Genomic DNA, 230,686 nt, shown 5'->3' on the forward strand with positions numbered 1-230,686 from the left:
GTGTCGGCGCCTGGCGGGTAGATTTCGTTGAGGAACGCGATCGCGCGGCTCGGGTGAGCCCGGCCGACGAGCTTCATGGTCACTGCGCCATCGGAAATATCGATCAGCTCGTGGGCCTTGTAGACGATCTGAGTCGGCTTTTCCTGCAGGATTTCTTCGGAAAAGAACTCGACCATGGACATGGGAATCCCGCCCAGTACCTTCCTCAGCGAACTGATCGAGGGGCTGACGCTGTTCTTCTCGATCATCGAAATGGTGCTGTTGGTAACACCCGCGCGTTTGGCGAGCTCACGCTGGGAAAGACCTTTGAGCTTACGGATCGATTGCAGTCGTTCACCGACGTCCAATGCTGGAGCCTCCAGGGATTCAGGTTGCAAGAATATTGAGCGTTATCATGGCGACAGCGTTCAGTATTTACAACACTTGAGCCTGAATCCAGCCTGGCGAAGCGACTTTCGGTTCGGAGGACTGTTCGTCAAGCCCCGGAATAGAGCAGCGGCACCCGGCGCAGGTTGCAGAAGATCTGATAAGGAATCGTGTCGGCGGCCGTCGCGACGTCACTGGCGAGGATATTTTTGCCCCACAACTCGACGGGCGAACCGAGGCCGGCTTGCGGTACGTCGGTCAGGTCGACGCAGAGCATGTCCATCGATACCCGCCCCAGCAACTGACTGCGCTGCCCGGCCACCAGCACCGGCGTGCCGCTCGGTGCCTGACGCGGATAACCGTCGGCGTACCCCATCGCCACCACGCCCACACGCATCGGTTTGGGGGTAATGAATTTCGCGCCGTAACCAATCGGCTCGCCGGCCGGCAGTTCACGCACGCAAATCACCTTCGATTCCAGGGTCATCACCGGTTGCAGGCGAGACGCCACGGCATTGGCCTCTTCGAACGGCGTCGCGCCGTAGAGCATGATGCCCGGGCGCACCCAATCGCTCGGAATCTGCGGCCAACCAAGCACCGCCGGCGAGTTACGCAGGCTGATTTCGGCCGCCAAACCCTTACGCGCCGCTTCGAATACCGCGACCTGATCGACGCTGGCGTGGCAGTGCAGCTCATCGGCGCGGGCGAAGTGACTCATCAACACGATCTTCGCCACTTGGCCGCTGGCCAGCAGCCGTTGATAGGCGGCCTGGTAATCCGCTGGATGCAGACCAACCCGATGCATGCCGGAGTCGAGCTTGAGCCACACCGTGATCGGTTTGCTCAGCGTGGCTTTTTCGATGGCTTCGAGTTGCCACAACGAATGCACCACACACCAGAAGTCATGCTCAACGATCAGCGCCAACTCATCGGCTTCGAAAAAACCTTCCAGCAGCAACACCGGCGCACGAATACCGGCGGCGCGCAGCTCCAGGGCCTCTTCGATACACGCCACGGCAAATCCGTCCGCCTCGGCTTCCAGTGCCTGGGCGCAACGCACCGCGCCATGGCCGTAGGCATCGGCCTTGATCACCGCGAGGGCACGGGCACCCGTGACTTCACGGGCAATCCGGTAGTTGTGACGCAGGGCTTGAAGGTCAATCAGGGCACGGGCAGGACGCATGGCGGCAGACTTCTAGGCGGTCATTGGGAAAAAAACCGGCGCTGGCTGACAGCGTGAACCACCAACAGCGCCGGGAGAGGGATCTTTGTGACTTGATTTATGGCAGAGCGTTTACGGCAGCGCGGCAACGACCGACAGCTCGACCAGGATTTGCGGTTCACACAGCTTCGATTCGACCGTGGCACGGGCCGGCGCGACGCCTTTTGGCAGCCACTGGTCCCACACCGAATTCATGCCTGCGAAGTGCGCGTCGATGTCTTTCAGGTAAATGGTCACCGAGAGCAGACGGTTCTTGTCCGTCCCGGCCAGATCCAGCAGACGCTCGATATTGGCGAGGGCTTCACGGGTCTGCTGTTCAATCCCGGCGCTCATGTCGTCGCCGACCTGTCCTGCCAGATACACGGTACCGTTATGGACAACGATCTGGCTCATGCGCTCATTGGTGAGCTGGCGCTGGATTGACATGTTTTGCAGGCTCCTTAAGTTTGTTGCCATAACGGGAAATATCGAGGCCTTCGGCGCTGATCTGCGGCGTTCTCTTGGCCATCAGGTCAGCCAGCAAACGACCGGAACCACAAGCCATGGTCCAGCCGAGCGTGCCGTGGCCCGTATTCAAGAACAGATTTTTAAACGGTGTGGCGCCGACAATCGGCGTCCCGTCCGGAGTAGTCGGACGCAGGCCGGTCCAGAAACTCGCTTCGGGCAGATTGCCGCCCTGAGGATAAAGGTCGTTGACGATCATCTCCAGGGTTTCGCGCCGGCGCGGGTTCAACGACAGGTCAAAACCGGCGATTTCAGCCATGCCGCCGACGCGGATGCGGTTGTCGAAGCGGGTGATCGCGACCTTGTAGGTCTCATCGAGAATGGTCGACGTCGGGGCCATCGCCGGGTTGGTGATCGGCACGGTCAGCGAGTACCCCTTGAGTGGGTACACCGGGGCCTTGATACCCAGCGGCTTGAGCAACTGCGGCGAGTAACTGCCGAGGGCCAGCACGTAACGGTCGGCGGTTTCCAGCTTGCCGTCGATCCACACACCGTTGATGCGATCACCGGCGAAGTCGAGACGCTGGATGTCCTGGCCGAAGCGGAACTCCACACCCAGTTTCACGGCCATTTCGGCCAGGCGGGTGGTGAAAATCTGGCAGTCGCCGGTCTGGTCGTTCGGCAGGCGCAAGGCACCGGCGAGGATGTCGGTGACGCTGGCCAGGGCCGGTTCGACCCGGGCAATGCCGGCGCGGTCGAGCAGCTCGAACGGCACGCCGGACTCTTTCAGCACGGCGATGTCTTTGGCGGCGCCATCAAGCTGCGCCTGGGTGCGGAACAGCTGAGTAGTACCGAGGCTACGGCCTTCGTAGGCAATGCCGGTTTCGGCGCGCAATTCGTCGAGGCAATCGCGGCTGTACTCGGACAGACGCACCATGCGCTCCTTGTTCACCGCGTAACGGCTGGCGGTGCAGTTGCGCAGCATCTGCGCCATCCACAGGTATTGGTCGATGTCGGCGGTGGCCTTGATCGCCAATGGCGCATGGCGCTGCAGCAGCCACTTGATGGCTTTGAGCGGCACGCCCGGTGCGGCCCACGGCGAGGCATAACCCGGCGAAACCTGCCCGGCGTTGGCGAAACTGGTTTCCATGGCCGGCGCTGGCTGACGGTCCACGACCGTCACTTCAAAGCCGGCTCGTGCCAGATAATAGGCACTGGCGGTACCGATGACGCCGCTACCCAAGACCAGAACGCGCATTTTCATATCCCTCATCGCGGCTTACCGCTGACGTTTATTGTGCAGACCGAAGATGTGGGCAGTTTAAAAAAGATCAGCCAGTGCTTTTCACTATATAAGCGCCTATATTTGGCGACAATTCTCGGCAAAAACCCTTTTCACGGAGGCGCATCCCCTATGCGGACCAACACTCAGACCAAACGTGAGCTGGACAAGATCGACCGCAACATCCTGCGGATCCTGCAAGCGGACGGGCGTATCTCCTTCACCGAACTGGGGGAAAAGGTCGGACTCTCCACCACCCCCTGCACCGAGCGGGTACGACGTCTGGAGCGCGAAGGGATCATCATGGGCTACAACGCCCGGCTGAATCCGCAGCACCTGAAGGGTAGTCTGTTGGTGTTCGTCGAGATCAGTCTCGACTACAAATCCGGCGATACCTTCGAAGAGTTCCGACGTGCGGTGCTGAAACTGCCCCACGTCCTTGAATGCCATCTGGTGTCAGGGGACTTCGACTATCTGGTGAAAGCGCGGATTTCCGAGATGGCCTCGTACCGCAAACTGCTGGGCGACATCCTGCTCAAGTTGCCACATGTGCGCGAATCCAAGAGCTATATCGTGATGGAAGAAGTGAAAGAGAGCTTGAGCCTGCCGATTCCGGATTGAGGCTTTGTGGTGCATGTCCGGGCCCCATCGCGGGCAAGCCCGCTCCCACAGGTGTTGCGCCGATCTTGTGGGAGCGGGCTTGCCCGCGATGGCGGTCGACTCGGTGAGTCTGACTTACGCAACAGTCAGACCAACACCTGTCGGGTAGAAGCCATGTACTCATGAATCTGCTTCTCGACCCGCGGATGGATCAGTTCCACCGGTCGCCGCCCGTTGGGGCATGGCAACGTCTTGGTGGTGCCGAACAGCCTACAGATCAACGGTCGTTCGTCATACACCGTGCAGCCGTTGGGCCCAAGATGGACGCAATTGAGTTCGTCCATCGCCGCGTCCTGCTCGGCCCGGGTCTTGCGCGGCAGGCGGGACATTTCTTCGGGCGAGGTGGTCACCGGCCCACAGCAGTCATGGCAGCCGGGCACGCACTCGAAGGTGGGAATCTGCTGGCGCAGCGTGCGAATTTTCTGACTGTTGCAGCTCATCGAAGCGGTGACCGAATGCGAAATAGATGGGGATTCTGACGCAAAAGCCCCGACCCAGACAGCACCAACCGACCAATGTTGCCCGTATTCGAAGGGGCGGCTTATGCTCCGTCAACTTTTTCAAACACACGCAACAGGATGACGTCCATGAACGCCCCCGTTCAGCAACCTGCCCCTGACCACCGGCACGTCGCCTCTTATTACGCCGCCAGCAGCCTGCCGCAACCCGACCTTCCAACACTCACAGGTGAGCTGGTCGCGGACGTGTGTGTGGTGGGTGGCGGGTTCTCGGGGCTGAACACCGCGCTCGAACTGGCCGAACGAGGCTTGCGCGTGGTGCTGCTGGAAGCGCACAAGATCGGTTGGGGCGCCAGTGGACGCAATGGCGGGCAATTGATTCGCGGCGTCGGCCATGGCCTCGATCAGTTCGCCGATGTGATCGGTGCAGACGGCGTGCGTCAGATGAAACTGATGGGCCTGGAAGCAGTGGAAATCGTCCGACAGCGAATCGAGCGTTTTCAGATTGCTTGCGACCTGACCTGGGGCTATTGCGACCTCGCCAACAAAACCCGCGACCTGGAAGGCTTCGCCGAAGACGCCGAAGAGTTGCGCCACCTCGGTTACCGTTACGAAACCCGTTTGCTGCAAGCCAACGAAATACACAGCGTGGTGGGTTCCGATCGCTATGTCGGCGGTTTGATCGACATGGGCTCAGGGCATCTGCACCCACTGAACCTGGCACTGGGCGAAGCGGCAGCGGCTCGGCAATTGGGCGCGAAACTGTTCGAGCAATCGGCGGTGACCCGCATCGATTACGGTCCCGAGGTCAAGGTCCACACCGCTCAGGGCACGGTTCGCGCCAAGACCCTGGTGCTGGGCTGCAACGCCTACCTCAACGATCTCAACCCGCAACTTGGCGGCAAGGTGCTGCCCGCCGGCAGTTACATCATCGCCACCGAACCCTTGAGTGAAGAGCAGGCTCACGCGCTGCTGCCGCAAAACATGGCGGTCTGTGATCAACGGGTAGCGCTGGATTATTACCGACTCTCGGCGGACCGCCGCCTGCTGTTCGGCGGCGCCTGCCATTATTCAGGACGCGACCCGAAAGACATCGCCGCCTACATGCGCCCGAAGATGCTGGCGGTGTTCCCGCAACTGGCGGAGGTGAAGATCGACTATCAGTGGGGCGGGATGATCGGCATCGGCGCCAATCGCCTGCCGCAGATCGGCCGGCTCAAGGACCAACCGAATGTGTATTACGCCCAGGCCTATTCCGGTCATGGCGTAAATGCCACGCATTTGGCGGGCAAGTTGCTGGCTGAAGCCATCAGCGGGCAGCACAGCGGCGGGTTCGATCTGTTTGCCCAAGTGCCGCACATTACCTTTCCGGGGGGCAAACATTTGCGTTCGCCGTTGTTGGCGTTGGGGATGCTTTGGCATCGCTTAAAAGAACTGGCCTGAAAGATTTTTAGTGTCCGTGCCGGCGCTTTCGCGAGCAAGCCCGCTCCTGCATTTGACCGGGTTCATATCCAGCAACCTGGCATAATGTGGGAGCGGGCTTGCTCGCGAATCAATTCAAAGAGCGCTGCAATGTTCAGATCCGCCAGAACGGTTTAAGTCCCTCATTCCGCGCCTGCTCCAGACTCAACCCGACATCCTTGAGTTGCTCCGGCGTCAGCTCCAGCAGCGTCTTGCGCGTGTGCAGACGATGCCAGAACAGGCCCCAGCGACCCAGGCAGGACGGTGCGTTGCGCATGACCGCCTCACGCGTGCCGTTCTTTTGCCCTGCCGCCAGTTCCTGACTGTGTAACGTCAGCCGCACATCGCTCAAGCCGTTCATTTTCGTCGCTCCTGTTTACATGGGTAGCCAGAGCTTTCATGATGCGCGGACGGCCAAAAGCATTACAGATTCAACAGAGCTGTATTATTTCCATACAGATTTTCTGTTTCGGCCTCTGAATCGCTTATTTTTACCCCATCTGTATTGGTTAACCGAATCACCCACATCGAGACTGCACCATGACCCTTTACGTCAACCTCGCCGAGTTGCTCGGCACACGTATCGAACAGGGCTTCTATCGCCCCGGTGACCGGCTACCGTCGGTGAGGGCGCTGAGTGTTGAACACGGGGTCAGCCTGAGCACGGTGCAGCAGGCCTATCGCGTGCTGGAGGACGTGGGCCTGGCGATGCCCAAACCCAAATCCGGCTATTTCGTACCGGTGAGCCGCGAACTGCCAGAGCTCCCCGTGGTTGGCCGTCCAGCCCAACGACCGGTGGATATTTCACAGTGGGATCAGGTGCTGGAACTGATCCGCGCCGTGCCGCGCAAGGATGTCGTGCAATTGGGCCGCGGCATGCCGGATATCACCTCGCCGACCATGAAACCGCTGCTGCGCAATCTGGCGCAAATCAGCCGTCGGCAGGACATGCCCGGCCTGTATTACGACAATATCTACGGCACCCTGGAGCTGCGCGAGCAGATCGCTCGCCTGATGCTCGACTCCGGCTGCCAGTTGAGCGCCAACGATCTGGTGGTCACCACCGGTTGCCACGAAGCGCTGTCCACCAGCATCCGCGCCATCTGCGAGCCCGGCGACATCGTGGCGGTTGATTCACCAAGCTTTCACGGCGCCATGCAGACGCTCAAGGGGCTGGGCATGAAAGCCCTGGAAATTCCCACCGACCCGCTCACCGGCATCAGCCTCGAAGCGTTGGAGCTGGCGTTGGAGCAATGGCCGATCAAGGCCATACAGTTGACCCCCAACTGCAACAACCCACTGGGCTACATCATGCCCGAGTCACGCAAACGTGCGCTGTTGACGCTCGCGCAGCGTTTCGACGTGGCGATTATCGAGGACGATGTGTATGGCGAACTGGCCTACACCTACCCACGCCCGCGCACGATCAAATCCTTCGACGAAGACGGCCGCGTCCTGCTCTGCAGTTCCTTCTCCAAGACCCTGGCACCGGGCCTGCGCATTGGCTGGGTGGCACCGGGCCGTTATCTGGAACGGGTGCTGCACATGAAGTACATCAGCACCGGCTGCACCGCGCCGCAGCCACAGATCGCAATTGCCGAATTTCTCAAGGCCGGACACTTCGAACCACATTTGCGGCGGATGCGGATGCAATACCAGCGCAATCGCGACGTAATGATCGATTGGGTCACCCGTTATTTCCCCGCCGGTACCCGCGCCAGCCGTCCGCAAGGCAGCTTCATGCTGTGGGTCGAACTGCCGGAGGGCTTCGACACGCTGAAACTCAATCGTGCGCTGCATGATCAAGGCGTACAGATTGCCGTGGGCAGCATCTTTTCCGCCTCGGGCAAATACCGCAACTGCCTGCGGATGAACTACGCTGCCAAAACGACCCCGCAGATTGAAGAAGCAGTGCGCAAGGTCGGTGCGACAGCAATCAGACTGCTGGCTGAAACCGACTGACCTTTCTTCGGGATACGGCGTCCATATGCTATCCGCCACCATCCGGAATACGCTCCGTGAGAATCAGACAGCCCCTGCTTGCTCTTCTGTTACTCGCTTCGTTCCTTGGTAGCTGCACGACACTCAATGTCCCTCGGGAACCGAGCCAGGCCCTGCCCGCGACCGACTCTGCTTTCGGCCGTTCGATCCAGGCCCAGGCCACGCCCTACAAGGGCCAGTCGGGCTTCCGCTTGCTGTCCGATAGCACCGAAGCCTTCACTGCTCGCGCCGAGCTGATTCGAAGCGCCCAGAGCAGCCTCGATTTGCAGTACTACATCGTCCATGACGGCATCAGCACACGGATATTGATAAGCGAGTTGCTCAAGGCCGCCGACCGCGGCGTGCGGGTGCGAATTCTGCTCGACGACACCACCAGCGACGGCCTCGACCAGATCATCGCAACCCTTGCTGCGCATCCGCAGATTCAGATTCGCGTGTTCAACCCACTGCACCTGGGCCGCAGCACCGGCGTCACGCGAACCATGGGCCGGTTGTTCAACGTGTCACTGCAACACCGGCGCATGCACAACAAACTGTGGGTGGCGGACAACAGCGCGGCAATCGTTGGCGGACGTAACCTGGGGGACGAGTATTTCGATGCTGAACCCAAACTGAATTTCACCGACATCGACATGCTCAGCATTGGGCCGGTTGCAGAGCAATTGGGGCACAGCTTCGACCAGTACTGGAACAGCGCCCTGAGCAAGCCGATCGAGCAGTTTCTCTCAAGCAAGCCGAGCGCCAAAGACCTGAGAAATACCCGAACCCGACTGGACGAGTCCCTGGAAGAAACACGCAAACAGAATCACGCGCTCTATCTGCAGTTGATGACCTACACCACTCACCCGCGCCTGGACGCCTGGCGTCGGGAGCTGATCTGGGCCTGGAACCAGGCACTATGGGACGCTCCGAGCAAGGTGCTGTCCGACGGCGAACCTGATCCGCATTTGCTGCTGACCACCCAGTTGGCGCCTGAACTCAATGGGGTCAGCAAAGAGCTGATCATGATCTCGGCCTACATCGTGCCCGGTCAACCAGGGCTGGTGTACCTGACCGGTCGCGCCGATGCCGGGGTGTCGGTCAGTTTGCTGACAAACTCACTGGAGGCCACCGATGTACCCGCCGTGCACGGTGGGTACGCGCCTTATCGTAAAGCCTTGCTGGAACATGGCGTGCAATTGTTCGAGTTGCGCCGCCAGCCCGGAGACAACATCGGCAGCGGACCGAGCCTGTTTCACAGCGGATCATACAACCAAAGCTCCGATTCCAGTTTGCACAGCAAGGCCATGATCTTCGACCGACAAAAAGCCTTCATCGGCTCATTCAATTTCGACCCGCGCTCGGTGCTCTGGAACACCGAAGTCGGGGTACTGGTGGACAACCCGGAGCTTGCCGGGCGTGTGCGCGAACTGGCGCTGGAGGGTATGGCCCCGGCCCTCAGCTATCAGGCGCGACTGGAAAAGGGTCAGATAGTCTGGGTCACCGAAGACGACGGCAAGCAGCACACATTGACCAAGGAACCGGGGAGCTGGTGGCGGCATTTCAATTCGTGGTTCAGCAGTACGATTGGCCTGGAGAAAATGCTGTAGTCAGGAGTCTGGTGATAAATTGTGGCGAGGGAGCTTGCTCCCGCTCGGCTGCAGCAGTCGCAAATCGACGTCCACGCTCTACCTGAGTAAGCGACAGCACATGATTTAGGGCCGCTGCGCGCCCCAGCGGGAGCAAGCTCCCTCGCCACAGGTTTTGTGCAGCGCTCAGGCCGGCTCGGCAACCATTCCAAACGCTCCTTGCCGCGACACCAGAATCACCAACCCCAACGCGCCCGCCGCCATCAGCAATGGCAAGGCATGCCCGCTGATCCACTGGCTGCCGGCACCGGCCGCCAACGGCCCGATCAGGCAACCGATCCCCCACAGCTGCGCGATATGGGCATTGGCCCGCACCAGCGCATCGTCGCGATAACGCTCACCGATCAGGATCAGCGACAAGGTGAACAGACCGCCGGCGCTAGCGCCAAACAACACCCACAGCGGCCAGATCAGCAACGTATCGATCAGCAACGGAATTGCCAGGCTCGACAGCAGCAAAAGCACCGCACAGCCGGTAAACAATGTACGCCGCGACAAGCGATCAGCCAGCGCGCCAATCGGCAACTGCAACAAGGCATCCCCCACCACCACCGTGCTGACCATCGCCAGGGCGATTTCCGTGGTGAAGCCCTGACGCAGGCAGTAGACCGGCAACAAGGTCAGGATCATCGCTTCGAACGCAGCAAACAGCGACACCGCCCAGGCAATTGCCGGCAGGCCGCGGCAGAAATTCAGCAAGTCGTTAAGGGTCACGCTGCAAGCTTCGCTGGTGGGCGCTCCGCTGCGACCCAGCAGCAACAACGGTGACGTCATCAGCAAACCGACGCCCACCCAGAAACCATAATCGTGCTCGGTGCCCAACGCCCCCAACAGTAACGGCCCGGCCAGCTGACTCAGGGCATAACTGCTGCCATACAGCGCCACCAGCCGCCCGCGCCATTGCTCGACCACCAGTTGATTGATCCAGCTTTCGCCGAGGATGAAGACGAGGGTCAGGATCACCCCGATCATCAACCGCAGCACCAGCCAGATCGGGTAGCTTGGCCACAGTGCCAGCAAACCGATGGATACTGCCCCGGCCCACAGGCACAGGCGCATCAGATTCGCCGTGCCGAGACGGGCCGCGAGGTGGCTGGAGATCTTCGCCCCCAGCAGCACGCCAATGGCCGGCATCGCCGCCATCACGCCAATGGCGAACGAGCCGTAACCCCAGCCCTCCAGACGCAGCGATACCAACGGCATGCTGACGCCCAAGGCCAGGCCGACACTCAAGACAGACGCCAAGACGGCGAAATAAGTCGCCCAACGCATGTTCCACGCTCCTGTGGATTGTTATTTTTACTGGCCGCACAAAGTAAATGTGGGAGCGGGCTTGCTCGCGAAGAGGCCATCACATCCAACATCATCGTTGGCTGTTACGGCGCCTTCGCGAGCAAGCCCGCTCCCACAGGGGATCTGTGTCGCTCGGGAGCCCGATGTTCGATCGGGCTCCACACAGGCTTACAACTTGATCCAGGTCGCCTTCAGCTCGGTGTACTTGTCGAACGCGTGCAATGACTTGTCGCGACCGTTCCCGGACTGTTTGAAGCCACCGAACGGCGCGGTCATGTCGCCGCCATCGTACTGGTTGACCCAAACGCTACCCGCACGCAATGCCTTGGCGGTGAGGTGGGCCTTCGAGATGTCCGTGGTCCATACTGCCGCCGCGAGGCCGTAAGGGGTGTCGTTGGCAATCGCAACGGCTTCTTCGGCGGTATCGAAAGTGATCACCGACAACACCGGGCCAAAGATTTCTTCCTGGGCAATTTTCATCGCGTTGCTGACACCGTCAAAAATCGTCGGCTCGACGTAGGTGCCCCCGGTTTCCTGAAGAATACGCTTGCCGCCAGCCACCAGTTTGGCGCCATCGGAGTGACCGGATTCGATGTAGGACAGCACGGTGTTCATCTGCTGGGTATCCACCAGCGCACCGACGTTGGTCGCCGGGTCCAGCGGATTGCCTGGCTTCCAGGCCTTGAGGGCTTCGATTACCAGCGGCAGGAATTTGTCTTTGATCGAACGCTCGACCAACAGGCGCGAACCGGCGGTGCAGACTTCGCCCTGGTTGAAGGCAATGGCACTGGCAGCTGATTCGGCGGCAGCCTGCAGGTCCGGTGCATCGGCGAAAACGATATTCGGGCTCTTGCCACCAGCTTCGAGCCAGACACGCTTCATGTTCGATTCGCCGGAGTAGATCAGCAGTTGCTTGGCGATTTTGGTCGACCCGGTGAACACCAGGGTATCGACGTCCATGTGCAGGGCCAGGGCCTTGCCGACGGTGTGACCGTACCCCGGCAGCACGTTGAGCACACCTTTCGGAATACCGGCTTCAACCGCCAGCGCTGCAATACGAATAGCAGTCAGCGGCGATTTTTCCGAAGGCTTGAGGATCACCGAGTTACCGGTAGACAGCGCCGGGCCGAGTTTCCAGCAGGCCATCATCAACGGGAAGTTCCACGGCACGATCGCACCGACCACACCGACCGGCTCGCGAGTCACCAGCCCCAACTGATCGTGCGGGGTGGCGGCGACTTCGTCGTAGAGCTTGTCGATGGCCTCACCACTCCAGCTCAGGGCTTGCGCCGCGCCAGGAACGTCGATGTACAGGGAATCGCTGATCGGCTTGCCCATGTCCAGGGTTTCGAGCAGGGCCAGCTCTTCGGCGTGCTGTTTCAACAAGCCGGCAAAACGAATCATGGTGGCTTTGCGCTTGGTCGGCGCCAGGCGCGACCAGACGCCGGAATTGAAGGTGGCGCGGGCGTTTTCCACGGCACGCTGGGCGTCGGCGGCGTCACAGCTGGCAATCTTGCCCAGCAGACGGCCATCGACCGGGCTGATGCACTCGAAGGTCTCACCGGAGACGGCATCGGTGTATTCGCCATTGATGTAGGCGCGGCCTTCGATCTTCAGATCACGAGCCCGTTGTTCCCAGTCGGCACGAGTCAGGGTGGTCATACGAGTGTCCTCCTCTTATTGAATACGAGCACCCCGCGCTCTTCGCGGGTGCTGTCAGGAATTCTGCCCGGCCAGCCTGTTTTTCGGCTCAAGGCAACCGTTACCCTAAACCAGCGGCGGGTGAAGTTTCAATATATTTGACATAAGGCCGTTAAACGGCCTTGCGATGTTCATTTTAATAAACATAGACTTTCAATTTTCCAGCCAGTCGCGCCGTAATCACGGGGGAATACCAGCATGAGCATTCAGGATATCGTCGATTTCAGTCAGGCCACCACCCAGCCCGATCGCTATCGGCCAGACCCGGCAAAAGTCCTCAAGGGCGACCCCGAGCAGGTGGTGTACAACCATTACAACAGCCCGTGTGGCCAGATGAGTGCAGGTGTCTGGGAAGGCGAAGTCGGTCAGTGGCGGGTGAACTACACCGAACACGAATACTGCGAAATCGTTCAGGGGGTGTCAGTACTGCGCGATGACGATGGCGGCGCCAAGACCCTGCGCATGGGCGATCGCTTCGTGATTCCGGCCGGTTTCAAAGGCACCTGGGAAGTGCTGGAACCGTGCCGCAAGATTTATGTGGTGTTTGAACAGAAGGCCTGAAAATCTTTATCGTTTAAGCGCCCCACACTGGATCTGCGTCATTCACAGATCCAATGTGGGAGCGAAAGGGCCGGCCCAGGCAATGCAAAACGACAGGCAACAAAAAAGGCCCGTATCTCGCGATATGGGCCTTTTTCGTAAGAGGGAAAAATCAATTACTTGATTTTGCCTTCTTTGTAGATCACGTGCTTGCGAACAACCGGATCATATTTCTTGATCTCGATTTTGTCCGGAGTAGTGCGCTTGTTCTTGTCAGTAGTGTAGAAGTGACCAGTACCGGCGCTCGAAATCAAACGAATCAATTCACGCATGATTAGCTCCCTTAGATCTTGCCAGCTTTGCGGATTTCGGCCAGCACGACAGTGATGCCACGCTTGTCGATGATACGCATGCCTTTGGCAGATACGCGCAGACGCACGAAACGTTTCTCTTCTTCAACCCAGAAGCGGTGATGCTGCAGGTTCGGCAGGAAACGACGACGGGTTTTGTTGTTTGCGTGGGAAATGTTATTCCCAGTCACCGGACCCTTACCGGTAACTTGACAGACTCTCGACATGCCTCAGCCCTCTAAAACCACATGCCCAACCCGGCATGGGTTGGCCGCTTAATCTCTCAGTCATTTGGCGCCAGGCGCCGCGTTTCTTTAAGGGTCTTACCGGCTACACCTACAAGCGAAGGAACCGGGCCCCTAGAAAAGAGCGCTGCTTTATACCAGAAAGACCAGAGAGCAACAACAACCGGTGTGAATTGAGTTGATAAAAACCCGGCTTTTCGGGCGCCGAGTGCCTTGGACAAAGGCTGAGCCCGATAGCGACCGCTCGTCGCAGAAAATCGGCCAACAGGCCAATCCAGGGGTTTTATCAATCGTCACCCACCGAAAACAATCGCCCATACTCCCCTCAAAATGAAAAAGGGGATAGTCATTTTCAAAAGAGCCCACTAGGGTAGGCCTTTTCCAGACTGCACTTGCAGATGGGCCTTCATCTGTAAAGGAATCCAACCATGCGCCTCGCTGCCCTACCGCTGCTGCTCGCACCGCTTCTACTGAGCCCCCTGGCCCATGCAGCCGCCCTGAGCGTCTGCACCGAGGCCAGCCCGGAAGGGTTCGATGTGGTGCAATACAACTCGTTGACCACCACCAATGCCTCGGCCGATGTGCTGATGAACCGCCTGGTGGACTTCGATACCGTCAGCGGCAAGGTGGTCGCCAGCCTCGCGGACAGCTGGGAAGTTACGCCGGACGGCCTGACTTACGTTTTCAAATTGCACCCGCAGGTGAAATTTCACCACACCGAGTACTTCAGCCCGACGCGCGACCTGACCGCCGAAGACGTCAAGTTCAGCTTCGACCGCATGCTCGACCCGGCGAACCCGTGGCACAAAGTAGCCCAGAGTGGTTTCCCACACGCTCAATCGATGCAGTTACCGACGCTGATCAAGAAGATCGACGCACTAGACCCGCTGACCATTCGCTTCACCCTCGATCACCCGGACTCGACGTTCCTGCCGACCCTGAGCATGGGCTTCGCCTCGATCTATTCGGCCGAGTACGCCGACCAACTGATGAAGGCCGGCACTCCGGAGAAGCTCAATAGCCAGCCGATCGGCAGCGGCCCGTTCATCTTCACGCGCTTCCAGAAAGATGCGTCGATTCGCTACAAGGCCAACCGCGACTACTTCCAGGGCAAGCCATCGGTAGACCCGTTGATCTTCGCAATCACTCCGGATGCCAACGTGCGCCTGCAGAAATTGCGCCGCAACGAGTGCCAGATTGCCCTGTCGCCGAAACCGCTGGACGTACAGGCTGCGAAGCAGGAACCGACCCTGAAGGTGGAAAAGACTGACGCGTTCATGACCGCATTCGTCGGCATCAACAGCCAGCATCCGCCGCTGGACAAGCCGGAAGTGCGCCAGGCAATCAACCTGGCGTTCGACAAAACTAACTACCTCAAGGCCGTGTTCGAAGACACCGCCGAGCCTGCCAATGGGCCCTACCCGCCCAATACCTGGAGCTATGCCAAAAACCTGCCGGGCTACCCTCATGATGTCGAGAAAGCCCGGGCACTGATGGCCAAGGCCGGGCTCAAAAATGGCTTCCAGACCACCATCTGGACCCGCCCTTCCGGCAGCCTTCTGAATCCCAATCCAAGCCTCGGCGCACAATTGCTTCAGTCGGACCTGGCGGAAATCGGCATTCAGGCCGAGATCCGCGTGATCGAATGGGGCGAGCTGATTCGTCGCGCCAAGGCCGGCGAACATGACCTGCTGTTCATGGGCTGGGCCGGCGACAATGGTGACCCGGACAACTTCCTCACGCCGCAGTTTTCCTGCGCGGCGATCAAATCCGGCACCAACTTCGCCCGCTACTGCAACCAGGACCTGGACAAACTGATCAGCGCCGGCAAAACCACTGGCGAGCAAGGTGTGCGCACCAAGCTCTATGAACAGGCCCAGGCGCAGATCCAGCAACAGGCGTTGTGGCTGCCACTGGCTCACCCGACGGCCTTCGCCCTGACACGCAAAGACGTAGAGGGTTATCGGGTCAGCCCGTTTGGCCGGCAGGACTACTCGAAGGTTAACCTCAAGTAATCCGACCCGACAAAAAACCCTGTGGGAGCGGGCTTGCCCGCGATAGCGGACTTTCAGGCGACAACCATGTTGAATTTGCCGACGTCATCGCGGGCAAGCCCGCTCCCACAGGGACTTACTTAGCTCCGTATCCCTCGCTCACATCCACCCATACTCAGCCATCGACAACGGATCGCCATCACCGACAATGAAATGGTCGAGCACCCGCACATCGATCAGGTCCAGTGCCTCTTGCAGGCGCTTGGTCAGCATTCGATCGGCTTGACTGGGGTTGGAGTTACCCGACGGATGGTTGTGGCAGAGGATCAACGCTGCGGCGTTGTGGGCTAAAGCGCGTTTAACCACTTGCCTTGGATAGACACTGGTGCTGTCGATAGAGCCACGAAACAGCACCTCAAAGGTCAGCACTTGATGCTTGGAATCCAAAAAAAGACACCCGAACACCTCATGAGGCTCGTGGCGCAGCATCGACTTCAGGTAATCACGAACCGCCTGCGGATTTTCCAGCGCCGACTTCTGGCGTGCACGCTCGGCCAAATGCCGCCTGCCCATTTCCTGTGCCGCTTGCAACTGAGCGAATTTTGCTGGCCCGAGCCCCAATTGCCTGCTGAACGCAGCCTGATCGGCTTCGAGCAGTGAACGCAGGCTGCCAAACTGACTCAACAGATGTCGCGCCAGATCTACTGCACTTTTACCCGATACACCGGTACGTAAAAAAATCGCCAGCAACTCGGCGTCCGAAAGACTCGCCGAACCCAACTCAAGTAACCTCTCCCGCGGTCGCTCCGCCGCTGGCCAATCGCGAATGCTCATAACACCTCCATGTCTGTGGGCGCCGCTGTTCCGTAGCGGTCGCTGTGATATCGTAGCCCATCTTTTTTGCGGGCGATTTCACCCCTGGGGAGGGGGTATCGCCATGCAGTCATCAACGAAATGAAAGGCAGACCTATGCAGCGGCTGTATCGGAAACGCATCGTTCTGGGCGTCGGCGGCGGCATCGCTGCCTACAAGAGCGCCGAGCTGGTTCGCCGCCTGATCGACCAGGGCGCCGAAGTGCGCGTGGTCATGACCCGTGGCGGCAGTGAATTCATTACCCCGCTGACCATGCAGGCCCTGTCCGGGCATCCGGTCCATCTGGACCTGCTGGACCCGGCGGCCGAAGCCGCCATGGGCCACATCGAACTGGCCAAATGGGCCGACCTGGTATTGATCGCACCCGCCACCGCGGACCTGATCGCTCGCCTGGCCCAAGGCATTGCCGACGACCTGCTGACCACGCTGGTGCTGGCCACCGACGCGGTAGTCGCCGTGGCGCCGGCGATGAATCAGGCCATGTGGCGCGACCCGGCGACCCAGGCCAACCTGCAAACCCTCGAAAGCCGCGACTTCAAAGTCTTCGGCCCGGCCTCCGGTAGCCAGGCCTGCGGCGACGTCGGCATGGGCCGCATGCTCGAAGCCACCGACCTCGCCCAGTGCGCGGCAGACTGCTTCCAGCGTCAGGCGCTGACCGGTAAACACGTGCTGATCACCGCCGGCCCGACCCAGGAAAACATCGACCCGGTGCGCTACATCACCAACCACAGCTCCGGCAAAATGGGCTTTGCCCTGGCCGAAGCCGCGGTAGAAGCCGGCGCCCGCGTGACCCTGATCACCGGCCCCGTGCACCTGCCGACCCCGGATCGCGTCACGCGCATCGACGTAGTCAGTGCCCGGGACATGCTCGCCGCTTGTGAAGCCGCGATTCCTTGCGACCTGTTCATCGCCTCGGCAGCGGTCGCGGATTACCGTCCGGAAGTCGTGGCCCCACAGAAACTCAAGAAAGACCCTACAAGCGGCGACGGCTTGTTGCTACAAATGGTGCGCAACCCGGATATCCTGGCCACCATCGCCACCCGCCCCGACCGTCCGTTCAGTGTCGGCTTTGCCGCCGAAACCGAACACCTGCTCGACTACGCTGCCCGCAAGCTGAAAGACAAGAACCTCGATCTGATCGTCGCCAACGACGTCGCCAACCCGAGTATTGGCTTCAACAGCGAAGAAAACGCCTGCAGCGTGATCGACCGGGAATTGCACGCCACTATTTTTGCCCAGACCAGCAAAGGCAAGATTGCCCGCCAGCTGATCACTTTTATCGCCGAACGTCTGAACCAGGTTTAATTTACATGCACGCTTTGCAAGCCAAGATCCTCGACCCACGCATCGGTAGCGAATTTCCGCTGCCGCAGTACGCCACGCCCGGCTCCGCCGGCCTCGACCTGCGCGCCATGCTGGAAAAAGACACTGTCATCAAGCCGGGCGAGACTCTGCTGATCCCTACCGGCCTGTCGGTGTACATCGGCGATCCGGGCCTGGCGGCGTTGATTCTGCCGCGCTCGGGCCTGGGCCATAAGCACGGCATCGTGCTGGGCAACCTGGTCGGCCTGATCGACTCCGATTACCAGGGCCCGCTAATGGTGTCGTGCTGGAACCGTGGCCAGACCGATTTCAACATCGTCGTTGGCGAACGCCTGGCCCAATTGGTGCTGGTACCGGTGGTTCAAGCGCATTTTGAAATGGTCGAAGAGTTCGTCGAAACCCAGCGCGGCACCGGCGGGTTCGGCCACTCCGGCAGCCACTGATCATCGGCATTCAGGCTGGGAGCACTGCCTGGCCTGACCTGCCCTCTGCATTTTAAGGATGAAAATTGCACAGACGTCATCTGGAAGGTTTACCACTGGAAATCAAGGCATCGGCCGGCCAATTGCTCGCCGATGTTGATGGCATGGCCTTTTCACACCACGAACTCTCGGTGGAAAACACCGTCATACCCTTCAGTTTGAGCCTGCCGACGAGTTTTTCGCCGGCAGGTCCAGCCACTTTCAAGATGGAGCATTCCTACAGATGAGCACCCCAGCCCAAGTCGCACCCAAGTTCCCCGACAGCATCTTCCGCGCCTACGACATTCGTGGCACCGTCCCGGAATTCTTGAACGCTGAAACCGCTTATTGGCTCGGTCGTGCCATTGGCTCCCAGAGTCTGGCCCAGGGCGAACCCAATGTATCCGTCGGCCGCGACGGTCGCCTGTCCGGCCCGGAACTGGTGGAACAACTGATTCAGGGTCTGGCCGACAGCGGTTGCCACGTCAGCGACGTCGGCCTGGTGCCAACGCCAGCGCTGTACTACGCCGCCAACGTACTGGCCGGCAAATCCGGGGTGATGCTCACCGGCAGCCACAACCCGTCGAACTACAACGGCTTCAAGATCGTCATTGCCGGCGATACCCTGGCCAACGAACAGATTCAGGCTCTGCACGACCGCCTCAAGACCAACAACCTGAGCAGCGGCAAGGGCAGCATCACCAAGGTCGAGATCCTCGATCGCTACAACACCGAAATCGTCCAGGACATCAAACTCGCCCGCCGCCTGAAAGTGGTGGTCGATTGCGGTAACGGCGCGGCCGGCGTGATTGCCCCGCAACTGATCGAAGCCCTGAACTGCGAAGTCATCCCGCTGTTCTGCGATGTCGATGGCAACTTCCCGAACCATCACCCGGATCCGGGCAAGCTGGAAAACCTGGTAGACCTGATCGCCAAGGTCAAGGAAACCAACGCTGACCTGGGCCTGGCCTTCGACGGCGATGGCGACCGCGTAGGCGTGGTCACCAACACCGGCAGCGTTGTGTTCCCGGACCGCCTGCTGATGCTGTTCGCCAAAGATGTGGTAGCACGCAACCCCGACGCGGAAATCATCTTCGACGTCAAATGCACCCGCCGCCTGATCCCGCTGATCAAGGAATATGGCGGTCGTCCGCTGATGTGGAAAACAGGTCACTCGCTGATCAAAAAGAAAATGAAACAATCCGGCGCACTGTTGGCCGGCGAAATGAGCGGGCACATCTTCTTCAAGGAGCGCTGGTTCGGTTTCGACGACGGTATCTACAGCGCCGCACGCTTGCTGGAGATCCTCAGCAAGGAAAAATCCACCGCGGAAGAGTTGTTCGCGACCTTCCCGAACGATATTTCTACGCCTGAAATCAATATCCATGTGACCGAAGAGAGCAAATTCAGCATCATTGATGCACTGCACGACGCACAGTGGGGTGAAGGCGCCGACCTGACCACCATTGACGGCGTGCGAGTCGACTATGCCAAAGGCTGGGGCCTGGTTCGCGCCTCCAACACCACACCGGTGCTGGTGCTGCGCTTCGAGGCCGATGACGAGGCTGAATTGCAGCGCATCAAGGATGTATTCCACGTCCAGCTGAAGCGCGTTGCACCTGATCTCCAACTACCGTTTTGATCTATTGAAGCACCCGGAGCCCTGAATGACCCTCGAACGCGAAGCCGCCGCCAACACCGCCAAGGTCCTGTCCGAAGCGCTGCCTTACATTCGCCGCTATGTCGGCAAGACGCTGGTGATCAAATACGGCGGCAACGCGATGGAAAGCGAGGAGCTGAAAACCGGCTTCGCCCGTGACATCGTGCTGATGAAAGCCGTCGGCATCAACCCGGTGGTGGTTCACGGCGGCGGCCCGCAAATCGGCGACCTGCTCAAGCGACTCTCGATCGAGAGCCACTTTGTCGATGGCATGCGCGTCACCGACGCCGCGACCATGGACGTGGTGGAAATGGTCCTCGGCGGCCAGGTCAACAAGGACATCGTCAACCTGATCAACCGTCACGGCGGCAGCGCCATCGGCCTGACCGGTAAAGACGCCGAGCTGATTCGCGCGAAGAAGCTCACCGTCACCCGCCAGACCCCGGAGATGACCCAGCCGGAAATCATCGACATCGGCCACGTCGGCGAAGTGGTCGGCATCAACACCGACCTGCTGAACCTGCTGGTCAAAGGCGATTTCATTCCGGTGATCGCGCCGATCGGCGTCGGTGCCAACGGCGAGTCGTACAACATCAACGCCGATCTGGTGGCCGGTAAAGTGGCTGAGGCACTGAAAGCTGAAAAGCTGATGCTGCTAACCAACATCGCCGGCCTGATGGACAAGTCGGGCAAGGTGTTGACCGGCCTGAGCACCCAGCAAGTCGACGATCTGATCGCCGATGGCACCATCTACGGCGGCATGCTGCCGAAGATCCGTTGCGCGCTGGAAGCGGTACAGGGCGGCGTGGGTAGCTCGTTGATCATTGACGGTCGGGTGCCGAATGCAATTCTGCTGGAAATCTTCACCGACACCGGTGTGGGTACGTTGATCAGCAATCGCAAGCGTCCCTGATTCAAAACCTTAAAAAGATCGCAGCCTTCGGCAGCACCTACGGATTTCGGATGTACGAAAAACCTGTAGGAGCTGACGAAGTCTGCGATCTTTTTTATGCGCGCCGGAAATGCCTGACCTGATTGGGCGAAACGTCCGACATCACCAAGGAAGCCATCTGCATAGGATCTTCTCTGAATCCACAGGAGGTCTACCCATGCAAAAAGACTACGTCCCTTACGGCAGCGATGTTTCACCTGGCACCTACGCCTGCGTCGATTGCGGTCACGAATACTCGAATCAGGGCAAAACATCGATGCCACCCTGCCCACAACTCCGCAAAACCGCGCACACCCGTCATGGCTGGAGAATTCTTACCGGGCAGGGCGATGCTGTAGCTGATCCGTATCCGGAGAAAACCAATAAACCCACCGGGATCAAAAAAGCCGAGACATTCAGCACCAGTAAAGAATAATCCTGAGGAGACTGGGCCATACATAAACAAAAGACCCCGCTCAGCTTGCTGAGCGGGGTCTTTTGCTGCCTGCGATCCCTGTGGAAGCGTGGTTACACGCCGAACTGGGCGCGGTAGGCTTCAACCGCAGGCAAATGTTGCTTGAGCTGCGGATCGTCAGCCAGGAACTCCAGCACCTGGTTCAGCGAAACGATGCTGATCACCGGAATGCCGAAGTCACGTTCCACTTCCTGGATGGCCGACAACTCACCGTTGCCACGCTCCTGACGGTTCAGGGCGATCAGCACACCGGCAGCTTTGGCGCCGTCCTGGGAAGCGATGATCTGCATCACTTCGCGGATGGCGGTGCCAGCAGTGATCACGTCGTCGATGATCAGCACGTCACCGGTCAATGGCGCGCCGACCAGGCTGCCGCCTTCGCCATGGGCCTTGGCTTCCTTGCGGTTGAAGCACCATGGCAGGTCACGGTCGTGATGTTCGGCCAACGCCACGGCGGTAGTGGCCGCCAACGGGATGCCTTTGTAGGCCGGGCCGAACAGCACGTCGAAGGGAATACCGCTCTCGACGATGGCTGCCGCGTAGAAACGACCCAGCTGCGCCAGGGCTTTGCCTGAGTTGAACAGGCCGGCATTGAAGAAGTATGGACTGGTGCGCCCGGACTTCAGGGTGAACTCACCGAAGCGCAAAACGCCGCGATCGATGGCAAAACGAATGAAATCGCGTTGATACGCTTGCATGAAAAAAACCCCAAATACCACGGATTTAGCTAATTAGGTAGACGCCGTGTATCATACCCGCACGCGATTTTTGGGGCCACTTATGCGGATCATCAGTGTGAACGTCAATGGTATTCAGGCTGCAGTCGAGCGTGGTTTGCTCAGTTGGCTGCAAGCACAGAATGCCGACGTCATCTGCCTGCAGGACACCCGCGCCTCCGCCTTTGAACTGGACGATCCAGCCTTCCAACTGGATGGCTACTTCCTTTATGCCTGCGAAGCCGAAGTTCCCGCCCAAGGTGGCGTGGCTTTGTACTCGCGGTTGCAACCGAAGGCTGTCATCAGCGGTCTCGGCTTCGAGACGGCCGACCGCTACGGGCGCTACCTGCAAGCCGATTTCGACAAGGTCAGCATCGCGACCTTGCTGCTCCCTTCGGGGCAGAATGGCGATGAAGACTTGAACCAGAAGTTCAAGCTAATGGACGACTTCGCCCGTTATCTGGATAAACAGCGGCGCAAACGTCGCGAGTACATTTATTGTGGCTCGCTGTACGTGGCGCAACAGAAGCTGGATATCAAGAACTGGCGCGACAGCCAGCAATCCCCGGGCTTCCTGGCGCCTGAGCGTGCCTGGATGGACGAGATTGTGGGCAACATGGGTTATGTCGACGCCCTGCGGGAAGTCAGCCGCGAAGGTGACCAGTACAGCTGGTGGCCGGACAACGAGCAGGCGGAAATGCTCAACCTGGGCTGGCGTTTCGACTACCAGTTGCTGACTCCCGGCCTGCGCCGCTTCGTACGCAGCGCACGTCTGCCGCGTCAGCCACGGTTCTCGCAGCACGCACCGCTGATCGTGGACTACGACTGGACGCTGACCATCTAAGCGTCTTTTCGCAGATGCAAAAAAGCCGACATCGCTGTCGGCTTTTTTGTGCGCGCTGATTTTTACTGCCTGTTATTTGATCAACCGCCAGGTGAAGGGATAGCGGTAAGGCACCCCGTCATTAGCCTTGAGCCCGGCAATGATGCACAGCACCATCGCCCCGATCAGGACCAGCGGCAGCAGCGCAAAACCGATCAACACCAGCATCAGCACGTAACAGATGCCCGAGACCAGTGCCACGGTGATCTGAAAGTTCAGCGCTTCTTTGCCTTGGGCATCGATGAACGGGTCGGCTTCACGCTTCCACTGCCAGAGTATCAGCGGCCCGATCAGGTGACCGAACGGAAACCAGACACCGAGAAACGCCGAGAGGTGACAAAACATCGCCCACTGGCGAGCCTCGGAGCTCGGGGTGGGAAGTAACTGCTGTTCATCACTCATGGCGCTCTCCTTTGCCGGGCATCAAAACAATCAGTCAGCCAATGCAGCCTTCTGCAGTTCGAAAATCTCGATCATGCCTTTCTTCGCCAGTGCCAGCATCGCGTTCAGCTCTTCCGGCTGGAACGGCGCGCCTTCGGCAGTACCCTGGACTTCGATGAAACCACCAGTGCTGGTCATCACCACGTTGAGGTCAGTCTCGGCAGCCGAGTCTTCCAGGTAGTCGAGGTCAAGCACAGGCTCGCCCTGATACATGCCCACCGAAACGGCAGCGATCATTTGCTTGAGCGGGTCGCCACCTTTGAGGCCGCCACGCTTCTTGATCACTTTCAAGGCATCGACCAGTGCAACCATGGCACCGGTGATGGAGGCGGTGCGGGTGCCGCCGTCAGCCTGGATCACGTCGCAGTCGACGTACAGGGTGACGTCGCCCAGCTTGGACATGTCCAGCGCAGCGCGCAGGGAACGACCGATCAAACGCTGGATTTCCAGAGTGCGGCCACCCTGCTTGCCGCGGCTCGCTTCACGCTGATTACGTTCGCCGGTGGCGCGCGGCAGCATGCCGTATTCAGCGGTCAACCAGCCCTGGCCCTGACCTTTCAGGAAACGCGGCACGCCGTTCTCGACGCTGACGGTGCAAATGACCTTGGTATCACCGAACTCGACCAGTACAGATCCCTCGGCGTGTTTGGTGTAGTTGCGGGTAATGCGGATCGAGCGGAGCTGATCGGCAGCGCGACCACTTGGACGTTTCATAGGGATTACCTGTACGGGGGACGGAAAACTGCCGAGCATTATAGAGCCGTGGGGCGCGAGTGGGCACTTCTAAAAAAATCGCCCGACGATCGAAGCCCCTGAATAGAGCGTAGCCGACGGCCTGCAGCTCATTGTCACAGCGTGTGATTGGGCGCACCCGCCCCACTGCGCTACAATCCTGCGCCTTTGCTGCCTGTCGGCTTTAATTCACAGATAGCGGGTCCGCGAACCATGGGTTACGCGCCGACCTGCATTGCGAGGTACCTCCATGGTGCACAGCATGACCGCCTTCGCCCGCGTCGAGAAAGCCGGCGTCCAGGGCACCCTGAGTTGGGAGCTGCGCTCGGTCAACAGCCGCTACCTGGAACCCCACCTGCGTCTGCCGGAATCTTTCCGCGACCTCGAGGGCGCGGTCCGCGAAGCCCTGCGCCAGGAATTGTCCCGGGGCAAACTCGAATGCACCTTGCGTTTCACCGAAGAAAGCACTGGTAAACCGCTGCAAGTGGACCGCGAGCGCGCCGCGCAACTGGTCGCCGCTGCCGAGATCGTCGCCAGCCTGATCAAGAACCCCGCCGCATTGAACCCGCTGGAAGTCCTGGCCTGGCCCGGCGTGCTGGTGGCCGATGCCGCCGACCCGCAAGCGCTGAATGCCGAAGCCATGGCGCTGTTCAACCAGGGCCTGAAAGAACTCAAGGCCGGTCGCGAGCGCGAAGGCGCGGAGCTGGCGCGGTTGATCAACGAGCGCCTGACGTCCATTGAAAAAGATGTGGTGATCCTGCGTGAACTGGTCCCGCAGATGCTCGCCACCCAGCGTCAGAAAGTCCTCGACCGCTTCATCGACATGAAAGCCGACCTCGACCCACAGCGCCTGGAGCAGGAAATGGTCATGCTCGCGCAAAAGAGCGACGTCGCCGAAGAACTGGATCGCCTGAGCACTCACATCATCGAAGTTCGCCGGGTGCTCAAATCCGGCGGCGCTGCCGGTCGGCGCCTGGACTTCCTGATGCAGGAGCTCAACCGCGAAGCCAACACACTGGGCTCCAAAGCCTTCGACCCGCGCAGCACCCAAGCGGCGGTCAACCTCAAAGTGTTGATCGAGCAGATGCGCGAACAAGTGCAGAATATTGAGTAAGGCAAACCTGACATGACCCACAGTACCGGCACCCTGTACATCATTTCCGCCCCTTCGGGTGCGGGCAAGAGCAGCTTGGTCAAAGCCCTGACCGACGCTGACCAGGAGATCCGCGTCTCGGTCTCCCACACCACCCGCGCCATGCGCCCCGGTGAAGTGAACGGTGTGAACTATCACTTCGTCGAACGCAGCGAGTTCGTGAAGATGATCGAGCACGGAGATTTCCTCGAGCGCGCCGAAGTGTTCGGCAATCTCTATGGCACTTCGCAAAGCCACCTGCAGCAGACGCTGGACGAAGGCCACGACCTGATTCTGGAAATTGACTGGCAGGGTGCAGAGCAAGTGCGCAAGTTGATGCCCCAGGCCCGCTCGATCTTCATTCTGCCGCCGTCCCTGGAGGCACTGCACCAGCGCCTGACCAATCGCGGCCAGGACAGCGACGAGATCATCGAAGGCCGGATGCGCGAAGCCGTCAGCGAGATGAGCCACTACGTCGACTACGATTACCTGATCATCAACGACAATTTCGCCCACGCGCTGGACGACCTGAAGGCAATTTTCCGCGCCAATCAGCTGCATCAGAAGCGTCAGCAGCAGCGTCATGGCAAATTATTGGCTGAATTGCTCGGCTAATCAGCTCTTCCCAAAACCGCTGCAAGGGCTTTACATTGGCGCTTATAGCGCGTTGAAGAGCCTGGTCAAAAAATCAGCGCTTCCCTAATCGCTGGTGATTTTTTAAACTGTTCAGTCCGCTCGCCCAACCGGGCAGCGCGCATATTGCATTCGCTCCGAGGAATACCATGGCCCGCGTAACCGTTGAAGACTGCCTAGAACACGTGGAAAACCGCTTTGAGCTGGTCATGCTCTCTACCAAGCGTGCCCGTCAACTGGCCACCGGTGGCAAAGAGCCCCTGGTTCAGTGGGAAAACGACAAGCCTACAGTTGTAGCGCTGCGTGAAATCGCTGAAGGCCTGATGAGCTACGAGTTCATCGCCGAGCAGGAAATCGTCCAGGATGAACCGCTGTTCGCAGCGTTCGAGGACGAGTCCAACGAGGCAGTATAAGGTCATGCCTGGTCGACGTAGCACGGCGCGGGGTCATAGCAAACGGCAGGTGTCATCATGCCGAGCATAGACGCCCTCGCCGATCGCTTATCGACCTACCTCGGCAAGGACCAGGTCAACCTGGTCCGCCGAGCGTACTTCTACGCCGAACAAGCCCACGACGGTCAACGCCGCCGCAGCGGTGAGGCGTACGTCACGCATCCTCTTGCGGTGGCGAATATTCTTGCCGACATGCACATGGACCATCAAAGCCTGATGGCCGCAATGCTGCATGACGTGATCGAAGACACCGGTATTGCCAAAGAAGCGCTGCAAGCGCAGTTCGGCGAAACCGTGGCCGAACTGGTCGATGGGGTCAGCAAACTGACCCAGATGAACTTCGAGACCAAAGCCGAAGCCCAAGCCGAAAACTTCCAGAAAATGGCCATGGCCATGGCGCGCGACATTCGCGTGATCCTGGTCAAGCTGGCCGACCGCCTGCACAACATGCGCACCCTGGAAGTGCTGTCGGGCGAAAAGCGCCGGCGAATCGCCAAGGAAACCCTGGAAATCTATGCGCCCATCGCCAACCGGCTGGGCATGCACGCCATCCGCATAGAATTCGAAGACCTCGGTTTCAAGGCCATGCACCCGATGCGTTCCGCGCGGATCAACCAGGCGGTCAAGCGCGCCCGGGGCAACCGCAAGGAAATCGTCAACAAGATCGAAGAGTCCCTCAGCCACTGCCTGGCCATCGACGGCATCCAGGGCGAGGTCAGCGGTCGTCAGAAACACCTCTACGGCATCTACAAGAAAATGCGCGGCAAGCGTCGGGCCTTCAACGAGATCATGGACGTGTATGCGTTCCGGATCATCGTCGACAAGGTCGACACCTGCTATCGCGTGCTGGGTGCTGTGCATAATTTGTACAAACCGTTGCCGGGGCGCTTCAAGGATTACATCGCGATTCCCAAGGCCAACGGCTACCAGTCGCTGCACACCACGCTGTTCGGCATGCACGGTGTACCGATCGAGATCCAGATCCGCACCCGTGAAATGGAAGAGATGGCCAACAACGGCATCGCCGCCCATTGGCTGTACAAATCCAGCGGCGACGAACAGCCCAAAGGCACTCACGCCCGAGCCCGCCAGTGGGTCAAAGGCGTGCTGGAAATGCAGCAGCGGGCCGGCAACTCGCTGGAATTCATCGAGAGCGTGAAGATCGACCTGTTCCCGGACGAGGTCTACGTGTTCACGCCCAAGGGCCGGATCATGGAGCTGCCCAAAGGCTCCACGGCGGTCGACTTCGCTTACGCGGTGCACACCGACGTGGGCAACAGCTGCATTGCCTGCCGGATCAACCGTCGTCTCGCGCCGCTGTCCGAACCGCTGCAAAGCGGCTCCACGGTCGAGATCGTCAGCGCCCCCGGCGCGCGGCCGAACCCGGCGTGGCTCAACTTCGTGGTCACCGGCAAGGCGCGGACCCACATCCGCCATGCGCTGAAACTGCAACGCCGCTCTGAATCCATCAGCCTCGGCGAACGCCTGCTGAACAAGGTACTCAACGGCTTCGACAGCTCCCTGGAAAAAATCCCGGTCGAGCGCGTGCAGTTGATGCTCCACGAATACCGCCTCGAACTGATCGAAGACCTGCTCGAAGACATCGGCCTGGGCAATCGCATGGCTTACGTGGTCGCCCGTCGCCTGCTCGGCGAAGGCGAACAGCTGCCGAGCCCTGAAGGTCCGCTGGCCATTCGTGGCACTGAGGGTCTGGTGCTCAGTTACGCCAAGTGCTGCACACCGATCCCGGGCGACCCGATAGTCGGCCATCTGTCCGCCGGCAAAGGGATGGTGGTGCACCTGGACAACTGCCGCAACATCAGCGAAATCCGCCACAACCCGGAAAAATGCATCCAGCTCTCGTGGGCCAAGGATGTCACCGGCGAATTCAACGTCGAACTGCGCGTCGAACTGGAACACCAGCGCGGCCTGATCGCCCTGCTGGCCAGCAGCGTCAACGCGGCCGACGGCAACATCGAAAAAATCAGCATGGACGAACGCGACGGTCGTATCAGCGTGGTCCAACTGGTGGTCAGCGTGCACGACCGCGTGCACCTGGCCCGCGTGATCAAGAAACTGCGCGCCCTGACCGGGGTCATCCGCATCACCCGCATGCGCGCGTAGCCCACCCTTCACAAGGAGTCATACATGACCAAGACCGTTATCAACAGCGACAAGGCCCCGGCCGCCATCGGTACTTACTCCCAGGCGATCAAGGCTGGCAACACCGTGTACATGTCGGGTCAGATTCCTCTGGACCCAAAAACCATGGAACTGGTCGAAGGCTTCGAAGCCCAGACCGTCCAGGTCTTCGAGAACCTCAAAGCCGTGGCTGAAGCCGCTGGCGGTTCGTTCAAGGACATCGTCAAACTGAACATTTTCCTCACTGACCTGAGCCACTTCGCCAAGGTCAACGAGATCATGGGCAAGTACTTCGACCAGCCTTACCCAGCCCGCGCCGCCATCGGTGTTGCAGCCCTGCCAAAGGGTTCGCAGGTTGAAATGGATGCCATTCTGGTCATCGAGTAATGTGTCCGACGCAGCCTTGCGAGGCTGCGCCGACTGATCTTGTAAAAGGGTTCTGAAAGGATTCCATCATGCGCCATGCGCTAGCTCTCTCGCTGGTCGCCCTACTCCTGGGCGGATGTGCCAGCAACCCTGCCGACCGCGACATCAGCGGCACCTGGATCAATCAGGCGGCGATCGATTCAGCCTCCAAAGGCGGCTCCCTGCGTGAAGCGCTCCAGGCCTATGGCCCGAACCTGGAATGGAACGTCAACACCAGAGCCGGTCAGGCCCGCTACACCAATGGTTTTGAAAACGTCGAAGGTAAGTTGCTGGGTGAAGAGTCCGGCGCCTGGAAAGTCGACTTTTATGGCAGCTCCGCCAGCGAGCTGAAGCGTGATGGCAAGCAACTGCACCAAGTCGCCAGCGAAAACGAACCAGAGCAGCTTTTCGACCGCGCCCAGATCCAGGTCCCGGATGGGGCACCGATCGGTGCCAGCTTTGAGCGTGCGTTGTACTCGGCTTACATGGGCGGCAGCTGGAAAATCATCAACGGCCCAGGCGAAGGTGGCACCGTGCAGTTTCAGGCCGATGGCCAAGTGTCCGGTCTGCCCGGCGCCGACCGTTACGCCCTGTGCCTGACCGGCGATTGCGCATCGATGAGCATCGGCAACGACAACATCTGGCTGCAACTCAATGGTCAGGGCAATACCTGGATCTTCGCCCGCAAAGGCAAGGAACTGGAGCTCTTTCAGGCCGTGAACACCGCCTTGGCAGACGAGATGCCACAGTTTGCCCCCGGCGAGCGCAAGTGGTTGCTCAAAAAGCAGTAACCCGGCCCTAAGGCCAACGCAAAACCCATTGTAGGAGCGAGGCTTGCCCGCGAAGACGGTGTAACAATCAACGTTGATGTTGGATGTTACGACGTCTTCGCGGGCAAGCCTCGCTCCTACAATATTGATGGGCCCGGAAATTAGCAGCGACCTTCAAGAATCGCGGCATAGCCCTCGCGGAAACTCGAATACTTCGGCGCCCAACCCAACGCCTTCGCCCGGGCATTGCTGCAGCGCTTGCTGCCGGCGCGGCGCACACTCGCATCCTCGGCCCATTCGGTCACACCCAAGTACTCACGCAACCAGCCCACCACCTCTGCCATTGGCGCTGGCGCATCGTCGACGCCGATGTAGTCATCATCCAGCACCACCCCACGCCGATCCGCCTCCAGCAGAAACGCCAGCAGCCCCGCCGCGTCATCGACGTGAATGCGGTTGGCGTACAACGGCGGATCGATCGCCACGCGATAACCGCGACGAACCTGAGTCAATAGCCACTCTCGACCCGGACCATAAATACCGGTCAGGCGAACGATGCTGGCCGGAATGCCGCTATTACGCGCCACTTGCTCGGCTTCCAGCATCAAACGCCCCGAATAACCGCCCGCCACCGTCGGCGAGGTTTCATCGACCCACTCACCGTCCTGCTGACCATAAACACTGCTGCTGGAAACGAATAGCAGCCGATTGGGCACTTGCCCGTAGTCGCCCAGCCATTCCAACACGTGCTGCAAACCCTGAACATAAGCGGCGCGGTATCCGGCCTCATCGTGATCGGTAGCTGCCGCGCAATACACCAGGTAATCCACCGCCCCGATTGGCCAGGTCGCCGGGCAGTCTTTATTGAACAAGTCACCGGCAACGCCAATCACCCCTTGGGGTAGGCGTGAGACGTCACGCCGCAAGCCGTGAACCTCCCACCCCGAATTCAACAATTGCGTAGCCAGACGGCTGCCGACATCACCGCAACCGGCGATCAAAACAGTGGGCGCGGACATCAGAAAACTCCCTCAAGAAAGGTACAGACCAGCGCCCGAAATGAATGAGCAGCTAGCAATGGAAGAAAAAAAGAGACGCTATTACTTTTGTTAACAAGAATTAATTGCAATAATGCCAGCCACTTTTGTTCTCGGCCTTACGAGGCCTGGAAGAGCATTTACCCTTTTCTTTCTCAGGTCCGGCCAGCATGACACCCAATCAATTCCCCGCTTCGCCAACCAAACGACCTCGCGCCTGGAGCGCGGTAGCCGCCCTGCTGCTCAGCCTGATGCTGACGCCGGCCGCCGCATTCGCCGATGTACAAGCGCCGGCCACACAGCCTGCTGCCACTCAAACACCAACCGTTCAAACCGCACCTGCCGCGACCGATCCGGCCCAGGCCGTAGACGCCGCTGACATGCCGCAAGTACTCGAAGCCGACAACTCGCTGGGCATGGCCCACGACCTGTCGCCATGGGGCATGTACAAGAACGCCGATATTATCGTGAAAATCGTGATGATCGGCCTGGCCATCGCTTCGATCATCACCTGGACTATCTGGATCGCCAAGGGCTTTGAGCTGATGGGCGCCAAGCGTCGTCTGCGCGATGAAATCGCCCACCTGAAAAAAGCCGCCACCCTTAAAGAAGCCAGCTCGACAGCGGCCAAGGAAGGCACCCTCGCCAATCTGCTGGTCCACGACGCGCTGGAAGAAATGCGCCTGTCGGCCAACAGCCGCGAGAAGGAAGGCATCAAGGAACGCGTGAGCTTCCGCCTCGAGCGTCTGGTTGCCGCCTGCGGTCGCAACATGAGCAGCGGCACCGGCGTGCTGGCCACCATCGGTTCCACCGCACCGTTCGTCGGCCTGTTCGGCACCGTGTGGGGCATCATGAACAGCTTCATCGGCATCGCCAAAACCCAGACCACCAACCTCGCCGTCGTGGCTCCCGGCATCGCCGAAGCCCTGCTGGCGACCGCGCTGGGCCTGGTGGCGGCGATTCCTGCCGTCGTCATCTACAACGTCTTCGCCCGCTCCATCGCCGGTTACAAGGCGCAAGTGTCCGACGCCTCGGCAGAAGTTCTGCTGCTGGTCAGCCGCGACCTCGACCACCAGCCGCCCGAGCGCAGCTCGCATCCGCACATGGTGAAAGTGGGGTAATCGGCCATGGGCCTGCATTTGAAAGAAGGCGCAGACGACGATCTGGCCGAGAACCACGAAATCAACGTCACGCCGTTCATCGATGTGATGCTGGTGCTGTTGATCATCTTCATGGTGGCGGCGCCGCTGGCCACCGTGGACATCAAGGTCGACCTGCCCGCCTCCACCGCCAAACCGGCGCCGAGGCCAGAGAAACCGGTGTTCCTCAGCGTCAAGGCTGACCAGCGCCTGTTCCTCGGCGAAGACGAAGTGAAGGCCGAAGCCCTCGGCGCCACACTCGACGCCAAGACCCAGGGCAAGAAAGACACGACGATCTTCTTCCAGGCCGATAAAGGCGTGGATTACGGTGACCTGATGAGCGTGATGGACGCCCTGCGCGCCGCCGGCTACCTGAAGGTCGGTCTGGTCGGACTCGAGACGGCAGCCAAAAAATGATCAACACGCGCCAAAAGCTGACGCGTTACAGCGGTAGCCTGGCCGTGGTGCTGGGCGTCCATGCGCTGGCCATTGCGCTGGCGCTGAACTGGACGTCACGCCCTCCGATCGAGCTGCCGCCGCAAGCGATGATGGTCGAGCTGGCGCCGATGCCCGCACCACCACCGCCCGCACCGCCGAAGGTGATCACGCCGCCACAGCCGCCGGCGCCGGTGGAAGAACTACCGGTTCCGAAACTCGCTGAAGCGCCGAAGGCCGAGATTGCCGTGCCCAAGCCGGTCAAACCCAAGCCCAAACCGCAACCGCCCAAGCCTGTGGAGAAAAAGCCGGAGCCGCCGAAGGAAAAGCCTTCCGAGGAGAAGCCTAGCGACACGCAGCCAACCCAGGCGCCGACGGAGAAATCCGCTCAGCCGGCTCCCGGTCCATCACCGGCACAGCAAGCGGCTAAAGCTAACTGGCAAGGAACCCTGCTCGCGCACTTGGCCAAGTACAAAGAGTACCCGGCCAGTGCACGGATGCGAGGCAAGGAAGGTTTGAATCGCCTGCGCTTCGTGGTAGATGCCGAAGGTAACGTGTTGTCATTTGAACTGGTGGACCGCTCGGGCACTGCCGACCTGGACCGGGCCACACTGCAAATGATCCGCCGCGCCCAACCGCTGCCCAAGCCACCGGCCGACATGCTGAACAACGGCACCATCGAAATCACTGCACCGTTTGTTTACTCGCTGGAAAAACGCCGACGCTGAAACACCGCCGCTCCCACAGGTTCTTCGGCGACTGCAAAACCTATGAAAGGCACCGAAAGGTGCCTTTTTGCATATCTGGAAACGGCAAACCTGCATTGCCCAGTGTCACTTAGCACACTCAGTCTGATAACGTGCGTCTATCGATTGCAGCCGGTATGCTTGGCCCGCAACTTCATGGACGCTTGCTATGACTCTCACAGAATTACGCTACATCGTTACCCTCGCCCAAGAGCAGCACTTCGGCCACGCGGCCGAGCGTTGCCACGTCAGCCAGCCGACCCTGTCGGTGGGCGTGAAAAAGCTTGAAGACGAACTCGGTGTGCTGATTTTCGAGCGCAGCAAGAGCGCCGTGCGCCTGACCCCGGTGGGCGAAGGCATTGTTGCCCAGGCGCAAAAAGTCCTGGAACAGGCCCAAGGCATCCGCGAACTGGCCCAGGCCGGCAAGAACCAGCTGACTGCACCGCTGAAAGTTGGCGCGATCTACACCGTCGGCCCGTACCTGTTCCCGCACCTGATTCCGCAACTGCACCGGGTCGCCCCGCAGATGCCGTTGTACATCGAAGAAAACTTCACCCACGTGCTGCGCGACAAACTGCGCAACGGCGAGCTCGACGCGATCATCATCGCCCTGCCGTTCAACGAAGCCGACGTGCTGACCTTGCAGCTCTACGACGAGCCGTTCTACGTCCTGATGCCGGCCCAGCATCCGTGGACCCAAAAAGAATCCATCGACGCCGCCCTGCTCAACGACAAGAGCCTGCTGCTGCTCGGTGAAGGCCACTGCTTCCGCGATCAAGTGCTGGAAGCCTGCCCGACCCTGGCCAAAGGCAACGACGGCGCCAAGCACACCACCGTGGAATCCAGCTCGCTGGAAACCATCCGCCACATGGTCGCCTCTGGCCTGGGCATTTCGATCCTGCCGCTGTCGGCGGTGGACAGCCACCACTACGCCCCCGGCGTGATCGAAGTGCGTCCATTGAGTGCGCCGGTGCCGTTCCGCACCGTAGCCATCGCCTGGCGCGCGAGCTTCCCGCGGCCCAAGGCGATTGAAATCCTCGCCGACTCCATTCGCCTGTGCTCGGTGGCCAAGCCGCCAGCGCCGGTGGTGGCCGGTTAAGTCGCTGTCATGACCGAGTTGTCGCAAGTGTCGGTGACGGCACTCAAGGGTGTCGGCGAAGCCATGGCCGAGAAACTGGCCAAGGTCGGTCTGGAGAATCTCCAGGACGTGCTGTTCCACCTGCCGTTGCGCTATCAGGACCGCACCCGCGTGGTCCCGATCGGCCATTTGCGACCCGGGCAAGACGCGGTGATCGAAGGCACCGTCAGCGGCGCCGACGTGGTCATGGGCCGGCGCCGTAGCCTGGTTGTCCGTCTGCAGGACGGCACCGGCGGGCTCAGCCTGCGCTTCTACCATTTCAGCAACGCCCAGAAAGAAGGCCTCAAACGCGGCACGCGTATTCGCTGCTACGGCGAAGCCCGGCCCGGTGCCTCGGGGCTGGAGATCTACCACCCCGAATACCGCGCCATTACCGGCGATGAGCCGCCGCCAGTGGATGAAACCCTGACCCCGGTCTACCCGCTCACCGAAGGCCTGACCCAGCAGCGCTTGCGCCAGTTGTGCATGCAAACCCTGACCCTGCTCGGCCCCAGCAGCCTGCCCGACTGGCTGCCGACCGAACTGGCCCGGGACTATCAACTGGCGCCGCTGGCCGATGCGATCCGCTACCTGCATCACCCGCCCGCCGATGCTGACGTCGATGAGCTCGCCCTCGGTCATCACTGGGCCCAGCACCGCTTGGCCTTTGAAGAGCTGCTGACCCATCAACTGTCCCAGCAACGCCTGCGCGAAAGCATGCGTGCCCTGCGCGCGCCGGCCATGCCCAAAGCCACCAAGCTGCCAGCACAGTATCTGGCCAACCTCGGCTTCACCCCGACCGGCGCCCAGCAACGGGTCGGCAACGAAATCGCTTACGACCTCAGCCAGCACGAACCGATGCTGCGGCTGATTCAGGGCGACGTTGGCGCGGGCAAAACCGTGGTTGCCGCCCTCGCCGCGCTTCAGGCGCTGGAAGCGGGTTATCAGGTCGCACTGATGGCGCCCACCGAAATCCTCGCCGAGCAGCACTTCATCACCTTCAAGCGCTGGCTCGAACCGCTGGGCATCGAAGTTGCGTGGCTGGCGGGCAAGCTCAAGGGCAAAAACCGCGTGGCCGCGCTGGAGCAGATCGCGGGGGGCGCACCGATGGTGGTCGGCACCCACGCATTGTTCCAGGACGAAGTGCAGTTCAAGAACCTGGCGCTGGCGATCATCGACGAACAGCACCGCTTCGGCGTGCAGCAGCGCCTGGCATTGCGGCAGAAAGGCGTCGGCGGGCGGATGTGTCCGCACCAGCTGATCATGACCGCTACGCCGATCCCGCGGACGCTGGCCATGAGCGCCTACGCCGACCTCGACACCTCGATCCTCGACGAACTGCCCCCCGGTCGCACCCCGGTGAACACGGTGCTGGTCACCGACACCCGGCGCGTCGAAGTGATCGAACGGGTGCGCGGCGCTTGTGCCGAGGGCCGTCAGGCCTATTGGGTGTGCACGCTGATCGAAGAGTCGGAAGAGCTGACCTGCCAGGCCGCCGAAACCACATACGAAGACCTCACCGCCGCCCTCGGCGAGTTGAAGGTCGGCCTGATCCACGGCCGCATGAAGCCCGCCGAAAAAGCTGCCGTCATGGCCGAATTCAAGGCCGGCAACCTGCAACTGCTGGTCGCCACCACCGTGATCGAAGTCGGCGTGGACGTGCCCAACGCCAGCCTGATGATCATCGAAAACCCCGAGCGCCTTGGCCTCGCGCAACTGCACCAACTGCGAGGCCGCGTCGGCCGAGGCAGCGCCGTCAGCCATTGCGTGCTGCTTTACCATCCGCCGCTGTCGCAGATTGGCCGTCAGCGGCTGGGCATCATGCGCGAAACCAACGACGGTTTTGTCATCGCCGAAAAAGACCTCGAACTGCGCGGCCCCGGCGAAATGCTCGGCACACGCCAGACTGGCCTGCTGCAATTCAAGGTCGCGGACCTGATGCGCGACGCCGACTTGCTGCCCGCCGTACGCGACGCCGCTCAGGCTTTGCTCGAGCGCTGGCCGGATCACGTCAGCCCGCTGCTCGACCGCTGGCTACGCCATGGGCAGCAATACGGCCAAGTGTGAGCACTGTCGCAGTTTCTGGACCCTGGCCGTAAACAAGCTGGTTATACTCCTGCAATTGTTTGAAAACGGATACAGACCATGACAGAAGCTGCCCTCGCCCCTGAAACCCCGCACGCTCCGTCTGTTATTCGGCTGCTGCTCGGCAAACTGGGCATCGCCTACCAGGAAGTCCTCGACCATCACGGCCTGAACGCCGCGCGCAAAGTGCAGGCGGTTTTGCTGGACGATGCCGTCGGCGCGCTCATGGTGCTGTTTCCGCAAAATCAATTGCTCGACCTCAACCGCCTCGCCGAACTCACTGGCCGCCGGTTGACCGCTGTATCCACCGAACGCCTGGTAAAAATGCTCGGCAAACACAGCCTGAGCCTGCTGCCCGGCCTGCCGGCGCTCACCAGCTCACCGTGCCTGTATGACGAAAGCCTGCTGCGCGAACCGAAGTTGCTGATCAACTCGGGCGAGCCAGGCGTGCTGCTGGAAATCACCAGCGAAGATTTCAAAACCATGCTCACCAAGGCCAGCGCCGGCAACTTCGGCGAAGCCGTGCACAGCATCCGCCCGAACCTCGACCGCCCCGACGATGACCGCGAGGAAATCACCCAGGCCGTGCAAGCGTTCACCGCGCGGCGCATTCAGCAACGCCTGGAAGCGACCATCGAAATTCCGCCACTGGCCGAAACCGCGCAAAAAATCATCAAACTGCGGGTCGACCCCAACGCCACCATCGACGACATCACCGGCGTGGTCGAAACCGACCCAGCCCTGGCCGCGCAAGTCGTCAGCTGGGCGGCGTCGCCGTACTACGCCTCGCCGGGCAAGATTCGTTCAGTGGAAGACGCCATCGTCCGCGTGCTGGGTTTCGACCTGGTGATCAACCTGGCGCTGGGCCTGGCCCTGGGCAAAACCCTGAGCCTGCCCAAAGACCACCCGCAACACACCACGCCGTACTGGCAGCAATCGATCTACACCGCCGCCGTCATCGAAGGCCTGACCCGCGCCATGCCCCGCGCCCAGCGCCCGGAAGCCGGCCTGACCTACCTCGCCGGCCTGCTGCACAACTTCGGCTACCTGCTGCTGGCCCACGTCTTCCCGCCGCACTTCTCGCTGATCTGCCGCCACCTGGAGGTCAACCCGCACCTGTGCCACAGCTACGTGGAACAACACCTGCTGGGCATCAGCCGCGAACAGATCGGCTCATGGCTGATGCGCTACTGGGACATGCCCGAAGAACTGGCCACCGCCCTGCGCTTCCAGCACGACCCAAGCTACGACGGCGACTACGCCGAGTACCCGAACCTCGTATGTTTGGCCGTGCGTTTGCTGCGTAGTCGCGGGATTGGCTCGGGGCCGGATGAAGACATTCCGGATGCCTTGCTGGAGCGCGTAGGCCTGACTCGCGACAAAGCCAACGATGTGGTCAGCAAAGTGCTTGAAGCTGAAGTGCTGCTGCGCGAATTGGCTTCGCAATTTAGCCAGGCCTAAAAGCATCGTCGGATCGCCGCCCGGACCAAGCCACGCAGGATTCAGGTAATCCTTGTGGGAGCGGGCTTGCCCGCGATGAGCCAACGAAGACAGGAAGCAAGCCCGCTGCTATGATTTGACTGCAAATAGAGGGCTTTCCGATGACCCAAACAGCTGCTGTCAGTGTTGCAAGCCAAGTCCGCAAGCTTGCTAAAGACAACAAGGTTACTGCTAGACGTGACGGCATGAGTCGCATGGCCGTGTGCATTACCCGTTTGGCTGGTGATGTCGTCGAGTTGGATGGCATCGAACAGTTGCTCGTCAATCTCAAGAGAAAAGGCGTTCTGAGCAAATCTGAAATCCTGGCGCTCCAAGGGCGCTATCTTCAGGAAAGGCGTGCACAGAAACGTAGCGCATGACTTTTGATCCGTTCGGCGACTTCGAAACTGCTGGATATCTTCAAAACTCGCTGCAACTGAAAGATCCCACTGAAGTAAAAGAGTCAGAGCATCTTTCGTTCGAATTGAGTATCGAAGATGCGCTTACCTATTTGGCTAAGAAGAAGCCAATCGATTACAAGACAGTACTCAAAGTTCACGAAATACTGTTCTCCGGCCTCTATCACTGGGCGGGAAAAGACCGGAACGAGCTTGTCCCTCACCTCGCAGTCTTCAAGGGCTCCCTCGACGATCCCCGCAGCACCGTCTTCGAGCGCCCGGACTCCATCAAAATGTCTGTCGACTATGCGCTTCAGCTAGCAGCTGACAAGAAACGCTTCAGGGACCATCCCGGCGGGGTGATGGGCCAGCTGGCTTTCGCACACCCCTTCCTGGACGGCAATGGGCGCACGATTCTATTAGTCTTCATGGAACTCTGTTATCGGGCCGGGTTCGCCATCGACTGGTCAAGGACAAGCAAAGACGACTATCTGCGGGCACTCAGCGACGAGATCCGAGAGCCTCGCGAAAGGCATCTCGATAATTACCTCAACCCGTTCGTAGTCGAGATATCCAGTCGTGACGAATGGCCAGAGACCATCAGTGGCATCAGAGGCCTGGATGGCCTGGACAAGGAAGACATCACATACGAAAACCTGGACAACCCGCAAGTCCAGCAGATCTACAAGACATACCGGGGCCAGCCACTGGACGCCGGGCCTCCTGAGCCGGAAGGCTGAAGAAGCCGGCTTGTCCTGGCGAACTACCTGAAAGACCTATGCCTTCGGCTTGGCCTTCTTCGGCTTCAAATACTTGGTCAACCCCTGAAACCAGATCACCAGCGCCGGGTTGCCCTTGATCTGAATCGACTTGTCCTGAATCCCCGTCATAAACGCCAGCTGCTTGTTCTTCGCCTGCATCGTGGCAAAGCCATACGCCGCGTCTTTAAAGGCAATCGCAAACGCAGGCTCGGCATACACGCCCGACTTGCTGGTAATGCGCTGGTCCTTCACAAAGAAATGCCGAGCCACCTTCCCGTCCAGGGTCTGTAGCTGAAACACCAACGCCTTGTCACCCAACTGCTGCTGAAACGCAGGATTAGTCCGACTGGCCTTACCCATCAACAAACCCAGCATCCACAGAAGAAAACGAAATTTCATGCGCACAGCCTCAAAAGAAAAATGAACGGCCGGCGCAGTGTAGCGGCTCCAAGCCAGAACGCCACTGTCGGGTTGTGTTAGAAGAAGATGAACCGCTTTTCCCGCATGATGACCGCTAAGTCACGCTTTGCACTTCATTCTGAGGGACCCGACCTACACCTAAAGAAACACATTCCTGTAGGAGCTGCCGAAGGCTGCGATCTTTTGATCTTAATGCCCTCAAACCACTCGGACATTTCCTTCAAAACGCCGGGCTGTCCGTGAACTAGGCGACCTTGGCGTTCACCGATAACCTCTGTTCGTCACCGCAAAATCGGTGACTCGGACGTGCAAGTCCGGAATCGGCACACAATCGGTTATGGCTATTCATTGAGCGTTTTCTTATGCTCCCGAATCGTTATGGCGGCTGTGTGTGGGAGACCTTCGGGTCTGCCGGTTTGCCGATTCCGGTCTTGCACACCTATACACAGCTGCCACCTCATTCGAAGTGCAAGCGAAACGGTGCTAGCTCCTAATATCGGTACTACTCAAATGATCAAGCCAACACCGAATCCCCCAGAAAACCCAGCCACATCCCCCTACGAATCCTTAGATTCCAGAAAACTCCACGAAGCCGCCGAACGCGCCCTCGACCACCATTTCGCCCCACCACCCAAAGAAAAACCCAAGCGCAAAGGCAAACTCTTCACCGTCTCCCCCGACATCGACACCGAAGCCCTCCTGGCCAACGCCTCCGAAGACCTGAAGTCCATCAGCGCCATCGCCGTCGACCTGGCCGACGACATCGAAGGCACCCGCCGCTCAGTCGCCCTGGCGCTCAGCAGAATGGCGGATGGAGTGCAGTTGTTGGTGGAGCGAGCGCTGGATCATATTGATTCGCCGAATCCGGCGGAGCATCGGGCTAAGGCATAAAGGGACCACAGAAAGAGAAAGGGGACGTTGAGTCCCCTTTCTCGATCTTCATTACCAGCCCGGGCTAGCGAAAGTCTTCTGCGCTTTTAGGACGTGACTGCAACCCTTGGAGCGCTGCCCGGTTGATATAAGAATAACTTCCCGCACCGCAACGCTGTCTGAACACAAGCTTGTCATCCTTGAGCACGGTCAGATAACTGACAAAGGCTTGGTTAACGAGATAGGTATAAGGACCAGTTTTGAACTTGATAATGTTCAGGTTCACGCTGCCTTCCGACGCATTCACAACAAAGAACTTGCCCTTGGGCGGTAAGGCACTCTTCGGATAGATCATCTCTATTTTTCCCGGCACGCCATAACGGTACTGAACAGAGCCGGCCGTAGGCTTGCTGTTTCCACGTGCACAAACAGAAACCGTTTTGCCGCCGTCCAACGGACAGCTGAAGTAAATATCTTCGTCATCCGAGCACAACGTTCCATCCTGCCCGCCCTTCAATGGCGCGGTCTCTTGCGAGACGCGCTCCGGCGTTTGTGCGACATCGGCACAATTGGACAGGCACACCAGCTTCGAAAGATCCGGAACATCGCTTTCAGTAAACAGGTACGTCGCAGAACCGTCGCGGTTGCGGGCGTGGTAAACGGGGACGCTGACGGCCAGACCTTTGGCCGATACGGGCACCACAGAATCCTTCCCCGAGACGACCCAGCCTTCGGCACCACCGCACAACTCTTCCAAAGCGGCGTCACTGAAAGGCTCACTACCTGGGTTTGTGAACAGACTGGAGTTTCCTCGGCAGTCATAGCCATGCCAGTACGGCCCCGTCTCAGCCATGTCTATCGAAAAAATATACGCGCCGTCTAGCACCACCCTGCCGTTGTTATAGGTAAAAACCAACCAACGACGCGACTTCGCCTGAGAGTAATTTTCGTTCTCGAGGATGTACCGATCTCCATCTCGATACAGCCAGAAACCATTCAAAGCCCCTGCCGACTCCGCGGTCTCGGACAGTCGCTTCCCGGAGGCGACGTCCACCAGGAAAAAATTGCTATCGAGCCTCAACACGCAATCGCTACCAGCACTCTCGCAGGACTTGAGTGCCGGGAACATCGGTTGCGCAGCCACAGGCAAAGAACAAAGTAGCAACGCCAGCAACAGTAATTTTTTCAACATGCCTCCCTGGTTACAAACTCATTCCTGATCGAACAAAACCCTGCCGCTCGGTAACGCCTCCTGCGTTTTTAAAGCGAATAATCCATCACTTCTTCCAGCCGCCAACATTGCCCACGAACAAACCGGTACTCGAAGACATAGTCGGTATCCGGCTTCTGCAGGATCGCCGTGGCGTTGTTGCTCCGCTCTTCCTTGACGGTCAACGTAAGACCATCGGCCTCTCGTTTCACACGATCCGGGATGATTGGAAACTTGATCTGATCACCACTGACGCTGCGCTTTTCCATCTCAGGCTCGGGATCTCCCGCCACAGTCGTGACCATTTTCAGCGGTTGTTGGACGAAGGCTTTCTGCACGTCTGCGCGTTCGGAGAAAGCTGAGAGGAACGTTAAAAAGTCGGTCGAGGGGCAAGAATCACTGGCCGCGCCACCATCGGCTTGTAGTGTCTTCTGACGGTTGCCCTGACCCAGTTTTGAATCCGCAATCATCTTTGCATCCAAGTCTTCCAAGCGCTTCTTAATGCTCGCCGCATCCTTGTAAGCACACTCGACTTCTACGTCATCTTCCAGATTTAGACCGTCGCGGCAGTTCTGCAACTCAGGGTCTGGCGGGTCACCGCGAAAAAACTGCAAGGACAAGTGATCGCCGTCCTTGAAGAGCGGCAGTTCCAGCACCGAATAGGAATCACCTTCGAAATGGCTGTGCGAGACTTTGTGTTTTGTCAGAACAAACATGGACTTCCCCGCTCGCTCAGGGAATTTGCGCTCGAAGAAGAACACCGAGGCAATTTGTTCGCCTTCGACCTTCCACACATAATTCAGCGAAGGCTTCACCGCATTCATGGGTGCGTAGAAAATTTCAGCATCAGGCACATGCACGCCCCCAACCTGACCTTTAAGGTTGTTCTTCAAAAAGAACACCGTGATCTTTTGATCACCCAACGAAGCAACCACCGGCGGATGCAGCTCGCCTATGGTTTGTAGGTCACTTGCCGATGCCGGTTGAGCCGCCAAACCGACCATGCATCCGAGCGCAGCAATAAAACTTAAGAGCCTGGCCAATTCCACCCACTTCCCTGTTGATCAATTTTCAAATGTTTACACTGATGGTTTCACGCTGCCTCAGGTGCGCCGCACTTCAGTTCTTTGATTTGCTCATTCTGAATCGGAATCACGCAGGCGAGACGCTTCTCTCCGTCCCCACGAAGCTCGAACAAGCTGAGCGTCAGGTGTAAACCATCGGCAGAAAATGCATGATCCTCAAACAACGCACTGGCATAGCCATCCCAAAACGATTTGCCGTCAAAACTGCAAAACCGCTTGGAGGAAAGCACTCTCCAACCGCCGTTAGGCGCCAAAATCTGAACCGTCAAACAAGGGCTGCCAAAGGTGCTGACATAACGCGCTACGACATCGCCGAAGCGCTGGGAGCCGGACAGGAACACCTTGTTGAGATCAACCACATTACCCGGCTCATCAGCGACGATAGTGTCCAGATAAGCCGCACGCTCCAGGCTCATTCTGGCCACGCAGTTGTTGATAGTCGTAACATGCAGCGCCACACCGGGCTCGCTTTCCGTGGCTTCGAGCGGGCACGTGGTGTCGCGCAGCTTGATCCACGCGCGCTGGGCCTCTCTGGCCATCGCCATCAACGCCTTGCCCTGTTCAGGGTCGCGCCGCTGCTGAGACTCGAACCGCGCTAGCAGTTTCTTGTAACTAGCATTGAGCTGTGCGTCGGCTTCTTTGCGTGCCGCTTCCACGCACAGATCGATCTGCCAGCTCACGGTGGTCTCTTTGCATTCGTCCTTGGCCATCGCGATGGAGGCAAACAGGCATCCAAAGGACAACGCGATACAGCGCACAAACATATTCAATTTTTCATTCCCTGAATTACAGATCGCTCAACTACACGTTGCGGAATTTTCTGCGCCTTGCCGTCGGCGCTCATTGCGTCGCGGTATTGGCTGTAATATCGCTGCGCTTCGTCTTCGCGACCAAGGCGCCACAGTGAATCGGCGATGTTCAACATCAACACTGTGCGTTTACCGAGCGCCTCAACGCCTCGATAAAATTTCAGTGCAAGCTCATCGTTACCACCCTCGGCCAAGTAGAAACCCAAGTCATTGAACGCCTGAACATTACGCGCCGGTGGATGACACGCCATGTAGGACTCCGGACTCAAAAAGCTCAGGCTCCATTCGATGGATTCCGCGCGGGACTGCGCCGGCTCGATGTCCACGACATGCCTCAACAAGTCCTTTGGGGGCTTCGTCTCCAGGACGGGATTGAACACTTCACCGTCGTTGGAAACCCACTGATTGCCCACCCATTTACCGACACAAAAACTGGCAGAACGCTCAGCCAGCACGCAACCGGTCTCCATCGAGATCACATCGCAATGCTGTTGCGACACCAGTTTTTCTTCACCACTCTCGACCGACAACATGCCGAAGCTCACCGGGTCGAGCAACAAGGTTTTCTTGTCAGGACTGAGCCAACCGGAGTGCCCATCAGCACCAACGTCGATGCTGAAGAGCGGGAACGTTTTACCACTTGCGGTGAACCAAGCAGTCGCCGACTCCACACCGGGCATCGTCCATTCTGTCGCCCGAAACGTCACTGCGTGCCCGCCGACACCGACTATTGGCAGGTCTTCGGCAAAGGCTCTGGCGGCAAACAGGCTGCCGAACATCAATACCCACTTAAGGCTGGCCATAAACGATCCTTTTCACTGCAGGGCTTTCCGATTGCAGTTGTCTCTTCGTGACGCCATAAGCCTCGATGAGCCCCTCCCAAGAACCTTTCGAACCAAACGACCGATAGCTATTGCTGTAGCTGTAATGCTCTAACCGTCCGGCCGTGGAGTAATAACCGCGCCATTCAGGGCAGGATCCGCACCCGCCATAACCGCCGATTGAAACCAGGCTGCCCGTGGTTCCTTTCACACAATCCATCGCCACTACCACGTTACTCAGCATCTTCGTCTTCGCACCGTCGGACGTGAGCTGTGAAACTTTGTCGATGTTGCGCCGAAGCACTTTGCCGCCGATGTTGATTGTCTGGTCGGAGCAGACCGGGATTACGTGGGTTTCAGTGTCCTGCACCGTCACGGATCGACAGGACGACACCAACACCACTTCAACGCCGTCACACTGCATGACATCGCGTTGGGTGTAGGCATCCGAAGGCGCGGCGAAGGCTGGAAACGAGAGCAGCAGCGAAAGGCTGCCCGCGAGAAGACGCTGATTCATGGAAAATTCCCTTTCACCGTTAACTGGGCTGTTTTTTTGCGAGGCACTTTGCATAGCCGTCGGCTCCTGCTTCGGCGGTTACCGGGATGGCGTAGGCGAGGGGCAAAAGTAAAAGAGCATTCAGCGTGGGCTGAATGAAAAAACGGTTCATCCAATCATCCTTAATCAAGCGGCGGTGATTCCGCGTCAGTGATCGTCAGCAGCCGAAACTCATTGTTCACAAACTCGTAGTAACGATCCCGGTAACGACTTTCCAACCGATTGCCTTGCGCGTCTTCTTCGCCATCGAGCGCGAGGCCGGAAATGAAGATCAAGCGGCTATCGGGCTGGTAGGCCATATCGAAAGTGCTGCCGTCGTATGCGTTCGGCAGCCCGACGACAACGTCCCCCGTACGCGCATCCAGCACTTCGCCGCAAATGGCGCTGCCGCCACAACCGAGCCTGTACAGGATGTAATGACCGGCGAAATTGACCTTGCCTTTCAGAGCCCGCGCTCGTGCTTGATCCATCATCGCGTTGCCGTTTTCTTGCGGTACCGGTTCATGGTTGGCGCTGGTGAACACTGGGGTGACGGTGTAGTCCTTGAAGTCCGGGTCGGCGGCGAAAGCCATGGACGTGGCAATGGCCAAGAGGCCTCCGAGTAGAACTGAACATCCTTTCACGCTGTAACTCCGTATATGGGGTACATCATTGGGCTGCTTTCTCAAAAACAATACTGCGCACCGCTGTTTTGATTTGTTCAAACCCTTCGGCGCTGATAGCCAAAGGAGTGGATGAGCCTGACTCTGCTGAGCCGATCAGTACGCTTTCGCCCCTGAGCAAGCAGAAAGCAACGCGAGTGATGTGACGTCGTGACTTGTCATGGAAACCGAAGATGAACCCAGATGACTTCTCCCCACCCAGTGCCTCGAAGGTGTAGCTTTTCTTGGGGCCCGCCAGCGACGTGGGCTCCCAACCGTGATCGGTCAGGGTCGCCGGGCATCTGCGGTCGTTGTCATCACGTAGGACTTGCAGCGCGATGGAGTCCTCTTCCGGGGGCTTCCGGGCCGTGAGCCGGGAGAAGCTGTCAGCGTTTTCACACATCACGCCAAACCACGGCTGACTCAGGTTGCCGGACTTCTCGAAATGCCAGTCATAACCGCTCGACGTTTCCGCCTGCCATAAACCAGGCGCGCGGGCCCCAGCGGGCAGTTGTTTACCCGCGACAAACACCAGATAAAAGCGATCGAACGTCAGCCATTGGTCTTGCAACAACGGCATGGAGAACCGACACGTATCCAGCTCGATAACAGCCTCGGTCGGACCGTGTGCAACCGCCGACTGGCCTGACTCACCGCCGACCACCACGGCATCGGCGGCGAGAGCTGTATGCGTCAGCGCAACCCAGCCAAGTAGCGAACCCCGCAGCCATGAAGACTTGATTAAGCCCATCAACCGACATCCCTGTGCATAACGTTATCGACGACTGCTCAACAGCAGTCGGTTCATCCTTTGTTCGCTGGAATGATCAACTTCAACTCACCATCGCGGTACACCACCTCACACCCCAGCCACGCCGGATCAACCTGCGGCATCACCGCCGAGGGCTTGCGCAGTTCACGCAACAGCGTCGAGCCGTGAGACAACCGCCCGCCCATTCGCGCAATCACCGCCCGCGCAGCCTGATAGTGGGCATGACGCCCCGGATCGAGGGTGTCTTCCAGCAAGATGTCAGCGCCAAGAATGCCCCGCACCTGCCCCGGATAAATCATGAACCCGGTCGCCTGCTCCGTGCCTTCGCGACCGTCCTGCCAGAAGCTGCCGTCGCGGGTACGAACGTCGGGATGCGGCGCAAACCAATGCTCGCGATCTGCCAGCGGCATGGCGTGATGGAGGCGGAAGAAGATCCGCATGAGATTGTCGCGATACCACTCACGCACTTGCAGGTAGTAGCCGCGCAGGCCCGGCAGGCCAGTTGAATGGGCTAAGCGGATAAACCCCGGCCACTGCGGGAAGGCCTGCAACGGCAGGTCGGTTGGTGCCGGGCGCGGTGTGGCGGGATCGGTTTCCCACGGCAGACGATGTGGGCTGTGTTCAAGGTCGTCATAAGCCGTCGGTGGCCGTCCCAACAGGTCGCCGCCGCTGCTGGCCAGTGAGGTGGCGATGCACAGATTGCCTTGCACCACGAACACATAAAATCGGGTGAACCAGTCGGCCAGTTGCCGGCCGTCGGCGCCTTGGGTGGTGAGCTCGGACAGCTCACCGTCGAAGCGCCGCAAGCCATGCTCAAGGCTCAGCAAATGCCCGCGAGCAACGCGCTGCATACGCAGGAATAACGGTAGCGAATGTAACATCCGTAGCGGTCGCCAAGGCAGATACGGAGTCGCGCCACCGACTTCGCCGGCGTAGCTGCTGGCAGAGATGCCCCAGTCTGCGAGTCGTGCGAGAAACAAATCGTTGTTGATGTACGAGGCGCCGCTAAACACCGCCGTGAACGGTTCGTTGTCCTGCAACACCCGCGAATCCCAACGCGCCATGATCGCTGGAATACTCGCCGCTGCACGCCGTTGGGCGTACTCCACCAAAGTGCTGGGTTGGGGCGGCAGGATCTCGGCGATGTTGGCGGCAGTCAGGTGCCGACGCCAGCCGTAATCGCTGATCGGCCGGTATTGCAGCAACCATAGTTGTTGGCCATCCCAGGCCCATTCGACGTCGCCAGGCACGTAATGGAAGACTCGCAACACGTCTTGCAGAAAACGCCACAACAGGTCCGCTGTCAGGCCGTGGGAAGGTTTGAAAGTATCGCTGCCCCAAGAGTCGCCGAGGCGGGAAAGGATCGCCCGCTCGGGGCTCACCCGACCATCGGCCAACGACTCAAGATGACCTTCGACCCATTCCAGTTCCACCGACAGATGTCGCACAAAAGCGATCCCGGACAACTGCGGTGTGATGAAGCGTTGCACCACCACTTCTTCCACACCTGCCGCGCTCAGCTCGGCAATGCGCGCAGGCACGTTGGGCGTCGGTTCCCGCAGGAATGTGGTGCTCAGCCCGGCGTTCGCCGCATCGGCTTGATCCTCGCCATAACTGGAGGAGCGCACCGCCCACGTGGCGTCCGGTTGGCTCGCGAGAAACGCCGGCAGACGTTCATCGTGACAATCATTGAGTGACAGCGCCGGCGGCACAGCTTGCCCGGCCAACTCGACCAGACGCAAGCGCCCGCCCTTGGTATGCGCGACGAACCCACGCTCGCCCGACTCCAGCCACGCAGCGAATTCGGCCGGCGAGTCGACCCACGGGTAATGACCCCAACCGGGTTTCAGGCTGATGGTCAAATCGGCGCGGGCAAGAATGGCTGACCATGCTGCGGCCTGAGCGATGCCCAGCACATTGTCCTGATCGCCCCAGACCAGCTCGACCGGATCAGTGATCCACTCCAGCAGCGGCAACGCGGTGTCTGCTCGCACCAAGTCCCAGTGCGGCACAAACGCGCGGCAGCGGGCATACCCGGCGCCCATGCGCTGGTATTGCGCGGGTGTCCAAGTCTGATTGGAGAACTTGTGTTTAAAAAGCGCTGGTTTGTTCGCCAGCAACCAGTGAATGGTCTTGCGAATCGGCAGCGGCGACATCAACGCTGGCAGCCGTCGTTGCCACAAGAACGCCCCGACTGGCGCGAGCAACACACTGCGGCAAAAGTGCCCCGGCTGACGTTGCAGCGCATGCAACACCAGCAACGCATTCACCCCGACCGCCATGATCGCGCTGCCCTGCACCGTCATCGCGAGCAACGCTTGAGCGTACGCCGCGAGGTCTTCGCAGGGTGCCTGTGAATTGTTGCCAAAGCCCGGCAACTCCAGCGGCACCACCTGATAGCGCTGAAAGTGCGGCAGCGCATCATCCCACCAATCGGCGGCGCTACCGTTGCCGGCCAGCAGGTACATCAGGGGCTTGCTCATGAACAATCCTCAGGCCAGATCGCGCAGGGCGGCGTCGAGGGTTGGATAGCGGAACGTGTAGCCCGCCTCGCTCAAACGCTCGGGCACCACACGCTGGCCGTCGAAAAACAGTTGAGCCATTTCCCCCGCCAGTGCGCGCACCGGTGCCGCCGGAATGTGAAACCACACCGGACGCTTCAAGACCTTGCCGACCTGCTCGGCAAACGCTGCCTGACTGACCGTATCCGGCGCCACCAAGTTGTAAGTGCCGCTCAAGCTCTCATCATCGAATGCGCGTGCGATCACTTGAATCACATCGTCGCGATGCACCCAGCTCATGATCTGCTGACCATCGCCCATGCGTCCGCCAAAGCCCAGGCGAAACGGAATCAGCAACGGCAACAACGCACCGCCCGGCCCGAACACCACGCCGAGGCGCATCACCACCTGACGCACACCGAACTCAGTGGCCGGTTGCGCGGCCGTTTCCCATTGCGCGCAGAGTTCGGCCATGAAGCCATCGCCCCTGGTCGATGTTTCATCGAGACGTTCGCTGGCATCGCGCACGCCGTAGAAACCAATGGCCGACGCCTGAATCCACAGCGCCGGTTTATGCGTGGCATTTTTCAGCCAAGTCATCAGCGCTTCGGTGGTATTGACGCGACTGGCGATCAGTTGCGCCTGACGCTTGGCGCTCCAACGCGGACCAGCAACCGGCGCCCCCGCCAGGTTGATCACCACGTCGAAGGTTTCGTTGTAACCGAGTTTGCTCAGCGAGCGCAGGCAACGGGCGCGGCCGTCGAACAGGTACGCGGCTTTCAAAGGATCGCGAGCCAGCACGCTGACGGTGTGGCCGGCGTCGAGCAATTGATTGACCAAGGCTTCACCAATAAACCCGGTGCCACCGGTCACCAGTACCCGTTTGTAAGCTCCGCCAGCGAACGGGTTAGACGGCTTACCTTCGCGCTGCATGCGCAACGCCGCCAATCCGTCACGAATACCCGAAGCCGTAACGCCGATAGCGAACAGCGTCAGCAACCAGCCACGCCAGCCGAAATCGATAGCGCTCAGGCCGGTAGGCAAACTCGCCCACTGCGCCAATTGCCCCCCGTACAGAGCAAAGAAAGCCCCGCCGTTCACCGCCAGCACGGTATGCATGATGCGCTCGATGGCCGGCAACTTGCGGCTGCGGTCCTCGACCACGAAGTCCCACAGCGTCAGGCCGATCTCCAGCGCGAACAGCAGCGCAATCACAATCGCCCACGTGCCGTGGAATGCCAGATGCGCCATGCCCAGAAACAGAATCCCGTAGAAACACGAGCGCATCGCGTGGATCGACAACTCCAGCCGGGCACTATGACGATACGGCAACGCCACCGTCAGTTCGTGGTGATACAGGGTATCGAGCGCCCCCAGGCAGGCCTGGGCAATCAGCAGAGCAATCGCCCAATCCAGGAGAGAAAAGTCAGGCATGGTTGGCATCACTCGGTGTGTGTTGAGGTGGAGGTGCGGCGGTCGTGGCGATACAGCCAGATCAGCGGAGGCAGTAAAGTGAGCAGCGCGAAGCTGTCGAACCACAGATGCGACCAGACCTGCGCCTGGAGGGAAATCAACATGTCCTGCGGCGCCCAGAGCACGATGCCGGCAATCAACCAGCCCCATGCCATAGGGGTTTTAAGACGATGGCCGAAGTGCACGAGGGCGAGCATGTAGAGGGAATAGCTTTGCAGCGTGGCGCCGAATAGGGAGAGCCACCAGACTTGTTGCGCGCGGGCGGCGGTGGGTACGGTGTCGGCCAACCAGAAGGCTTTTTCGATAGTTTGCAGATAGCCGTCGAGCAAACCGGAATGGCCGGCCCAGGTCAGCAGGATGCTGACGAGCAGATGCGCCAGTGCGGCGGCGTATAGCCAAACGACCAGGGCTTGGCGAAGGGTATTTGAGGGGACTGGCATTCCGTGTCCTGAGGTCTTCCTTGAGGGGCGCAAGTCTAAAGGAAATCGGGAGATTTAGTGATTAATCACGGGACCGGTCTCGCCTCTAAAATTTCTAATAGAAAATCGACTAACAACCATCGGCATCGTTGCATTGAACCCAGCCCCGAATTTCCTTTCCTTTGGGGGTTTTAAACATGATTTGCAGCCACCCGGCCTCAACCCCTTCCTGCAACACCGAGTCGCCCTTGATCAAATACATTTTCGTCATGTCCGCCAAAACGGGCGAACTGTGAATCGAGGTCTTTTTGTTAATCGTGAGCGTCACCCTGTCCCCCGCTGCCCAGCGTTTATAGGCGGCAGAATTGAGTTTGGCGACGATCCCCTCAGCGGTTTTATAAGGGAACGTGTAGATCAACTCCGACGACTCGGAATCGCGCGCAATATCGCCGCCATTACCAAAATAATTCGACAGCCGCTCATCTCTCACATAACCCGCCGCCGTACGGGAATACGCATGAGTGGTGTAATACTCGCCCAAATAATTAACGCCCGTATCAGCTCTGATTCCGACCGCATGAATGACGAATAGCATCGGCTCGGCTTCGGGTTCAGCCTGCGCAAAGAAAGCCGCTTGCACTCGTCCAGTGGCCGCCAAAAATGGCAGGCCGCCTATGTTCTTATTTGTACCATCGGCACAATTTACATAATCGACGTTGATGGCGACGTCATCGGCGTCTTGGGATTCGTCTTCGGGCAGTTTGGCGTGGTTGAAAACGATAGAGCCCGAGTCTGTGTTGAGCGCTGGGAATGCTTCACTTTTTGGGGGTTCGCAGGTGATCCTGGAAAGGATCTTTTTCAGGCTTGATCTCTCGCTTTCATAAAAAGTATTGCACTGAGAAACAACGACAAAGCCCTGTGCTGTTTCTGCTTGAAGTGTGTTGCAGATTAATCCGAACCCTTCAACACCGCCCGGCCCAGGATAAATGACGTTTTTCATGTCCAGCAGCTTCCAGCCTTGCTGCTGCATCGACGCTTTGGCTGTCGCCGTAGCGTCCGAAAACTCCATGATTGATTCAGCATCAGGCAGTTCGATCAGCTTGTTGTAGCGCCGTGTATTGTCGATTCCGACAACCGCCAAAATGTCCTGCAGATTTTTCCCAGTGACAATGACAGTGGGGAGACTATCGAAGTTGTTGGCGTAGTCCGGCTGGTTACGGGGTACAAGCTTGAGTACGTTCACGCCCCCTTCCTGAACGCAGCTTGCAACCTTCAGTTCTGTTTGAGGCACGTCGAACGGGCAAGGTTGATCTTCAGCGAACGCATCCGTGCCGCCAAGGAACAGGCTCAGAACAACGGCGCCCATCAGCGCCGCCGTGAAGCCGTATCCTTTTTTAAAAATACAATCCATGTTGATCACTCAAAAAACCTACGGTTTAAACGGCTCAGGTGTCGTGTTTAAAAACGCTCAATCATCCGCCTACGTAGACGTCGACACCATCGGACATTTCCTTCAACACGCCGGGCTGTTCATGAACTATCCAGCGCTCGCGCTCATCGATAACCTCTGTTCGTCACCGCAAAATCGGTGACACGGACGTGCAAGTCCGGCGGGATACACAATGGTTATGGCAATTCATCGAGCATTTTTCTATGCTCGCGAACCGTTATGGCGGCTGTGTATGGGAGACCTTCGGGTCTGCCGGGTAATCCCGCCGGTCTTGCACACCTATGCACAGCTGCCACCTCTTTCGAAGTGCACGCGAAACGGTGTCGGCTCCTTAATTACGGGATTACATCTATGTTCAAGCCAACACCAAATCCTCCTGAAAACGAAGCCACATCCCCCTACGAATCCTTCGATTCCAGAAAACTCCACGAAGCCGCTGAACGCGCCCTCGACCATCATTTCGCCCCACCCCCCAACGAAAAACCCAAGCGCAAAGGCAAGCTCTTCACCGTCTCCCCCGACATCGACACCGAAGCCCTCCTGGCCAACGCCTCAGAAGACCTGAAATCCATCAGTGCCATCGCCGCCGACCTGGCCGACGACATCGAAGGCACCCGCCGCTCAGTCGCCCTGGCACTCAGCAGAATGGCGGATGGGGCGCAGTTGTTGGTGGAGCGAGCGCTGGATCATATTGATTTGCCGAATCCGGCGGAGCATCGGGCGAAGGCGTAGCGAAAAATATGAAGGGGACTTAACGTCCCCTTCCTCAGCGTTATACCTGCACCGCGAAATTTACAGGCAGTGACTGGCCTTTATGTCTGAGCCTTGCGAAACCAAACGCTTCACGCCGTCGCTCCCCCCCGGGCTACCTTTATCAGCTGACATCTGATAACAGGCCAACGCCCGGGACATATCCTTTGTTCCCAATTCACCACTCTCAAAAGAAGACCCCAGGTAGTTCATCGCCTCTGTGGATCCCATGGAAACCGCGCGAATAACTTCCCTTTCTGCCTGCTCGGGGTGGAGGCAAGGGCCGTTATAGTCGGTGGAATTACCGTTACAAAAATAAGTGGCATAACCCAGCGCGCCGCTCGCTGTCGTCGATGCCGCTTTGAACAAAGCCTCAACCTTGCTGGTTTCCAGCTGAGGCGCCATCTGCGAAAGACTTAAGCTTGCCGCCGATAGACTTGCCTGTGGATCACCCGACTCTGCAGCACAGACATAGTTTTCCAGGGACGCTTCAATCAACTCCCCAGTCAGCCGGTATCGTTCAAGAAACCCCAACCCACCCAAGCCCTCAGCACGTTGATAACAAAGGTTCTCCGCGCGGCTCATTCCGGGTCTATCGGGTGCGACAAGCTCCTTCTCGCTGATCGACCAATCCTCAATTCCCACCAGCGACCAGCACGACTTTTTAGCAAAGTTAAAAATCTTGATGTTGCTGTTACCGGCCCGTTTATCAACAACGTTCATGTGAGTGTCATCTACTGTTTCGATCTCAACCCCTTCAGTCTTGCCTTCCATCGCAGCCATCAACGGAAACGTCAAACTGGAGCCAGTCTCCGCAGTAATTTGCGGTTCAAATCGACCCGGGTCCGAGGTCCGCTTCAACACCAATATTTTCACCGCCAGTGCGGTAAGGCGCTTCTGGGACTCGGCACTGGCGGAAAACACTGGCAGAAACTGCGCGAAGTCTGAGGAGGGACACGAAGCACTTCCCCCGCCCTCACTGCCTGAACGGCCCACAGTCTCAGGCGCGATCCCGTCCAAATAAGCCGAACGCTCCCGACTCATCTTTGCAATGCAATTGTTCACAACCGCCACATGAGCCGGCATGGCTGCCTCAATCTCGAACGCCTCTACGGTGCAATTCGTATCCCGTAATTTGATCCACGCACGCTGGGATTCCTTTACCTGCGTTGAATACTCCCCCCCTAATTTCGGGTCAACTGAATATTGAGATTCAAGCCTTGCCATCAGTTGGTGATAGCTCGTATTCAACTGAGAATCTGCGGAATTCTTTGCAGCCTCGGAACACGGGACAACCTGCGAGCTAGAGCTGATTTCACTGCAGTCGTCTTGGGCGAACGCGGCTGAAACCGGCAGTAGCGCGAACGCGATTAGCACGCTGTTTAACCCTAAAACAAAGCGTTTCACTGTCTTCAATCCTTGATTATGGAACATACCTATTATTCAGTTTATTTCAGCTACTTTGATGGCGGAGCAACCGCGATTTGCCTGGCACGATCAAGGGTCAGACGAATCAAGCAACTAGCAGATTGCTCACCATATATAGACTTTACGCACTCGAGATCCCGAAACTTCATCCAAGCTCGTTGAACCTCACGAAACGCGGTTCTTTTTTCGTCACTTAAACGATTTGCCTTATCATGGTAAGCCGAATTAAGCAGCGCATCCGCATCCGCCAGAACCAACTGATAAATATCGCTTTCTTGCACTATTTTGACTTGAGGTAGACTCTGAGGTAGATCCGCATCCCAGTTATTCAATCCATTATTGTCATCAACTCTTAGCTTGACCGTTTTATTATCAAACCACCCATACTGATTTTTTTCCTGCTCCGTTTTGTAAAGCAACTCAATATAAATTGGGTCGCTTCCCCGTTGCGGATCATTTAGCAGAGTCTGCTTTAAAACACTGACATTTCCATTTCCCTCATCCAGCTCGAAAGAAAAACAAGGGGTTGGCCCAGGCTGAGCAGCTGACTTGCTAGCACGCATACAGTCCGCTCGAGTAGAGCCGCTCGGCTCATTACTTCCCGCTTCTACATCTTGAATTCTAATTAGCAATCTCAAGTTAGGGGCCGCAGAATAGTCGGCTTGTAATATCTTCGCAGAATAGAACGGTTCTGCTTGAACGATAGCAACGCTAAATACAAAAAATGCTGAGCATGCCAAGAAAATTATATTTTTAACCACAGAGCTTAATTCCATTTAGTCTAAAACATGGGACAAAACATGGGCACAAATTTATTTATCAACAGCCAAAGCTACCTTGTAAATAAATCAGTCCCCTTTTCGCTCGATCTTACTCGGAGACTATCAACTCGCAGGTAGGATGCCGTTCAAATATGCAGCTCTTTCCAGACTCATCTTTGCTATACACCTATCGACATCTGCGGAATAAGCATTTTTATCCCACTCTTTTTCAAAACCCTCAAGCATGCAGTTCGTATCTCTTAACTTTGTCCACGCTCGTTGAGAGCTTTTCAATCGGCCTAGAAAAGCTTTATGTACTTCATGTTGTGATTGGTATTGAAATATATACCGAGCTCCGGCCCTATCAATCACCGCTTCGTAACTTTCATTGAGAATGCGATCCGCATCCTTCGTCGATGCGTCTACACACTCACGACTTTTTTCAACGGCAACATCCTCACAGCGGATATCGTAAGAGAAACATACCGACGAAATTGACATCGCCACAAACGCAAACAACAAATTACGAAAAAATACAAAGCGCATCGCCACCGCTATATCCTGTGCCATCAAACATGCAAAAATTGTGTCTTCCTCGCAATAAGAATCGAGAAAGATCTCTTTACGCTCCCACCAAAACCAAAGCCGTCGTGCGCAACCATTAAACTCGTCCCTTTTGATCCGCCTAATATAATTTATTCATCATCATAGTCAACATGATAGGTTTTTGAGCCTTTGAGCAACAGCAGCATTCGCTTTCTCAGCACTTTAATATCTTCTTCGTCGCCACATGTATCTATCATGAACACATGATCGCTACCAGCTTCAAACACCGCAGTAAAACAGTATGCATTGGAATAATATATTCCTTCCCACCCAGACCAATTGGCCCCAGAAACACGACTGGCCTTAGATAGCGGGTGCATCCCTGTACCAATTTTTAATCCGTCAGCTTCCTGCACAAAACCGCTAGCTACCGCGTCTGCAAAACTCATAGCTGCGCAGCTCATTTGTATATTTTGTGTTCTACCATCTTTATATTTGTACTTAACAAATGAAATATCATCATCTGTCTTAAAAAATGATACACCAGAAAAATTACTCACTTCCATTACACAGCCTTTGCTTTGCACAACCAGACTCTCACTAGCATGTACGAAAGAAAGCGAACTTAACAGATACAAAAAAGCCAACTTAGTCATTTTTTCTGCCTTTGTACAAATGATGGCATTGGCAATAGCTCTTCTCCAGCATTTGCATTCTCATACAATAGGTTCATAACAACAGCCTGAACATTACTAAAAACGTCTCGCCTTGCGGGAAGTCCATTCATCTTTTTTGTTGATGTAGGACTTCCGGCATTGGTATGAAGCCCAACCCTGTCTAACGTGGGATTGCTGAAGCGGCTTTCAGAACTGAGCGCACCATTACACTTCTTTGCTTTCCAGTCATAATCATTGCAAACTTCCAATTGCAATTTCTTATTATCCGCAACTGGATCACTTGTTCTATTAGCACCATTATCCGCCCACCAAAAGCCGGCGCTTTCGGCCCGATCATACGACTCCACTTCAACTTTATCTCTCATTTCTCAGGGACAGATCTATTTAAGGCCGATCTACTTAAGATCCACGCCAAGTTCAAAGCCGTCGAGCCAAACAAATAACCCCCCTTTGCTTTCCTTTTAATATTACTCACCAGGCCCATAGCCACACTGCCCATCGCTTAAATCCGGCGGATATTTCTTATCACTGTTCTGATACCAGTCAGACAAAGAACGACTGAGGCAATATGTGGTCTTTTGCTCATCAAAATACAAAGCGATCATTTCATCCGCCATTGCGCCGCGATTAGGAAGGTATAACTCAATCTTATACAAAACATCAGGCATGGAGGTATTTCTTGACTCATTTATCTCTGCCGCACCTTTGAACTCACAGGGCACGCCATCGAATAGCGAAAACAAAGTGTCATTAGAATATTTATATACCGAGCAAATTTTCTCGTCGCTTTTTGGAGATATGAAAACCAAATACTCACTCCCCCATTTCAAGACACCCGCGTTTTCAACTTCTATTTTCTCGACGACGGAGCTATTTCTTTCCGATATAGCGCCCAGCACTGCACTCGGAAGCTCAGTAACCTTTGCAAGTTTTTCAACCGCATTGGCATAACCACTACCTGCAAAACTCAACCACACAAAAAGCAATATATTTTTCACGATGGTTTACTCATTGAATAGTTCATTATTACGGTCTGTCGCGGAGTTGTAAAAGTTTCCGAGACTGTAGCTTCAAGCGAATCGCTCAAATAACGATATATGTATTTCGCATAAGCCTGCCTTTCGTGGTAACCATTGCCACCGCCGTTAACCGAAACAGAAACAGCACCTACAATTTCAGGAGTGATTCCTTTATCACAGGTGCGATTGATATTTATAAGACCTCCAGCGATTTTAACGACTCTTGACACCCAATAGAATCCACCGCTATCGCATGCATTGTAAGGTACACTCTCTACGAGATACGGATCGTAACGTGGCGACCAGCGCTTCGGAATACCAGTGACAACAGCTTGGCCATTCTGCGTATGAACAGGATCTTCCCAATAATGGGTAGACGTAGCTGTAATCCTATCATCGTGATAATGATTATTTCCTGGTGCGGGAAGAGATTGTAAAGTCCTATACTCCCCGTACGACTCATAGTTTCCAGCCCATGTTAACTGCATGATACCGCGGCCAAAAAAAACAGTGTAATACTGTGCCTTCGGAATATTGGGATTAGGATGCCCAGAGCCGTACTCATGAACTACTTGCCAGCGATCTGTCTCCAACATCGTCTGAGCAAGAAAATGGGACTGCCTTAAAGTACTTGTAATATTGTACCTCATAGTTGTCTTATTTAGTTCTAAATAGTACTTACTCAAGCGGGTCTTCGCCCGAGCGTGTGAAATTTGAAATGGGCTATTTTCGCCTCCTATGTGGACAGCCCATGTACTGCCCACATGATCATAAAAATGGTACTTCGGGACCGTGTATGCAATCTCATCCAAACTGAGCCATGAACACTTTCGGAAATATGAAATAAAAGCTTTGGGTGGAAAATGCCAATGCTTGCTTTCAATACCTGGAATACCTGCTTCCTCCCAAAAACCCAACGCTTGTTGATGAGCTTTTAGCTTTTGATATTTGTCCTGTGGCATTGGACCGCCGTCACATACTTTCTGCAACCAGCCGTAGCGTACATCGAAATCGTTTTTGCTCCATTCACTTGGGAATTTACAAATAAGGTGACTAATCTTTTCTTGTACTTCTGGATTTTGCAACCTTCCCTTATTTAGCTCTCTCTCAGCAACATATCTTTCCGACAACCTTAGCTGTTCTTCTGGAGAAAGTCCTGCATAGACAGGAGATGAAGCTATACTTACCGCATCGATTGAGTCAGATACTACCTTGGCTGCATCTAGATTCAATAGACCTCGAATGAATGGCGACTGACAATGACTATCAGAGTCAGTATCATCATCAATAAGTCGCCATCCCATCCAATGAGGAAAGTCAGCATCACTAAATTTGGTAACTGTCAGATGATTAAAATCCACCCATCCTACTTTACTTGTCTCGCCAGCCTTTCCGGGGAATTTTATTTCCCTCCAGTGAGCCGCGTCGGAAGGTTGAAGTTCATCATTGCCTAAAACTCTACCGAACCGCAAAAGCTCGTACCCAGCACTAGGAGACTGCGGGTATAACTTCTTGGACTTCTTATAAAGATTATATTCATAATCGATCTCTTCCTCTTGCACTCCTATCTCCACACCGGAGCGTGTAAAAGAAGTCAATCGGCACTGTCCTTTTGCATAACTCATACGGACAAAAAAGCCATCTTGAAGCTCTAAAGCCACGGCCCAATCATAACCATCAACCAAAGGAGTTGAAGATGATGAAGATGAGGGCGAGCCACCCTCTTGAATCGGCGCAGGACCGGCGGACATTGCCGGGCATTGATAAATTATGGAAGAACCATTCTGTGAACTAACACGATCATTCGGAGCACTTTGATAAATTCTAACTTCCGGCGGTATAAAAAAATACATATCCCCCCAACAACTATCGACCCTTCCGCTCGCAGTCTGATAGTTTAAATCTCGTACATCTCTACCAGTAAGATTCGCGATCTGACCTTGATCAGCGATTACTTCAAAATGAATCCTTCCTTTTTCACCATAAATACTTCCTGCTTCTCCAACAGAGTCTTTACGATAGATCACTTTACCCTTTTGCGGACTAGCCAAGTTAATTTTCGAGAGATGCATATAAATCGAATAAAAAACAACTTTCGCTTTCGCACCTTCACCTATCTCCGTCTCATGTTTAATAACAACACAACCGTCATCAGTCCATTTATCACGATATCGCAGCGGGTGATTCGGATCATTGCTCTCAGGCGTTGGATTGCGAAAGTACGCTAACGTCCCATCAGAAATAGCGCGAACGGGCAAAACACTTTGACCGTCCTGCGGAGCGACCAGGTGAATACCTCCATGCCAGTTAAGATCAAAGCTCAACGGATAACCGCCATCGCCAGGAATACCGCCAACCATGGCACGCGCCAAAAAAGCCTCGTCGGACTCCCCCGCCACCGGAGCAGGAATAAAAGGAGGGCTAATGATCATTCAAAAAATTCCTTGTTCATATTGACGCTTGTCCGTCCGTTCATAGCGAGAAAGGGTAATCGACAGTTGGCTTAACCTTCTCAGGCACCGCATTCCCCAACGCCTGATCCATCAAACTCCCCGCCTTATCCTTATCCGCCGCCCCCGGCAGTACCGGTGGCTTAATCCCGATCCCGGTCCCACTCCCCGCCGATCCACCGGCATTAATCTTCACCACCGGCCCAACCACGGTAACCCCACCGGCATCGAGCTTGATAAAACTCCCCCCGGCCTTAACCGTGAGCTCCATCCCTGCTTCGATGACAATCTTGTCCCCAGCCTTCAGGTGAATCTCCTTCCCAGCACTGGTCAGCTGAGCAGTCCCCAGCTTGATGTGCTGGTTCTGCCCCACCGTCAGGTGATCATCCATCCGCGCTTCAGTCTTGCGATCGGCAATCGTGGTGCGGTGTTCTTCGGCCTTCAGCTCGGTATAGGTGTTCTTCACCACTGTGTCGTGGCGTTCATTCCCCACCCGAATCTTCTGATCATGCTCAATGTTTTCATCCCAATCCCGCTGGGCATGGATGAAGATCTGCTCCGCCCCTTTCTTGTCTTCAATCCGCAGTTCGTTGTACCCGCCGCCCCCCGGTGAGCTGAGGGTTTTGAAGACGGTGCGGGTTTTGTTCGCTGGCAGGTCGTAGGGAACCTGGTTTTCCTTGTGGTACAGGCAACCGGTTACCAGCGGTTGGTCGGGGTCGCCTTCGAGGAAGGTGACGAGTACTTCCATGCCGATGCGCGGGATGGCGATGGCGCCGTAGCGGTCGCCGGCCCAGCTCGATGAGACGCGCATCCAGCAGCTGGTTTTGTCGTCGGCCAGGCCTTCGCGGTCCCAGTGGAATTGCACTTTGATGCGGCCGTATTGGTCGCAGTGGATTTCTTCGCCTTTGGGGCCGGTGACCATGGCGGTCTGGCTGCCGAGCACGCGTGGCTTTGGGTGTTCCAGGGCCGGGCGGTAGAACACGTTCCACGGGGTGGCGAGGAAGCGGTTGCGGTAGCCCTGGTGGAAGTCGTCTTTGTTGTCGGTGGTGTCGCTGGTCACCGCCTCTTCGAGCACTTGTGGCTGTTTGCCTTCGTGGACGACTTCGGTGAGTAGCCAGAGGTCGTTCCACTCGGTGCGTGGGTGGTCGGACATTTCCACGAAGTGGCCGCTGACGAGGGTGGTCTGGTCGCCACGGCCTTCGGCTTGTTGATAGTCGGCGCGGTGGCGTTCCAGGGCGCGTTGGCTGAGGAATTTGCCGCGGGCGCGGTCGAGGAAGCGGCCGGGGTAGTCGTAGTCTTCGAGGTCCGGTTCGGTGCTTTCACCGTCGGGTTTGTACGCCGCTTCGAGTCGCAGGTTGGGCTTTTCGAAGTCGTAGTCGCGACGGGTGACGCGGCCGGTGCGGGTTTCCAGGCGCAGTTTGAAGCCTTTGATCACCGGTTCGTCGGCGACCATGCCGCTGCCTTGGACGTAGGCGGTGGGCTGGCCGAGTTTGGGGAACACGGTCTGGTCGTCGCCGAACACCAGCAGATGGGCTTTTTCGCTGTGCTGGAAGTGGTAGTGAATGCCTTCTTCTTCGCACAGGCGCTGGACGAAGTGCAGGTCGGTTTCGTCGTATTGCACGCAGTAGTCGCGGTCCGGGCACGGGGTGCTCAGCTGGAAGCGGTAGGCGTTGCCCTTGATGCCGTGTTCTTCGAGGATCAGGGCGATGATTTTCGGCGCCGACATCTGCTGGTAGATGCGCTGGTTGGTACGGTGATGCAGGTATTGCAGGTGCGGCACCAGGGAGATTTTGTAGCGGGTCAGGCGCTTGCCGGCATCGCCTTGGGCGACGCGGTAGATCTGGCCGTGGATGCCAGAACCCTTCGGATCAAACGCCAGAAAGGCTTGCTTGTGCAGGAGTTTTTCCAGGTCCAGGTCCGGGTTTTCGCTGACCAGTTCCAGGTCGAAGCGATACGGCTGGCTGATGCCTTCGGTGCCGGTGAACGACAGCACTTGCAGGTCGCCGACGTAGTCTTCGACTGTGAGGCTGAAGTGCGTTTCGTTAGCTGAGTTGAACATTGCTTGCTCCCTGTTCGGTAGTCATCCGTTACGCCCGCAGTCGAAGGCGTTGCAGCAAAGACGAAGTGGCGCCCAGGGCGTCACGCAATTGGGCGGCGGTGATGGTGCGCTTGGCCGCATCGAAAGCCAGCGCCGTTCGCAGGGCTGGCCAGCAGTGTTTGGGTAGATTCCGAGGTGCGTGCAGCTCGCGGTCGAGGTGGCCGTCGCGGGCCTCGGTCGACGGCAAGCGGCGGAACGGGTGTTTGCCGCCCGCCAATTCATAGAGCACGCAGGCCACGCCGTACACGTCCGCGCTGGCCGAGAGTGGTTGGCCTTCGAGCAGTTCGGGGGCGGCGTAGCCGGGGGTCCAGGCGTTGAAGCGGTCTCGGCTCAGGTGCGGCAGACCGGGCAAGATGCCCTCTTCGGCCTGGCCAAGACCGAAGTCGAACAGGCGCACGCCCTCTTCGCTGAGCATCACGTTGCTCGGCTTCAGGTCGCCGTGCAGCACGCCGCGAGCGTGGGTGTAGGCCAGCGCATCAAGCAGCGGCAGCGCGATGTCGCGCAGCTCGAACCACGGCAGGCCCAGGGGCCGCTCGCAGAGTAATTTGTCCAGGGTCAGCCCACGCATGAGTTCCATGGTGATGAAGGCCCGCTGGCAGTCGGTGTCCACTTCAAAGGTGTGCAAACGCAGCACGTTGTCGTGGCGCAATCGTCGGGTCAGGGTGAACTCGCTGTAGAGCAAGGCACTGGCGTCCGGCGATTCGGCAAATTCTTCGCTGAGGATTTTCAGCGCAATGTAAGGGTCGGGATCGCCGAACTGTTCGCGCAGCAGATCCCGAGCACGGTAAACCGCGCCCATGCCACCGGCACCGAGCAGACGCTCGATGCGGTAACGTCCCGCCAGCACGTCGGGCAGTTCACTGATGCTGGCCCGGGTCGGCGCCAGCGCAGGTTTGGCCTGATGCGGCTTTCCGTTTAGCGACGTGGCGAAAGCGAAGTAAGTCAGGTTATTGGCTTCTTCCTCGGTCACCAGCAGGTCGTCGATCGGTGGCATGAGTTCAGTCATTGGCGGATCACCACGGCAGTCAGGTTATCCCGGGCCGAGCCACGCAGAGCGCCGTCGAACAGACGCTCCAGCGCAACGTGCGGCGCGGTCAGGCTCAGGGCGTTGCCCAGGGCATCGCTAGTCAGCCCTTGATACAAACCGTCGCTGCACAACAGAAACGCATCGCCGGGATAGACCTCAAGTTCCAACACATCCAGCGTCAGTTGCTCGGCAGCGCCGACCGCACGGGTCAGCGCATGAGCGGCAGGATGTGCGCGAGCGTCTTCGACGCTCATGTTCTGTTCGTCGATCAGTTGCTGTTGCAGCGAATGGTCCTTGGACAGCTGATACAAACGCTGGCCGCGCCACAGGTAGCAGCGGCTGTCGCCGGCCCAGATGCAGGCCGCGCGATTGCCTTCCACCAGCAGCGCCACCACGGTGCTGCCCATGATGCTGTCGTGACGCCCGGCGGTGACGGTCAACTCCTGACCCAAGCGGCGGTTGAGCCAGTGCAAGCACTGGCGAATGCCTTTGAGTCGTTCGTCGAAGTCGTCCTGCACCGGCAATTCCGCCAGGCTGGCGACGATCAACTGGCTGGCGATGTCGCCACCCTGATGACCGCCCATGCCGTCCGCGACCACCCACAGCCCCTGCTGTGGACAGTCGAGAAAGGCATCTTCGTTGCGCGCCCGAACCTTGCCCGGATCGGTACGCGCAGCGCTGCGCCAGGGGCTGGCAACCAGCATCAGAGCTGCACCGGCATACGGAAGGTACGCAGCACGCCCATGTCGAACGGGTTCGGCGTGCGCTGGCTCGACAGCAAGTAGTTGGCGCGCAGGCCACCCACGTCTGCCTTGAGCACCAGCACGTCGCGACCGGTCAGGTACTCGGTCTGCATCAGGTCGAACAGACGGAACAGCGACCATGGGCCGGTGTTCTTCTCGATACCGATCGGGCGGCCGGCCATTTTGTCGAGGACCAGGCTGGTGCGACCGTCTTCAGCGTCGGTCGGCCATTTGAACGACACCGGCACGATCGGGCCGTGGCGGTATTCAATGGTCTTGTCACCAAACTTGAACTCGGAACGGCTGACCGCCGGGTCGAGGGTGTAAGGCTCCAGTTTGAACTGCACTTGCGGCTCGGCCGGGTTGATGGCGAAGAAGCTCTGGCGGATCACTTGTGCCGCGGCCATCTGGTCGAGGTAGACCTTGGAGATCGGCATGCTGTGACCGTCAATGCTGCGCAGGCGGTAGTTGCCTGGGTCGCCACTGACGAATGGACGCATGTAGGTATCAAAGAACCGATCGGCGATGCCCTGGGCCTTGAAGAACTCGCGGAAATCGCTGATCGCGACGTCGCTGGTGCTGTGGGCGCTGAACGGGTAACGCTTGTTGATCGCCTTGCCGTAGAAGCTGTACAGCTCGCTCTGATAACGCTGGTTCAGGTACTGGTAGGAATCGTTGAGCACCAGACGCCAGGTGTCTTCGGCCAGCACGTTGAACCACACGCTCACCGGACGCGGCAGACGGTTCGACGCATTGCGCAGGGTGCTCAGCGCATCACGCTGGCCGCTCATGCGGGTCTTGGCCATTTCGAACGCGGCCTGCTCCGGTGAACTGGCGCGGGCCAGGCTGGCCATTTGCATTTGCAGGTCGTTGAGGGCTTGCAGGGCCGGAGTCAAATCAGCGGCCGGGCCGTTGTTGTCATCCAGCAAGCGGTGCAATGGTTCGAAGCGACGTTGCAGGGATTTCTTCGCGGTGTCCGGCAGGTTTTTGGTCGCGGCCATGTCAGACGCCGCGTCCGCTGCGGCCGACGCCAGTTTGCCCAACTTGCCGAGCTTGCCCTTCTGCTCGCCCAGTTTCGCGGCGGCATCGGCGGCTTCATCAACCGGTTCGGCTTCCGCCGGGAAACGGGTGTTCTCGCGCACTTCCACCAGCAGTTGCAGCACCGGGGAATTGGCCGACGTCAGGCCCGCCAGTTGCTCGGCACCCTCACTGAAATCGCTGATCGCGGGCAGTGCTACCTGGCCCACGGCTTCGCTCCAGAAGTTGGCGTAGTCGCGGAAGTACAGTTGCTCCAGTTCGACCATCAAGCGACGCAAGTCCATGCCGCTGATGCCCGAGCCTTCGCCCAGCACCCAGTTGTCACGCAGGATATCGGTGACCAGCGCAGCACCCTGGACCGAGAAGTACTGCTGATAGCCTTGCTGGGTGTAGAACCCCGGGATCACATAATCAGTGCCGACGAACAACGAACCCTGCGGGCCGATGTGTTGGCTCAGGCGGTATTCCGGCAGGTTGCGAGCCTGCTCGCGCAGCATCCGGTAAACCACGTTGGCCAGCGACTCGCTGCGCAGTACCTGACGCGCCTGCGCCACCAGTTGTTCATTGAGCGGGTAGATAAACGGCTGCTTGAGCAAACGCTCGAAGTGGGTGTTCAAACCGTTCTGCACCGCTGTGTTGCCGGCGTAGCGCAGGGACCAGTCAGTGGCGACCCAATCCTTGAGCCATGCCGCATCGCGGCGATCTTTCATGTTCAGCATCAGGTACGCGCGCAGGCTGTTGAGCAAGCGTTCGCGGTCCTTCATGTTGGCGCGGATCTGCCCTTCGAGCAGCGTCGCAACCCGTGGCAGCAATTGCGCTTCAAGTTCACGCTCGTAGGCGCTCTTGACCACCGGATTGGCATCTTCGCCTTGGTACAGGCCGCCGCGCTCGTGGTACGACACGTCGCCTTTGTTCGGGAAGACTTGCGTCGCCGCGTAGCTGGTGTCGAGGGTCTTGAGCACCGCCATGGAATCATCGCGCGCAGTCAGGGCCGAGCGTTGCTGGTTCCAGGTTTGTGCCAGGGAACGCAGGTTTTCCAGACGCTCATAGTTGGCCGAGAAGCCGCCCGCCCAGAGCATGCCGAACAGCGCCAGTGCTGCAAGTGCGCCCACGTACAGGGCGCGTTGGCCCCAGTGGATGCGGCTGCGCTCGCGCTTGTCCAGACCGGCCAGGTCGGCCTCGGGGAAGATCACCCGGCTGAGCAAATGGTGAATGAACCGCGAACGGCCGCTGCGCAGGGTCGGCAGCATGCCGGCGTTCATGCCCAGGCTGGCGCCGATGCCGGCGGTGGTCTGGTCCATCTCTTGGGTCAGGTGCGGTGCGCTGGTCAGGTAGAAGCCGCGCAACTGACTGACACGCTGGTAGCGGTTACCGGTGAACGCCAGGTCGACGAACAGGCACAGGCGCTCGCCGATCTGCCCCAGTTGATGCGGGAAGTCGAGGATACGGCCACGGCGCTGGGTGTCGCGCTCCTGGTGCATACGCATGATCACCTGGCTGTTGAGGCGACGCAGCAGCTCTTCGAACTCGGCGCGCAGCACGGTCACATCGGTGCCGCTCTGCTCTTTGCGGAAGCTGGTGCCGAGGACCTGATCGCTTTCTTCGCGGGTCAGTTGATCGAAGAACTCGTCGAAGCCGAGCAGGCGATCGGCCTTGCTCAACACCAGATAAATCGGCACATCGACGTGCAGTTTCTGATGCACGTCTTGCAGACGCGCACGTACCTGGCGGGCCAGGGTTTCGAGGTCCTGTTCGCTGCCGCCCAGCAGGGTTTCCACCGGAATGGTCACCAGCACGCCGTTCAACGGACGGTTGCGGCGACGCTTGCGCAGCAGGTCGAGCAAGGTGCTCCAGGCGCTGCCATCGACTTCGGCATCCGGCTGGGTCAGGTAACGCCCGGCGGTGTCGATCAGTACGCCGTGGTCGGCGAAGTACCAGTCGCAGTGCCGCGTGCCGAGGGTGTCGCGGGTGAGTTTGCGGTCGATCTTGTTGATCGGAAACTCAAGGCCCGAGAAGTCCAGCAGGCTGGTCTTGCCGCTGCCCTGCGGGCCGATCAACAAGTACCACGGCAAATCACTGCGCCAGCGCTCGCTGCGACCGCGATACAGGCTCGACGTCTTCAGGGTTTTCAGGGCGTCCTTGAAACGCACCTTCAACTCTTTCTCTTCTTCGTCGATCAGCTCTTCACGGCGAATGCGGTCCTGGCCGTCTTCGGTGGCTTCCACAGCCTTTTTGCGCACACCGGCGCGCCAGCTGACGAAGACCATGGTCAGGCCCCAGATCAGGAACAGCACACTGATGGTCAGCAAACGGGAGGTCGAACCTTCCCAGAACTTGTAGTCATTGACCGCCAGCAGCGGTCCGACGAACCACACCAACAGCGCAACGAACAGCACCAGCAACAGGGTCCAGACCCAGGTCTGACGCAGGAATGCGCCGACTTTCTTGAAAAACTTTTTCATCACACGTCCCTGTTTACGGCTTCGACTGCGGCTGAGCCGTGGCCGGATCAAGCTGCTGATAAGGTTGCAGAACGGTTTCGCGTTGTTCGCCCAGAACCCAGGCAAAGCCCGAGTACATCACCACCAGGCAGACCAAGGTGAACAGCACCACCATCCACGCCGGCACGATGCGCACCAGGCTGCGACGCTGATCGTTCAAGCCTTCCCAATGCGGCGACAACTCGCGAGGCACGTCGCCGCGCAGTTGGCGAATCTGCCGATACAAGGCGTCGCGGATGCCTTCGAGCTCGAGCATGCCGCGGGCCTGCACGCGGTACTTGCCTTCGAAGCCGAGGGACAGGCACAGGTACATCAGCTCCAGCATCGGCAGGTGCTTGACCGGGTTTTTCGACAGGCGATCCAGCAGCTGGAAGAACTTCTCGCCACCGAAGGTTTCGTTGTGGAAGCTGCTGAGCAGGCTCATCTGCGACCACTCGCTTTCGTTGCCCCACGGCGTGGTCACGACAGCTTCGTCGACCACGGTGCAGAGCACGTAACGGGCGGCCATCACCTGGCTGCTTTCGGCACCGTTGTGCAGCGCCCGCACTTCAAACAGTTTCAGCCCGGCGGTCAGCCGTTCGTTGAGCGCGTACAGGTCTTCGCGGGTGTCGCTGTGTTTGAGCCGCACCACTTCCGACAGCAGCTCGGACGCCGCCGCCACCAGCGAGTTGAGGCTGATGTTGAACGCTTCGGCCGGGCGCAGACGTGCTGCGTAGATCATCCGTTCTTCCAACTGTTCAAAACGCGGCGGTGCCGCGAAGTCAGTCAGCGGACTCGAGGCCGGGCCGTGGCCCTGGCGGTCGAGCAGGACGGTTTTGTCGTCCTGGGTGTGTTCCATGTCCTTGATCATGTCGGTCAGTTCCTGATGGCCCAGAATTTCAGTTCAAGCTCGGCGAATTCGCCGGACACGTGGAACGCGAAGCCGCCGGAGCGCTCGAGTTGCGCCAGGTCTTCGGAACTGAGTTCGAGGATGAAATAGGTTTTGTTGGAGTGGAACGCGATCTGCCGTGGGGCCACCGGCAACGGTTTGACCTTGATGCCCGGCAGGTGCAGGTTGACCAGTTGGCGGATGCGCTCCACCGGGCCGACCTTGAGGTGCGCCGGCAAGCGATGGCGCAGTTCTTCGGAGTCGCAGTTGGCACTGGCGGCGAGCACGAACGAGGCCGAGCCCAGCAGTTTGTGGTCGTGCAACGGCGACACGATGATTCCGTACTGACGCGCCTGTAGCACCAGTTCGATGGCGTGCTGCTCGAGCACCATCGACAGCACCTGACGAATCGCTTCCATCAGTTTGCGGAAGCTCGCGCCCTGGTCGCTGTGCTGGTAACGGCTGTCCAGACGCGGGCGTTTGCTGTCGCTGGAAAACGTCGCCAGGTCACCGAGCATGGTCAGCAGCGTGCGGTACAACTCTTCCGGGTGAACCTGTTCCAGGCCGAGATAATGGCGCAGCAACAGCTCAGTGCGGTTGATCAGTTGCAGCATCATGAAGTCGCCGACTTCCGCGCCACCGACCTTGCCGTTGGAGCGGATCCGGTCGGCAATGGTGTCGCCCCGGTGGCCGAGCATGCTGATCACTTCTTTGAGGCACGACAGCAGGTAGCTGGACGAGTGCGCCTGAATGTAGGTCGGCACGAAATCCGGGTCGAGGCTGATCACGCCGTCGGGCGTGGTGTCGAGCACTTCGCAGATCTTCAGTTTCACGTAGGCCTGATCGCTCTGCTGCTCACCGAGCAACAGGCGGAAATCCGGACGGGCGCAACTGACCTGGCTGGCGGAGTCGTCGCCGGCGTTGGAGTCGGCGACTTCCGCTTCGTACGCGGTGTAGCGCGCCAGCACGTCGGATTGCTCCGGGCGGCGAGCCTCGATGTGGTTACCGGTGACCAGCGGCAGCGCCAGGTAGATCGGCGTGTTACCGGTGTTCGGCGGCACATCCAGGGCCAACGGCTCGGTGTTGCCGCCCAGTTCGAACAGGCTGCCGTCCGGCAGAATCCCCGAGGCCTGGCTGATCACCAGTTTGCCCATGTTGAGGAACTGCAAGTCGATTTCCAGATTGAGGAAGCCCCAGGTGTAGCTGCCCAGCAACTGGGTGCGGGTCTTCATCTGGTGGTCGTAATAACGATCGTTGTGCTGGAAGTGCTGCGGACGCAGCAGCATGCCTTCCTGCCAAATGACTTTATGGGCATTCATGTTCAGTCATCCGCCTTGGCGAGCGCTTCGTGGGTGTTGCGGATGCCGGCCTGATCGAGGGTCAGGTCAGCCGCGGTGACTTGCACCGGAGTGATTTGCACGGTGTAGCGCCACTTGGTTTCCGGCAGGTCGCGGTAGGCGGCGAGCACGCCAACGTAACGGCTGCCCTCTTCCACACTGAGCTTGAGCTCGACGGTTTCGCCTGGGCGCAGTTCCAGTTCTTCGCTGGCCACCAGGTCCGGGGCCAGGGATTCCTTGGCGCGTTCGTAGAGGCTGAAGAAATCAGCGTTCTCGAAGGCCACCGGGTGCTTGAGCTCGAACAGGCGCACGACGATCGGCGACGGACGACCGTTGAGGTCCGGGTTCAATTGATCGCTGGCGGTCAGCTTCAGGTTGAGTTTGGTCACGGTGGAATACGGCGACAGCGACGAGCAACCGGCCAGCAGCACCAAAGCAGCGAACGCCGTCAGCATCTTGAAAAAAGCGGTGGAACAGCGAGACATGCGCATCATCCTTGGTGGTCGGTGTGAAGGGTGGAAATCAGGCGAATCTGTTCTTCGTAGGCTTGGGCGAAGTCGCGGGCCAGCAGGCGCTCGCTCCAGTCATCGTCCTGACGCAGGGCCTGGTGATAACGCCCATAAGCTCTCCAGCGACTGCCGGAGGTGGCGAGCAACGGCTTGTTGTCTCGCTCGAAACGCAGGGTCAGCTGTTGTGGCGAGAAGTGCTCCAGAGTGCCGCGAACGGCGGCGCGGCTGGCGGTCAGCAAGGCCACCTGATGCGCCTGCAAGTCGCGGAACGCACGGGAGATCGCTTGCTCGGCCGGCAATTGGCCCGGCTTGTTGCCGTGCAACAGAATGCCCAGCGCTTCACCGGCATCGACGGCGAATTTCAACGGGTTCTTTTGGCTGCCTTGCACGGTGGTCTGGGCCAGGCGCAGTTCGTTTTTCAGCTCGCTGCGGGTGCGCAGGCTCTGCTGCAAACCGCCAACGCTCTGCTTGAGCAGGCGTGCGGCGTTCAGGGCCAGGGCTTCGCGGGCATCGTGATCGAGGCCTTTGAGATCCACGCCCAACGCCGCACCGAAGTGCTCCCAAAAACCTTCGCTCTGACGCTCCACCGCTTTTGGCGGCGGGGCTGGCGCTGGTTCTGCCGGGGCGGCGATCAGCTCCGGCACCATCAGGCTTTCCATGTCGATGCGCGCGTAGTCGGCGCGCTGACGGGTGTCCTCGATCACCGTGCTCGGGGAAATCAGCTCCTCGATTTCCGAGTACACGCGCTCTTGCTGGTCAAGAGCATTGAGCGGGTCGAGGTCGAGGAACGCGTCGTCCGGAATGATGCTGCCTGCCGCTTGCGGGCGGCCGACTTCGACGTCGAACGTCGCCGGGTCGCGCACCAGTCGCGCGCGAATCTCGAAGTCACCCAGCACATACACGCTGCCGTGCTCGATGCGCATCGGCTCGCCCTTGCGCAGGCGCGCGCCGCTTTCGCTGTCCTGGATACCGTTGCTGCTGGTATCGGTCAGGAAAAACGTACCTTCGCGGTAGCTGATCACCGCGTGGTGGTTGGACAGGTGACGCTTGCGGTCGGGGATGATCCAATCGCAATCCTCGCCCCGGCCGATCACGCCACCGGCCTGTTTGAAGGTCTTCTGGCACAAATCCGTGGGCACGAACTGCTTGGTGTTCAGCATTTCGAAAACCAGTTCCATGATGATGCTCCTTGCGGTCACTTGCCGCGATTGACCGCCTGCGGATCACCCAATGGGCGATAGGTGTTGTCGTTGTATTTGTAATTGCCGCTACAGCCGCCGAGGCCGCATAGAACGACGAGGGTCAGCAGGACGGCTTGCCAGTGACGAACAGGCATCAGAGGGTCTCCAGGGGTAGACAAAGCACAAAGCGCCGACCCTTTCGGGTGGCGCTATCAGAAGCGAATGAGGTGAGGCCGAGCGCTCTGGCCTGAGGCCTTGAAGCCGGCCTCTGTGGCGAGGGAGCTTGCTCCCGCTCGGCTGCGCAGCAGTCGTAAATCAGCAGATGTGGTCTGACTGAAGCACCGCGGCGCATGGTTTTGGGGCTGCTTCGCCGCCCAGCGGGAGCAAGCTCCCTCGCCACAGGGAATTCACTGGCCACAGTTGGCATTCCAACCAAGGTGATCGGGTGGCAGAAATCGAGATCAGCCATCGAAGTCACCCAAATTGATATTCAGTCGCCCGAGGCGGTACAGCAGCGTGCGCCGTGGCAGTCCGAGTTCGCGGGCGGCGAGGGTCTGGTTGCCGTCGTTTTTGCGCAGGCAATCGAGCAGCAGACTGCGTTCGACCTGCTCCAGGCGTTCGCGCAGGTTCAGGCTGCTGTCTTCCGGCATGGCTTCCATGCGCAGGGAGAAATGCTCGGCCAGCAACTCGCCGCCCTCGCACAGCAGCACCGCGCGCTCGACCAAACCCTTGAGTTCGCGAACGTTGCCGGGGAAGGTATAACCGGACAGGTGATCCAGCGCCGCATCGGACCAACGCACCGCATCGCGCTGCAGAAACGCGCAAGCCTTGTCGGCGAAGTGCCGTGCCAGGTCGAGGATGTCGCCTTCGCGCTGACGCAGCGCCGGCAATTCGATCGGGAATTGCGCGAGGCGATAGTACAAGTCCTCGCGGAACTTGCCTTCGCTGACCAGCACCGACAAATCCCGGTGCGTCGCGGCGATGATCCGCACGTCGATTTTGTGGGTGTCGTTGGAACCCAGCGGGCGGATCTCGCCTTCCTGCAATACCCGCAGCAACTTGGCTTGCAGCGACAGCGGCATGTCGCCGATTTCATCGAGTAGCAAGGTGCCGCCGTTGGCCGCATCGAACAGCCCGGCGCGGTCGCGATCGGCACCGGTGAAGGCGCCTTTGCGGTAGCCAAACAGCTCGCTTTCCAGCAGGTTCTCGGGGAACGCCGCGCAGTTCTGCACGATGAACGCCTGGGACCGGCGCGGGCCGCAATCGTGAATCGCTCGCGCAACCACTTCCTTGCCGGTGCCGGTTTCGCCGCGCAGCAGCACGGTGTACGGGCTGTGCAGGACTTTGCTGATCAACGAGTAGGTCTGGCGCATCGCAGCACTCTTGCCGATCAGGCCATAACCGCTGGCGCTCGGGACGTTGAGCGGCGCCGGGCGTGTATCACCGGTCGGCTGACGCAAACGCTGCAGCAAGTGCAGTTGACCGAGCACGAACGAGCCCAGTTGACCGAGGGAATCGGCAAAGCCTTGCAGGTCGATTACCCGGCGACTGGCGCACAGCAGCAACCCTTCGACAGCCTTCTGCTGATTGACCAGCGGCACACACAGCAGCGACTGCCAGGGCGTGGCCTGGAGCGGCAGGAAACTGGTTTCGTGCAGGCTGCCGCTCAGCTCGCTGAGGCACACCACGCGGTTCTGGCACAGGGCGAATTGCAGCAGTTGTTCACCGTTGTAATCCGCCGGCAGGCTGGCCCCTTCCCGGGGTTGCAGAACGCCGTTCAGGCACTCGGCGTTCATCCCCAGGCAAGTGTGGGTCGCATCCAGCAGGTACAACTGCGTCAGCTCGCAACCGCTGAGCTCGGCCAGGCCGCGCACGAAGTCACCCAGCAGCACAGCGCTGTCCGCCGCCCGCGACAGGCTGGCGAACTGCGCCAGCAAGGCTTCGGCATAGACCAGCGGTTGCGGCACTTGAGTGAACATCACACCCACCTCAGGCGAACTCGCACGTCACACTGGCATTGCCGTCGAGCGTCGCATGCACGCGCTTGAGGCTTTCACCGGTGGCCATCGCATCGAGCAAACGGTCGGCCACCAGCGGCAGCACATGCAGGTCGAGCAAGTGGTCGATCAGGCGCGCACCGCTGTCGCTTTGAGTGCAGCGTTCAGCCAGGTGATCGACAAGGTCCTGGGAGTAAGTGAAATCCAGCTGACGGCGGTTCAGGCGCTCGCCCAAACGACCGAGTTTGATTTCGATCAGCTCGCGCAGCACCGGGCCGCCCACCGGGTAGTAAGGCACCACGCGCATGCGCGCCAGCAATGCCGGCTTGAAGTGTTTGCTGAGCACCGGGCGAATGGTTTCTTCGAGGACTTCGGCGGTCGGCCGCGCGCCGTCTTCGCAGAGTTCGCTGATGCGGTCGCTGCCCAGGTTCGAGGTCATCAGGATCAGCGTGTTGCGGAAATCGATCTCGCGCCCTTCCCCGTCGTTTGCCACGCCTTTGTCAAAGATTTGGTAGAACAGGTTGAGCACGTCCGGGTCGGCTTTTTCGACTTCATCAAGCAACACCACCGAGTACGGTTTCTGCCGCACGGCTTCGGTGAGCATGCCGCCCTCGCCGTAACCGACGTAGCCCGGCGGCGCACCGATCAGGCGCGACACGGTGTGCTTCTCCTGGAACTCGGACATGTTGATGGTGGTGATGAAACGATCACCGCCGTACAGCAAATCAGCGAGGGCCAGCGCGGTTTCGGTCTTGCCGACGCCGCTCGGGCCGACCAGCAGGAACACGCCGACCGGTGCATCAGGTTTGTTCAGGCCAGCAGCGGTGGCACGCATCGAACGGTCGAGGGCATGAACCGCTTGCTCCTGACCACGAATACGGGTGCGCAGGTCGGTGGCGAAGCTTGCGACCTTGGCGTTGTGTTCGCGGGCCAGTTGCGCCAATGGCACACCGGTCCAGGCGCTGATCACTTCGGCGACCAGACGCGGGCAGACTTCGAAGCTCACCAGACGTTCTTTGACCTGAAGCTCAGTCAGAGCTTTGTGAGTTTCGTTGAGCGCGGTTTCCAGGGTTTCAACGCTTTGCGCTTCGTCCACCGGCAACGTTTCGATCACGGTGCCTTCGGCGTCTTCCTCGACCGTGATGGTCGGTTCGACAGCGGCGGTCTCACGGGCCTTGGCCAGTTGCTGACGCAGCTCCAGCAGGCGCTCGGCCAGCTCTTTCTGCTCGGTCCACAGCGTTTCGAGGGCGACCTTTTCGTCTTCGGCGTCGGCCAGGCGATCTTCCAGAGCGTCCAGCGCTTCGTGATCGATCAGCAGACCGGCTTCGGCGTCACGACGCAGGGCCTGACGCTGACGGCCACCTTCGGCCAGTTCGCCACGCAGGCGTTCCAGGCTTTCCGGGGCGGCGGCGAGGCTGATGCGTACGCGGGCGCAGGCGGTGTCGAGCACGTCGACGGCCTTGTCTGGCAGCTGACGACCCGCCAGGTAACGGGCGGACAATTCGGCCGCAGCAACCACCGCGTCATCGCGCAGGTAGATGCCGTGGCTCTTCTCGTAGACCTGAGCCAGGCCACGCAGAATCGTCACCGCTTCGCTGACAGTCGGTTCGTGCAGTTGCACCGGTTGGAAACGACGGGCCAGGGCCGGGTCTTTCTCGAAGTATTTTTTGTACTCCGCCCAGGTGGTGGCGGCGATGGTGCGCAACTCGCCACGGGCCAGGGCGGGTTTCAACAGGTTGGCCGCATCAGAACCGCCGGCGTTGCCACCTGCGCCGATCAGGGTGTGGGCTTCGTCGATGAACAGGATGATCGGTTTCGGCGAGGCTTTGACTTCGTCGATCACGCCTTTGAGGCGACGTTCGAATTCGCCTTTGACGCTGGCGCCGGCCTGCAACAGGCCCATGTCCAATGACAGCAGCTCAACGCCTTTCAAGACTTGCGGCACTTCACCGGCGGCGATGCGCGAGGCCAGGCCTTCGACGATAGCGGTTTTACCAACGCCCGCTTCACCCACCACAATCGGGTTGTTCTTGCGGCGACGAGCGAGGATGTCGACCATCTGACGGATCGCGCCATCGCGGCACAGCACCGGGTCGAGTTTGCCGTCGCGGGCCTGTTGGGTCAGGTTGTGGGTGAAGCGCTCCAGCAGCGATTCGCCGGGCACCGCCGGTTTGCCGGTGGCCGGTTGTTCTTTCTGCGACAGGGCGAATTCTTTCAGGCGCTCGATGTTCAGCTTGGCCAGCAACGACTGATAGCGGCTGCCAGCGTAGCGCATTGGGTTGCGCAGCAGCGCGAGGATCAACGCAGCCTGCTCGACCTGGCTCTGGCCCAGTTCGAGGTTGGCCACCAGCAAGGCATCTTGCAGCCACTGCACCAGTTCCGGGGCGAACACCGGGTTGCGCGAGGCGCTGTGCTCGACCCGCGATTGCAGCGCGGCGCTGAGCTCACCAGCGTCCACTTCGGCATCCTGCAATGCCCGGGCGAGCAGGCCTTGCGGACGCTCCAGCAGGCCCAGCAGCAAGTCTTCGACGAGGATCTTGCTGCCGCCACGGGCGACGCAGCGTTCGGCAGAACTTTCCAGGTCACGACGGGTTTCGGCGTCCAGCGCCTGGATAAGTTGTTGCAGGTCTACGTTGATCATGTGTCATCTGTCCTTAATGAATTTTGCTGCCCAGGGTCACCACGCCGTCCGCTTTTTCGCGGCCGAGCCAACTGGTCCACCCCAGGCGACAGGCGTTCTGCTCACCGATGCGAAGTTCGCGGATTTCTTCCTGGCGCAGCACCAGGCGAATGTCGTAATCGAGCGGGTCACGCAGGGTGAACCGCACCAGCGCGCACAACGGCTGGTAGCCGAAACCGATCGGCAGGAATTCGTGGAAGCGTTGCCAGTCGAGCTCGCGGATGTGAATGCGGAATTTGCCGCTGCGGTCGCGTACGTGTTCGCCCAGCACCAGGTCTTCGCCGAGCATGCTGTTGCCGCGACCGAGGCGATTGCGTTGCTCGTCGAGGATTTCGACGCGGCGCTCGATGCACTGCTCGATGGTCAGCTCGGCGTGCTTGAAGTAGTAGCGCAGCACCGCTTCGATCAACGCCGCCGAGTGCGCCCGCAAGCTGAGCAGGCCGAGGTACGGCAGCAGGCGTTTCCAGTTCAGTTCCTGGGCCTTGCGGATCTCTTCGCCGCCGAGGCCGATCAGGGCAAACAGCTGCGCCGAAAACGGGTCGAGCGCGCCACTCTGGAAACTCGCGCGGTAGCGATACTTTTGCCAGATCGGCAGCATCAGCCGTTGCAGGCGATGGTGAAACAGGTCGAGAAAGTTACGGGTCGGGTTGCCGTCTTCGCTGTCACCCAGCGCTTGTTCGCCATAAAACGCAGGCAACGGCGAACCGGAGCCGACCAGGCCGATCAGGTTGAAACGCAGACGCGCTCGCCTCATCCCGTGTTCTTCGAAAAACTCCACGCGATCGACGTCGCTGCCAGGGAAACCCAGGCTCGGATTGGCCTGGAATTCCAGCTGGTCGTACAGGTCGTCTTCGCTCAGGTGCGGGTGTGCATCGCGCAGCCGGTCGATCACCAGCAGCACGGCCTGAAACAGCGAGTACTCGCGTATTACCCGGGTCAGCCCGCTTAAAGCAGGGGCTGCAGGCCCATACGTGGTGTCCATTGGTACACCTCTCCCTGTGTGCTTTTTACCCGCAGCTCGTGGTACGAATTGAGACTGGCGTAAAGCGCGAAAAACTCGTTAAGAACCGAAGCGAACACGAACAGGTCGCCCTCGCCGATATACCCTTCCGGGTCGATGGTCAGCTCGGTGCGCAACCCGCGAACCGGCAACCCTCGGTGCAATCTGTCGACATGCTGGTGCTTGATCGACTTGAGCCCGCCCAGCAGGCGTTTGCTGACTTTTTCCGCGTGTTGGTCGTAGTAGCGCGGCAGGTCGTAGGTTTCGAGAATCACCTTCAACGCGTTGACGTCGGCCAGCGACAGATAGTTGAGCGACATGTTGCTGATCAGCTTCCAGAGGAAGTCGCGGTTCAGCGGCGGCGCGAAACTCGAGGTAGCCGGGGTGATGTTGCGGAAGCTCAAAAACTCCGGCGTCTCTTCACAGGCCATGCGGATGTCGCCGAGCTTGAGCTTGCGCGGCAGGTTCTGGTTGGTGCACATCAGCTCGATCGACAGGGTTTCGTGGGCTTCGGTATGGCGGATGCCGAAGCTCAGGTAGGTGTCGAGGCCGTCGTGCAGCAAGGACGAACGCTGGCGGATGCTGTAATGCGGACGGCTGTTGGGCACATCGAAACTCGGGTCGTGCTCGAAGGATTCGAACGGCACGTATTCCTGATAACCGAGACCGCCGGGCTTCCAGCCAGTCACGGTTTCCACCGAAAACACGCCGCAGTTTTCCAGGTCGTATTCGGCCGGCAGCAGCAGGTATTCGTCTTGTTTGCCGTCGAGGCGAATCGGCAGCGCATCGTGCTCGAACAGGTTGACGATCGGCGTGCAATAGAGCTTCACGTTGTCCAGGGTCGGACGCATCCGCATGATGCCGCTCTTGCGAATATCGAAGCGCAATTCAAGGCCGCGCATTTGCTTGAGGGTGTCTTCCGGCAATGCCTTGAGCAGGTCCAGACCGTTGATATCAACGAACAGGAATTTGTCCTGGAAAGCGAAATACTCCTGCAGGTAGCGATAGCCGCGGAAGGTGTTCAGCGGATACGGGATCAACGCTTCCTCTTCGGCAAAACCCACCGGCTGCACACGGTCGCCGGGCATCTTGAACGCCATCGGTTGACCGCTTACGCCGTTGATGGGCTTGCCGGCGCCGTCCAGCGGGATCAGCTCGATGCCTTCGAGGTTGCGCAACAGGCTCAGGTACAGCATCTGGCTGATGTAGCGCTCACCGGCAAAGTGCAGACGCAGACGGCTCAGCTCCAACTCGCCGAGGTGACCATCCGCGCTCATCTCCAGGCGCAGGCTCAACAGCGAACCGTCACCCTTTACCGAGTAATTCAGCGCGGCCAGATCCAGCGGCAACACCTCGGTCGGGTAGCACGTACGGAAACGGCAACGCACATCATCGACCGGCACGCTCTCCACCGGCGTATCACGCTCGACCCTCAACGCCGGCCCGGAACGCTTCAACGGATCGAACTGCAAAATGCTGAACGCCGGCAGCGGCCGCATGTAGTTCGGCCACAGCAACTGCATCAGGGAATGGCTGAGCTCCGGCAACTCGTCGTCGAGCTTTTGCCGCAGACGACCGGTCAGAAAGGCAAAGCCCTCCAACAACCGCTCCACATCCGGATCCCGCCCGGCCTGACCGAGGAAAGGCGCCAACGCCGGGCTACGCTCGGCGAAACGACGACCTAACTGGCGAAGTGCGGTGAGTTCGCTTTGGTAGTAGTGGTTAAAGGACACGGGTTACCTGCCTGGTAGTGGAACTCATGAAAAAACTGTCCTGTAGAGCGCGACTGTCAGACCGGCACAGACGTAACCGGCAATCAGGAGGTAAGGCACCAGCATGATCCAACCGTACGCCATGTAAGCCTCAGCACACGGCCCGGCGACCACACACCCCAGGCCATAAATCATCCATGGCACGGCGTAAAAGGGGATGAATTTCAAAGGCGCGAGCCAAACCATCCGAAGCGCTTGTTGCTCGTTTCGGTTCTTGGCGCCTCGGGACATCCACAGCGAAAACGCCAATAGCCCAGGAATGCCCCACCACAACAGGTACTGCCAATAGGTCTGGGATGAATCGAACGTTGAATACTCGCCAATCCACAGGGCATAGGAAGAAATCGCCAGTACCGCCAGCAATGGCCACCACAAGGCAGCCATGAAGAAACCCAGCTGCGCGCGGCTAAGCATGCGCATCTCGCCTGATACGTCGATCATGAGTGAACCACCATCCCTGGAGCCCCAGCAGGGCCAACCGGCAATACCGTCGCCAGGCAAGAGCGAAATCAATTCCGTTCATGTTACGGCCCGTTTAAACAAAACTTCGAGAGCGCCACGGCTCAATCTTCAAGCGCAGCACAAGCGCCAATACACTCATACTGGTAGTAAGACCACCATAGGCAAATGCTCGCACCGGGTTGTCTGGTAAGAAATAAAACAACACAACACCCAGCATTCCTGCTATCACCAGCAACTTCAACAAAACCTTAGGAATAAAGAAAACGATAAAATTGATCAGAATAAAAAAATAAAATGTCAGCTCTGCGGTACCACCTATTGCGACCCCCCTGTCTGTAAAGCCCACATGCGACTTGTAATAAACAACACCAATATCGTGCACATAAAAATACAAGACGCCAACGAGCAAATAAATAACGGCACCAACGAGAACTTTCACAATCACGCTTCCCATGTTTTATATTTTGCCAACAGGCCTGCGTCAATCGACGTCTTGAACCGTACATTAGAGGCTGGCTTGAACACTGTGCTTGCGATTGTCGCACCGCCAATCCCGAATCTTTGACCGCTCATGGCTCTTTTCTCGAGCACCAGCTCAAAGTTCTCGGAAGCCCACAAACAGGCCCTGATAATTATGAAGTTGTCATAGACATTCTTGCTGCCATCGTCGCTGCCGCCGAGCGTTCCGTCTGCCCAGTCAAGGCCGGTCTGGCCAGTCTTCCTGATTGCGGAATCAACCTCGCGGGTTTCCTCCCAATACTTACGGAAGGTATCCACTGCGAATGGAATTTGTCCCAGTCCATCTGTCCAGTAAGGATCACCTTCAACGAGACAAAGAAGATACTTCGCCCCACCTTCAGGTTGTTTCTTCCAGTCTCCCGGAAGATTTCTATAGTAAACAATCGATGGCCTGTCTACGATTGCAAAATCAATAATTGATTGCCATGTGTGTTGTCGATAAGCGTCGTACACTTCCGACCCTTCTACACTGCTTTTGGGGTTTACCCATAACCGCTCGCGATAGAAGTCGGCCAGCGGTTCAAACCACTGAATCTTTTCAGCGTATAACTTTTCAGCGCTCAGGATGCGAAAAGGCTTATCACAGATATCTGGTTTTACAGCGAATAGAGGTACGCCATTAGAACGAGTCACCAACCAAATTTCAGGGAGGCTCAAAACTCCTAGATCCGTTTCGTTGCTGGCCGTCGTTTTGTCATCAAGCCTTAACGCAGTAACACCGTCTTCGGTAACGAAGGTATAAGGCACGCCGCCAACTTCAACAATCGTTTCCAAAATACTACTCCGATGTTACAAAAATCGAGACAGGCTCAGGTTTCTGTCCCGTTGAGAAACAGGCGGACGTTCCGGTTACCGCAGTACCAAACTTCTCGATTCCACTTTCGGAAACTATTCTATAGTTCAGCCCCTCGACCATTTGTCCACTGGCAGTTTTGAAGGCAAAAACACGATTGAATATTCCGGGAATAATCACAGGTAACGGCGGCACAAAAGGCACCGGCGAATGCGAGTTTCCGATAATCACAGTCGAAGACCCGGCGGTAACCTTATTGCCATGAGTGCCGACTGAGTCGACGGTCGCCGCCGGTTTACCGTTGATCAAAACGGTCGTTGCTAAATCGCCAACCATCGCACCACCACACGCCGAGGCATCGCCTTGGCGGGCGGCCGCGAGGCCGTCGAAGAACACGTCGCCGGAACCGGCGGCGATCGGGTTGGTGCCATGGCCGGGGAGCGGGCAAGCGGTGGGATCGGATACGCGTGCTGCGGGTTTTCCTGACATTGGGCTCTCCTTAATTGACCTTGGCTTGATGACTGTTCATTGCTCAACCACACACTGGAATTTTCCAGCCCTCGTAACCCGTCGCTGTCGGATAGATCGCATGAGCGTTTACCCATTGCGCCCGTTCATCCGTCGTGAATTCGTTCTGCCAAATCAACCATTCAGACGACTTCAACAACGTGCCGTCTTTTGCGTACACCCTGAAAAAGGCTTCACTGGTGAAAAGACGGAAGATCTTTCCGGGAATACCCAGAGCCGAATACTGCGGAATGTAGGAGTTGATGTAACAAGTCCCAGGCTCGTTCCAGACTGTGGAGTACACGTGAGCGAGCCTTGAAGCCGTCACTTTCATGTAGCAGGCAGCCAACACCAGGGCAGCGGCAGTCAGGGCGATCAGCAGCAAAGCGCGACGCACGATCATTGCCAACGTACTTAGAACCCTCAATCGCATATCCCTAGTTGACCTTTACTTGACCGCTGCCATCCAGGCGCGCGGCGAAACTGACCTGGCGCTTGAAACCATCAACTTCCAGCAGGCCTTCGATGCTGAAGGACAGGCGAAGCTGATCGTTGTCACGCGGCAGGGAGATGACACGCACGTTGCTCAGGCGCGGTTCGTAGGCTTCGATGAAGCTTTCGATGGCCCGGCGGGCCTGACTCAGGGAGTCGTGCAGGCTCAGGCGCATGTCATTGAGATCGGGTAGCCCGTAATCGGACAGCGTTTGCACGCTGCCCGCACGGGTGCTGAGCATCTTGGCCAGATGGGCAGCCACCGACGCCATGGCGGAAACCTCGCGGCTCCAGCCGACGCGTTTGTCCGCGTCGCCATTCAGGCGTTCGAAAAGGCTGCCGTATCCAGTCATGAGTCGCTCCGTTTACTCTTTGTCCAGCTTGCCAACCAGCGACAGGGTGAAATCAGCACCCATGTACTTGAAGTGCGGGCGCACGTTCAGGCTGACGCGGTACCAGCCCGGCTCGCCTTCAACATCGCTGACGATGATTTGGGCAGCACGCAGCGGACGACGGCCACGAACTTCGGCGCTCGGGTTTTCCTGGTCGGCCACGTACTGACGGATCCACTTGTTGAGTTCCAGCTCGAGGTCGGTACGTTCTTTCCACGAACCGAGTTGCTCGCGCTGCAGCACTTTCAAGTAGTGAGCCAGGCGGTTGACGATCATCATGTACGGCAGTTGGGTGCCGAGCTTGTAGTTCAGCTCTGCCGCCTTGCCTTCTGCGCTGATGCCGAAGAACTTCGGCTTCTGCACCGAGCTTGCGGAAAAGAACGCCGCGTTGTCGGAGCCTTTGCGCATGGTCAGGGAGATGAAACCTTCCTCGGCCAGTTCGTATTCACGACGGTCGCTAACCAGAACCTCAGTAGGAATCTTGGTTTCGATTTCGCCCATGCTTTCGAAGTGGTGCAACGGCAGGTCTTCAACCGCGCCACCGCTCTGTGGGCCGATGATGTTCGGGCACCAGCGGAATTTGGCGAAGCTGTCGGTCAGCTTGGTGCCGAACGCGTAGGCCGTGTTGCCCCACAGGTAGTGCTCGTGGCTGTTGGCGACGGTTTCTTTGTACACGAACGATTTGACCGGGTTGTCTTCCGGGTCGTACGGGTTACGCAGCAGGAAACGCGGCACGGTCAGGCCAACGTAACGGGAGTCTTCCGACTGACGGAAGCTCTGCCATTTGGCGAACTGTGGGCCTTCGAAGTGATCCTTCAGATCTTTCAGGTCCGGCAGGCCGGTAAAGCTTTCTAGGCCGAAGAATTTCGGGCCGGCGGCAGCAATGAACGGCGCGTGGGACATGCAGGCTACGCTGGACACGTACTGCATCAGTTTCACGTCCGGCGAGCTTGGGGACATGTAGTAGTTGGCGATGATCGCGCCAACCGGCTGACCACCGAACTGGCCGTATTCAGCGGTGTAGATGTGCTTGTACAGGCCCGACTGCATCACTTCCGGCGAATCTTCGAAGTCATCCAGCAGGTCGTCCTTGGAGACGTTGAGGATTTCGATCTTGATGTTTTCGCGGAAGTTGGTGCGGTCGACCAGCAACTGCAGGCCACGCCACGACGATTCCAGGGACTGGAAGTCCGGGTGGTGCAGGATTTCGTCCATCTGGCGGCTGAGCTTGGCATCGATCTCGGCGATCATGCGGTCGACCATGGCCTTCTTGACCGGCTCACCGTTGTTCTGCGGCTTGAGCAGCTCTTCGATGAACGCCGACACACCGCGCTTGGCGATGTCGTAGGCTTCGTCGTCCGGGGTCAGGCGGGTTTCGGCGATGATGCTGTCGAGAATGCTGTATTCGCCGTTCTCGTTGCTCTTTTGCTGTGCTGCGCTAGTGCTCATTGTGTTGGCTTCCTTGGCTGATAGGGGCTCAGGCGTCCGGGGCTGCGGCGTTCAGGCCCAGCTCACCCAGTACGCGACCGCGGGATTCGTCGTCGGCGAGCACGCCTTCGATGGCTTTGCGGAACGCAGGCGCGTTACCCAGCGGGCCTTTGAGGGCTACCAGCGCGTCGCGCAGTTCCATCAGTTTTTTCAGCTCAGGCACTTGCTCGACCAGCGATGCCGGGTTGAAGTCCTTCATCGAGTTGACGCGCAGTTGCACGGCCAGCTCGTCGGCTTCGCCATCTTCCTGCAGACGGTTCGGCACGCTCAGGGTCAGGCTCAGCTCTTGCTTGGCCAGCACTTCGTCGAAGGTCATCTTGTCGATGCTGATCGGCTTGCGATCTTCGACTTTGCGTTCGTCCTTGCGGTGGGTGTAGTCACCGATTGCCAGTAGTTTCAGCGGCAGTTCAATCTCTTCCTGAGCACCGCCGGTGGCGGGTTTGAAGGTGACGTTGATGCGTTCCTTGGGGGCTACCGAGCCTTCTTTGGCCATGGCTTTTCTCCTTGCGGTTGTGGCCCTGGGGCCTATTCGAGTACCACTTCGAGATCGAGGTGGCACAGCCTGCGATAAATCTCTTCCTTGCGTTCACGCACTGCATGGTTCTGCGGTAACAACTCGCAGCAGCTATGCAGCAGGTGCAGCACTTCCAGCGCAAGATCGGGCTCCCAGGCGTGCAGGCCTGAGTCCTGTAATGTTTGGTCGAGGGTTTCGAGTTGGGTCTTGGCCAGTTCGTATTTCTTGGCCATGAAGCACAGCCGCGCGAGGGCGAACTGCCAGAAAAATCGGACCCGCCCGCCGTGGGCACTTTGCAAGCCCTGCTTGAGAATCTGCACGGCGGCCTTGAGGCCGTCCTTGCGCAGAATCGGCATGACTTCTTCCAGGGCCAGCTCCCAGGCCGGCTGGGTATCGGCGACTTCGACCTTGCGCGGCGCACTGGCGCTTTGCAGGTGCGGCATGACGTGGGCGCTGATCCAGGCGCGGGTGGCCGGATCCGCGAACGGCGCGCCGTCGTGGAAACGCAATTCGATGATGCCGGGCAGGCGCTGAACCAAAAGCGCGAAGTGGATTTCCACTTCGCGCATGGCCATCTCGGCGTTCAGCCCCTGAAGGCATTCCCAGACCATTCGCTGGCCATCGAACCAGAACGGCGCCTTCGCCAGGCTCGCCTCCAGCTCTACCAGCAGATCGGCGTATTTCCCTTGGTCGAAGCGGTCCTGATAGGACTTGAGTTTGTCTGCCGGCACGCCACGCAGGACGGTGATCTGCTCGGCATTGCGCTCGGGCACCGCGTCGATGGGCAGCCACAGCAACGTTCGATTGAGGCGCAGGGCACGCAGGTCGGTGGCTTTCTGTTTGAGCCACCAGGCGCACAACGGACGGGCGCTTTCCTGCTGGGCGCGCAGGGCTTTGTGGGCTTCTTTCTCGTTGTCGATCGGCGCGCCGGGAGTGAACAGCTGGGTCGCGGCCTGCTTGACCTGGGCCACCGCGGCGCCCACCACTCCGGGCTCCGGTTGGTTGTCGGCGGCGCGCTGAACCATGTTTTTCAAGCGACGGGAGATCGGCAGCAGCAACGGCGCGTCATCGCCCAAGTGCTCGGTGCACGCGGCGTCGAGGCCTTCCAGATGCTCGACCAGCCGGCGGAACAGCGGCAGTTGCTCTTTGATCGCAACGTTTTCGTTCAGCACCTGTTCAAGACGCGGCACCAACCAGCTGATGGCGGCGGAGCGGGTGCGGGCCTTGTTCGGGTGAACCTCGGCCCAATGGTTTTCACAGAGGTGGTGCAACAAACCGAGACCGGCCAGCAGCCCCTGGAAAGATTCACGCTGATACAACGCCCAGGTCAGCCACGCGCCAACACGCAAATCCTTGGATTGAGTGCGCAGCAGGTTTTCGCTGTTTTCACGGATTTTCAGCCAGTCGATCTGACCGCTTTCGTGCATGGACTGGGCTTTGGCCAGCTCGCTTTCCAATGCCTCATATTCGCTCGAAAAGCGAACATCCTCGCCCGCGAAATTCTCTTTGGAAACAGAGGCTTTTGCGAGTTCAAGGTAATGAGCGGAAAGTTTGCTTGAGTAGGACATCCATGGCCTTTAATTAGGATTACAGTCATACGGCCATTGGAGTTGCAATGGTGCCGGACAGTATCAAAGAGCTGCGATGAATCTCATCCAATTGAGTTCGCGCCCTTTCAAGTGCGCGCATCCTAATCACAATGATGGCCATTAGCAAGCACCCGTTTAAACAATAAAGCGGCGTCTTCTCTATTGCATGTAGGAGAAAACCCTATATGTGACAGGGGATTCCCTGGCGCCAGGTTTGACCTTTCCATCTTTGATGGTTACCCCCCGAAACCATTGAACCAGAGCGATCAATCAACCCTGCCAATCATCACCGATGAATTCATTTCCTGACGCTTGAGACAGCATGACAAAAATAAAAAATGAAAAATGTAGGAGCTTTCTGAAAAACACAGTCATCCATGTACAAAGCGATGATCGACAATAAGCACTTAAAAAAGTGACATCAAAATGATGGCACCTCTATATAAAGATATCGGACCTCGCTTCAGGTTCCTTCCAACATCAATTCTTTTGTTGAGGATAAGCGTATGTCTGCACCGACCAATGTTGTGCATTCACGTTATTGATCCCGTTTTTTAAGTGCTTACGTTTGAAATATTGAAGCCATCAGTACCTTGTATTCGTTCAGGGATTAAACGGCTCGGCACTTGGCAAAAATGGCGGACGGCGGATGAAGCGGGCGCTGGATCATTTACGAGCGCGGGAGATGGCGGCGCATGGCGCCTTGGCGTAGCCAGTACAGGTCATTCCCACGCAACACGTGGGAATGACCAAAGCCCTACAGAAAACTCAATCAAACATTCGGGCAAGGTACCGGTGCCCAGTCGCCCAGGTCCGGGTTCTTGCACATGCTGTTGACCTGAGTGGTGCCTGCGCTGGCGACTTGCTTGCTTTCCGCCTGTTTGGCTTGTGCGGTTTGCAGGGTTTTCTCGGTGGTGACCGCTTCTTTCGGCACGGTTGGCAGCACCGGTTTTTTCGCCGGTTTCACCGCTTTCTTGCTCTTGGTCGGGGTCACGGCCGGCGTGGTGTCGGCGGTTGCCACGGTGACCACGTCGTTGCGCTGCACGCCTACTTGCTGCAGGTCTTTTTCGTAGGCCTGGGTGTAGTTGTTCAGGTCTTCGCTGGCTTTACCGTTCACCGCGACGATCAGGTCGTTGGACTCTTTGAGGCCAGAAACGATTTCTGCCAGGCGCTTGCGACCCTCGGTGTCGTTGACGGTTTTGGCCTTGCGGTCAGCGACCAGTTTGGTGAACGCGCTCTGGTAGCACTGTTGCGAAGCCTTGGCGTACGCGGTGCTGCGGTCGATGTCGGCGGCACTTTTATTGACGTCGGAGGCATAGGACGCGATGCGTTGGTTGTCATCGACGATCTGCTTCTGACGTTCGTTGTAATAACCGACCGCGCCGCCCGCCAGGGCACCGCCCGCCGCACCGATGGCGGCGTTGCGGCCACGGTTCTCGGAATCGGTCAGGGCGCCCAACAGTGCACCGCCAACAGCGCCGACAGCCGCGCCGGTAACCACTGATTTGGTCATGTTCGAATCGGTTGCGCGCAGGTGCTGCACCGGCTCGTAGCAGTTCGGGTAGTACTCGACCTTGGTGCTCGAGGCGACCTTGGACGTCGGCGACGTAGCGCAACCGGTCAGCACGGTGCTGAAGCCAACAGCGATCAGCAGCAAGTGACGCTTGGAAACCGAAGCAAAAGCTTTACGGGAGGAAAGCATAGTTGTGTTCTCGTTTAAGTTTGACCAGCTCAGCACGGCCCATCGCCGCCTGAGTCCCTTCCAAGCTCGCTGTACAACGAACGATCAAGACCGCTGAGCGTTCGATGCGAGCAATTCCTTCAATATCGCCGCCGGGTCGGCTCGTCGTTGCTGACGATAATCACCGACATGGCGAACGAATAACGTCGCGCGCGTCACCAGGCTCTTGCCCAGTACCGGCTTGCGCTCCAACTCTTCCTTGATGCGTTGAAACTGCGCCTGGATCACGGCATCGGTGTAGCGCGTGCCAGTCGCCAGGTTGTCGATGTAGATCGCCACCGCGCCGTCCAGCGCGCTGCGGCCGTTGTCGATAGCCATGGCGAACAGCTTGGCGCTGGCCTCGTCCTTGGCGTCCACGGCCTGCTGGCGACTCTTCTGCAAATTGGTCAGGCGAATGTTGTAGTTGTTGACGGTCTCGGCCACCAGAGCCGCCGACTGGATCAGGTTGCCGGCCGCTTCCTCGCGCTGTTGGGCGATGAGCGAGACGTTGCGCTTGAGCTCTTCGTTAACCAGCCCCAACTCGGCTTGCAAACGCGGATCGACGCTGGTGGCAATGATGCTGTCCAGGCGTTTGGTCGGATCCTGGGCGTCGTCGATAGCGTCGGTCAGCGAAGCCAGCCGGCCTTCTTTCTGCCATTGGGCAAACAGCTCCTTGTAGCGCGAACGTGGCGCCGATAACGCGCCAATCGCCACCCGGAAACCGGTGGTTTCGTTGTTTTGCTCGGTGCCGTCGGCGGCGAACAGCGAGTACTCGCGGCGCATCCCGGTGAACAAGGTGCCCTCGCCTTCCAGGTAATTGCCGCCCTTGACCACAAAGCCGCCGTAGGTGCCCTGGCGGCGTCCGGCGTGCACCAGCTGGAAGGACTCCTGGACCATTTCGGCGGCGTTGCCGATCACGTCGAACAAGCCAATCGGGTTTGGCAGTTTGGTACCGATCGGCATCAACCGCGCGGCCTGACCGGTGCCGCCAGCGACCTGATTGAAGACCGCCCAATCGGCCAGCGGTCCGTCGCTTTCGCTGCCGTCCAGGCGCCGGGGAAACAGGCGCCCTTCCAGGTCCTGACGGCTGACGGCCTGCCCGCCACGGGCTGCGAATTCCCATTCGACCTCGGTCGGCAAGCGCACAAAACCCAGCCCGCCCTCCTCTGCCGAGGTGCCACGACCGCTCACCGGCAGCAGGTCCTTGTGGTATTTCATCAGCCAGGCGCTGTACACCGCCGAGAAGCGTTCAGCCTCGAATCGCGACAGCTTCACCTTGGGCAAACGCCCGGCCATGCCTTGCGGGATCTCGGCCTGCAACGCCTCGCAGGCCGGCGCCGGCTCGCCGCTGGCCAACGATTGCGCCTGGGCCATGACCTGCGCGTATTGGCGGGCGGTGACTTCGTATTTGCCGATGAAATAGAGCATCGGTTTGAGCGGGGTGTTGGCGTCGGTCTTGGGCATCAACGGGGTGATGCTCTTGCTCCAGTCCTTGGGCAGATCCTTGAGGGTGAACTGGCCATTGATGAAGTCCCGGCGATAACCGGAAATGAACGACTGCTGATAGCCGGCCTCGCCTTCGCTGAACGGGTAACCGAGGCTGATCTCGCGGTCGTCCAGACTGCCCTGGGCGAGGATGTAGACGTAACGGAACACCATCTGCCCTTCGCACGGCAGCGGCAGGCTGACGTCATCGGCCAGCGGCTTGGGGTTGTCCAGCTTGTCGGTGCCTTCATCAGCACCCACCAGACCAGACATGGCCATGCCGGCCAGGCTCAGCGCCACGGCGGCGCCCAGTAACTTATACATCTCGGATTCCTTCACATGCCTGGATACGCGCCACCCGCCAGCCACCACAGACTGCCGCCACGGCACTGACGCCGAGCACGGCCGCCAGGGCCAACGCGTAGTGACGCGCCAGCAGATGGCTGGCGTACTCGCCCGGCATCTGCGCAAATAAATGGTTCAGGCCCGATTGCGCCAGGCCATACAGCCCGGCACTCAACAGGGCGGCAAGGCAGGCGCTGTACAGCGCCTGCACCACCACAAACAACAGCAACGCCGCCGTGGAAAACCCCAGCAGGCGTAACACCGATAACGCTCGACGCTTGCGCTCGACCGCCGCCAGCGCGCCGGCAAAAATCGCCGCGAATGCTCCCGCCACGGCCAATCCGGCGATGATCCAGAACACGATCGACAGGTTGCGGCTCAGCGATTGCACCTGGGCAATGGTCTGGGCCTGGGTCGAGACCAGCAGGTTCTGCGCAGCGAAGTACTGGCGCAGCGGCTCGACATCCTGGAGGCTGCGGGCGTACAGGCGAAACGCCGGATATACCCGCTGCTCCGTCGCGCCCACCGCATCACCTGGCCAATCGAACACAGGCACGGCGCGGCCGTCCCGGTAATCTTCAGCCGCTTCCAGTAACGTCAACGGCGCGAACAATCCGTCCCGGGCGAAGGCTTCCAGCGGCAGAACCTGCAGCACCTGAACGCGAGTGCGCTGCGCCTCGCCACGACCGGCCACCTGCCGGCCAAAACCGGCCTGTAACCAATCACCGGCCTTGGCCCCGAGCTTTTCGGCGGCGGTCTGGCTGAGCAGCACCTGATCCAGCCCTTGGGGTACCGGCAGACTGCCAAGCAACGGATCGTTGGCGGCGGTGGGGATCATTTCGACGGTCACCGTCGAAGCGCCAGCGGCCAGATCCGCTGTCGCGGCAATCTGCCGGGTGCGCGGCAAGGCAAAAGCCACGTCGCTGCGCTGGCTCAACTGTTCGATGAACGCGGCACTGAACCGCCCACCACCCAAGGGAATGATTTCCCGGGTGGCCGGGTCGTTTTCCAGGCGCTCGGTCAAACTGCTGACCAGGCCGAATTTCAAACCGAACAGCACCAGCAGCGGCGCGATCACCGCCACCAGCGCCAATACCGAACAGGCCGACAGCCAGGCATCGTTGCGGTAATCCTGCCAGGCCAGGGAAACCACCAGCGCGCGGCGCATCAGCAGGCCTCCCCGAGGGTGGCGGTGACACCGCCATCGACGTCACGATGACAACCGATGCGCCGTACCTGCAAACCGCTGGCGCGGGCCAGTGACTCGTCGTGGGTGGCAACGACGCAGCACACGCCGAGTTCGCGGGCCTGGGTCACCAGTAACTGCATCACGCGCTCGGCGTTCAGCGGATCGAGGGCGGCAGTCGGTTCATCGGCCAGCAGCAGACGCGGCCCATGGGCCAGGGCGCGGGCGCAACTCACCCGTTGCCGTTGGCCGACGGATAAATCGCCCGGCCTTTTACCCAACTGATCGGCGATATCGAGTGCCCCGGCCAGGCGATCCACGCTGCCGTCGTCTTTCAAGCCGAGCAGTTGGCGCGACAAGTCGATATTGCCGCGCACGTCCAGAAAATCCAGCAGGCCACCGGTTTGCAGCACGTAGCCCAAGTGCCGGCGGCGCAGGTCCGCCAAGGCACTTTGTGCATCTGCGCGCCACAGCCCGACAATGTCCGTCCTGGTTTGGCCGGGCGCAAAATCAAACTGCCCGGCCTGATCCGGCGCCAGCACCAGCGCCAGCAAATCGAGCAATGTGCTTTTGCCGCAGCCACTGGGACCGACCACAGCCAGTTGCTCACCGGCACGCAGTTGCAGCCGTGGAATCACCAGGCTATAGCGTTGGCTGCCGACGCCCCGGCTTTTGTGCACTGCACTCATGTTCAGCATTACGGCAGCGTCGACAACGGAACGCGGTACAAGGCATCACCCGGTTCGGCATCGCCGAAACGCACCCAGTTGGCCAGGTCGTTGTGGAAGGTTTCATAGAGGCGGATTTTCGAGTCCAGCTCGTCGATAAAGTCCTCCTGCTCGGCCACGCTCAGGGAAAGCCATAAATCCTGGGTCATGTTCAGCGACTTGCTGCGGTAGGGCAGCCCTTCCAGGTACTCACCCAGAACCCCGCCATCAGCCAGGTTGCCGCCCTTGCGCAAGGCCGAGGGATCACGGCTCATGTAGGCACTGGCACTGGCGATTTCCTGGAAGAAATTCTTCGGTGAGGTCTGGGTCTTGCGGGCGGCATCGACGATCAGTTTCAGCGATTGCTGCAAGTCGTTGAGCTGCAGTTTGGTCAGCATCACGCACACCTGGAACGCCGGCAGTGCCGGGTTGGTCAAGTCTCGGTCGGCGGTCCAGGCGCTGACCAGTTGCGGCGCCTGGCTGGCGGCTTTTCGCCCCAGGAAGTCCATGTGCATCGCGTAGCCGACGGCCGCCGATTTGTCGGCCAGGCTCGGCGCAGCGCTCAGCAGCGGCGCGGTTTGCGGCTTGTTGCTGCGCACCTGATGCACCAGGTCGGCAAACACCGAACCGATCTCGTCCACCCGCTCACCGAACTTGCGCACATCGGCGCCCGGCACCGGGATGTACAGGTCGCCGATCTGCGGGTTGGCATCGGCGGTCAGGGTGCGATACTGGCTTTGCGCACCGCCATGGGTTTTCTTGCCGGCATCGCTGAGCAGGTGCAAGGCGTAGATTTTGATCTGTTTGCCCAATGCGGCCTGACGCACTTCGGCCTCGTTCATTTGCGTGGCGGCATACGGGTCGTTCTTGCGCAACGCACCGGCATCGGTGACCAACAGAATCAAGCGTCCGCCATAACCGGACCAGTCCATGCCCTCGACCGCTTCCATCACGCCGGCAAATGCATCTTCATTGAACGAATGGCTCGAGACCGTGGACGCCTTGACCTGCCGCGCCAGGTCCATGAAGCGCTGTGGGTCGCGGCCCTGGTCCAGGGTGATCAAGGTTTTGGCGACGTATTCCAGGCCCGGGGTTTTCTGGATGCTGTTTCGAAACCCCACCAGGCCAAAGCTGACACTGTCCAGCTCGCCCCGCTCGGCGATGCGGGTTTGCAGTTGGTAGACCACGTCGCGGACTTGATCGATGTAGGGCTGCATGGACACCGTGGTGTCGACGACCAACACCACGGCGGTGCGAAATGCATCGGCATTGGCGGCGCTGATCGGAGTGTTGCCGACAGTGGCCTTCGGTGCATTGCCGGGGTCGATGGACGCCACGTTGAGCAACTGCACCGCCTGGCCGTTTTCATCGAAGCTCTCGCGCGAATCGAAGATCGGCAACAGATAAAACTGGTTCTGCGGCACCGCGCTGGCGGCCGGTTCCAGGGCCAGCACCTGTTGGTTGTCTTCGTGGTTCTGCTGGGCCTTGAGCAACAGGTTTTTTGCCGCCGAAGGGTCGGCCAGCAGCCGCTCCACTTCGCCGGGTTGACGCAGGAACATCACCGGCGCGCGGCCGGAGCGTTCGGTGAACTTGAGCACCAGGCTTTGCTTCCAGTCGCTGACTTGTTCGGCCGGCAACCAGCCGTCACTGCGCCCGTCGGTGGCGGCGCCGACGCGTAGCCACGGGCTGCCGGCAACCTCTTGGCGCTGATAGACGTACAGCACGGAAAACGCCGGCAAGACCTTGCCGGGCGTGGCTCCTGCTTCATCGGCAAGTTTCGCCCCCGGCTTGCTGAGCACTCGCTGGAACAAGGTTTTTTTGCCGGCCATCAGCAACGGACGCTGACCATTATCGACTTCTGTCGCCACAGGGGGGGTCACCGGTGGCGCCACGGCTGGCGGCGGTGTTTTGACTGGAGGCACTGAAGCCACTGGCGCCTTGGCGTCTGCTTCGACGTCACCAGACAACCACCAATAACCCGCGCCACCCAAGGCCAGCACCACGGCTACCGCAACAGCGGCAAGCGCGAACACCGGCCCCTTGCGCTGCTCCGAGGCCGGGGATTGCGGTGCCGACTTCACCGTCGGCGCAACAGGCTTGGCTTGGGGTTGTGGCTGCGCGGGGCTGCTCGGTATATCGATGGACACCGGCGTCAGCCCCGCCAGGTCATTGCCCATCGGAAGGGGCAATGGCCGGATCGTTGTCGCTTCAACCGATTCACGCGGCAGATTATCCAGCGCCTGCAACAGCGCTTTTGCATCCGGGAAACGCTCCGCCGGATCCTTGGCCAACAGCTTGCGCAGCACCTCTTGGTAACGACCGTGGTGCACCGGCAGCTCCGGCAACGGTTCGGTCAAATGCGCCAGGGCTGTGGAGAGTGCGTCGTTGCCGGTATACGGCAGTTTGCCGACAAGGATTTCGTAGAGCACCACGCCCAGGGCATACAGGTCGGCCCGACCGTCAATGGCCTGGCCGCGCGCCTGTTCCGGGCTCATGTAGCTGGGCGTGCCGACGGCGAAACCGGCCTGGGTGAATTGGGTGCGATCGTCCAGGGACTTGGCGATGCCGAAGTCCGAGAGCACCGCCGTGCCATCGGCGCGGAACAGAATGTTCGCTGGTTTGACATCGCGATGAACCAACCCCAACCCATGGGCATAACCGAGGGCCGAGGCGATCTGGCGGATGTAGATCAGGCCCTGCTCCGGCGTCAGGCCGGCGGCGATGCGCTCCTTGAGCGTACCGTTGGGCAGGTACTCCATGGCCATGTAATACAGCTCACCGACATTGCCGATGTCATGGATGGTGACTGTATGCGGGTGAGACAGGCGCGCCAGCGTCTTGCCTTCGCGCAGGAAACGCTCGCAGAAACTCGGATCGGCCGCCAGCGCGGCGGCCATGACCTTCAACGCCACCTTGCGCTCCAGCGAGCGCTGGGTCGCCAGGTAAACGCTGGCCATGGCGCCCTCACCGATCTCACCGTCGATGTCGTAGCCCGGGATAAGAATGTGCGCGGTGACGTTCATGACGGCACCTTCACGACGATGACAGTGATGTTGTCCGGAGCGCCACGCATCAGGCCCAGGGACACCAGGCTGCTGGCGATTTCCCCTGGCTCGTCGTGGCCCAGCACCTCGCGGATCTCATGGTCTTCAACCGTTTTGTTCAGCCCGTCGCTGCACAACAGGTAGCTGTCGCCAGGCTTCAACAGCAGCTCGACCATCGCCAGTTCCAGCTGTGCCTGGACCCCGACAGCGCGGGTGACAATATTGGACCGCGGATGCACCCGGGCTTCAGCTTCGCTGAGCAGGCCGCTGTCCTGCAGATCCTGAACATAACTGTGGTCCCGCGAGATACGCTTGAGCCGACCATCACGCAGACGATACAAGCGGCTGTCACCCGCCCAAAGGCACACCCCGCGCAAGTCACGCGTTGCCAGCACCACCACCGTGCTGCCCATCATGGTCACGCCGCGGTTGGCGGTTTCTTCACGTACGGCGGCATTGACCCGCAGCAGGTCGAATTTCAACGCCGCGACGTATTCATCCAGCGAGCGGCCCACGGCAATGCTACGCAGGCTGTCGACAATCAGGCTGCTGACGTAGTCGCCCGCCGCGTGCCCGCCCATGCCATCGGCGACCACCCACAGGCCTTTTTGCGGCAGGTCCAGGCAAGCGTCTTCGTTAACCTGACGGACCATACCGACATGGCTTTTGCTTGCAGATTTGAGGGTCCTTCCTACGCTTGAATACATCTACACAACACCTTCTTGGCCGAGCAAAAATTGCGCAAAATCAGCGGCGGCCGGCAGACCCTGGCACCGCAACAAACCGGGGGCGATGCGCTCCGAACCCTGGCCCCACCACACGCTGGCGCCTTCGCAGGCCTGTTCGGCAAGGGCAGTCATTCGCGCCTGCGCAGCGGTGGCATCAAAGCGATGCAGGCCGGCAAAACGGCTGCTCGGGGTGCGCCGCAGGTACGCCGGGCTGCCCAGCATCTCCAGCCCTGCACCGAAGGCCTCGAAGCTCGCCTCCACGCTCAAGGTGCTCAACATCAATTGCTCAACCTGTTCAAACCAGGCATCCGAACCGCCGATCACCGACGCAGGATCGGCGTCGTGATCCAGCAGTACCGCGACGGTCAGTGGAAAATACCGGCCCACCCGATCGACGCTCGGCATCACCACCCCGACGACGGCCTGCGGCCCACACACACCGGGCGCGACCATAAAGCGCCACAGTGGACTGACCAGATAGGCATTGAGCCAACGGTCCCCAAGGCTCTGGCTGGCGAGCAACCCCGCCGCCAGCCACGAATCCCAGGGGCCGATAAAACTCTGCGGCAAGCCACGACTGACAAAGTCCCCGCGACTGGCCAACTTTCCATAGAAGCCCGGCGTGCTCATAAACGCTCCGGCAGGCTGAAACCACTGAGCACACGGCTCTTGAACGGGTTGAAGGCGCTATTGGCCCGCAGCTCATATGAGGCGCTGGCGCCGTCGACCCGCAACCGCAGGTTGAAGCGGTCCGGCGAGTTGCCGGCGGTGAGATCCGATTGCTCGAGCAAGCGGAACCAGGCCCAGGGGCCATCCAGGGTGATGCCGGACCGACCGCTGGTCGAAGGCGGCATGATGGAGATCCGCACCACACCGATGCTGCCGGGGTTGGGCCATTGCATGGCGGTCGGACGGCTAGGGCCGTGGTCGTAGCTCAATTGCTGGCCGTCGAGGTCGAGCAAAAACTGGGTGATGGTGGCATCCATGGCCACGGGCTTGAGTTCGAAACGCACCATCGGCTGGGTGCCTCCGGAACGAAAAAACGCATCCCGGATGGCCGCTGCCCTCTGGAAGGTTTGCAACACGCCCGGGGCGATACCGAGCTTCTGCGCGGCGCCCGGTTGCCAGCGCCAGGCCTGGGTCGAGGTATCCACGTAGGGCTGCAGGTATTTGCGGAAGTAGTTGTCCATCACCCCGCCCACACCGAAGAACTGGCCAAAGTCGTCGAGGGTCGCGTCCCGCGCACTGCCCGGCGACATCGGATAACGCCCGGCCAGGGACTGGCGATAAATGTTCACCACTTCGCTGGTCCAGGCCGCATTCAGTTGATTGCGTACCCCGCCCATCATGCTGTTGGTGGTGGAGTTGACCACGGACTTGACCAGGCCCTGCACCAACGCCGGTTGACGCTCGGCGTTGAGACTGACCCGTGTCGCGGCAGCCGCGGCCTGGTTCTTGGCTTCGCCAAGCAAGGCGTCGCCGCTGGCACCGACCATGGCGCTGACCTGCACATACAAGGCGTTCATGTCGGCCAACAGGCCGTCGATGGCTGCCGGCTCGCCTTCGTTCTTGCTGACAATGCTGTTGAGTTCAGCAAAGTGCGCGGTGACGGGGTCTTCACTCGCCTCGGGTGTGTTTTGCATCTGCTCCTGGCCGAGCAAAGTGCCCAGGCGCTCCTTGAGTTTGTCGACTCCGCCTTCCACCGGCGCCCCCTTGGCGGCCAGCAGGCGTTCTTCCTGTTGCAGGTCGGTTTCCTTCGCCACCGCCACCAGCAGTTTTTTCAACGGTGAAGTCGGCCCGGAAATCACCCGCAGCACATCGGCGGCCTGGGCCACGCTGGTGATCGGCACGAAGTCGATATCAGCCAGCAAGGCGTCCCACTGACGCTGGAAGTCCTGGAAGTACAAACGGCGTACGTCGGCGGCCAGGCTGGCGACGTTCTGTTGTTCTGCCTGATCGCGACCGAGCACCCACTGCTCCTCGGCCAGGGTACCGGTCTGGTTCAGGCTGGCGAGCAAAAAGCCCTGGCGATAACCCTTGGCCGTGAAGAAGCCGCTCAAGGGTTCGCCCAGCGGTTTGCCACTCTTGCGACTGAACACCAGCGCAGCATCGCGTCCGGCCGCTTCGTTGAGACGAAAGTCCGGGATACCGTCTGGCAGTTTCTGCCGCTTGATCCGGTCATAGACACGCTGGGCCACCGGCAACTGTTGCAATTGCCTGCGCAGGTCATCGATCAGGCGCGGGTCGAGACGCGCGGTGGGCGGATGGCGCTCGAACAGCGCCTGCAAATGCTCACCGAGGGCAACACGCTGCTCGGCCGGCAAGTCGCGCGGCAGGCTGCGGTCCCAGTCCAGGGCGATCCATGCCTTGATGAAATCAGCATCGTAATGCTCGCTGTCGGCGAGCATCAGGTAGGCCTTCAAGCCTTCGTAAAGGAAGTCCGAATTGCCGCCGCCGTGCAGTTGCTCTTCGATACGCGTGAGCAAACGAGGCGCGAATACTGCGATCAACAGCTTGCGATAGACACTGCCGGACTCGGCTTCAAGCATGTCGCCCTGATACAGGCCGAAGCCTTCAGCCCAGTTCGGCGCGTCACCGGCCAAATGTTTCACCGCGTTGAGCAACGGCAGTACCGCGAGCACGTCCCGCTGTGCCGGGCTGAGGTTCTGCACCGTCTGGCCCAGGGGGGCGACCTTTTGATCGACTTGCGCGATATACGCCTGGTTGGCGCGATAGCTGACCCACCACAAGGTCCCGACCACCAGTACCAGCGCGACGCTGGAGGCCAGCACACCTCGGGCGATCCACTTGCGCCGACGTTCGACTTTCGGGTTCACCCCCACCAGCCCACGCTCGGCAAAGGCTACGGCGCTGAAGAGCTTTTCGATGAAGTAACTGCGCCCGGTACCGTTTTGGCGTACCAGGTGCTGACGGTCCAGGTTCATGCTCTGGGCCATGGAGCCGATCAGCCGGTCAATCGGGCTGCCTTCCTGGGTGCCGCTGGTGAAATACACCCCGCGCAACAGCACCCGCTCTTCGAAGGCATTGGGCTTGAACACACCCTCTAGGAAGCTTTGCAGACAATCTTTCAATGCACCGAACTGCTGCGGGAAACCATAGATCAGATCACGTCGCGCCGGGTCGCGTTCCTGCTGCAGGCGCTCCACCAGCCGATCGTTCAGCCGTTGCTCCAGGCCAGCGAATTCGCTTTGCAGATGGGCCAACGGACTGTCATTGCCTTTACCCTCGTCCAAAGCGAAGGTCATGCCCCAGACCTGGGCCCGCTCTTCCTTGCTCAGGGTGTCGAAATACTCCATGAACCCGGGCACCAGATCGAGTTTGGTCAGCATCAGGTAGATCGGGAAGCGCACGCCCAGTTGGGTGTACAGCTCCTGAATGCGCAGGCGTATCGCGGCGGCATGGGCGGCCCGTTCGGCATCGCTACCCAGCAGCAGGTCGGAGAGGCTGATGGCAATGAACGCACCGTCAATCGGGCGACGGGCTCGCTGCTTTTTCAACAGTCCCAGAAAGCCCAGCCATGCAGCCTTGTCGACCGTCGCGTGGCTGTCCTGGGTGGTGTAGCGGCCTGCGGTGTCGAGCAGCACAGCCTGGTCGGTAAACCACCAATCACAATTGCGCGTGCCTCCGACGCCGCGCACCGCACCGGCGCCCAACTGCGCCGCCAACGGAAAATGCAGACCGGAGTTGACCAGCGCCGTGGTCTTGCCCGAACCCGGCGGGCCGATGATCACGTACCACGGCAATTCGTAGAGATTGCGTCGTTCATCGCCGCCCAGCTTGGCTTTCTTCAACAGCGTCAGGGCTTCGTCCATGCGTTGACGCAGGGTTTCGAGCTCTTCGGCCGTTGCGACGCTGGTCGGGTCCGGCGGGGTTTGCGCCGCCAGGCTGCGCATGACTTCGGCGGCCTGACGGCGGGCCTGGATGATGCGAAACACCCGATAGGCGATCCACACCGCCAACACCAGAATGATCAGCGCCCAGCGCCGGCCTTCGGGCACCAGGAGTTCGAGCAGCGGCCCGACAAACCAGATGATCAGGCTCAGGGCGATCAGCCCCAGCAACGGAATGACCCAGCGGGTCATAAAACTGAAAAACGCCTTCACTCGACCCCCTCCGCCAACACAGTGATTTCGACCCGACGATTGCGTGCGCGGCCTTCGGTCGTAGCGTTCGAGGCCAACGGCTCGGTGTCGCTGCGGCCTTCGGCGCTGAAGCGCTCGGGCTGGCCGGTCTTGGCCGAAAGGATTTGCAGCACCGAAGTGGCCCGCGCCTCGGACAACGCCCAGTTCGATGGAAACCTCAAGGTGGCAATCGGGCGATTGTCACTGTGGCCGGTCACCCGGACCTGGCCCTTGACCTTGCGAATGGCATCGGCGATGCGCAGCATCAGCGGCTGGAAATTGTCGACGATACTGGCGCTGCCCGAGGCGAACAGCTCATCGCCACGGATGGTCACCACTGAACGGTCAACGGCATCTTCCACAGCCACCCGGCCGGCCTTGATTTCATCAGCGAGAAAACCGGCCAAGCGTGGCCGCTCGACCAGTTTCGGCTGCACCACCGGACGGTCGATGGCCTGCACCGGGATCTCGCCCAGTGCGTGAATGTTTTTAAACACCGGTTCGGCATCGGCGGCCAGTTTCAGGCGCAGGCCGAACAACAGCGCCAGCAGCAACGCCACGCCGATGACCACGGCGATCCATGGCGGCATGAATTGCGCCAGCCGGTCGCGGGCCACGGAGACGCCGCGCCAATGGGGCGACAGTTCACGCTCATAATCGCCACGGGCGCTGCGGATGACCCCGCTGGTGCGTTCACGCAAGGCTTCCAGTTGGCTGCGACCGTCCTTCATGACCCGATACCGCCCTTCGAAACCCAGGCACATGCACAGGTACAACAGCTCCAGCAGATACAAACGTTCGCGGGGGCTTTGCAGGCAATGTTCCAGGAGCTGGAACACTTTCTCGCCACCCCAGGCTTCGTTGTGCACAGTGATCAGCAGGCTTTGCTTGCCCCAGTCACTGGCGCCGCCCCACGGCGTACTCAACACCGCTTCGTCCAAGGCAGTGCACAAGGCGTAACGGGCCAGCAACACATCATTGCGCACCACGCCGGCGGCCTCGGCGCGCTCCTCGAACTGGCGCAGGTAGGCCAGTAGTTGCGCTCGCAGACTCGCCGGTGCCGGATGAGCAATGGTGTTGCGCAGGCGAGTCAGCAAAGCCAGCAGCGGGCCAGCGGCACTCTCCAGGGGGTTGAGACCTTCGGCTTTACCGGTCAACAGCGGCGCGGCCGGCATCGACAGCGGCGCGGGCTGGGCGCGACCAGGATCCGGGCGGGCCGGGTCGGCGCCTCGACCACCGGGTGTCGGCATGAACTGGGTACGATCGTCATTGTTCATCGCGGTTTATCCTCGGATCGCCCAGAAAGCCAGGCTCAGCCCCGGGAACTGGCCCGCGATGTGAAACGCAAAACCGCCAGAGTTGGCCAGTTGTTGCCAATGCTCGCTGCCCCGGTCGAGTTCGTAATAGGTGGAGCCCGCGTGATATGGAATCTGCCGTGGCGCCACCGGCAGCGGCAGCAGGCCGATGCCCGGCAATTGCAGGTTGACCATGTCGCGAATGTGTTCCACCGAGCCGATTTTGCTCTGCAGGCCGAAGCGGCTGCGCAGGGTCTCGGCAGGTACATCGGCGCGCACCACCAGGATAAAGCTGGCGTTGTCGAGCAGGGTCTTGTCAGCCAGCATCGCCACATGGATGCCGTAGGCTTTCTCAACGATCGGAATCGGCGTGGCCTTGCTGTCGATCAGCATCGACAGCGCCTCACGCAGGGCTTGCATCACCGGCGCAAAACTCAGCGCCAGGTCATCGTGCTGGTACTGCGGATACTCCTGCGGTCGCCGCCCGGAAGCGGTAAAGGTAGAGAACTCTCCGGCCAGGCTCACCAGTTCGCTGTAGAACCGCTCCGGGTGCAACGGGCTCAACCGGCTCAGGTGCTGGATCAACGGCTGGGCACGGTTGACCAGTTGCAGCAGCATGAAATCGGCAATCTCCGAGGCTCCGCCGGCACCGGACGCCACCACCCGCCCGGCGAGGGCTTCGCCGCGTTGATGAAGCAGGCCCAGTAGCTCGTTGCGAAACGCGGCCAAGGGATTGGAGGCGGCCACATCCAGCAACGGCGGGATGTAAGTGTCGTCGAGCACCAAGGCACGGTCAGCGCGTTTCTCCTTGATCCGCACCAGTCCGATGGCGGCGTAGTCGCTGATGCCATCCTGGGCGATCAATAGTCGCAACGCCCTCGAACCCACGGCCACCGGCGCCTGGTTTTCGAATGGCGCGTTGTCGTCCCGAACCTCGCGCACCTGGCTCACGTAGCGCGCAGCACCCAAGGCTTCGCCTTCGTCAACGGTGTCACGCGCACCGGCACGCTTGAGCGGCAAGGCCAGGTACACCACACCGTCGCGCAGGCTGTCATCGACATTCAGCGGGCTCGGCGCCAGGTCATCCTGGGGAATGTTGAATGGCGTGCCGTCCGGCAACAGGCCGCGCGCCGAGATGATCGCCAGTTTGCCCTGGGCCAGCAGTCCCTGATCGATCAGCAATTCGGAGAACCCCCAGGCACCGGCCGACAATGGGCGGCTCCGGGCGTCAATGAGGTTCTCCAGATAACGGTCATGCTGTTGGAAGTGCTGCGTTCCAATGAACATGCCTTCCGACCAGACCACGCGATTGTTCCAGGACATGGGGAGCTCCGATTGCTTATTGGGCAGGGCTGGATGGGGGAACCGCGATGGCGCTGCGCACGGCTCGCACGTCGAGGCTGATCTGGTATTCGGTGTATTGGCGCGGCGGGACGTTCATCACCGTGCGCCACTGCGACTGATCCAGTTCGCGGTACCCCACCAGTACGCCGATATGACGAGTGGCCGGGTCGAGATTGCGCTGCAGGCTCAATTGCTGGCCGGGCTGGATCAGCACTTCGTCCTGGTCGATCAGATCTGCACCAAGCGTCGCCTGGGCTCGCTCGGCCAGTGCGAAATAATCGGAACGACCAAAGGTGGCAGCATTTTTCAATTCGAAAATGCGCACCCGGACCGGGGCCGGATGGCCAGTGGCGCCGGGGTTGAGGCCGGCAATGGCGTGAAAGTGCAACTCGACGGCGGCCGTGTCGGCCTCAGCCTCTACGGCCTGGGGTTTGGCCGTCTCCCTGGCACATGCGGTCAGCAGAAGCGCGGTGGCGACTGCGAGTAAAAACCTGTGAATCATCCTGCGTCCTCAATGACGTTTCAGCTATCCGTTGTTCCGTTCTTTGCTCTGATGCCGTTATGCAGCGGCGACGCTCAGCGGCGGCGTTGCCTGGTACTGTGTTCTTCGTAGGCGCGGCTGAATTCCCGACCGAACAGGTCCTGGAAATCCTCTTGGGCCTCACGGGAAATATTGCTGTAGAGCTCAGTGAACTGCTGCCAGTACTGGGCTTGTCGCGAGCCATTGAAAATGCTCGACAGGCCTGCGGGCTTGCCCATGCGCTCTTCAAGTTGTGCCGGCTCGAAACGCGTCAACAGGTGCTTGATCGCCGCTTCCACACCGGCCATCACCGCCAGCTGATGGGCACGCAAGTCATCGAAGCTGTCGCGCACCGCCATGTCCGGCGCCATGAACGCCTGATTGCTGTGGCGCAACAGCAACAACAAGGCTTCATCGACGTTGGGAGCGAATTTCAGCGGGTTGTTTTCTACCGGTTGAATCATCGTCTGCTGAATGCGGAACTCGCCCTTGAGGCTGCTGCGGGCGCGCAAGACATCAATCAGGCCTTCGACCATCAGCCGATAACTGCGGCCGATGCATTCCATCTGAGCCTCGGCCTGGGCCTTGTCCAGGCGCACTTGATCCAGCCCGGCCCCGCGCAAAAAAGCTTGCAACAGGTCGGGTTGAGCATCCTCGGCCGGGCTGGGCGGATTGACCGGGCGCTCAACGATGGCCACGGGTGGTTCGTGCCGTTGTGGTGGCTCGACCGGTGCCTCGATCGGTACGCTGACTTGAGGCACCGGCGGCACAACCTCTGCAACAGGCAAGGGGGCGACCGACAAGGGCGCAACCGCAACCGGCACGGGCTTGTCGCTGAACAGGTCCCAATCTTCCGGAATCACTGGAGCTGGGGCCGACGTCAGCGGCACAGGCTCGGCCATGGGCCTCGGGCTGGGGATCGGGGTCGGTGGGCGGAAGTCATGTTGTTCGACCGGGACATGGTCGGGCTGGGTGGCTGGCGGGATACTGCTCGGTGCCAGAAAGTCGAACAGGTCCGGCAGCGTGTCCATGGTCGACACGCCCTGAAAATGTGCAGGGGGTGCCACAGGCAACGGGGTCGGCGTCTTCACGACGGCGCCTTGGCGCCCCATCAAGGCATCGAAGCTACTGGAGGTGTCGGCAAAAGGGTTGCTGTCGGTCACCGGCAGATTGAAATCAATGCGTGCCTGGATTTCATAATCACCGATGCGGATAACTTCCCCATCTTGCAAGGGCTCGCTGTTTCCTTTGCGCAGACGAATACCGGCCTTGACCAATTCCACACCATTAGTGCTGTTATCGGTTAAATAATACCGGCCATCTTTATATTGAATAACGCAATGCTTACCGGAAACCAAACGCTCTGGATCGGGCAATACCCAGTCATTGTCAGAATTACGGCCAATTGCCATCGCGCCCTGATCCATCGACTTTTCAGGGCACTGACCAGGGGTAATCTTGTGATAACTAGTAATAGTCAAACACAGCGGCATCTTGCCTCCTTGCTGCACACATTGCGCACCGTCGAGTGAGGGGACTATGCCCAAGCGACTCAACGACATACCTTGCAAAAACCTCTAAAAACCGCTTATTGCCAGCATGATTGCCGATCTTAACCGGCTTACGTGACAATAAACCTGCGCCAGTGTCTGCCTCGACCTATCGGTCGCGCGGGTTGTTAAACACCTCACAACTGTCACACAGGAGAAATAGCTTACCTTGACAAGCCACAACTACTACACCAAAAATGAAATACTTTCTTGAATATGCGTAGTGGCACTTTGAGATCTTCGAGCCTCCAAAGAGCCACTACCTCAAGGAAACATGTTAGTTCCATTTGGAATTGATATGAACGATATGGAGATCAATTTCAGTGGAAGTGCCTTTGCTGCTCGCCGCCGTTTCCGCGACTTCGCCTTGCGGTGAAGATCTGGAATATGACGCGGATTTTTTGCGCCTGGAACGCGATTCCCAAGGCCAGCCCGAGCGCAGCATGGGCGATTCGATATTGCCTGCTGAACCTCCTGAATGGCGCAGCATCCAGCAGCAAAGCCTGGACTTGTTGCAGCGCAGCAAAGACCTGCGCATTACCCATTTCCTTCTGCAGAGCTCCCTTGCCCTTGAGGGCGTCACCGGCCTGGCCCGCGTCCTGACGTTGATCAGCGAATTGCTCAAGCAATACTGGGCCGACCTGCACCCGCGCCTGGATGCCGAAGACGACAACGACCCCACCGTGCGCATCAATGCCCTCACCGGCCTGACTTCCGATGTCACCATTCGCCTGCTGCGCGAAAGCATCCTGGCCCGTTCGCGAACCTTTGGCGCTGTCAGCCTGCGCGCCGCCGCCAATGCCAGCGGCCTGCAAAGTTTCCCTGACGAAAACCTCGGCGCCGAACAACTCGCCGGAGCGTTCCTCGACAGCGATCCCGAACAGTTGGACATCATCCGCAAAGCCTTGCACGAGGCCCGTAGCGCCGCCGAGGCCATCGAGCAACACGTCAGCGAACAAGTCGGCTCCGCCCAAGGCGTTGACCTTGGCCCGTTGAAGCAACCGCTCAAAATGGCCCTGCAGATTCTCGGCCAGTTCGCCCCGCAGAGCGGCGACAGCCCCCTGCCCGATGCCATCAGCAACGACAGTGCCGCGCCGGTTGATTACGCCACCGCACCGAGCGCACCTCGCAACACCAACGTCAGCACCAGCAGCGGCGAAATCAACAACCGTGACGACGTGCTGCGCAGCCTGGATCGGATTCTTGCGTATTACACCCGTCACGAGCCTTCCAGCCCGCTGCCGGTGCTGTTGAACCGGGCAAAGAATCTGGTGCACGCCGACTTCGCGGCGATCGTGCGCAACCTGATTCCCGATGGCATCAGCCAATTTGAAAACCTGCGCGGACCAGACAGCGAATAAAAGCGTACGGATCACGCAGTCACGTCACCGGCACCGCCGATGACGCCAACACCGTCGCTTGAGCGACCAGGAGCAGCAACGTGGCGAAGCAAAGTTCTCAGAAATTCATCGCGCGCAACCGCGCGCCTCGAGTGCAGATCGAGTACGACGTCGAGCTCTACGGCGCCGAGAAAAAGGTCCAGTTGCCCTTCGTCATGGGCGTCATGGCGGACCTTGCCGGCAAACCCGCCGAGCCTCTGGCACCTGTGGCCGATCGCAAATTCCTTGAAGTGGACGTGGACAACTTCGACTCCCGCCTCAAGGCCATGCAGCCACGCGTCGCGTTCCACGTGCCCAACGAGCTGACTGGCGAAGGCAACCTGAGCCTGGACATCACGTTTGAAAGCATGGACGACTTCAGCCCGGCCGCCGTGGCACGCAAGGTCGACTCGCTGAACAAGCTGCTCGAAGCACGCACCCAATTGGCGAACCTGCTGACCTACATGGACGGCAAGACCGGCGCCGAAGAAATCATCATGAAGGCCATCAAGGACCCGGCGCTGCTCCAGGCACTTGCCAGTGCACCCAAGCCCGCCGAGCCTCAGGCTTAATCAGGACGAATGATCATGACCGATCCAGTACGCGCAGACGCCCAGACACTGGGCACCACCGAAGAAGCCAGCGAGTTCGCCTCCCTGCTGCTGCAAGAATTCAAACCCAAGACCGACCGCGCCCGCGAAGCCGTCGAGACCGCCGTGCGCACCCTGGCCGAACAGGCCCTGGCGCAGACCGACCTGGTGTCCAACGACGCCATCAAGTCGATCGAGTCGATCATCGCCGCCATCGACGCCAAGCTCACCGCCCAGGTCAACCAGGTCATCCATCACCCAGAGTTCCAGCAACTGGAAAGCGCCTGGCGTGGCTTGCACTACCTGGTCAACAACACCGAGAGCGACGAGCAGCTCAAGATCCGCGTGCTCAACATCTCCAAGACCGACCTGCACAAGACCCTGAAGAAATTCAAGGGCACCGCATGGGACCAGAGCCCGATCTTCAAAAAGATGTACGAAGAAGAATACGGCCAGTTCGGCGGCGAACCTTACGGCTGCCTGGTAGGCGATTACTACTTCGACCAGTCGCCGCCGGATGTCGAATTGCTGGGTGAACTGTCGAAAGTCTGCGCCGCCATGCACGCGCCGTTCATTGCCGCCGCCTCGCCGACCGTGATGGGCATGGGCTCGTGGCAGGAACTGTCGAACCCGCGCGATCTGACCAAAATCTTCACCACCCCGGAATACGCCGGCTGGCGCTCGCTGCGTGAATCGGAAGACTCGCGCTACATCGGCCTGACCATGCCACGCTTCCTGGCGCGCCTGCCGTACGGTGCCAAGACCGACCCGGTGGAAGCCTTCGCCTTCGAAGAAAACACCGACGGCGCCGACAGCTCCAAGTACACCTGGGCCAACGCCGCTTACGCGATGGCGGTGAACATCAACCGCTCGTTCAAATACTTTGGCTGGTGCTCGCGCATTCGTGGTGTGGAGTCTGGCGGTGAAGTGGAAAACCTGCCGGCGCACACCTTCCCGACCGACGACGGTGGCGTGGACATGAAGTGCCCGACCGAAATCGCCATTTCGGACCGCCGCGAAGCAGAACTGGCGAAGAACGGTTTCATGCCGCTGCTGCACAAGAAGAACACCGACTTCGCCGCGTTCATCGGCGCCCAGTCGCTGCAAAAACCGGCCGAGTACGACGACCCGGATGCTACCGCCAACGCCAACCTGGCTGCGCGCCTGCCGTACCTGTTCGCTACCTGCCGTTTCGCTCATTACTTGAAGTGCATCGTGCGCGACAAGATCGGCTCCTTCAAAGAGAAGGACGAAATGCAGCGCTGGTTGCAGGACTGGATCCTCAACTACGTCGACGGTGACCCGGCGCACTCCACCGAAACCACCAAGGCCCAGCATCCGTTGGCTGCAGCTGAAGTGATCGTCGAGGACGTGGAAGGCAACCCGGGGTATTACAACTCCAGGTTCTACCTGCGTCCGCACTATCAGCTCGAAGGGCTGACGGTGTCGCTGCGTCTGGTATCCAAGCTGCCTTCGGCCAAAGGCGCATAAAACCTGCAGCGGCACGCTTGTGTGGGAGCCGGGCTTGCCCGCGATGGCATCAACGCGGTCCGGCTGAAAACCGCAGTGCCTGCATCGCGGGCAAGCCTCGCTCCCACAGATCCTGTTCCTTGACTGGCATTGGGACAGACCCGAAAAGAGCGTGATGCTGCAGGAGCTTTGAACAGATTTTCGCAAGGTCGGCGTTAACCAAACAATGTGGTAGAGACCACACAGGGAGAAAACATGGCTGTTGATATTTTCATCAAGATCGGCGACATCAAGGGCGAGTCCATGGACAAGGCCCACAAGGACGAAATCGACGTCTTGAACTGGAGCTGGGGCATGTCCCAGTCCGGCAATATGCATACGGGCAGCGGCGGCGGTGCAGGCAAGGTGAATGTCCAGGACCTGTCGCTGACCAAATACGTCGACAAAGCCACGCCCAACCTGATGATGCACTGCGCCAGCGGCAAGCACATCGACAAGGTCAAGCTGACCGTGCGCAAGGCCGGCGGCGAAAGCCAGGTCGAGTACATGATCATCAACCTGGAAGAAGTGCTGATCAGCTCCCTGAGCACCGGCGGCTCGGGCAGCGATGATCGCCTGACCGAAAACGTCACCCTGAACTTCGCCAAGGTGCTGGTGGACTACCAGCCGCAAAAGGCCGATGGCACCAAGGAAGGCGGGCCGGTCAAGTTCGGCTGGAACATCCGCCAGAACGTCAAGGTGTAATCGAACGTGCCCCCGTCGTTATGCGTCGGGGGCATTTTGGTGCTTGCTCGAATCCAATCCTTTCCCATCCGGTGTCTGAGTCATGGCCAAGCCTTCGTTTATTAATTTGTGGAAAGCGTATTCCGATCTCCTGGTCACGTACCCTGATGCAAAGCCCTGTGATGGCCCTTGGGAAAACCAGTGTGCTATCCGCATGAGCATGACGCTCAACACAGAGCTGACCATCAAGGTCAACAAATCCACCTATACCGAACCCAAGTGTGCACATGAGCACGCCCGGGGTGCCGAGTCGCTGGCGAACTGGTTGTGGAAGCATCATCTGGGGCGGCCACTGATTCTCGGTGGAAGTGCCGAAGAACGTCGGAAGTTGCAAGACAAGACCGGGCTCATCTTCTTCAAGGATTGTTTCCAGCAGACAGGAGAGTCATCGGACAGTCGCACCGGCGACCATATCGACCTGTGGAATCGCGGCCTGACCATCGGCCGGTATAGCGACCCATCCTACCGATCCCGAGCCATCTGGTTCTGGGAGCTGACATGATCAAGTCCAGCCGAAACGCTGTGGTCCTGTGTTGCGTATTGTCGAGTGTATCCGCGTGCGCCGACCAGCAAGCCCCGTCTGCTGCCGCAGACCAGGTAGTCACCCTGGGCGCACAACAGCTGACACTGGAGAACGACCAGCAGCGCTGCGTGTTGCGTAAACCGGATCGGAGCGTGCTGCCACTTGAAATGCCATGGCCTTGCCAATTTGCGGTCGACCGCCAAGGCAAGCCGCACGTCGAGTCCTTCAACAATGTGCCGATTGCCATCGTGCTGCACATAAGCGTTGACCCTGCGAACAGTCGCGACTGTCGGTCCGAGTACCGCGCCGTACGCCAGATCAAAGGCCAGCTCGAACCTTCGGTGGTTTCTCGCAGTGCCAGTTGCCTGCGCGGTGCAGGCGATCAGAAAGACTACACAGCGCTTTTCACTTGGTAAGCGACTTCACATGCAATCACTTACGACTCTGCGCATCGCGCAAAACAGGTTGGGCTTTGAGGGTTGAAATGATCAAACGAACCCTGTTGATGCTGCTGTCCGGCTGCCTGCCGTTGAGCCTCAACGCCTGGGCCGGGCAGCAACCACTTGCTGCCCCCAGCAATGAAGTCATTGTCGCCGGACAAACATTGACTCTGGAAAACCACGATCAGCAATGTGCGTTACGCAAACAGGACCAAAGCATCTTGAAACTAGACATGCCGTGGCCTTGTTTTCTGAGTGTCAACCGTGAGGGTCAGCCACGGGTCGAAACCTTCAACAACGCCCAAATCATTATCGTGGAGCACTCCACGCCCGAGCCCCCTCCCAGCCGTGCTTGTGACGCTCGGTATCAGGCCATCCGCCAAATCAAAGGTCAGCCCATGGAAGTGTCAAACGTCGCCCATAGTGCTGGCTGCATGACCGGCGGCATGGACCAGAAAAATTTCGTGGCGCATTTCTCGTGGTAACCGAAATCGCCACCCGTGATCGCCTGCAACCGTCCCTGCTGGATCGGTTGACCGACGACGACCCAAGCAACCTCAAGGAAAGCGCCGACAAGCGCGTACTGTCCCTGACCCAACTCAAAGCCTCGGTGCTGCGGGACCTGGCGTGGCTGCTCAACACCACGTCTTTGCTCAGCGCCGATGCGACCCTGCACACACCGGCCGGCACTTCGGTGATCAACTTCGGGCTGCCGGCGCTGGCCGGCAACAGTGCATCGAACGTCGATATCGCGGCGCTTGAAGCACTGATCCACCAGGCCATCGCCACGTTCGAGCCGCGGATTCTGCGCCATACCCTGCGCGTGCGAGCCCGGGCATCCGCCGAGATGAATCACAACGCCCTGAGTTTCGAGATCGAAGGCGACCTCTGGGCCCAGCCAGTGCCGCTGCGCCTGATGCTGCAAACCGATCTGGATTTGGAATCCGGCCATGTGCGAGTGGTCAACGCCGACCAGCGGAGACACTCATGAACCCGCGCCTGCTGGAGCTGTACAACCAGGAACTGCACCACGTGCGCGAAAGCGCGGCGGAGTTCGCCCAGGAATACCCAAAAATCGCCAGTCGGCTGACGTTGTCTGGCATGGACTGCGCCGACCCGTACGTCGAGCGCTTGCTGGAAGGGTTCGCCTACCTGACGGCGCGGGTACAGCTCAAGCTCGATGCCGAATACCCGACCTTCACCCACAACCTGCTGGAAATCGCCTACCCCCATTACCTGGCGCCGACACCCTCGATGACCGTGGTGCAATTGCAGGCCGACCCCGATGAAGGCTCGCTGAGCAGCGGCTTCCCGTTGCCCCGGGATACGGTTCTGCGCGCAGCCCTGGGTCGCGAAAGCCAAACCTGCTGCGAGTACCGCACCGCCCATGCGGTGACGTTATGGCCATTGCAGGTCAGCCATGCCGAGTACTTCGGCAACCCATCCGCCGTGCTCGGGCGGCTGGCCGCCAGCGCCCCCAAGGCCAAGGCCGGCCTGCGCCTGACACTGCGCACCGGCGCCGAACTGCCGTTCAACAGTCTGGCCCTGGACAACCTGCCGTTGTACCTCAACGGTGCGGACGAGCAGCCCTTCCGCCTCTACGAACAGCTGCTGGGCAACGCCTGCGCCGTGTTCGCCCGCCAGCCCGGCGCCGATTGGGTGGAACGCCTGCCGCAGGACGCCCTGCGTTCCGTGGGGTTCGACGATGCCGACGCCGCGTTGCCAGTGGTCTCGCGAGCCTTCCAGGGTTATCGCCTGTTGCAGGAATACTTCGCCCTGCCCCGCCGCTTTCTGTTTGTCGACTTCACCGGGTTGAGCCGCGCGGTCAAACGCTGCCAGGGCCAGGAGCTGGAATTGATCGTGCTGTTCGACCGTCACGATCCGAGCCTGGAAGGCAGTGTCGGTGCCGCACAGTTCCTGCCGTTCTGCACCCCGGCAATCAACTTGTTTCCCAAGCGCCTGGATCGCATCCACTTGTCGGAACGGGTGAATGAACACCATGTGATCGCCGACCGTACCCGGCCGATGGATTTCGAGATTCATTCCCTGACCGCCCTCACCGGCCACGGCACCGGGGCGGAGCAGCCTTTTTTGCCGTTCTATGCGGTACGCGATCCGTCTCGCTACGGCCGCGATCAGGCCTGGTACACGGTGCGGCGCGAACCCCGCGTGTTGTCCAGCGGCCAGCGACGCAACGGCCCGCGCTCGACGTACATCGGCAGCGAAACCTTCGTCAGCCTGGTAGACAGCCAGCAGGCGCCCTATCGCCATGACCTGCGCCAACTGGGCGTAACGGCGTTGTGTACCAACCGCGACCTGCCGCTGTTCATGAGCGTGGGCAACAGCAAGACCGATTTCACTCTGGCCGACAGTGCACCGGTCGCTGCGGTGCGCTGCGTGGCAGGCCCGAGCCGCCCACGCGCCAGCCATGCCCACGACGCCAAGGCCTGGCGGTTGATCAGCCAGCTTTCACTGAACTACTTGTCCCTCAGCGAACAAGGCCAGGGGGCCGCCGCCCTGCGCGAGCTGCTGCGTCTGTATGGCGATGACAACGATGCAGCCTTGCAGTTGCAGATCGAAGGCCTGCGTGAAGTCAGCAGCAAGGCCTGTACCCGACGTTTGCCGATGCCCGGCCCGATCGTGTTTGGCCGTGGGCTGGAGATCACCCTGGAATTCGATGAAAACGCGTTTCGCGGCACCGGGGTCTTCTTGCTCGGCGCCGTGCTCGAACGCTTCCTGGCACGTTACGTGTCGATCAACAGTTTTACCGAGACGGTGATCCGTACCACCGAACGCGGCGAGATCATGCGATGGAAAGCCAAGCCCGGACGCCGTCCGACCCTGTGAATACCCTGGACGCAATGCAACAGGAACCCTGGGAGTACGACTTCTTCCAGGCGTTGCGGCGCATCGAGTGCGAATCGCCCGAGCTACCGCGCCTGGGCCGTTCGTCACGCCTGGCCGATGATCCCCTGCGCCTTGGGCAACAGGCCGATTGCACCTTCGCCCCTTCGACCCTGGCCTCGGTGCAGCCGGGCATCGACGGTTCGCCGGCGCGCCTGGAGCAATTCTTTTTCGGCCTCGGCGGCCCCAACGGCCCATTACCGTTGCACCTCACCGAATATGTGCGCGAACGCCAGCGCAACAACGCCGACAGCACCAGCAAACGCTTTCTGGATGTGTTCCATCATCGCCTGCTGAGCCTGTTTTACCGGGCCTGGGCCGAAGCGCGGCCGACGGTCAGCCATGATCGCCCCGACGATGACTACTGGTCGGCACGCCTGGCAGCACTGAGCGGCAGAGGCATGCCAAGCCTGCTCGAACAGGGGCTGATCCCCGACACCGCGAAGCTGCATTACAGCGGTCATCTGTCGGCGCAAACCCGCTACCCGGACGGTTTGAAAGCCATTATCAGCGAGTACTTCGGCCTGCCGGTGGAGATCGAAGAGTACGTCGGCCAATGGCTTGAGTTGCCGGAGCGCAGCCGCGTGGGTGTCGGCGCCCATCAATTGGGCGTGGATTTTTGCCTGGGCCGTTACGTCTGGGATCGCCAACACAAATTCCGCATACGCCTGGGGCCGCTCAAGCTGGATGACTACATGGGCATGCTGCCCGGCAGTCAACCCTTCAATGAGCTGGTGACTTGGGTGGCCGAATACCTGGGCCATGAACTGGACTGGGACCTGAACCTGATTCTGGAACAGCCCGAAGTCCCGGCGTTGCAACTCAATGGCCGCTTTCGCCTGGGGTTCAACATGTGGCTGGGCCGGCCCGAAAAGGATGCCAAGGATTTAATACTGGCCCGGCATTACGCCGAGCAAGTCAACACCTCACAGATCTCAAGGAGCCAAGAGCATGGGTGAAATCAGTCGCGCCGCGTTGTTCGGCAAACTCAACAGCGTGGCCTACAAAGCCATCGAAGCCGCCACGGTGTTCTGCAAATTGCGCGGAAACCCTTACGTGGAACTGGCCCACTGGTTTCATCAGTTGCTGCAACTGCAGGACTCGGACCTGCACCGCCTCATCCGCCAGTTCAATATCGAGCCGGCACGCCTGGCCCGTGACCTGACCGAAGCCCTGGACCGTTTGCCACGGGGTTCGACGTCAATCACTGACTTGTCTTCCCATGTGGAAGAAGCCGTGGAGCGTGGCTGGGTCTACGGCAGCCTGATGTTCGGCGAAAGCCAGGTGCGTACCGGTTATCTGGTGCTGGGCATCCTCAAGACCCCAAGCCTGCGCCATGGATTACTGGGACTGTCGGCAGAGTTCGACAAGATCAAGGTCGAGGCCCTGAGCGAGCGTTTTGACGAGTACGTCGGCGACTCGCCGGAAAATGCACTCAGCGCCAGCGATGGTTTCAACGCCGGCAGCGTGCCCGGTGAAGCCAGTGGCGCCATGGCCCCAAGTGCCATGGGCAAGCAGGAGGCGCTCAAGCGCTTTACCGTCGACCTCACCGAACAGGCCCGCAGCGGCAAGCTTGACCCGATTGTCGGGCGTGACGAAGAAATCCGCCAACTGGTAGACATCCTCATGCGCCGTCGGCAGAACAACCCGATTCTGACCGGTGAAGCCGGCGTCGGTAAAACCGCGGTGGTCGAAGGTTTTGCCCTGCGCATCGTCGCCGGGGACGTGCCGCCGGCGCTCAAGGATGTGGAACTGCGCAGCCTGGACGTCGGCCTGTTACAGGCCGGCGCGAGCATGAAAGGTGAGTTCGAACAGCGCCTGCGCCAGGTCATCGAAGACGTCCAGGCCTCACCAAAACCGATCATCCTGTTTATCGACGAAGCCCACACCCTGGTAGGTGCCGGTGGCGCCGCCGGCACCGGGGACGCGGCCAACCTGCTCAAGCCGGCCCTGGCCCGGGGCACCCTGCGCACCGTGGCCGCCACGACCTGGGCCGAGTACAAAAAGCATATCGAAAAAGACCCGGCCCTGACCCGCCGCTTCCAGGTGGTGCAAGTGGCCGAGCCGTCGGAAGACAAGGCGCTGTTGATGATGCGTGGCGTGGCCTCGACCATGGAAAAACACCATCAGGTGCAGATCCTCGACGAAGCCCTGGAAGCCTCGGTCAAACTGTCCCATCGCTACATCCCCGCGCGCCAGCTGCCGGACAAATCCGTGAGCCTGCTGGACACCGCCTGCGCCCGCGTTGCCATCAGCCTGCACGCCGTGCCGGCCGAAGTGGACGACAGCCGTCGGCGCATCGAGGCGTTGGAAACCGAGCTGCAGATCATCGCCCGCGAGCACGCCATCGGCATCGTCATCGGCGCCCGCCAAACCCAAAGTGAAAACCTGCTGAGTGCCGAGCGCGAACGCCTCGCCGAGCTGGAAAGTCGCTGGGCCGAAGAGAAAACCCTGGTAGACGAATTGCTCGCCACCCGCGCCACCCTGCGTGAACGCGTCGGCGTGGTGGACAGCGAGGACGGCAGCGAGACCAGCCACGCCTTGCGCGAAAAACTGGTGGACCTGCAACAGCGTCTCAGCGCCCTGCAAGGGGAAACGCCGTTGATTCTGCCGACGGTCGATTACCAGGCCGTGGCCTCGGTGGTCGCCGACTGGACCGGGATTCCGGTGGGGCGCATGGCCCGTAACGAACTGGAAACCGTGCTCAACCTCGACCTGCACCTGAAGAAACGCATCATCGGCCAGGACCACGCCTTGCAGATGATCGCCAAACGCATCCAGACCTCCCGCGCCGGCCTCGACAATCCGAGCAAACCGATTGGCGTGTTCATGCTCGCCGGAACCTCCGGCGTGGGCAAGACCGAAACCGCCCTGGCGCTGGCCGAAGCCATGTACGGCGGCGAGCAAAACGTCATCACCATCAACATGAGCGAATTCCAGGAAGCTCACACGGTGTCCACCCTCAAGGGCGCGCCACCGGGCTACATCGGCTATGGCGAAGGCGGCGTGCTGACCGAAGCCGTGCGGCGCAAACCCTACAGCGTGGTGCTGCTGGACGAGGTGGAAAAGGCCCACCCGGACGTGCACGAGATCTTCTTCCAGGTCTTCGACAAAGGCGTGATGGAGGACGGCGAAGGCCGGGTGATCGACTTCAAGAACACCTTGATTCTGCTGACCACCAACGCTGGCACCGAGCTGATTGCCCAGGTCTGCAAAGACCCGCAAAACGTGCCGGAGCCCGAAGAAATCGCCAAGGCCCTGCGCCAACCACTGCTGGAGATTTTCCCACCGGCCTTGCTGGGCCGCCTGGTGACCATTCCGTATTACCCGCTCAGCGACGAGATGCTCAAGGCCATTACCCGCCTGCAACTCAACCGCATCAAGAAGCGCGTGGAAAACACCCACAAAGTGGCTTTCGACTACGACGACGCGGTGATCGACCTGATCGTCTCCCGTTGCACCGAAACCGAAAGCGGCGGGCGGATGATCGACACCATCCTGACCAACAGTCTTCTGCCGGACATGAGCCGTGAGTTCCTCACCCGCATGCTCGAAGGCAAGGCGCTGGCAGGGGTACGGATCAGCACCCGGGATAACGAATTGCACTACGACTTCAGCGACGCCGCATGACCTGACCAGAACACGGTCAATGTGGGAGCAACTGTCTTGATGGTTTTTATTTTGAAGGCATATCGATAGACAGCTGAACTCCCACACTTGATCCGGTTCCGCCAGGGAAAAAGCGGCGCGAGCCCATCATCAGATGGCGGTGCCGCGGTTGGTACCCGGCTGGACAATCAACAGTTCGTCCACTTCACGCTTCCTGCAACGCATAACAAACGGCAGTGCAGCATCCGGGTCACGCTTAAAAAGATCAAAGGTCGCGCGATCAACTTCATAGTATTCCTCGTAGTCGACCATGCCGTTGCTGACCGGTATAGATACGTAAAATCGGCCCGAGTCTTGTTCGAAGCCCACAGAGAACATGTGTTCGCGACTTACCAAAACATCCTGAAATTTCACAGTCATCTCTAAAACGCCAATACCGTTCAACTGAGGTCGTTTAGTGAAATGCTTCCGACATCGATTACATCCAGCGATCCATAACTCATCAGATATTGGCAGGCACGCAGTCCGGTCCTCCAAGCTTGTCCCTGACGTTCAGGGCGGTACGCATCAACGGCTCCCATAAACCGCTCTCGCTGTTCCAGCTGCCACCAGCCCAACGTGTATCCAGGATAAGCGCTGCCTGATTGATCTCAAGCTGCCCTCGAAGGGCTAAGGCCACGGACCCCATGTCGATTTCGAACAGCTCGGCATAGAGCCCCTCGGGCTCCTCGCGCTTTTGGCTCAGGCAAAAAAGGTAGTACCAAACCCAGCCCGCTACGGCATAGATCGCCCGATTACGATCGGGGTAGGTCGCGAGAAGCTTGAGAAGAGCCGCCACGAAGCATGCAGGGAAGCTGGCATCCCGGGTCTGCTGCCAGTAACGCAACACCAGCAGATCGAAGGCTACGACAACGTTTTGCGGCTCATCGTTGTCGCTTTGGGCCTCCTGGAAGTAGAACGGCTCGCCTACGAGGAATTTATCCAACTCATCATTGGCCAGGGCAAGCAGCAATACATTCTCTGGATGGGTACTCATTGAAAACTCTCCCCTTGTTGCCATGACTCAGGCGTCCGTAAGAAGGTATTGGTCGGGCTGCGTCCACGAGATTCTCAAAAACTTACCGCTCAGCAAACCCATGTCTCGAAGGTATTCAAAGATTTCAGACGGGCACCATTCCTTACCCGCCGAAAAGGCCGCTCCCAGTAAACGTAGAGCATCAAATACCCTAGCCTTCTGCTTATCGTCCGGGACATCCAAAAAATAAACATCATTCTCTGCCGTCTTCGAAAACCCGATAGCATGCAAAGCGGAGTCCAGCGTGGGATCAATAATTCGAACGCGAATTGAGTCAGCGTCTGCTTTTTCCACGTATGCCTTTAGCGCTTCACTGAGCTTAAAAATATTGATGCTCTGGTCCTGCCAGGTATCGGGGATTTCGAGATCAGCTTCTTGAATGCGGTAAGAGGTCACAGTGATCGCCTTCCATGGACGTGAGGTGACGCGCGGAGGAGCAGATATTCAGGTAATGCCTGGCAACAATCAAGAACCTGGTTCCTCTCCCTCAACTAACAAACTACATTATGGCTTCAGCGTTACCGCCCCAGGCGATCACGCTCCTCTGTACGAGCTGCCGAAGGTTGCAATCTCTTGATCTTTAAAGTCAAAAGGCTGCAATCTTCGGCAGCGTCAAAAGGATTGCGACAGCGAATAAGGACAGCCCATGTTATTCAACCAAGCCTCACGCCTAGCAAAAGTCACCAGCCCTCTCGGGCCGGAGGTGCTGTTGCTCAAAGACATGGGCGGCAGCGAAGAGCTGGGGCGGCTGTTCAACTATGAGTTGCAGCTGCACTCGCTGGACAACGCCATCGACCTCAACCAGTTGCTCGGCAAACCCATGTGCCTGAGCCTGCAACTGGACGGCGGTGGCGAGCGTCATTTCCATGGCATCGTTGCCCGTTGCAGCCAGAACGTCGACCAGGGTCAATTCGCCAGTTATCAAGCCACACTGCGGCCCTGGCTGTGGCTGCTGACTCGCACCTCCGATTGCCGGATTTTCCAGAACCTGAGCATCCCGCAGATCATCAAGCAGGTGTTTCGCGACCTCGGTTTTTCCGATTTCGAAGACGCCCTGAGCCGGCCCTATCGCGAGTGGGAATACTGCGTGCAGTATCGCGAAACCAGCTTCGATTTCGTCAGCCGCCTGATGGAGCAGGAAGGGATCTACTACTTCTTTCGTCATGAACAGGATCGTCACGTGCTGGTGCTGGCCGATGCTTATGGCGCTCACGCCAGCACACCCGGCTACACCTCGGTGCCCTACTACCCAAAAAATGAACAGCAGCGCGAACGCGATCACATCTTCGATTGGCACCTGGCGCAGCAGGTCCAGCCGGGCTCGCTGGAACTCAACGACTACGACTTTCAGCGCCCCAGCGCGCGCATCGACGTGCGCTCGGCCATGCCCCGTCCGCATACCGCCGGCGATTATCCGCTGTACGACTACCCCGGCACCTATGTGCAAAGCGAAGACGGCGAACACTACGCACGTACCCGCATCGAAGCCTTGCAGACCCTGCACGAACAGGTCGAGCTGGCCGGCAACGCCCGAGGCCTGGGGTCGGGTCATTTGTTCAGCCTCACCGGCTTCAGCCGCCAGGACCAGAACCGCGAATACCTGATCGTCGGCGCCCGCTACCACATTGACCAGGAAAGCCTGGAAACCAGCGGTGGCGTGGCTTCGGCACAGTTCGAAAGCAGCCTGACCTGCATAGATGCACAACAAAGCTATCGCCCCCTGCCCAACACCCACCGCCCAATCGTCAAAGGCCCGCAGACCGCACTGGTGGTCGGCCCCAAGGGCGAGGAAATCTGGACCGACCAGTTCGGCCGGGTGAAAGTGCATTTCTATTGGGACCGTCACGACCAATCCAACGAAAACAGCTCGTGCTGGATTCGCGTGTCGCAATCCTGGGCCGGAAAAAACTGGGGCTCGATGCAGATCCCGCGGATCGGCCAGGAAGTGATCGTCAGCTTCCTCGAAGGCGATCCGGATCGGCCGATCATCACCGGCCGCGTCTACAACGCCGAACAGACCGTGCCCTACGACTTGCCGGAAAACGCTACCCAGAGCGGCATGAAAAGCCGTTCGAGCAAGGGCGGCTCGCCGGCCAATTTCAACGAAATCCGCATGGAAGACAAAAAAGGCGCCGAGCAGTTGTACATCCATGCCGAGCGCAATCAGGACATCGTGGTCGAGGTGGATGAAAGCCACTCGGTGGGTCACGACCGCAACAAAAGCATCGGGCATAACGAGACGGTGACCATCGGCAACAACCGGCTGCGCATCGTCAAGCAGGAAGACATTCTGTCGGTGGGCCAGCGCAAGACCGACAGCATCAGCCAGAGCTACGTCATCGAAGTGGGCGAAAACCTGCGGCTGGTATGCGGCGAAAGCATCCTGGAGCTCAATGCCAGCGGCCAGATCAACCTGACCGGCGTGCAAATAAGCTTCTATGCCAGCGGTGACGCCGAGATCAACACCGGCGGCGTGCTGCACCTGAACAACGGCGGCGGCCCTGGCGCCACGCCTGACGGCCAGGGCGTCAAGGCCAGCATCGACGCCAATATCAATGCCGCATTCCCCAAGCCCAAGGGCTAACCACGAGATTCAAGCGCCATGACTTACCGCATCAATGAGTTCCAGTTCCAGCTGCCGGCAGGCGAGCTGCAAGACGCGACGATCAACATCCTCAAGTTCCCCGAACTGGGCACCTCGCTGATTGTCAGCCGCAGCTTGCTGGCCGAGGGCGAAACCCTGCAAAGCAACTTCGACGACCAGCTCAAGCGCCTGGAAAAACAAGTGCAGGACTTGCGTTTTCAGCCGGGCGTCGCCGTGCGCCTGGGCGCCAGCCAAGAGGTCGAAGGCATCGAGTTGCGCAGCCAGTTCAACAAGGGCAACGACAAAGTCTTCCAATATCAGTTGGCGCTGGTATTGCCCGGCACCCGTAAAATGCTCGCCCTGAGCTACGTGAAGGCGGAAAAACTCGGCGATGCCGAAGCCGCGCATTGGGCGACCATCAAGAGTTCGCTGTTGTTCGACGTTCCGGCCTGATGAGCACCCTGCATGTCTGACGCACTCTGGGCCGCCCGCCTGGGCGATGCACTCGACCACACCTCGATGATGGCCGACATTCTTGGCGGCGTGCTGGAGGTGGCAGCCAACATCGCGATCACCGCGCTGGCCACGGCTGCCGTGGTGGCGGCCACGGGCATCACTGTCGCCACCGGCGGCCTCGGCTGCTTCCTGCTCGGCGCGGTGGTGGGCACCATCGTCGGCCTTGCCATGAGCAAAACCGGGGCCGACAAGGGCTTGAGCAACCTGTGCGAGAGTTTCAGCAATTCGCTGTTTCCGCCCACGGTGCAGGCGACGATTCTCACCGGTTCCACCAATACCCTGACCAACAACATGCCCGCCGCCCGGGCCGCCGGGGCGATTCCGTCCCATGTCGCGCCGGCCGGCACCGAGCTGGAAATACCCGAGCCCGAAGCCGAAGCCAGTTACCTGGACATGGCCGAAAGCTTCTTCTCCCAGATGTGGCGCCCCACCGTCGCCACCCCGGCGCCCGGCGCCGTGCCCAAGCCGCTGGACCTGCTCGTCTGCATGAAGCATCCGCCGATGCCGCCGCAGTTCATGGCCGAGGGCTCGGACAAGGTCACCATCAACGGCCAGCCCGCCGTGCGCAGCGGCGACCGCAGCACCTGCGATGCCAAGGTCGTTTCGTCCGGGCTGATTTCCTCCAACGTGACCATTGGCGGCGGTTCGGTGGTGGTGCGCGAGATCCGCAGCGGCAAGACCCCGGGCGTGGGGCTGGCGGTCACCGCGTTGCTGATGCTCAAGGGCGGCAAGGGCAAGTTCTTCAGCAAATTGCCGTGCATGCTGATCGGCGGCGCGACGTCGATGGCCGTCAGCAGCGCCATGGGCGCCATGGCCAACGCCGCCATGGGTTCGTCGAATCCGGTGCATGCTGCGACCGGGGCCAAGGTGCTGGGAGGCGATGAAGAGCTGGACTTCGTGCTGCCGGGCATCTTGCCGATCGATTGGCAGCGCTTCTACAACAGCCGCGACGAACGCCGCGACAGCTTGTTCGGCGCGGGTTGGAGCGTGTCCTACGAGGTGCGGGTTGAAATCCTGCCTCACCCGGAGGGCGGGGAAACGCTGGTGTACACCGATGAACAGGGCCGGCGCATCGATATGGGCTCGATTCCTCTGGGCGGTGCGGTGTTCAGCGCGGGTGAAGGGCTGAGTGTTCGGCGGCACGTTAATGGACAACTGTTGATTGAAAGCGATGACGGCATGTACCGCTTGTTCAATCCGACGCCGGGCAATGCAGCGCTGCTGCGCCTTGACCAATTGGGCGACCGCAACGACAACCGCATCCACCTCGACTATGACGACACCGGACGGTTAGCGCGCCTGCGGGACACCTTCGATCTGGTGCAGGTCGAGCTGATTCAAGAAGGCGGTCGTGTGGCTCGGGTGGAACGTCTGTACCCCGATCAACACCGCGAAGTACTCGTCAGTTACGGCTATGACGCAGCCGGCAACCTGGCCGAAGTGCGCGACGCCACCGGCCAGGTGCAACGGCGCTTCGCCTACGATGCCGGACGGCGGATGGTCGAGCATCAGTTGCCCACGGGGCTGCGTTGTTTCTATGAATGGGCCTTGATCGAAGACCTTGAATGGCGCGTGGTCGGGCACTGGACCGACGAGGGCGACACTTACCAGTTCGACTATGACCTGAAGGCCGGTGTCACACGCATCACCGACGGCTCACAGCGCATCAGCACACGACGCTGGAACACCCAGCACCAGATCACCGAATACACCGACAACCTCGGCCAGACCTGGCAGTTCGAGTGGAACGACGAACGCCAATTGCTCAGCGCGACCGACCCGCTGGGCGGACGCTACGAATACAGCTACGACGACGCCGGCAACCTGATCGGAGAAACCGACCCGCTGGGCCGCAGTGACTCGACCTTATGGCTCGAACACTGGGCCTTGCCGCTGGTGGAAACCGATACCGCGGGCAACAGTTGGCAATATCGCTACGATCAGCGCGGCAACTGCATCGCCGAAACCGATCCGCTGGGCCATGTAACGCGGTACCGCTACGACACCCAGGGCCAGGTCGTCGAGATCATCGACGCCACCGGCAAAAGCAAAAGGCTGCGCTGGAACCCGTTCGGCCAACTGGTCGAACACATCGATTGCTCGGGTTATCCGACGCGGTTCAGCTATGACAACCGGGGCTATCTGCAAACGATCACCGATGCCCTCGGCGAACGCACCCAATTCAGTTACGACGCCCAGGGACGGTTGCTCAGCAGCCAATTGCCGGACGGCCGCACCGAGCAGTATCAGCGCGACGTCAGTGGCCAGTTGACCGGTTATACCGACCCCGCCGGGCACACCACCCTGTATCAACACAACCGCCGCGGCCAGGTGCGTCAGCGTACCGACGCCCATGGCCGGCAGGTGCAGTTCGGATATGACCGCTATGGGCGGCTGCAAGCGCTGACCAATGAGAATGGCGAAAGTTATCGCTTCGCCTGGGATGCAGGGGATCGGCTGACCGAACAGCAGGATCTGGATGGCAGTGCCAAGCGCTACACCTATGACCTGCTGGATAACGTCGCGGCGGTCACGGCTGTGCCGGCGCCTTACGGCAACGGCCTGGCCGTCGTCCCCGAGTCGCCCCCCGCTCCCATCGTTCACCGACTGGAACGCGACGCCGTCGGCCGGCTGATCGCCAAAGTCACCGACGATGGCCGCACCGACTACACCTACGACTCACTGGACCAGCTCACCGCCGTCACCTTCACCGACCACCAGGGCCACGCACAAACCCTGAGCTTCGCCTACGATGCCCTCGGCCAGTTGCTCACCGAACACAGCGCGGCTGGCAGCCTGCACTATCACTATGACGAACTCGGCAACCTGATCCAGACCCAACTGCCCGACGGCCGCTGGCTCAATCGCCTGTACTACGGCAGCGGCCACCTGCACCAGATCAACCTCGACGGCCAGGTCATCAGCGACTTCGAACGCGACCGCCTGCACCGCGAAGTGCTGCGCACCCAAGGCCAGCTCAGCACCCGCAGCGAATACGACCGCAGTGGACGCTTGCGCTCACGCCAACGCCGTCACAGCAGTCAGCCATCGCTGATGCCGGCAGCGGTGCAGAAACATTTCGAGTACGACCCCGCCGACAACCTGATCGGCAAACTCGACCAGCAACCCGCCACGCAACACCGCCAACTGCTGCACTACGACGCCACCGGCCGCATCATCGCCAGCCAGGACAGCCTGCACGGCCAGCGCGAAACCTTCGCCTACGACGCCGCCGCCAACCTGCTGGACGGCCCACAACCCGGCGCCGGGCTGGTGGTGCACAACAAACTGCTGACCTATCAGGACAAGCGTTATCGATATGACGCGTTTGGCCGGATGATCGAAAAACGCAGTGCTAAACGGGGCCTGCAACGCTTCGGTTACGATGCCGAAAGCCGGTTGATTGAAGTGCGCAATGAAAACGGCAGCGTGGTCAGGATGACCTACGACCCGTTGGGTCGACGCATCGAAAAAACCGAGCACGACACCAACGGCTACCCGCTCGGTGAAACCCGCTTCACCTGGGACGGCCTACGTCTGTTGCAGGAGCATCGCCATCAACAGACCAGCCTCTACCTCTACGAAGACGAAGGTTACGAACCCCTGGCCCGGGTTGATGGCACCGGCCCGCTGCAAAAAATCCGCTACTACCACAACGACCTCAACGGCCTGCCGGAACAACTCACCGAAGCGGACGGCCACAACGTCTGGCAGGCGAGTTATCGGGTGTGGGGCAACACGTTAGAAGAGGTGCGCGAGCCGTATTACATTGAGGAGCAGAACCTGCGGTTTCAGGGGCAGTACCTGGACCGGGAGACGGGGCTGCATTTCAATACGTTCAGGTTTTATGATCCGGATGTGGGGCGGTTTACGACGGCGGATCCGATTGGGTTGGAAGGTGGGCTCAATCTTTACCAATACGCTCCGAACCCTATCGGTTGGGCGGATCCATGGGGCTGGGCGTATGCCGGGGTAGATTTCACGGGAAGCAGTGATTTGTATCCGATTAAAGGCGCACAAAAAAATATCGTGACTATCAAGATGCAAGGCTCCAGGTCGCGTGACTTTACTCAAGCCTATAAAGAAGCCGGTATTCCAAGGAGTGCCAAGAAGGACTATACCTGGCACCACGTTGATGACTTCGACCCTAAAACGGGTAACACAACGATGCAGCTTGTCAGGAAATCTGCCCACGAAGCCACCTATCCCCATGGCGGCTCAGTTGCGCAATATGAGAAACATTTCAAAGTTAATTACGACAGCAGCGAATCAGTCCTAGCAGCGTCTAAGAAAGGCTGGCTCGCCAACAAGATTCCCAACACCAAAATCAAACCTGGGCGCTGCTCATGATTGGAGATTTCAATGCTTGAAAACAAATTCTCAGATTACGAAAAGGCCATTACCCCAGCGAATCTGGACCAGCTGGAGTCCGTCATCGGCAAGAAGCTACCGGCTCCCTTTCGAAACCATTACCTCAAGTACAACGGCGGCATACCGGAACGAGCTTATTGGGTCAGCGAAGACTTTTTCGACCCCATCGAAGTCGCCTCTTTCAGGCCGATTACCTATGGTGAACCCACGCTGCTGTCCACCTATCAGTTGATGCTGAAGAAACAAGTTCTTCCTGCACATCTCCTTCCTTTCGCAGACGACCTGGGCGGCAATTTCTTTTGCTTGAACCTTGATTCGGGAGCCATCAGTTATTTCACGACTGACACGTTTGATAGTGACCTTAGCCCGGAAGAGAACCAGGCTGAATCCGAGAAGCCTATTTGCTCGAACTTCCTCCGTTTCGTTCAAGGACTGATCGATGAGGATGATGTGGACGAGGAATAAATGAGCGAACGCCACAGGGCTTGCTTCGAAACGCAAATCCTGTGGCGAGGGAGCTTGCTCCCGCTGGGCGGCGAAGCCGCCCCAAAACAGGCTGACGCATTCTCCAGATAAACCGCATCAGCCGGCTTACGACGGCTGCGCCCCCGAGCGGGAGCAAGCTCCCTCCCACGGATCGCCTACACCTCAAAAGCAGGCATGTAACCCGCCTTCACCGACCTGCAAGGCAACGCCCAGCCCCTGAGCTTCGCCTACGATGCCACCGGCCAGTTGCTCGCCGAAAACAGCGCCGCCGGCAGCCTGCACCACCACTACGACGAACTCGGCAATCTGATCCAGACCCAACTGCCCGACGGCCGCTGGCTCAATCGCCTGTACTACGGCAGCGGCCACCTGCACCAGATCAACCTCGACGGCCAGGTCATCAGCGACTTCGAACGCGACCGCCTGCACCGCGAAGTGCTGCGCACCCAGGGCCAGATCAGCACCCGCAGCGAATATGACCGTAGCGGCCGCTTACGCTCACGCCAACGCCGACACACCAGCCAGCCATCGCTGATGCCGGCGGCCGTGCAAAAGCACTTCGAGTACGACCCCGCTGACAACCTGATCGGCAAACTCGACCAGCAACCCGCCGCGCAACACCGCCAACTGCTGCACTACGATGCCACCGGCCGCATCATCGCCAGCCAGGACAGCCTGCACGGCCAGCGCGAAACCTTCGCCTACGACGCCGCCGCCAACCTGCTGGACGGCCCACAACCCGGCGCCGGGCTGGTGGTGCACAACAAACTGCTGACCTATCAGGACAAGCGTTATCGCTATGACGCGTTTGGCCGGATGATCGAAAAACGCAGCGCTAAAAGGGGCCTGCAGCGCTTCGGTTACGACGCCGAGAGTCGCTTGATTGAAGTGCGCAGCCAGAAAGGCGAGCGGGAAACGGTCGTGAAAATGACCTATGACCCACTGGGCCGACGCATCGCTAAAACCGAACATGACAGTCACGGCTATCCCTTGGGAGAAACTCGTTTCGACTGGGAAGGCTTACACCTGTTGCAAGAGCATCGGCATAGCCAGACCAGCCTGTATATCTATGAAGAAGATAGCTATGCGCCGCTGGCTCGCGTTGATGGGACAGGCGAACACCAGAGCGTGCGGTATTACCACAACGACCTGAATGGGCTGCCGGAACAACTGACCGAAGTCGACGGGCATACGGTGTGGCAGACACGGTATCAGGTGTGGGGTAACACAGTTGAAGAGGTGCGTGAACCGTACTTCATCGAAGAGCAGAATTTGCGGTTCCAAGGACAGTATCTGGATCGGGAGATCGGGCTGCACTACAACACGTTTCGGTTTTATGATCCGGATGTGGGGCGGTTTACTACGCCGGATCCGATTGGGCTCGCGGGGGGATACAATCTCTACCAGTACGCTCCCAACTCCACCGGGTGGATTGACCCACTTGGACTGCTAAAAGAAGGTGAGGTGGCCGGTTACGGTGCCAAAGCCCACAAGAATGATGGGCTGGAAGCACACGAGATTGTTCGTAATAAGTTTCTGGAAGAGAAAGGTATTGCAAAGGGCCGGCGCTATAAAGGTAACCCTTCCATTGCGCTATCGCCCGAACATCACGACATGGTGCATGCCGAGGAAAATCGTTTGCGCCGTGCTCGCGGGCTGGGACCTAATCAAATGCTCAAGCGCGGGAAGCTGGAAATTCGCCTCATGTCCCAAGCTATTCACAACTCATTGGTCAGAACCGGCATCATCACCCAACAACAGGCACGAACAGCAAGGCGTTTTTCCACATCATTCGCCAAAAGAAAAGGCTGCTTCTAAAGGATCACGGACTATGGGCATCAATCAAATCATCCTCTCCGAAAAAGACCATAACCTTGGACAAATAGGCGGGGGCGCTCGACTCACCGATATTGATCTGTGGCCAAAGGATCCAACCAAGGGTCATTTGATGCTACCAGTGCTTATGATGACATCGGATTTCCTCAGCACTTCTTTTATACCGTCGGGTATGGCTCTGACAGTATTCGTTTCCGTGGAGCGTGAAGGCGATACGTACAAACGGTCATCGTTACGCCAATTGACTGTCCACCAACAGAGCGAGATGGAAAAGCTGGCACAGGGACATAGTAAAGTTCTGCTTCATACGCTGGCGCCTTTCGAGCTTATGCCACCGACCCTGGAAGATCCGATTCCGCGAAGCTACATTGCCCAGCAACCCCTCACGGACGAACAAATGACCGAAGAGCTGGAGGATCCGGACTGCGGCGCCAGTATCAGCAAAATATTAGGTCGCCCTGGCTGGTTGCAAGATCCGTTGTATGAAAGCCCTCGCTATTATTTTCTAGCCCAGATATTGGACGCCGATATCGCAAAAATCAGTTCTCGCCACGAAGGATTGTTCGGCGGTGGCATCGGCTACGTTTTTGCCGACAACCGGGCGAAAAAGATGAAGGAAGGCGACGAAGCTGGATATTTCCTCGTTCAATTTACCTGAGTTGTGCTCGTCATCGATCTCACCAGCGCCGTCTTTTTCAAAGGTATCGATCAGCCGGTTACGACGGCTGCGCCGCCGATAGGGAGCAAACTTGCTACGATCAGCGAGGCAACTGCATCGCCGAAACCGATCCGCAGGGCCACATCACCCGCTACCGCTACGACACCCAAGGCCAGGTCGTCGAGATCATCGACGCCACCGGCAAAAGCAAAAGACTGCGCTGGAACCCGTTCGGCCAACTGGTCGAACACATCGATTGTTCGGGTTATCCGACGCGGTTCAACTACGACAACCGGGGCTATCTGCAAACAATCACCGATGCCCTCGGCGAACGCACCCAATTCAGTTACGACGCCCAGGTCATCAGCGACTTCGAACGCGACCGCCTGCACCGCGAAGTGCTGCGCACCCAAGGCCAGATCAGCACTCGTAGCGAATACGACCGCAGCGGGCGTTTACGCTCACGCCAACGCCGACACACCAGCCAGCCATCGCTGATGCCGGCAGCGGTGCAGAAACATTTCGAGTACGACCCCGCCGACAACCTGATCGGCAAACTCGACCAGCAACCCGTCACGCAACACCGCCAACTGCTGCACTACGACGCCACCGGCCGCATCATCGCCAGCCAGGACAGCCTGCACGGCCAGCGCGAAACCTTCGCCTACGACGCCGCCGCCAACCTGCTGGACGGCCCACAACCCGGCGCCGGGCTGGTGGTGCACAACAAACTGCTGACCTATCAAGACAAGCGTTATCGCTACGACGCCTTTGGCCGGATGATCGAAAAACGCAGCGCTCAACGAGGCCTGCAGCGCTTCGCCTACGACGCCGAAAGCCGGTTGATTGAAGTGCGCAATGAAAACGGCAGCGTGGTCAGAATGACCTACGACCCACTGGGCCGGCGCATCGAAAAAACCGTACACGACACCAACGGCTACCCTCTCGGCGAAACCCGCTTCACCTGGGACGGCCTGCGCCTGTTGCAGGAACATCGCCATCAACAGACCAGCCTCTACCTCTACGAAGACGAAGGTTACGAGCCCCTGGCCCGGGTTGATGGCACCGGCCCGCTGCAAAAAATCCGCTACTACCACAACGACCTCAACGGCCTGCCGGAACAACTCACCGAAGCGGACGGCCACAACGTCTGGCAGGCGAGTTATCGGGTGTGGGGCAACACGTTAGAAGAGGTGCGCGAGCCGTACTACATCGAAGAACAGAACCTGCGGTTTCAGGGGCAGTACCTGGACCGGGAGACGGGGCTGCATTTCAATACGTTCAGGTTTTATGATCCGGATGTGGGGCGGTTTACTACGCCGGATCCTGTTGGTTTAGAGGGTGGGTTCAATCTTTATCAGTATTCGCCGAACCCGTTTACCTGGATTGACCCTTGGGGTCTGAAAACCTGTTACCACAAAAGAACAAAAAGCGAGATTAAGAAGCTACGAGCAAACTTTGATAAAAAAGGCGGCGCCAAACAGAAATTTTTGAAAAAAATGTCCAAAGATCCCAAGTCACTCCAACGCTATGGTCAGGCTGGCGTGGACAGAATGAAGAAAGGCCTGGTTCCTGATGGCTTTGATGTACATCATAAAAAGCCGATTTTCAGGGGAGGCAACAATCGTCAAAGTAATCTTGTTCTCATGGACAAGGCCTACCATAAAGCCAATAGCAAGGCTCTACATTGGTATCCTGAAGGGGAAAATCCATATGGACTCAATTAAAAATACACAGTGCCAAGTCTGCAAGGAAACCTTTGAACTGAATGCGCAGCAGCAAAGCTTCGTCTTGCCACTAATCGAAAAGGGTCAACGCTTCATAATGATAGAGTGCCCCTGCTGCGGCTCCTCTACGCAATACGTCAAGACTACGGATAGTGCTCAGAATCAGAATCAAGACGTAAATTATCGATGCCCTGTTACTCAATGCGCAGGATGGGTAGATTTGATTGACACCCATTCGCCGCCATTCTGGGGATGCGGTGAATGCGGCAGCGTTTGGTATGAAGAGAGTAATTTCCAAAAAGAAATTACCGAAATTGTCGCCCGTCATCCTTACAGAGCAGGTAGCTATGAGAAAGTTAATGGCAAATGGCTGCCTGCCACCTTAAGTTCAGAGCCTGCAAATTACGAAGAACTCGTCCAGAAAGAACCGCCTGATGAAAACGATGAGTTGGTACGAGGCTGATTGACTAATCGATTGTCGTAAAAGAGTAGAACCTGAGGTTTCGGAGGCAGTACCTGGCCGGGAGACGGGGCTGCCTTTCAATACGTGATCCGGATGTGGGGTGATTTACAAAGCCGGATCCGATTGGGTTGATGGGAGGATTAAACCTCTATCAATATGGAATAACCGATGGGTGGCCCCATGGGGTTGGGGGTGGGGTTGTGTCCAGTTCAAACTTCGCAAGAAGACCGTTTCAGGAAGAATACGAACCAAATCCAGTACCGGTCGTACTTCGCTGACAAGAGGCTTTCATGTTCTATACCCTTGCATTCAAGAAAGACAAAAACTGCCCCACCTTCATTGATGGCGTCATTCATGAGTCGTTCAGCCCTGGCGCCTATGACGATGCGATGGATGCCGACTGGCACGACGCGGGCCCCGACGAAGCTCTCGCTCCCCTCCCGAAAAAGCTGGTGCTGATTACCAAGGACAAGCGCTATGACTTTGACTTTTGCACTGCCTTTGAGGGGCATATTGTCAGTGAGCGCTTCCTGAAAGTCTTCCAGACCCTCAAGACTTCCCGATGGGAGATCGCAGAACTGGAGATTGTCAACCCAAAAGGCATTTCGGTCGCACAGCGCCAATATTTTTTCATGCGCCAGCAACGAATAGACAAGGAGCCTGTGGACGTGATCGATCAGACACAGTCGAAGATTAATTTTCGAGCGAGCGGCGAAATCAAAAATATCATCAGCCTGACAATCAAAGAAAATGTCAGCATCGATTTTTTTAGTATCGATGAAATAACTTTACTTGGATTCGTATTTCTTTCGCCTCACGCCGCCACTGTGCTTAAAGAACTAGATCTGGTAGGTGCAGAAGTGGTCGATACGGAGAAGGTCGGCTCAATAGATAGAGCCTAGGTTTCACTCAGCATGCAGGTGATTACCCTTTTCAAGATCCAACTAACCGAAACCAAACCAATCGATTTACTCAAGGGCGGCTGAATTGATCCCTTATAAAAAAGTGGATCAGAACGGTGAGGATCCATTAACGCTGAGATTAATGATGCTCGAAAACACATTTTCGAATGACGAGGCGGCCATTACGCCAGCGGATCTGGATCACCTGGAATGCGCCATTGGTAAGAAGCTACCGACGCCCTTTAAAAACCATTATCTCAAGTACAACGGAGGTGTACCGGAGCGGACCTATTGGGTCAGCGAAGATTTTGACGAGCCACTGGAAGTGGCTGCATTCAAGCCAATTACCGGTGGCGACTCCACGCTGCTGTCCACCTACCAGGTGATGCTAAAAAACTTCCTGCACACCTTCTGCCTTTCGCGAACGACTGGGGTGGCAACTTCTTTTGCCTGAATCTTGATACGGAGGATGTTAGTTATTTCACGGCTGATAGCTTTGATAGCGACCTAAGCCCTGAAGAGAATCAGGCCCAATCCGAGAAGTTCGTCTGCTCGAATTTCCTCCGGTTTGTTCAAGGGCTAATCGATGAGGAAGACTTGGAATGAATGATTCAAAACATATCCTTGGACGGTAATTTGTCGAACGACCGTTCAAACCTTTGTATGGGAAACTGCAATAGAAATCCTAGAGTAGGCTATTAGAAATCTGACGCCACTTACAGCGATCAAGTATTAAGCAGGACGTCTACCATAAATGCAGAACTATCATATGAAAGACTTAGCCAATGAAAATCCCAAACTGGCAGACAAGTTAATGGCTATCATGGCCTCGGGCAATGAGCTCGATGAGCAAAACAAAAAAATGAAGCCCGGGCCTTGTACCAAAAAGCATGGGACTTGCTTCCTGAGCCAAAACTTGAATGGACACCTTTGTCGTCATGGGTCACAGGTTCTTTTTTCAACCTGCACTTCGACAACGGTGACTTCGAGGCCGCCTGGATGGCCGAGAGTCAGATATCGATACAGGTCCGTTGATCAACTTGGGAATGGTCTACTTTGAACTGGAAGATTATTCACAGGCTTATAAATACTTTGACGATGCTTATAGCTTCGGTAAGGCGCGAGCCTTTCAAGAAAGACCAAAAAAATATCTGAAATTCTATTTAGAGAAAAAAGCCTGAGCAAGGCCGGGGACTCTAGGACCAATGCGTCGGAGAAACCGAGCAGGATGCCGATCGAGGTTTATGGATGAAAAAGCAACGGCTACCCCCTCGGCGAAACCCGCTTCACCTGGGACGGCCTGCGCCTGTTGCAGGAACATCGCCATCAACAGACCAGCCTCTACCTCTACGAAGACGAAGGTTACGAACCCCTGGCCCGCGTCGACGGCACCGGCCCGCTGCAAAAAATCCGCTACTACCACAACGACCTGAACGGCCTGCCGGAACAGCTCACCGAGGCGGACGGCCACAACGTCTGGCAGGCGAGTTATCGGGTGTGGGGCAACACGTTAGAAGAGGTGCGCGAGCCGTATTACATTGAAGAGCAGAACCTGCGGTTTCAGGGGCAGTACCTGGACCGGGAGACGGGGCTGCATTTCAATACGTTCAGGTTTTATGATCCGGATGTGGGGCGGTTTACGACGCCGGATCCGATTGGGTTGATGGGGGGATTGAACCTCTATCAATATGCGCCAAACCCTCTGACGTGGATGGACCCATGGGGATGGGCATGCAAAAGCGCAGTCAGTGGCAATAAAGGCCGAACCAAGGCGATTCATGACCTTAAGCGGAATGGGTTTAAGGTCGTCGCAGAAGAAGTCACTATGAAGGTCAATGGGAAACGTATCCGGGCTGACTTCGTAGCCAAAGACCGAAACGGAAAGCTGCATGTATTTGAAGTGAAGCACGGCACCGGGAAGTTGACCCCCAACCAAACCGACTCCAATGTCTTCGACATGACTAAGCCGGCCAACACCACACAACATCTGGGAGGGGGGACGATAAAACCTTCAGCCGGCACGCAGGGTACATTCAAGGTTGATACCATAGGGAAGCCGGGGGTGCCGCTGGGTGGGAAAGGCGCACAGCACAATGCAACCTTCAATCTTTTAATCTACAAGTGAACATAATGAGCATAGAAATTCGTAAAAGTTTGGAAGCGGAATTACTGGCGGCGCTAAAGAAGACAACGTCATCCCACTTGGACCTGAAAGCAAGCAAAAACAAACTTGGCCTACTTATCTCCAAGGAAAAGCTTGGGGAAATTTACATACAACACTTGACCAAGGCCGATGGCTACTATGCGGGCCTGGAGGTTTATACATGCGAGGCATTTAGTTTCTGCACAAACCAATCACCGCCCTATCAGAGCCGACTATTGAACTCATCTTTTTTGTCGAAAAGTTCATTATCGGAAGAAACAAAACAGTTTGGTGACGAGCTGGGCGGCATCATTAGAACTCCAGCGCCTGATGAAATAAACGAAACAGTACAAAAAATAAACGAACGACTGACAAAATTTTACCTGTCAAAGGCAGAAAACTGCATCCTTGGCACTCCCTCATTAATTGACGACGTATTGGCAGAACCTGACAACTATGCGCACCCCTTTCTAACCGCATTATTTGCAGCGCAGAAAAATGACCTGAGCCTGGACTCAGACGTCTTCAAAAAAGTCCTTGCAACCAAATCAATATTCGGAAACAAACAATTTGATTTGGCTTTGGCAAATAAAATTCTGAGGACAGATAACAAGTAGCCCCCAAGGAACTATTCACCAAGATCGACAGTACCTGTTGGTCCTAAGTAAGGTGAAAAAGCTGCTGGTGGAGATTAACGATGCTTGAAAATACATTCTCAAATGACGAAGCGGCCATTACGCCAACGGATCTGGATCACCTGGAATCCGCCATTGGCAAGAAGCTACCGACGCCCTTTAGAAACCATTACCTCAAGTACAACGGTGGCGTACCGGAGCGGACCTATTGGGTCAGCGAAGATTTTGACGAGCCACTGGAAGTGGCTGCATTCAAGCCAATTCCCGGTGGCGACTCCTCGCTGCTATCCACCTACCAGTTGATGCTAAAAAAACAGGTACTTCCTGCACGACTGGGGTGGTAACTTCTTTTGCCTGAATCTTGATACGGAGGCCGTTAGTTACTTCACCACTGACAGCTTTGATAGTGGCCTAAGCCCTGAAGAAAATCAGGCTGAATCCGAAAAGCTGGTCTGCTCGAATTTCCTTCGGTTTGTTCAAGGGCTGATTAATGAAGAGGATGTATACGAGGAGTAAGCGAAACAACGGGGCTCAGTTTTGAGCGTCCGCATCTGGAGTGAGCCCCATGGCCAAGCGCATAACCTGGAAGGAAGGCGATTTAGTCAGCCTCAAACTGCGAGACGATTTATATACCGTAGGCCAGATGATCAAGAATTCCGTCATGCGTTTTTACGACGTGAAGAGCGTTAATGGCATCTGGAGCGATCTCGTGCTGGACGACAGCAAAATTCTGTTCAGCGGTTTTGTAGGGAAGGTCGTTACCCAACGACTTGCCGTCGAAAAACTACAGCCTGCGACTCCACTGGTCCTGTCAGACCACGAACGTTACTGGTTACGACCGCACGTTAACTTTGAGGGCGACTTCCCCTTTCGCGGTGCCGACCTGATCGATACCGGCAAAGACTGCGCTATCGATTACAGCTTGGCACCCGTGCGTCAAAACGAGCTGAAGCTTTCAAAAAATCGCGATGCTATTGAACAGTATGAGCTTACCAACATGTGGGGGGACGAAGACTTGAGCGACAGATTGTGCCGCTATTTCGATACTGGACTTAACCGTGACGATTTGAAATTTGAAGTATTTCCGGGGCTGTGGACGGATCGTGAGAGTCTGCGACCTTTAACCCGACGTTTACCTGTACCACTAAGATAAATAGCATGCAGCGTTTAATGCACAGCATGTGGTAACAGCTGTGAAGGTGCTCGATCAACCGACTTAGAAGAAAACCTCGAACGGTTCTTTGATTATTTTTATGGTTAGTCTTCTGGTTCTGGATCTGACCCGACCAATGAGCGCAAAAGCTGGAACAGCTGGAACAGCTGGAACAGCTGGAACAGCTGGAACAGCTGGAACAGCTGGAAGACGATTACCCCAGCGATGCCGATTGGCAAGTGCTTGTGCGGTTATACGAAGAGGACTATCTCGACGACAATGCCCGCACCCTGGCGAAACAACTGGATGGCAACCTCGATATGGCCGTCATCCTCTATGGTAAAAGAGGACTTAAGGAAGGGTTGTGGTGGATCGAACAGCAGGTACCGGCCTTGGATGACATACGGCCGGCCGATTGCTGCAAGGATCCGAAGCTGATCAAACGCCTGAGGACTGCGCTGATGCGCATGCCGTAATCGACAAGGAGAATGGTGCAATGGAAGGCATCGAACGACTCAACAAGCGCAACGATTGCGCGGCGGCCAGACGCTTGCGCCGGATAAACATCCCGCATGTCTGACGCACTCTGGGCCGCCCGGCTGGGCGATGCACTCAGCCACACCTCGATGATGGCCGACATTCTTGGCGGCGTGCTGGAGGTGGCGGCCAACATCGCGATCACCGCGGTGGTGGCGGCAACGGCCTGGCCGTCGTCCCCGAGTCGCCCCCCGCTCCCATCGTTCACCGACTGGAACGCGACGCCGTCGGCCGGCTGATCGCCAAAGTCACCGACGATGGCCGCACCGACTACACCTACGACCCACTGGACCAGCTCACCGCCGTCACCTTCACCGACCACCAGGGCAACGCACAAACCCTGAGCTTCGCCTACGACGCCACCGGCCAGTTGCTCGCCGAACACAGCGCGGCTGGCAGCCTGCACTACCACTACGACGAACTCGGCAACCTGATCCAGACCCAACTGCCCGACGGCCGCTGGCTCAATCGCCTGTACTACGGCAGCGGGCGCTTACGCTCACGCCAACGCCGACACAGCAGTCAGCCATCGCTGATGCCGGCAGCGGTACAAAAGCACTTCGAGTACGACCCCGCCGACAACCTGATCGGCAAACTCGACCAGCAACCCGCCACGCAACACCGCCAACTGCTGCACTACGACGCCACCGGCCGTATCATTGCCAGCCAGGACAGCCTGCACGGCCAGCGCGAAACCTTCGCCTACGACGCCGCCGCCAACCTGCTGGACGGCCCACAACCCGGTGCCGGGCTGATGGTGCACAACAAACTGCTGACCTACCAGGACAAGCGTTATCGCTACGACGCCTTTGGCCGGATGATCGAAAAACGCAGTGCTAAACGGGGCCTGCAACGCTTCGGTTACGATGCCGAAAGCCGGTTGATTGAAGTGCGCAATGAAAACGGCAGCGTGGTCAGGATGACCTACGACCCGTTGGGTCGACGCATCGAAAAAACCGAGCACGACACCAACGGCTACCCGCTCGGTGAAACCCGCTTCACCTGGGACGGCCTACGTCTGTTGCAGGAACATCGCCATCAGCAGACCAGCCTCTACCTCTACGAAGACGAAGGTTACGAACCCCTGGCCCGTGTCGACGGCACCGGCCCGCTGCAAAAAGTCCGTTATTACCACAACGACCTGAACGGCCTGCCGGAACAGCTCACCGAGACGGACGGCCACAACGTCTGGCAGGCGAGTTATCGGGTGTGGGGCAACACGTTAGAAGAGGTGCGCGAGCCGTATTACATTGAGGAGCAGAACCTGCGGTTTCAGGGGCAGTACCTGGACCGGGAGACGGCTGCACTTCAATACGTTGAGGTTCTATGATCCGGATATGGGGCGGTTTACGACGCCAGATCCGATTGAGTTGGCGGGTGGCCTGAACCTCTATGGTTATGGACCCAACCCCATTGGCTGGACAGACGTGAGGCTGGAGCCCCAGGTCTGTCCTCGATACATCTCTGGGAGGCGTCGTTGGTGACAACATGCAAGCCCAACATGTCACCCCAGTAGCGGTATGGAAGAGGCATGACAAATTCATGAACTCCATTGGTCTGGGCGGTACACGGGACACAGCCCCCAACGGCCTGCTGATGCCAGATAGCCAAGGCCGCGGCCATTGGCAGACCGGTTTACCACAATGGTTCACACAAGGACTATTCGGACCTGGCGGACAGAAAACTGGGCAGGATCAAAGCACGCTATAACGCAAAACTTATTACCAAGGCACAGGTTTCATCACTACAAAGCAGCCTTCGCAAGAAGACTGTTTCAGGAAGAATACGAACCAAATCCAGTACCGGTCGTACTTCGCTGACAAGAGGCTTTCATGTTCTATACCCTTGCATTCAAGAAAGACAAAAACTGCCCCACCTTCATTGATGGCGTCATTCATGAGTCGTTCAGCCCTGGCGCCTATGACGATGCGATGGATGCCGACTGGCACGACGCGGGCCCCGACGAAGCTCTCGCTCCCCTCCCGAAAAAGCTGGTGCTGATTACCAAGGACAAGCGCTATGACTTTGACTTTTGCACAGCCTTTGAGGGGCATATTGTCAGTGAGCGTTTCCTGAAAGTCTTCCAGACCCTCAAGACTTCCCGATGGGAGATCGCAGAACTGGAGATCGTCAACCCGAAGGGTGTTTCGGTCGCACAGCGCCAATATTTTTTCATGCGCCAGCAACGAATAGACAAGGAGCCTGTGGACGTGATCGATCAGACACAGTCGAAGATTAATTTTCGAGCGAGCAGCGAAATCAAAAACATCATCAGTCTGACAATCAAAGAAAATATCAGCACAGATTTTTTTAGTATCGATGAAATTACTTTACTTGGATTCGTATTTTTTTCGCCTCACGCCGCCACTGCACTTAAAGAACTAAATCTGGTAGGTGCAGAAGTGCTCGATACGGAGAAGTTCGGCTCAATTCATAGAGCCTAGGTTCCACTCAGTATGCAGGTGATTACCCTTTTCAAGACCCGGCTAACCGGAACCGAACCAATCGATTTACTCTAGGGTGACTGAATTGATCCTCTATGAAAAAGTGGATCAGAACGGTGACGGATCTATTAACGCTGAGATTAATGATGATCGAAAACACATTTTCGAATAACGAGGCGACCATCAGTCCGGCAGATCTGAAAGCGGACGTCAGCGGGCTGGCCAGTGTCCAAAACGCATTGAAAAAATGGGTACTCAAATAACAAAAGGCATTGTTTAAATGAACAACCCTGAAGAAATTTATGAAAAGAACATCAAAATTTTATTAACCATTCACACCGACATCGCATCGGGAAATGCAGCCTCACTGAAAAAGCACCTAGAGAAAAATTCCGTTCTATTGCACCTGCCTATGTATGGCCTTGATGGGCATGAAACCCTGCTGCACATGGCTGCCGAGCAGGGGCAAACCGAAATTTGCCGCTTGTTGGTGTCTTTAGGTATTGCGCTGGACCAGCCTGCCGTCAGTTGCGGAAATAGCACGCCACTTGCCGCAGCCGCTGGCAATGGACATCTACAAACATGCCAATGGTTTCTTGAGGCCGGTGCTTTGGTGGATGGGTGGCCTAACAGCATAACCACCCCGCTGATTGACGCGATTACCTTTGGGCATCAGGACGTCGTCAATCTTCTTATAGAACACCATGCCAACATCAATCGACTGCACACCAGGCTGAATACCGCGCCATTGGACATCGCCAATACCTGGGGATTTACAGAGATTGCGTCCACCTTAAAAAAATCGGGGGCGGTCAGTATCATGGACACTGTTGAAAGCCGGCCTGAGGAATTTGGTAGTTCTATAGTCACTTTCGTGCACAACACCGCTGGCTGGGTTCTACCCGCGCAACTGAGTCCCGTCACTAATGAAGAGGGTCTGGAGCTGCGTATTAGCTGTATTGATGGCAAAAACAAGTTCAAGTTATTCTTCACCATCGGGCTTTTTGCCAAAAGTCCTCATACCGAATTATTCGTATGCTTGCCTGGTGACTGGCCTCTTACGCAGCAAGGTTTTACCCCCCACAGTCCTTGGGTTTTTCCGGTTGAGTTGCTGTCTCTGCTCGCTCGCCACGCGTTCGATGATGGCCCCTTATCAGAAGGTTTCTTGATTCGTCGTTCCGATGCCAGGTATGCCAACCTGGCCTGGCCAGACGAAGTGGATGCTTTCGTGGCCGTGGATAAAGCCTGGGATACTAAAACTGAAAAAGAGACGATCCCCGACGATGAAAAGGTGATGCTCTATGTTTTGGCACCTGTCAAATTTACGAAAAAAGGCGAACCCGACGCAGCAGCATTGCGTGCTCTGACACAACGCAAACGTACAGCCAGTTGGGCGAGTGTGGTCATTCCGGCTCCGGATCCAGCGATAATGCAGTAGAAAGGTGGAGCGGCAAAGCACCAGCCAAGTCCCTATTGGACGATCCTTGGGCCGGAGAAAAAGACCAGAGACTGGTAGAGGGACTTCGTTAGAAGTTCATCTCTGCGGCCAACAAAAATGGGCACCTGATCTAGTCGGTGTGCCCATGTTTCCAGCTCGCACTCATAATGTTCTCTCGCCATCCGGTCAGTCGAATCCATCGCTTCTTTACCTACAACGCTATGCCGTTCATCAAGCAAAACGCTCACAGTGGTATAAGCCACAATAGCGGCGTAGCCCAATACAAGGCTGCTACAGGCAAGGCCTATACTCACCCAGCTCGTTTCAAGAGCAAAACAAAAGGAGCGCTCAAATGCGGTTGACCCTCGAAGAGTCCGAACACGCCCTCTCCGTGCAGGACCTGAATGAATTCGAAAAAAAATTCAGCGTGCCATTACCAACAGCCTTTAAAGAGTTTTACCTAAGGAATAATGGCGGCTATTCACCTGAGAGCAAAAGCGACAACGAGTTTTTGGTGGGTGGCTTCACACCAATCAAACACGGAGAAGTATCCATTGAAGTTGTTCATCATGATTTAACTGATGACATTTCGTCGTTGAAAAAAATGATCCCCTTTGCCTACGATCAAGGCGGAAACTCTTTCCTTCTGTCAGTCAAGGATGATGACTATGGAAACATCTACCTTTTTTTGATGGATGAAAAAGAGTTGGCATTTGTATGCAGCTCATTTGAAGAATTCATTGCCGAACTCACAGACTGAATAAACAATACGAGGATCGTTTACCTGCCGCAGTGGTCGCTTACACGACAATGCCGAACACACCAGCCAACCCTCGATGACGCCGGCTACCGTGCAAAAGCATTTCGAGTACGACCTCGCCGCCAACCTGCTGACGGCCGGTGCTTATCACGACTAGGAAAATCAAACATGATTTTAAGTTGGAAAACCCCTACTTATTACAGCGAACAACTGATCGGCTCGTATGACACCGAAAGCGGTTCTTATGAAACCACCGGTTCGAATTTTGACTACCTGTCATTGTTGGCGGGAAAACCCTATCCATTGAATATGGACAAGCCAAAGGTCTATTTTCCGTGCAAGAAAAAAAAGCTGTTTGCGTATGACTGCCTATGGCTACTTGGGGGAGTCCCGCTAGTCACTGAGCGACTTGCAGATTTTCTCACTCATCAGTCTGCTCAGGACATTCAGCTTATTCAGCCTGCTGTCGTCATTGCAGACGGGGAAGAGCTCAACGAAGCCTTTTTCATAGTGAATGCGATCAATACCGTCAACGCGATAGATCAAGGGCAATCTGTCGCTGAACGGGACGATGATGGATCGACCATCTATTTCACTAAAACCTGGTTCCTGGACAATGCTGCGGGAATGCGCGGGATCGCTCGTGAGCCGGAGTCGGGAGACCTTTTGATCTCTCAGGAATTGGCCGATGCCATGATCGAGAAAAAATTCAGAAATAACAAAGGCTTGGGTTTTTATAACGCCAACCGGGCGTTTGTCCCTTATAAAAATCAGGCCTAGGTTTCTGGCTTCCATGATGGCGGACATTTTTGGCGGCGTGCTGGAGGTGGCGGTCAACTTCGCGACTAACAAATTAATTCAGCCACACGAGATGAAGTCATGCTTGAAAACACATTCTCATATGACGAAGCGGCCATTACCCCAGCAGACCTGGATTATCTGGAGTCAGCTATCGGAAAGAAACTACCGCCCCACCTTCAAAACCATTACCTCAAGTACAACGGCGGTATACCGGAACGGACATATTGGCTCAGCGAAGATTTTGACGAGCCGCTGGAAGTGGCCGGCTTCAAGCTGATTGCCCATGGCACCCCCTCGCTGCTGTCGACCTATCAATCCATGCTGAAGAAACAGGTTGTTTCTGCACACCTTCTACCTTTCGCGAACGACTGGGGCGGCAATTTTTTTGCCTGAATCTTGATTCGGGGTCTATCAGTTATTTCACGATAGATAGCTTTGACAATGATCTTAGCCCCGAAGAGAATCAGGCCCGATCTGAAAAGCATGTCTGCTCGAATTTCATCCGGTTTGTTCAAGGACTGATTAATGAAGAGGATGTAGATGAAGAGTAAGCGCGTGAATCAACGACCATAAGGATATCTCTACCGTTGACTACAAAGAAACGGGGCTTAAAAATGGCGTTCTGTCCAAAGCGAATGAACCCAAGGCCAAAGGCATTGGCTCCAGGTTATTAGGTCCAGTGGGTAACTCACTGCCAAGCTCGACGAGATAGAGATTCTGATGAGCAAATATTTATCGACACTTGAAATCGACTCTCCTACGGAACGCCTCCAGACTCACAGCATTCGAGAGGCAGCCGTACTCTACGTTTACCTTCTTGCTACTAAGTGCAAGCTACCTGCTGGCGGCATTTCCAAAATAATTCTTCAGCAAGCTCCAGTCGAAGCGGAGAAAACGCTTCTGGATGTTTGCACCTACTCTCATCCATTCAAACACCTCGATAAGCTACCTGCGGACGCTACGGACAGCGCCATTCGCCAGTCGTTAATCGAGGACATTAACGAAGCGCTTTTGTCACTGGCGGCGCTCAAAGGGTGGGATACCGACCCGATACATAAGCTCCAAGCTGAAATCATCAAACGTGACTATCGGTTCTCAGGTACCTCGGGACGCTCACTAAAAAACCCGTCCAAAACGCTCACTGCAACGGCTGCTTGGCGCACGGATCAATACATCAACATCGGCGTCCTGATGCAGGGTTCAAAAAACACGCCTGAAGCATTTTTCACTGTCACGCGAATCAGCGTCGCGCTGGGTCTTTTTGAGTCGTTGCTGGGGCCTGTTGAATGGGTGAACGATCAAACCGTTCGGCTATTCCAGGTAAACAAACGCGATTATTGGGAGATTGATACCACATCCCAAACGGTGGAATTTCACTTTCCCCGAGCCGAATCCGGTGATGCCCACGGTCAATATGACTTGGCGAAAATGTACCTTGATGGATGGATAGTCGAGCAGGACTTTGAACGAGCCAGGCAGTGGCTGGAACGTTCAGCCGCTCAAGGTTTTTCCCGCGCAGTAAAGCTTTTGCAGCGAATGAATGATGGCGATGAAAACCTTGCCGATCCGGTGATGAACAGCAAGAAATAAACCAGCGAACACTGCTTCAAGCGCCCTCTGCTGCTCCTGATCGGATTGAAGTGTGCAACGAAAACGGCAGCGTGGTCAGGATGACCTACGACCCGCTGGGCCGACGCATCAAAAAAACCGAGCACGACACCAACGGCTACCCCCTCGGCGAAACCCGCTTCACCTGGGACGGCCTGCGCCTGTTGCAGGAACATCGCCATCAACAGACCAGCCTCTACCTCTACGAAGACGAAGGTTACGAACCCCTGGCCCGTGTCGACGGCACCGGCCCGCTGCAAAAAGTCCGTTATTACCACAACGACCTGAACGGCCTGCCGGAACAGCTCACCGAGACGGACGGCCACAACGTCTGGCAGGCGAGTTATCGGGTGTGGGGCAACACGTTAGAAGAGGTGCGCGAGCCGTATTACATTGAGGAGCAGAACCTGCGATTTCAGGGGCAGTACTTGGACCGGGAGACGGGGCTGCATTTCAATACGTTCAGGTTTTATGATCCGGATGTGGGGCGGTTTACTACGCCGGATCCGATTGGGTTGGCGGGGGAATCAATCTTTATCAATATTCACCTAACCCATTCACTTGGATAGACGCTCTGGGCCTAAGTTGCTCGAGCGATGCTAAAGTTCTTGGAAGCCGTTTGGGTAAAGCGCCAAATTCGAACTATCGAGCTCACCATATAGTAATGTCCAATTCGAAGGATGTGCGTATACGCTGGTTGAGAAGACGTATGGACAGACTTGGCATTGACATAAATCAGAAAAAAATAGTATATGGCTGCCTGTAAAACCACAGTCCCGTTTACCAAATACAACAGCAACCGCTCATGCCGGGGAAGGAGTACATGGCAATGCGTATAAACAACACGTATGGGAAACCCTAAAAGGGGCGAACACAAAATCTGGATTCGAGTCGGGTTTAAATAAACTCAACTTGGAGCTCAACGGTGGAAAGGTTTTCCCATTAGCAAAGTAGGAGATACCCCATGAAGGACTTTTTATATGCACGACTCAATGAATATAAGGATAAATATTCAGAGCTTATATCGTCTATGGAGAAAAACTACAAAACGACAATCTGGGGCATGGGGATCATGCCTTCCTATTCGCCGCCCCCCTATATGTCGGAGCTCCAGGGATGTAAGCCTGGACGTTTTTTAAAAAAAAATTCCGAGCCAGCCAAAAACAGGCAATGTTATTTCTTAAATAAAGATAACAAAATAATAGGCGAGTTAAAATTTGCAAAATACGTAACAATTAAAAAGCAATGGATTGTTTATAGAAAGTTTTTTTTGCATGAGGCCGATCAAATCCTTGAGCTTACATTCGGCAGTGAGCTAAACGGCAACCAAGAGGCCAACCTTGACTCGGTTTCCCTGATTAAGTTTCTGAATGACAAAGCTACAGGGCATTACTGCTTGAACAACACGGGAGAATACTTCGAAACCCTTTATAAATACAACGCCGATAAAATCACTTCGATTACTGAAAAAATATGGCGAAGCACCTTCACGGAAAGGTCTTATGAGATCAATCACGCAGATGATTCCCTAACCATTTTTGAAATACTTACGGACAATAGCAAACTGAAAATTTATCCTGAGGAATGATTGATAAAATCAATCTCTTGACGAGCAAGTGTTTACCCACACTTGAAGACTCAGAGCATTCGAGAGGCGGTCGTACTCTAGGGTTATTTATTACCATCCAAGATGGCGGCTCCATCCAGCCCAACATTCACGGAAACGATTACTGGAAAGTGTACAAAGCCAATAGATCTGGAGAAGATATTGTATTGGGTAGAATTGGACATGGCGGGTTCAAAAATTACGATCTAATAAAAGACTCTCCGGTCTATGTTAATGGCACGTTAATGAACGGTGGAACTTGAATATGATTGACTTTACAGCAGATATCAATTCCAAGCACTCCGCAGCAGACATACTATTAGGGGAAAACATTTCCAACTATATCGATGAGCTATATAAAAAACACAACATAAAAATAAAAAACTATAATCTACCGGACGGGGAAACGAGGGTGGCCTATGTGGTAAACGACACGATCACCATAGCAACCCTTTCTGACGGCGCTATATTCTCAATTGGCTGCAATGTACATTACAAAGGACTTTACAGAGGTATGCTTTCTACAGGGATGTCTTTTGGCCAAGTAAAAAAACTTACAAAGCGTCAACGAATCTTTAATGGTTCAATAATTCTCGATGATGATTTCGGATTTTCCTATGTATTACCAGCCCCTTATGACGAGATAGCCGATAGCATTGAGGATATACCTCTAGATTTGATTTTAAATGAAATATATATTTCTGATTTCTCCTCTTGGCTTAGTTCGCATCAACCGAACCAGCATGAAAAACAATTATCGGTTGGAAAAACTGAAAAAGTTTGAATTAGGCCCGGCGGCGTCGTCGTAGTATTCGTAGCGCCCGCCCTGCAGGTCGGTGGCGCTGAGCAATTGGCGTTCGTTCGTGTCGAGAAAAAAGGCCCGAACGGAAAGTGGAAGACATGCGGATAGCGTTAAATGGACATATTCAATCTCCTTTCATACAAGCTTGAGAGTTTCCTGAACATCCGTCCATATCCGAAAGAGCTGGGCGTTGTTTTTTACCAAGAAGACGAGCCTTCACTGCTCTCTGTCGCCGCCAGAAAACACAACGGTTCGACCTTCTATGTGAGCCGCTGGCACGATTTGTTCTCCATAAGCGCCTTCGAAAAATCCATGTCAAAAAACGGCTTCACGGAACCGGACTGCTATGCCCTTCTCTTGATCCTGTCCCGCTTTGGCTATCTACTTGACATCGACAACCGTCAACGAACCAATAAAGACTATTTTATTTTCTTCTTTCTGATCCAGTTGATCAGTTTGAAAAACAGTTCTCTCGACTCGGATGCACAGCTCAGGAACTATATACTCAGATTCCTGCTTTTCGAATTGAGCATTGACGACGAAGCGTATCGTCGGTTCAGCATCAAGGATAATCAGCTGGTAATGGCTACCGACACCCGGGGGCCTGTAGCTTTTTTGGATGTTATCAACCTGGTTTACAAAGCGATAAAATTTGATAGCAGAAAAGAACATGTATTGCTAAGCACGTTGAAAAACTATCAAACAAGCCTCGTCACATTATTGACCGAACCCGACGACACAAATTACCGTTTCAGGCTAAATGATCGCCATAGCGAATTCATGTATCCCGATGTATTTTTGCAGGCATACGTTAAAGACAAGAGACGGATACTTAATGTTTTAATCGACACAATCACCCCCCTTCAGTCTACGGAAAATCTGTTTGTCTCAAATATTATTTTGATGAACTATTCCTTTTACATCCTGAAAAATAAGCCTCGCGAAATTCTAAAGCTTAAAAAACACGTCAATGATGAGGCACTGTTCAGAAAGCTGCTGGAAGCAATAATCACTCGTCGAATGGCAATCAATAAATCATCATTCGATAAAGCATCTATAGACCAGGATCTGTCCTCGATAAAAGACAATTCAACCTCGTTCTACAATATTTTGTACAGCCTATAGACGCTTTCACAAACGAGAGAGCCGCGCTGATGCGCATGCTGTAACCCACAGGGAAGAACGAACATGAGCGCGTTAGAAAAGGCACTAATAGAGCTGCGCCGCATCCACAAAAAGTTTCAGTTAGAGGGCAGCTTCGAAAAGAATGGCCAAGTCAACGCCACATGGCCGCAAACGCTTGAACGCTCTGTCGAAACTGACTTTTTCTATGACAACTACGAGCCTGTGGGTGTAGAGATAGAGACAGGTTTGACTCCGATACGTTTTTTTGATCTGAACACCCTTGAAGATGACCAAGTGGGCTACAAGTGGGATGGCAATTCAAACAAGTCGCAGTTCAACCCACGCTGGCCAGCCAGTTTTGTAGTATTCATGGATGATATCGGAGGTGGTAAACCTGTCATCGCTGTTACCGACATTGAGGGTACACCTGTATTTGCCAGCTATGACGTGGCTTTGCCTTTCAAAATTGCCGACTCATTGGCTGATTTCTTTTTCGCTCTTGCAAAATTGATTGAGGTTGTCCACGGAAAATTCGAAATATTTGAGATCTATAACGACGATGACGAGCTTTCCAGCAAGTTCGTGAAATTACTCACAAAGGAAGTCAGCCCCCTGCTTGGGAAAGAAAATTTCGAACTATTTTTTAATTATTTTTATGGTTAATCTTCAGGTCATGGATCTGACCCGGCCAATGAGTGCAGAAGATGGAACAACTGGAAGACGAATACCCCGGCGATTCCGATTGGAATATGCTTGTGCGGTTATACGAAGAGGACTATCTCGACGACGACGCCCGCTCCCTAGCGAAACAACTGGATGGCAACCTCGATATGGCGGTCATTCTCTACGGAAAAAGAGGGCTCAAGGAAGGTTTGTGGTGGGTCGAACAGCAGGTGCCGGCCTTGGATAACATGCGGCCGGCCGATTGCCTCAAGGATCCGAAGCTGATCAAACGCCTGAGGACTGCGCTAATGCGCATGCCGTAACCAACAAGGAATCCGATTGGGTTGGCGGGAGGGCTGAACTTTTACAGTTATGCCCCAAACCCCCTGACCTGGATAGATCCGCTTGGGCTATACAATGGTGAAGGATCTCGCGACCTAGGGAAATATCATGTGTTCCATGAGCACTCACTGAACGCGTCCGAATACAAAATGACTGACACAGAGCACTTTAGCCGCGCAAATGAATCTGTTTACAAACGAATGCAAACAGATCCGGACTTTAAACGTCAAATGCAGACTAAATACCCTGGCGCTGTAGAGCATGTGCAGCCACGGTCGAATGGGACGTTCAGAGGAACATCCCCAGCCAATTTGACTTGGCATCATGGAAACAAACCAGGCTCATTACAGCTAGCCGACTTCAATGATCATAAAACGTATCATAAAATCTACCACCCTGATGGTAAAGGCGGTCGAAATAAATGGGGCGGCGGTACGAAATGTCGAAAATAAGGAGTACTTATGATAACCATTAATGGCTTTGACGAGCTTCTGCAAAAATGTAATGACCTACCCAATGTCGGCTGGTTATATGTGGATACTGATTTTGATTTGGAGTCAAAAAACGACATCCTAAATAAAAAATATTACCTTGCAGAAAATGACGACAAAGAAATGGAGTTCGATGACAAATACGGAACATTCCTTGAGTCTCCAATACTCAAAGCGATCATTGAAAATAAAACAGAACATCATCCGAACTCCAGCAAAGAAGAACTACTGAAAGCAGTTACTTATTATTTGGAAAACGATGACTTTCTAGACTAGATTGGAAAAGGAGCCGGGAGAGCCAAACAACTTCCGGCTCTACTTTTTAGCGAAAACCATAACATGCATGTTTGGATAAAAAACGGGAATAAGTTTTTCTACCGAGAGACCTGACTGCACTACAACACGTTCCGGCTTTATGATCCGGATATGGGGCTCCCAACTCCACCAGGTGGATTGACCCACTTGGGCTGCTAAAAGAAGGTGAGGTGGCCGGTTACGGTGCCAAAGCCCACAAGAACGCGACCGCCTGCACCGCGAAGTGCTGCGCACCCAAGGCCAGATCAGCACTCGTAGCGAATACGACCGCAGCGGGCGTTTACGCTCACGCCAACGCCGACACACCAGCCAGCCATCGCTGATGCCGGCAGCGGCCCAATACCGCAAAGCGTTGGATAACATAGTGTCCAACGAGCGCAAATTACTCCGCTCAGGTGAAAGGCAATTGAATAAAAATGCACGCCCTGACGCTCATTACAATTAGGAGATCCAGAAATGATCTTAAGCTGGAAAGCCCCTATCTATTACAACGATAAATTGATCGGTTCATACGATGCGGAGCGCGGCTCCTATGAAACGGCAGGATCGAACTTTGACTATCTGTCACTCCTGACAGGTGAGCCTTACCCTGTCGACATGGATAAACCCAAAATATTTTTTCCATGCAAAAAGAAAAAATTGCTGACTTACGACTGCTTATGGCTATTAGGCGACATTCCTTTGGTGAGCCAGCGGTTAGCGGATTTCCTCGTACAGAACGCCGGTCACTCTATTGAGCTCTTGCCACCCACAAGTATTGCTGCGGACGGGGAGCAAGTGAGCGAAGTCTATTACGTTGTCAATGCTGCCCAGGCGATAAGTGCGGTTGATCACAGCAAGTCGGTAGCAGAGCTCTCTGACAATGGCTCAATACTCTACTTCAATGAAATTTGGCTTCATGATAACGCCGCGGAAATGGGCGCAATTGCACGCGAGCGTGACTCGGGAGATCTTTTGATTTCCCAAGAGTTGGCTGATGCCATGATCGAACAGAAATTCAAAAGCGACAAAGGGCTAGGCTTCTACACCGCCGAGCGCTCATTCACCCCCTATAAAAACCAAGCGTGATCTACTAGTGGAAGGCATTCGTTAAAAGCGTCAATCAACGCCTACAAAAAATGGGCACCCGACCCAGTCGGCGTGCCCATTTTTCCAGCTCGCACTCATCATGTTCCCTCGCCATCCGGTCAGTCGCCAAATCAACAAGGAAGTACTAATGCTTTCTACCTGGCGATTACGTAGGCAACCCCAATCCTGATCAAAAATGGTTTTCCAATCGGTCCCACGCCAATGCCTGACAGTGCTTGTTTAAAAGCCTTGTAGGTAACGTCGTGAAAGCTACAACACCTTGCGTCGTTGCCTACGGCTACGCCAGAATCCGCCGGCTTGTGCGCTTTGGGGTCGGTCGGTAACTTGATTCGTGTCACTGATCGTCAGTGGTCGGGTTTAGTCGCCCGCTGGTAATTGAAGTTGTACAAGCGTCCGTCAGACAGGTACTTGCTACCTGCATTTTGATGGTGGCTGTGCGTAGGGCACCTTTGGGTGCGCCGGCTTCTTCAATTCCCCGGTCCGACTAACCTGCGTACAGCCGCCACCCCTTCGTTTAGTCGGCGAAGGGGTGTCAGCATCACTCATGGAATTGAAGATCATGTTCAAAGTTACACCTAACCCACCGGACACCGATCCGGTCTCCCCATACGAAAGCCCCGATTCAAAAAAACTCAACGACGCCGCCGAACCCGCCCTCGACCACCACTTCCCGCCAGCCGAACCAAAGCCACCGAAACGCAAAGGCCAGCTCTTCAGCGTCTGCCCGGGCATCAACACTGAAGCCCTCCTCGCCAATGCCTCGGAAGATATCTTGTCCATCAGCGCCATCGCCGCCGACCTCGCCGACGACGTGGACGGTTCACGCCGCTCCGTAGCCCTGGCGCTCAGCCGCATGGCCGACGGGGTGCATTTGTTGGTAGAGCGCGCGCTGGATCACCTGAATGAGCCGGAAATAGCAGCGATTCTCGCAAGGAAACAAAGCCGAGTCGGCTGATCCGCCAGACAGAAAAAATGGGCACCCAACCTCGTTGGCGTGCCCATTTTTTATCCCGCTCGCCCGCTGTGCGGGAAGTCGGTGCGTGTTACGGATTAACGCTGTCTTTCAACGACTTGCCTGGCTTGAACGCAACAGTGTTGCTGGCCTTGATCTTCACCGGCTCACCGGTTTGCGGGTTTTTGCCGGTGCGGGCACCGCGATGGCGTTGCAGGAAGGTGCCGAAGCCCACCAGCGTGACGCTATCCTTGCGATGCAGAGCGCCGGTGATTTCTTCGAGAACGGCGTTGAGAACGCGATTGGCCTGTTCTTTGGTGAGATCTGCTTTTTCCGCGATGGCAGCGGCGAGTTCTGGTTTACGCATGAGTGAAGCCCCTTTGACGGTTTTTTGTTGTTATGTCCGTGCTGTTCTCGTTGGAACAGCGCCCAAGGCGCCGCAGGTGCTCTACTCTGCGGCAGACGGGAATGAGGATGGCATGCGCGCAAGAGTGGCGCCAGTCTCCCCGCGACCTTTGTGGGGGCAAAAACGGGGTGATTCCGACAGAACGACCGGCATTTACGCCAACAGGGCCGGAAGTTCTTTGTTCAGGGCGAGTTTTTCCATCACCGCCGCGCCGGTCAGGGCATAGCCCAGCAATTTGCCGGCGCTGTCGCGGCACAGCACCTTGATGTCCGCGCCCTGCCCTTCGACCGTCCAGACGCCCTCCGCGCCCCGTGGCGGCGGCGAAACCACCAATGGGCAGACCGGGGTTTTCACGGTGATCGGCATCGGGCCGTAACTCACCGCCGTAGGGTTTCCGGCGAGGGTCTGGGCCAGCGCTCTCGCACAGCTCATGAGGGGCATGACGTACAACAGATTCAGCCCATCGACCTCGGCGCAATCGCCCAGGGCGTAGATGTTGGCGTGAGAGGTTTTCAGGTGACGGTCAACCACCACGCCACGATTGACCTGCACCCCGGCAGCGGCCGCCAGGTCGATGCGCGGACGCAGACCGATGGCTGACACCACTACGTCGCAAGGGATGACCTGGCCGTCAGACAGATGCGCTTCCAGGCCGTCCGCCACTCGCTGCAAGCGATTGAGCACCGGCCCGAGGTGGAAGCGCGCGCCCAGGCTTTCCAGGCCGGCCTGGACCGCAGCGGCCGCCGCCGGGTGGAGCAAGGTCGGCATGACTTGTTCGCAGGGCGCAACCAGTTGCACTTCGTAGCCACCGAGAATCAGGTCGTTGGCGAATTCGCAGCCAATCAAACCGGCGCCCAGCAGCAGCACCCGACGCTTGCCGGCCGCGGCTGCGCGAAAACGTGCGTAGTCTTCAAGGTCGTTGATCGGGAAAACCGCGTCGGCCGCGTCGCCTTCAATCGGCACCCGCACGGTTTCTGCGCCCCAGGCCAGGATCAGGTCACGGTAGATCACCGATTCTTCGCCGATCCACAGGCGTTTGTGGCCCGGATCGATGCCGCTGATGCGCGTGTGGGTGCGCACTTCGGCTTTCAATTGCTCGGCCATGGCGCCCGGTTCGGCCATGCTCAGGCCATCGGCGTCTTTATTCTTGCCAAAGCCGGTGGAAAGCATCGGCTTGGAGTAGGAGCGTCCGTCATCTGCGGTAATCAACAGCAGCGGGGTTTCGCCATCGAGTTTGCGAAACTCCCGGGCCAGGTTGTAGCCAGCCAGCCCAGTGCCGACGATCACGACAGGTGCGTTCATTCCTAGCTCCTTGGATGCTTAGTTGATTTCAATCATTTCAAAATCCATTTTGCCCACACCGCAGTCCGGGCACAGCCAGTCTTCCGGCACGTCCTGCCACGGTGTGCCCGCCGCAATACCGTCGTCCGGCCAGCCTTCGGCTTCGTTATAGATCAGGCCGCAGACCACACATTGCCACTTTTTCATTCAGGTACTTCCTCGGGATTCAGGCTTTTGCCGGCGCGAACGGTCGATAGATGAAGCGTTGCCGTCCGGCTCAGGGCGTTTTGTACTGATCGGGCCCGTCAGATGCAAGCCTGTTCGGCGCAACGGCAGGCCGGATCAATCAAACTCGCCGCCTGACATGGTAAGCTCGCCGCCTCATTTGCTGCCAATAATGACTCACTGTGCCGCACTCAAAAGCCCCCTCCCCGACGCCGCTCTGGCTTTCTCAAAGCCAACTGATGCCCCGCCCCGACACGTCTACGCTCGATTGGTTGTTCGATGAAGGGTCACTGACCCGACGCCTGACCCGTTTGTCGAATGACGGTTTCAGCGTCACGCCGCTGTTCGAAGGCTGGCAATCGCTGCGCGCCGACGAATGTGCCGCGCTGGAGCTGGCCGAAGGCAGCGAAGGCTGGGTGCGCGAGGTGTATCTGCGCGGCCACGGTGAAGCCTGGGTGTTTGCCCGCAGCGTGGCGGCGCGTAGCGCGCTGCAGGGCGATGGATTGCACATGGATGAGCTGGGTAGCCGCTCCCTGGGCGAACTGCTGTTTTGCGATCGGGCGTTTCAGCGCCGGGCCATCGAGGTTTGTCACTATCCTCAAGCGTGGTTGCCGATGGAGGCTCAAGCACCTGAACTGTGGGGCCGGCGCTCACGTTTCGACCGTGGCGCCCTGAGCGTGCTGGTGGCCGAGGTTTTCCTGCCGACCCTGTGGAGCGCCGCCCGCGCGCATCCGGAGAACTGCTGATGTACCAGAATCTGCTCAAGTCTCTGAACCGCGTGAATCCTCGGGCCTGGGATTTCATTCAGCTGACCCGCATGGACAAGCCGATCGGCATTTACCTGCTGCTGTGGCCGACATTGTGGGCACTGTGGATTGCCGGTGAAGGTTCGCCGTCACTGGCCAATATCGTGATTTTCGTGCTCGGCGTGGTGCTGACTCGTGCTGGCGGTTGCGTGATCAACGATTGGGCGGACCGCAAGGTCGATGGCCATGTGAAACGCACCGAGCAACGGCCGCTGGTGAGCGGCAAGATCAGCTCCAAAGAAGCCCTGGTGTTCTTCGCGGTGCTGATGGGCGTGAGCTTCTTGCTTGTACTGTGCACCAACGCGGCGACTGTCTGGCTGTCCCTGGGCGGTTTGGCCCTGGCCTGCACTTATCCGTTCATGAAGCGCTACACCTATTACCCACAAGTGGTGCTGGGCGCGGCGTTCTCCTGGGGTATGCCGATGGCGTTCACTGCCGAGACCGGTGAGTTGCCGGCGACAGCCTGGTTGCTGTGGATCGCCAACTTGCTGTGGACCGTGGGCTACGACACCTATTACGCCATGACCGACCGCGATGACGACCTGAAGATCGGGGTGAAATCCACCGCGATCCTGTTTGGCGACGCCGACCGGGTGATCATTCTGACCTTGCAAGGCTTGGCGTTGGGTTGCCTGCTGCTGGCGGGTTCGAAATTCCATCTCGGCGGCTGGTTCCACCTTGGGCTGCTGGTGGCGGCGGGCTGTTTTGCGTGGGAGTTCTGGTACACCCGTAGCAAAGACCGGATGCGCTGCTTCCAGGCGTTTTTGCACAATCACTGGGCGGGGCTGGCGATTTTCGTGGGGATTGTGCTGGATTACGCGTTGCGTTGACCGTTGGAAAAGATCGCAGCCTGTGCCAGCTCCAACAGGGGGATGGAGCGACTGCAGGCCGCGAACTGTTTACGGCGCAGGCGAATCGCTTATTTATGCTCGCGCATGATGTGCCAGACGTTCTTCATATTGTCGCCTGCCATGTCACCGGGTTTTTTGTCCTTCATGAAGGTGTAAAGCGGCTTGCCATCATAGGCCCACTGCATCTTACCGTCGTCACGCTTGATCGTGCTCCACTTGCCTTCGGGCTTGGCGTCCGCCGGCGCCATCATTGGCGGCCAGTATTCAGCGCACTCGCCGTTGCACATCGACTTACCGCCTGAGTCCTTGTCGTATGTGTACACCGTCATGCCCTTCTGATCGACCATCATGCCGCCTTTCATCATGGCGGGTTCTGCCGCAAAGGCCAGGGACGGCAGCGTTAACGCAGCCGTGACCAGCAGGACCTTCCAGGATTTAGCAATGTGATTCATGGAAACCTTCCTTTTGTGGTTGTCAGGATTCGGAATTAGAGCTTAGTTCAGGATCGCGACAATCGCAGGGCGGCTAAAATACTGTCACACGACTGCAATAATTCCGTTATCTAATGCGGCGCAAGACAGTTAAATGACAAGAGGATTAAGGCATGGTTGGCAGGAGCATTCTGATCGTCGACGACGAAGCGCCCATTCGCGAAATGATCGCCGTTGCGTTGGAAATGGCCGGCTATGACTGCCTGGAGGCGGAGAACTCCCAGCAGGCCCATGCCATTATCGTCGACCGCAAACCGGACCTGATCCTGCTCGACTGGATGCTGCCCGGCACTTCCGGCATCGAGTTGGCCCGCCGCCTCAAACGCGACGAGCTGACCGGGGATATCCCGATCATCATGCTCACCGCCAAGGGTGAAGAGGACAACAAGATCCAGGGCCTGGAAGTCGGTGCCGACGACTACATCACCAAACCGTTTTCCCCCCGTGAGCTGGTGGCACGTCTCAAAGCCGTGCTGCGTCGCGCAGGCCCGACCGATGGCGAAGCGCCGATCGAAGTCGGCGGCCTGTTGCTGGACCCGATCAGCCACCGCGTGACCATCGACGGCAGACCCGCCGAGATGGGCCCGACCGAGTACCGTTTGCTGCAATTCTTCATGACCCACCAGGAACGCGCCTACACCCGCGGCCAGTTGCTGGATCAGGTCTGGGGCGGCAATGTCTACGTCGAAGAGCGCACCGTCGACGTGCACATCCGTCGCCTGCGCAAAGCCCTCGGCGATGCCTACGAAAATCTGGTACAAACCGTGCGCGGCACCGGCTACCGGTTTTCCACCAAGGCCTGACAGACCGCCAGACTCGCTGACAAGGACGCATATTTTCCGTGAATCAAAACTGGCATGGCACCCTGATTCGCCACATGCTGTTGCTGGTCACCGCCTGCCTGGTGATCGGCCTGATTTCCGGCTACTACGGCTGGAGCCTCGCCGTGGGCCTGGGTGTTTACCTGGCCTGGACCCTCAAACAGCTGCTGCGCCTGCACGAATGGCTGCGCCTGCACCAACCCGATGAAGCACCGCCCGACGGCTATGGCCTGTGGGGCGAAGTGTTCGACAGCATCTATCACCTGCAACGCCGCGACCAACGGGTACGCGGGCGCCTGCAAGCGGTGATCGACCGGGTCCAGGAATCCACTGCCGCGCTGAAAGACGCAGTGATCATGCTCGACAGCGACGGCAACCTTGAGTGGTGGAACCGCGCCGCCGAAACCCTGCTCGGCCTCAAGACTCCTCAGGACAGCGGCCAGCCGGTGACCAACCTGGTGCGTCATCCGCGTTTCAAGGAATACTTCGAGCAGGACAACTACGCCGAACCGTTGGAAATTCCGTCGCCGATCAACGATCGCCTGCGCATTCAGCTGTACATCACCCGCTACGGCAACAACGAACACTTGATGCTGGTGCGCGACGTGACCCGTATCCATCAGCTGGAGCAGATGCGCAAAGACTTCATCGCCAACGTGTCCCACGAGCTGCGCACCCCCCTGACGGTGATTTGCGGCTACCTGGAAACCCTGCTCGATAACGTCGAGGACGTGAATCCGCGCTGGACCCGTGCCCTGCAGCAAATGCAGCAGCAAGGCGGGCGCATGCAGACCTTGCTCAACGATTTGCTGCTGCTGGCCAAACTGGAAGCCACCGATTACCCGTCGGACAACCAACCGGTGTCCATCAACAGCCTGTTGCAATCGATCAAGAGCGATGCCCAGCAGCTTTCCGGTCAGAAAAATCAGCACATCACCCTGGAAGCCGACCCGACGATTCAGCTCAAAGGCAGCGAAGCCGAATTGCGCAGTGCGTTTTCCAATCTGGTGTTCAACGCGGTGAAATACACCCCGGCCGAAGGCAATATCCGCATTCGCTGGTGGGGTGACGAGCAAGGTGCACACCTGAGCGTGCAGGATTCGGGAATCGGCATCGACAGCAAACACCTGCCCCGCCTGACCGAACGCTTCTACCGCGTCGATTCCAGCCGCAACTCCAACACCGGCGGCACCGGTCTGGGGCTGGCCATCGTCAAGCACGTGCTGCTGCGCCACCGGGCACGCATGGAAATCAGCAGTGTGCCGGGGCATGGCAGCACGTTTACCTGCCATTTTGCGCCGGCCCAGGTCACCAAATCCCGCGTGATCAGTGCAGCGGACTGATACCGACCAGCACTCACCACTAGGCAATCGATCAGTCAGCCGCTACATTGGCTGACTTGTGCCTGCCCTTCAGGCACTGCATTTCCCCCTTTTTTGAATACACGGAACCCGCAAAACTCCATCATGGACCCTTCCCCTGGCTTGACCCTCGCAACAATATTCGCCGACTTCGGCATGATTCTTTTTGCTCTGATCCTGGTTTTGCTCAACGGCTTTTTCGTTGCGGCAGAGTTTGCCATGGTCAAACTGCGCTCGACCCGGGTCGAAGCCATCGCTGAACAGCACGGCTGGCGCGGGCATATCCTGCGCACCGTACACAGTCAGCTCGATGCTTACCTCTCGGCCTGCCAGTTGGGTATCACCCTTGCCTCCCTCGGTCTGGGCTGGGTCGGTGAACCCGCGTTCGCGCACATTCTCGAACCGGTACTCAGCGCCGTAGGCGTAGATTCCGCCGAAGTGGTCAAAGGCGTGTCGTTCTTCACGGCGTTCTTCATCATTTCGTACTTGCACATCGTGGTCGGCGAACTGGCCCCGAAATCCTGGGCCATCCGCAAACCCGAGTTGCTATCGCTCTGGACCGCCGTGCCGCTGTACCTGTTCTACTGGGCCATGTACCCGGCCATCTATCTGCTCAACGCCAGCGCCAACACGATTCTGCGGATCGCCGGCCAGGGTGAACCCGGCCCACATCACGAGCACCATTACAGCCGTGAAGAACTGAAACTGATCCTGCACTCCAGCCGTGGTCAGGACCCGAGTGACCAAGGCATGCGTGTACTGGCCTCGGCAGTGGAAATGGGCGAGCTGGAAGTCGTCGACTGGGCCAACTCCCGGGAAGACCTGGTCACCCTTGAGTACAACGCACCACTCAAGGAAATCCTGGCGTTGTTCCGTCGCCACAAGTTCAGCCGCTACCCGGTGTACGACAGCGAGCGCCAGGAGTTCGTCGGCCTGCTGCACATCAAGGATCTGCTGCTGGAACTGGCTGCCCTGGATCACATTCCCGAGTCGTTCAACCTTGCCGAACTGACCCGCCCACTGGAGCGCGTGTCGCGGCACATGCCGCTGTCGCAATTGCTGGAGCAGTTCCGCAAGGGCGGCTCGCACTTCGCCGTAGTCGAGGAAGCCGACGGCAACATCATCGGCTACCTGACCATGGAAGACGTGCTGGAAGTGCTGGTGGGCGACATTCAGGATGAACACCGCAAGGCTGAACGCGGGATCCTTGCGTATCAGCCGGGCAAGCTGCTGGTGCGGGGCGATACGCCACTGTTCAAGGTGGAACGTCTGCTGGGCATCGACCTGGACCACATCGAAGCCGAAACCCTCGCCGGGCTGGTCTACGAAACCCTGAAACGGGTGCCGGAAGAGGAAGAAGTGCTAGAGGTCGAAGGCTTGCGCATCATCATCAAGAAGATGAAAGGACCGAAGATCATTTTGGCCAAGGTGTTGCTGCTCGATTAAGCGGGCTTTTGTGGTGAGGGGGCTTGCCCCCGTTGGGCTGCGGAGCGGCCCCAAAACCGGCTGCCGCGTTTACTCAGGCAGACCGCGTTGGCTGAATGGCGACTGCTGCGCAGCCGAGCGGGAGCAAGCTCCCTCGCCACAGTAGATCTCCATCGCCTTCACTTCTTGCCCAACGCAAAGTTGGGCAACGCCCCCACCGGTTGATTGAACTGGTACGGAATCGACACCAGCCCCAACCCGGTATTGCGCTGCACCACGAAGTGCAGGTGCGGGCCGCTGCTGTTGCCGGTGTTGCCCGACAGCGCCAGTGCACTGCCCACCACTACCCGCTGACCTTCCCGTACGCAGACTGAACCTTTTTTGAGGTGCAGGTACACGCCCATGGTCCCGTCATCGTGCAACACCCGCACGAAATTGCCCGACGGATCGTTTCCGCGCCCGGTCTGGCCATTCTCGGTTTTCACCACCACCCCGCCGCGCGCTGCGATGATCGGCGTGCCTTCGGGCATGGCGATGTCCATCGCGTAACGGTTCTTCGGTCCGTAGTGGCTGTATTGGCCATTGGCGCCCTGGGTCAGCCGAAACGGACCGCCACGCCAGGGCAATGGATATCGATAGGCCATGGCAGCCCCTGAGGGGTCGCCCAGGGAATATGCGAACCTTGGGTTATACACGATCGGCCTTCCGGCCTTCGTCGGCGTGAGCAGGGCCAGACGAAGGTTACTGCGCGCTGGCATCACCCGCCGGATCGGTCGGCTCGGCGCACCGCTGACGTTCTGCAGCCCGTCGAAACTCAGCTCGATCTCGACCGGCGCATACAGGTCGTTGCGCACGAACACGCTGTCCATGCCATTCAGCCTCTTGATGTCGAGGTACACCTGCCGCTCAAGGTGTTCGACCATTCGGTCGCGGAAAACGAGCACCTTGGCGCCTTTGGTGGGGCGGTCGCTGTAGGAGACCACGCCACTGGCATCGGTGGACCTGTAGATCGTCATGGCCACAGCCGAGGTGGAGGCCATGAAAAGACCACAGAAAAACAGCAGGCGCGCGAGCATGGGCAAAATTCTGTTGAGTAGGCCTGGGAAGGAGCCTAGCAGCAGAAATGGACCTGCGTAGTCGACAGATGTTTCAAAATGGACAGCATGACGGCTGGGCAGTGCCTATAACGACCCCATCGCGAGCAGGCTCGCTCCCACAGAGGGCACACCGTACCTGTGGGAGCGAGCCTGCTCGCGATGGCTTAGGGTCAGCTTATGCGCCCGGTACGAAATGCTTCTGCGCGGTGCCGCGGGCGATCAGGCGGGAAATGTAGTCGAGCTTCTGTGCGTCATGGTCGACAAAGCGGAAAGTCAGCTGCAGCCACTCGCTGTCAGGCTTCGGTTCGTGGGCGACGATGGCATGCAGGTAGCCGTTGAGACGGGCGGTCTCAGCATTGTCGCCCTGCTCCAGGTCGAGTACGGCGCTGTCGAGCACTTGTGGAAGGGTGTCGGTGCGCTTCACCACCAGCAGCGCTTCCTTGAGGCTCAATGCCTTGATCACGCATTGCTGAGTACCGCTCGACAGGCGCAGTTGGCCTTGGCCACGACCGCCTGCGGAGGCGGCAGAGGCGGCGACTGGTGCCTTGACCGGCGGGCTGTTGAGCAGACCACGAGCTGGTGCCGCTGCCGCCGGGGCTGGCGCGGCGGCAGGCTTGGCAAACGGGTTGACCACTGCCGCCGCGGGTGCGACCACCGCCGCTTTGCCCCCGGTCAATGCACTCAGGGAGTCGTTGCCGAACGCCGAGTTCATTTTGGTCGGCGCGCTGTTCATCAAGGTATCGAGCTTGCCGACCTTGTTCAGGGCCTGCTTGACCTTGGTCAACAGCTGCTCGTTGGTGAATGGCTTGCTGACGTAGCCGGAAACCCCGGCCTGGATCGCCTGGACCACGTTCTCTTTATCGCCACGGCTGGTCACCATCACGAACGGCATGGTCTTGAGGTTGTCCTGCTCGCGGCACCAGGTCAGCAACTCCAGACCGGACATTTCCGGCATTTCCCAGTCGCACAGAACCAGGTCGAACGCTTCCTTGGCCAGCATGGCCTGGGCCTTTTTACCGTTGACTGCATCTTCGGTCCGGATCCCCGGGAAGTAGTTGCGCAGGCACTTTTTTACCAGGTCACGAATGAACGACGCATCGTCCACGACCAACACACTGATCTTGCTCATCCAACACCCCTTTAAAAATCCCGGCAAGCATAACGCTGGCTGATGGCACTTTGCCAAAACTCTTCAGTCACGCCGGGACTTTTCGTTCGCGGGTGCTGCTTTTCAATTCGGCTTTTCAAAAAGCCGCACAAACAAAAACGCCCGGCCAAGGGGCCGGGCGCTTTTCTTGGGCAACCTTACTTATCGTCAGCTTTGTCCGGAACATTAGCGGTTTCGGCACTTGTGCCTTCCACTTCTTCCTTCATGCGCTTGAGGCCCAGGTGACGCACGTCGGTGCCGCGTACCAGATAAATCACCAGTTCCGAGATATTGCGCGCATGGTCGCCGATCCGCTCCAGGGAGCGCAGCACCCAGATAATGCTCAAGACCCGCGAGATAGAGCGCGGGTCTTCCATCATGTAAGTGGCGAGTTCGCGCAGCGCGGTCTTGTATTCGCGGTCGATGATTTTGTCGTACTGCGCCACCGAGAGCGCCAGGTCGGCGTCGAAGCGGGCAAATGCGTCCAGGGCATCGCGAACCATGTTGCGCACCTGGTCGCCGATGTGGCGAACCTCGACGTAACCGCGCGGCGCTTCGCCTTCTTCGCACAACTGAATGGCCCGACGGGCAATTTTGGTGGCTTCGTCGCCAATACGCTCGAGATCGATCACCGATTTGGAGATGCTGATGATCAGACGCAAGTCCGACGCCGCCGGCTGACGACGGGCCAGAATGCGCAGGCATTCTTCGTCGATGTTGCGTTCCATCTGGTTGATCTGGTCGTCGACCTCGCGCACTTGCTGGGCCAGGCCGGAGTCGGCCTCGATCAGCGCGGTGACCGCGTCGTTGACCTGCTTCTCGACCAGCCCGCCCATGGCCAGGAGGTGGCTGCGCACTTCCTCGAGCTCAGCGTTGAACTGCTGGGAGATGTGATGGGTAAGGCCTTCTTTACTAATCATGTTGGCGTCCTTGGAGCGTCCGGTAAGGTGCGGTGGGCCGCAGCATCAGTTCAGTGAGCAACAACAGCTTCCTAGCCGTAACGACCGGTGATGTAGTCTTCGGTCTGCTTCTTCGCCGGATTGGTGAACAGGGTGTCGGTGTCGCCGAACTCCACCAGCTTGCCCATATACATGAACGCCGTGTAGTCGGAAACCCGCGCGGCCTGTTGCATGTTGTGGGTCACGATAACAATGGTGAACTTGGATTTCAGTTCGTAGATCAGCTCTTCGACTTTCAGTGTGGAGATCGGGTCGAGTGCCGAGCACGGTTCGTCGAGCAGCAGCACTTCCGGCTCCACAGCGATAGTGCGGGCAATCACCAGACGTTGCTGCTGACCGCCGGACAGGCCGAGTGCCGACTCGTGCAGACGATCCTTGACTTCATCCCACAGCGCCGCGCCTTTCAACGCCCACTCGACGGCTTCGTCGAGGATGCGCTTTTTGTTGATGCCCTGGATGCGCAGGCCGTAAACCACGTTTTCGTAGATGGTTTTCGGGAACGGGTTGGGCTTCTGGAACACCATGCCAACCCGGCGACGCAGCTCGGCCACGTCCTCGCCCTTGCGGTAGATGTTGTTGCCGTAGAGGTTGATCGCGCCTTCGACGCGGCAGCCATCCACCAGGTCGTTCATGCGGTTGAAAGTGCGCAACAGCGTGGACTTGCCGCAACCGGACGGGCCGATGAAGGCGGTCACGCGCTGTTTCGGGATGTTCATGCTGACGTCATACAGCGCTTGTTTGTCGCCGTAGAACAGGCTCAGGCCAGGCACTTCGATGGCCACGGTTTCCTGCTCGAGACTCAGGCTCTGTTTGTCGCGGCCCAGGGCCGACATGTTGATGCCGTGAGTGTGTGCTTCGTGCTGCATGGGAGGCTCCCTGTGCTAACAAATTCGGTTCGTTGAACCGCTGGCTTGATGTTCGGGCCAGCGGCTTACTCAAAATCTCTGTCTGACGCCGGTCCCTGTGGGAGCTGGCTTGCCTGCGATGGCATCACTGCGGTGTTACTGACAGACCGCGTCGTCTGCATCGCAGGCAAGCCAGCTCCCACAAGGGGCCACGCCGACTTATAAATTTAACTATCCAGCGCTTTGTACTTCTCGCGCAGGTGGTTACGGATATAAACGGCCGACAGGTTCAATGTCGCGATCACCAGCACCAGCAGCAGCGCCGTGGCATACACCAGCGGCCGCGCGGCTTCTACGTTCGGGCTCTGGAAGCCGACGTCATAAATGTGGAAGCCCAGGTGCATGATCTTCTGGTCCAGGTGCAGGTACGGGTAGTTGCCATCCAGCGGCAGCGACGGCGCCAGTTTCACTACACCCACCAGCATCAGCGGCGCCACTTCACCGGCGGCGCGGGCCACGGCGAGGATCATGCCGGTCATCATTGCCGGGCTGGCCATCGGCAGCACGATCTTCCACAAGGTCTCGGCCTTGGTCGCGCCGAGGGCCAACGAGCCTTCGCGCACGGTGCGAGGAATCCGCGCCAGACCTTCTTCGGTGGCCACGATCACCACCGGCACAGCCAGCAGGGCCAAGGTCAACGAAGCCCACAGCAGACCCGGCGTACCGAAGGTCGGCGCCGGCAAGGCTTCGGGAAAGAACAACCGGTCGATCGAGCCGCCCAGTACATAAACGAAGAAGCCCAGGCCGAACACGCCGTAAACGATCGCCGGAACACCCGCCAGGTTGTTCACCGCGATGCGGATCACTCGGGTCAGCGTGTTCTGCTTGGCGTATTCACGCAGGTAGACCGCCGCCAGCACACCGAACGGGGTGACGATCATCGCCATGATCAAGGTCATCATCACTGTGCCGAAAATCGCCGGGAAGATCCCGCCTTCGGTGTTGGCTTCGCGCGGGTCATCACTGAGGAATTCCCAGACCTTGCTGAAGTAGAAGCCCACCTTGGTAAAGGTGCTCATGGCGTTCGGCTGATAGGCGTGAACCACTTTGCCGATGCCGATCTCGACCTCTTTACCGTTCGCGTCACGAGCCGTCAGGCTGTCACGGTTGAACTGCTTGTGCAGGTCGTTCAGACGCGCTTCGACTTCCTGATAACGGGCATTCAGCTCGGCGCGCTCGGACTCCAGGTCCGCCTGTGCGGTAGCGTCGAGACGGCCGGCCAATTCCAGCTTGCGACCGTGCAGACGAACACGTTCGAGACCGGCGTTGATCGCGCCGATGTCGGTTTTTTCCAGGCTCTTGAGCTGCCCAGCCAACTGGTTGACGCGATCGACACGGGCCTGCAACTCAGGCCATGCGGCTTCGCCTTCAGCGACGACCTTGCCGTCCTCTTTAACGTTGACCAGATAGCCGTAGAAGTTGCCCCACTCGCGACGCTCGATGGTCATCAGCTCTGGCGGAGTCTTCTGGTTGGTCAGCCACTCGCCGACAATCCAGGTGAAGTCAGTGCCGTTCAGATCGCGGTTGCCGACCTTGATCAGCTCGCGGGTCATGAACTCCGGGCCCTGATCGGGCACCGGCAGGCCAGCGGTTTTCAGGCGCTCGCGTGGCACTTCTTCCTTCTGCACCACTTCGCCGATGACCAGGTGGTTGGCCTGGCCCGGCACGTCGTAATTGGCGTGGATCAGGTCCGCCGGCCAGAAGTGCCCCAGACCGCGCACGGCAATCACCGCCAGCAGGCCAATGGTCATGATGACCGCAATGGACACCGCGCCGCCGCTGATCCAGACGCCGGGGGCGCCGCTCTTGAACCATCCATTCAGGGAGTTCTGTTTCACAGACTTCTACCTTTGTTAAAGCGACGAGTATTTCTTGCGCAGACGCTGACGAATCAGTTCCGCGAGGGTGTTCATGATGAAGGTGAACAACAGCAGCACCAGCGCCGAGAGGAACAGCACGCGGTAGTGGCTGCCGCCGACTTCCGATTCGGGCATTTCCACCGCAACGTTGGCTGCCAGTGTGCGCAGGCCTTCGAACAGGTTCATTTCCATGACCGGGGTGTTACCGGTGGCCATCAGCACGATCATGGTTTCACCGACCGCGCGGCCCATGCCGATCATCAGCGCCGAGAAGATGCCCGGGCTGGCGGTGAGGATCACCACGCGAGTCATGGTCTGCCACGGCGTGGCGCCGAGGGCCAGGGAACCAAGAGTCAGGCCGCGCGGCACGCTGAACACGGCGTCTTCGGCAATGGAGTAGATGTTCGGGATGACCGCAAAACCCATGGCCAGGCCGACCACCAGAGCGTTGCGCTGGTCGTAGGTGATGCCCAGGTCGTGGGAGATCCACATGCGCATGTCACCGCCGAAGAACCAGGCTTCCATGTACGGGCTCATGTACAGCGACAGCCAGCCCACGAACATGATCACCGGGATCAGGATCGCGCTTTCCCAGCCGTCCGGCACTTTCAGACGAATCGACTCAGGCAGGCGACTGAAGACGAAACCGGCCACCAGAATGCCGATCGGCAGCAGCATCAGCAGGCTGAAGATGCCCGGCAAATGTCCTTCTACATACGGTGCGAGGAACAGACCGGCGAAGAAGCCGAGGATCACCGTCGGCATCGCTTCCATCAGTTCGATCACCGGCTTGACCTTGCGACGCATGCCCGGTGCCATGAAGTACGCGGTGTAGATCGCTGCGGCGACGGCCAGGGGCGCGGCCAGCAGCATGGCGTAGAACGCGGCTTTCAGGGTACCGAAGGTCAGCGGCGAGAGGCTCAGCTTGGGTTCGAAGTCGGTGTTGGCGGCAGTCGATTGCCAGACGTATTTAGGTTCGTCGTAGTTCTCGTACCAGACTTTGCTCCACAACGCGCTCCAGGAAACTTCCGGGTGCGGGTTGTCGAGCAGCAACGGTTGCAGCTTGCCGCCCTGCTCCACGATCACGCGGTTGGCCCGTGGCGACAGGCCGAACAGGCCTTGGCCGTCGACCACCTGATCCACCAGCAAAGTGCGGTGCGCGGTGCTGTGGAACACGCCGAGCTTGCCGGACGCATCAAGGGCAACGAAGCCTTTGCGACGTTCTTCGGCTGTAATTTCAACAATCGGCGCAGTGCCCATCTGGAAGGTACGGATTTGCTTCAGGCGCAGTTCGCCATCGTGATCGCGAGCCATGAACCACTGGGCGAGACCGCCCTTGGAGTCGCCGAGGATCAGTGAGATACCGCCCACCAGCTGGGTGCTGGCGGTAATCTCGGCATCGCCGTTTTCGAGCAATTTGTAGCGACCGTTGAGACTCTTGTCGCGCAGGCTGAAAACGTCAGCCTGAGCACGACCATTGACCACGTACAGCCACTGCTGACGCGGGTCGACGAAGATGTTCTTCACCGGTTCGGTCATTTGCGGCAGGTCAATGCGCTTCTGCTCGTTGGTGACTTCGCCGGTCATCATGTTTTCTTCGCTGGTCAGCGACATGACATGCAGTTGCGCACCGGTGGAGCCAGCCAGCAGCAGGGTCGAATCGGTGGCATTAAGGCTGACGTGCTCCAGAGCTCCGCCCGCCTCGTTCAGCACGATTGGCGTTTCGCCGTACGGGTATTCGATGGCCGGCGAGATGGTTTTCTTGCCGTCCGGGTAGCTGACTTTATAGGTGTGGCGGAACACCAGCACCTGACCGTTGGACAACCCCACTGCGACCAATGGATGGCCGGGTTGATCTTCACCGATGGAGGTCACGCTGGTACCGGCCGGGATCGGCAGGTCGACGCGGCGCAGTTCGGCGCCGCTATCGATATCAAAGAATAGCGCCTGGCCCTTGTCGGAAACCCGCATGGCCACTTGGTTCTGTTCTTCGAGGGAGATCATCAGCGGCTTGCCGGCGTCTTGCATCCAGGCAGGCGTGATGGCGTCTTTGGCGGTCAGGTCGGCACCCTGGAACAGCGGCGCGACAACATAACCGAGGAAGAAGAAGATCAGGGTGATCGCGCCCAGGACGGCGAGGCCGCCGACAAGAACATACCAACGGGTCAGGCGATCTTTCAGCGCACGGATACGGCGCTTGCGGTGCAGCTCAGGCGTATTGAAGTCAATTCGCTTGGGGGGATTTGTAGTCATGGTGGAGTTGGCCAGATCATTCATGCGCACACCCTAGCGATCCTGTATGACAGAAAGATGACAATGCAGTGACGCAACAAATCCGCCGCCAGTGGAAACTGGCAGTGGATCGGAAATTTGGGGGCCGGTATTTACCGGCAATTGTAGGAGCGAGGCTTGCCCGCGAAGGGGTCGTTACATTCAACATCAATGTTGACCGACCCACCGCTTTCGCGGGCAAGCCTCGCTCCTACACAGGTCCGGGTTTACCCCGGACCTAGGGTTTTACTTTTTTGCGACTTCAGCGCCGCCTTCCGCCAGACCCAGGTCAGCCAGTGCTTTTGCAGCAACCTTGGCTGGCAGTGGGATGTAGCCGTCTTTCACGACAACTTCCTGGCCCTGTTTGGACAGAACCAGTTTCACGAACTCGGCTTCCAGCGGGGCCAGAGGCTTGTTCGGGGCCTTGTTGACATAAACGTAGAGGAAACGCGACAGCGGGTATTTACCGTTCAGGGCGTTTTCTTCGCTGTCTTCGATGAAGTCAGTGCTGCCTTTCTTGGCCAGGGCCACGGTCTTCACGCTGGCGGTCTTGTAGCCGATGCCCGAGTAACCGATGCCGTTCAGCGAGGAGCTGATCGACTGCACGACCGAAGCCGAGCCTGGTTGTTCGTTGACGTTTGGCTTGTAGTCGCCTTTGCACAGGGCTTCTTCTTTGAAGTAGCCATAAGTGCCGGATACCGAGTTACGGCCGAACAGTTGTACTGGCTTGTTGGCCAGGTCGCCGGTCACCCCCAGGTCGCCCCAGGTTTTCACATCAGCTTTGGCGCCGCACAGACGAGTCGAGGAGAAGATCGCGTCGACTTGTTCCATGGTCAGGTGCTGGATCGGGTTGTCTTTGTGTACGAAGACCGCCAGGGCGTCCACGGCCACCGGGATAGCGGTTGGCTTGTAGCCGTACTTCTGCTCAAAGGCAGCCAGTTCGGTGTCCTTCATCTTGCGGCTCATCGGGCCCAGGTTGGAGGTGCCTTCAGTCAGCGCAGGTGGCGCGGTGGCGGAGCCAGCGGCCTGAATCTGGATGTTTACGTTCGGGTATTCTTTTTTGTAGTTCTCAGCCCACAGGGTCATGAGGTTGGCCAGGGTATCGGAGCCGACGCTGGACAGGTTGCCCGACACACCAGTGGTCTTGGTGTAGCTCGGGATAGCAGGGTCAACAGCGGCAACCGCGTTGGCAGTCGCAACGCCAGCAGCGACAAAAGTCATTGCCGCCATCAAACGCTTCAGTTTCATGCCTTACTCCTAGCAGATAGGGTGTGTTAAGTCGGGGCCAAGTATCAGCAGGCCGTGTGAACACTCTATGGCTGAAATATGACAATTGGATGAAAGGCCAGTATTTGGATTTTTGAAGGGATATCGCGTCATCGTTCTTCGCGGCTTAGCGACCTTTCTTCCAGAGGTAACCACCCACCACAATCCCGACGCCGCAGATAATCGCCACGTAATAGGCTGGCCCCATCGGGCTTTCCTTGAGCAGCAGGGTGACAACCATCGGCGTCAGGCCGCCGAAGATGGCGTAGGCCAGGTTGTAGGAGAACGACAGGCCGCTGAAGCGCACCACTGCCGGGAAGGCCTTGACCATCACGTACGGCACTGCACCGATGGTGCCGACCAGCAAACCGGTCAAGGCGTACATCGGGAACAGCCAGTCGAGGTGATTGAACAGGCTGTGATAGAAGGTCCACGAGGTCAGCAGCAGCAACGCGCTACCGAACACGAACACCCGACCGGCGCCAAAACGGTCAGCCAGTGCACCGGAGGCCACACAGCCCAGGCTCAGGAACACGATGGCCAGGCTGTTGGCCTGCAACGCGGTAGTCGGCGGGAAGTGGTAAACAGTCTGCAATACAGTCGGCGTCATGAGGATGACCACGATGATCCCCGCGGACAGCAACCAGGTCAGCAGCATGGAAATCAGAATCGCCCCGCGATGGTCACGCAGCACGGCGCGCAGCGGCACTTCTTCGGCCAGGGCCTTACGCAATTGCAGTTCGGCAAACACCGGGGTTTCGTGCAGCCAGCGGCGCAGGTAGACCGAGAACAGGCCAAACACGCCGCCCAGCAGGAACGGGATCCGCCAGGCGTAATCCGCCACTTCCACCGGCGTATAGAGGCTGTTGATCGCGGTGGCGACCAACGAGCCCAAAAGAATGCCGGCAGTCAGGCCGCTGGTCAGCGTGCCGCAGGCATAACCGATATGCCGCTGCGGCACGTGTTCGGAAACGAATACCCACGCCCCCGGCACTTCACCGCCAATCGCCGCGCCCTGAATCACCCGCATCAGCAGCAACAGGATCGGCGCCCACATACCTATCTGCGCATAAGTCGGCAGCAACCCCATGATCAGCGTCGGCACCGCCATCATGAAAATGCTCAGTGTGAACATTTTCTTGCGTCCCAGCAGGTCGCCGAAGTGCGCCATGACGATGCCGCCCAGCGGCCGCGCCAGATAACCCGCGGCGAAAATGCCGAACGTCTGCATCAGGCGCAGCCACTCGGGCATGTCGGCGGGGAAGAACAGTTTGCCGACCACCGTGGCGAAGAACACAAAGATGATGAAGTCGTAAAACTCCAGCGCGCCGCCCAAGGCAGACAGCGACAAGGTCTTGTAGTCGTTACGGGTCAGCGGACGTGCGGGTTGGGCCGGCTGCGCGATGCTCGAGGGCGCTGTGGTCATGGCAAGGCTTCTCTTATAGTCGGATCTGCAACCTCAACAACGCTGGCGGAGGCTTGGGCAGGTTCGGCACGATAGCAAATTGTTCGAAAAAGCACATAGAGGTGCGTATTTGACGGTCAAAATGAGAACCGGATGGTCGTCTCGGAGTCTACCGACCGATATACTCATAACGTTGCAACGGTTTGTAAGGGGTTGCTGTGCGAAACCGTCGTTGGCAGCTGTCAGCCGATTTCGCAGAGTTTCCCTTTAGGCGCCTTACGAAAAACGTGACGAACGTAGTATGTTCGGGGCTGAATCGTTTTTCCAAGACGGCTACTCACCCGCTATACCTACGAAGAGTCACGGGTCAGAGGCACCCCCGGCATGATAGAGCTCGAACAAGAAGATCCAATCCCGCAAGGCGACCTGGCCCTGCAAATTACCGCGCTTCCGCGTGAAACCAACGGCTTTGGCGATATTTTCGGCGGCTGGTTGGTGGCGCAGATGGATTTGGCGGGCACCGCAATGGCCAGCAAGGTTGCCGGTGGTCGCGTGGCCACCGTTGCGATCGATCGCATGGCGTTTCTGGTGCCGGTGGCGGTGGGCGCTCAGCTCTCCTTCTATACCCAGGCCCTGGAAATCGGTCGCAGCTCGATTCAGATGATGGTTGAAGTCTGGAGCGACGATCCACTGTCCAGCGAGTGGCGTAAAGTCACCGAAGCCGTGTTTGTGTTCGTCGCCATCGACGGCAGCGGCCGCACTCGTTCGGTTCCGCCCAGAGCTCGTTAAACAAGGCGCTCGTTAAACGCGGTGACCGTTTTGCGGTCCATAGCAGTCATTGTTCCTGATTGAGAGTCGCCCCATGAGCACGCCCACCGTCGAAGCCGTGAAACTGGATGAACTGAACTGCTGGCGCATCCGCCACGGTCAGGCCGAATTGCTGGTGGCCCAGCAAGGCGCGCACATCCTCAGCTATCAATTGGCCGGCCAACCGCCGCTGATCTGGCTCAACGACGAGGCGGTGTTCAAGACCGGCAAAGCTATTCGTGCCGGTGTGCCGGTGTGCTGGCCGTGGTTCGGCAATCTGTCGCGCAACCCGCAGAGTGTCCAGGCCATGCGCATCAGCCAGGAGCCGCCGACCGCTCACGGGCTGGTGCGAGCGATGGACTGGGAACTGGGCAGCATCGAAACCGAGGGCGAAAGCCTGAAGGTGGAATTCGTCCTGCCCTACCCTGAAGGCGGACTGCCAGGCTGGCCGCATCAGGTGGACTTGAAACTGAGCATTCGTCTGGATGAACAGTTGCATATCAGCCTGACGAGCGACAACAAGGGCGCTGAACCCATCACGATCAGCCAGGCGCTGCACAGCTATTTCGCGGTCAGCGATGTGCGCAACGTGCACGTTGAAGGGCTGGATGGCTTGAGTTACATCGAGACGCTGGACGACTGGAAAACCGTCACTCAGACCGGTGATCTGCGTTTTACCGGTGAGACCGACCGCATCTATCTGAATACCCCGCCGACATTGAGCATCGTTGACCCGCATTGGGAACGACGCATTGAACTGACCAGCAGCGGTTCGCGCTCGGCGGTGATCTGGAACCCGTGGATCGACCGTGCGGCCGCGTTCAGCGACATGGCTGACGATGGCTGGCAGCGCATGTTGTGCATTGAAACGGCAAATGTGATGGATGATGTGGTGACGCTGGCGCCGGGGGCTAGCCATACCCTGGGCGTGAGCATCGCCAGCAAACCGCTTTAACACCACACAATAAATGTGGGAGCAGGCTTGCTCCCACATTTAAAAACCTACAAATCCGACTCCTTGACCACCCGCACCTGCGCCGCGTCCAGCGCATACGCCGCATCCGCCAGGTCGTTGGTGACCTTCTCGATCTTCAGCGTGCCAGTCACCCACAGCGGTGTGTAGATGTCATTCAGCTTCAGGCCTTTGGGATAACGCACCAGCACCAGTTGGTTAGGCGGCGGCGGTGGCACGTGGATACAAGCGCCCGGGTACGGCACGAGGAAGAACAATGTGCTGCGGCCCTTCGCATCGGATTCCAGCGGTACCGGATAACCGCCGATGCGGATGTGCTTGTCGTTCATCGACGGCACGGTCTTGGTCGAATACATCACCGCCGGCAAGCCCTTGCTCTGCTTCATGCCACCTTTTTGGGTAAAGGTGCCATTGGCTTCCGGTGAGTTGTGATCGATTTCGGGCATGGCCTCGAGGGCCTTCTGGTCCGATTTTGGCATCAGTTCGAGCCAGTCGGTTTCCGGCAGTTCGCCGGCATGGGCCAAACCACTGCCCAGGAAGAGAAGAGTCAACAGAAGACGGCGCATGAAGGTGCTCGGCAAAGGAAAGGACGGTGGAACGCCAAGCATTCTAGCCCTCTCCGGTGTTGGCGCAGAGAGGGCTTTGTCGCTTGAATCAGTTCTTTTTGATCAGGCCGTAGACCACCAGCAATATCACCGCGCCCACCAGCGCACCAATGAAGCCTGCGCCCTGACCGGCCTGGTAAATGCCCAGGGCCTGGCCGCCGTAAGTGGCCGCCAGCGAACCGCCGATACCGAGCAGGATGGTCATGATCCAGCCCATGCTGTCATCGCCCGGTTTCAGAAACCGAGCCAGCAGGCCGACGATCAAGCCGATAAAGATGGTTCCGATAATTCCCATGGCATTTCCCTCTGATTGAATTGGCTAAAGCCTAGCCAGACTTTGGCATCCTGCCATCAGAGAACGGCGGCCTCGGAAGGTTCCGCCGCCGCCACATGAAACTATTCGGCAATCAGCGCTTCGACCTTGAGGATCTGCGCGGCAAGCGTCGCACGGTCAGCACAACGCAGGTTGGCGTGACCAACCTTGCGGCCGACCTTGAAGGCCTTGCCGTAGTGATGCAGATGGCAATCGGCGATGGCCAGGACTTTCTCGGTGTCCGGGACTTTGCCGATGAAGTTGAGCATCGCGCTCTCGCCGACCTTGGCCGTCGAACCCAGCGGCAGACCGGCAACGGCCCGCAGGTGGTTTTCGAACTGACTGCACTCGGCACCTTCGGTGGTCCAGTGCCCGGAGTTGTGCACACGCGGGGCGATCTCGTTGGCCTTGAGGCCACCGTCGACTTCGAAGAACTCGAACGCCATCACGCCGACGTAATCCAGCTGCTTGAGTACCCGGCTGGAGTAGTCTTCAGCCAACGCTTGCAACGGGTGGTCGGTGCTGGCCACGGACAGCTTGAGGATGCCGCTGTCGTGGGTGTTGTGCACCAGCGGGTAGAACCTGGTTTCGCCATCGCGAGCGCGCACGGCGATCAGCGAGACTTCGCCAGTGAACGGCACGAAGCCTTCCAGCAAGCAGGCGACGCTGCCCAGTTCGGCGAAGGTGCCGACCACATCTTCAGGCTTGCGCAGGACTTTCTGACCCTTGCCGTCGTAGCCCAGGGTGCGGGTTTTCAGCACAGCCGGCAGGCCGATGGAGGCCACGGCGGCGTCCAGATCGGCTTGGGACTGGATGTCGGCGAACGCGGGAGTCGGGATCCCCAGGTCCTTGAACATGCTCTTCTCGAACCAGCGATCGCGGGCAATGCGCAGCGCTTCGGCGCTCGGGTACACCGGGACGAATTGCGACAGGAAGGCCACGGTTTCGGCCGGGACGCTTTCGAACTCGAAGGTCACCAGATCGACTTCATCGGCCAACTGACGCAGGTGATCCTGATCGCCGTAATCGGCCCGCAGGTGTTCGCCCAATGCGGCTGCGCAAGCATCCGGCGCCGGGTCCAGGAAAGCGAAGTTCATGCCCAGCGGAGTGCCCGCCAGCGCCAACATGCGACCCAACTGGCCGCCACCGATTACACCGATCTTCATCGTCAACAACCTCAGGCGATGCGTGGGTCTGGATTGTCCAGGACGCTGTCTGTCTGCTCAGCGCGGAATTTTTTCAGCACGGTATGAAACTGCGGATGCTTGGCGCCCAGGATGCTCGCCGAGAGCAGGGCTGCGTTGATCGCACCGGCCTTGCCGATGGCCAGGGTGGCGACCGGAATGCCAGCTGGCATCTGCACGATAGAAAGCAGCGAATCGACGCCCGAGAGCATCGACGACTGCACCGGCACGCCCAGCACCGGCAGGTGGGTCTTGGCTGCACACATGCCTGGCAGGTGGGCCGCGCCACCGGCACCGGCGATGATCACCTCGATGCCACGGGCCTCGGCCTCTTCGGCATACTGGAACAGCAGGTCCGGGGTGCGGTGGGCAGAGACCACTTTCACCTCGTAAGGGATGCCGAGCTTTTCCAGCATATCGGCGGTGTGGCTAAGGGTGGACCAATCGGACTTGGAGCCCATGATCACGCCAACCAGTGCGCTCATCGTCGTGCCTCTTCTCTCTGGGCGCCCGCGGGCGCGTCAAAAAACAACAAGCCACGCAAAATGCGTGGCTTGATTGTACGAATTATGGCCAGTCAAACCGGCCGAAGGCCGCGCAGTATACCTCAATGAAGCAGATAAACAGCCCCCCATACGACCATCTGTCATACGGCGCAAAGCGCCGGTTTTATTGACCTCAAGGTCAATCAAATCCACCACATATCCCTGTGGGAGCTGGCTTGCCTGCGATGGGGCCGGCATAGCAGACATGATGCTGCCTGACACGCCGCAAACGCGGGCAAGCCCGCCGCCCCAACAGGGTTTTCATTGTCCTCAGGAACCCGTTGTGCCCTGAGCCGCACCGCCCTCAAGTTTGCGCCACAACAAACGCACGTTGGCCTTGCGCACCAGCGCGCAGCGATACAGCCGAATTTCCAGCGGCACATGCCATTGCGGGCCGCCGCAGATCACCAGTTCGCCCCGGGCAAGTTCGGCACGCACGCTCAATTGCGGCACCCAGGCGATGCCGAGACCTTCCAGCGCCATGCTTTTCAGGCTGTCGGCCATGGCGGTTTCGTAGATCGTGGTGAAACGCAACGCACGCTGACGCAGCAAGCCGTTCACCGATCGCCCGAGAAATGCCCCGGCGCTGTAGGCCAGCAAAGGCACGCTGGTCTCGCCTTCCAGGTCGAACAATGGTTTTCCATTGGCATCGGCCGCGCACACCGGGAGCATTTCGGTGTCCCCCAGATGCAGCGACGGGAAAATCTCTGGGTCCATTTGCATCGCGGAGTCCGGATCATAGAACGCCAGCATCAGATCACACCCGCCCTCACGCAGCGCATGCACCGCATCGCCGACGTTAGTGGCCACCAGCCGTGTGGCGATGTTCAGCCCTTCGTTGCGCAATTGTGCGATCCAGCGCGGAAAGAAGCCCAGCGCCAGGGAGTGGGCGGCGGCAATCTGGATCACCTCGCCCTGCCCGCCTTCCAGGTGATGAAGGTGGCGCAGCACTTCACCCAACTGTTCGACCACGGTTCGCGCGGTCACGAGAAACAGCTGCCCCGCCGCCGTCAGTTCGACCGGGGTGCGGGAGCGATTGACCAGGGTCAGCCCCAGCGCGGCTTCGAGGCTACGGATCCGCCGGCTGAAGGCAGGCTGGGTCACGAAGCGTCGTTCAGCTGCCTGGGAGAAGCTGCGGGTGGCGGCTAGGGCACTAAAGTCCTCAAGCCATTTGCTTTCCAGATTCATCACGCCCTCCCGGACATGCACCAATTCAGGTCACACGTTCGCCACATACGCGGCGTCACATGGGCATTATGCCGAATATGCATAGGCTAGTGTTTAACAGCATTGGCTCAAAATTCTTCGCAAGCCTAGCATTCGCGCTGTTCCGGCATAGACCGGGTCCATATCGAGATGATTTCTATCATGTCCTCCGCTGCATCTTTCCGCACAGAAAAAGACCTGCTTGGCGTACTCGAAGTACCTGCTCAAGCGTATTACGGCATCCAGACCCTGCGAGCGGTGAACAACTTCCGTCTCTCCGGCGTTCCGATTTCGCATTACCCAAAACTGGTTGTTGGTCTGGCGATGGTCAAACAGGCCGCCGCTGACGCCAACCGCGAGCTGGGTCACCTGAGCGAAGCCAAGCACGCTGCCATCAGCGAAGCCTGTGCCCGATTGATCCGCGGCGATTTCCACGAAGAATTCGTGGTGGACATGATTCAAGGCGGCGCTGGCACTTCAACCAACATGAATGCCAACGAAGTCATCGCCAACATCGCGCTGGAGGCCATGGGCCACAGCAAGGGCGAATACCAGTACCTGCACCCGAACAACGACGTGAACATGGCGCAGTCGACCAACGACGCCTACCCGACGGCCATTCGCCTGGGTCTGCTGTTGGGTCACGACGCGTTGCTGGCCAGCCTTGACAGCCTGATCCAGTCGTTCGCCGCCAAAGGTGAAGAATTCAGCCACGTTCTGAAGATGGGCCGTACCCAGCTGCAAGACGCCGTGCCGATGACCCTCGGCCAGGAATTCCGCGCCTTCGCCACTACCCTGAGCGAAGACCTGGCGCGCCTGAAGTCCCTGGCACCTGAGCTGCTGACCGAAGTAAACCTGGGCGGCACCGCGATCGGTACCGGCATCAACGCCGACCCGCGTTACCAGGCCCTGGCCGTTCAGCGTCTGGCCCTGATCAGCGGTCAACCGCTGGTGCCAGCCGCCGACCTGATCGAAGCCACCTCCGACATGGGCGCCTTCGTACTGTTCTCCGGCATGCTCAAGCGCACCGCGGTCAAGCTGTCGAAGATCTGCAACGACCTGCGCCTGCTGTCCAGCGGCCCACGCACCGGCATCAACGAAATCAACCTGCCAGCGCGTCAGCCAGGCAGCTCGATCATGCCAGGCAAGGTCAACCCGGTTATCCCTGAAGCCGTGAACCAGGTGGCGTTCCAGATCATCGGCAACGACCTGGCCCTGACCATCGCGGCCGAAGGCGGCCAGCTGCAACTGAACGTGATGGAGCCGCTGATCGCCTTCAAGATCTTCGACTCAATCCGCCTGCTGCAACGTGCCATGGACATGCTGCGCGAACACTGCATCGTCGGAATCACCGCCAACGAAGAGCGCTGCCGTGAGCTGGTCGAACACTCGATCGGCCTGGTCACCGCGCTGAACCCGTACATCGGCTATGAAAACGCCACCCGCATTGCCCGTGTCGCCCTTGAAAGCGGACGCGGCGTGCTGGAACTGGTGCGCGAAGAACGCTTGCTCGACGAAGAAATGCTCGCCGACATCCTGCGCCCGGAAAATATGATTGCTCCGCGTCTGGTGCCTTTGAAGGCTTGACCAAACGCAGGCTCTTTTGAAGAGCACGCTCACCAGGTCGAGGGACTAGACACCTCTCACCTTTTGAGGGCTTGGGGATTTACTCCCTCAAGCCCTTTTTTTTCAACACTTTTGCGGATTTTACGAACATGTTGAATGTTTTCAGTACCGCAAAGATCGCAGCCTTCGGCAGCTCCTACCGGGTTTGACAGAGACCCGTAGAGGCTGCCGAAGGCTGCGATTTTTTGATTTTGCAGCGCTTTTGTTTCGTCGCTTGCACCACAACTGTGCAGACGGACGGCACTCTCCTATGTATAGTGCCGGCCCTCTTCGCGTGAGCGGTCGTCGATAACGAGACCCAAACCCATGCGAACCCGAACTAATAACAACCCGCGAAATGGAACAGGGACGAACCTTCGACCCACCAGTTGTGCCACGCACACTCCGGTGTAACGCGATGTGTCGACCACCCAGTATTCGCACACACAAAAAATAGCGAGGAATAATCCATGCTCGAAGTCATCAACGACTTCCTCTCAGGGAAAGTACTGATCGCGCTCATTGTCGGGCTCGGTAGCTACTTCACGATCCGCTCGCGTTTCGTCCAATTGCGCCACTTCTTCCATATGTTCGCGGTGTTCCGCGACAGCCTGCGCAGCAGCGCCGGTCAACTCAGCTCGTTCCAGGCCCTGATGCTCAGCCTTGCCGGCCGTGTCGGTGCGGGCAACATCGCGGGTGTCGGTATCGCCGTGACCCTCGGTGGCCCCGGTGCGGTGTTCTGGATGTGGGTGACTGCGCTGGTCGGCATGTCCAGCAGCTTCTTCGAATGCTCCCTCGGCCAGCTCTACAAGCGCTGCGACTCCGAAGGCCAGTTCCGAGGCGGTCCGTCCTACTACATCCAGCACGGCCTGCAGAAACGCTGGCTGGGCATGGTTATGGCCGTGCTGCTGCTGGTGACCTTCGGCTTCGCCTTCAACGGTCTGCAATCCCACGCCGTGACTCACTCGCTGAATAGCGCCTTCGGCCTCGACACCACTTACACCGGGCTGGCCCTGGCGGTATTGCTGGGTCTGGTGTTCATCGGCGGTATCAAGCGGATCGCCAAGGTCGCTGACCTGCTGGTACCGGTGAAAACCCTGGTGTACATCGGCGTGACCATCTACGTGATCGTGCTGCAGTTCGACCACGTTCCGGGCATGTTGATGACCATCGTCAAAAGCGCCTTCGGTCTGGACCAGGCGTTCGGCGGCCTGATCGGCAGCGCCATCGTCATGGGCGTGAAGCGTGGCGTGTTCGCCAACGAAGCGGGCCTGGGCAGTGCACCAAACGTGGCCGCTGTGGCCGCGGTCGAGCACCCGGTCGCGCAAGGCGTGGTTCAGGCGTTCAGCGTGTTCCTCGATACCTTCGTGATCTGCACCTGCACCGCGTTGCTGATCCTGCTGTCGGGCTTCTACACCCCGGGTTTCGAAGGTGACGGCATCGCCCTGACCCAGAACTCCCTGGCTGCAGTGGTCGGTGACTGGGGCCGGATGTTCATCTCCGTGGCGCTGGCATTGTTCGTGTTCACCTCGATCCTCTACAACTACTACCTGGGCGAGAACAGCCTGCGCTTCCTGGTCGGTGAAAACCGCAAGGCGCTGATGGGCTACCGCGCGCTGGTACTGGCGTTGATCTTCTGGGGTGCCATCGAGAACCTGGGCACGGTGTTCGCATTCGCCGACATCACCATGACCCTGCTGGCATTCGTCAACCTGATCGCGCTGTTCCTGCTGTTCAAGGTCGGCATGCGTATCCTGCGTGACTACGATGACCAGCGTGCCGCCGGCATCAAGACCCCAGTGTTCGATTCGAGCAAGTTCCCCGACCTGGACCTGGACCTGAAAGCCTGGCCGGCCAATCCGCCAGCCGTCACCTCTCAGCCACAGGCCCAGCCTGCCGGCGTGACCGCAGCGCAACGCTGATCGGTAAAAAACCGGGCGCATCCCCTGCGCCCGCGTGACACAACGTACGACCAGCGTCATGCTCGGTCGTACGTTGTTTTGGTGTCGAGCCTGAAGTCCAATCGCGAGCAGGCTCGCTCCCACAAGTCATCGTTTTCGGAGAACCTCCATGAATTCCTCGACCTACCCTGCCGCGCAGCACGTCATGGTGCTCTACACCGGTGGCACCATCGGCATGCAAGCCAGTGCCCATGGCCTGGCCCCGGCGTCCGGCTTCGAAGCGCGGATGCGCGACTACCTGCACAGCCAGCCCGAGCTGCTAGTGCCGCAGTGGCGCTTTCGCGAGATGTCGCCGCTGATCGATAGCGCCAACATGACGCCTGCGTACTGGCAGCAATTGCGTGAAGCGGTGGTCGACGCCGTCGACGTTCAGGGCTGCGACAGCGTGCTGATCCTGCACGGCACTGACACCCTGGCCTACAGCGCCGCGGCAATGAGCTTCCAGTTGCTCGGCCTGAACGCCCGCGTCTGTTTCACCGGCTCCATGCTGCCGGCCGGCGTGACCGACAGTGATGCCTGGGAAAACATCAGCGGCGCACTGGCTGCCCTTGGCCAAGGCCTCGCACCGGGTGTTCATCTGTATTTCCATGGTGAACTGCTCGACCCGACCCGCTGCGCCAAGGTTCGCAGTTTCGGTCGTCATCCGTTCAAGCGACTGGAGCGTCAGGGCGGCGGCGTGAAAGCTTCCTCGATACCTGCCCAACTGAACTACAACCAGCCAAAGCAACTGGCGAAGGTCGCGGTGCTGCCGTTGTTCCCCGGCATCGGCGCCGAGCAACTGGATGGCCTGCTCAACAGCGGTATTCAGGGTCTGGTGCTGGAATGTTATGGCAGCGGTACCGGACCAAGCGACAACCCCGGGTTTATCGCCAGCCTGGAACGGGCACGAGACAATGGCGTGGTAGTGGTTGCGGTCACCCAATGTCATGAAGGTGGCGTGAAGCTCGACGTGTATGAGGCGGGCAGCCGCTTGCGCGATGCCGGCCTGTTGTCCGGTGGCGGCATGACTCGCGAGGCGGCGCTCGGCAAGTTGCATGGGCTGCTCGGTGCAGGGCTTGAAACCACTGAAGTTCGGCGACTGGTCGAACTTGACCTGTGTGGCGAACTGAGCTGACACAACACATAATCTTGTGGGAGCCCCCTCGCCGCAGCCCGCTCCCACAAGATCGTTGTTGGGCACATAACTTGCTCCCGTTCCAGCATCTCGACGCTGGAAGACTCCATGCTCCACTCCCACCTCACCACCCTCAACGCCGTCTCCCTGGTGCTCAACACCTTCAAGGCCGAAGGCCTGTCCAGCGAGGCGTTATTGGCTGGCAGCGGCATCAGCGCGGCTGATCTGAGCCGGGCGGACACGCGCATCACCACCAATCAAGAGATGCTGGTGTGCGCCAATGCCGTCGCGCTGCGCCGCGATATCGGTCTGGAGTTGGGCCGGCGGATGCACGTTTCGTCCTATGGCATGCTCGGGTACGCCTTACTCACCAGCGCCACTTTAGGTGACGCCTTGCAGTTGGCGCTGCACTATCCGGCGCTATTGGGAACACTGTTCGAGTTGAGCCTGGAGGAGGATGGCGAGCGCATCTGGCTCACCGCGGGCGACTATCGGGAAAATCCCGCGCTGGCACCGTTCAATGTCGAGTTTTGCCTGGTCTCGATGAAGGTCACCTGTGAAGACCTGCTCGGCCACCCCCTGCCTTTGCTTGGCGCTCGCTTCGATTACCCGGCACCGGACTATCAGGCGCGCTACAGCGAGCGTTTCGACTGTCCGTTGCAGTTTGATGCAGCGTCCAACGGATTTGCCTTCGACAAGCGCTGGCTCGAACACCCCCTGCCGCTGGCCGACGCCATCACCCACCAAGCCATGGCCGAACGCTGCCGCAAGCAAAACACCGAGTTCACCGGGCGTCAGGCCTGGCTCGGGCGCATCCGCCAATTGCTCGCTGCACAACTGAGCGCGGCACCAGGCCTGGACGGGTTGGCCGAACAGTTGAACTGCTCGTCGCGCACCCTGCGCCGCCATCTGAAGGATCTGGGATGCAGCTATCAGGAACTGCTCGATGAACTGCGATTCGAACAGGCCAAACGCATGCTCTGCGAGGATCAACTGCCGATCTATCAAATCGCCGAAGCACTGGGCTTCAGCGAGACCGCGAGCTTCCGGCATGCGTTTGTGCGCTGGAGTGGCGTGGCACCGAGCCAGTTCCGGCCTTGAGCCGCCCATGTGGCGAGGGAGCAAGCTCCCTCGCCACAGAGGGGCGAATTTCGGTCAAATGTTTTGGCCACATAGATCCCCTTTTGGCCTTTCCTGCCGTTCTCCCAAACGTCGCCTGCCGCAAGACTGTGTTCAAACCGAATCAGCCTGCGGAGAACAACAATGCTGACGATCTACTCGGACGATCACCACCTGCATCACGGCCGTTGTGAATTGATGGACGGGCAATTGATGCCCTGCTTCGAAATGCCTTCACGGGCCGATCACGTATTGCAACGGGTCAAGGACCAGAACCTCGGCCCGGTTGAAGTGCCGAAAGACTTTGGCCTTGATCCGATCGCGCGCATCCACAGCCGCGATTACCTCGACTTCTTCAAAGGCGCCTGGGCGCGCTGGACCGCATTCAATACCGAGGGCGACTTGCTGCCCTACACCTGGCCGGCCCGCACCTTGCGCCGAATCATGCCCACCAGCCTGCACGGCCAGCTCGGCTATTACAGCTTCGACGGCGGCGCACCGATTACCGCCGGCACCTGGCAAGCAGCGTACAGCGCGGCGCAAGTTGCCCTCACGGCCCAAGCGGCGATCCAGCGCGGCGCCCGCAGTGCCTTCGCCCTGTGCCGTCCACCGGGACACCATGCCGCCAGCGATTTGATGGGCGGCTATTGCTACCTCAACAATGCTGCCATCGCCGCTCAAGCGTTCCTCGATCAGGGCCACAAAAAGGTCGCGATCCTCGATGTCGATTACCATCACGGCAACGGCACTCAATCGATTTTCTACGAACGCAGCGACGTGCTGTTCACCTCGATCCACGGTCATCCAGAAGCCGAGTTTCCGTTCTTCCTCGGCTACGAAGACGAACGCGGTGAAGGCGCAGGCGAAGGGTTCAACTTCAACTACCCGTTGCCCGCCGGCAGTGCTTGGGACCGTTGGAGCGCCGCGCTGGAACAAGCCTGTAAAGAGATCGAAGCGTACGGCGCCGACATCGTTGTCGTGTCCCTGGGCGTCGATACGTTCAAGGACGATCCCATCTCCCAATTCAAACTCGACAGCCCGGATTACCTGGCGATGGGCGCGCGCATCGCGGGCCTCGGCAAGCCGACGCTGTTCGTGATGGAAGGCGGTTACGCGGTAGAAGAAATCGGCATCAACGCCGTGAATGTTCTCGAAGGTTTTGAAAGCGCCCAATGAGGAATTAGAAGAATGAACAGACTCAAGCGTCTTATCGCTCCAGCGCTCTGCGCCACGCTGCTCAGTGGCGCCGCCCATGCTGAAGAACGTACTTTGCGGGTCTACAACTGGTTCGACTACATCACCCCCAAAGCCCTGGAAGATTTCAAGGCTCAGAACACCCAGACCAAACTGGTCTACGACATCTTCGACACCAACGAAGCGCTGGAAGCCAAGCTGCTGACCGGCAACTCCGGCTACGACGTGGTGGTGCCGTCCAACGTGTTCCTCGCCAAGCAGATCGAAGCCGGCGTCTTCCAGCCAGTGGACCGCAGCAAACTGCCTAACTGGAACCACCTCGATCCCAAGCTGATGAAGCTGATCGAAGCCAACGACCCAGGTAACAAATTTGCCGTGCCCTACATGTACGGCACCATCCTGATCGGCTTCAACCCAGCCAAGGTCAAGGCTGCGCTGGGCGACAACGCACCGGTGAACAGCTGGGACCTGATCTTCAAGGAAGAGAACATCAGCAAGCTCAAGCAGTGCGGCGTGGCCCTGCTCGACTCACCTTCGGAGATCCTGCCGCTGGCCCTGCAACACCTCGGCCTGGACCCCAACAGCAAGAAGCCGGCGGACTACGCCAAGGCTGAAGCGCTGCTGATGAAGATCCGGCCGTACATCACCTACTTCCATTCATCCAAGTACATGGCCGACATCGCCAACGGTGACATCTGCGTCGCAGTCGGGTATTCCGGCAGCTTCTCCCAGGCCGCCAACCGCGCCAAGGAAGCCAAGAACGGTGTGATCGTCGACATGCGCCTGCCCAAGGAAGGCGCGCCGATCTGGTTCGACATGCTCGCGATCCCCAAAGGCGCGAAAAACCCGGAAGACGCCTACACCTTCATCAACTACCTGCTGCAACCCCAGGTCATCGCACCGGTCAGCGACTTCGTCGGCTACCCGAACCCGAACAAGGACGCCACGGAAATGGTCGACCCAGCGATCCGCAACAACCCGAACCTGTACCCGACCGAAACGGCGATGAGCACGCTTTACACCCTGCAACCCTTGCCTCGCGATGCTGAACGGGCGCGGACCCGGGCCTGGACCAAGATCAAATCGGGCACCTGAAACGCACACTCCTCTGAACTGAAGACCCGCATTGATGCGGGTCTTTTTGTTTATGGCTCTAAATAAATACCACCTGGCCCATCCACCCGCCCTCTACCTTGCGAGGTGCCCAATCGGCGGTGCACTCATTCGCCAGCAGAACATCATAAGGAAATGGCCATGCCCGATAGTTCAACGACCAAGCCGATATCCGGCGCCTCGATCCCCCTCTTCAGTGATTTGCTAAGGCAACTGTCCTCCGGTCCCTCGATCCGGGAGGTCGCCACAGTCGCACTGCAGCCGGCACTCAAAGCACTGTATCCGCAACTGGATATCAATCCTGCTCTCGTCTTCGTCGTTACGCCGACATGGCAAATCATCGAGGGGGAAGTGGTTCCTGGCATCAGTCGAGTTGAATCACTCACAGGTACGCTGGTCAGGCACGGCCTGCGCAAAACGACAGTGACCTATATCGATGGCGAACATTTCCTCTCGCGGCAACCACACGACGGCCCGCCGATCCAGCTCCCGGTAAAAATCGATGCGATCGGACGCCTGATCAACGAGCTCGCGCCATTGCTATTCGTGGCGTATCAAGAGCAACAGCTGGACTTCTGGAACCAGACTGGAAGCGCTTCGATGCCCCGTTGGCGGGAGCTGTCTCGCTCGCTGCACAAGATATGGAATGTCGACAACGTCAAAGGCTGGGACGACGATCAGTGCGCAATGGCCCGCAACCTCTTCAATTACCCGGACCTGGCTGTTCGGCTACCCCACGACAAGTACCTGAGTAGAAGCTATCTGATCGATCTGGATATTCAGGACGGCGAGACATCGAAACACGTCCGCCTCCTTGATATTGCTGTGCTGATCGGTTTTGTCGGCAAGCGCACACTGATTCTCACGTATTCGATTGCCAACGACTTCCAGTCGTTCGAGTCCCTGGACCAATTGGGCCAGTCATTGCTCGCCCATCTCGATACTCCAGCGACTGCCTTGCAATGGCGACTGTTTGAGCCGAGCGGCGACTTTTTCGATCTCCAAGCTTGCACCATGATTGCCAGTCAAAGCGATGCAATAGGTGTTATAGACCCCTCCACTCCACGTCCTGTGTCCAAACCCGGGTATCACATCAGTAGTGTCGCGAACGACTTCGATGGATTGAGCCCCAAAGAGAATGCGCGCCTCACTCGAATACAGGAGTTACTACCCGCCTGGTTAATGAAGGCCTCGTCAACGGATCTCACCTCCTACAGCAGATACTTGATGGACCTGGCGCTACTGCAAGCCGAAGCCGCAGGTAAATCCTTTCAGGACGATATCCCGTCGATCCGGGACTTCACCCTCCAGGCTATTCGGCGACAGTTGCTCATAGAACATCCAGATGCGGCGAAGCTGAAACTCGAAGACATCGAAATCGTCATCACCAGCCCCGTCGTCTGGGGCACATTCGTGCTTCCCGGAAAGACCGATGTCACCAGAATTCCTCTCACCGAACTGGCACTGGAAAACCTGATTGCGATTCCTCTTGGCAGCAAGGTCGTGCAATACAAAAACGCTGATGCGGTCCCGGAATGGATGACACCAACCTACCTCGAAGGACTGGTGAGTCAGGTGAACATCGGCCAGACCTACCCCGCACTCATCAAGCGACTATTGATCGACGCCACTCTGGACTCACAGCGCAGACAAAATCTCTACACCCGTCATTTGCGCCTGCAACTGCCACTGCTGGCGTTGCAAAACAAAATCCGCGGCGAGGCTGGTATCGATGAGCAGGGTTATCGATACGTGGCCGCCGTCATGGAGTCTTCCAGCCAAAACCGCCAAGTGGATGGACATGAGGTCGTCATGCGCCCGCTGGCCTTTTTCCCGAGTCTGGAACCAGACGCTACGCCCGATGAGGTCGATAACATGTTCGTGATCGGCCCCAGGGTTCAGGGCGCCGGACCGGTATTGCTCTATCGGCCATTGCTCTCCCCTGCGCTGATCCAGTACCCCACCACCGAGAACCTTCTGTACGCGATCAAGCATTCGAAAGAATTACGCCTGTCGGTGCTTGCCTGGTTACCTGACAGTGCTCGCACCAATTACGCCCGCTACGTTTTCCCAGGTGAGCTGCCCTCAGTCTGGAGCCTGTCGCAATTGCTGGTCGATCCACTGACACCGCTGACGATGACAGGCCCGATTTCCTTCGGTGAAAGGGTGATCGAAAACGAGCTCATGCCAACACTCTACAACGCCAATGCCAGCGCGCTGATCACTCTGGCGAACCGGCAATCGGTGTCGAATGCTGAAAATCGTTGGGCCACACTCAAGCAAAGTGCCTGGATGATCTTCAATGCCGCCTTGCCTTTCCTTGGACGCACGGTGGGTACGGCCGCCTGGATCTGGCAGATCATGGATGACTTGCAACAGGCAGCCGATGCCAGGGAAGAAGCCGATGGCCAGCACGAGTGGGCCGCCTTGACCGACGTCTTCCTGACCCTCGCGATGGTGCTTGCCAGTCATGCAACCGCACCACGCGAATCCGCCGCCACAGCCCACTCGAAAACCGTAACAGCACATAGCAGCGGGGCACGAGAGACATCTACTCCAGACAAAGTCAGCGTGACCCACAAACCCGACGTTGCCACTGACACCCTGCCCGCCCTACACGAAACATCGCTTCACTCGGACACTGCCCTGATCCGTTCTAGGTTGAGCCTGGGACACCTGCTCGATAGCTTCAAGATTCCAAAACCCGAGAGACTTGGCCAACCCGTGATCGAGCAAGGTCCGAACCAACACCTCTCACCCCTTGGGCAAAAATGGTACGCCAACGTCGGCGAACGATGGTTTGAGGTCGCCGTAAACGACAACGACGATGTGCTGATCATTGACTCCCGACAATCGCCTGTACGCACGGGCCCGTTGCTGGTCAGCAACAACGCCGGTGAATGGTTCATCGATACCCGGCTACGACTGCGTGGCGGCGGCTTGAAGAGTCGCAGGGAACAGATGCAACGCGAGAACAAAGCGCGCATCACCGAACTTCGCACACAACTGGCGGCATTCGACCTGGAGATGGACAGCAAACGCGCCGAGCTTACGAGCGCCCATGCCGCCCTGAACAATGCACCCGGCACATCTGCTGAAGCCAGGCGCCAGCTGTTTCTCGACAAGCTGGACACGCGCCTGAAGGACTATGACGTTGCGCTCGACCGATTGAAAACCCTGAACAGGCTCGACACGGTCCCCAATTACCGTACCGCCATGGTCGAACTGCTGGGCACCCAGCTGTTCTTCAATCAAACCGGGATCGATCAACAGCATGGCACCTATACCCAGACGCTCCATCGTACTTTCGAGCTTCTGGAACAAGCGGATGCAGGGGAAAAGGCGCTGGATCGCGAAACGCTGCAGAAAATGACCGACCGTACTGAAGTGCTCATCAGCAAAATCGAGTTTGCGCACTCGCGCTTCCAGGAACTGAGCATGCTTGGCAAGAACGCCGCTGAACTGACTCAGCAATACCAGCAGAAATTACCCACCTTTGCTGTGCAGGACTTGAAAGCATTCCAAGTCACCCTTGCCAAAGTACTGTGCTTGAAAGACAGCAATACGCCAACCATGTCCGAAGCCAGGCTCGCCATGGAGCGTATCGGCGAGGACACCGACCTGACCATTCAGGCATCCCTGGACCTGCTCCTCGCCGAAGACGAACTCAATCTTTCTGAACGCATCGAAACACTCAATGCTCTGGTAGATCAGTTCGCAGACATTGACCAGCGCCTTGGCGACTTTGCAACTGACTACCCCGAGCTGCTTCTCCAGCAGCAGTTTGACCGTCTGCGAGAGCGAACCAATGAGTTCAATCAGGCCACGGTCAACTACCTGGCGCAGTTGCTTCGCGAGCGAGAAGCCCTGGAACCCAAGCCTGCCCCCTCACAAGTCGCGGCACCGCCGCGCAAAAAAATCATCAAGACCCGTTACAAAGGCATCGTTGTCGGTGAAGTCCGCAAGAACGCGCCAGTCGATGAGATTCTGGTCGACGTCACCGAGCCGATGACAGGCAAAATCATTGCAACCTTTCATGAGAAAACGCCCGGCGTCTGGCTTGAACGTACGACCGGAAAACCCGTGCCAGCAATCGAACCAAAGCCGGGCCTGGGTGCCCGGATAACGTTCGGACAGACTCTATTGGATGATCTGGAAACATTCATCCAACGAACCAGGGCACACGCAAAGCGCCCGAACAGGATTCCGGTAGAAATTGAGGACATGTTCCAACAGCAAGCCGGGAAGCTGAAGCGTGCAGTCGACGGCATTGAGGAGGCATTAAGTACCGGTAGCACCACGGACACTCATTCGGATTCAGCCAAAACCCTGAAAAAACAGCTCACCGAAGCGGTAACGCGGCTTTATTCAGAGGCTCATATGGCCCGGGTTGAAATGATCAAACTGCAACCTCCCACTGCCGCACGCATCGAGTGGTTACGGAGCAAGAACGTTGTCGACATCGTCCGCAACAGCGAACGCAAACGACTCAAAGGCCCAGGGAAGGATTATCTTCAGGAATACGAAATTCTTGACCGAAAAACCAGAAAGCCGCTGTGGTACGCGCACTTCCATTACTCCGGGCCCACGGCTCCTGTCGACTCGTATACGGCGGCCCACCTGAAAACCCGTGACCAACGATTATTGAAGGGGCGCTTCGATTGGCGTGCAACAACCAGCAATCATGAACTGATTGCGGTCTATCGCAGTGAGATCAGCCCGCAACAGGCCAAAGAACTGTTCTTCACGCAGACACCACCCTCTGCCTCAGGGTCGTGAGCCACCCCCCCGACTAGAACCCGAGACCCGCTGATGCGGGTCTTTTTTGCACGCATATTTAGTTACCGCCAGAGGCTCCCAGCTTCCCGCTACTTTGGGTGCGTCCTCAATTACCGCATCCAGGTACCGACCATGATCCGCAATATTCCTGCTCCCCCTGACGACTCGACCCCCCTTGTTGAGAAAAGCGATTTGGTCAACCAGACCAGTCACGGCCCAACGCTGAATCAGGTTGCCTCGCATCTATTGACTCAGACGCTGGAAGAACTCTACCCAAACCTGAACATCGATCCCGACCAGGCAATGGTTGCCACACCGCAATGGCGCCAGGTGGACAATCGGATAGAGGAAGGGCCGACTCGATTCGAACCACTGACGCACGTACTCATCCGCCAAGGTTTTAATTCGACAACGGCAAACTACATCGATGGAGAGCACTTCCTCACGCTTGAGCCGAACGCCAAAAACCCTATACATCTCGCCGTCAGCATCGAGGAAATTGCCGGTACGCTCAACGACTATGCACCGCTGTTGTTCGTCGAATTCCAGGCACGACAGTTGGAGTTCTGGAATCAGAAGGGACATAAGATCGCGCGCTGGCAGGAACTCTCCGACTCACTGCGCAAGGCTCTGAACGTACGACAGGTCAAAGGTTGGGATGCTGATGAATGTGCCATGGCGCGGGAAATTTCCATGGCTCCCGACAAAGCCACACGCAAGGCAGTGAACAGCGAGTTTTCAGCGATCCAGGCGAGCCTGATCGACATCGACACTGTCGACAACGAGGTTGAAAGCCACCTCCTGATCGGTGGCGCTCTGGTTCTCAAGGCAACGTACCGCAAACGCGAATTGATTGTGATGTACACCATCGAACGTGCTTACGAGTCATTCGAATCGATGGAACAACTGGGTGACTCACTTCCCGCTCGCCTGGAAGCGCAACTGGCAGGACGCGCTCTGAAATGGCGTCTTTACGAACCTGATGGCAATGTCTTCGATCACATGGCCTGGGCGTTGGTGTCGACGCAGCTCGATGCCATCGATTCACTCAGGCTCCTTGAAACGCCAACAAGCGAAGTGCTTGAGCCCGATGTCGAGCACGGCAGCCCGGAACATGCACGGATCCAGCAACTGGCTGCGGCGATTCCCGACTGGCTGCGCAACGCATCAATCAGCGACATACAAGACTACAGTCGTTATGTCACGGCGCTGGGTAAGTTGTATCGGCAACCCGACTACAAGACCGTCAAAGACCAGATCCCTTCCATCGCCCAGTACGCTCAATACAAAATGAGCGAAGCAATCATTGCCGATCCCCACGCCGTCGGTGCCGCAGACATGGCGCTGGATGAATTACGGATCAAGATCACCAACAGTTTCACCGCTGGTGATTTCACGCTTCCCGATCCCCGCAGCCAGTACATCGAAACACTCGCCGACTTCGCCCTGGAGAATGAGGCGCCTTACATGGCGAACCTCTTCTTCAGAAACGCCGGGCAGGTTCCGGACTGGCTGACGCCCGAGTTCCTCACCACTGTGGCGGCTCGCGTCAATGTCGGCGAGGACTATCCCAAACAGATCAAACGCAAGCTGATCGATGACCCTGTTGAGTCCCGTCGCCAGGAAAACTTCTATAGCGACCAGCTACGTTTGCTACTGCCTCTCATGGCGCTGGAATGCAAGGTCAAGCAAGAAGCGGGCATTGATGAGCTCGGCTATCGATTCGTCCGTGAGCTACTCGCCCCCCGTTCAGAAACGGCACAACCTATCGCCATCTACCCACTCACGATGACCCCGCAACATCGCTTGATCGGCTCCAGCGATACGATCGCCAACATGTTCATCATCAGCCCTCGAAATGCCGAGAGCGGCCCTTGCCTGCTTTATCGTCCGATGCTGGACCCGCCACTGATGCAGTTCCCCTCCCGGCAAAATTTACTGTATGCCTTGCACCAGCCCGGTGAGCTCCGCGATTCGGTGCTGGCATGGCTGCCCGACAAAGCACTGGGCTTTGAATACGCTCAATACGTTTTCCCGGTCGGCCTGCCATCTCCTTGGTTGCTGGCCGAACAGATTGTCGATCCATTGCTGAGAGTGGAGGGGTTCGGACGCGTGGTTTTCAAATACGAGGAGATAACCGGCAATATCCTTTCGACACTGTTCAAGAGCAACGCACAGGCAATTGTCGATTTGGCTGATCGTCAGTCGCAATCAAATGCCGAACGCCGCTGGCGCTTGTTGAAAGACAGCGGCTGGGCCCTGTTCAGCGTCACCTCAAACTTCCTCAGCGGTGCCGTCGGAACCGCCGTCTGGGTCTGGCAGACCATCAACGAGATCCAGCAGGCACTCGATGCCCGAGATCGAAATGACAGCTTCATCGAATGGACTCGCATGGCGGATATTCTGCTGGCGCTCGGAATCATCCTCAGCCATCACGCTGTGATACGACGCAAAACGGCTTCGGGCAAACCACAACCGGCACAGCTGTCGACCGATGAGGAACCAAAACCGCCCGTCGTGCCGGTCACCATCACACTGGCCCCCACCCCGGTTATCGCAGAGTTACCACAAAACCATCACTCCTCGGTTGAAATGGCAGGAGGTGTGCCGCGCCGCACAACCTCGGCACTGGGCACGTATCTGGACACCCTCAAAGTCTCTGCGCCAGACCTTGCCGACAAAGAACTGACCACGGTCAATGAAGCCCCTCCCCACCTCTACCAGCTCAACGACAAGATCTATGCACAGGTCGGCGAACGCTGGTTCAACGTGATACTGGATGCCGATGCCCAGGTCATCCTCATCGACCCCAAAGACGCCACACGAACCGGCCCCCTGCTAGTCCATGACCAGAAAGGTCAATGGTTCGTGGACACCCGGCTGCGCTTGCGTGGCGGCGGCCCGAAAAACCGCCTCAAAAGCATGAAAGCAGCCAAAGAACAGCGCAAACATGAACTGGAAAACGCACTGGATTCATTCAAGACCCAGGAGCCAGCGAAGACAAGGGAGCTGACACGAGCACGCACAGACATGTTTACAGTCAGCGGCGATGCCTATGATCAAATGCTCATGGTGTATGCGGAAAAACTGGAAGTAATGATCAATGGTTATGAGCAAGCACTCAAGCAACTGCGAGAGTGGCGCACTCTCGGCGGAACGACAGGCTATACCTACGACTTGCTGCGCCTGAGTACCGAGTTGCAGAAGCATCTTTCGCTCTGGTTTACCGCAAGAAAACACCAGTATGTCCAAGCCACCAGCACATTTACTCAAGCCTCTCGGCCGGACACAGAGATCACACGGCAAACCTATATCGACAACATTCGGCAGGCGACAGACCTGAGCCACGCAATGGTCGAGAAACTTGAGCTCTCGCAAACGGCACTTCGCGGAATGCATGAGGCAGGAAGACCAGGCATTGCTGAAGCTATAAAGATCAGCAAACTGCTGCCTTCATTCTCGGCACTGGAGCTCAAGGCTAACGAGATAGGCATGGCGCAAGAGCTGTGCATGCAAGAGCAGGCCAGCCCGACAATGTCCCTGGCCCGTGACGCCATCGGCAGCATTATCGTGAGCGCCGCCCAGGCCGCCCACCAGGTCGCGGACCTGATGAACGTTGCAGATGACCCACAGACGCGCATCGAGGACTTTGGCAGGCTTGCCGAAACCTTTGCCGATGCCAATCAGCGAATTCAGGAATTACCAGACACATACCCCAACCTGTTCAAACAGTCTCAACTTGATCATCTGAAAAAAATGATCGATGAATTTGCAGGAGTGGCACACAACCAGATCCATGCGTTGCTGCCCGATACCGAGGTTTTGATCACACAGGCCACAACAGAACCGGCCCGTCCCGGGCCATCGCGCCTGCCGGTAAAAGTGAGCAAGGCCCGCCCACGCGATCCGGGTATTAACGAAGTCAGCAATGCCAAGAAGTCCCCTCTCAAGGCGATCATGCCAGATGTCCGTTTGCAGCCGCCCCCGGTGCTGAACGATACCGACATCATCAAGGCTGGCCTTGAGCAGAATGTAGAGGTGCAGAACTTTATCGAGCGCACCCGCAAAGACGCTTTACGCCCACGACGCATACCCGCCGACATGCAGGACTTGTTCGACCAGTACGCACTCAAACTGGAGCAGATTGCTACGAGCATCGATCTGGCCATGATCAGGATCAAGGAAGCTAAAGGCACTTTACCGCCCGTGGCGGCCTTGAGCCTGGAACTACGCAGGGAAGCCATCAAGGTAAGAAAAGCAGGCATCAGCACCCGAGCGAGCTTGTACAAGGAACGTAAACCCACCCAAAGCAGTTTCAAATGGATGCACGAGAACGAGCAAATTCACATCACCCGAAACGAACAAGGCCGAATCCAGACCAAACAACTCGGGGACTTTTTTCAGGAATACCGGATTCTCGACAAGACGAACAATGATCAGGCGTTGTGGGTGGCGCATTTCCACTACGAAACCTTGAAGAGCCCGTCCGCTACACCCACTACCGCTCACTTGAAATTCGCGGACACCTACCTGGAAACGCTCAGTGCTGAACGCAGGGAATCGCTGAGCACCTTCGAGCCTATTGATGGGGCGCTACGTAAAATAGTCGACCCGACCCTGCGCGCACTATTTCTGAATCTGGAGCCCAAAGCCAAGTCATGAGGGGCAGGCGCTGATCGCGACTCAGCCCGTCACCAGACCTTTTTTAACCGCCCGAGCGCTGCCTTGATCGCCGCCTCGGGCACCGCCGCAAAACCCAGTACCAGCCCGGCGCGCAGGTCCGGCTCGGTACTTGAATCCGGCAGCCAAAGGCGGCTCAGCCCACTGATCTCTACATCCACACTCGCTGCGGCATCGATCAATTCGCGCTCGCGGGCCTGAGTTTCAACTGACACCGTCATATGCAGCCCTGCCACGACACTCGGCAGGCTGCCAACGCCCGGGATATCCACAGGCCAACCAGCCAACAAGGTGTTGCGACGACTCAGGGCTGCGCGCCGCATACGGCGAATGTGCCGCTGAAAATGCCCGGCTGCCATGAACTCTGCCATCACCGCCTGTGTGCTCACCTCAGAATGGCGCACATCCACCGCCCGACGTTGCGCGAACGCGTCCACCAGGCCCGGCGGCAGCACCAGATAACCCAGGCGCAGCGCCGGAAAAGCGACCTTGCCGAAGGTGCCGACATACAGCACCCGTCCGTGACGATCGAGCGCCGCCAATGGCGCCAGTGGCGCGCCGCTGTAACGATACTCGCCATCGTAGTCGTCCTCGATGATCCAGCCCTGGTTGCGTTCGGCCCAGGCGAGCAGTTCCAGACGCCGGGCCAGACTCATGACCACACCGGTCGGGTATTGATGGGAAGGCGTAACGTAAGCCAGCCGGCAATCGCTCAACTGCGCCAAGGCGCTGCAGTCGATCCCCTCCTCATCCACCGGCACACCGTGCAACCGTGCACCGGCTACCGCAAAGGCATGGCCGGCAGCGCGATAACCCGGATTTTCAATCCCCACCCCATCGCCAGGTTCTACCAGCAACTGTGCACAAAGGCTGATCCCCTGCTGCGCGCCACTGGTGATCACAATTTGCTCAGCGGTGCACTGCATGCCGCGCGAACTGCGCAAGTAGGCAGCAATCAATCCGCGCAAGCGTTCATCGCCTGCCGGGTCGCCATAACACAGCTGCTGTAAATCCGGTTTACGCCAGAAAGCCGCATTCAGCTTGGCCCAAACCTCGAACGGGAACAGATCGAACGCCGGCACGCCGACCCTGAATGCGCGCGGCGGACCACCGGGAGGCACAGCCAAATGGTTCTTTTCAATGCGCCCCAAAGCACCGCTGTGGATAACTTTACTGGATGGAATAACAGGTAAATCCAGCCAATTTGTGGATAAGGTTGTGGGTAACCCTGTTGAAAACCCTGTGGATACTTTTGTGGATAATTTTTTCATGGGCAATGCCGCCTGAGGCAATTGCGCCACGTAAGTCCCGTCACCCACGCGCCCTTCGATGAAGCCTTCAGCGTAAAGCTGATCGTAGGCACGGACCACGCTGTTGCGGGAAATCGATAAGGCTGCCGCCAGATCGCGACTGGCCGGCAGTCGTGTGCCGCTGGCCAATCGTCCGTCGAGCACGCGTACCCGCAGCGCTTGATAGAGCTGTCGACTCAGGCCCTGGCGGCGGTCGAGTTCGATACCCGCCGGGTTGAACGACGAGGGAAGCGGCGTATTCGACATGACAATGGACCTATGAAATTGGTCATTAATGGCTCTTACAACAGACCATTAGCCTGCCTAGGATGAAGGCATTCGCCAAGGAATTTTCCATGTACCTGCCACTTTGACGCGTTAAGGAATGAACATGAGTCAGATCGACATCCGCCAGGTCACCACCGCCGACGATCACGCTGCCTGGCTGCCGTTGTGGCAAGCCTACTTGCGCTTCTACAACACCGAGCTGCCCGAGGCGGTCACTCAAAGCACCTGGCAGCGCCTGCTCGACCTGAGCGAACCGACCCACGGGGCGCTGGCCTGGGTCGACGGCAAAGCGGTGGGCATGGTGCATTTCATCTATCACCGCTCGAACTGGAGCATCGAAAACTCCTGTTACCTGCAAGACTTGCTGGTGGCACCCGAAACTCGTGGCACCGGCGTCGGTCGGCAACTGATCGAATTCGTCTACAGAACAGCCAAGGCCGACGGTTGCTGCAGGGTCCACTGGCTGACCCACGAAACCAACGCCACCGCGATCCAGCTCTATGAGCGCATCGCCGAACGCCCCGATTTCATCCAGTTTCGCAAAGCCCTTTAAGGTTCAAGGAGAACACCATGTCGACTTCACTCGCAGACTGGAAAGGCGTCCCGGCGCCCTCGGCCCAACTGATCGAAGGGCGTTTCATTCGCCTGGAAAAACTCGACCCGGCGCGTCACGCCGATGGTTTGTGGAAAGCCCTGGAAGGCCCGGGCTCGGACCCGAAACTCTGGGACTATCTGCCCTACGGTCCTTTCCCGGAGCGCAGTGCGTTCAATGACTGGCTGAACAATCATGCGGCCAACAGCGATCCGTATTTCTTCAGTGTGATCGACCGTGTCAGCGGCGAGGTGCAGGGCCTGCTCAGCCTGATGTCGATTGTTCCTGCCCAGGGTCGCATCGAGATCGGCCATGTGACCTTCGGCGCACCGATGCAGCGCTCGCCCAAAAGTACCGAGGCGGTTTACCTGCTGGCCAGGGAAGCCTTTGCGTTGGGCTACCGGCGCCTGGAATGGAAGTGCAACAACGGCAACGCTCGCTCCAAGTACGCAGCAGAGCGGTTGGGGTTCAGTTTTGAGGGGGTGTTCCGCCAGCACATGGTGGTCAAGGGTCAGAACCGTGACACGGCGTGGTATTCGATTCTGGACTCGGAATGGCCGACGATTCAGGCGGGGTTCGAGCGGTGGTTGAGCGATGAAAACCAGACGGAATCGGGGCAAGTGCAAACGTTGACGGAGTGTCGCGGGTAATCTTCGACGCCCGTACGGACAACTTCGCGGGCAAGCCTCGCTCCTACGGATCACACGAACCTGGAGCGAGGCTTGCCCGCGAATGGCATCACGCTAATGTCTGGGCGAGTACCGCAATATGCTCTGGCCCGATCCCGCAGCACCCGCCCAAATGGCTGGCCCCGCGCTTGCGCCAATCGGCCGCCCACTGCAGATAACCCGGCGGGTCGAGATCATCACGCAACGGGTCCAAACCGTCGTTGGCCGTGGCTTCTTTCGGTTGAGGCGGGAAAGCATTGGCGTAAGCGCCGATGTGAATCTTCACCCCCAGGCGCTCGAAGGTTTCCCGCGCCGCATCAATCGCCGCACCGATCACTTCCGGCTGGCTGCAGTTGAACAGCAACGTCTCGACACCCAACTCAGCCGCCACCGCGGCGGCCTCAGCCACTGGCTCACCGGAGCGCAAACGCGGCACTTCGTCGGTGTCTTCATCCTTCAAAGTAAACGACAGCCACAACGGTTTGCCGTCCTTCGGCAGCCCGGCATGGATCGCCCGTGCTTCGACGATCGAGCTCTGGGTTTCGGCCAGCCACAGGTCGACATGAGGCGCCAGGCCATTGACCAGAGGGGTCAGCAGTTCAGTCACCCGGGTAGCGTCGAACAAGTCCGGGCGGTAGGAGCCGAACAAAGGCGGCAATGAACCGGCCACGCGCACCGATTGGCCCGAAGCATCGACTGCACGCCGAGCCAGCTCGCCGGCCAACGCCGCAAGGGCCTGGCCTTCAGCGGCGAAACGTTCTTCGCCAATGTGGAACGGCACCACCGCGTAACTGTTGCTGGTGATCACGTTGGCACCGCTTTCGATATAGGCCGCGTGCACCGCCTCTACGGCTTGTGGCGCCTCGCTCAAGGCCAGTGCCGACCACTCGGGTTGCCGGAACGGCGCCCCTCGGCGTTGCAGTTCACGACCCATGCCGCCATCCAGAATTACCGTGCTGTCTGCGCCCATATGCTTTTCACTCATAAGCTTATGAAAATAACTCACTATCAGAGTCGTTCTTATAACTATTTAATGCGCACCATACGGTTAATAACAACCTCTTTTTTCAGGGATCAACTGTGAAACTTCAACCGCTGCTGGCCCTGGGCCTGACGATTCTGGCTGCCTCCACCCAAGCCTTTGCGGGCGCCACCCTGGATCGCATCGAACAAAAGAAAGAACTGGTCGGTGTGTTGATGGAAAGCTACCCACCCTTCTCGTTCCTCAACGATCAAAACCAGCTCGACGGCTTCGACGTTGAGGTGGCCAAGGCCGTGGCGGACAAGCTGGGCGTCAAGCTGCGTCTGGAAACGCCGTCCTGGGATGTGATCGCCGCCGGCCGCTGGAGCGGGCGTTACGACATCTGCATCTGCTCCATGACCCCGAGCAAGGCCCGCGCCGAAGTCTTCGACTTCCCGGTCGAGTACTACGCCTCCCCTGCCGTGATCGTGGTCAATGCCAAGGACGATAGCATCCACAGCGCCAAGGACCTGAGCGGCAAGAAAGTCGGTCTCACCAGCGCCTCCAGCTATGAAAGCTACCTGAACAAAAACCTGGTGATCGAAGGCGCCGAAGACACTCAATTGCAGTACCCGTTCGAGAACGTGCAGATCGCCCCGTATGACACCGACAACGTCGCGTTCCAGGATTTGGGCCTCGGCGCTGGCGTGCGTCTGGACGCGATCCTCACCAACCTCGTCACCGCGCAACCGCGCTTGAACGAAGACAAGCGCTTCAAGCTCGCCGGCCAGCCGCTGTACTCGGAGCCGAACTCGGTGGCCATCGAAAAAGGCGATGCCCAGTGGGACGCCAAAGTGCGTGAAGTGTTCGCTCAGTTGAAACAGGACGGCACCTTGAGCAAGCTGTCGCAAAAATGGATCGGCGCCGACATCAGCAAATGACTTCTTTCCCCAAACCTCCTCAGCCACCGCAACCGGTGGCTGAGTCATTACTGCAACGGGTCTTCGGCTTCCGTACCCGGCTGTACCTGACCTGGGCGGCGATGTTCGGCTTGTTCGCCAGTTTCTTCCTGAGCTTCGACCTGAAGTTCTCGATCATCCTCGACAAACTGCCGAACCTGATCGGCCTGCACCTGGCGCCCAACGGCTTTCTGCAAGGCGCGGCACTGACGCTGTTCTTGTGCCTGTGCTCGATTGTGGCTTCGTCGCTGCTGGGCTTCATCACGGCCCTGGCTCGACTGTCGAAAAGCGCCGTGGCGTTCGGCATCGCAAGTTTCTATGCCTCGTTCTTTCGCGGCACGCCGCTGCTGATCCAGATATTGCTGATCTACCTCGGCTTGCCGCAATTGGGCGTCGTGCCGGGCGCCATCGCCGCCGGCATCATCGCCCTGTCGCTGAACTATGGCGCCTACCTGAGCGAAATCTTCCGCGCCGGCATCCTCGGCGTTCCCCACGGCCAACGCGAAGCATCGCTGGCCCTGGGCATGCGCGAAACCGTGATTTTCTGGCGCGTCACCCTGCCCCAGGCCATGCGCGCCATCATCCCGCCCACTACCAACCAGTTCATCTCCATGCTCAAGGACTCATCACTGATCTCGGTGATGGGGGTTTGGGAAGTGATGTTCCTGGCGCAATCGTACGGGCGCTCGAGCTATCGCTATATCGAAATGCTGACGACGGCGGCGATTATTTATTGGCTGATGTCGATTGGGCTGGAGCTGATTCAGGCGCGGATGGAGCGGCATTATGGGAAGGCGTATGTGAGCCGGTAGGCGCTGCGAAGGCTGAGATCGTTTGATCTGCGGTAGATAGTTTTGGCCGTGCGCCAGCTCCCATGTCTTGATTCGTCGTAAGAAAAAGCATCCAGCTGGAATGGTTAAAAAACCGCCACCTTCAAGCGGCTGGCAATTTTCTACACAACCATCCGACACTCCCTGCGAGCCCGCCGGAAGCGGCTGACATCGGCGTCCATAGCCTCCCTCTTAGAGTTTGGCCTCCTGTTAAAAGAGGCCGTACTCGATGCCCGTTCAACACAAATACAAACTCCACCACCTTGTTTTGGCCATTGCACTTGCAGTTGGTTGTGCAGAATTATCCCTTGCCCACCAACTGGAGCCTCAAGTCGATGCCGATGCAAAGCCCAACAAAACCCGGAAAAAAACCGCCAAACCTGTAGCACCCACTGACAGTGGGTTTGAAGAAGCCGCCGTAAGCACTTCAGCGCTTATGGTGGAGGGTACGGCCACACTAAATAACGCAGGTTTGAATGTTATTGGTCTTCCCGGTAGCGACACCCAGAACACAGCCCATACCGTGCTGAATGCCGGAAAGGTTGAAGATGGGCTCGAACAAGTCACCGGCAATCCGGCACTCATGACACCGAAGGCTGCCGATATCGACACTCAAGTGGCGCTGACCCGTAATGACGTGCCGCTCGAGACGGTTGCCACCTCTGCCAGCGGGCAAGCTCTGGCTCGCAGTGTGGACACCCCCAAAACCGTGATCGCCAACGCCGCCATCAGCGCGCTGCTGGCCAGCAACAAAGCCACAGCCTCCATCGCCATTGACCAACTGACCGCAAGTAGCAACGCCAACCTCGCAAAAGCCACGTTAAGCAGTGTCAGCCCCGTCAGTGCCAGCATGCTCTCCGCCATGCGCCAGCTGGATAACGGCACGGGCACGTCTTCCAATAAAGCTCCACGCGTTGCCACTGACAGTAAAAACAGCGGCCGCGTCTGGCTTCAGGCATTGGGCAATGGCGGCAAAGTCGAGAGCGACTTCAACAACGCGCTGAAACATTCCACCCAAGGCCTGGTCCTGGGCGCCGACTGGCGGTTCGACGAGCAATGGCATGTCGGGCTGATGGGCGGCCAATCACAGACGGCGCTCGATGCCCGGCAATTCGACGGCGATCTCGACAGTTGGCACTTGGGTGCTTATGCGGTGCGCCAGGACGGCCCATTGACGCTGCGTCTCGGTGCTACCTACGCCAGCCATGAAGGCAGCAGCAAACGTCGAGTAGCGTTCAACGGATTCAGCGACCGTCTCAAAGGCAGTTATGACGCCAATACCCAGCAAGCCTTCGTCGAAGCGGGCTTCAACCTGGGCCGCAACAATGTGACCATCGAGCCATTCGCCAGCCTGGGTTATCAGCGCTACCAACGGGACAGCCACACCGAAAAAGGTGGGGATGCGGCGTTGAAAGTCCATGGGCAAACCCAGGACAACTTCAGCAGCACCTTCGGCCTGCGTGCGGCGAAGCTGAATATGCTGGATAACGGCATGCGCCTGACACCGCGATTCAGCGCCGGTTGGAAACACACCTACGGCGAGCTCGACAGCGAAACGCGCCAACAGTTGGTCAAGGGCGGGAAACGTTTCGACATCGCCGGGGCAGGGTTGGATCGCGACAGCCTGTCGCTTGATGCCGGGCTCGACCTGGGGCTCTCCGCCAACCACTCGCTGGGTGTGGGCGTCACTGGGGAAATCGGCACTGAGAGCCGCAGTCATGGCGTGATGGGACAGTGGCGGATGGCGTTCTGATTCACGTGTCGTTTCACTGACTCAGCACAGTGCCTTGTGGGAGCGGGGTTGCTCGCGAAAGCGGAGTGTCAGTCAATATGGATGCTGAATGTCACATCGCTTTCGCGAGCAAGCCCGCACATTTGATCTGCCATCCACCAGATTCTTCGGACGAAAAAAAAGGGGAGCACATGCCCCCCCGAGGTTTAAAGCGGTCTATCGAGGCTGTTAACTCAGCCTTCGATCTCGATCAGGATCTCGCCCGGATTCACCCGGTCGCCCTTGGCCACGTGGATGGCGGTGACTTTGCCGGTGATGGCCGACTGGACTTCGGTTTCCATCTTCATCGCCTCGGTGATCAGCACGGCCTGGCCGGCTTTCACGGTGTCGCCTTCCTTGACCAGCACGTCGACGATGTTGCCCGGCATGGTGGTGCTGACGTGGCCCGGTGCAGTGGCTTGCTTGCGCTTGCTGCTGCCGCCGCTGACGAATTCGTTGAGCGGTTCGAACACCACTTCTTCCGGCATGCCGTCGATGGACAGGTAGAAGTGGCGCTTGCCTTCAGCCTTGACGCCCACACCGGTGATGTCGACGCGGTAGGTTTCGCCGTGAACGTCGATGACGAACTCGGTCGGCACGCCTTCACCACCGGCCGACGCCACGCCGCCCGCTTCAGGAATCGGCAGCAGCACTTCTGGCGTCAGGGTGCCGGCCGCGCGTTCTTCGAGGAACTTGCGGCCGATGTCCGGGAACATGGCATAGGTCAGCACGTCTTCTTCAGACTTGGCCACAGCGCCGATTTCGGCACGCAGCTTGGTCATTTCCGGCTTCAGCAGATCAGCCGGGCGCACGTCGATTACCTCTTCGCTACCGATGGCCTGGCGACGCAGTTTCTCATTCACTGCGCCCGGCGCCTTGCCGTAACCGCCTTGCAGGTAAAGCTTCACTTCGTTGGTGATGGTCTTGTAGCGCTCGCCGGCCAGTACGTTGAAGAACGCCTGGGTGCCGACGATCTGCGAGGTCGGGGTCACCAGCGGCGGGAAGCCGAGGTCTTCACGAACGCGCGGGATTTCCGCCAGCACTTCGCTCATGCGGTTCAGGGCGCCCTGCTCTTTCAACTGGTTGGCCAGGTTGGAAATCATCCCGCCCGGAACCTGGTTGACTTGCACGCGAGTGTCGACAGCGGTGAATTCGCTTTCGAACTGGTGGTACTTCTTGCGCACGGCGTAGAAGTACAGGCCGATCTCTTGCAACAGTTCCAGATTCAGGCCGGTGTCGAACTCGCTGCCTTTAAGGGCGGCGACCATCGACTCGGTGCCCGGGTGGCTGGTGCCCCAGGCGAAGCTGGAGATCGCGGTGTCGATATGGTCGGCGCCGTTTTCGATGCCCTTGAGTTGGCACATCGCAGCCAGGCCGGCGGTGTCGTGGGAATGGATGAACACCGGCAGCGACTGCTCGGCTTTCAGTGCCTTGACCAGTTCGCCAGTGGCGTACGGGGTCAGCAGACCGGCCATGTCCTTGATCGCCACCGAGTCGCAACCCATGGCTTCCATTTGCTTGGCTTGCGCCACGAAAGCCTCGATGGTGTGCACCGGGCTGGTGGTGTAGGCGATGGTGCCCTGGGCGTGTTTGCCAGCAGCCTTCACCGCTTCGATGGCGACGCGCAGGTTACGCACGTCGTTCATCGCGTCGAAGATGCGGAACACGTCGATGCCGTTGACCGCGGCCTTGGCGACGAAGGCTTTGACCACGTCGTCGCTGTAGTGGCGGTAGCCCAGCAGGTTCTGGCCACGCAGAAGCATCTGCAGACGGGTGTTGGGCAACGCGGCGCGCAGTTGGCGCAGACGCTCCCACGGGTCTTCTTTCAGGAAACGTACGCAGGCATCGAAGGTCGCGCCGCCCCAGACTTCCAGCGACCAGTAGCCGACTTTGTCGAGCTTGTCGCAGATCGGCAGCATGTCTTCGGTGCGCATGCGGGTGGCGAGCAGCGATTGGTGGGCGTCGCGCAGGATTGTGTCAGTTACATGGATCTTCTTGGACATTGTCATATTCCTCACAGGCCTGCGTGGGCGGCGATGGCGGCGGCGATGGCCAGGGCCAGCTCTTCGGGTTTGCGCTTGATCGAGTAGTTGGTCAGTTCAGGATGGCTTTCAACGAAGCTGGTGTTGAACTGGCCGCTACGGAATTCCGGGTTACGCAGGATTTCCTGGTAGTACGCGGCGGTGGTCTTGACCCCTTGCACGCGCATGTCGTCCAGGGCTCGCAAGCCACGGTCCATCGCCTCTTCCCAGGTCAGCGCCCAGACCACCAGTTTCAGGCACATCGAATCGTAGAACGGTGGAATGGTGTAACCGGTGTAGATCGCCGTATCGGTGCGCACGCCGGGACCGCCGGGCGCGTAGTAACGGGTGATCTTGCCGAAGCTCGGCAGGAAGTTGTTTTTCGGGTCTTCGGCGTTGATCCGGAACTGCAGCGCGAAACCACGGTGCAGGATGTCTTCCTGTTTCACCGAGAGCGGCAAACCGGATGCGATGCGGATCTGCTCGCGAACGATGTCGATGCCGGTGATTTCTTCAGTGATGGTGTGTTCCACCTGAACCCGGGTGTTCATTTCCATGAAGTACACCTCGCCCTCGGCGAGCAGGAACTCCACGGTACCGGCGTTCTCGTAACCCACGGCCTTGGCTGCACGCACCGACAGGTCGCCGATGTAGGCGCGCTGTTCCGGGGTCAGTTGCGGGCTCGGAGCGATCTCGATCAGCTTCTGGTTGCGACGCTGGATCGAGCAGTCACGCTCGAACAGGTGTACCACGTTGCCGAAGCTGTCGCCGAGGATCTGCGCTTCGATGTGTTTCGGGTTTACGATGCATTTTTCCAGGAACACTTCCGCCGAACCGAAAGCCTTGGTGGCTTCGGAAATCACCCGAGGAAAGGCCTGTTCGAGTTCTTCGCGACTGTTGCAACGACGAATGCCGCGGCCGCCACCACCGGAGGTAGCCTTGAGCATCACCGGGTAACCGATGCGGTCGCCTTCGGTCAGGGCTTCTTCGATGCCCGACACGTTGCCTTCGGTGCCCGGTGTGACCGGCACGCCGGCCTTGATCATGCTGCGGCGCGCTTCGGTCTTGTCGCCCATGCGGCGAATGACTTCCGCCGACGGGCCGATGAATTTGATTCCGCGTTCGGCGCAGATGTCCGCCAACTCGGCATTTTCCGAAAGGAAGCCGTAGCCGGGGTGCAACGCATCGCAACCGGTTTCCACCGCCAGGTTCACCAGCTTGCGCGGGTTCAGGTAGCCGGCCAGTGGCTCGGCACCGATGCTGTGGGCCTCGTCCGCACGCTTCACATGCAAAGCATGACGGTCGGCGTCGGAATAGATCGCGACCGAGCGAATGCCCATCTCGGCGCAGGCGCGCACGATTCGTACGGCAATCTCACCACGGTTGGCAATCAGGATCTTTTTTATCACTTGGAGGTTCCCTTGAGCCGGTGGCACCCACGACCCGATTAGACAGGTCGACGCGTGACCAAATGTTTCAATTCAGTCGCAGCTCCACACTAGCTCTCGCAAGGGATTAACAAAAATGAATAATAATTGGGTCAGGCATAAGCAAAGACTTATAGTTGAGTCATCTGCCTTCGCTCAGGATTTATAGAAAATGCGTAAGTCATTGATGCGTATGACATTGCGTCAATTGCAGATCTTCAATGAGGTGTGCGATTTAAGGTCCTACAGCCGCGCAGCCGACGAAATGTCTCTCACACAACCTGCCGTGAGCCTACAGATTCGTCAACTCGAAGAGCTGATCGGTCAGCCCTTGTTCGATTACGTCGGCAAAAAGCTCTACATGACCGAGGCGGCCGAAGCGCTGCAGCGCGCCAGCCGGGACATTTTCGGCCGCCTGGAAAACCTCGATATGCAGCTGTCGGACATGCAAGGCTCATTGCAAGGTCAGCTGAAACTGGCGGTGGAGTCCAGCGCCAAGTATTTCGTGCCGCACCTGTTTGCCGCGTTCAAGCGCCAGCACCCGGAAGTGAACCTGCACCTGACGGTGGTCAACCGTGGCCAGGTCATCCGGCGCCTGTCGGATAACCGTGACGATCTGGTGATCATGTCGATGGTCCCCCAGGACATGGGGCTGGAATTCCTGCCGTTCCTCAATAACCCGATTGTAGCCGTGGCGCCGCCGGATCATCCGCTGTGCCATATGGGGCCGCTGCGCTTGCAGGATCTGGAGCCCTACACGCTGCTGTTGCGCGAACCCGGTTCCGGCACGCGGCTGGCCTGCGAGGAGTATTTCAAAGAGAAGCGCGTGCACTTCACCCAGACCCAGGAGGTCGCGTCGGCGGAAGCTCAGCGTGAATGCGTGCTGGCGGGTCTGGGCCTGGCGCTGCTGACGCGCCACGCCCTGAACCTTGAATTGGCGACCGGCGCCCTGATTGAGCTACCGGTCGAGGAGCTGCCGCTGCTGCGTAGCTGGTGCCTGGTGCAGGCCAAGGCCAAACGGCTATCGCCGGTGGCCCACGCATTCCTTGCGTTTATCCGCAGCGAACGGGCGCAAATCAGCGCACTGGTTGAGCGTTTCGACGGGAAGTTACCGGTGCTGCCTGCCAGTAGTTGAGTTCGAGGTCGTCGGGAAATTCGCCGATTTCGGCCAGAAGCTGGCGGCGTTCGCAGCGATCTTCGATGGCGCGGCGAAATTCCATGCGGCGCTGGTCTTCTTGCTGACGACGGGTTTTGACAGCGCTGTTGCGTTCTTCGTAGGGCTGGGCCATTTCGAGTCTCCCAAGGCGAGTACGGGAGTTTCAAGATAGGCGCGAGGAATGACGGTTTGGCGGCGGGAGGGTTACAAGGTTGTGAACATTGCCATTGATTGTGGTGTTTTTGCGGCCATCTTCGCGAGCAAGCCCGCTCCCACAGTGGATCTGCGATGTTCGCACTTCTTGTGCAACACAACCGATCAATGTGAGAGCGGGCTTGCTCGCGAATAAGGTCGGAACGACCTTCCGCCAATGTCAGATCAGAATCAATCGTCCAGCGCTTTCACCGACTTGGGTGACAACCGCAAGCTGCGAAGGCTGCGCTTGACGCTTTTCAAGTGATTGACCAGGCTCGGCCCACGAGCCATGGCCACGCCCATCGCCAACACATCGATCACTACCAGATGCGCAATACGCGACGTCAGCGGCGTGTAGATTTCAGTGTCTTCGTGCACATCGATCGCCAGGTTGACGGTCGACAGCTCGGCCAACGGTGTCTGGCTCGGGCACAGGGTGATCAGCGTGGCGCCGCTTTCGCGCACCAGGTTGGCGGTGATCAACAGGTCTTTTGAGCGACCGGACTGGGAAATGCAGATCGCCACGTCGGTCGGCTTCAACGTCACCGCCGACATCGCCTGCATGTGCGGGTCGGAATACGCCGCCGCAGTCAGCAACAAACGGAAGAACTTGTGCTGGGCATCCGCCGCCACCGCACCGGACGCACCAAAGCCGTAGAACTCGACACGCTGGGCCTGGGACATCGCGGTCACGGCTTTCTGCAACGCCACCGGATCGAGTTTCTCGCGAACCTCCATCAAGGTGTGCAGGGTGGTGTCGAAGATTTTCAGGCTGTAATCGGCAACCGAATCATCTTCATGGATCGCGAATTGCCCGAAGCTCGCGCCGGCCGCCAGGCTCTGCGCCAGTTTCAGCTTCAGATCCTGGAACCCGGAGCAACCGATGGCGCGGCAAAACCGCACGATGGTCGGTTCGCTGATGCCCACGCTGTGGGCCAGGTCGGCCATGGAACTGTGCATCACCGCCGCAGGATCAAGCAGCACGTGGTCGGCGACCTTGAGCTCCGACTTGCGTAACAGGTGGCGTGACTGGGCGATGTGTTGCAGCAGATTCAAGGGGCTGGACTCTTTGTTATTGGCAGTTGCCGGGGATGTAGCACGCTTGTAGTTATACTACATGAATCGGCTTTTTGCCTGCTCAATGCGTAACTCAATGTCCCCGTATCAGGCGTGATGGGCTTCATGTAGCCCCACGGCCAAGGTTTGCGCGGACCCACACCGTAGAAGCGGCTGACAAGCCCACACCTCTCACCCCTGCCCCTCCTAGCCCCTAGACCCAATGCCGGCCAAGCAACGCGCCGCATAATTTTACAAATGCAATATATATGTACCGCAAAGTAGTCAACTGCGGAGAATAAACTGGAGGGGCACTCACTGAAATTAACCAACAAACTATTAAGAATGATCATGGAAGATCAAATGAACATCAAACAAAGCTTCGGCATCCCCATCTTGCTTCTAACATCAACATTCCATCAATACTCAACAGCTGAAATATACAACTGGAAAGCGGGAGGTCTTCTCAATCAACCCACGCAGCATAATTCTCCAGAAATCGCGTGCCAAGCGCTCCATAAAGAATTAAAAATTGAGCACGACGATTATATATTGGGTTACAACCCCGCCATGCCACATGAAACTTACGATTGGAAATGGCTATGCAAGATAGACTATGAACCTATCGAAATAGACGAGGAAGACGGCGGGCCTGATCCCGGCACTTTCACAGCGGAAATACTCCTCACCGGAGACTCCTGCGGAAAAAATAAATCACTTAGTAAACTGACGGGGATATGTGAAGTTGAGAGCATAGAAAATAGCTGCCCATCAAATATTGTCGGGAACCCGATTAATTTTTTGACGGGCCATAAAATCGAACTAGAGACAGACTTCCCTGTATCAAGAAAAACACCCAAACCCAACGAAATTGAATTTTCACGAAATTACAGCAGCAAAAGCGGTACATGGACACACAATTATGCGTCTCGAATGCTCTTCGATACAAACTCTGTATCGATTATTCATGCCAATGGAAAAATATCGACATTTGATAAGACTGGAGATACCTACCACCCAAAAAAACCAACCGCAGAATCTCTGATAAAAGAGAAACTCCAATGGACGTACCATTCACCAGAAAATTATTATTACATCTTTAACGAAAACGGCAGGCTCACTGAAGTCCGCAAATTGGGTACAGTGCAAAACATCAAACATGAAGAAAACCATATTACTGTCACTGACAGCTACGGCACCACGATAAAATTTACAGAGGACCCTAATAAACAGCCTCTAAGCTTCTCATCCGAAGATATGCAGATCAAATACAGCTATGATGACTATCGACAACTCAAATCCGTATCGAGAGCATTTACTACCAAGTCAGATCAAAAGAGGTATTTCTACCAGGATCCTCGGGACGGTAGGCTACTGACGTCGATGACTGACGAGCGCGGCGTCACCTATGCATCGTGGAGTTATGATGATCATGGCCGCGCCATCTCTAGCGAGCACGCTAACGGAGCGGAAAAAACAAACATCAAATACAACCTCGACGATTCAGTCACGGTTATTAATGCTCTCGGCAAACATACAAATTACAAATTCGGCTTCTTTCAAGGCGTCAAACGCATCACTTCGATTGATGGCGAACCCACTGCTAATTGCCCAAGTAGCAACTCTACCTTTATTTATGACGAACGCGGTCTGCTTAAGTCGAAGACTGATAACAATGGGAGCATCACAGCGTATATCCACAATGATCGTGGTTTAGAAACCTCCCGCACCGAAGCCAGCGGAACAACCGACTCCAGAACCATCACCACCGAATGGCACCCAACTCTATTCCTTCCCGTGCGCATCACCCAACCGAACCGGTTAATTCAATACACCTACGACGCTGAAGGACGAAAACTCACTCAGACCATTACTGCACGCTGACTCAGAAGGATCTGATCATGAACACACTGATATTGAGCGTAGGTCTTTTTGCGCTTGCACTAGGCGGAGCGACCATTACATCCCTGTTTGGACAAACAACGGAACGCAGCAGGTCATTCGCCTACAACACTGAAGGCCTGCTTGAGTTATCGGATGGTCCCAGGACCGATGTAAACGACATCACCCGCTACGAATACGATACGAAAGGTCATTTGACACGCGTCATCAACGCGCTCGGACATATCACTGAACTTTCGAATTTCGACGCTATGGGTAACCCACAAACTATTGTCGATCCCAATGGAGTCATCACAAACCTGACTTATGCGCCGCAAGGCTGGTTAACGTCAGTAAGTGCTGCCAATAATAATACTCGCTTCGAACACAATGCTGTCGGTGACATTACCAAGCTGATTCGTGCCGATGGTAGCTGGTTAACCTACACTTGGGATGACGCCAGGCGGCTCATTCGCATCATCAATAACCTCGAGGAACAGATCGAATTTGATCTTGACCCGATGGGCAATCGCACCATATTACGACTCAAAGACAATACAGGCGATCTGACAAAACAGCATCAATGGGTATATGACGAACTCGGACGCTTACTGCAGTCAGTGGGAGCTAGTGGCCAGATCAGTCGCACGCAATATGACCTGAACAATAATCCGGCCACTATTACCAATCCTCGTAATTACAGCCACGCCGGAGCCTATGACTCACTCGACCGCTTGATAAAGAATATTGACCCACTTAACGGCACGACTAATTTTGAATACGACGCTCAAGACAACCTCACACAAGTTAGCGATTCACGCGGTGTGATCACTCGATATCAGTACGATGGTTTAGGCAATCTGACGCAGTTGGACAGCCCCGACAGTGGTACCAGTAACTACAAATATGACGCCGCTGGCAACATCACACAAAAAACCGATGCGCGCGGCATAGTCACAATTTTCACCTACGATGCCCTCAATCGATTGACCACCCGCCGTTATCCGGCAAACTCAAGGCTGGATATTCACTTCCACTACGACTCGATTGCCAGCGGTAACAAAGGTATCGGCCGACTGACAGCAGTGGAAGACATAAATGGCGTCCTGAGTTACACCTATGACGCGCAAGGCAACCTCACGGCCCAACTGCATACACCGCGAACGAATGAAGCAACCCAACTGGAAAAACTGGGTTATGGATACGATGGAGCAAATCGACTCAGTCGGATCGACTACACGACCGGGTTCAGCATTCACTACCTACGCAACTCCGCTGGGCAGGTCAGTCAAGTGGAAATCCAGCGTGGCGCAGATGAACCGATTACCTTCGTGAGCGACATTGCGTATCTACCTTTCGGTCCACTCAAAAGCCTGACCTGGAACAATGGCACTACGCTTCAACGTACCTACGATCTGGACTATCGGCTAACTGCACAAACCGTCGCCGGCTGGAGCAACACCTATGCCTACGATGCCATCGGAAACATCACCAAAGTACAAAGCAGCTCGGTCGGCGATCTGAATTACAGCTATGACGCGCTCGATCGCCTGACAGAAGAAGCAAATACCACCCGACAGCAAACCTTTACTTATGACGCGGTGGGTAACCGCACCAACAAAACTCTCACTCCTCTGGTCGAAGGCAAGGTGCAAGACAGTGCAGTCACGACCTACCAGTATGGCGCCAGTAACAATCGCTTGATCCAAATAGACGGCCATTTGGTGAGTTCCGATGCGACAGGCAATCTGATCGAAGGCCGCGACAATCGCCAATTCTCATACGACGAACAGAATCGCCTGAGCAGCGTGAAGATTGATGGGATGATCCGGGCTCAGTTTCGCTACAACACACTAGGTCAACGCACCCAGAAAATCACCTCACAAGGCGTTACCACATTTCTCTACGGACCTGATGGCCAACTGCTAGGCGAAACGATGTTCAATAGCGAAGGCAAGAAGCTCGAAAGTCAATACTATTTCTGGCTTGATGGCTTGCCATTGGGCGGTGTGAATATTAGTTACGATACGGAAGGTGTACTGACTAATAGCACGCCGTTCTACATTCATAGCGACCACCTCAACACACCCCGCATCGTAACGAACGCCGCTCGGGAAATTGTATGGGAATGGAAATCTGACGCTTTTGGTTTGGAAAAAGCCAGTGGTTTTTTGACTCTAAACCTCCGCTTCCCTGGTCAGTACTTCGATGCTGAAACTGGGTTGCACTACAACTACTTCAGAAACTATGACCCGGAGACAGGACGCTATTTGGAGAGCGACCCAATTGGGCTAAAGGGCGGAATGAATACATATGGGTATGTGAACGGCAATCCGTTGAAATACGTTGATCCATTTGGATTAGAATCTGTGTTTGAATGGTCTTCCAAAGCAGAAGCCATAGCGAATGAAAGCCCACTACCGGGACAGCGTAACGGACCTCAAGACGCCTACAGACATTGCATTGCCTCATGCATGATTGCTGCGTCAAATTGGGGAGAAACGATCAGCAAACTTGCCGGCTGGGCGAATGAAGTATCAAACGTTGGACAGAACCGTAGTGAGAGAGCTATGGATGACTGGAACAACCAAGCAGGTTTATGTGCAGCCAAGGACAGCGAATCTCCTGAGGCATGTCCCGAAAGCTGCATGAACCTTCTTAATAATGGTGCATTAGCAACAGAGGCGACGTCTCATGGGTCATACTATTAAAACAAAAGTATTAACCATAAAATATTTCACATTTGCATTCTTAATATTGGTGTTTTTTGCGATCTTTTATATCAGATACCATAATCCAGCAAACATAGAAAAGACATGCAAAAGCGCCCACCCCCTATTAGTGAATAATTTCCGCAGCTGTAGCCTTATCGAAGACGTGCTAAGCACCCTTAAAGAAAATGGCTACAATCCAGTTATACTAGAGAGCTCTAAATATTTCGGCGGCATATTCAGAGAAGAGTTCAATACCGATATTTTCGAAATAACCAATTACCAAATACAGGGCGACAAAAATACTGGCATTACCCGATTCAAATTTATCAACGGCCGCTTAGTTTCGATAGTACACTTTCCAAAAGAAACAGATTTTTTATTTGAATTATACCCACAGAGAAATTCTGAAGATGTTAGCGTAAAACACCTTTCTGATTTTCAGGGTAAAAAATATATGACCTGGTCAAACAACCATCTTGAAGATTATATATCCTGGTGGATACGACGATTCTCCTAACGCGCTAGCAACCGGAATTTTCCCAGCTAAGTCATCACGTTTATTGATGACTTAGCTGAGGAAACCAGCATCTTGCTCAAGTAGAAGGTTACCCAAACCATCGGAGTCAATCGGTCGACTGATCAGATAGCCCTGCACCTCATCGCAACCTTCAGCCTTCAAAAACTCCAGCTGCTCGGCTCGCTCGACCCCTTCAGCCACCACTTTCAACGACAGACCATGGGCCATGGCAATAATCGCCCGGGTGATCGCCGCATCTTCACTGCTCTCCCCCAGCCCACGGATAAATGCCTGATCGATCTTCACGTAATCCACAGGAATACGTTTGAGGTAGCTCAGAGACGAATACCCGGTACCAAAATCGTCGATCGCCAGCTTCACCCCCAGATCGCGCAATTGCTGGAAGGTCGCGATGATGTGCTCGACGCTGTCCAGCAACTGGCTTTCAGTAAGTTCCAGTTCCAGGTAGTGCGGCGCCAGACCGGTTTCCTCCAGCACCTGACGCACCAGGCTGACCAGTTTCCCCTGACGCAGCTGATGCACCGACAGATTGACCGACACCCGAATCGGCTCAAGCCCCTGACGCTGCCATTCGCAGGCTTGCCAGCAGGCCTGACGCAATACGAACTCGCCGATAGCGTTGATCAGTCCGGTTTCCTCGGCCAGACCAATGAAATCCCCCGGCGGCACTCGACCCAGGGTCGGGTGATCCCAGCGCACCAACGCCTCGGCAGCATTCAGCCGACCGGTGGCGAGGCAGAGTTTCGGTTGATAAAACACCTTCAACTGCTTTTCTTCGATGGCTTTGCGCAATTGGTTCTCAAGCTGCAAACGCTCGAGCGTGCTGGCCTGCAGGCTGTCGGTATAGAACTGGAAGTTGTTGCCGCCCAAGTGTTTGGCATGCTGCATGGCCATGTTCGACTGGCTGACCAGCGCGGAAATCTCCCGCGCGGTGTCCGGCAACAGACTGATGCCCATGGACGCGCTCATCACCAGTTCATGCCCCTCGACGGTGATCGGCAAACGCAGCTTGGTCGACAATCGGGTCGCCACGCGCGCCAGGCTCGACAGGTTGCCGTAGGCGTCGAACAGCACCGCAAATTCATCGCCGGACAACCGGGCGATGGTGTCCGCTTCCGGCAACGCATTGACCAACCGCCGGGCCATTTTCTGTAACAGCTGATCGGCGATTTCGTGGCCGAGGCTGTCGTTGAGCAGCTTGAAGCGATCCAGATTGATGTGCAGCAGCGCCAGGCTGCGCCGACCGCCCTGGCGCACCCGCTGATGAGCCTCGCTCAGTCGTTCACGGAATAACGAACGGTTGGCCAGCCCCGTGAGCTCGTCGTAATGGGTGAGGTAGCGCATACGCTCTTCGGATTCACGCCGAGCGGACAGATCAGCGAAGAAGCCAACAATATGACTGACATTTCCCCGCATATCGCGCACGGCATTCAGTTGCAGCCACTGCGGATACAACTCGCCATTCTTGCGGGTCTCGACCAACTCGCCCTGCCAACTACCGTGCTGCTCCAGCGCCTGACGAATCGCTGCGTAATGCCGACGGGCGTCGCGGCTGCAAGGCAAATCGACCACGTTGCGCCCGAGCATGTCGCCGATTTCATAGCCAGTCACCCGACTGAAAGCCTGATTGACTGCGATCAGTGCGTAATTCGGGTCGAAAATCACGATGCCTTCGCTGGCCGCCTCGAACACCGTCGCCGCCAGTTGGCGCTGTTCTTCCAGGTGCTTGCTGGCGCTGATATCGCGGCGGGTGCCGACCATGCGGATCACCCGGCCGTTTTCACTGCGCTCGACCGCTCGACCACGGTCCTCGATCCAGACCCAATGGCCATCGCCATGTCGCACCCGGTACTCGATCTGATAATCCTCGGTGCGGCCCTTCAAATGCTCGACCAGCGCCCGCTTCAGCGCTGGCAAGTCGTCGGGATGCAGCCTCGGCTTGAGGTGGCGGAGCATCGCCGTCACGTATTCCGGCTCCAGCCCGAACAACTCCTGGAGCTGAGTGTGATGAACTTCGTCGGTCTGCAGGTTCCAGTCCCACAAACCGAGCTCACTCGCTTTCAACGCCAGCGCCAGCCGCGCTTCGCTCTTGCTCAAGGCCTGGTTGGCCGCATCCAGCTCCAGACTGCGTTGGGCAACCCGGTTTTCAAGGTCGACCTGGGTTTCGCGCAATTCTTCTTCGGCGCGACGACGCTGGTCGATTTCCCTGGCCAGTTCGTGATTGAGTTGCTCGCTGCGACTTTGCGCCTGCTGCAAGTGCTCGATCAGCGCCTGATTTTGAAAACGCCGCAACAAACCCTGATCGATCAACCGATTGACCTGCCAGGCGACCACGCTCAACGAGCCCAGCAGAATCAGCCCGAACCAGCCCCAGCCCTGCTCCTGTTCATCGCCGCCCCAGAACAGATAGCCGATGGCGGGCAACAGACAGGGCAAGGTAAAGGATAGAAATGCTGGCAGGCTGACCGCATAAGCGACGCTGGCCGAGAGGGCCGCGGCGCCGATCAGGCCGAACACCCAGGCTTGCTGGATGAAATTGTCAGCGGGCACCAGCGCGATGCCGGCACCGGCCAGGGTCAGGCCGGTCATCGCCGAACCGAGCAGAAACATGCGACGCCAGATCGGATGGGCCTGACGGTGGGGAATCGCCGAATCGAAGGCCGCGACCTGAATCACTCGCAACGCCACCAGCGACAGCAACCAGATCAGCCAGACGCTGACCACGAAGTAACGCTGCGGGCTCCAGAGCAACCCGGCGCAGACCAGACCGTTGATCAACATGAAAAGCGTCGGCAAGAGCGAGCCCTGGTACAGCAGACGCGTGCGTTCGACCGCCATCTCCATGGCGTACTGTTTGCGGATAGCCCGAGGCTCCACGGAGGGGCCCGACAGGTCGGAGCTGAGGGTCATAGGCGATGTTCTTGTTCTTATAGTTGAGCATGCGAGCCCGAATTGTGGACGGAGCATACACAAGCAAATGCCCGGACCAAACTGCCTCAGGTCATAAAATAGACAAAAGTTTTAGTCGCCCGCATCCGGCGCAAAAGCCGCCAGGCGAGCCCCGTCCCTGCTTGCAGCCAGTGACCAACCGGTCATCGTCGATGCTTCTTTCATCGGCTAATGCAAAGCTCGGTTTGCCCGGTGTGACGGCGCACCCTAGAATGCCCCGATGCGCGATGATCTCTCCCTTCTGCTGAACTCCCTCAACGATGCCCAACGCCAGGCCGTAGCTGCCTCCGTGGGTCGTCAGTTGGTCCTGGCCGGTGCTGGCTCCGGTAAAACCCGAGTGCTGGTGCACCGTATCGCCTGGTTGATCCAGGTCGAAAACGCCTCGCCCCACTCCATTCTGTCGGTGACCTTCACCAACAAGGCCGCTGCCGAGATGCGTCATCGCATCGAGCAGCTGATGGGTATCAACCCGGCCGGCATGTGGGTCGGCACCTTCCACGGCCTGGCGCACCGCTTATTGCGGGCGCACTGGCAAGAGGCGGGCCTGAGCCAGACCTTCCAGATTCTCGACAGCGACGACCAGCAACGGCTGGTCAAGCGGGTGATCCGCGAGCTGGGCCTGGACGAGCAACGCTGGCCGGCCCGGCAGGCCCAGTGGTTCATCAACGGGCAGAAAGACGAAGGTCTGCGTCCACAACATATTCAAGCCAGCGGCGATCTGTTCCTGGCGACCATGCGCAGCATTTATGAAGCCTACGAGGCTGCGTGCCTGCGCGCCGGCGTCATCGACTTCTCCGAACTGCTGCTGCGCGCCCTCGATCTGTGGCGCGACCACCCGGGCCTGCTCGCCCATTATCAGAAACGCTTCCGGCACATTCTGGTGGACGAGTTCCAGGACACCAACGCCGTGCAGTACGCCTGGCTGCGTCTGCTGGCCAAGGGTGGCGACAGCCTGATGGTGGTCGGCGACGACGATCAGTCGATCTATGGCTGGCGCGGCGCGAAAATCGAGAACATCTATCAGTATTCCGACGACTTCCCGGATGCCGAGATCATTCGTCTGGAGCAGAACTACCGCTCCACCGCCGGGATCCTCAAGGCCGCCAACGCCCTGATCGCCAACAATACCGGGCGCATGGGCAAAGAGCTGTGGACCGATGGTGGCGAAGGCGAAGCGATCAATCTGTACGCCGCGTTCAACGAACACGACGAAGCACGCTACGTGGTTGAAACCATTGAAAGCGCGCTGAAAACCGGCTTGGCTCGCAGTGATATCGCGATTCTGTACCGCTCTAACGCCCAATCGCGCGTTTTGGAAGAAGCCTTGCTACGCGAGCGCATCCCATACCGCATTTATGGCGGTCAGCGCTTCTTCGAACGGGCAGAAATCAAGAACGCCATGGCGTACCTGCGCTTGCTGGAAGGCCGTGGCAACGATGCGGCCCTGGAGCGGGTGATCAACGTTCCGGCCCGTGGCATCGGCGAAAAAACCGTCGAAGCGATTCGCGAGCATGCGCGCCACAGCGATGTGTCGATGTGGGAAGCCATGCGCCAGTTGGTGGCCAACAAGGGCCTGACCGGTCGCGCTGCCGGTGCCCTTGGGGCGTTCATGGAGCTGATCGAGAACCTCGCCGCCAAGTGCATGGAAATGCCACTGCACCTGATGACCCAGACCGTCATCGAGCAGTCGGGGCTGATCGCTTACCACCAGGCGGAAAAAGGCGAGAAAGGCCAGGCCCGGGTAGAAAACCTTGAGGAACTGGTCAGCGCCGCGCGCAACTTCGAAAACCCGGAAGAGGACGAAGAGCAATCGCCACTGGCGGCGTTCCTCGGCCACGCCTCGCTGGAGGCCGGGGACACCCAGGCCGACGAGCACGAAGACAGCATTCAGCTAATGACCCTGCACAGCGCCAAGGGCCTGGAATTCCCTTACGTGTTCCTGGTGGGCATGGAAGAAGGTCTGTTCCCGCACAAGATGAGCCTGGAAGAACCCGGCCGCCTTGAAGAAGAGCGGCGTCTGGCCTACGTCGGTATCACCCGGGCGATGCAGAACCTGGTGCTGACGTATGCTGAAACCCGACGCTTGTACGGCAGCGAGACCTACAACAAGGTGTCGCGTTTCGTCCGTGAAGTACCCAAAGGCCTGATCCAGGAAGTGCGACTGTCCAACAGCGTCAGCCGTCCGTTCGGCGGTGGCCAGCAGCAGAGTTCCAGCAGCCTGTTCGGCGGCAGCGAAATCCCGGACACCGGGTTCAGCCTCGGCCAGACTGTGCGGCATTCGGTGTTCGGCGACGGTGTGATCCTGAATTTCGAAGGCGCCGGTGCTCAGGCGCGGGTGCAGGTGAACTTCAGCGAAGGCAGCAAGTGGCTGATGCTCGGTTACGCCAAGCTGGAAGCGATCTAAGGACAACCGAGAACGCTTTTGTGGGAGCGGGCTTGCTCGCGAAGGCCGCAACGCGGTTTGTCAGGAACACCGCGTTATCGTTCTTCGCGAGCAAGCCCGCTCCCACAGGACTCATCGTCCTACAGAACTTGTCCACTCATCCGACAAACAAAAGCTAACAGGCCTTATTGCACTGACTGAAGCTGAACAGAACCTGTCAGGCAAAAGCCCGAAACACTCTGCCGCTAGCCAGTAACACTTCAGCTGTGCAACATGGCGCGCGTGCCATCCACAAATGGGAATTCCCTTTATGAAACGTTTTCTTAGCATCGCCATGGCGTTGTGCATCGGCCTGACGATGAGCCTCGACGCCAATGCGGCCAAGCGCTTTGGTGGCGGCAAGAGCTCCGGCGCTGCGCCGACTCACCAGACCAGCCAAATGGCTCCTTCTTCTCCGGGCATGGGCGGCGCAGCCGCCACTGCCGGTGCGGCCGGTGCGGCCGGTGCCGCTGGCGCTGCCGCCAAGGCCGGCGGTGCTTCGCGCTGGCTCGGCCCTCTGGCCGGTATCGCGGCCGGTGGCCTGCTGGCTTCCATGTTCATGGGCGGCGGCTTCCAGGGCATGCAGTTCTTCGACATCCTGATCATGGCGGTCATCGCCTTCCTGGTCTTCCGCTTCATTGCCGCTCGTCGTCGCAAACAGCAGGAGCATATGGCTCCGGCCGGCGCGCCGATGCAACGTGAAGTATTCGATCAGAAGCCAGCCATGGGTTCGATCTTCGGCGGTTCGGCTGCACCTGCCGCGCGTCCAGTGATCAATGCTCCGGCCTGGTTCAACGAAGAGCGCTTCGTCGAAGCCGCACGCAACCATTTCCAGTCCCTGCAACAGCACTGGGACGCTAACGAAATGGACAAGATCGCCGAGTTCGTGACCCCGCAACTGCTGGAGTTCCTCAAGCGCGAACGTGCCGACCTGGGCGACGGCTTCCAGTCGACCTACATCGACAATCTCCAGGTACAACTGGACGGCGTTGATGACCGTGCAGACAAGACTATCGCCACCCTGACCTTCAGCGGCGTGTCTAAGAACTCGCGTTTCGACCAGGGCGAAGTGTTCAGCGAAAGCTGGAACATGGAACGTCCCCAGGGCGAAAACCAGCCTTGGCTGGTAGCAGGTATCCGCCAGAACGGCTGATAACCCCGCGCTTTCGCATGCTGTAATGAAAACCCCGGCTCTGCCGGGGTTTTCTATTTCACGGTTGCATCTATAGCGAGCTACTGTATAAACCGCCCCAACTAAACCGCGCCATCAAGCAAGAGGATCCCGGACGTGGAAGAAATCATCGAACAACTGCGTGAAGCCAACGAACCGGTACCGGTCCCCTTGGAGTTGCCCGACGAAGATCTGCTGGTAGAAATCGAAGAGCAACTGTTCATCGACATTCCCTTCGTATTCAGAGAATTCCTGCTGACCGTCAGCGATGTAGTCTACGGCAGCCTGGAGCCGGTGACCGTCACCGACCCGCAATCCCACACCTACCTGCCGGACGTTGCCGCCAACGCCTGGGACGCTGGTGTTGATCGCAGCCTGATCCCGATCTGCCAGGACGGTGACAACTACTACTGCGTCGAAGAAGACGGCACCGTGGTGTTGTGGCTGGCCGAAGAAGAGTTACTCGCCGAAGAAACCTGGGAATCGGTCTGGCACTGGGCACGGGACGTCTGGCTGGAAAGCTGATGTACCCCTGCACGATTTTTTGTAGCAGCTGGCGCAGCCTGCGTTCGGCTGCGAAGCAGTCGTAAACCCTGACACTCGGTTAACCTGAATCACCTCGTAGCCTGATTGGCGACTGCTGCGCAGTCGAACGCAGCCTTCGGCAGCTGCTACAGGGACTCGTCACGCTCAATGCTCGGACGAATCCTTGTGGTTATCCAGGGTTTCCAGCAAGGCCACCTGCATCCGCGTATGCACGCGGATGAACCAGCGCCAGAGCAGCGCCGCCACCGCGGCCGCGACCACGACAATCAGCACCAGCAACTTGTTGGTCGGCAGAATACTGGCCGACAAGGCCGCCAGCAGCAGGAAAATCACCAACAGCGAGAGGATCGGGATCACTTCGGCGATCACCCGACGCACTCGCTGCGTGTGACGGCCGGCCATCTCCGGCTTCACCCCCATTTCTGCCAGCAGCATCGACAGCGCCTTGAGCTTGCGATAGGCGGCGATCAGGAACGGCAGCGACAACAGCAACGCCCAGCCCCAGATCAACGCTTTTTGCCAGCTCGGGTCGCTGATCCAGTCTTGCAGGTAAACGGACATGCGCTCGGCGAAGAAGGCGCCCGATAAAAAGATCGCAACCACCAGCGCCAGATTGACCCCCACCTGCAACAGAATCCGCCGAATCATCGACGCCAACAGCGCGCCCTCGCCCTGAGGCTGGATGCTGCGCAGCCATTCACCATACATCCCCAGCACACGGGCCAGACGCTGCGGCATCACGGCAGCAAGCTTGATCGACAGCGGATCGGCCGCGCGGATCAGATAGGGCGTCAACAGCGTGGTGATCACCGAGACGGCCACAGCCACCGGATAGAGAAAGCTACTGGTGACCTGCAGCGTCATGCCCAGCGCCGCGATGATGAAAGAGAATTCGCCAATCTGTGAAAGCCCCATTCCCACGCGCAATGAGGTGCGTCCGTCATTGCCTGCGATAAACGCGCCAAGGCCGCAGGACAGCATCTTGCCCAGAACCACCGCCACAGTGATCACCGCAATCGGCCAGGCGTATTGCAGCAGGATCATCGGGTCGAGCATAAGGCCGATGGCCACGAAGAAGATCGCACTGAACAGGTCGCGAACCGGCTCGATCAACTGCTCGATCTTCAGCAACTGGCGCGATTCGGCCATGATCGCGCCGATCAGGAACGCGCCGAGGACCATGCTGTATTCAAGCTTGACCACCAGCAGGCAGAAACCGAAACACAGGCCCAGTACGGTGATCAGCAACATTTCGTTGCTTTCGAACTTCGCCACATAGGCCAGTAGTCGCGGCACCAGCAGAATGCCGATGACCAATGCGACAATCATGAATAGTGAAAGCTTTCCGACCGTGGAAAACACTTCGCCGGAACTGACCGTGCCGCTGACCGCGATGCTCGACAGCAACGCGATGATGCCGATGCCGAGGATGTCTTCGACGATCAGTACGCCGAAGATCAGCTGCGCAAAACGCTCATTCTTCATCTTCAGGTCGTTGAGCGCCTTAACGATGATGGTGGTCGAGGAAATCGCCAGGATCGCACCGAGGAACAGCGAATCCATGGTATTCCACTCGAACCAGCGGCCGATTTCATAGCCGATCCAGATCATCAGGACGATTTCCAGGAACGCTGCGATGAACGCTGTGGCGCCGACCTTGAACAGCTTGCGCAGGCTGAACTCCAGGCCCAGGCAGAACATCAGGAAAATCACCCCGAGCTCGGCGAGGGTCTTGATGGTTTCTTCGTCGTGGATCAGGCCGAAGGGCGGCGTGTGCGGGCCGATAATGAAACCGGCGACGATGTAGCCGAGCACCACCGGTTGTTTGAGACGATGAAAGAGCACGGTCACCACACCCGCGATCAACATGATCACTGCCAGATCCTGAATGAAACTGATGGCATGCATGGTGTGTGGCTCCTTCGGCGGTGGGCTTTTGAAGGGTAACACCACGACTTCCGGCGCAAAGACGGTGCAATATATGGAAACAGATCGCTTCGGGCGTGACGGCGCCTCCCCGCCCGGCGTCCCGATAACTGTTGGTTTGAAAAACACCGACAAGCACCCACAGAGGTGTACCCCCCAAACCCTGCCTTGAACCCGTGAGTACGTTATGGAACCCGGAAACGCCCAGCTGTCGATGACGGTATTGATGACCCCCGACATGGCCAACTTCTCAGGCAATGTCCACGGCGGCACCCTGCTCAAATACCTCGATGAAGTGGCCTACGCTTGCGCCAGCCGGTATGCCGGCCGTTACGTAGTGACCTTGTCAGTGGATCAGGTGATCTTCCGCGAGCCGATTCATGTCGGTGAGCTGGTGACCTTTCTGGCCTCGGTCAACTACACCGGTAATACCTCGATGGAAGTGGGCATCAAGGTCGTGACCGAGAACATTCGCGAGCGCTCGGTGCGCCACACCAACAGCTGCTTCTTCACCATGGTCGCGGTGGATGACCAGCGTAAACCGGCCTCCGTCCCGCCACTGCAACCGCAGAACAGCGAAGACAAGCGTCGATACATGCAAGCCCAGCAGCGTCGGCAGATTCGTCAGGAACTGGAAAAGCGCTATCAGGAAATCAAGGGCGACGCCTGACGTGTTCAGTCTTTAGATCGCTTTCGCGGGCAAGTCGGATCGCCGCACCGCTCGCTCCTATGGGTAATGCGCCATCCCTGTGTAGGAGCGAGGCTTGCCCGCGAAGCTTTTAAAGGCTGATCGCCATCGCCTCGAACCGCACCCGCGGATGGGCGATCCGGTCCTGCGCTCGCACCAGTTCCAGCTCATAGCTGGCGCAAGCCTGGGTTTCCAGCAACACTTCATGCACCGCCGCCGCGGTGAACTCAAAGGCGCTCAGCAGACTGTCACCCAGCAGCACGCGCGCCAGGAACAGCCCGGAAGTCAGATCGCCAACGCCCACCGGCTGACGCGGGAACGCCAGCAACGGCCGACGCAAGTGCCAGCTGCCTTCAGCGGTCACCAGCAACATCTCGAAGCCATCCGTCAGTTTGCCGGGATAGTCCAGATGCTTGACCAACACCGCCTTCGGACCGCGCGCCAGCAGCGCCCGCGCCATGGCCAGGCAATCGAACAGTGACTGCGCCTTGCGCCCCGAGAAGCTGTTCAGCTCCAGCTGATTCGGGCACATGAAGTCGGCTATTGCCGCTGCCTCTTCCAGCAGGAAATCGCTGACTTCGGCTGGAACGCTGCAGCCTTTCTCCGGATGGCCCATCACCGGGTCGCAAAGGTATAAGGCTTTGGGATTAATCGATTTGATTCGCTCCACCCCCGCCAGAATCGCCCGGCCCTGGGCAGCGCTGCCGAGGTAGCCGGACAACACGGCATCGCAGTTGCCCAGTTCGCCAATCGCCGCGATCCCCTCCACCAATTCCGGAATCTGATGCGGAGCCAGCACTTCTCCGGCCCACTGGCCATATTGCGTGTGGTTGGAGAACTGCACGGTATTGAGTGGCCAGACGTTCACCCCGACCCGCTGCATCGGGAAAACCGCGGCGCTGTTGCCAGCGTGGCCGAACACCACATGGGACTGGATGGCGAGCAGATGGGGCGTACGTTTCATGCGGTGAGTTTTCCATAAACCGATTGAAATTCGAGCCGCGCAGTATGCGACTAAACGCAGCCTGTACGACAGACCAGAGACGCAGTTAAGCTGGCACTATCTTGTTGGAGCACCCTGTTGATGCTGACCCTCGGAAATATCTTCGTGTTCATGCTGCTCGCCACCGGTGGCGCATGGCTGTGGCACAACCACGGATTGCGTGAACGCGCTCTGGAGCGGGTTCAGCAGCATTGCGCCAAGTTGCGGATCGAGTTGCTGGACGGCAACGTAGCTTTGAAAAAGATCGCTTTCATTAAAGACGCCAACGGCCGTCGGCGCCTGGCCCGTGTGTATAACTTCGAATTCACCGTGACCGGTGAAACCCGCCACAACGGCACCATCACTCAGTTCGGCGCCCATAGCGCACAGATCGAGCTCGCGCCCTACCCAATGCCATTCGACGACACACCACCGGTGGTCGAAGTCGCAAAACCCAGCGCCGAGGTGATTGAATTGAGCCAGTGGCGGCAAGAACACACCAAGTGGCGTCCTTGAAGATCAAAAGATCGCAGCCTGCGATCTTTTGATCTTCACCCCGACCGGCAATCGGCCAGATCTCTTTGCAGCGACTCAACATCCTGCACTTCACTGAAAATCAGCTCGATGCGCGAATCCCGTCGCCATTCGCTGGGTTGCCAATCCAGTAGCGAGTTATTCAGTGCGTTGGCCGACACCCAACCCTCGACGCTGTGGATAACCAGCTTCGCCCGCAACCATTCAAGGCTCTCAAGCCACTTTCCAACAAGCACTGCATCGAACGTCTGACTCGGATGCCAGCGCCAGCCGACGCTCCAGCCACCCTCTTGCGCCTGACTCAAGCAAATCGGCTGGGCGGGGTCAGTCCAGATGGCCGGCATCTGCGCCAGCCCCTTGGGCACGATGAAGTTATCCACACCCGCGACAGCCTGAGCCTTGAGGCCCGGTAACTCGCTCAGCGGCAAGACAGCTTGCTGCGTCCAGTACAAAGGACGCGACGGCAACTGTGCGACAACTCGCTGGCGATCACTGTCGTCGAGGCTTTCCGCCTTGTTCAGCAACAGCAACCCGGCACTGTCCAAGGCTTGCTGTTGCGCCGCTGGCAGCGGTTTTCCGGCCGCGAGTGCCCGGGCGTCCAGTACCAGCACGCAAGGCTGCACCGCCAGGACGCCTTGCCACGGCGCCTCACTCAATTGCCTGAGCAACTGAGCCGGATGCCCCAGTCCGGAGGGTTCGATAAACAGTCGATCCGGTCGTGCCTTGCGCAGCAACCGTCCGAGGCCGATCTGAAATGGCGCACCATTGACGCAACACAAACACCCCCCGGCCACTTCCCCCAGTGCGATACCATCGGCGTCCTGGGTCAGCAGCGCAGCATCCAGGCCGATCTGGCCGAATTCGTTGATCAGCACCGCCCAGCGCTCACCGGCCGGCCGCTGCGCCAGCAGGTGCTTGATCAGGCTGGTCTTGCCGGCACCCAGCGGGCCGGCGATGACGTGGGTGGGAATGTTCTGCAACATGGTCGAAGTTTTCTGAGGAGGTAAAGGATGCGGTTGATGGGATGGTCGTTGCTTCTGGCGCTCACGTCGGGTGAAGCGTTGGCCCAGGCCTGTGTGGTACACAGTACGGCTGAGCGGCTCGACGTGAAAGTCTGCCAACAGAACCGCAACATCCCGGAAAAGCTGTTCGCCGACGGTTTCTGCCAGCCGAATCTGGCCGGGCAGAAAGTCGAGGTGCAGTACGTCGACCAATGCCCCACCGGCGCGTTCGGAGTGTGCAGCAACGCTCAAGTCGCCAATATGCCTTACCGGCAGGATATTCACTATTACGGCGTGGCCACCGATGCGGCGTATTTGAAGCCGTTTTGCGAAACCCAGAGCCAGGGAACCTGGCTCAAACCTTGAGCCGTCAGCCCAGCCAGTCGAGGGTCAGAATCAAACGACGCTCGCCCGGTGCCGGCTGCGGCGAACGGTGAATCAAGCCGAAACCTTCGTTGCCGTGCCACTTCTCTCCTTTAAGCAGCGCCACTTCGCCGCTGGCGATGCGCTGGATCAGCGAATCATCCTGGGGTTCGGCGTCAGGCTCGCCTAATCGGCGGCGATCCATCGCCCCTTCTTTCAGCCATTGGCTGCCGGTCCCTGCGTAGGTAGTGATCAACCGCACCGGCACATGATCGACGTGGAAACGCGGGCACATGGCTTTGTCCAGAACCCGCAGGCGCAGGCCGACGCGTTGGGCGCCCAACAGGCAGGCGAACGCGCTGACCAGCCAGGAAACGTCGGCGATAAAGCCTTCGTAGCCTTCAAGATCGCTGAAGCCTGAGGCTAAACCGTGGAGATTGGGTTCGGCGTCATCACTGGCCATTTCAAGGGAAAGCGACTCGGCCAGCGGCTGGTTCAGGGACAACAGCAAGCGACCGAAATCGGCAATGTGCACCGGCAGTTGGCGCTGCCAAAGGGCGAGGTTCACACCGTCGTCCAGAATCCCGGTCAGCACCTTTGGCGTTTCACCTTGAACCTGAGCAATGACCGGTCGTAGCTTCAGACTGGGCGCCAGCATCAGGCAGCCGCCTCTTCGTGCCAGGGACCGAACGGATCGGGCAACAACCGCCAACCCTCGACGCCTAGGGCCATTTCATCATCAGTCAGCAGGCAGTTATCAAGTTCGGTGGTGAGTTGTGCAAAGTCGATGTTCTGGCCGATAAACACCAGTTCCTGCCGGCAATCGCCGGTGGCGGCCGTCCAGTTCTCCATGATCCCGGCGGTGCTTTCTTCGTCTTGCGGCCACTGGTTTTTCGGCACAAAACGCCACCAGCGCCCGGCAAACCCATGGCGCATCAAGCCACCGGCCTGGGACCAGCTGCCGGCATCCGTATGTTTGCTGGCCAGCCAGAAAAAGCCTTTGGAACGCAGCAGTTTGCCGTTCACCCACGGGCGGTCGATAAAACTGAAGAAGCGCTGCGGATGAAACGGTCGCCGCGCCCGATAAGCCGTGGAGGCAATGCCATACTCCTCGGTTTCCGGTACGTGTTCACCGCGCAACTCCTGTAACCATCCTGGTGCCTGAGCGGCCTTCTCGAAGTCGAAACGCCCAGTGTTGAGGATCTTCTTGAGTGGCACCTCGCCCATGACCATCGGAATGATTTCGGCCTGGGCATTGAGCCGTTCAAGGATCGCGATCAACTCCTGGCGTTCGCGGCTGCTGATCAAATCGATCTTGCTGATCAGGATCACGTCGGCGAATTCGATCTGCTCGATCAACAGGTCAGTGATCGAGCGCTCGTCCTCCTCGCCCAGGGTTTCACCACGGGAAGCGAGGCTTTCGGCGGCTTGGTAGTCGAGCAGGAAGTTCATGCCGTCGACCACGGTGACCATGGTGTCGAGCCGCGCAATGTCGGCCAGGCTCTGCCCTTCTTCATCGCGAAAGGTGAAGGTTTCCGCCACGGGCAGCGGCTCGGAAATGCCGGTGGACTCGATCAGCAGATAATCGAAACGACCGTCCCTGGCGAGTTTGCTGACTTCTTCGAGCAGGTCTTCGCGCAACGTACAGCAAATGCAACCGTTGCTCATTTCCACGAGTTTTTCTTCGGCACGGTTCAGGCTGACATCGCGTTGAACTTCACTGCCATCGATGTTGATTTCGCTCATGTCGTTGACGATCACCGCGACCCGCAGATTATCGCGATTACGTAGTACGTAATTCAGCAGTGTACTTTTTCCGGCGCCGAGAAAGCCCGACAGGACGGTCACGGGGAGACGATTGGGCATCAGGTATTCCTCACAGGGATGCCCGGTCGCAATGTCGGGCTTAATTTATGTTATAGTATAACAACACAAACAAGCCACTCCCCCTCTTGCCCACAACGACAAAGGGCACGATGCTTTAGCCCGTCCGCCCCTTGAGAAATGCCATGGGAAACGCCCTGAGATTCTCGTTACTGAGCCTTTCGTTGCTGATCGCGGTCAATGCCTGGGGACAAGTCCCCAGCCTGGCCAAATGCACCCGCAGCGCCAATCTGCTGGCTTGCGTGGATGCCGACGGCAATGCCTACAGCGTTAATACCGTGGGTAGCACGATCTACTTGCGCGGCTTTGAAGTCGCCGGCAAACGCCATTGGGCGCAAACCAACAGCCGCTATGGGCAACTGACGTTCTTTACCGGCCTCGCATCCGATGGCGAAGCCTGGGTCGGCTACAACCGCCGGGTTGGCTGGACAACCATCAATCGGTTCTCCAGTTCCGGAGGCAGCAGCGCGAAGTTCACCTGTAGCCGGATGACCGGCTGCTAGGCCTGCGCCTTCTTCTGCTCCTGCTGCCAGGCGATGTAGCTGTTCATCGGCGGGTTCTTCTGAAAATAACGCTGCAAACCATCGAATAAACCATCCGCCACAGCCTGCTGATGTCGCGCCGTCACCAGTCGCTGGCTGTCACGGGCGTTCGAGATGAAGCCGGTTTCCACCAGAATCGACGGCACATCCGGCGACTTCAACACCGCAAATCCCGCCTGCTCCACACGCTTCTGATGCAGCGTGGTAATGCCCGCCAGGCTGCCGAGCACCGTATTGCCCAACTGCAAACTGGCGGCGATGGTGGCGTTCATCGACATGTCGAGAATCACCCCGGCGAGCATCGGATCCTTGTCCTTGAGATTGAGCAGGCTGGTGGCGCCCAACAGGTCCGCGCCGTTCTCCCGTTGCGCCATGAAACGTGCGGTGGCCGAGGTCGCACCACCTTCGGACAGGCAGTACACCGACGCACCTGAAGCGGTGAGGCGCGGCGCGGCGTCCGCGTGGACCGAGATGAACATGTCGGCCTTGTGCTTGCGGGCGATCTCCACGCGCTTGCGCAGTGGGACGAAGAAGTCGTCGTTGCGCACCAGTTTCACGTCGAAGCCCTTTTCACGCTTCAGCCTCTTGGCCAACAGTTGGGCGATTGATAGCACCACGTCTTTCTCCCGCTCGCCTTTGGCGCCGACCGCGCCCGGGTCTTTGCCGCCGTGACCAGGGTCGACCACCACAATGACGTCGCGCTTGGGATGAGCCTTGTCGATGATGGGCTCACGTTTTTCCGACGGCGCCGCCGCGATCTGTAGCGGAGCAATGGCCTTCAGATCGAGCACCAATCGGTGCCCCTGCCCATCCTGTGGTGGCAACAGGAAGCTGTTGAGCTGCACCGGACCGCTGAGGTCGAGGACGATCCGCGTATCGCCCTGACCGAAATGCCCGGAACGGATCGCGCGAATCACCGAGTTGTCGAGCGCCAGCTGACTGAAGTCGCCACTGAAGTTGGCGCCACTCAGATCGATGATCAGCCGCTCCGGAGCACTCAGGGAAAAGGTTTTGTACTGCACCGGCCCGCTCAGATCGAACACCAGTCGCAGCTTGTCGTCCGAACGCCACAGTCGTGCATTGCGAATTTGCGTGGCCGACGCCCCAAAGGGTAACGCGAAGGCCGCGCTGGCCAGAATCAGGTTGAGCAAGTGACGTCTGTGCATGATGAAAACTCGTTCACGAAAAAAGGCATCGTTGATTTTATTGTTATAATATAACATGCCAAATCAACTCCCACGATGGACCTGCTCATGAATGCGCTGACTCTGCCGGATATCGCCGCGCAGGCCTCACGCCAAGCCCTGCCACTCGATTGGGTGGGCATGTGCGGCATTGCTCTTCCTGTTTTATTCGATGGCCAACGACTGAGTGCAAAGGCCGACGCTGGCGTGAGCCTCGACGATGGAGAAGCGCGTGGCATCCATATGTCGCGGCTGTACCTGGCGCTGGAGATGCTTGAGCAGGAAAACCTTTCACCCGCGTTGTTGCGGCGAGTCTTGTTGAGTTTTCTCGAGACCCATGAAGGACTTTCCCACAACGCTTACCTAAAAATTCACACCGAACTTCTGCTCAAAAGACCCGCGCTCGTCAGTCCGTTGGCCGGCTGGAAAACCTATCCGGTGAGCATCGAAGCGAGTCTGAAAAACGCGATGTTCCACGTGGAACTAAAAATCGACGTGCCTTATTCCTCAACCTGCCCGTGCTCAGCAGCCCTTTCGAGGCAGTTGATTCAGCAACAATTCGTTGATGACTTCGCCAATCAACCATTGCAACACGCAGACGTTCTGGCTTGGCTCGGTTCCACGAAAGGCATCGTCGCGACACCACATAGCCAACGCAGCATTGCGCAATTACGCCTGCGTCTGGATGACTATCTGGATGACCTGCCACTGATCGCCGCGATCAACGACGCGGAAGCGGCCCTCGGCACTGCAGTGCAAACCGCCGTGAAACGCGCTGATGAACAAGCTTTCGCCCTCGCCAATGGTCAGAACTTGATGTTCTGCGAAGACGCCGCGCGACGCTTGAACCTGGCATTGAAACGCTCCCCGGGCATCAACGCCTTTCACGTGCGAGTCGTCCACGCCGAAAGTCTTCACGCCCACGATGCCGTCGCCGAAAGCCGCTGGAACTGGGAGGCCGCATGATCCGATGCCAAGCCTTGCGCTGGGGCGCACCCGGTCAGCCGCTCACTCCAGCGGTTGATTTCGAATTACCCAAGGGGAGCCTGACCGCCGTCATCGGCGCCAACGGGTCGGGCAAAAGCAGCCTGCTGAAAGTCATCGCCGGCCTGCAAAAGCCACTGGCCGGCAACATCGTCATTGATGTTCCACGCAAGGGCGGCCTTTCGTTCCTGCCTCAGCAACAACACCTGGACCGACAATTCCCCATCAGTCTGCAAGCGTTAGTGGCCGCCGGTTTTTGGGGCAACAAGCAAACTCCGGAAATTCGCAGCCAGCGACTCAAGGCTGCGTTGGAAGACTGGTGCCTGACCGGTCTGGAGCATCGCCCGTTGATGGCCCTTTCCGGGGGCGAATTGCAGCGTGCCCTGCTCGCCCGATTGAGCCTCGCCGATGCACCCTTGCTGCTGCTCGACGAACCCCATGCCGCACTCGACGAACTCGGCCAGGCGCTGCTCTGGAAACACATCCACGCCTGGCACGCCGACGGCCGAACCCTTGTCGTGGTGTGTCATGACTTGGCCGCCGTGCGCCAACAGATTCCACAAGCGCTACTGATCAAAAGCAGCGGCTGCGTCCTCGGTCCCAGTACCGAGCTGATTCGCCAACAACCTCAGACGCAGGTGGCTTGATGATCGCCGCGGCTCAACTTTGGCAACCATTCCACGAGTTCGTGTTCATGCGCCGGGCACTGCTTGGTGGCCTTGTTCTGGCATGCAGTACCGCACCGCTTGGGGTGTTTCTGATCCTGCGGCGCATGAGCCTGATCGGCGACGCGGTGGCTCACGGTATCTTGCCCGGCGCCGCATTGGGCTTCTGGTTCGCCGGATTGAGCCTGCCCGCGCTGACTATCGGCGGCCTCGGTGCCGGCCTGAGCATGGCCGGATTGGCCGCCTGGATTACCCGTCGCACCGGTTTGCGGGAAGACGCGAGCCTGGCCGCGATTTACCCGATATCGCTGGCCAGCGGCGTGCTGATCCTCGGCATCGCCGGCAAGCGTCTGGACCTGTTGCACCTGTTATTCGGTTCGGCGCTGGCGGTCGATGGCCCGACCTTGACCGGCATGCTCTGGGTCTCGGGCTTCAGCCTGATCGCCATGGCTCTCATCTACAAACCACTGTTGCTGGACACCCTCGACCCGCTCTTTCTGCAAACCGTCAGCCGCCTCGGGCCGCTGGCTCACGGGGTGTTTCTGATGCTGGTGGTGCTGAATCTGGTGATTGGTTTCCAGGCAATCGGCGCGTTGATGGTGGTCGGTTTGATGATGTTGCCGGCCGCTGCATCCCGCTTCTGGAGTCGCCGCTTGCCGGTGCTGATCATCATCGCCGCGTTGCTCGGCAGCCTCTCGGTCTGGCTCGGATTGTTGCTGTCGTTCTACTACTCGCTGCCCAGCGGCCCGGCAATCGTACTGGCGGCTGGCGGTTGGTATCTGCTGTCCGTGGTGTTCGGTCCGGTGCACGGTTTGCTGCGCCGCCCGCCTTTGTTCACATCCCAATGAGGTGTAACCCGATGCGCGCTTTACTCGTGCTGTTCAGTCTGATGCTATCGATGTCGCTGTCTGCCGCGGAAAAACTCCAGGTGGTCACCAGCTTCAGCATCCTCGCCGACATGACCCGTCAGGTCGGCGGCGACCATATTCAGATCACCAATATGGTCGGCCCGGACGCCGATGCCCACACCTACGAGCCGACCCCGGACGACGCAAAGGCATTGCTCAACGCCAGACTGATCATCAAGAACGGGCTGGGTTTCGAGCCATGGCTGGACCGCCTGGTGACCAGCACTGAAACCAAAGCCCCGGTCATCAGCGCCAGCCACGGTGTCATTCCACGCTCTCTGGACGAAGACGGCGAAACCATTCCCGACCCACACGCCTGGCACAACCTGGCGAACACTGAGTTGTACATCAGCAACATCACCAAAGCGCTGATCGCCGCCGACCCAGCGAACAAAGCCGACTACGAACACAACAGCCAGGCCTATCTGAAAAAGATCTACGCCTTGCTCGCCGAGGCCAAAGCCAAGCTCGGTTCGCTGCCGCCGGGTAATCGCAAAATCGTCACCTCCCATGACGCCTTCGGCTATCTCGGTCAGGCTTACGGCATCGACTTCATGGCGCCTCAGGGGCTGTCCACCGAACGCGAACCTTCGGCCGCCGAAGTCGCTGCGCTGATCACACAGATCCGTCAGGCCAAGGTCAAAGCGGTGTTCATGGAAAACATCAAGGACACGCGCCTGCTCAAGCAAATCGCTGATGAAAGCGGCGCGCATATCGGTGGCACGTTGTACTCCGATGCCCTCGCTGCAACTGGCCCGGCCAGCACCTTCACCGGGCTGTTCGAATACAACCTCAACACCTTGTACGAGGCATTGAGCAAGCCATGATCCGCAAGAATCCTTCAGGTGATCTGCCGTTGATTGCGGAGTCGGCGTACGTGGATAAAACCGCAATCATCTGCGGCAAAGTGGTGATCGGCGAGAACGTCTTCGTCGGCCCCTACGCGGTGATTCGCGCCGATGAAGTGGACGACTCGGGCGAGATGGAAGCAATCACCATCGGCGCCAATTCGAACATCCAGGACGGCGTGGTGATCCACTCCAAGTCGGGCGCGGCGGTGACCATCGGCGAGTTCAGCTCCATCGCTCACCGCTCCATCGTCCATGGCCCCTGCAGCGTCGGCAATCGCGTGTTCATCGGTTTCAACAGCGTTCTGTTCAACTGCGCGGTGGGCGACGGTTGCGTGGTGCGGCACAACTCGGTGGTCGACGGTCGTGACTTGCCTGAAGCGTTCTACGTGCCTTCCACCACACGCATCGGCCCCAACACCGACCTGTCGCAGTTCCCACCGGTCAGCGTCAGCGCCTCGGAGTTTTCCGAAGACGTGGCGCGCACCAACGTTGATTTAGTCCGCGGCTACAAAGCCCTGCAGAACGAGTTCTGACCATGAACAGCGTGCTGATTCGCAACGCCCGGCTGGTGAATGAAGGTCGTGAATTTGACGGCGATTTGTTGGTAAGCCACGGTCGCATCGTCAAGATCGCCAGCAGCATCGAAGGCGAAAAAGCCGCCGTGGAAATCGACGCCAACGGCCAATGGCTGCTGCCAGGCATGATCGATGATCAGGTGCATTTCCGTGATCCCGGAGCCCCGGACAAGGGCAGCTTCCATAGCGAATCCCGGGCGGCGGTGGCCGGCGGCATCACCAGCTTCATGGACATGCCCAACACCTCGCCGGCCACCCTGACCCTCGCCGCGCTGGCTGACAAGAAGCGTCGAGCGGCAACTCACTCAGTGGCCAATTACGGTTTTCATTTCGGTGTGAGCAACGACAATCTCGATACTGTCGCCGCGCTCAATCCTTGTGAAGTGGCCGGGGTCAAAGTGTTCATGGGCGCCTCCACGGGCAACATGCTGGTGGACGATCCACGAATTCTCGAACGGCTCTTCGCCGAGGTGCCGACCCTTTTGTTGGCCCACTGTGAACACACGCCCAGCATTGAAGCCAACGCGACGAACCTGCGAGAGCTGTTCGGCGAGCACCTTCCGCCCGCTGCTCACCCGCTGATCCGCAATGCCGAAGCGTGCTTTCGATCCTCCTCAATGGCCGTCGATCTGGCCAGGCGACATGGCACCCGTCTGCACGTTTTGCACCTGACGACCGCCCGTGAACTGGAACTGTTCGAAGACAAGCCGCTGGCACAGAAACGCATCACCGCCGAGGTTTGTCTGCACCACTTGTTGTTTGACGACCGCGACTACCCGAGCCTCGGCAACCTGATCAAATGCAACCCGGCAATCAAGACTCAGGCCGACCGCGAAGCCTTGCGCAAAGCGCTGTGGAGTGATCGACTGGACGTAATCGGCAGCGATCACGCACCTCACACCTGGGCGGAAAAACAGCGCCCCTACAGTCAGGCGCCGTCCGGTTTGCCGTTGGTGCAACACGCCCTGCCCGCGTTGCTGGAACTGGTGGTCGATGAGATCCTGCCGATCACCACCCTCGTGGCCAAAACCAGTCACCGGGTCGCCGATCTGTTTGCCATCCCCGACCGCGGCTACCTGCGCGAAGGGTATTGGGCCGACCTGGTGTTGATCAAACCCGAGCCCGATGGCGTGGCCGTTTCCCGGCAACCCATCCTTTCGCAATGTGGCTGGACACCCTTTGCCCGGCATTGCTTTCGCCACAGCGTCAGCACCACGATCGTGTCGGGGCAAATTGCGTGGCACGACAAACGTCTTAATGACAATTGTCAGGGCTTACCACTACGGTTTATGCGCTGACGCACGTTATCGAAAACATTCGAGAACACCGATCATGATCCACATAACCCTGCCTGATGGTTCATTGCGTGAGTATGATCAACCACTGTCCGTGTTTGAGGTTGCCGCAAGTGTCAGTCTCGGCCTGGCCAATGCGGCGGTCGCAGGTCGGGTAAACGGCGAGTTGGTGGACTGTGGATTTCTGATCGAGGGCGATGCCCGGGTCAGTATCGTCACTCCCCAGGAACCCGATGGGCTGGAGATCCTTAGGCGTTCCTGTGCGCTGATGCTCGCCATGGCCGTCAAACAGCTTCATCCTGATGCGCAGTTGCACACCGGATCGGCGCTGGGTGATGGATTCTATTATGAGTTTGCTTTCCAACGGTCTTTAAGACTGGCCGAACTTCCAGAGATCGAAGCGCGAATGCGCACATTGGCGGCAACCAACCATTCGATCCGCCGTCAGGAGCGAACGTCAACCGATACGTTATCGCTGTATCGCCTGGGGGACTTCGAGGGTTTCGCGACAGGCCCGCACGTTCCTACCACCAAGGTATTGCGGGCTTTCTCACTGGACCACATAAGCGGCACGTTGCAGCAACGGATCTACGGCACATGCTGGTCCAGCCAACAGGAATTGAACAGCTGGCGAGCGCCGCCCCTGGTGATGGTGGTGAATATCGATGAGCGTCAGAACGATTATGCGCACTCGGTGACCGAAGCGCTGCGCCGCCGCGGACTGCGTGCCAACTCAGACCTGCGTCACGAAAAAATCAGCCACAAGATTCGCCA

The 230,686-nt window shown here is 58.2% G+C and carries 205 protein-coding genes and 8 pseudogenes (2 of these 213 running past the window's edge); 110 read left to right on the forward strand and 103 right to left on the reverse strand.

Annotation, left to right across the window (positions count from 1 at the left end):
- From AC30D7_RS00810 to dadA, 4 genes are all read right to left on the reverse strand, one after another.
- Positions 1 to 347, reverse strand: partial view of a cupin domain-containing protein gene (locus AC30D7_RS00810; protein ID WP_018927504.1) — the 5' portion only. It extends 202 nt beyond the left edge of the window; only the first 347 of its 549 coding nucleotides appear in the window; its start codon is at positions 345 to 347; its stop codon lies beyond the left edge, outside the window.
- 128 nt (positions 348 to 475) lie between these two features.
- Entirely contained in the window at positions 476 to 1,549 is a 1,074-nt protein-coding gene (alr, locus tag AC30D7_RS00815; protein WP_019580481.1) for an alanine racemase, read from the reverse strand.
- A 111-nt stretch (positions 1,550 to 1,660) separates the two neighbouring features.
- Positions 1,661 to 2,014, reverse strand: coding sequence for a RidA family protein (locus AC30D7_RS00820; RefSeq protein WP_018927502.1), 354 nt, complete (start codon positions 2,012 to 2,014; stop codon positions 1,661 to 1,663).
- Positions 1,986 to 3,290, reverse strand: a complete 1,305-nt coding sequence (gene dadA / locus AC30D7_RS00825; RefSeq protein ID WP_026331818.1) for a D-amino acid dehydrogenase — start codon at positions 3,288 to 3,290, stop codon at positions 1,986 to 1,988. Before dadA ends, AC30D7_RS00820 begins: the two co-directional genes overlap by 29 nt.
- Positions 3,291 to 3,446: 156 nt before the next feature.
- Between dadA and AC30D7_RS00830 the strand changes: the two genes are divergently transcribed.
- Positions 3,447 to 3,935: an Lrp/AsnC ligand binding domain-containing protein gene (locus AC30D7_RS00830; RefSeq protein ID WP_003177284.1), complete on the forward strand. Its 489-nt coding sequence runs from the start codon at positions 3,447 to 3,449 to the stop codon at positions 3,933 to 3,935.
- A 125-nt stretch (positions 3,936 to 4,060) separates the two neighbouring features.
- On the opposite strand, the gene AC30D7_RS00835 is transcribed toward AC30D7_RS00830, so the two are convergent.
- Positions 4,061 to 4,414, reverse strand: a complete 354-nt coding sequence (locus AC30D7_RS00835) for a YkgJ family cysteine cluster protein (protein ID WP_007934627.1) — start codon at positions 4,412 to 4,414, stop codon at positions 4,061 to 4,063.
- Positions 4,415 to 4,561: 147 nt separating this feature from the next.
- On the opposite strand from AC30D7_RS00835, the gene AC30D7_RS00840 reads away from it, so the two are divergent.
- Entirely contained in the window at positions 4,562 to 5,875 is a 1,314-nt protein-coding gene (locus AC30D7_RS00840; protein ID WP_490132679.1) for an NAD(P)/FAD-dependent oxidoreductase, read from the forward strand.
- 133 nt (positions 5,876 to 6,008) lie between these two features.
- On the opposite strand, the gene AC30D7_RS00845 is transcribed toward AC30D7_RS00840, so the two are convergent.
- Complete coding sequence (locus AC30D7_RS00845; RefSeq protein ID WP_490132680.1) at positions 6,009 to 6,254, reverse strand: DUF1127 domain-containing protein; 246 nt, start codon at positions 6,252 to 6,254, stop codon at positions 6,009 to 6,011.
- A 179-nt stretch (positions 6,255 to 6,433) separates the two neighbouring features.
- On the opposite strand from AC30D7_RS00845, the gene AC30D7_RS00850 reads away from it, so the two are divergent.
- A complete protein-coding gene (locus tag AC30D7_RS00850; protein ID WP_490132681.1) occupies positions 6,434 to 7,855 on the forward strand; it encodes an aminotransferase-like domain-containing protein in 1,422 nt (473 codons plus the stop codon).
- A gap of 56 nt (positions 7,856 to 7,911) precedes the next feature.
- Positions 7,912 to 9,483, forward strand: coding sequence for a phospholipase D family protein (locus tag AC30D7_RS00855; protein WP_490132682.1), 1,572 nt, complete (start codon positions 7,912 to 7,914; stop codon positions 9,481 to 9,483).
- 165 nt (positions 9,484 to 9,648) lie between these two features.
- Here AC30D7_RS00855 and AC30D7_RS00860 read toward each other — a convergent pair whose 3' ends face one another.
- Both AC30D7_RS00860 and AC30D7_RS00865 read right to left on the reverse strand, forming a co-directional pair.
- Positions 9,649 to 10,794, reverse strand: coding sequence for an MFS transporter (locus tag AC30D7_RS00860; protein WP_490132683.1), 1,146 nt, complete (start codon positions 10,792 to 10,794; stop codon positions 9,649 to 9,651).
- Positions 10,795 to 10,983: 189 nt separating this feature from the next.
- Positions 10,984 to 12,477 carry an aldehyde dehydrogenase gene (locus tag AC30D7_RS00865; protein WP_490132684.1) on the reverse strand — a complete coding sequence of 498 codons (1,494 nt, stop codon included), beginning with the start codon at positions 12,475 to 12,477 and terminating at the stop codon, positions 10,984 to 10,986.
- A gap of 237 nt (positions 12,478 to 12,714) precedes the next feature.
- On the opposite strand from AC30D7_RS00865, the gene AC30D7_RS00870 reads away from it, so the two are divergent.
- The gene (locus tag AC30D7_RS00870) at positions 12,715 to 13,077 is read left to right on the forward strand and encodes a cupin domain-containing protein (protein ID WP_490132685.1); all 363 of its coding nucleotides are present in this window, start codon (positions 12,715 to 12,717) and stop codon (positions 13,075 to 13,077) included.
- A gap of 155 nt (positions 13,078 to 13,232) precedes the next feature.
- Here the strand turns inward: AC30D7_RS00870 and rpmG are convergent, their stop codons facing one another.
- Positions 13,233 to 13,388 carry a 50S ribosomal protein L33 gene (gene rpmG / locus AC30D7_RS00875; RefSeq protein WP_003177274.1) on the reverse strand — a complete coding sequence of 52 codons (156 nt, stop codon included), beginning with the start codon at positions 13,386 to 13,388 and terminating at the stop codon, positions 13,233 to 13,235.
- An 11-nt stretch (positions 13,389 to 13,399) separates the two neighbouring features.
- The gene (gene rpmB, locus AC30D7_RS00880; protein WP_007894701.1) at positions 13,400 to 13,633 is read right to left on the reverse strand and encodes a 50S ribosomal protein L28; all 234 of its coding nucleotides are present in this window, start codon (positions 13,631 to 13,633) and stop codon (positions 13,400 to 13,402) included.
- Positions 13,634 to 14,079: 446 nt separating this feature from the next.
- Here rpmB and AC30D7_RS00885 point away from each other — a divergent pair, with 446 nt between their 5' ends.
- Positions 14,080 to 15,666 (forward strand): ABC transporter substrate-binding protein, encoded by a 1,587-nt coding sequence (locus tag AC30D7_RS00885; protein WP_490132686.1) that lies wholly within the window; start codon positions 14,080 to 14,082, stop codon positions 15,664 to 15,666.
- Between the two features lie 138 nt (positions 15,667 to 15,804).
- Here the strand turns inward: AC30D7_RS00885 and radC are convergent, their stop codons facing one another.
- Positions 15,805 to 16,479 (reverse strand): RadC family protein, encoded by a 675-nt coding sequence (gene radC, locus AC30D7_RS00890; RefSeq protein ID WP_019580470.1) that lies wholly within the window; start codon positions 16,477 to 16,479, stop codon positions 15,805 to 15,807.
- A 135-nt stretch (positions 16,480 to 16,614) separates the two neighbouring features.
- Between radC and coaBC the strand changes: the two genes are divergently transcribed.
- From coaBC to AC30D7_RS00920, 6 genes and pseudogenes are all read left to right on the forward strand, one after another.
- Positions 16,615 to 17,823: a bifunctional phosphopantothenoylcysteine decarboxylase/phosphopantothenate--cysteine ligase CoaBC gene (coaBC, locus tag AC30D7_RS00895; protein ID WP_019650096.1), complete on the forward strand. Its 1,209-nt coding sequence runs from the start codon at positions 16,615 to 16,617 to the stop codon at positions 17,821 to 17,823.
- Between the two features lie 5 nt (positions 17,824 to 17,828).
- Positions 17,829 to 18,284 (forward strand): dUTP diphosphatase, encoded by a 456-nt coding sequence (dut, locus tag AC30D7_RS00900; protein ID WP_105342285.1) that lies wholly within the window; start codon positions 17,829 to 17,831, stop codon positions 18,282 to 18,284.
- Between the two features lie 65 nt (positions 18,285 to 18,349).
- The gene (locus AC30D7_RS00905; RefSeq protein ID WP_490132687.1) at positions 18,350 to 18,550 is read left to right on the forward strand and encodes a hypothetical protein; all 201 of its coding nucleotides are present in this window, start codon (positions 18,350 to 18,352) and stop codon (positions 18,548 to 18,550) included.
- Between the two features lie 17 nt (positions 18,551 to 18,567).
- A pseudogene (locus AC30D7_RS00910) lies at positions 18,568 to 19,944 on the forward strand (phosphomannomutase/phosphoglucomutase); the annotation flags it as partial.
- Positions 19,945 to 19,969: 25 nt separating this feature from the next.
- Positions 19,970 to 20,875, forward strand: a complete 906-nt coding sequence (argB, locus tag AC30D7_RS00915; RefSeq protein WP_018927486.1) for an acetylglutamate kinase — start codon at positions 19,970 to 19,972, stop codon at positions 20,873 to 20,875.
- 196 nt (positions 20,876 to 21,071) lie between these two features.
- Complete coding sequence (locus tag AC30D7_RS00920; protein ID WP_490132688.1) at positions 21,072 to 21,329, forward strand: hypothetical protein; 258 nt, start codon at positions 21,072 to 21,074, stop codon at positions 21,327 to 21,329.
- Positions 21,330 to 21,421: 92 nt separating this feature from the next.
- Here the strand turns inward: AC30D7_RS00920 and pyrE are convergent, their stop codons facing one another.
- The gene (gene pyrE, locus AC30D7_RS00925) at positions 21,422 to 22,066 is read right to left on the reverse strand and encodes an orotate phosphoribosyltransferase (protein ID WP_490132689.1); all 645 of its coding nucleotides are present in this window, start codon (positions 22,064 to 22,066) and stop codon (positions 21,422 to 21,424) included.
- An 82-nt stretch (positions 22,067 to 22,148) separates the two neighbouring features.
- Here pyrE and crc point away from each other — a divergent pair, with 82 nt between their 5' ends.
- Positions 22,149 to 22,928: a catabolite repression control protein Crc gene (gene crc, locus AC30D7_RS00930; RefSeq protein WP_007934608.1), complete on the forward strand. Its 780-nt coding sequence runs from the start codon at positions 22,149 to 22,151 to the stop codon at positions 22,926 to 22,928.
- Between the two features lie 72 nt (positions 22,929 to 23,000).
- Here crc and AC30D7_RS00935 read toward each other — a convergent pair whose 3' ends face one another.
- Positions 23,001 to 23,369: a DUF4870 domain-containing protein gene (locus tag AC30D7_RS00935; RefSeq protein ID WP_018927483.1), complete on the reverse strand. Its 369-nt coding sequence runs from the start codon at positions 23,367 to 23,369 to the stop codon at positions 23,001 to 23,003.
- Positions 23,370 to 23,399: 30 nt separating this feature from the next.
- A complete protein-coding gene (gene rph, locus AC30D7_RS00940; RefSeq protein ID WP_007934600.1) occupies positions 23,400 to 24,122 on the reverse strand; it encodes a ribonuclease PH in 723 nt (240 codons plus the stop codon).
- Between the two features lie 268 nt (positions 24,123 to 24,390).
- Here rph and AC30D7_RS00945 point away from each other — a divergent pair, with 268 nt between their 5' ends.
- The 6 genes from AC30D7_RS00945 to AC30D7_RS00970 all read left to right on the forward strand — a co-directional run bounded on the left by AC30D7_RS00945 (position 24,391) and on the right by AC30D7_RS00970 (position 29,695).
- Positions 24,391 to 25,254 carry a YicC/YloC family endoribonuclease gene (locus tag AC30D7_RS00945; RefSeq protein ID WP_490132690.1) on the forward strand — a complete coding sequence of 288 codons (864 nt, stop codon included), beginning with the start codon at positions 24,391 to 24,393 and terminating at the stop codon, positions 25,252 to 25,254.
- 12 nt (positions 25,255 to 25,266) lie between these two features.
- Positions 25,267 to 25,887: a guanylate kinase gene (gmk, locus tag AC30D7_RS00950; RefSeq protein WP_018927481.1), complete on the forward strand. Its 621-nt coding sequence runs from the start codon at positions 25,267 to 25,269 to the stop codon at positions 25,885 to 25,887.
- Positions 25,888 to 26,054: 167 nt separating this feature from the next.
- Positions 26,055 to 26,318, forward strand: a complete 264-nt coding sequence (rpoZ, locus tag AC30D7_RS00955) for a DNA-directed RNA polymerase subunit omega (RefSeq protein WP_008030604.1) — start codon at positions 26,055 to 26,057, stop codon at positions 26,316 to 26,318.
- A 57-nt stretch (positions 26,319 to 26,375) separates the two neighbouring features.
- Positions 26,376 to 28,481 carry a bifunctional GTP diphosphokinase/guanosine-3',5'-bis pyrophosphate 3'-pyrophosphohydrolase gene (gene spoT, locus AC30D7_RS00960; protein ID WP_490132691.1) on the forward strand — a complete coding sequence of 702 codons (2,106 nt, stop codon included), beginning with the start codon at positions 26,376 to 26,378 and terminating at the stop codon, positions 28,479 to 28,481.
- 24 nt (positions 28,482 to 28,505) lie between these two features.
- Positions 28,506 to 28,886 carry a RidA family protein gene (locus AC30D7_RS00965; RefSeq protein ID WP_003177257.1) on the forward strand — a complete coding sequence of 127 codons (381 nt, stop codon included), beginning with the start codon at positions 28,506 to 28,508 and terminating at the stop codon, positions 28,884 to 28,886.
- A gap of 68 nt (positions 28,887 to 28,954) precedes the next feature.
- The gene (locus tag AC30D7_RS00970) at positions 28,955 to 29,695 is read left to right on the forward strand and encodes a hypothetical protein (RefSeq protein WP_490132692.1); all 741 of its coding nucleotides are present in this window, start codon (positions 28,955 to 28,957) and stop codon (positions 29,693 to 29,695) included.
- Between the two features lie 140 nt (positions 29,696 to 29,835).
- Here AC30D7_RS00970 and AC30D7_RS00975 read toward each other — a convergent pair whose 3' ends face one another.
- Complete coding sequence (locus AC30D7_RS00975; protein WP_490132693.1) at positions 29,836 to 30,693, reverse strand: SDR family oxidoreductase; 858 nt, start codon at positions 30,691 to 30,693, stop codon at positions 29,836 to 29,838.
- A 188-nt stretch (positions 30,694 to 30,881) separates the two neighbouring features.
- Between AC30D7_RS00975 and exbB the strand changes: the two genes are divergently transcribed.
- The 8 genes from exbB to AC30D7_RS01015 all read left to right on the forward strand — a co-directional run bounded on the left by exbB (position 30,882) and on the right by AC30D7_RS01015 (position 38,850).
- The gene (exbB, locus tag AC30D7_RS00980; protein ID WP_490132694.1) at positions 30,882 to 31,832 is read left to right on the forward strand and encodes a tonB-system energizer ExbB; all 951 of its coding nucleotides are present in this window, start codon (positions 30,882 to 30,884) and stop codon (positions 31,830 to 31,832) included.
- Positions 31,833 to 31,838: 6 nt separating this feature from the next.
- A complete protein-coding gene (gene exbD / locus AC30D7_RS00985; RefSeq protein ID WP_019580461.1) occupies positions 31,839 to 32,267 on the forward strand; it encodes a TonB system transport protein ExbD in 429 nt (142 codons plus the stop codon).
- The gene (locus AC30D7_RS00990; RefSeq protein WP_490132695.1) at positions 32,264 to 33,013 is read left to right on the forward strand and encodes an energy transducer TonB family protein; all 750 of its coding nucleotides are present in this window, start codon (positions 32,264 to 32,266) and stop codon (positions 33,011 to 33,013) included. The genes exbD and AC30D7_RS00990 overlap by 4 nt, the downstream gene beginning before the upstream one ends.
- A gap of 187 nt (positions 33,014 to 33,200) precedes the next feature.
- Complete coding sequence (locus tag AC30D7_RS00995) at positions 33,201 to 34,130, forward strand: hydrogen peroxide-inducible genes activator (RefSeq protein WP_008007618.1); 930 nt, start codon at positions 33,201 to 33,203, stop codon at positions 34,128 to 34,130.
- A gap of 9 nt (positions 34,131 to 34,139) precedes the next feature.
- Positions 34,140 to 36,215, forward strand: a complete 2,076-nt coding sequence (gene recG, locus AC30D7_RS01000; protein ID WP_339525939.1) for an ATP-dependent DNA helicase RecG — start codon at positions 34,140 to 34,142, stop codon at positions 36,213 to 36,215.
- 78 nt (positions 36,216 to 36,293) lie between these two features.
- The gene (locus AC30D7_RS01005) at positions 36,294 to 37,694 is read left to right on the forward strand and encodes an aminoacyl-tRNA deacylase and HDOD domain-containing protein (protein ID WP_490132696.1); all 1,401 of its coding nucleotides are present in this window, start codon (positions 36,294 to 36,296) and stop codon (positions 37,692 to 37,694) included.
- Between the two features lie 140 nt (positions 37,695 to 37,834).
- Positions 37,835 to 38,092, forward strand: coding sequence for a hypothetical protein (locus AC30D7_RS01010; protein WP_028939153.1), 258 nt, complete (start codon positions 37,835 to 37,837; stop codon positions 38,090 to 38,092).
- The gene (locus AC30D7_RS01015; protein WP_490132697.1) at positions 38,089 to 38,850 is read left to right on the forward strand and encodes a Fic/DOC family protein; all 762 of its coding nucleotides are present in this window, start codon (positions 38,089 to 38,091) and stop codon (positions 38,848 to 38,850) included. The genes AC30D7_RS01010 and AC30D7_RS01015 overlap by 4 nt, the downstream gene beginning before the upstream one ends.
- A gap of 36 nt (positions 38,851 to 38,886) precedes the next feature.
- Here the strand turns inward: AC30D7_RS01015 and AC30D7_RS01020 are convergent, their stop codons facing one another.
- Positions 38,887 to 39,270, reverse strand: coding sequence for a hypothetical protein (locus tag AC30D7_RS01020; RefSeq protein WP_008007623.1), 384 nt, complete (start codon positions 39,268 to 39,270; stop codon positions 38,887 to 38,889).
- A gap of 531 nt (positions 39,271 to 39,801) precedes the next feature.
- Between AC30D7_RS01020 and AC30D7_RS01025 the strand changes: the two genes are divergently transcribed.
- Positions 39,802 to 40,182 (forward strand): DUF6124 family protein, encoded by a 381-nt coding sequence (locus AC30D7_RS01025; protein WP_490132698.1) that lies wholly within the window; start codon positions 39,802 to 39,804, stop codon positions 40,180 to 40,182.
- Positions 40,183 to 40,246: 64 nt separating this feature from the next.
- Here AC30D7_RS01025 and AC30D7_RS01030 read toward each other — a convergent pair whose 3' ends face one another.
- The 12 genes from AC30D7_RS01030 to AC30D7_RS01085 all read right to left on the reverse strand — a co-directional run bounded on the left by AC30D7_RS01030 (position 40,247) and on the right by AC30D7_RS01085 (position 51,859).
- Positions 40,247 to 41,353 (reverse strand): hypothetical protein, encoded by a 1,107-nt coding sequence (locus tag AC30D7_RS01030; RefSeq protein WP_490132699.1) that lies wholly within the window; start codon positions 41,351 to 41,353, stop codon positions 40,247 to 40,249.
- A 68-nt stretch (positions 41,354 to 41,421) separates the two neighbouring features.
- A complete protein-coding gene (locus AC30D7_RS01035) occupies positions 41,422 to 42,420 on the reverse strand; it encodes a hypothetical protein (RefSeq protein WP_490132700.1) in 999 nt (332 codons plus the stop codon).
- A 44-nt stretch (positions 42,421 to 42,464) separates the two neighbouring features.
- Complete coding sequence (locus AC30D7_RS01040; RefSeq protein WP_490132833.1) at positions 42,465 to 43,220, reverse strand: lysozyme inhibitor LprI family protein; 756 nt, start codon at positions 43,218 to 43,220, stop codon at positions 42,465 to 42,467.
- Positions 43,221 to 43,222: 2 nt separating this feature from the next.
- Positions 43,223 to 44,068 (reverse strand): tetratricopeptide repeat protein, encoded by an 846-nt coding sequence (locus tag AC30D7_RS01045; RefSeq protein WP_490132701.1) that lies wholly within the window; start codon positions 44,066 to 44,068, stop codon positions 43,223 to 43,225.
- Positions 44,055 to 44,603 carry a hypothetical protein gene (locus tag AC30D7_RS01050; protein ID WP_305479391.1) on the reverse strand — a complete coding sequence of 183 codons (549 nt, stop codon included), beginning with the start codon at positions 44,601 to 44,603 and terminating at the stop codon, positions 44,055 to 44,057. Before AC30D7_RS01050 ends, AC30D7_RS01045 begins: the two co-directional genes overlap by 14 nt.
- A gap of 19 nt (positions 44,604 to 44,622) precedes the next feature.
- Complete coding sequence (locus AC30D7_RS01055) at positions 44,623 to 44,754, reverse strand: hypothetical protein (protein ID WP_256580758.1); 132 nt, start codon at positions 44,752 to 44,754, stop codon at positions 44,623 to 44,625.
- A gap of 10 nt (positions 44,755 to 44,764) precedes the next feature.
- Entirely contained in the window at positions 44,765 to 45,214 is a 450-nt protein-coding gene (locus AC30D7_RS01060) for a hypothetical protein (protein WP_490132834.1), read from the reverse strand.
- A 76-nt stretch (positions 45,215 to 45,290) separates the two neighbouring features.
- Positions 45,291 to 46,034 (reverse strand): hypothetical protein, encoded by a 744-nt coding sequence (locus tag AC30D7_RS01065; protein WP_490132702.1) that lies wholly within the window; start codon positions 46,032 to 46,034, stop codon positions 45,291 to 45,293.
- A 53-nt stretch (positions 46,035 to 46,087) separates the two neighbouring features.
- Positions 46,088 to 48,538 (reverse strand): alpha/beta hydrolase, encoded by a 2,451-nt coding sequence (locus tag AC30D7_RS01070; RefSeq protein ID WP_490132703.1) that lies wholly within the window; start codon positions 48,536 to 48,538, stop codon positions 46,088 to 46,090.
- A 9-nt stretch (positions 48,539 to 48,547) separates the two neighbouring features.
- Positions 48,548 to 49,990 carry a TIGR01777 family oxidoreductase gene (locus AC30D7_RS01075; protein ID WP_490132704.1) on the reverse strand — a complete coding sequence of 481 codons (1,443 nt, stop codon included), beginning with the start codon at positions 49,988 to 49,990 and terminating at the stop codon, positions 48,548 to 48,550.
- Positions 49,991 to 49,998: 8 nt separating this feature from the next.
- The gene (locus tag AC30D7_RS01080) at positions 49,999 to 50,469 is read right to left on the reverse strand and encodes a cell division protein (protein WP_490132705.1); all 471 of its coding nucleotides are present in this window, start codon (positions 50,467 to 50,469) and stop codon (positions 49,999 to 50,001) included.
- A gap of 109 nt (positions 50,470 to 50,578) precedes the next feature.
- A complete protein-coding gene (locus AC30D7_RS01085) occupies positions 50,579 to 51,859 on the reverse strand; it encodes a hypothetical protein (RefSeq protein WP_490132835.1) in 1,281 nt (426 codons plus the stop codon).
- A 390-nt stretch (positions 51,860 to 52,249) separates the two neighbouring features.
- Between AC30D7_RS01085 and AC30D7_RS01090 the strand changes: the two genes are divergently transcribed.
- A complete protein-coding gene (locus AC30D7_RS01090; protein WP_477746108.1) occupies positions 52,250 to 52,630 on the forward strand; it encodes a DUF6124 family protein in 381 nt (126 codons plus the stop codon).
- Positions 52,631 to 52,690: 60 nt separating this feature from the next.
- Here the strand turns inward: AC30D7_RS01090 and AC30D7_RS01095 are convergent, their stop codons facing one another.
- The 41 genes from AC30D7_RS01095 to tagH (AC30D7_RS01295) all read right to left on the reverse strand — a co-directional run bounded on the left by AC30D7_RS01095 (position 52,691) and on the right by tagH (AC30D7_RS01295) (position 103,045).
- Positions 52,691 to 54,055, reverse strand: coding sequence for a lysozyme inhibitor LprI family protein (locus AC30D7_RS01095; RefSeq protein ID WP_490132836.1), 1,365 nt, complete (start codon positions 54,053 to 54,055; stop codon positions 52,691 to 52,693).
- A gap of 50 nt (positions 54,056 to 54,105) precedes the next feature.
- Positions 54,106 to 54,852, reverse strand: a complete 747-nt coding sequence (locus tag AC30D7_RS01100) for a lysozyme inhibitor LprI family protein (protein ID WP_490132706.1) — start codon at positions 54,850 to 54,852, stop codon at positions 54,106 to 54,108.
- A 108-nt stretch (positions 54,853 to 54,960) separates the two neighbouring features.
- Positions 54,961 to 55,383, reverse strand: coding sequence for a lysozyme inhibitor LprI family protein (locus AC30D7_RS01105; RefSeq protein ID WP_490132837.1), 423 nt, complete (start codon positions 55,381 to 55,383; stop codon positions 54,961 to 54,963).
- 149 nt (positions 55,384 to 55,532) lie between these two features.
- Complete coding sequence (locus AC30D7_RS01110) at positions 55,533 to 56,039, reverse strand: hypothetical protein (RefSeq protein ID WP_490132707.1); 507 nt, start codon at positions 56,037 to 56,039, stop codon at positions 55,533 to 55,535.
- Positions 56,036 to 56,425 (reverse strand): hypothetical protein, encoded by a 390-nt coding sequence (locus AC30D7_RS01115; protein WP_490132708.1) that lies wholly within the window; start codon positions 56,423 to 56,425, stop codon positions 56,036 to 56,038. Before AC30D7_RS01115 ends, AC30D7_RS01110 begins: the two co-directional genes overlap by 4 nt.
- A 102-nt stretch (positions 56,426 to 56,527) precedes the next feature.
- Positions 56,528 to 57,058 (reverse strand): hypothetical protein, encoded by a 531-nt coding sequence (locus tag AC30D7_RS01120; protein WP_305479393.1) that lies wholly within the window; start codon positions 57,056 to 57,058, stop codon positions 56,528 to 56,530.
- The gene (locus AC30D7_RS01125; protein WP_490132709.1) at positions 57,055 to 59,511 is read right to left on the reverse strand and encodes a hypothetical protein; all 2,457 of its coding nucleotides are present in this window, start codon (positions 59,509 to 59,511) and stop codon (positions 57,055 to 57,057) included. Before AC30D7_RS01125 ends, AC30D7_RS01120 begins: the two co-directional genes overlap by 4 nt.
- Before the next feature lie 40 nt (positions 59,512 to 59,551).
- Complete coding sequence (locus AC30D7_RS01130; RefSeq protein ID WP_490132710.1) at positions 59,552 to 61,588, reverse strand: type VI secretion system Vgr family protein; 2,037 nt, start codon at positions 61,586 to 61,588, stop codon at positions 59,552 to 59,554.
- 28 nt (positions 61,589 to 61,616) lie between these two features.
- The gene (locus AC30D7_RS01135; protein ID WP_490132711.1) at positions 61,617 to 62,633 is read right to left on the reverse strand and encodes a serine/threonine-protein kinase; all 1,017 of its coding nucleotides are present in this window, start codon (positions 62,631 to 62,633) and stop codon (positions 61,617 to 61,619) included.
- Entirely contained in the window at positions 62,630 to 63,358 is a 729-nt protein-coding gene (locus AC30D7_RS01140) for a PP2C family protein-serine/threonine phosphatase (RefSeq protein WP_019580447.1), read from the reverse strand. Before AC30D7_RS01140 ends, AC30D7_RS01135 begins: the two co-directional genes overlap by 4 nt.
- Positions 63,358 to 66,897, reverse strand: a complete 3,540-nt coding sequence (tssM, locus tag AC30D7_RS01145; protein WP_490132712.1) for a type VI secretion system membrane subunit TssM — start codon at positions 66,895 to 66,897, stop codon at positions 63,358 to 63,360. Before tssM (AC30D7_RS01145) ends, AC30D7_RS01140 begins: the two co-directional genes overlap by 1 nt.
- 13 nt (positions 66,898 to 66,910) lie before the next feature.
- Positions 66,911 to 67,786, reverse strand: coding sequence for a type IVB secretion system protein IcmH/DotU (gene icmH, locus AC30D7_RS01150; RefSeq protein WP_490132713.1), 876 nt, complete (start codon positions 67,784 to 67,786; stop codon positions 66,911 to 66,913).
- Positions 67,787 to 67,791: 5 nt separating this feature from the next.
- Positions 67,792 to 69,123 carry a type VI secretion system baseplate subunit TssK gene (tssK, locus tag AC30D7_RS01155; RefSeq protein WP_490132714.1) on the reverse strand — a complete coding sequence of 444 codons (1,332 nt, stop codon included), beginning with the start codon at positions 69,121 to 69,123 and terminating at the stop codon, positions 67,792 to 67,794.
- 2 nt (positions 69,124 to 69,125) lie between these two features.
- Positions 69,126 to 69,626: a type VI secretion system lipoprotein TssJ gene (gene tssJ, locus AC30D7_RS01160; protein WP_490132715.1), complete on the reverse strand. Its 501-nt coding sequence runs from the start codon at positions 69,624 to 69,626 to the stop codon at positions 69,126 to 69,128.
- 5 nt (positions 69,627 to 69,631) lie between these two features.
- Positions 69,632 to 70,828: a type VI secretion system-associated FHA domain protein TagH gene (gene tagH / locus AC30D7_RS01165; RefSeq protein WP_490132716.1), complete on the reverse strand. Its 1,197-nt coding sequence runs from the start codon at positions 70,826 to 70,828 to the stop codon at positions 69,632 to 69,634.
- Between the two features lie 17 nt (positions 70,829 to 70,845).
- Positions 70,846 to 70,986: a hypothetical protein gene (locus AC30D7_RS01170; protein ID WP_007894589.1), complete on the reverse strand. Its 141-nt coding sequence runs from the start codon at positions 70,984 to 70,986 to the stop codon at positions 70,846 to 70,848.
- 306 nt (positions 70,987 to 71,292) lie between these two features.
- Positions 71,293 to 72,810: a sigma-54 interaction domain-containing protein gene (locus AC30D7_RS01175; RefSeq protein WP_490132717.1), complete on the reverse strand. Its 1,518-nt coding sequence runs from the start codon at positions 72,808 to 72,810 to the stop codon at positions 71,293 to 71,295.
- Positions 72,811 to 72,820: 10 nt separating this feature from the next.
- Positions 72,821 to 75,469: a type VI secretion system ATPase TssH gene (gene tssH, locus AC30D7_RS01180; protein ID WP_490132718.1), complete on the reverse strand. Its 2,649-nt coding sequence runs from the start codon at positions 75,467 to 75,469 to the stop codon at positions 72,821 to 72,823.
- Between the two features lie 13 nt (positions 75,470 to 75,482).
- Positions 75,483 to 76,490 carry a type VI secretion system baseplate subunit TssG gene (gene tssG, locus AC30D7_RS01185; protein ID WP_019580441.1) on the reverse strand — a complete coding sequence of 336 codons (1,008 nt, stop codon included), beginning with the start codon at positions 76,488 to 76,490 and terminating at the stop codon, positions 75,483 to 75,485.
- Positions 76,454 to 78,241 carry a type VI secretion system baseplate subunit TssF gene (tssF, locus tag AC30D7_RS01190; protein WP_019650073.1) on the reverse strand — a complete coding sequence of 596 codons (1,788 nt, stop codon included), beginning with the start codon at positions 78,239 to 78,241 and terminating at the stop codon, positions 76,454 to 76,456. The genes tssG (AC30D7_RS01185) and tssF (AC30D7_RS01190) overlap by 37 nt, the downstream gene beginning before the upstream one ends.
- 24 nt (positions 78,242 to 78,265) lie before the next feature.
- Entirely contained in the window at positions 78,266 to 78,721 is a 456-nt protein-coding gene (locus AC30D7_RS01195; RefSeq protein ID WP_033063809.1) for a hypothetical protein, read from the reverse strand.
- A 94-nt stretch (positions 78,722 to 78,815) separates the two neighbouring features.
- The gene (locus tag AC30D7_RS01200) at positions 78,816 to 79,181 is read right to left on the reverse strand and encodes a hypothetical protein (protein ID WP_490132719.1); all 366 of its coding nucleotides are present in this window, start codon (positions 79,179 to 79,181) and stop codon (positions 78,816 to 78,818) included.
- A 2-nt stretch (positions 79,182 to 79,183) separates the two neighbouring features.
- On the reverse strand, positions 79,184 to 80,035 hold the full coding sequence (locus AC30D7_RS01205; RefSeq protein WP_007934536.1) for a hypothetical protein: 852 nt from the start codon (positions 80,033 to 80,035) through the stop codon (positions 79,184 to 79,186).
- A 4-nt stretch (positions 80,036 to 80,039) separates the two neighbouring features.
- The gene (locus tag AC30D7_RS01210; RefSeq protein WP_007934534.1) at positions 80,040 to 80,543 is read right to left on the reverse strand and encodes a PAAR domain-containing protein; all 504 of its coding nucleotides are present in this window, start codon (positions 80,541 to 80,543) and stop codon (positions 80,040 to 80,042) included.
- Between the two features lie 43 nt (positions 80,544 to 80,586).
- Positions 80,587 to 80,964: a hypothetical protein gene (locus tag AC30D7_RS01215; RefSeq protein WP_490132720.1), complete on the reverse strand. Its 378-nt coding sequence runs from the start codon at positions 80,962 to 80,964 to the stop codon at positions 80,587 to 80,589.
- A 34-nt stretch (positions 80,965 to 80,998) separates the two neighbouring features.
- Positions 80,999 to 81,406 carry a type VI secretion system baseplate subunit TssE gene (gene tssE / locus AC30D7_RS01220; RefSeq protein WP_064621123.1) on the reverse strand — a complete coding sequence of 136 codons (408 nt, stop codon included), beginning with the start codon at positions 81,404 to 81,406 and terminating at the stop codon, positions 80,999 to 81,001.
- Between the two features lie 12 nt (positions 81,407 to 81,418).
- A complete protein-coding gene (gene tssC / locus AC30D7_RS01225) occupies positions 81,419 to 82,894 on the reverse strand; it encodes a type VI secretion system contractile sheath large subunit (RefSeq protein ID WP_490132721.1) in 1,476 nt (491 codons plus the stop codon).
- A 28-nt stretch (positions 82,895 to 82,922) separates the two neighbouring features.
- A complete protein-coding gene (gene tssB, locus AC30D7_RS01230; protein ID WP_019580435.1) occupies positions 82,923 to 83,426 on the reverse strand; it encodes a type VI secretion system contractile sheath small subunit in 504 nt (167 codons plus the stop codon).
- 32 nt (positions 83,427 to 83,458) lie between these two features.
- Positions 83,459 to 85,015 (reverse strand): type VI secretion system protein TssA, encoded by a 1,557-nt coding sequence (gene tssA / locus AC30D7_RS01235; protein WP_490132722.1) that lies wholly within the window; start codon positions 85,013 to 85,015, stop codon positions 83,459 to 83,461.
- A 793-nt stretch (positions 85,016 to 85,808) separates the two neighbouring features.
- Complete coding sequence (gene tagQ, locus AC30D7_RS01240; protein WP_490132723.1) at positions 85,809 to 86,738, reverse strand: type VI secretion system-associated lipoprotein TagQ; 930 nt, start codon at positions 86,736 to 86,738, stop codon at positions 85,809 to 85,811.
- A gap of 84 nt (positions 86,739 to 86,822) precedes the next feature.
- Positions 86,823 to 88,565 (reverse strand): formylglycine-generating enzyme family protein, encoded by a 1,743-nt coding sequence (locus tag AC30D7_RS01245; protein ID WP_490132724.1) that lies wholly within the window; start codon positions 88,563 to 88,565, stop codon positions 86,823 to 86,825.
- Positions 88,558 to 89,754 carry an ABC transporter permease gene (locus AC30D7_RS01250; protein ID WP_490132725.1) on the reverse strand — a complete coding sequence of 399 codons (1,197 nt, stop codon included), beginning with the start codon at positions 89,752 to 89,754 and terminating at the stop codon, positions 88,558 to 88,560. Before AC30D7_RS01250 ends, AC30D7_RS01245 begins: the two co-directional genes overlap by 8 nt.
- Entirely contained in the window at positions 89,754 to 90,470 is a 717-nt protein-coding gene (locus tag AC30D7_RS01255; protein ID WP_490132726.1) for an ABC transporter ATP-binding protein, read from the reverse strand. Before AC30D7_RS01255 ends, AC30D7_RS01250 begins: the two co-directional genes overlap by 1 nt.
- Positions 90,470 to 93,502: a serine/threonine-protein kinase gene (locus tag AC30D7_RS01260; protein ID WP_490132727.1), complete on the reverse strand. Its 3,033-nt coding sequence runs from the start codon at positions 93,500 to 93,502 to the stop codon at positions 90,470 to 90,472. The genes AC30D7_RS01255 and AC30D7_RS01260 overlap by 1 nt, the downstream gene beginning before the upstream one ends.
- Positions 93,499 to 94,230: a PP2C family protein-serine/threonine phosphatase gene (locus AC30D7_RS01265; RefSeq protein WP_490132728.1), complete on the reverse strand. Its 732-nt coding sequence runs from the start codon at positions 94,228 to 94,230 to the stop codon at positions 93,499 to 93,501. The genes AC30D7_RS01260 and AC30D7_RS01265 overlap by 4 nt, the downstream gene beginning before the upstream one ends.
- Complete coding sequence (gene tagF, locus AC30D7_RS01270) at positions 94,231 to 94,881, reverse strand: type VI secretion system-associated protein TagF (protein WP_490132729.1); 651 nt, start codon at positions 94,879 to 94,881, stop codon at positions 94,231 to 94,233. It lies immediately after the preceding gene.
- Positions 94,878 to 98,375, reverse strand: a complete 3,498-nt coding sequence (gene tssM, locus AC30D7_RS01275; RefSeq protein WP_490132730.1) for a type VI secretion system membrane subunit TssM — start codon at positions 98,373 to 98,375, stop codon at positions 94,878 to 94,880. The genes tagF and tssM (AC30D7_RS01275) overlap by 4 nt, the downstream gene beginning before the upstream one ends.
- Positions 98,372 to 99,670 (reverse strand): DotU family type VI secretion system protein, encoded by a 1,299-nt coding sequence (locus AC30D7_RS01280; RefSeq protein WP_490132731.1) that lies wholly within the window; start codon positions 99,668 to 99,670, stop codon positions 98,372 to 98,374. The genes tssM (AC30D7_RS01275) and AC30D7_RS01280 overlap by 4 nt, the downstream gene beginning before the upstream one ends.
- Before the next feature lie 6 nt (positions 99,671 to 99,676).
- Positions 99,677 to 101,011 carry a type VI secretion system baseplate subunit TssK gene (gene tssK / locus AC30D7_RS01285; RefSeq protein WP_490132732.1) on the reverse strand — a complete coding sequence of 445 codons (1,335 nt, stop codon included), beginning with the start codon at positions 101,009 to 101,011 and terminating at the stop codon, positions 99,677 to 99,679.
- Between the two features lie 16 nt (positions 101,012 to 101,027).
- The gene (gene tssJ / locus AC30D7_RS01290; RefSeq protein ID WP_490132733.1) at positions 101,028 to 101,534 is read right to left on the reverse strand and encodes a type VI secretion system lipoprotein TssJ; all 507 of its coding nucleotides are present in this window, start codon (positions 101,532 to 101,534) and stop codon (positions 101,028 to 101,030) included.
- A 74-nt stretch (positions 101,535 to 101,608) separates the two neighbouring features.
- Complete coding sequence (tagH, locus tag AC30D7_RS01295) at positions 101,609 to 103,045, reverse strand: type VI secretion system-associated FHA domain protein TagH (RefSeq protein ID WP_490132734.1); 1,437 nt, start codon at positions 103,043 to 103,045, stop codon at positions 101,609 to 101,611.
- Positions 103,046 to 103,425: 380 nt separating this feature from the next.
- Here tagH (AC30D7_RS01295) and tssA (AC30D7_RS01300) point away from each other — a divergent pair, with 380 nt between their 5' ends.
- The 11 genes from tssA (AC30D7_RS01300) to tssH (AC30D7_RS01350) all read left to right on the forward strand — a co-directional run bounded on the left by tssA (AC30D7_RS01300) (position 103,426) and on the right by tssH (AC30D7_RS01350) (position 114,821).
- On the forward strand, positions 103,426 to 104,463 hold the full coding sequence (gene tssA, locus AC30D7_RS01300) for a type VI secretion system protein TssA (RefSeq protein WP_490132735.1): 1,038 nt from the start codon (positions 103,426 to 103,428) through the stop codon (positions 104,461 to 104,463).
- Between the two features lie 80 nt (positions 104,464 to 104,543).
- Positions 104,544 to 105,053 (forward strand): type VI secretion system contractile sheath small subunit, encoded by a 510-nt coding sequence (gene tssB / locus AC30D7_RS01305; protein WP_007894500.1) that lies wholly within the window; start codon positions 104,544 to 104,546, stop codon positions 105,051 to 105,053.
- Positions 105,054 to 105,068: 15 nt separating this feature from the next.
- A complete protein-coding gene (tssC, locus tag AC30D7_RS01310; RefSeq protein WP_490132736.1) occupies positions 105,069 to 106,562 on the forward strand; it encodes a type VI secretion system contractile sheath large subunit in 1,494 nt (497 codons plus the stop codon).
- A 234-nt stretch (positions 106,563 to 106,796) separates the two neighbouring features.
- On the forward strand, positions 106,797 to 107,285 hold the full coding sequence (locus AC30D7_RS01315) for an Hcp family type VI secretion system effector (protein WP_490132737.1): 489 nt from the start codon (positions 106,797 to 106,799) through the stop codon (positions 107,283 to 107,285).
- Positions 107,286 to 107,367: 82 nt separating this feature from the next.
- Positions 107,368 to 107,826: a type VI secretion system amidase effector protein Tae4 gene (locus AC30D7_RS01320; protein WP_028939182.1), complete on the forward strand. Its 459-nt coding sequence runs from the start codon at positions 107,368 to 107,370 to the stop codon at positions 107,824 to 107,826.
- Positions 107,823 to 108,263, forward strand: a complete 441-nt coding sequence (locus AC30D7_RS01325) for a hypothetical protein (protein ID WP_019580414.1) — start codon at positions 107,823 to 107,825, stop codon at positions 108,261 to 108,263. The genes AC30D7_RS01320 and AC30D7_RS01325 overlap by 4 nt, the downstream gene beginning before the upstream one ends.
- 89 nt (positions 108,264 to 108,352) lie before the next feature.
- A complete protein-coding gene (locus tag AC30D7_RS01330) occupies positions 108,353 to 108,772 on the forward strand; it encodes a hypothetical protein (RefSeq protein WP_490132738.1) in 420 nt (139 codons plus the stop codon).
- Positions 108,766 to 109,278, forward strand: coding sequence for a type VI secretion system baseplate subunit TssE (tssE, locus tag AC30D7_RS01335; protein WP_490132739.1), 513 nt, complete (start codon positions 108,766 to 108,768; stop codon positions 109,276 to 109,278). The genes AC30D7_RS01330 and tssE (AC30D7_RS01335) overlap by 7 nt, the downstream gene beginning before the upstream one ends.
- Positions 109,275 to 111,134, forward strand: coding sequence for a type VI secretion system baseplate subunit TssF (gene tssF, locus AC30D7_RS01340; RefSeq protein ID WP_490132740.1), 1,860 nt, complete (start codon positions 109,275 to 109,277; stop codon positions 111,132 to 111,134). Before tssE (AC30D7_RS01335) ends, tssF (AC30D7_RS01340) begins: the two co-directional genes overlap by 4 nt.
- Entirely contained in the window at positions 111,098 to 112,150 is a 1,053-nt protein-coding gene (gene tssG / locus AC30D7_RS01345) for a type VI secretion system baseplate subunit TssG (RefSeq protein WP_490132741.1), read from the forward strand. The genes tssF (AC30D7_RS01340) and tssG (AC30D7_RS01345) overlap by 37 nt, the downstream gene beginning before the upstream one ends.
- Positions 112,143 to 114,821, forward strand: a complete 2,679-nt coding sequence (gene tssH, locus AC30D7_RS01350; protein ID WP_490132742.1) for a type VI secretion system ATPase TssH — start codon at positions 112,143 to 112,145, stop codon at positions 114,819 to 114,821. Before tssG (AC30D7_RS01345) ends, tssH (AC30D7_RS01350) begins: the two co-directional genes overlap by 8 nt.
- A gap of 129 nt (positions 114,822 to 114,950) precedes the next feature.
- Here tssH (AC30D7_RS01350) and AC30D7_RS01355 read toward each other — a convergent pair whose 3' ends face one another.
- The 3 genes and pseudogenes from AC30D7_RS01355 to AC30D7_RS01365 all read right to left on the reverse strand — a co-directional run.
- Positions 114,951 to 115,214, reverse strand: a complete 264-nt coding sequence (locus tag AC30D7_RS01355; RefSeq protein WP_477746240.1) for a hypothetical protein — start codon at positions 115,212 to 115,214, stop codon at positions 114,951 to 114,953.
- 88 nt (positions 115,215 to 115,302) lie between these two features.
- Positions 115,303 to 115,836 carry a hypothetical protein gene (locus AC30D7_RS01360; protein ID WP_490132743.1) on the reverse strand — a complete coding sequence of 178 codons (534 nt, stop codon included), beginning with the start codon at positions 115,834 to 115,836 and terminating at the stop codon, positions 115,303 to 115,305.
- A gap of 354 nt (positions 115,837 to 116,190) precedes the next feature.
- Positions 116,191 to 116,271 (reverse strand): annotated as a pseudogene (locus AC30D7_RS01365) (hypothetical protein); the annotation flags it as partial.
- 250 nt (positions 116,272 to 116,521) lie between these two features.
- Here AC30D7_RS01365 and AC30D7_RS01370 point away from each other — a divergent pair.
- From AC30D7_RS01370 to AC30D7_RS01395, 6 genes and pseudogenes are all read left to right on the forward strand, one after another.
- Positions 116,522 to 118,459, forward strand: a complete 1,938-nt coding sequence (locus AC30D7_RS01370; RefSeq protein WP_490132744.1) for a type VI secretion system Vgr family protein — start codon at positions 116,522 to 116,524, stop codon at positions 118,457 to 118,459.
- A gap of 18 nt (positions 118,460 to 118,477) precedes the next feature.
- Positions 118,478 to 118,912 (forward strand): DcrB-related protein, encoded by a 435-nt coding sequence (locus tag AC30D7_RS01375; RefSeq protein WP_052967849.1) that lies wholly within the window; start codon positions 118,478 to 118,480, stop codon positions 118,910 to 118,912.
- Between the two features lie 12 nt (positions 118,913 to 118,924).
- Entirely contained in the window at positions 118,925 to 123,325 is a 4,401-nt protein-coding gene (locus AC30D7_RS01380) for an RHS repeat-associated core domain-containing protein (RefSeq protein WP_490132745.1), read from the forward strand.
- Positions 123,326 to 123,337: 12 nt separating this feature from the next.
- Complete coding sequence (locus AC30D7_RS01385; protein ID WP_489839193.1) at positions 123,338 to 123,811, forward strand: SMI1/KNR4 family protein; 474 nt, start codon at positions 123,338 to 123,340, stop codon at positions 123,809 to 123,811.
- A 207-nt stretch (positions 123,812 to 124,018) separates the two neighbouring features.
- Positions 124,019 to 125,281 (forward strand): annotated as a pseudogene (locus AC30D7_RS01390) (RHS repeat-associated core domain-containing protein); the annotation flags it as partial.
- 382 nt (positions 125,282 to 125,663) lie between these two features.
- The gene (locus tag AC30D7_RS01395; RefSeq protein WP_477748449.1) at positions 125,664 to 126,326 is read left to right on the forward strand and encodes a hypothetical protein; all 663 of its coding nucleotides are present in this window, start codon (positions 125,664 to 125,666) and stop codon (positions 126,324 to 126,326) included.
- Positions 126,327 to 126,376: 50 nt separating this feature from the next.
- On the opposite strand, the gene AC30D7_RS01400 is transcribed toward AC30D7_RS01395, so the two are convergent.
- On the reverse strand, positions 126,377 to 126,739 hold the full coding sequence (locus AC30D7_RS01400) for a hypothetical protein (RefSeq protein ID WP_490132746.1): 363 nt from the start codon (positions 126,737 to 126,739) through the stop codon (positions 126,377 to 126,379).
- Here AC30D7_RS01400 and AC30D7_RS01405 point away from each other — a divergent pair.
- From AC30D7_RS01405 to AC30D7_RS01535, 27 genes and pseudogenes are all read left to right on the forward strand, one after another.
- A pseudogene (locus AC30D7_RS01405) lies at positions 126,674 to 127,729 on the forward strand (RHS repeat-associated core domain-containing protein); the annotation flags it as partial. The gene AC30D7_RS01400 and the pseudogene AC30D7_RS01405 overlap by 66 nt on opposite strands.
- Before the next feature lie 310 nt (positions 127,730 to 128,039).
- Positions 128,040 to 128,516 (forward strand): hypothetical protein, encoded by a 477-nt coding sequence (locus AC30D7_RS01410; protein WP_490132747.1) that lies wholly within the window; start codon positions 128,040 to 128,042, stop codon positions 128,514 to 128,516.
- A 290-nt stretch (positions 128,517 to 128,806) separates the two neighbouring features.
- The gene (locus AC30D7_RS01415) at positions 128,807 to 129,418 is read left to right on the forward strand and encodes an Imm43 family immunity protein (RefSeq protein WP_490132748.1); all 612 of its coding nucleotides are present in this window, start codon (positions 128,807 to 128,809) and stop codon (positions 129,416 to 129,418) included.
- 85 nt (positions 129,419 to 129,503) lie between these two features.
- Complete coding sequence (locus tag AC30D7_RS01420; protein ID WP_490132749.1) at positions 129,504 to 129,872, forward strand: SMI1/KNR4 family protein; 369 nt, start codon at positions 129,504 to 129,506, stop codon at positions 129,870 to 129,872.
- Between the two features lie 801 nt (positions 129,873 to 130,673).
- Positions 130,674 to 131,543, forward strand: a pseudogene (locus AC30D7_RS01425) (RHS repeat-associated core domain-containing protein); the annotation flags it as partial.
- A 5-nt stretch (positions 131,544 to 131,548) separates the two neighbouring features.
- Entirely contained in the window at positions 131,549 to 132,178 is a 630-nt protein-coding gene (locus tag AC30D7_RS01430) for a hypothetical protein (RefSeq protein WP_490132750.1), read from the forward strand.
- An 80-nt stretch (positions 132,179 to 132,258) separates the two neighbouring features.
- Positions 132,259 to 132,540, forward strand: coding sequence for an SMI1/KNR4 family protein (locus AC30D7_RS01435; protein WP_490132751.1), 282 nt, complete (start codon positions 132,259 to 132,261; stop codon positions 132,538 to 132,540).
- A gap of 221 nt (positions 132,541 to 132,761) precedes the next feature.
- Positions 132,762 to 133,349 carry a hypothetical protein gene (locus tag AC30D7_RS01440; protein ID WP_490132752.1) on the forward strand — a complete coding sequence of 196 codons (588 nt, stop codon included), beginning with the start codon at positions 132,762 to 132,764 and terminating at the stop codon, positions 133,347 to 133,349.
- A gap of 694 nt (positions 133,350 to 134,043) precedes the next feature.
- A pseudogene (locus AC30D7_RS01445) lies at positions 134,044 to 135,313 on the forward strand (RHS repeat domain-containing protein); the annotation flags it as partial.
- 405 nt (positions 135,314 to 135,718) lie between these two features.
- Complete coding sequence (locus AC30D7_RS01450; RefSeq protein WP_054594734.1) at positions 135,719 to 136,330, forward strand: Imm43 family immunity protein; 612 nt, start codon at positions 135,719 to 135,721, stop codon at positions 136,328 to 136,330.
- Between the two features lie 95 nt (positions 136,331 to 136,425).
- Complete coding sequence (locus AC30D7_RS01455; protein ID WP_490132753.1) at positions 136,426 to 136,593, forward strand: hypothetical protein; 168 nt, start codon at positions 136,426 to 136,428, stop codon at positions 136,591 to 136,593.
- Between the two features lie 17 nt (positions 136,594 to 136,610).
- A complete protein-coding gene (locus AC30D7_RS01460) occupies positions 136,611 to 137,768 on the forward strand; it encodes an ankyrin repeat domain-containing protein (RefSeq protein ID WP_490132754.1) in 1,158 nt (385 codons plus the stop codon).
- A gap of 352 nt (positions 137,769 to 138,120) precedes the next feature.
- Positions 138,121 to 138,528, forward strand: a complete 408-nt coding sequence (locus AC30D7_RS01465; RefSeq protein WP_490132755.1) for an SMI1/KNR4 family protein — start codon at positions 138,121 to 138,123, stop codon at positions 138,526 to 138,528.
- 168 nt (positions 138,529 to 138,696) lie between these two features.
- Positions 138,697 to 139,308 (forward strand): imm11 family protein, encoded by a 612-nt coding sequence (locus AC30D7_RS01470; RefSeq protein ID WP_490132756.1) that lies wholly within the window; start codon positions 138,697 to 138,699, stop codon positions 139,306 to 139,308.
- Between the two features lie 99 nt (positions 139,309 to 139,407).
- The gene (locus AC30D7_RS01475; protein WP_490132757.1) at positions 139,408 to 139,722 is read left to right on the forward strand and encodes an SMI1/KNR4 family protein; all 315 of its coding nucleotides are present in this window, start codon (positions 139,408 to 139,410) and stop codon (positions 139,720 to 139,722) included.
- 327 nt (positions 139,723 to 140,049) lie between these two features.
- A complete protein-coding gene (locus AC30D7_RS01480) occupies positions 140,050 to 140,919 on the forward strand; it encodes a tetratricopeptide repeat protein (protein ID WP_490132758.1) in 870 nt (289 codons plus the stop codon).
- Positions 140,920 to 140,963: 44 nt separating this feature from the next.
- Positions 140,964 to 141,523 (forward strand): annotated as a pseudogene (locus tag AC30D7_RS01485) (RHS repeat-associated core domain-containing protein); the annotation flags it as partial.
- Between the two features lie 378 nt (positions 141,524 to 141,901).
- Positions 141,902 to 142,525, forward strand: a complete 624-nt coding sequence (locus AC30D7_RS01490) for a hypothetical protein (protein WP_490132759.1) — start codon at positions 141,902 to 141,904, stop codon at positions 142,523 to 142,525.
- A 283-nt stretch (positions 142,526 to 142,808) separates the two neighbouring features.
- The gene (locus tag AC30D7_RS01495) at positions 142,809 to 143,327 is read left to right on the forward strand and encodes a hypothetical protein (RefSeq protein ID WP_490132760.1); all 519 of its coding nucleotides are present in this window, start codon (positions 142,809 to 142,811) and stop codon (positions 143,325 to 143,327) included.
- Positions 143,328 to 143,459: 132 nt separating this feature from the next.
- Positions 143,460 to 144,470: a hypothetical protein gene (locus tag AC30D7_RS01500; RefSeq protein WP_490132761.1), complete on the forward strand. Its 1,011-nt coding sequence runs from the start codon at positions 143,460 to 143,462 to the stop codon at positions 144,468 to 144,470.
- Between the two features lie 63 nt (positions 144,471 to 144,533).
- A complete protein-coding gene (locus tag AC30D7_RS01505; protein ID WP_490132762.1) occupies positions 144,534 to 145,133 on the forward strand; it encodes a hypothetical protein in 600 nt (199 codons plus the stop codon).
- A gap of 41 nt (positions 145,134 to 145,174) precedes the next feature.
- Positions 145,175 to 145,456 (forward strand): hypothetical protein, encoded by a 282-nt coding sequence (locus AC30D7_RS01510; RefSeq protein ID WP_019651906.1) that lies wholly within the window; start codon positions 145,175 to 145,177, stop codon positions 145,454 to 145,456.
- Between the two features lie 3 nt (positions 145,457 to 145,459).
- Positions 145,460 to 145,546 (forward strand): annotated as a pseudogene (locus AC30D7_RS01515) (RHS repeat-associated core domain-containing protein); the annotation flags it as partial.
- A 39-nt stretch (positions 145,547 to 145,585) separates the two neighbouring features.
- Positions 145,586 to 145,927, forward strand: a complete 342-nt coding sequence (locus tag AC30D7_RS01520; protein ID WP_490132763.1) for an HNH endonuclease — start codon at positions 145,586 to 145,588, stop codon at positions 145,925 to 145,927.
- A gap of 9 nt (positions 145,928 to 145,936) precedes the next feature.
- Positions 145,937 to 146,242 (forward strand): DUF7716 domain-containing protein, encoded by a 306-nt coding sequence (locus AC30D7_RS01525; RefSeq protein ID WP_490132764.1) that lies wholly within the window; start codon positions 145,937 to 145,939, stop codon positions 146,240 to 146,242.
- Positions 146,243 to 146,737: 495 nt separating this feature from the next.
- The gene (locus tag AC30D7_RS01530) at positions 146,738 to 147,349 is read left to right on the forward strand and encodes an imm11 family protein (RefSeq protein WP_105342416.1); all 612 of its coding nucleotides are present in this window, start codon (positions 146,738 to 146,740) and stop codon (positions 147,347 to 147,349) included.
- Between the two features lie 580 nt (positions 147,350 to 147,929).
- Entirely contained in the window at positions 147,930 to 148,325 is a 396-nt protein-coding gene (locus AC30D7_RS01535) for a DUF6124 family protein (protein ID WP_490132765.1), read from the forward strand.
- Positions 148,326 to 148,413: 88 nt separating this feature from the next.
- On the opposite strand, the gene AC30D7_RS01540 is transcribed toward AC30D7_RS01535, so the two are convergent.
- From AC30D7_RS01540 to AC30D7_RS01550, 3 genes are all read right to left on the reverse strand, one after another.
- Positions 148,414 to 148,689 (reverse strand): HU family DNA-binding protein, encoded by a 276-nt coding sequence (locus AC30D7_RS01540; protein ID WP_003213368.1) that lies wholly within the window; start codon positions 148,687 to 148,689, stop codon positions 148,414 to 148,416.
- Between the two features lie 192 nt (positions 148,690 to 148,881).
- Positions 148,882 to 150,030, reverse strand: coding sequence for an NAD(P)/FAD-dependent oxidoreductase (locus AC30D7_RS01545; RefSeq protein WP_007934519.1), 1,149 nt, complete (start codon positions 150,028 to 150,030; stop codon positions 148,882 to 148,884).
- A gap of 18 nt (positions 150,031 to 150,048) precedes the next feature.
- Complete coding sequence (locus AC30D7_RS01550; protein ID WP_007896465.1) at positions 150,049 to 150,216, reverse strand: rubredoxin; 168 nt, start codon at positions 150,214 to 150,216, stop codon at positions 150,049 to 150,051.
- 200 nt (positions 150,217 to 150,416) lie between these two features.
- On the opposite strand from AC30D7_RS01550, the gene AC30D7_RS01555 reads away from it, so the two are divergent.
- Both AC30D7_RS01555 and ubiA read left to right on the forward strand, forming a co-directional pair.
- Positions 150,417 to 150,980: a chorismate--pyruvate lyase family protein gene (locus AC30D7_RS01555; RefSeq protein WP_064621149.1), complete on the forward strand. Its 564-nt coding sequence runs from the start codon at positions 150,417 to 150,419 to the stop codon at positions 150,978 to 150,980.
- A complete protein-coding gene (gene ubiA / locus AC30D7_RS01560) occupies positions 150,980 to 151,870 on the forward strand; it encodes a 4-hydroxybenzoate octaprenyltransferase (RefSeq protein WP_490132766.1) in 891 nt (296 codons plus the stop codon). The genes AC30D7_RS01555 and ubiA overlap by 1 nt, the downstream gene beginning before the upstream one ends.
- An 89-nt stretch (positions 151,871 to 151,959) precedes the next feature.
- On the opposite strand, the gene AC30D7_RS01565 is transcribed toward ubiA, so the two are convergent.
- Positions 151,960 to 152,343, reverse strand: coding sequence for a COG4315 family predicted lipoprotein (locus tag AC30D7_RS01565; protein ID WP_490132767.1), 384 nt, complete (start codon positions 152,341 to 152,343; stop codon positions 151,960 to 151,962).
- Positions 152,344 to 152,495: 152 nt separating this feature from the next.
- Between AC30D7_RS01565 and phoB the strand changes: the two genes are divergently transcribed.
- The 3 genes from phoB to AC30D7_RS01580 all read left to right on the forward strand — a co-directional run bounded on the left by phoB (position 152,496) and on the right by AC30D7_RS01580 (position 156,010).
- Positions 152,496 to 153,185, forward strand: a complete 690-nt coding sequence (gene phoB / locus AC30D7_RS01570) for a phosphate regulon transcriptional regulator PhoB (protein ID WP_003229608.1) — start codon at positions 152,496 to 152,498, stop codon at positions 153,183 to 153,185.
- Between the two features lie 74 nt (positions 153,186 to 153,259).
- Complete coding sequence (gene phoR, locus AC30D7_RS01575; RefSeq protein ID WP_490132838.1) at positions 153,260 to 154,546, forward strand: phosphate regulon sensor histidine kinase PhoR; 1,287 nt, start codon at positions 153,260 to 153,262, stop codon at positions 154,544 to 154,546.
- A gap of 123 nt (positions 154,547 to 154,669) precedes the next feature.
- On the forward strand, positions 154,670 to 156,010 hold the full coding sequence (locus AC30D7_RS01580) for a hemolysin family protein (RefSeq protein ID WP_490132768.1): 1,341 nt from the start codon (positions 154,670 to 154,672) through the stop codon (positions 156,008 to 156,010).
- Positions 156,011 to 156,168: 158 nt separating this feature from the next.
- Here the strand turns inward: AC30D7_RS01580 and AC30D7_RS01585 are convergent, their stop codons facing one another.
- From AC30D7_RS01585 to AC30D7_RS01620, 8 genes are all read right to left on the reverse strand, one after another.
- Positions 156,169 to 157,065, reverse strand: coding sequence for a peptidoglycan DD-metalloendopeptidase family protein (locus AC30D7_RS01585; RefSeq protein ID WP_490132769.1), 897 nt, complete (start codon positions 157,063 to 157,065; stop codon positions 156,169 to 156,171).
- A 196-nt stretch (positions 157,066 to 157,261) separates the two neighbouring features.
- Positions 157,262 to 158,215, reverse strand: coding sequence for a response regulator (locus AC30D7_RS01590; protein ID WP_490132770.1), 954 nt, complete (start codon positions 158,213 to 158,215; stop codon positions 157,262 to 157,264).
- A gap of 176 nt (positions 158,216 to 158,391) precedes the next feature.
- Complete coding sequence (gene phoU / locus AC30D7_RS01595) at positions 158,392 to 159,153, reverse strand: phosphate signaling complex protein PhoU (RefSeq protein ID WP_007934507.1); 762 nt, start codon at positions 159,151 to 159,153, stop codon at positions 158,392 to 158,394.
- A gap of 71 nt (positions 159,154 to 159,224) precedes the next feature.
- Positions 159,225 to 160,058: a phosphate ABC transporter ATP-binding protein PstB gene (gene pstB / locus AC30D7_RS01600; RefSeq protein ID WP_008150054.1), complete on the reverse strand. Its 834-nt coding sequence runs from the start codon at positions 160,056 to 160,058 to the stop codon at positions 159,225 to 159,227.
- A 206-nt stretch (positions 160,059 to 160,264) separates the two neighbouring features.
- Positions 160,265 to 161,935, reverse strand: a complete 1,671-nt coding sequence (gene pstA / locus AC30D7_RS01605; RefSeq protein ID WP_477812317.1) for a phosphate ABC transporter permease PstA — start codon at positions 161,933 to 161,935, stop codon at positions 160,265 to 160,267.
- Positions 161,936 to 161,950: 15 nt separating this feature from the next.
- A complete protein-coding gene (locus AC30D7_RS01610) occupies positions 161,951 to 163,984 on the reverse strand; it encodes an ABC transporter permease subunit (protein ID WP_490132839.1) in 2,034 nt (677 codons plus the stop codon).
- A 489-nt stretch (positions 163,985 to 164,473) separates the two neighbouring features.
- Positions 164,474 to 165,475 carry a phosphate ABC transporter substrate-binding protein PstS gene (locus AC30D7_RS01615; protein ID WP_018927390.1) on the reverse strand — a complete coding sequence of 334 codons (1,002 nt, stop codon included), beginning with the start codon at positions 165,473 to 165,475 and terminating at the stop codon, positions 164,474 to 164,476.
- A gap of 145 nt (positions 165,476 to 165,620) precedes the next feature.
- The gene (locus AC30D7_RS01620) at positions 165,621 to 166,919 is read right to left on the reverse strand and encodes an MFS transporter (protein ID WP_490132771.1); all 1,299 of its coding nucleotides are present in this window, start codon (positions 166,917 to 166,919) and stop codon (positions 165,621 to 165,623) included.
- Positions 166,920 to 167,282: 363 nt separating this feature from the next.
- On the opposite strand from AC30D7_RS01620, the gene AC30D7_RS01625 reads away from it, so the two are divergent.
- Positions 167,283 to 167,687, forward strand: coding sequence for an acyl-CoA thioesterase (locus tag AC30D7_RS01625; RefSeq protein ID WP_007896491.1), 405 nt, complete (start codon positions 167,283 to 167,285; stop codon positions 167,685 to 167,687).
- Between the two features lie 73 nt (positions 167,688 to 167,760).
- The gene (locus AC30D7_RS01630; protein ID WP_028940112.1) at positions 167,761 to 168,660 is read left to right on the forward strand and encodes a D-hexose-6-phosphate mutarotase; all 900 of its coding nucleotides are present in this window, start codon (positions 167,761 to 167,763) and stop codon (positions 168,658 to 168,660) included.
- A gap of 47 nt (positions 168,661 to 168,707) precedes the next feature.
- Here AC30D7_RS01630 and AC30D7_RS01635 read toward each other — a convergent pair whose 3' ends face one another.
- The 5 genes from AC30D7_RS01635 to AC30D7_RS01655 all read right to left on the reverse strand — a co-directional run bounded on the left by AC30D7_RS01635 (position 168,708) and on the right by AC30D7_RS01655 (position 172,513).
- Positions 168,708 to 169,244 (reverse strand): DUF3299 domain-containing protein, encoded by a 537-nt coding sequence (locus AC30D7_RS01635; protein ID WP_026331809.1) that lies wholly within the window; start codon positions 169,242 to 169,244, stop codon positions 168,708 to 168,710.
- 88 nt (positions 169,245 to 169,332) lie between these two features.
- The gene (locus tag AC30D7_RS01640) at positions 169,333 to 169,578 is read right to left on the reverse strand and encodes a GlsB/YeaQ/YmgE family stress response membrane protein (RefSeq protein WP_028940111.1); all 246 of its coding nucleotides are present in this window, start codon (positions 169,576 to 169,578) and stop codon (positions 169,333 to 169,335) included.
- A 101-nt stretch (positions 169,579 to 169,679) separates the two neighbouring features.
- Positions 169,680 to 170,762 carry a 5-(carboxyamino)imidazole ribonucleotide synthase gene (locus AC30D7_RS01645; RefSeq protein WP_019580395.1) on the reverse strand — a complete coding sequence of 361 codons (1,083 nt, stop codon included), beginning with the start codon at positions 170,760 to 170,762 and terminating at the stop codon, positions 169,680 to 169,682.
- An 11-nt stretch (positions 170,763 to 170,773) separates the two neighbouring features.
- Positions 170,774 to 171,265, reverse strand: a complete 492-nt coding sequence (purE, locus tag AC30D7_RS01650; RefSeq protein ID WP_003196369.1) for a 5-(carboxyamino)imidazole ribonucleotide mutase — start codon at positions 171,263 to 171,265, stop codon at positions 170,774 to 170,776.
- A 330-nt stretch (positions 171,266 to 171,595) separates the two neighbouring features.
- The gene (locus AC30D7_RS01655) at positions 171,596 to 172,513 is read right to left on the reverse strand and encodes a LysR substrate-binding domain-containing protein (protein ID WP_490132772.1); all 918 of its coding nucleotides are present in this window, start codon (positions 172,511 to 172,513) and stop codon (positions 171,596 to 171,598) included.
- A 180-nt stretch (positions 172,514 to 172,693) separates the two neighbouring features.
- Here AC30D7_RS01655 and aspA point away from each other — a divergent pair, with 180 nt between their 5' ends.
- The 8 genes from aspA (at position 172,694) to AC30D7_RS01695 (ending at position 190,078) form a co-directional block, all read left to right on the forward strand.
- Positions 172,694 to 174,118, forward strand: a complete 1,425-nt coding sequence (gene aspA, locus AC30D7_RS01660; RefSeq protein ID WP_007934488.1) for an aspartate ammonia-lyase — start codon at positions 172,694 to 172,696, stop codon at positions 174,116 to 174,118.
- A 488-nt stretch (positions 174,119 to 174,606) separates the two neighbouring features.
- Positions 174,607 to 176,058, forward strand: coding sequence for an alanine/glycine:cation symporter family protein (locus tag AC30D7_RS01665; protein ID WP_490132773.1), 1,452 nt, complete (start codon positions 174,607 to 174,609; stop codon positions 176,056 to 176,058).
- 148 nt (positions 176,059 to 176,206) lie between these two features.
- Positions 176,207 to 177,211: an asparaginase gene (locus AC30D7_RS01670; RefSeq protein ID WP_490132774.1), complete on the forward strand. Its 1,005-nt coding sequence runs from the start codon at positions 176,207 to 176,209 to the stop codon at positions 177,209 to 177,211.
- Positions 177,212 to 177,319: 108 nt separating this feature from the next.
- A complete protein-coding gene (locus AC30D7_RS01675; RefSeq protein ID WP_096479346.1) occupies positions 177,320 to 178,312 on the forward strand; it encodes an AraC family transcriptional regulator in 993 nt (330 codons plus the stop codon).
- 162 nt (positions 178,313 to 178,474) lie between these two features.
- Complete coding sequence (locus AC30D7_RS01680; RefSeq protein WP_490132775.1) at positions 178,475 to 179,506, forward strand: histone deacetylase family protein; 1,032 nt, start codon at positions 178,475 to 178,477, stop codon at positions 179,504 to 179,506.
- 12 nt (positions 179,507 to 179,518) lie between these two features.
- Positions 179,519 to 180,619 (forward strand): polyamine ABC transporter substrate-binding protein, encoded by a 1,101-nt coding sequence (locus AC30D7_RS01685; RefSeq protein ID WP_490132776.1) that lies wholly within the window; start codon positions 179,519 to 179,521, stop codon positions 180,617 to 180,619.
- Positions 180,620 to 180,778: 159 nt separating this feature from the next.
- Positions 180,779 to 185,416 (forward strand): hypothetical protein, encoded by a 4,638-nt coding sequence (locus tag AC30D7_RS01690; RefSeq protein WP_490132777.1) that lies wholly within the window; start codon positions 180,779 to 180,781, stop codon positions 185,414 to 185,416.
- A gap of 132 nt (positions 185,417 to 185,548) precedes the next feature.
- On the forward strand, positions 185,549 to 190,078 hold the full coding sequence (locus AC30D7_RS01695) for a dermonecrotic toxin domain-containing protein (RefSeq protein WP_490132778.1): 4,530 nt from the start codon (positions 185,549 to 185,551) through the stop codon (positions 190,076 to 190,078).
- Positions 190,079 to 190,107: 29 nt separating this feature from the next.
- On the opposite strand, the gene pdxR is transcribed toward AC30D7_RS01695, so the two are convergent.
- A complete protein-coding gene (pdxR, locus tag AC30D7_RS01700; protein WP_490132779.1) occupies positions 190,108 to 191,652 on the reverse strand; it encodes a MocR-like pyridoxine biosynthesis transcription factor PdxR in 1,545 nt (514 codons plus the stop codon).
- 124 nt (positions 191,653 to 191,776) lie between these two features.
- On the opposite strand from pdxR, the gene AC30D7_RS01705 reads away from it, so the two are divergent.
- Together AC30D7_RS01705 and AC30D7_RS01710 are read left to right on the forward strand one after the other, a co-directional pair.
- On the forward strand, positions 191,777 to 192,226 hold the full coding sequence (locus tag AC30D7_RS01705) for a GNAT family N-acetyltransferase (RefSeq protein WP_490132780.1): 450 nt from the start codon (positions 191,777 to 191,779) through the stop codon (positions 192,224 to 192,226).
- A 17-nt stretch (positions 192,227 to 192,243) separates the two neighbouring features.
- On the forward strand, positions 192,244 to 192,915 hold the full coding sequence (locus AC30D7_RS01710; protein ID WP_019580386.1) for a GNAT family N-acetyltransferase: 672 nt from the start codon (positions 192,244 to 192,246) through the stop codon (positions 192,913 to 192,915).
- Between the two features lie 88 nt (positions 192,916 to 193,003).
- On the opposite strand, the gene AC30D7_RS01715 is transcribed toward AC30D7_RS01710, so the two are convergent.
- Positions 193,004 to 193,903, reverse strand: coding sequence for a homocysteine S-methyltransferase family protein (locus AC30D7_RS01715; protein WP_490132781.1), 900 nt, complete (start codon positions 193,901 to 193,903; stop codon positions 193,004 to 193,006).
- 110 nt (positions 193,904 to 194,013) lie between these two features.
- Here AC30D7_RS01715 and AC30D7_RS01720 point away from each other — a divergent pair, with 110 nt between their 5' ends.
- From AC30D7_RS01720 to AC30D7_RS01730, 3 genes are all read left to right on the forward strand, one after another.
- Positions 194,014 to 194,835: an ABC transporter substrate-binding protein gene (locus AC30D7_RS01720; protein ID WP_019580384.1), complete on the forward strand. Its 822-nt coding sequence runs from the start codon at positions 194,014 to 194,016 to the stop codon at positions 194,833 to 194,835.
- On the forward strand, positions 194,832 to 195,665 hold the full coding sequence (locus AC30D7_RS01725; RefSeq protein ID WP_086945218.1) for an amino acid ABC transporter permease: 834 nt from the start codon (positions 194,832 to 194,834) through the stop codon (positions 195,663 to 195,665). The genes AC30D7_RS01720 and AC30D7_RS01725 overlap by 4 nt, the downstream gene beginning before the upstream one ends.
- Positions 195,666 to 195,912: 247 nt before the next feature.
- Positions 195,913 to 197,436: an autotransporter outer membrane beta-barrel domain-containing protein gene (locus tag AC30D7_RS01730; RefSeq protein ID WP_490132782.1), complete on the forward strand. Its 1,524-nt coding sequence runs from the start codon at positions 195,913 to 195,915 to the stop codon at positions 197,434 to 197,436.
- A gap of 212 nt (positions 197,437 to 197,648) precedes the next feature.
- Here AC30D7_RS01730 and oadA read toward each other — a convergent pair whose 3' ends face one another.
- Both oadA and AC30D7_RS01740 read right to left on the reverse strand, forming a co-directional pair.
- Entirely contained in the window at positions 197,649 to 199,457 is a 1,809-nt protein-coding gene (gene oadA / locus AC30D7_RS01735; RefSeq protein WP_490132783.1) for a sodium-extruding oxaloacetate decarboxylase subunit alpha, read from the reverse strand.
- Between the two features lie 11 nt (positions 199,458 to 199,468).
- A complete protein-coding gene (locus tag AC30D7_RS01740) occupies positions 199,469 to 200,884 on the reverse strand; it encodes an acetyl-CoA carboxylase biotin carboxylase subunit (protein WP_019580379.1) in 1,416 nt (471 codons plus the stop codon).
- A 190-nt stretch (positions 200,885 to 201,074) separates the two neighbouring features.
- Between AC30D7_RS01740 and AC30D7_RS01745 the strand changes: the two genes are divergently transcribed.
- The gene (locus AC30D7_RS01745; protein WP_007934452.1) at positions 201,075 to 202,037 is read left to right on the forward strand and encodes a LysR family transcriptional regulator; all 963 of its coding nucleotides are present in this window, start codon (positions 201,075 to 201,077) and stop codon (positions 202,035 to 202,037) included.
- Here AC30D7_RS01745 and AC30D7_RS01750 read toward each other — a convergent pair.
- Positions 201,979 to 202,191, reverse strand: coding sequence for a PA3496 family putative envelope integrity protein (locus AC30D7_RS01750; RefSeq protein WP_019020903.1), 213 nt, complete (start codon positions 202,189 to 202,191; stop codon positions 201,979 to 201,981). The two genes, AC30D7_RS01745 and AC30D7_RS01750, sit on opposite strands and share 59 nt — an antisense overlap.
- A gap of 251 nt (positions 202,192 to 202,442) precedes the next feature.
- Positions 202,443 to 203,309, reverse strand: coding sequence for a transcriptional regulator HexR (hexR, locus tag AC30D7_RS01755; RefSeq protein ID WP_017850032.1), 867 nt, complete (start codon positions 203,307 to 203,309; stop codon positions 202,443 to 202,445).
- Between the two features lie 363 nt (positions 203,310 to 203,672).
- Between hexR and AC30D7_RS01760 the strand changes: the two genes are divergently transcribed.
- Together AC30D7_RS01760 and AC30D7_RS01765 are read left to right on the forward strand one after the other, a co-directional pair.
- Entirely contained in the window at positions 203,673 to 205,193 is a 1,521-nt protein-coding gene (locus tag AC30D7_RS01760; RefSeq protein ID WP_490132784.1) for an RHS repeat domain-containing protein, read from the forward strand.
- 17 nt (positions 205,194 to 205,210) lie between these two features.
- Positions 205,211 to 207,901, forward strand: coding sequence for an RHS repeat-associated core domain-containing protein (locus tag AC30D7_RS01765; protein WP_490132785.1), 2,691 nt, complete (start codon positions 205,211 to 205,213; stop codon positions 207,899 to 207,901).
- 571 nt (positions 207,902 to 208,472) lie between these two features.
- On the opposite strand, the gene AC30D7_RS01770 is transcribed toward AC30D7_RS01765, so the two are convergent.
- Complete coding sequence (locus tag AC30D7_RS01770; RefSeq protein ID WP_204124237.1) at positions 208,473 to 211,352, reverse strand: EAL domain-containing protein; 2,880 nt, start codon at positions 211,350 to 211,352, stop codon at positions 208,473 to 208,475.
- A gap of 259 nt (positions 211,353 to 211,611) precedes the next feature.
- Here AC30D7_RS01770 and uvrD point away from each other — a divergent pair, with 259 nt between their 5' ends.
- The 3 genes from uvrD to AC30D7_RS01785 all read left to right on the forward strand — a co-directional run bounded on the left by uvrD (position 211,612) and on the right by AC30D7_RS01785 (position 215,509).
- The gene (gene uvrD / locus AC30D7_RS01775; protein ID WP_490132786.1) at positions 211,612 to 213,795 is read left to right on the forward strand and encodes a DNA helicase II; all 2,184 of its coding nucleotides are present in this window, start codon (positions 211,612 to 211,614) and stop codon (positions 213,793 to 213,795) included.
- A 289-nt stretch (positions 213,796 to 214,084) separates the two neighbouring features.
- On the forward strand, positions 214,085 to 214,966 hold the full coding sequence (locus tag AC30D7_RS01780; RefSeq protein ID WP_490132787.1) for a Tim44 domain-containing protein: 882 nt from the start codon (positions 214,085 to 214,087) through the stop codon (positions 214,964 to 214,966).
- A 135-nt stretch (positions 214,967 to 215,101) separates the two neighbouring features.
- Positions 215,102 to 215,509 (forward strand): SMI1/KNR4 family protein, encoded by a 408-nt coding sequence (locus AC30D7_RS01785; RefSeq protein ID WP_007934432.1) that lies wholly within the window; start codon positions 215,102 to 215,104, stop codon positions 215,507 to 215,509.
- 165 nt (positions 215,510 to 215,674) lie between these two features.
- Here the strand turns inward: AC30D7_RS01785 and AC30D7_RS01790 are convergent, their stop codons facing one another.
- On the reverse strand, positions 215,675 to 217,438 hold the full coding sequence (locus AC30D7_RS01790) for a cation:proton antiporter (RefSeq protein WP_490132788.1): 1,764 nt from the start codon (positions 217,436 to 217,438) through the stop codon (positions 215,675 to 215,677).
- Positions 217,439 to 217,643: 205 nt separating this feature from the next.
- Between AC30D7_RS01790 and AC30D7_RS01795 the strand changes: the two genes are divergently transcribed.
- On the forward strand, positions 217,644 to 218,126 hold the full coding sequence (locus tag AC30D7_RS01795; protein WP_007934430.1) for an acyl-CoA thioesterase: 483 nt from the start codon (positions 217,644 to 217,646) through the stop codon (positions 218,124 to 218,126).
- Positions 218,127 to 218,235: 109 nt separating this feature from the next.
- On the opposite strand, the gene pdxY is transcribed toward AC30D7_RS01795, so the two are convergent.
- Positions 218,236 to 219,108, reverse strand: coding sequence for a pyridoxal kinase PdxY (pdxY, locus tag AC30D7_RS01800; protein ID WP_490132789.1), 873 nt, complete (start codon positions 219,106 to 219,108; stop codon positions 218,236 to 218,238).
- 120 nt (positions 219,109 to 219,228) lie between these two features.
- On the opposite strand from pdxY, the gene AC30D7_RS01805 reads away from it, so the two are divergent.
- Positions 219,229 to 219,642: a DUF3301 domain-containing protein gene (locus AC30D7_RS01805; RefSeq protein ID WP_019580374.1), complete on the forward strand. Its 414-nt coding sequence runs from the start codon at positions 219,229 to 219,231 to the stop codon at positions 219,640 to 219,642.
- Between the two features lie 35 nt (positions 219,643 to 219,677).
- Here the strand turns inward: AC30D7_RS01805 and AC30D7_RS01810 are convergent, their stop codons facing one another.
- Entirely contained in the window at positions 219,678 to 220,643 is a 966-nt protein-coding gene (locus tag AC30D7_RS01810; protein ID WP_490132790.1) for a CobW family GTP-binding protein, read from the reverse strand.
- 27 nt (positions 220,644 to 220,670) lie between these two features.
- On the opposite strand from AC30D7_RS01810, the gene AC30D7_RS01815 reads away from it, so the two are divergent.
- Positions 220,671 to 221,027 (forward strand): NADH:ubiquinone oxidoreductase, encoded by a 357-nt coding sequence (locus AC30D7_RS01815; RefSeq protein WP_490132791.1) that lies wholly within the window; start codon positions 220,671 to 220,673, stop codon positions 221,025 to 221,027.
- 4 nt (positions 221,028 to 221,031) lie between these two features.
- Here AC30D7_RS01815 and AC30D7_RS01820 read toward each other — a convergent pair whose 3' ends face one another.
- Both AC30D7_RS01820 and zigA read right to left on the reverse strand, forming a co-directional pair.
- Positions 221,032 to 221,682, reverse strand: a complete 651-nt coding sequence (locus AC30D7_RS01820; RefSeq protein ID WP_490132792.1) for a DUF1826 domain-containing protein — start codon at positions 221,680 to 221,682, stop codon at positions 221,032 to 221,034.
- Complete coding sequence (gene zigA / locus AC30D7_RS01825) at positions 221,682 to 222,890, reverse strand: zinc metallochaperone GTPase ZigA (protein ID WP_490132793.1); 1,209 nt, start codon at positions 222,888 to 222,890, stop codon at positions 221,682 to 221,684. The genes AC30D7_RS01820 and zigA overlap by 1 nt, the downstream gene beginning before the upstream one ends.
- 143 nt (positions 222,891 to 223,033) lie before the next feature.
- Between zigA and AC30D7_RS01830 the strand changes: the two genes are divergently transcribed.
- Complete coding sequence (locus AC30D7_RS01830; protein ID WP_028940095.1) at positions 223,034 to 223,411, forward strand: hypothetical protein; 378 nt, start codon at positions 223,034 to 223,036, stop codon at positions 223,409 to 223,411.
- Here the strand turns inward: AC30D7_RS01830 and AC30D7_RS01835 are convergent.
- Complete coding sequence (locus AC30D7_RS01835; RefSeq protein ID WP_490132794.1) at positions 223,408 to 224,616, reverse strand: N-acetylmuramoyl-L-alanine amidase; 1,209 nt, start codon at positions 224,614 to 224,616, stop codon at positions 223,408 to 223,410. The two genes, AC30D7_RS01830 and AC30D7_RS01835, sit on opposite strands and share 4 nt — an antisense overlap.
- An 87-nt stretch (positions 224,617 to 224,703) precedes the next feature.
- On the opposite strand from AC30D7_RS01835, the gene folE2 reads away from it, so the two are divergent.
- The 7 genes in view from folE2 to AC30D7_RS01870 are tightly spaced (at most 34 nt apart) and all read left to right on the forward strand, a layout consistent with a single transcriptional unit that may run on beyond the window.
- A complete protein-coding gene (gene folE2, locus AC30D7_RS01840) occupies positions 224,704 to 225,600 on the forward strand; it encodes a GTP cyclohydrolase FolE2 (protein ID WP_490132795.1) in 897 nt (298 codons plus the stop codon).
- The gene (locus tag AC30D7_RS01845; RefSeq protein ID WP_490132796.1) at positions 225,597 to 226,265 is read left to right on the forward strand and encodes a metal ABC transporter ATP-binding protein; all 669 of its coding nucleotides are present in this window, start codon (positions 225,597 to 225,599) and stop codon (positions 226,263 to 226,265) included. The genes folE2 and AC30D7_RS01845 overlap by 4 nt, the downstream gene beginning before the upstream one ends.
- On the forward strand, positions 226,265 to 227,131 hold the full coding sequence (locus AC30D7_RS01850; protein ID WP_490132797.1) for a metal ABC transporter permease: 867 nt from the start codon (positions 226,265 to 226,267) through the stop codon (positions 227,129 to 227,131). Before AC30D7_RS01845 ends, AC30D7_RS01850 begins: the two co-directional genes overlap by 1 nt.
- 11 nt (positions 227,132 to 227,142) lie before the next feature.
- Positions 227,143 to 228,018, forward strand: a complete 876-nt coding sequence (locus tag AC30D7_RS01855) for a metal ABC transporter substrate-binding protein (RefSeq protein ID WP_490132798.1) — start codon at positions 227,143 to 227,145, stop codon at positions 228,016 to 228,018.
- Positions 228,015 to 228,575: a gamma carbonic anhydrase family protein gene (locus tag AC30D7_RS01860; RefSeq protein WP_490132799.1), complete on the forward strand. Its 561-nt coding sequence runs from the start codon at positions 228,015 to 228,017 to the stop codon at positions 228,573 to 228,575. The genes AC30D7_RS01855 and AC30D7_RS01860 overlap by 4 nt, the downstream gene beginning before the upstream one ends.
- A gap of 2 nt (positions 228,576 to 228,577) precedes the next feature.
- Positions 228,578 to 229,915, forward strand: coding sequence for a dihydroorotase (locus tag AC30D7_RS01865; RefSeq protein WP_490132800.1), 1,338 nt, complete (start codon positions 228,578 to 228,580; stop codon positions 229,913 to 229,915).
- Between the two features lie 34 nt (positions 229,916 to 229,949).
- Positions 229,950 to 230,686, forward strand: partial view of a His/Gly/Thr/Pro-type tRNA ligase C-terminal domain-containing protein gene (locus AC30D7_RS01870; RefSeq protein WP_490132801.1) — the 5' portion only. 157 nt of this gene lie beyond the right edge of the window; only the first 737 of its 894 coding nucleotides appear in the window; the start codon lies at positions 229,950 to 229,952; the stop codon falls past the right edge of the window.

Source organism: Pseudomonas sp. DF5, from assembly GCF_058148225.1.

Bases quoted from the DNA above. Each gene is read 5' to 3' on its own strand.
- AC30D7_RS01465 (WP_490132755.1), top strand. From the start codon at position 138,121: ATGCGGTTGACCCTCGAAGAGTCCGAACACGCCCTCTCCGTGCAGGAC.
- AC30D7_RS01330 (WP_490132738.1), top strand. From the start codon at position 108,353: ATGCTGCTGTCCGGCTGCCTGCCGTTGAGCCTCAACGCCTGGGCCGGG.
- AC30D7_RS01495 (WP_490132760.1), top strand. From the start codon at position 142,809: ATGATTGACTTTACAGCAGATATCAATTCCAAGCACTCCGCAGCAGAC.
- AC30D7_RS00870 (WP_490132685.1), top strand. From the start codon at position 12,715: ATGAGCATTCAGGATATCGTCGATTTCAGTCAGGCCACCACCCAGCCC.
- AC30D7_RS00920 (WP_490132688.1), top strand. From the start codon at position 21,072: ATGCAAAAAGACTACGTCCCTTACGGCAGCGATGTTTCACCTGGCACC.
- dadA (WP_026331818.1), bottom strand. From the start codon at position 3,290: ATGCGCGTTCTGGTCTTGGGTAGCGGCGTCATCGGTACCGCCAGTGCC.
- AC30D7_RS00845 (WP_490132680.1), bottom strand. From the start codon at position 6,254: ATGAACGGCTTGAGCGATGTGCGGCTGACGTTACACAGTCAGGAACTG.
- AC30D7_RS01360 (WP_490132743.1), bottom strand. From the start codon at position 115,836: ATGAGTACCCATCCAGAGAATGTATTGCTGCTTGCCCTGGCCAATGAT.
- AC30D7_RS01440 (WP_490132752.1), top strand. From the start codon at position 132,762: ATGGCCAAGCGCATAACCTGGAAGGAAGGCGATTTAGTCAGCCTCAAA.
- tssM (WP_490132712.1), bottom strand. From the start codon at position 66,897: ATGAAAAAGTTTTTCAAGAAAGTCGGCGCATTCCTGCGTCAGACCTGG.
- AC30D7_RS00820 (WP_018927502.1), bottom strand. From the start codon at position 2,014: ATGTCAATCCAGCGCCAGCTCACCAATGAGCGCATGAGCCAGATCGTT.
- AC30D7_RS00990 (WP_490132695.1), top strand. From the start codon at position 32,264: ATGATCAACACGCGCCAAAAGCTGACGCGTTACAGCGGTAGCCTGGCC.
- tssK (WP_490132714.1), bottom strand. From the start codon at position 69,123: ATGAATGCCCATAAAGTCATTTGGCAGGAAGGCATGCTGCTGCGTCCG.
- AC30D7_RS01830 (WP_028940095.1), top strand. From the start codon at position 223,034: ATGGGAAACGCCCTGAGATTCTCGTTACTGAGCCTTTCGTTGCTGATC.
- exbD (WP_019580461.1), top strand. From the start codon at position 31,839: ATGGGCCTGCATTTGAAAGAAGGCGCAGACGACGATCTGGCCGAGAAC.
- argB (WP_018927486.1), top strand. From the start codon at position 19,970: ATGACCCTCGAACGCGAAGCCGCCGCCAACACCGCCAAGGTCCTGTCC.
- AC30D7_RS01460 (WP_490132754.1), top strand. From the start codon at position 136,611: ATGAACAACCCTGAAGAAATTTATGAAAAGAACATCAAAATTTTATTA.
- purE (WP_003196369.1), bottom strand. From the start codon at position 171,265: ATGAGCGCACTGGTTGGCGTGATCATGGGCTCCAAGTCCGATTGGTCC.
- AC30D7_RS00970 (WP_490132692.1), top strand. From the start codon at position 28,955: ATGCGCCATGCGCTAGCTCTCTCGCTGGTCGCCCTACTCCTGGGCGGA.
- AC30D7_RS00860 (WP_490132683.1), bottom strand. From the start codon at position 10,794: ATGCGTTGGGCGACTTATTTCGCCGTCTTGGCGTCTGTCTTGAGTGTC.
- AC30D7_RS01615 (WP_018927390.1), bottom strand. From the start codon at position 165,475: ATGAAACTGAAGCGTTTGATGGCGGCAATGACTTTTGTCGCTGCTGGC.
- AC30D7_RS01630 (WP_028940112.1), top strand. From the start codon at position 167,761: ATGAGCACGCCCACCGTCGAAGCCGTGAAACTGGATGAACTGAACTGC.
- AC30D7_RS01175 (WP_490132717.1), bottom strand. From the start codon at position 72,810: ATGTTCACTCAAGTGCCGCAACCGCTGGTCTATGCCGAAGCCTTGCTG.
- AC30D7_RS01455 (WP_490132753.1), top strand. From the start codon at position 136,426: ATGAAAAAGTGGATCAGAACGGTGACGGATCTATTAACGCTGAGATTA.
- AC30D7_RS00835 (WP_007934627.1), bottom strand. From the start codon at position 4,414: ATGAGCTGCAACAGTCAGAAAATTCGCACGCTGCGCCAGCAGATTCCC.
- AC30D7_RS01680 (WP_490132775.1), top strand. From the start codon at position 178,475: ATGCTGACGATCTACTCGGACGATCACCACCTGCATCACGGCCGTTGT.
- gmk (WP_018927481.1), top strand. From the start codon at position 25,267: ATGACCCACAGTACCGGCACCCTGTACATCATTTCCGCCCCTTCGGGT.
- AC30D7_RS01535 (WP_490132765.1), top strand. From the start codon at position 147,930: ATGTTCAAAGTTACACCTAACCCACCGGACACCGATCCGGTCTCCCCA.
- rpmB (WP_007894701.1), bottom strand. From the start codon at position 13,633: ATGTCGAGAGTCTGTCAAGTTACCGGTAAGGGTCCGGTGACTGGGAAT.
- pyrE (WP_490132689.1), bottom strand. From the start codon at position 22,066: ATGCAAGCGTATCAACGCGATTTCATTCGTTTTGCCATCGATCGCGGC.
- AC30D7_RS01480 (WP_490132758.1), top strand. From the start codon at position 140,050: ATGAGCAAATATTTATCGACACTTGAAATCGACTCTCCTACGGAACGC.
- AC30D7_RS01370 (WP_490132744.1), top strand. From the start codon at position 116,522: ATGTTATTCAACCAAGCCTCACGCCTAGCAAAAGTCACCAGCCCTCTC.
- AC30D7_RS01105 (WP_490132837.1), bottom strand. From the start codon at position 55,383: ATGCGCTTTGTATTTTTTCGTAATTTGTTGTTTGCGTTTGTGGCGATG.
- AC30D7_RS01070 (WP_490132703.1), bottom strand. From the start codon at position 48,538: ATGAGCAAGCCCCTGATGTACCTGCTGGCCGGCAACGGTAGCGCCGCC.
- AC30D7_RS01805 (WP_019580374.1), top strand. From the start codon at position 219,229: ATGCTGACCCTCGGAAATATCTTCGTGTTCATGCTGCTCGCCACCGGT.
- AC30D7_RS01055 (WP_256580758.1), bottom strand. From the start codon at position 44,754: ATGAACCGTTTTTTCATTCAGCCCACGCTGAATGCTCTTTTACTTTTG.
- AC30D7_RS01395 (WP_477748449.1), top strand. From the start codon at position 125,664: ATGGGCATCAATCAAATCATCCTCTCCGAAAAAGACCATAACCTTGGA.
- AC30D7_RS01725 (WP_086945218.1), top strand. From the start codon at position 194,832: ATGACTTCTTTCCCCAAACCTCCTCAGCCACCGCAACCGGTGGCTGAG.
- AC30D7_RS01540 (WP_003213368.1), bottom strand. From the start codon at position 148,689: ATGCGTAAACCAGAACTCGCCGCTGCCATCGCGGAAAAAGCAGATCTC.
- AC30D7_RS01435 (WP_490132751.1), top strand. From the start codon at position 132,259: ATGCTTGAAAATACATTCTCAAATGACGAAGCGGCCATTACGCCAACG.
- AC30D7_RS01790 (WP_490132788.1), bottom strand. From the start codon at position 217,438: ATGCATGCCATCAGTTTCATTCAGGATCTGGCAGTGATCATGTTGATC.
- AC30D7_RS01125 (WP_490132709.1), bottom strand. From the start codon at position 59,511: ATGATCATTAGCCCTCCTTTTATTCCTGCTCCGGTGGCGGGGGAGTCC.
- AC30D7_RS01085 (WP_490132835.1), bottom strand. From the start codon at position 51,859: ATGGATTGTATTTTTAAAAAAGGATACGGCTTCACGGCGGCGCTGATG.
- AC30D7_RS01100 (WP_490132706.1), bottom strand. From the start codon at position 54,852: ATGGAATTAAGCTCTGTGGTTAAAAATATAATTTTCTTGGCATGCTCA.
- AC30D7_RS01750 (WP_019020903.1), bottom strand. From the start codon at position 202,191: ATGGCCCAGCCCTACGAAGAACGCAACAGCGCTGTCAAAACCCGTCGT.
- AC30D7_RS01255 (WP_490132726.1), bottom strand. From the start codon at position 90,470: ATGCTGAACATGAGTGCAGTGCACAAAAGCCGGGGCGTCGGCAGCCAA.
- AC30D7_RS01080 (WP_490132705.1), bottom strand. From the start codon at position 50,469: ATGCCAGTCCCCTCAAATACCCTTCGCCAAGCCCTGGTCGTTTGGCTA.
- tssH (WP_490132718.1), bottom strand. From the start codon at position 75,469: ATGATCAACGTAGACCTGCAACAACTTATCCAGGCGCTGGACGCCGAA.
- AC30D7_RS01030 (WP_490132699.1), bottom strand. From the start codon at position 41,353: ATGTTGAAAAAATTACTGTTGCTGGCGTTGCTACTTTGTTCTTTGCCT.
- AC30D7_RS01715 (WP_490132781.1), bottom strand. From the start codon at position 193,903: ATGGGCGCAGACAGCACGGTAATTCTGGATGGCGGCATGGGTCGTGAA.
- phoU (WP_007934507.1), bottom strand. From the start codon at position 159,153: ATGATTAGTAAAGAAGGCCTTACCCATCACATCTCCCAGCAGTTCAAC.
- AC30D7_RS00945 (WP_490132690.1), top strand. From the start codon at position 24,391: ATGGTGCACAGCATGACCGCCTTCGCCCGCGTCGAGAAAGCCGGCGTC.
- pstB (WP_008150054.1), bottom strand. From the start codon at position 160,058: ATGCAGCACGAAGCACACACTCACGGCATCAACATGTCGGCCCTGGGC.
- AC30D7_RS01865 (WP_490132800.1), top strand. From the start codon at position 228,578: ATGAACAGCGTGCTGATTCGCAACGCCCGGCTGGTGAATGAAGGTCGT.
- recG (WP_339525939.1), top strand. From the start codon at position 34,140: ATGACCGAGTTGTCGCAAGTGTCGGTGACGGCACTCAAGGGTGTCGGC.
- AC30D7_RS01265 (WP_490132728.1), bottom strand. From the start codon at position 94,230: ATGTATTCAAGCGTAGGAAGGACCCTCAAATCTGCAAGCAAAAGCCAT.
- alr (WP_019580481.1), bottom strand. From the start codon at position 1,549: ATGCGTCCTGCCCGTGCCCTGATTGACCTTCAAGCCCTGCGTCACAAC.
- tssG (WP_490132741.1), top strand. From the start codon at position 111,098: ATGGAAAGCCAAGCCCGGACGCCGTCCGACCCTGTGAATACCCTGGAC.
- AC30D7_RS01565 (WP_490132767.1), bottom strand. From the start codon at position 152,343: ATGAATCACATTGCTAAATCCTGGAAGGTCCTGCTGGTCACGGCTGCG.
- AC30D7_RS01450 (WP_054594734.1), top strand. From the start codon at position 135,719: ATGTTCTATACCCTTGCATTCAAGAAAGACAAAAACTGCCCCACCTTC.
- tssK (WP_490132732.1), bottom strand. From the start codon at position 101,011: ATGTCCTGGAACAATCGCGTGGTCTGGTCGGAAGGCATGTTCATTGGA.
- tagF (WP_490132729.1), bottom strand. From the start codon at position 94,881: ATGAGCACGCCGGGCTTCTATGGAAAGTTGGCCAGTCGCGGGGACTTT.
- spoT (WP_490132691.1), top strand. From the start codon at position 26,376: ATGCCGAGCATAGACGCCCTCGCCGATCGCTTATCGACCTACCTCGGC.
- AC30D7_RS01500 (WP_490132761.1), top strand. From the start codon at position 143,460: ATGGACATATTCAATCTCCTTTCATACAAGCTTGAGAGTTTCCTGAAC.
- AC30D7_RS01745 (WP_007934452.1), top strand. From the start codon at position 201,075: ATGCGTAAGTCATTGATGCGTATGACATTGCGTCAATTGCAGATCTTC.
- AC30D7_RS01025 (WP_490132698.1), top strand. From the start codon at position 39,802: ATGATCAAGCCAACACCGAATCCCCCAGAAAACCCAGCCACATCCCCC.
- AC30D7_RS01170 (WP_007894589.1), bottom strand. From the start codon at position 70,986: ATGCCTGTTCGTCACTGGCAAGCCGTCCTGCTGACCCTCGTCGTTCTA.
- AC30D7_RS01115 (WP_490132708.1), bottom strand. From the start codon at position 56,425: ATGAGAGATAAAGTTGAAGTGGAGTCGTATGATCGGGCCGAAAGCGCC.
- radC (WP_019580470.1), bottom strand. From the start codon at position 16,479: ATGAGCATTCGCGATTGGCCAGCGGCGGAGCGACCGCGGGAGAGGTTA.
- folE2 (WP_490132795.1), top strand. From the start codon at position 224,704: ATGAATGCGCTGACTCTGCCGGATATCGCCGCGCAGGCCTCACGCCAA.
- AC30D7_RS01835 (WP_490132794.1), bottom strand. From the start codon at position 224,616: ATGCACAGACGTCACTTGCTCAACCTGATTCTGGCCAGCGCGGCCTTC.
- tssA (WP_490132722.1), bottom strand. From the start codon at position 85,015: ATGTCCTACTCAAGCAAACTTTCCGCTCATTACCTTGAACTCGCAAAA.
- oadA (WP_490132783.1), bottom strand. From the start codon at position 199,457: ATGTCCAAGAAGATCCATGTAACTGACACAATCCTGCGCGACGCCCAC.
- rpmG (WP_003177274.1), bottom strand. From the start codon at position 13,388: ATGCGTGAATTGATTCGTTTGATTTCGAGCGCCGGTACTGGTCACTTC.
- AC30D7_RS01075 (WP_490132704.1), bottom strand. From the start codon at position 49,990: ATGCCTGACTTTTCTCTCCTGGATTGGGCGATTGCTCTGCTGATTGCC.
- pdxY (WP_490132789.1), bottom strand. From the start codon at position 219,108: ATGAAACGTACGCCCCATCTGCTCGCCATCCAGTCCCATGTGGTGTTC.
- AC30D7_RS01545 (WP_007934519.1), bottom strand. From the start codon at position 150,030: ATGAACGCACCTGTCGTGATCGTCGGCACTGGGCTGGCTGGCTACAAC.
- AC30D7_RS01130 (WP_490132710.1), bottom strand. From the start codon at position 61,588: ATGTTCAACTCAGCTAACGAAACGCACTTCAGCCTCACAGTCGAAGAC.
- AC30D7_RS01195 (WP_033063809.1), bottom strand. From the start codon at position 78,721: ATGATCGACGTATCAGGCGAGATGCGCATGCTTAGCCGCGCGCAGCTG.
- zigA (WP_490132793.1), bottom strand. From the start codon at position 222,890: ATGCCCAATCGTCTCCCCGTGACCGTCCTGTCGGGCTTTCTCGGCGCC.
- AC30D7_RS01780 (WP_490132787.1), top strand. From the start codon at position 214,085: ATGAAACGTTTTCTTAGCATCGCCATGGCGTTGTGCATCGGCCTGACG.
- AC30D7_RS01410 (WP_490132747.1), top strand. From the start codon at position 128,040: ATGGACTCAATTAAAAATACACAGTGCCAAGTCTGCAAGGAAACCTTT.
- AC30D7_RS01670 (WP_490132774.1), top strand. From the start codon at position 176,207: ATGAATTCCTCGACCTACCCTGCCGCGCAGCACGTCATGGTGCTCTAC.
- AC30D7_RS01860 (WP_490132799.1), top strand. From the start codon at position 228,015: ATGATCCGCAAGAATCCTTCAGGTGATCTGCCGTTGATTGCGGAGTCG.
- AC30D7_RS01810 (WP_490132790.1), bottom strand. From the start codon at position 220,643: ATGTTGCAGAACATTCCCACCCACGTCATCGCCGGCCCGCTGGGTGCC.
- AC30D7_RS01015 (WP_490132697.1), top strand. From the start codon at position 38,089: ATGACTTTTGATCCGTTCGGCGACTTCGAAACTGCTGGATATCTTCAA.
- AC30D7_RS01525 (WP_490132764.1), top strand. From the start codon at position 145,937: ATGATAACCATTAATGGCTTTGACGAGCTTCTGCAAAAATGTAATGAC.
- AC30D7_RS01730 (WP_490132782.1), top strand. From the start codon at position 195,913: ATGCCCGTTCAACACAAATACAAACTCCACCACCTTGTTTTGGCCATT.
- rpoZ (WP_008030604.1), top strand. From the start codon at position 26,055: ATGGCCCGCGTAACCGTTGAAGACTGCCTAGAACACGTGGAAAACCGC.
- AC30D7_RS01675 (WP_096479346.1), top strand. From the start codon at position 177,320: ATGCTCCACTCCCACCTCACCACCCTCAACGCCGTCTCCCTGGTGCTC.
- AC30D7_RS01430 (WP_490132750.1), top strand. From the start codon at position 131,549: ATGAGCATAGAAATTCGTAAAAGTTTGGAAGCGGAATTACTGGCGGCG.
- AC30D7_RS01815 (WP_490132791.1), top strand. From the start codon at position 220,671: ATGCGGTTGATGGGATGGTCGTTGCTTCTGGCGCTCACGTCGGGTGAA.
- tssC (WP_490132736.1), top strand. From the start codon at position 105,069: ATGACCGATCCAGTACGCGCAGACGCCCAGACACTGGGCACCACCGAA.
- AC30D7_RS01315 (WP_490132737.1), top strand. From the start codon at position 106,797: ATGGCTGTTGATATTTTCATCAAGATCGGCGACATCAAGGGCGAGTCC.
- AC30D7_RS01375 (WP_052967849.1), top strand. From the start codon at position 118,478: ATGACTTACCGCATCAATGAGTTCCAGTTCCAGCTGCCGGCAGGCGAG.
- AC30D7_RS01260 (WP_490132727.1), bottom strand. From the start codon at position 93,502: ATGAACGTCACCGCGCACATTCTTATCCCGGGCTACGACATCGACGGT.
- AC30D7_RS01530 (WP_105342416.1), top strand. From the start codon at position 146,738: ATGATCTTAAGCTGGAAAGCCCCTATCTATTACAACGATAAATTGATC.
- AC30D7_RS01045 (WP_490132701.1), bottom strand. From the start codon at position 44,068: ATGGCCAGCCTTAAGTGGGTATTGATGTTCGGCAGCCTGTTTGCCGCC.
- AC30D7_RS01585 (WP_490132769.1), bottom strand. From the start codon at position 157,065: ATGCTCGCGCGCCTGCTGTTTTTCTGTGGTCTTTTCATGGCCTCCACC.
- AC30D7_RS01655 (WP_490132772.1), bottom strand. From the start codon at position 172,513: ATGAATCTGGAAAGCAAATGGCTTGAGGACTTTAGTGCCCTAGCCGCC.
- dut (WP_105342285.1), top strand. From the start codon at position 17,829: ATGCACGCTTTGCAAGCCAAGATCCTCGACCCACGCATCGGTAGCGAA.
- AC30D7_RS00975 (WP_490132693.1), bottom strand. From the start codon at position 30,693: ATGTCCGCGCCCACTGTTTTGATCGCCGGTTGCGGTGATGTCGGCAGC.
- tssH (WP_490132742.1), top strand. From the start codon at position 112,143: ATGGGTGAAATCAGTCGCGCCGCGTTGTTCGGCAAACTCAACAGCGTG.
- AC30D7_RS01635 (WP_026331809.1), bottom strand. From the start codon at position 169,244: ATGCGCCGTCTTCTGTTGACTCTTCTCTTCCTGGGCAGTGGTTTGGCC.
- AC30D7_RS01065 (WP_490132702.1), bottom strand. From the start codon at position 46,034: ATGGGCTTAATCAAGTCTTCATGGCTGCGGGGTTCGCTACTTGGCTGG.
- AC30D7_RS01845 (WP_490132796.1), top strand. From the start codon at position 225,597: ATGATCCGATGCCAAGCCTTGCGCTGGGGCGCACCCGGTCAGCCGCTC.
- AC30D7_RS01020 (WP_008007623.1), bottom strand. From the start codon at position 39,270: ATGAAATTTCGTTTTCTTCTGTGGATGCTGGGTTTGTTGATGGGTAAG.
- AC30D7_RS01050 (WP_305479391.1), bottom strand. From the start codon at position 44,603: ATGAATCAGCGTCTTCTCGCGGGCAGCCTTTCGCTGCTGCTCTCGTTT.
- tssJ (WP_490132733.1), bottom strand. From the start codon at position 101,534: ATGATTCACAGGTTTTTACTCGCAGTCGCCACCGCGCTTCTGCTGACC.
- AC30D7_RS00885 (WP_490132686.1), top strand. From the start codon at position 14,080: ATGCGCCTCGCTGCCCTACCGCTGCTGCTCGCACCGCTTCTACTGAGC.
- phoR (WP_490132838.1), top strand. From the start codon at position 153,260: ATGCTGTTGCTGGTCACCGCCTGCCTGGTGATCGGCCTGATTTCCGGC.
- AC30D7_RS01850 (WP_490132797.1), top strand. From the start codon at position 226,265: ATGATCGCCGCGGCTCAACTTTGGCAACCATTCCACGAGTTCGTGTTC.
- icmH (WP_490132713.1), bottom strand. From the start codon at position 67,786: ATGATCAAGGACATGGAACACACCCAGGACGACAAAACCGTCCTGCTC.
- AC30D7_RS01280 (WP_490132731.1), bottom strand. From the start codon at position 99,670: ATGAACAATGACGATCGTACCCAGTTCATGCCGACACCCGGTGGTCGA.
- AC30D7_RS01510 (WP_019651906.1), top strand. From the start codon at position 145,175: ATGGAACAACTGGAAGACGAATACCCCGGCGATTCCGATTGGAATATG.
- uvrD (WP_490132786.1), top strand. From the start codon at position 211,612: ATGCGCGATGATCTCTCCCTTCTGCTGAACTCCCTCAACGATGCCCAA.
- AC30D7_RS01245 (WP_490132724.1), bottom strand. From the start codon at position 88,565: ATGTATAAGTTACTGGGCGCCGCCGTGGCGCTGAGCCTGGCCGGCATG.
- AC30D7_RS00935 (WP_018927483.1), bottom strand. From the start codon at position 23,369: ATGAGTGATGAACAGCAGTTACTTCCCACCCCGAGCTCCGAGGCTCGC.
- AC30D7_RS01250 (WP_490132725.1), bottom strand. From the start codon at position 89,754: ATGCGCCGCGCGCTGGTGGTTTCCCTGGCCTGGCAGGATTACCGCAAC.
- AC30D7_RS01765 (WP_490132785.1), top strand. From the start codon at position 205,211: ATGAACACACTGATATTGAGCGTAGGTCTTTTTGCGCTTGCACTAGGC.
- phoB (WP_003229608.1), top strand. From the start codon at position 152,496: ATGGTTGGCAGGAGCATTCTGATCGTCGACGACGAAGCGCCCATTCGC.
- AC30D7_RS01610 (WP_490132839.1), bottom strand. From the start codon at position 163,984: ATGCAAGACGCCGGCAAGCCGCTGATGATCTCCCTCGAAGAACAGAAC.
- AC30D7_RS01490 (WP_490132759.1), top strand. From the start codon at position 141,902: ATGAAGGACTTTTTATATGCACGACTCAATGAATATAAGGATAAATAT.
- AC30D7_RS01760 (WP_490132784.1), top strand. From the start codon at position 203,673: ATGAACATCAAACAAAGCTTCGGCATCCCCATCTTGCTTCTAACATCA.
- AC30D7_RS01690 (WP_490132777.1), top strand. From the start codon at position 180,779: ATGCCCGATAGTTCAACGACCAAGCCGATATCCGGCGCCTCGATCCCC.
- AC30D7_RS00840 (WP_490132679.1), top strand. From the start codon at position 4,562: ATGAACGCCCCCGTTCAGCAACCTGCCCCTGACCACCGGCACGTCGCC.
- AC30D7_RS01795 (WP_007934430.1), top strand. From the start codon at position 217,644: ATGGAACCCGGAAACGCCCAGCTGTCGATGACGGTATTGATGACCCCC.
- AC30D7_RS01645 (WP_019580395.1), bottom strand. From the start codon at position 170,762: ATGAAGATCGGTGTAATCGGTGGCGGCCAGTTGGGTCGCATGTTGGCG.
- ubiA (WP_490132766.1), top strand. From the start codon at position 150,980: ATGTACCAGAATCTGCTCAAGTCTCTGAACCGCGTGAATCCTCGGGCC.
- AC30D7_RS00850 (WP_490132681.1), top strand. From the start codon at position 6,434: ATGACCCTTTACGTCAACCTCGCCGAGTTGCTCGGCACACGTATCGAA.
- AC30D7_RS01325 (WP_019580414.1), top strand. From the start codon at position 107,823: ATGATCAAGTCCAGCCGAAACGCTGTGGTCCTGTGTTGCGTATTGTCG.
- exbB (WP_490132694.1), top strand. From the start codon at position 30,882: ATGACACCCAATCAATTCCCCGCTTCGCCAACCAAACGACCTCGCGCC.
- tagH (WP_490132734.1), bottom strand. From the start codon at position 103,045: ATGCCGCTGTGTTTGACTATTACTAGTTATCACAAGATTACCCCTGGT.
- AC30D7_RS00865 (WP_490132684.1), bottom strand. From the start codon at position 12,477: ATGACCACCCTGACTCGTGCCGACTGGGAACAACGGGCTCGTGATCTG.
- tssG (WP_019580441.1), bottom strand. From the start codon at position 76,490: ATGGACACCACGTATGGGCCTGCAGCCCCTGCTTTAAGCGGGCTGACC.
- AC30D7_RS01090 (WP_477746108.1), top strand. From the start codon at position 52,250: ATGTTCAAGCCAACACCAAATCCTCCTGAAAACGAAGCCACATCCCCC.
- AC30D7_RS01210 (WP_007934534.1), bottom strand. From the start codon at position 80,543: ATGTCAGGAAAACCCGCAGCACGCGTATCCGATCCCACCGCTTGCCCG.
- AC30D7_RS01620 (WP_490132771.1), bottom strand. From the start codon at position 166,919: ATGACCACAGCGCCCTCGAGCATCGCGCAGCCGGCCCAACCCGCACGT.
- AC30D7_RS01320 (WP_028939182.1), top strand. From the start codon at position 107,368: ATGGCCAAGCCTTCGTTTATTAATTTGTGGAAAGCGTATTCCGATCTC.
- AC30D7_RS00965 (WP_003177257.1), top strand. From the start codon at position 28,506: ATGACCAAGACCGTTATCAACAGCGACAAGGCCCCGGCCGCCATCGGT.
- AC30D7_RS01385 (WP_489839193.1), top strand. From the start codon at position 123,338: ATGCTTGAAAACAAATTCTCAGATTACGAAAAGGCCATTACCCCAGCG.
- AC30D7_RS01580 (WP_490132768.1), top strand. From the start codon at position 154,670: ATGGACCCTTCCCCTGGCTTGACCCTCGCAACAATATTCGCCGACTTC.
- AC30D7_RS01135 (WP_490132711.1), bottom strand. From the start codon at position 62,633: ATGACTGAACTCATGCCACCGATCGACGACCTGCTGGTGACCGAGGAA.
- tssC (WP_490132721.1), bottom strand. From the start codon at position 82,894: ATGAGCACTAGCGCAGCACAGCAAAAGAGCAACGAGAACGGCGAATAC.
- AC30D7_RS01010 (WP_028939153.1), top strand. From the start codon at position 37,835: ATGACCCAAACAGCTGCTGTCAGTGTTGCAAGCCAAGTCCGCAAGCTT.
- AC30D7_RS01590 (WP_490132770.1), bottom strand. From the start codon at position 158,215: ATGAGCAAGATCAGTGTGTTGGTCGTGGACGATGCGTCGTTCATTCGT.
- AC30D7_RS00830 (WP_003177284.1), top strand. From the start codon at position 3,447: ATGCGGACCAACACTCAGACCAAACGTGAGCTGGACAAGATCGACCGC.
- rph (WP_007934600.1), bottom strand. From the start codon at position 24,122: ATGAAACGTCCAAGTGGTCGCGCTGCCGATCAGCTCCGCTCGATCCGC.
- AC30D7_RS01040 (WP_490132833.1), bottom strand. From the start codon at position 43,220: ATGTTTGTGCGCTGTATCGCGTTGTCCTTTGGATGCCTGTTTGCCTCC.
- AC30D7_RS00995 (WP_008007618.1), top strand. From the start codon at position 33,201: ATGACTCTCACAGAATTACGCTACATCGTTACCCTCGCCCAAGAGCAG.
- aspA (WP_007934488.1), top strand. From the start codon at position 172,694: ATGTCCTCCGCTGCATCTTTCCGCACAGAAAAAGACCTGCTTGGCGTA.
- AC30D7_RS01110 (WP_490132707.1), bottom strand. From the start codon at position 56,039: ATGACTAAGTTGGCTTTTTTGTATCTGTTAAGTTCGCTTTCTTTCGTA.
- AC30D7_RS01685 (WP_490132776.1), top strand. From the start codon at position 179,519: ATGAACAGACTCAAGCGTCTTATCGCTCCAGCGCTCTGCGCCACGCTG.
- AC30D7_RS01770 (WP_204124237.1), bottom strand. From the start codon at position 211,352: ATGACCCTCAGCTCCGACCTGTCGGGCCCCTCCGTGGAGCCTCGGGCT.
- AC30D7_RS01820 (WP_490132792.1), bottom strand. From the start codon at position 221,682: ATGCTGGCGCCCAGTCTGAAGCTACGACCGGTCATTGCTCAGGTTCAA.
- AC30D7_RS01640 (WP_028940111.1), bottom strand. From the start codon at position 169,578: ATGGGAATTATCGGAACCATCTTTATCGGCTTGATCGTCGGCCTGCTG.
- crc (WP_007934608.1), top strand. From the start codon at position 22,149: ATGCGGATCATCAGTGTGAACGTCAATGGTATTCAGGCTGCAGTCGAG.
- tagH (WP_490132716.1), bottom strand. From the start codon at position 70,828: ATGGAACTGGTTTTCGAAATGCTGAACACCAAGCAGTTCGTGCCCACG.
- AC30D7_RS01695 (WP_490132778.1), top strand. From the start codon at position 185,549: ATGATCCGCAATATTCCTGCTCCCCCTGACGACTCGACCCCCCTTGTT.
- AC30D7_RS01665 (WP_490132773.1), top strand. From the start codon at position 174,607: ATGCTCGAAGTCATCAACGACTTCCTCTCAGGGAAAGTACTGATCGCG.
- AC30D7_RS01855 (WP_490132798.1), top strand. From the start codon at position 227,143: ATGCGCGCTTTACTCGTGCTGTTCAGTCTGATGCTATCGATGTCGCTG.
- pdxR (WP_490132779.1), bottom strand. From the start codon at position 191,652: ATGTCGAATACGCCGCTTCCCTCGTCGTTCAACCCGGCGGGTATCGAA.
- AC30D7_RS01415 (WP_490132748.1), top strand. From the start codon at position 128,807: ATGTTCTATACCCTTGCATTCAAGAAAGACAAAAACTGCCCCACCTTC.
- AC30D7_RS01705 (WP_490132780.1), top strand. From the start codon at position 191,777: ATGAGTCAGATCGACATCCGCCAGGTCACCACCGCCGACGATCACGCT.
- tagQ (WP_490132723.1), bottom strand. From the start codon at position 86,738: ATGCTTTCCTCCCGTAAAGCTTTTGCTTCGGTTTCCAAGCGTCACTTG.
- tssJ (WP_490132715.1), bottom strand. From the start codon at position 69,626: ATGTCTCGCTGTTCCACCGCTTTTTTCAAGATGCTGACGGCGTTCGCT.
- AC30D7_RS01550 (WP_007896465.1), bottom strand. From the start codon at position 150,216: ATGAAAAAGTGGCAATGTGTGGTCTGCGGCCTGATCTATAACGAAGCC.
- AC30D7_RS01005 (WP_490132696.1), top strand. From the start codon at position 36,294: ATGACAGAAGCTGCCCTCGCCCCTGAAACCCCGCACGCTCCGTCTGTT.
- AC30D7_RS01215 (WP_490132720.1), bottom strand. From the start codon at position 80,964: ATGATCGTGCGTCGCGCTTTGCTGCTGATCGCCCTGACTGCCGCTGCC.
- AC30D7_RS01140 (WP_019580447.1), bottom strand. From the start codon at position 63,358: ATGCTGGTTGCCAGCCCCTGGCGCAGCGCTGCGCGTACCGATCCGGGC.
- coaBC (WP_019650096.1), top strand. From the start codon at position 16,615: ATGCAGCGGCTGTATCGGAAACGCATCGTTCTGGGCGTCGGCGGCGGC.
- AC30D7_RS01505 (WP_490132762.1), top strand. From the start codon at position 144,534: ATGAGCGCGTTAGAAAAGGCACTAATAGAGCTGCGCCGCATCCACAAA.
- tssF (WP_490132740.1), top strand. From the start codon at position 109,275: ATGAACCCGCGCCTGCTGGAGCTGTACAACCAGGAACTGCACCACGTG.
- AC30D7_RS01710 (WP_019580386.1), top strand. From the start codon at position 192,244: ATGTCGACTTCACTCGCAGACTGGAAAGGCGTCCCGGCGCCCTCGGCC.
- AC30D7_RS01060 (WP_490132834.1), bottom strand. From the start codon at position 45,214: ATGGCTTTCGCCGCCGACCCGGACTTCAAGGACTACACCGTCACCCCA.
- AC30D7_RS01625 (WP_007896491.1), top strand. From the start codon at position 167,283: ATGATAGAGCTCGAACAAGAAGATCCAATCCCGCAAGGCGACCTGGCC.
- tssE (WP_064621123.1), bottom strand. From the start codon at position 81,406: ATGACTGGATACGGCAGCCTTTTCGAACGCCTGAATGGCGACGCGGAC.
- AC30D7_RS01470 (WP_490132756.1), top strand. From the start codon at position 138,697: ATGATTTTAAGTTGGAAAACCCCTACTTATTACAGCGAACAACTGATC.
- AC30D7_RS01380 (WP_490132745.1), top strand. From the start codon at position 118,925: ATGTCTGACGCACTCTGGGCCGCCCGCCTGGGCGATGCACTCGACCAC.
- tssB (WP_019580435.1), bottom strand. From the start codon at position 83,426: ATGGCCAAAGAAGGCTCGGTAGCCCCCAAGGAACGCATCAACGTCACC.
- AC30D7_RS01475 (WP_490132757.1), top strand. From the start codon at position 139,408: ATGCTTGAAAACACATTCTCATATGACGAAGCGGCCATTACCCCAGCA.